The organism is Nonomuraea fuscirosea, assembly GCF_035917475.1.
In the GTDB taxonomy this organism is placed as follows: domain Bacteria; phylum Actinomycetota; class Actinomycetes; order Streptosporangiales; family Streptosporangiaceae; genus Nonomuraea; species Nonomuraea fuscirosea.
The window spans coordinates 10,012,586-10,240,989 of the sequence record NZ_CP109074.1 but is presented as its reverse complement, the minus strand read 5'-3'; the positions used below and the strand labels follow the sequence as shown (position 1 = coordinate 10,240,989).

The following is a 228,404-nucleotide window of genomic DNA, read 5'->3' as shown; positions in this document are numbered from 1 at the left end:
GGCGCGGAGTCGGTGTCACAGGCTCGGCTGGTAGCGGTACATCCAGGCGAGTGACTCCTGGCTCGCGCTCCGCTTGAGGAAGAACGGCATCATCAGGTCGCGGAACACCCGGGCGACCGGGCCCGCGGCCTTGCTGTTGCTGATGGTTCTGGAGTAGGCGACGACCCGCTCCACGCGCGGGCGCCGCTCGGCCTCGAACCGGCGGAACGCCTCCTCGTGCCCGCCGCTGTCGCGCAGGCACCGGGCCAGCACGATCGCGTCCTCGATGGCGAGCGAGGCGCCCTGGCCGGAGCTGGGCGAGGTGGCGTGCGCGGCGTCGCCGGTCAGCAGCACCCGGCCGCGGTGCCAGACCGGCACCGGGGGCAGGTCGTGGACCGGGAGCGCCAGGTCGACGCCGCCGCGGCGGATGAGGTCGGCCGAGAAGTTCGCGTCGTCCTCGAACGCCTCGGCCAGCACCGGCGTCCAGTCGGCCGGTACGTCGCCGAGCCGCCGGGGCAGGTTCGCGAACCACCAGGTCTCGCCCGACTCGGCCACCGTGTAGCCGAAGAACGCGCGCTTGCCGAAGACCATGTTGTACACGCCGGGCTCGCCGGACACTCCGGCGTCCTCGACGATGCCGCCGAAGCTGTACAGGCCGCTGTAGCGCGGCGCAGGGGCCTGCGGGTCGAGCAGCGTACGGGTGCGCGAGTGCACGCCGTCGCAGGCGATGAGCAGGTCGCCGGTGGCTTGGGTGCCGTCCTCGAACGTGACCGTCACCTGCGGCCCCGTGTCCTCGTACGAGATCATGCGCTTGCCGAGGGAGACGCGGATGCCGCGCTGCTCGGCCTCGTCGCGGACGGTCCGGTAGAGGTCGGAGCGCAGGACCGTGTGGCTCACGGTGCCGTCGTCGAGCCGTAGGCCGTTGGCCACCTCGCCGAGGCGTTTGCCCGAGCCGCTCCACATGACCATGCGCGGGGTGGGGATGGCCGTGGCCAGGACCTTGCGGTGGGCGCCGAGCGTGCGCAGTGCGGCCAGGCCGTTGGAGGCGATGTTCAGGAAGGAGCCGACGTCGTCGGCGCCCTGCCCGTACGCCTCGAAGATCTCCGCTTCGATGCCCACTTCGCGGAGCGCCATGGCTGCGACGGGGCCGCCGATGCCGCAGCCTATGATCAGGGCCTTCATGGTGATAACCTTTCGTTCGTCCGAACGAAATATTAGGCAGAGGTGGTGGGCTGTGTCGAGAGATGTTTCGTATCGGCGAAATAAATTGCTCGAGGCTCTCACCGTCGCGGGGCGTGAGCACAGCAACGCCGCCGTGATGTACCACAGCGCCATGGGCGACCGGCTCGGCCTGGGCATGACCGAGGAGAAGACGCTCGACCTGCTGCAACGCCTGGGACCCCTGACAGCGGGGGAGATCGCCCAGCACACGGGCCTGGCGCCGGCCACGGTCAGCGGGCTGATCGACCGGCTGGAGGGCAAGTGGCTGGTGCGACGCGTCCGCGACACCAAGGACCGGCGGCGGGTCATCGTCGAGATCAACTTCGAGCGGCTGGCCGGCTTCTCGGAGCTGTTCGAGCCGTTCGTGGTGGCGCTGTCGCAGCTGTACGAGCGTTACACCGATGACGAGCTGGAGCTGATCCTCGACTGGCTCAACCGGTCTGCGGCCATCCAGCGCGAGGCCACCCAGGGGTTGAACGAGGAGTAGGCGCTCGGCGCGGCGTCTCCTCCTCGTGTCCTGAGTGGCCGTGGCTTCCTGATGAGGCGAGTCTGCGGCTTGTCAGCGGGCCCAGCCCTTAGTGGCGCGTCGTGTCAGCGGGTCGAGTCCTTGATGGCGGAGCCGACCTCGCTCACCCGGTCGGCCAGCAGACCGAGCGCGCCCACCGCCCGCACCATCGGATCGTCCTCCGCCCCGCCCAGCGCCCGCGCCTTGAGGTAGGCGGCCTTGACCTCCGCCCAGCGCTCCGCCTGGGCCGGGGTCAGCCGGCCGCGCAGCTCGGCCAGCTTGAGCAGGTTCGCCTCCGCGTCGCTGGTGAGCGTCTGCGCCTCGCCGAGGTAGTGGTCGTCGATCACCGACTCCAGCTCGGCGTCGTTCATGGCGGGGACGATCCGCTCGGCCAGCTTGTTCATGTTCCGGTACGAGCCCTGCAGCCGGTACGGTGGCTCCGTACGGGCGGCGTCGGACTGGGACGCCGAGGCGATGTAGGCCTGGTTGTTGGCCAGGACCACCTCCTGCACCCGGACCAGCTTGGCCAGCACGCTGAGCATCTGGTCCAGCTCCGGCTTCGTGTACGGGTGCTTCAGCTGGTCGGGCCGGACCGTCGGGTCGTCCTTCGCCAGGCGTACCAGCAGCTCCACGTCCGCCCGGTCGCCCCCGGACAGGGGAGCGAGCACGGGGTTGGAGGTGAGGGCGTTGTCCACGTAGCTCAGCGCGAACAGCTCCTCCTTGCCGGAGAGCACGTCGCCCAGGTTCCACACGTCGGCCCGGTTGGCCAGCATGTCGGGGATGCGGAAGCGCCGGCCCGACTCGGTGTACGGGTTGCCCGCCATGCACACCGCGAACCGCTTGCCGCGCAGGTCGTAGGTCCGGGTGCGGCCGTTCCAGACGCCCTCGATGCGGCGCTGGGCGTCACAGAGGGAGATGAACTTCTGCAGCAGCTCGGGCGAGGTGTGCTGGATGTCGTCGAGGTAGAGCAGGGTGTTGTTGCCCGTCTCCAGCGCAAACGAGATCTTCTCCACCTCCTGCCTGGCCGTCGCGTCGGGCGCGTCCGCCGGGTCCAGCGAGGTCACCTCGTGGCCCAGGGCGGGGCCGTTCACCTTGACGAAGACGAGGCCGAGGCGGCTGGCCACGTACTCCATCAGAGTGGTCTTGCCGTAGCCGGGCGGGGAGATGAGCAGGAGCAGGCCCATCTGGTCGGTGCGCTTGCCGGCGCCGGCCGCGCCGAGCTGTTTGGCCAGGTTGTCGCCGATCAGCGGCAGGTACACCTCGTCGAGGAGGCGGTTGCGGACGAACGCGCTCATGACCTTGGGCCGGTACTCGTCCAGGCGCAGGCGGCGGCGTTCGGACTCGATCAGCTCGCTCCTGCGGCGCTGGTAGGCGCGGTAGGCGGGGACGCGTTCCTGGGCGAACCTGCGCGTCCTGGCCAGGACCTCGTCCAGGCGGAGCTCCAGCTTGCGGTCCTTGATGCGGGGGTGGGCGCCGAGCAGGCCGTCCACCGTCGCCGTGGTCGCGGCGCTGGAGTCATGGCGGGGCAGGTCGCACAGCAGCACGGCGATGGCCTCCGCGACCTCGGGGCCCTGGTGGTAGGCGGTCAGCCAGGCGCGGGCGAGCTGGAGGCGTTCCGGCAGCGGCAGGGCCTTGAGGTCGTCCTCGAACTCGCGCGTCCTGGCCGGGCCGAGGGTCTGCCGGAAGCCGTCGAGCAGGTCGCGGGCCTGCTTGGCGGTGATGAAGCCGGCGGGAGTGGAGCCCAGCTCCTCGACCAGGTACTCACCGGCGACCCGCGCCACCCCCGCGTTCGGCTCCTCGCCGCCACTCTCAGAGAGGCCGCCACTCTCAGAGAGGAAGGCGGCGATCAGGTCGCCGAGCTCGTGGCTCAGGTCGCTCAGCGCCGGCGTGAGCCCGAACACCGTCCGGGCCCGCACCAGCGACAGAGCCCTCGTGGTGAATGTTTTACGTGAAACCTCCGCCACCCCGAACGCCCAGAACAACTGCGCCGCAGCCCGGACCTCGGCCGGGTACCGCAGCAGCCCGGCCCCCTCCCGCAACCGCACCAGCGCGTCCAGCACGGCCGCCGCGTCGTGGTCGTGGACCCCGCGCTCGTATCCCTCGTCGTACCGCGTCTCGGCCGCCCGGCGGACCAGCTCGCCGAGCTCGTCCGCGGTGGTGGCCGAGTCGAGCAGCGAGGCGGCCAGGTACTCGCCCCGGTAGACCTCGGGCGTCTCCGAGACCAGCAGCTGATCCCAGAACGGCCGCGTGTCGGCGAACGAGCCGGGCACGGGCGCGCGGTAGTCGGTGCCGGTGATCGCGAAGTACATGGACCCGTCGTGCGGCACCAGGGTCAGATCGATCGGCTGGGTGTTGACGGCGAAGCGGTGGCGGCCCAGCCGCAGCGTCTCGCCCCCGTCGGAGAACAGGTCGAGGCGGTCCCGCAGCGCGCGTCCGGCCTCCTGCTGGGCCGACTTGACCCGCCCGTCCAGCTCCTCCGCCCGTACGGCGTCCCCGAGCGCGCGCAGTTCCCCGGCCGCCGAGCGGACCTTGGCCACCATCGGGTCGGTCGCGAAGTACGTGTTGACCTCGTCCGGCGACGACAGCGCGGCCAGCCGCCTGGTGATGCTGCCGAGGACGCGCTCGGCGGAGGCGAACAAGCGGTCGGCGCGCCGGGCCAGGTCGTCGAGCTGGGTCTGCTTGCGGGCCGAGAACGCCTCGTAGACGTCCTCCCGCTTGGCGGCCAGCTGCGCCGCGAAGTCCTCGGACTCGCCGAAGCGCGACTCCAGGTTCTCGACCTGGAGCATCAGCCGACCGAGCTGCTCGTCGCACTTGTCCGGCGTGTCCGCCATCGCCAGCGCGCCGGTGATGGCCTGCCCGAGCAGGGCGAACTCGGCGGCGAACGCGGCGCGGCCCTCCGCGCCGAGCAGGTCGCGCCGGCGTCCGTCGAGCAGGGCCCTGGCCCGGTTCACGCCGCTCAGCACCTCGGCGATGCGGCTGAGGATGGACGTGCGCACGGTGGCGTCGGCGATGTCGAGCGACCCGACGACCTCCGTGACCACCTCCAGGCCCTCGCTCTGCTCCTCCAGCCGGTCGGCGACGGGCGCGGCCTCGGCCACCGTGGCGATGGCGGCGGCGTCGGCGGCCAGGGTCTCGACGGCGGCGTGGTAGGCGGTGAAGGCGTCCTGCCCCGACAGGAAGTCCACGGCGCGCCGGCCGGCCGAGTTCAGCTCCTCCGCCACGGAGGCCGACAGCTCGTCCAGGGCGGCCAGGTCGATGTAGCGGACCTCGCGCAGCGTCACCAGCCGGCCCTGGGCGCGGCGCAGCGTGGCCAGCAGGGTGACCCAGGCGTCGGCGGTCGCGGGGGTGTCGGCCCTGGCCCGGCGGACCAGCTGGGTGGTCTCCTCCGTGGCCGCCTCCAGGGTCTGGGCGGCGTGGCGGGTGAGCTGCTCGACGTTCTCGTACTCGTCGAGGACCTGCTCGGCGGTGGCGCGCACGTCGGTGAGCGGCCCGAGCAGGCCGTGCTCGCCGAGCCAGTGGTAGGAGTCGAAGGTACGGGTGCAGGCCGCGATCAGGCCCTCGAACGTGCCGGCCGACGGCGCCATCTCCTCGACCATCCGCGACACGGACAGGCAGTCGGAGATGCCGCGGACGAGCTCCGCGTTGCCGATGCGCTCCAGCGGCCCGGTCCCGGCCGGCTGGGCGGCGGCGTAGGTGTCCGACACGTACGGCGTCTGCCACACCTGCATCGGATGCACCCGGGTGGGCTCCTCGGAGATGGCGCGGAAGACCACCATCGTGCCGTCGTCGAACAGCGAGTACCCGTGACAGACGATGGGGGTGGCCACCTCCTTCCTGATCACGTTGTACGGCAGCAGCAGCGACCGCCCGTCACCCCGCGCGTGGAAGACGTACAGGACGTCCTCGCCGTTGGGCGAGCGCACCACCCGCTCGAACTCCAGGTCGGTGACGTCGGTGTCGAACGTCTTGCTGACCCCCGTGGCCAGGTAGTAGCCGCCGGGGAAGATGAGCCCCTGGTCCTCGGGCAGCCGCTGGCAGGCCTGGCCGATGCCGTCGAGCCGCACCACGGCCTTGGTGCGGACGTTGAAGACCAGGTGCCGCCAGTCCTCCTCCTTGTACGGCTTGATCCGCATGAGGATGAGCGGCCCGACGCGGGCGTACTCGATGTCGGCGTCGGCCAGGCTCTGCAACGGCTCGGCCACCGGCTCGGCGTAGATGCCGGCCCCGGTCTCGGTGTTGTTCTCGACCTTGATGGTCAGGTCGCCGCCGAGGGTCTCGACGAACACCTCGCCCTCGATGGAGACGTGCGGATGGCGGCCGAGCACGTGGTCGTCGCGGGTGGTGACCGTCCACTCGAAGTCGTGGGACGGGGGGAACACGTGATCGCGCTCACCCCGGTTGTCCACATATTTCGGGACCCCGCCGTTGCTGACCGCCCAGCGCAGCACCCGGATGTCGGCCGGACCCGTACGGAAGACGGCCAGCAGCTTGCCATCCACCCGCCGCAACTGCTGCAGCCGGGTCTCCTTGTAGTACCGGTACAGCTCGGCGAAGTCCTTCCTGAACGCCGGGTCGGCCAGCGTCTCCAGCTTGTCCGCGTCGAACCTGAAGGCGTCGCCGTCCCTGGAGAAGCGGTGCACCGCGAACACGTCGGCCACGGTCGTCTCCGGCTTGAGCCCGATGAAGACGTTGTAGCCGAACAGCATCACGTCGCCCAGGGAGACGATGTCCCTGGGGACGCAGTTGTTCTCGGTCCTGATCCGCTCGGTTCCCAGCAGGCGCAGCTCGGTGCCGCCGAAGACGCGCAGCCGCTCCTGGTTGACGCCTTCGGCCGCCGCCGCGAGGGCCTTGGCCTGGGCCTGGAGGCGGTTCCTGAGAACCTCGTACGTCCCCGCCTCCAGCCCCGCTTCGATCGTGCTCACTTGGCCCCGGCCAGCGCCGCGACCGGCGAGTCCGCGACGCCGAGTCTGCGGGCGGTCTCCAGCAGCTCACCGAGGGCCGACGACTGCGGGCCGCCGTCCTGGATGAGCCGTATGAGCAGGGCGGACACGGTCAGGTTCTTGAGGTCCTCGGTGCTCACGCCGCCGACCAGGCCGGCCAGGTCGCCGGCCAGGCTGGCGGTGCCATTGACGTACGGGGCGGCGATGGCGCCCGCGACCTGCGAGTGGCCGACGAAGCCGTCCACCACCTTGCCCGCGGTGATCGAGCCGACCACCTTGTCGAAGAACATCGTGTCGCCGCCGACGATGTCGATGTTGGCCTTGGCCAGCCCGGCGGCCAGCACGCTGGCCTGCGACTCGGCCACCTGGCGGGAGACGTCGATGTGCTTGAGCCGGATCTCCTTGTCGGCCTCCAGGCGCAGGCGGTACTCCTCGTGCGCCCTGCTGGCCTCGTCCAGCGCCGCCATCGCGGCCGCCTTCTCGGTGAGACCCTCGGCCTCGGCCTTCAGCTTCTCGCCCACGGCGGCGGCCCCGGCCAGCGCCATGGCCTGCTCGCCCTCGGCCTGCGCCTTGAGCCGGTCGCCCTCGACCAGCGCCATGGCCCTGGCGCCGTCCGCTTCGGCGGTCAGCTTCTCCTTGAGCGCCACGGCCTCGGCGCGGCCGACCTTCTCGATGGCCTCGGCGTCCCGCTCCCTGACCTGGACCTGCGCCAGCCCGCTGGCGGCCGACTCGGCCTGGATGCCCTCGGCGAGCCGGATCTTGGCCCTGGCGTCCAGGTCGGCGGCCTGCTGCCTGGCCTCGGCCAGCACCAGTTCCTCGCGGGCCTTGAACTTGGACGCGGCCTCCGCGGCCTCGGCCGCCTTGATGTCCTTGACCAGGTTCTCCTGGGCCTCGGCCTCGGCGGCGATGATCACCTGCTGGCGGGTGCGCTCGGCCTCCTCGACCACGCGCAGCCGCTTGATGGACTCCTCCTGCTCGGCCACGGTCTTGTCGACCGCGATGCGCTCGCGGATGACCTCGGCGATCGAGCGCTTCTCGGACTCGACCTCCTTGTCCTTGGCGATGCGCGACAGCTCGGTCTCCCGCTCACGGGAGATGACCTCCAGCAGGCGGTCCTTCTCGATGCGCTCGGACTCGATGGCGATCACGCGCTCGCGGTTCTTCTCGGCGACGGCGATCTCGCGGGCCCGGTTCTCGTTCTGCACGCCGAGCTGCTCGTCGGTCTTCATGTGCGCGGCCTGGGCGCGCAGCCGCTCCTCGGCCTGCACGCGGGCGACCTCGGCCTCCTCGCGGGCCTTGACGGTCTCGATCTCGCGCCGCTGCTTGAGCTCGGCGTCGGCCTGGCGGCGCTCCAGCTCCAGGATCGCCTCGCGGGCGTCCACGTTCTGGCGGGTGATCTCCTTCTCCTCGTTGCGCTGGAACTCGTTCGTCCGTACGTGCTCGATCGCCGTCAGCTCGGTGATCTTGCGGATGCCCTGCGCGTCGAGGATGTTGCTCTTGTCGAGCTGGCTGAGCGAGGTCTGCTCCAGGTAGTCGATGGCGGCGTCCTCAAGGCTGTAGCCGTTGAGGTCGGTGCCGATGATCCGGACGATCTCGTCGCGGAACTCGTCGCGCTTGGTGTAGAGGTCGACGAAGTCGAGGTGCTTGCCCGCGGTCTTGAGCGCCTCGGAGAACTTGGCGTTGAACAGCTCCTGCAGCGTCGTCTCGTCGCTGGCGCGGGCGGTGCCGATGGCCTGGGCGACCTTGATGACGTCCTCGGCGGTCTTGTTCACGCGGACGAAGAACGTGATCTTGATGTCGGCCCTGATGTTGTCCCGGCAGATCAGGCCCTCGCGGCCGGTCCGTTCGATCTCAATGGTCTTGACCGAGATATCCATGATCTCGGCCTTGTGCACCACGGGCAGGACCACGGCGCCGGTGAACGTGACGTCGACCTTGTTGACCTTCGAGACGATCAGCGCCTTGCCCTGTTCGACCTTTCGGAACAACCGGCCGACGACGAGGAGGAGACCGATCACGATGATCAGGATGACGGCGAGGAATACGCCGAAGCCGGTGGAGATGACGTCCATCAATGCTCACTTTCGTACGGCATGACCCAGAAGAATTCGCCGTCTTTGTCGTAGTCGAAGATGAGTGCGTTCTGGCCGCGGGCAAGGCGGTCCTGACCGGTCGTGCGCACCGGCACGACCGCGGACGAGCCGTCGGCGGCGGTGACCTCGGCCTGGCCGAAGTCCGGGGTGGCCGTGCCCGTGCGGATCACGCACATCTGGCCGACGAAGTCGCCGCGCGAGTGCCGGTCCCCTTCGGGAAACAGCCTGCGTAACGGCACCACGAGGCCGCGAACGGCGAACCAGGCGGCGGCCACGGCGGCGAAGGGGACGGCGATCAGCGGGCCACCGCTCACCAGCACGCTGCCGATCAGGCAGAGCAGCCAGGCGAACGCGATGAGCAGCGACAGCGTGATCCCGGCCGGAACTCCCCCGAGTCCCAGCCACGTGGCGTCGTCCTCCAGCTCGAACAGGCCGGTGATGACAACCAGCCAGTAAGCGGCGACGACCACGAGAAGAAAACTGAAAATGACAGTCGGAAAGCTCAGTGCGATGGTGAAGAAGTCGGTCATCCCGCCTCGGTATACCAGATCCCCCTGTGTACGTCCTGTCGGACTATATCTAGATAAAGCGCTACTAAAGAAGAAAGTTCCCAAAACGATAAGGCACTTGACCTCAACCATGGTTGAGCGTGCAGGCTCGCAGGCATGAGCGAACTGATGCGGGCGGCGGCGTTCACCGAGCCGGGCGGCCCCGAGGTGCTGAAGGTGATGGAGCTGCCCGCGCCCCAGGCGGGGCCCGGCCAGGTGCGGGTGCGCGTGCGGGCGGCCGGCGTGCAGCCCTTCGACACGGCCGTACGCCAGGGCTGGCTGCCGCCGTACATCGAGGACCCGGGCTATCCGCGCGTCCCGGGCAACGAGTTCGCCGGGGTGGTGGACCAGGTGGGCGAGGACGTGACCGGGGTGGCGCCGGGCAGTGACGTGCTCGGGTTCACCGCGCTGCACGCCTACGCCGAGTACGTCGTCGTGCCGGCGGCCAACGTGACGCCCAAGCCGCCGGCCGTGCCGTGGGAGGTGGCCGGCGGGCTGACCGCCGGCGTGCAGACGGCCGAGCTGGCCATCGACGGGCTGGGCGTGGCCGAGGGCGAGACGCTGCTCGTGCACGCCGCGGCCGGCGCCGTGGGCACGGCGGCCGTGCAGATCGCGCGCAGGCGCGGGGCCACCGTCATCGGCACCGCGCGCGAGGTCAACCACGACTACCTGCGCGCGCTCGGGGCCGTCCCCGTCGTGTACGGCGAGGGCCTGGCCGACCGGGTGCGCGCCCTCGCGCCGGGCGGGATCGACGCGGTCCTCGACGGGGCCGGCGGGCACGCGCTGGAGGTCTCGCTCGACCTGGTCGCAGACCGCGGGCGCATCGTGACGCTGGTCGAGCACGACAAGGCGGCCGCGCTGGGCGTGGGGCTGGTCAGGGGCGACCGCTCGGCCGAGCGGCTCGGACGTTACGCCCGGCTGTGCGCGGAGGGGGAGTTCACCTTCCCGGTACGGAGGGCGTACCGGCTGGAGGAGGCCGCGGACGCGCACCGGGAGGTCGAGACCGGCCACGGCCAGGGCAAGATCGTCCTCACCATCTAGCCCGCATGGCCATCGCCACCTGCACCTGGACGCCGTTCAGCGCGTGGCCGTCCTCCAGGTACCACAGCAGGTTCTCCAGCACCCTGCCGAGCGTCCACCCGGCGGCCCGGCGCCGGTCGAGGCCGAGCGCGTCCACCATGAAGTCGAAGCGCCGCAGCACCTCCCGTGGCGCGTCGCCGGTGGCCAGCACCTCGTCCCACCGGTTGTGCAGGGCGGGCAGCAGTTCGAACGCCGGGTCGCCGGCCAGGGGCTTGGGATCGATGGCCAGCCACGGCTCCCGCTCGCCGGCCAGCACGTTGTCATAGTGCAGGTCCCAGTGCAGCAGCCGCTCACCCCCCACTGCGGCCGGGCCGGAGACGAGGTCGGCGACCGCCGAGGCGCACACGCCGACCCAGTAGCGCTCCTCGTCCGGAACCGGTTTCCCGGCGATCTGCTCCGCGCGCTCCAGCATCGCCCGCGCGATGTCGTCCAGCCGGCGCACACCCTCGGGCGCGGGATGAGCCACCAACCGGCGCAGCAGCCCGGACAGGACGTCCAGAGCCTCCATGACGTCGGGCACGGCGGCCAGGGAACGGCCGCCGTCGAGCCGTTCGAGCAGCATGGTGCCGGTCGCGGCGTCGGCGTCGAGCAGCCGCACCGAGCCGTCCCCCGCCCACGTGCGCAGGGCCAGGCCCTCGTGCACGGTCTCGGGGGTGACGGGCTGGAGCTTGAGCACGGCCTTCGTGCCGTCGGCGCGTACGACGGGCTGGACGAGCGCCATGATCCCGTGCCGGGGCCCGCCGTCGGGGCGCAGGTCCCACTCGTCGAGATAACGCCCGGCCAGGGCCGGCAGTCCGGCGGTCCACGCCGCGCCGGCCTCGCCGCCGTACTTCAGGTGGGCGGCGGCCAGCGCGCCGGGGATCTCGATGGTCATGAGCGCGGCCCAGGGACTGCCGTCTAGAAGTGCCAGGGGAAGGGCGACCAGTCGGGCTCGCGCTTCTCCAGGAACGAGTCACGGCCCTCGGCCGCCTCGGCCGTCATGTACGCCAGCCGCGTCGCCTCGCCCGCGAACACCTGCTGGCCCACGAGCCCGTCGTCCACGGCGTTGAAGGCGAACTTGAGCATCCGCTGCGCGGTCGGCGACTTGCCGTTGATCTTGCGTGCCCACTCCAGGGCCGTCGTCTCCAGCTCCTCGTGCGGCACCACGGCGTTGACCATGCCCATCCGGTGGGCGTCGGCCGCGCTGTAGGTGTCGCCGAGGAAGAAGATCTCGCGGGCGAACTTCTGCCCCACCTGCCGGGCCAGGTAGGCCGAGCCGAAGCCGCCGTCGAAGCTGGCCACGTCGGCGTCGGTCTGCTTGAAGCGGGCGTGCTCGGCGCTGGCCAGGGTGAGATCGGCCACCACGTGCAGGCTGTGGCCGCCGCCCGCGGCCCAGCCGGGCACCACGCAGATCACGACCTTCGGCATGAAGCGGATCAGGCGCTGCACCTCCAGGATGTGCAGGCGGCCGGTGGACGGGGTGCCGTCGGCGTACTGGTAGCCGTCCTTGCCCCTGATGCGCTGGTCGCCGCCGGAGCAGAAGGCCCACCCGCCGTCCTTGGGCGACGGGCCGTTGCCGGTCAGCAGCACGCAGCCGACGTCGGTGCTCTGCCGGGCATGGTCGAACGCGCGGTAGAGCTCGTCGACCGTCTGCGGCCTGAAGGCGTTGCGGACCTCGGGACGGTCGAAGGCGATGCGCACGGTGCCCTGGTCGACCGCACGGTGGTAGGTGATGTCGGTGAAGTCGAATCCCTCGACCGCCTGCCACGCCTTGGGATCGAACAGTTCGGAGACCATGGCCGGAAGCCTAACGGATCTGGCCTTCGGCCCACTCGGCCCACTGGCGCTGGCTCTCGGCCAGGCCCAGGCCGTATTCGAGGGCGAGGCGGCCGTACACCGACAGGTTGTCGTCGCCGCGCTCGACGAACTCGCGGATGCTCGCGATGTGCTCCAGCTGCTTGGTTGCCAGCTCGGCCTGGCGGCGCAGGTAACTCCTGGCCTGCTCCGGCGAGACCTGGGCCAGGAAGAACACCCGCAGCAGCATGTCGCTGCGGACGACCCGCGTGGGCTCGACGTCGGTGATCCAGTGACGCAGCTCGGCCAGGCCCCGCTCGTTGATCGTGTATTCCTTGCGGCCGCGCGGGCCCTGCGCCGCCGCGTCCACGAGCCCCGCGTCGGCCAGCTTGCCGAGCTCGGTGTAGAGCTGGCTCTGCGTGGCCGGCCACACGTTGGCGAGCGAGACGTCGAACAGCTTCAGCAGGTCGTATCCGCTCGCCGGTCCCTCGGACAGCAGGCCCAGCAAGGCGTGTCGAAGACTCATATTCCTATGTTGACATATCTCTCCAGGAAGTTCTACTTTCGACATGTCTACTTAGGAACGTCGTGAGAAGGAGATGCCCGATGCGCGGCCTGCTCGGTTTCCTGCCCTGGATCGTCTACGGCTTCATCGCGACCAGCGACGAATGGCGCTGGGGAGCGATCGCGGGACTCGTCATCGCCCTGGTGCTCGTGGCCGTGGACCGCAGGTCGGGCAGGTCGTGGGACATGATGGTGATCGAGACCAGCGCGGTGGTGTTCTTCGCCCTGCTCACCGCGCTGTCGCTGCTCGATCCCGACTCACCGCTCACGCCGTACGGGCCCGCGCTCGTCGACGTCTGGCTGGCCGGCACGGCCTGGGGCTCGCTGGCCATCCGCCGGCCGTTCACACTCGGCATCGCCCGCGCCACGACGCCCGAGGAGCTGTGGCGCAACCCGGTCTTCCACCGCGCCAACGTGATCATCAGCGCCGTCTGGGCAGCCGCCTTCACCGTCGCCGCACTCGCTCTGACGCTCGTCCTGTCCGTTTCGCCCCACGCGACCACGCTGGTGATCACCATCAAGGTGCTCTCGTTCGCCGCCCCCGCCGCCTTCACCGCGTGGTACCCCGGGCATGTGAAGCGGCGGGCGCTCGCTAGGTGACCTCGGCGCGCAGCTCCGCGAGCAGCTCCCCCTGGTCGGCCAGCATCTCGGTCAGTATGCGCCGGGCGGCGCCCAGCAGATCGGCCAGCTCGGGCGTGGCCAGGGTGTAGACCACGGTGCTGCCCTCGCGGATCGCGCTGACGATGCCCGCCCGCCGCAGGACGGCGAGCTGCTGGGACAGACTCGAAGCCTCGATGTCGATCTGGGCCAGCAGGTCCCTGACGGGGAGCGGCCCTTCCTGGAGTAGCTCCAACACTCGGATGCGAGCGGGGTGGCCGAGCGTTCGGAAGAAGTCGGCCTTGGCCTGGTAGACCTCCACGTGCATATGGTTAGCGTAATCCAGTTCAGTTGCATAATTCTTCAAGTCGCTATGTTGTCGGATAGCATGACAGCGGGGACTAGGGAGTTGCCATGGGCCGAGGAAGAGCCAAGGCGAAGCAGACGAAGGTCGCTCGCCAGCTGAAGTACACCAACCACAACATCGACTACGACCGGCTCCGCGAGGAGTTGGGCGCGGACACGCGACGCGAGGAGTACTACCCGCCTACGCCGTCCGAGCAGGAGTCCGAGCGCGGGCGGTGACGCGGGTCTGCTTCGCGGGTGCCAGGGTGACGTTCTGCAGCCGCCTGGCCTCCGGCGCCTGATCGGGCGCCGTGAGCTCCAGGCGGTGCAGCACCTCGCGGATGATGACGCGCATCTCCAGGAGCGCCAGTTGCGCTCCTACGCAGAAGCGCCGCCCGCCGCCGAAGGGCATCCAGGCTCTGCTCTGGTGCCCCTCCAGGAACCGCTCAGGACGGAATCGTCCGGGCTCGGAGAAGGCGGCGGGGTCACGGTGCACGAGCGGGATGTACGGTCCGGCGTACCATCCGGCGGGGATCTCGTACCCGCCCAGCCGCAGCGGCGCGTCGAGCAGCCTCGGCGCCTCGTAGACCACCGGCCTGACCCGCAGCACCTCCTTGACCGCCGCGTCGAGGTAGGGCTCGTCGTCCGGCAGCCGCTCCAGCACCTCGGGCATGCGCAGGAACCGTTCGAAGGCCCAGGCCAGGCCGGTCGCGGTGGTCTCGTGGCCGGCGATGAGCATGGTGATCAGCTCGTCGCGGATCTCCTGGTCGTCCAGCTCGGTCTCCAGCAGCCGCCCGAGCACGTCCGTGCCCCCGGGGGCGGCCCGGCGCCGGCGGATCTCGCCGAACAGGATCGCGTCCACCTCGGCGCGCAGCCGCAGGAAGCGCGCGTAAGGCAGGGACGGCACCCGCGCCGCCATCGGGCGCAGCCGTTCCGGCAGCAGCACCACCTGCGTGGAGCCGCCCGTCGCGAGCAGTCCCGGCAGCAACTCCCGTAGCCGGCCGGTGCGCCCGGCGTCCCTGATGCCGAAGATCAGCCGGATGATGATCTCCAGCGTGATCTCCTGCATGCGCTCGCGCAGCGCGAACGGCCGGCCCAGCGGCCACGTCGCGATCCTCTCGGCCGCGATGGCGGCGATGTCGTCGTGGTAGCCGGCGACCTGTTTGGCGCGTAGCGGCGGGTTCAGCGTCTTGCGGTGCCGCCACCACGGGTCGCCGTCCAGCGTGAGCACCGAGTGCGCGCCCACCAGGTGCTCCAGGAAGTCCTTACGGGCCGCGCCGGCCTGCCCGCCGCCCTGGTCGGTCCGGTAGACCACGGCGGCCAGCTCGGCGGTGGTCACGTAGACCTCCGGCGGGAAGCCGGCGTAGCGGACCGTGAAGATCGGCCCGTATCTGCGGTGGTAGCTCTCGAACGTGCGCTCCGCGTCCGCCACGAACCGCGCGGTCTGCACGATCGACGGCATTCTCGGCCCCGGAGGGATCATCGTTGCTCTCCTGTCGTATACGTACGTTTGTCATAGACGTTTGTATATATCTGTAGCATGGATCCCGTGGCGAGCACAGAGGCCGGTGGATACCGCGAACGACTGCTGGCTGGAGCGGTGAGCTGCCTCCAGGACAAGGGCTATGCCCGCACGACCGCACGAGACCTGGTGGCCGCCTCCGGCACCAACCTGGCCTCCATCGGCTACCACTTCGGCGGCAAGGACGCGCTGCTCAACGAGGCCATCGCCGAGTTCTTCGAGCAGTGGACCGAGCGGGTGGAGCGGTCGTTGTTCCGGGCCGAGCCGGGCACGCCGAGAGAGCTGCTCCTGCGCGCGCTGGAGCAGCTGGTGGACGTGTTCGGGGAGATGCGGCCGCAGCTCGTGCTCTGCGTCGAGAGCTTCCCCGCGGCCCTGCGGGAGCCCGTGCTGCGGGTGAAGCTCGCCGAGGCCTACGCCAAGGCCAGGGTCGCCGGGACCGACATGCTGAGCCGGGCCGCCGGGCGGCTGGGGGCGGAGCTGCCGGTCGAGCCCGCGGCGCTGGTGTCGGTCGTGATCGCGATCTCCGACGGCCTGATGTTGCAGTGGCTGCTCGATCCCGAGGCCACGCCGGACGCCCGGCAGGTCGTGGACGTCCTGGCCGCGCTGGGCGCCTTCGTCGCCTGACGCCTGACGCCTGACGCCTGACGCCTGACGCCTGTCGGCCGACGGCCACCGGGTGGCCGCTGCGTCCGAGGGCCGTTGTCTCAGGGCTATCGGGCGGCAAAAGGTGTCGGTTCGGAGGAATGTCATCCGTGGGTATGGGCACACCCACGGAGGACGAGGAGATCGAGACATGCGCGTAGGAATCGTGGGGTCCGGAAGGCTGGGCTCGCGGCTCGGCCGCCTGCTCGCCGCGGCGGGCCACGACGTGTTCTTCAGTGACTCAGACCTCGCTCTCGCCGAAGCCGCCGCCGGTGCCGCGGTCAGGGTGTCCGCCGGGAGCGGGGACGGCCGGGCCAGGAGCGGGCCGCCGGCCGAGGCCGCGGCGTTCGGCGACGTCCTCGTCCTGGCGGTCGGCTGGGAGGCGTTCCCCACGGTGGTGGCGGAGCTCGGCGGCGCGCTCGCGGGCAAGATCGTCATCGATCCGAGCAACCCGATCGGCGAGCGCGACGGCCTGGCCGTGATGGTGGCCGTCCCCTGCGGGCTGACCAGCCCGCAGTACCAGCAGCACGTGCTGGGGGCGGGCGTGCGCGTGGTGCGCACGTTCAACACCAAGTACCCCAACGAGCTGCTGGACCTCGGCATCGCGGGCCAGCGCGGCGGGGCACGGGCCGACATGCCCTACTGGGGGGACGACGACGAGGCCAAGAAGGCCGTGGTGCCGCTCATCGAGGACGCCGGCTTCACCGCCATCGACGCGGGCGGCCTGTCAGAAGCCCGGTGATCAGCGCGTCGCTGATCGGGGTCCGGTGATCAGGGCGTCGCTGATCGGGTCCGGTGATCAGAGCGCCCCGGTGGTCAGGGCGGCCCCGGTGGTCAGGTGGCGCAGGTGTCGTGGGTGGCGTCGAAGCCCTTGATGGCTTCGGTGTCGTCCGTGCGCAGCTGCTTGAGGCCCTTCCAGTCGTCCCCGAGCACCAGGATCAGCCGGCTGGTGGCGGCCCCGGGCACCTGGCGCAGCGCGGCGAGCTGCAGGTCCTTGGTGAGCGTGGGCACGCGGGTCTCGCCGTTGGGGCCGTAGACGATCGTGGTCTTGCGCTGCGGCTTGCGCTGGGTGTCGCCGATCTTGGCGATGTGGTAGCCGCGCTGCTCCAGATAGGCCGCGACCTCGGTGGCCAGGCCGCTGCGCCAGGTGCCGTTGCGCAGCTCGATCTGGATCTTGGAACGGCTCACCTTCGCCTGGCCGCCCTTGACGCCGTCGACGCTCTGGTCCTTCGCCACGATCTGGAACAGCCGGTGGGACTGCTCCCGCTCCCATTCGACCCGGCCCGGCTGGGTGAGCGAGTAGTGCCACGGGGTGGTGATGAAGCGGAGCTTGCTGATGTCGAGGCCCTGGAGGCTGGTCGCGAGGTCCTTCATCACGCCGGTGGTCAGGGCACTGTCGGTGGTGATGGCCTTGGTGCCGGCGTCGAGCAGGGCCAGGAGCTTGGCCGGGTCGGTGAGCGTCTCGCCGCTCATCGCCTTCTTCACCATCGAGGCGATGAACATCTGCTGCCGCTGGATGCGCCCGATGTCGGAGCCGTCGCCCAGGGAGTAACGGGCGCGCACGTAGCCGAGCGCCTGCTCGCCGGTGAGCGTCTGCCGCCCGGCCGGCAGGTGCAGCAGGGCCTTCTTGTCGTTGACCGGCTCGGGCAGGCAGACCTCGACCCCGCCGACCGCGTTCACGATGCCCTTGAAGCCGGTGAAGTCGACCTTCACGAAGTGGTCGATGCGGATGTGGGTGAGCGACTCGATCGTCTTCCAGGTGCAGGCGATGCCGCCGGAGTTGAACGACTCGTTGATCATGCCGACGTGGGCCTGCTGTCCCGGCAGGCCGCGGACGGCGCGGCAGGCGGGCAACTGGACGACCGAGTCGCGCGGGAAGCTGATCACCATCGCGTTGTCGCGCCTGGACGACACGTGCATCAGCATGATCGTGTCGGTGCGCTCGCCCGGGACCCGGCCGTATTTCGCGTTCTTGCCGTCGCGCTGGTCGGAGCCGACGACCAGGATGTTCATCGCCGTGCCGGCCACCTTGGGCGGGCGGGTGGCGCCGAGGTCGTCGGCGGTGACGTCCTGCTGCTTGAGGTTTCCGGTCAGCCGCGCGTAGACGCCCACGGCCGCGCCGGCGACCAGCAGGACGACGGTCACCGTGACCGCGATCACCCAGCGCAGCCACGGCCGGCGACGCCGTGGCGGCGTGCTCGGCCCGGACGGAGGCGCGTCGACAAGCCCGCTGCTCACGTCACTCCCCACAGAGACGGGGCCGAAGGGCCGCCGCCCCTGGCCAAGAGCCACGCCGTACTGATCTCGGCCGTTGAACGTGCCTGAGTGTACTCAGTCGGGCGCGCCTTCGTGGCCTCAGTCGGGCAGGTTGACCCGCAGGGAGACCGTTCCGCGCAGGTCGAGCCAGGCCGCGCCGGGGCCGCGGACCACCCGGAGCACGACCTCCTCGCAGCCCGGGCAGCGGCCCACCAGGCCCGGATCGGGGCCGTAGACGAGCAGCGAGGCGACGGGGCCCGTCAGGCCGCAGTGGGCGCAGCGGCCCGTCGCGGAGGTCACGTCCACGGCGAAGATCTCGCCCAGCGGGCCCGCCAGCGCGTTGCCGTCCAGGTGTTCTGCGGTCATCGTCAGCCTCCGGTGGGACCGAAACGTTCGGTTCTGATGCGTTCGGGTGCGTGCCCGAGCGCCAGCAGCAGGTCGGCCGCCGCCTCCACGAAGCCGGTCGGCCCGCACACGTAGCAGTCGGCCTCGAACGAGGCCGGCCAGCCGCCCTCGGCCAGGTCCTCCAGCATGAGGCGGCGGGCCGGGCGGGACACCCCCTCCGGCGCGGAACGGGTGTAGAGGTAGGTGACGTCGAGCCCCGGGTCGGGGCGGCGCAGCTCCTCGGCGTAGTAGCGGCGGGCGGGGTCGCGCAGCGAGTACAGCAGCCGGAAGGGCACCCGGCCGCCCGCCAGCCGGCGGGCCCTGATCATCGCCATCAGCGGCACGATGCCCGACCCGCCGCCGACCAGCAGCGCCGGCGCCGTGCTCTCCTGCCGCCAGACGAACCAGCCGCCCACCGGGCCGCGGATCTCCAGCCGGTCGCCGGCCTGCATCACCTCGGTCAGGTAGGGGGACACCTCGCCGTCGGGCACGTTCTCCACGGTCAGCTCGACCAGGTCGCCGTCCGTCGGGTTGGCCACAGAGTAACTGCGCTGCGCCGTGTAGCCGTCGTCGGCGGTCAGCCGTACGTCGACGTGCTGGCCCGGCAGGTGTCCCGGCCAGCCGGGCACCCGGAAGCGCAGCGTGCGCGCGCTCTCGGTCTCGGCGACGCAGGAGATCAGCTCGGCCGGCCGCCAGACCAGGCGGCGCACCCTAGTCGCCCTCGTAACGCTGCTCGCGCCACGGGTCGCCGTAGTTGTTGTAGCCGGCCGTCTCCCAGAAGCCCGGATAGTCCTCGTTCAGCAGGCGGATGCCGCGGACCCACTTGGCCGACTTCCAGAAGTACAGGTGCGGCACGATCAGCCGGGCGGGGCCGCCGTGACGGGGCTCCAGCTCCTCGCCGTCGAAGCGGTGCACGATCCACGCCTGGCCGTCGAGCAGGTCCTCCAGCGGCAGGTTCGTGGTGTAGCCGCCGTAGGAGTAGATCAGCGCGTAGTCGGCGGCGGTCTCCACGTCCTCCAGGAGCACGTCCAGGGAGACGCCCTGCCAGGTGGTGTCGAGCTTCGTCCACTTGGTGACGCAGTGGATGTCCACCGTGGGCGTCTCCTGCGGCAGCGCCAGGAACTCCGTCCACGACCACCGGTGAGTCTGGCCCGCCTCGGTGTCGACGGCGAACTCCCACCGGTCGAGCGGCACCCGCGGCGTCGGCCCCGCCGACAGCACGGGGAAGTCGTCCACCAGGTACTGGCCGGGCGGCAGCCGGTCGCCCGCGTCTCTGCGCCTGCCCTGAAAACCGCGCGAAATGATGCCCACGTCGCCTCCTGAGGCCATTCCACCACGAGGCGCGCCAAAGGACTCAGCGACCCGCCCGGGGAACGACCAGTCCCGACTCGTAGGCGAAGACCACGAGCTGGGCCCGGTCACGGGCGTGCAGCTTCGTCATCGCCCTGCTGACGTGGGTCTTGGCGGTGGTCGGGCTGATCACCATGTGCGCCGCGATCTCGTCGTTGGACAGGCCCCGGGCCACCAGGGCGGTCACCTCGCGCTCGCGGTTGGTCAGCACGTCCAGGCCGTGGTGGTCCGGCTCGGGGCGGCGGGCGACGAACTCGCCGATCAGCCGGCGGGTGATCGAGGGCGACAGCAGGGCGTCGCCGCGGGCCGCCACCCTGACGCCCTGCAGCAGGTCCACCGGCTCGGTGTCCTTGACCAGGAAGCCGCCCGCGCCCGCCCTGAGCGCGTCGAAGACGTACTCGTCGAGGCCGTAGTTGGTCAGGATCACCACGTGCACGCCGCTCAGCCGCTCGTCGCCGGCGATCCGGCGGGTGGCCTCGATGCCGTCCAGCACCGGCATCTGCACGTCGACGAGCGCCACGTCGGGGAGGTGGGCGAGGGCGAGCGCGACGGCCTGCTCGCCGTTCGCGGCCTCGGCCACCACCTCGATGTCGTCCTCGGCCTCCAGCAGGGCGCGGAAACCGCCCCGGATGAGCGCCTGGTCGTCCGCGAGGAGCACACGGATCACGACGGGTCCCCCAGCGGAAGCTCCGCCCGTACGGTGAAGCCGCCCTCGGCGCGGGGCTCGGCCCGCAGCCGGCCGCCGAGCGCCGTGACGCGCTCGCGCATGCCGACCAGGCCCACGCCCGGCACGGGCGGCGCCTCCCTCCTGGCCCCGCCGTCGTCCTCCACCTGCACGACCAGCTCCGTCCCTCCGTAGTCGATGCGCACCGAGGCGGCGGCGCCGCCCGCGTGCCTGGAGACGTTGGTGAGCGCCTCCTGGACGATCCGGTACGCGGCCCGGTCCACCTCCGCGGGCAGCCGCCTGCGCTCGCCCGAGACCGTCACCGTCGCCGGCAGGCCGGTCGAACGGGCCCGGTCCACCAGGTCGTCCAGCCGGTCGAGCCCGCTCGGCTCGGCCCTGACCGGCTCCGCGTCCTCATGCCGGTCCGCACGCCCGTCCTCATGCCGGGCCGCGTGCGGATTCTCGCGCGGGCCCCCGTCCTGGCCGTCGTCCGGGCCGCCGGTCGGACTGCCGCCTGGGCCGTCGTCCGGGTCCCGCTCCTGTGCGGCGTCGTCACGCAGCACCTCCAGCGTGGCGCGTAGTTCGCGCATGGCGTCGCCGCTGGCCTCCTGGATGGCGAGCAGCGCCGCGGGCACCTCGTCGCCGCGCTTGCGCGCCAGGTGCACCGCCACCCCGGCCTGCACCTTGATCACGGAGATGCTGTGGGTGAGCGAGTCGTGCAGCTCCCTGGCGATGCGCAGGCGCTCCTCGCCCGCGCGCCGCCGGGCCATCTCCTCGCGGGTCCGCTCGGCCTCGGTGGCGCGCTGCTCGGCCTGCTCCAGGTACGCCTGCCGGTGCCGGGTCACCGTGCCCGCCACCCCGGCGGCCAGGAACCAGCCCAGCAGCAGCACCGTCTGCTGGACGATCGGCTGGGGGTCCTGCCCGGACGGCACGCCGGCCAGGTTCGCCGCCAGGGCCACCCCCAGGAAGAGCGTGCCGGCCAGCGCGGCCGGCACTCGGTGCCCCGCGCGTACCGCGCCGAAGACCGCCACCATCACCGGGAAGGCGGCCTGCGGGCCCGGCTGCGCGTGCGCCGCGTAGACGATCATGCCGAGCGTGCTGACCAGCAGCGGAACCAGCGGCGCCCGCCGCCAGGCGACGAGGGCGGCCGAGGCGACCAGCACGGCGGCGAGGTCGAGGGCGCCCGCGCCCGGGTTGGTCAGCACGGTGGCCGACTGCAGCACGGCCACCACGACGGCCAGCGCGCCGTCCACGGCGACCGGCCGCCACGCGTGCACAGAGCTCATCACTGCAGAGTAGAACGACTTCCTGGCAGGTTCATCGGCGCGGGGAAGTGCTTCGGAGCTACTCCCGGGGAAGTATCCGCGCCGGTTCGCTGCCGCCGGCGGTAGCCGGGGAAGTCTTCCCACGGCCGATGACCGGCGGCGGGTCCGCGCAGGACGATTCGGCCATGGACACGATCCGTCGCGGGAGCCGATGATGGACGGCTCCTTCCGTTACGTCACCCCGGTCCCGGTCAGAGCCGCCACCGGCCGGACCGCACAGGTGTACGCCCAGCTCGCCGAGGACTTCGGCATGGCGCGCATGGCGGTGTTCCTGACCCTGTCGCCCGCCGAGGAGGTGCTGGCCGCGACCTGGGTCACGCTGCGCGAGTCGCTGCTGGCCGGTGCGGCGCCGAGGACCGGCAAGGAGGTCGTGGCGCTGGGCGTCTCGCTGGCCAACCAGTGCACGTTCTGCGTGGCCGCGCACACGACGCTGCTGCACGCCACCGGTGACCACCGGCTCGGCGAGAGCATCGCCCGTGGCGAGGTGCCCGCGGATCCCGGGCACGCCGCGCTGCTGGCCTGGGCCAGGTCGCCCGGGGCGGCGCGGCCGTATCCGGACGCGCTCGCGCCGGAGTACGTCGGGACCGCGCTGGGCTTCCACTTCATCAACAGGATCGCCTCGGCGCTGCTCACCGAGAACCTCATGCCCGCCAATCTGCAGAAGTTCCGCCTGGTCAGGAGTGTGGGCGGGCGGGCGATGGCGGGACCGGTGCGCAGGCAGGCGGCCCCGGGGGCGGGCTTGCCGCTGATCGCCGGACTGCCCGCCGTTGCCGAGCCCGGCTGGGCGGACGGGGCCCCGGCCGGGACCGCGTACGCCACGCTCAAGGCCGTCGCCGAGGCCGGGGGCGACCTGCTCAGCGGCCCCGCGCGGGCGGCCGTGACCCGGGCGGTCGCGGACTGGGACGGCGCGCATCCGCCGATGGGCACCGCCTGGCTGGACGAGCCGCTGGCCGGTCTGCCCGCCGGCGACCGCGCGGGGGCGCGGCTGGTCCTGCTCACCGCGTTCGCGCCGTACCGGGTGACGGACGCCGACGTGGCCGCCTGGCGCGGCTCCGCCCGTACGGACGAGGACCTGGTACGGCTGTGCGCCTTCGGCGCGATTCTGGCCACCGCGCACGTGGAGGCCCGCATCACGGCCGCCGGAGGCGGTGTCGTCCGGACCGGGGCGGGTGCCGTACCGGCTGAGACGACTCAGGGAGAGCGATCATGACCGCGCACCACACCCTCGCCGGCCCGCCCGCCACCGCCCCCTGGCCGATGCAGGCGCTCAAGGCGGTGGCCGTCCTGCACGTCGTCGCGCTGCTGTTCCAGGCGGTGACGGCGGGCATGCTGCTCTCCTCGCCCGGCGGCCGGGCACTGCACCTGAACTCGGGCATCGCCCTGGGCGTCATCGGGCTCGCCCACCTGGTCGCCGCGATCCTGGTCTGGCGGCCCGGCGGCGGCTCCGCCAGGTTCGTCGGGCCGGCCGCGGCGCTGCTGCTGCTCACGGCGGTGGCGGCGGTCCTGGGCCTGGCGCACGTGACGGTGCCGCACGTGCCGCTCGGTGTGGGGATGTTCGGCGGCGGTGTCGTCCAGCTCCTACGGGTGCTGGCGGCGGATGGACGGGGGGACGGTCAGGCGGGCAGGCGATCGGAGCGGGGCCAGACGTAGTCCAGGTCGTCGGGGTCACTGTCGCCGAAGACCGGCCGATAGAAGCCCGGGTCCTTGCGCAGCAGCGCCGAGCGGTGGCTGAGGTGCAGTTTCTCGTCGCCGAGCCAGGGCGGCAGCTCCCCGGCCGCCGCCAGCTCGGCCTGCGCGCGGACGACGGGCGTGCCGCGCAGCCGGGTCACCTCGGTCGTCATGGTGTCCGCGCAGGTGTCGGCGCGGCCGAGCGAGCACCAGTGGCGGCACATCTCCAGGCCGTAGCGGACGAGCGCCTCCTCGTAACCGGCCCACATCTTCACGACGGGGTGGTGCCGCCAGCCGTACCCGGGGACGGTGAGGGCGCGCAGGACCTGCAACGTCTCGACACGCTGCTTGCCCAGCCGCAGCGGGTCGAGCACCGCCGCCGAAGCGGCGAAATCCTGATATGGCAGGAAAGTTTGCATCGTTACCCTCGCTGACGTGCTCTTTTTCGCGGATGGTATAGACCGCCGCCCGGGCAGCGCTCACAATCGGGCCCATGGGGAACGGGTATGTCGGCGCGCGGACGCCACGCAGGGAAGACGCCCGGCTGCTGACGGGAAAGAGCAGATACGTCGCCTCCGTACGCCTGCCGGGCATGGCGTACGCGCACGTGGTCCGCAGCCCCGTCGCGCACGGCCGGCTGCTCGGCTGCGACACCGAGGCGGCGCGGGCCGTCGAGGGCGTACTCGACGTCATCCTCCCCGCTGACGCCGCCGGCCTGCGCCTGCCCTGCGTGAACGTGATGCCGGGCCAGCTGATGACGTCCTACCCGGTGCTGGACGACGCCGTCAGATACGTGGGCCAGCCGCTCGCCGTGGTGGTCGCCGAGACGCCGCAGGCCGCCAGGGACGCCGCCGACCTGCTCGACCTGGACCTCGACGAGCTGCCCGCCGTGGTCGGCGCCGAGCGGGCGCTGTCCGATGACGCGCCGCTGCTCCATCCCGATCTGGGGAGCAACGTGCTCTTCGACTTCGTCATGGGCGACGACGACTGCGCGGCCGCCGTGGAGGGGGCCGAGCACGTCGTCGAGATGACCTTCAGGATGGGCCGGGTCTCGCCGTACCCGCTGGAGCCGCGCGGCGTGGTGGCCTCCTACACCTCCTACGCCGGCGACGAGCTGACCGTGCATCTGTCCTCCCAGGCACCGCACCACGCCCGCGAGCATCTGGCCGAGGCGCTCGGGCTGTCCCACGACCGGGTCCGCGTCGTCAGCCGCGACACCGGCGGCGGGTTCGGCGCCAAGGAGCACCTCTACCCGGACGAGACGCTCGCCTGCCTGGCCGCGATCCGGCTGGGCCGGCCGGTGAGCTGGTCGGAGCCGCCGGGCGACCGGTTGTTCGCCACGCTGCCCGCCCGGCAGGGCGTGCACAGGGGACGGCTCGCGCTCGACGGCGACGGGCGCTTCGTGGCCATGGACGTGGACGTGCTCGGCGACCTCGGCGCCCATCCGTCGAACGTGGGCGGCTCGACGTTCGCGGTCACCGCCACGCTGCTGCCGGGACCGTACCGGTTCGACCGGTTCGCCGTACGGGTGCGCGGCGTCGTCACCACGACCACGCCCACCGGCTCCTACCGCGGCTTCGGTCAGCCGGAAGCGGCCCTGACCAGGGAGCGGCTGATCGACGAGGCGGCCCGCAGGCTCGGCCTGGACCCGGTCGAGCTGCGGCTGCGCAACATGCTGCGGCCGGACGAGCTGCCGTACACGACGCGCGTCTTCCAGACCTACGACTCCGGCGACTACCCGCTCGCCCTGCGCACGCTGCGCGACCTGGTCCGGCCGGTCGAGAAGGACGACGGGCGCAGGCGCGGCGTGGGCTACTCCTGTCACGTGGAGAGCACCGGCATGGGGCCGTCGATGGACATGAAGGCCATCAACGCGGCGGCGGGCGGCTACGAGACGGCGATCCTGCGGATGGAGCAGGACGGGTCCGTGGTGGTGTCGTCCGGGGTGGTCTCGATGGGGCAGGGGATCGAGACGGCGCTGGCCCAGATCGCGGCCGACCGGGTGGGGGTGCCCATCGAGCGGGTGCGGGTGGTGCTGGGGGACACGGCGACGACGCCGTACTCGTCGATCGGGGCGGTCGCCAGCCGCTCGCTGGCGGTCGGCGGCGGCGCGCTCGTGCGGGCCGCCGTCCGGCTGCGGGACCGGCTGCTGGCCCTGGCCGCGCACCGGCTGGAGGCCGACGCCGGCGATCTGGAGATCGCCGACGGGTCCGTACGCGTGCAGGGCGATCCGCGGGCGTCGCTGACGCTGCGCGACCTGGCCACCTCGGCCTGGCGCGGCTGGGACCTGCCCGAGGGGTTCGCGCCCGGCCTTGAGGAACGGGTCAGCTACGACCCGGAGGGCTACACGTTCGCGTACGGAGCCCACGCGGCGGCCGTGGCCGTCGATCCCGAGACCGGGGCGGTCGAGGTGGAGCGTTACTGGGTGGTCAACGACGCCGGCGTGCTGGTCAACCCCACCGTCGTGGAGGGGCAGCTCACGGGCGGCGTGGCCCAGGGCATCGGCCAGGCGCTGACCGAGGAGATCGGCTACACCGACGACGGGCAGCCGATCGCCGAGTACCTGCCGCCGACCACGCGGGAGGTGCCCGGCATCGAGGTCGTGCTGCTGGAGACGCCGTCGCCGCTCACCCCCGGCGGGATGAAGGGCGTCGGCGAGGCCGGCACGATCGGGCCGCCGGCCGCCATCGCGAACGCGGTGGCCGCCGCGCTGCCGGAGATCGCCGCCCAGGTCACCGACGTCCCTCTGACGCCGGCCGTCGTGTGGTCCCTGCTGCGGGCCTGACACCGCCGGAGTGCGGCGCTCCGGCGGCGGGGTTCGTGCTGTGCGGCGCTCCGGCCGCGGTGCATGTGGCCTGCGGCGCTCCGGCCGCGGTGCTCGTGGTGTGCGGTGTCATGCCGGCCCGCTCGGGCCGATGAGATCTTCGATGGCCTTGCCCGACTCGAACAGCGCCTGCTCCAGGGCCTTGCGGCCGGCGGGCACGGGCTCGTCGGGGCGGCGGCGTTCGCGTTTGCCGTCGGTCTTGGGCTTGTACTCGTCAGGACTGCTCATGCGGGAGTCAGTACCCGGCCCGGCGCGGCCGTTTCGAGCGACTGGCAAAACAATGGCGATTTCTCGCCGAAGAATCGACCCGGAACGGCCTTACGTACGTACAGGTTTCGACGGCGATGTACGACAACCCCGGGGCAGGTCCTCTTGTTAAGCGAAACGCGCATCCGTTGCCCATCGGCACAGGAGACAGATGCCATGACCAGGCTGCGACCGACTCGCCGGAGCAGGATGCGGCACGCGTGGCCGCTGCACGACGACGTCAGGACAGTGGGCCGGGCGCGAGCTGTCATTCGCACGGAATTATCACAACTCTCCCTTTCTTCCGAGGTCGTGGACGACGCCGTTCTCATGGTGAGCGAATTGATCACCAATGCCCTCATGTACGGCGCCGAGCCGTACGAACTCGGGCTGCACGTGGACGCCAGAGAGATCATGTGCGTGGTCGTGGACAGCAGCCCGCTGCTGCCCGCCCAGGCGCCCCACGACCTCGCGGCCGAGCACGGACGCGGTCTGCGCATCATCGCCAGGCTTTCCGACGGCTTCTACGGCTGCCACCCCCAGCGCTACGTCACCCAGCCCGACCTCGTCGGCAAGGCCACCTGGTTCGCGCTCCCGCGCCGGGGCGCGGCGGGCAACGTCGTGCCGATCAGAGCCGGGGTCTGAGTTCTGTCGCCGTCTTGCTCTACGCTCCCGAGCAACTGATCAAGCCCGGCATATCTGGAGAAGCGCGGACATGACCTACCTTGAGCTGTCCGAGGACGGCGGCGGATCGCACAAGTTCTACGAGGTGACCGTGGCGGGCACGCAGGTCACGATCACCTACGGACGGATCGGCGAGGCCGGCCAGACCAAGGTCACCGCCTTCCCCACGGTGGCCAAGGCGCAGGCCGCGGCGGCCAGGAAGATCGGCGAGAAGACGCGCAAGGGCTACGCGACGGCCGTGCGCGGGGTGCGCCAGCGCCGGGCCGTCACCCGCAGGACCATCGCCAGCACTCGCTCGACCGCCCAGCAGGCGCCGGTCCTGTGGCGCTTCGACAGCGGCGCCTCGGCGTTCGGCATCTTCGTGGACGAGGAACGCTGCATGGTCGGCAACCAGCGCGGCGACGTCTTCACGGTCAGCCACTCCGGCACCGTGACCGGCCGGATCCGGCTGCCGGACGGCGTGAAGTGCATCGTGGCCGACGACTTCTGGATCTACGCCGGCTGCGACGACGGCCGCGTCTACGACCTGAGCGGCAAGGTCCCGAGGGCCGCGTACGAGATCGCCGCCGACGTGGACATCTACTGGCTCGACATCCACGACGGTGTACTCGGCGTGTCCGACCGGGCCGGCCGGATCACCACGATCGACTACGAGGACGAGTTCCAGTGGGCGCGCCCCGGCATCGGCGATTCCGCCTGGATGGTCCGATGCGACGAGGACTCCGTCTACCACGGACACTCACGCGGAGTGGCCCGCTACAACGCCGCCGACGGCGTTCTGGTGTGGGAGAACAAGCAGGCCGACAGCGTGCTGTTCGGCTGGCAGGAGGAGCACTCCGTCTACGCGGGCACCGGCCGCCGCACCGTGCACCGCCTGGCCAAGGGCGACGGCCGGGTCGAGGCGGTCTACCAGTGCGACGGCGCCGTCTACTCGTGCGCCACCTCCCCCGGCGGCCGCCACGTCTTCGCGGGCGACAACCAGTCCTCCGTCTACTGCTTCGACGCCTCCGGCGAGCTGCTGTGGAAGCTCGGCACCGGCTGCGGGTCGGCGTTCTCCATGCAGTTCTGGGACGACCGGCTCTACATCGTCACCACCGACGGCACCCTGGCCTGCATCGACGCGAGCCCCGCCGCCATCGCCGCGGCCCGCTCGGGCAGCGTGCCGCAGCCGGTGGACGTCAAGGCGGCGGCGACGCTGGAGGTCGTCGAGCCATCGGCGGTGGTGGAGACGGTGCTGGAGACGACGAGCGAGGCGGGCGACGGCGTGGTGGTCGAGTGCGTGCGGGAGGGTGAGCGGCTGCGCGTGCGCGTGGTCAGCCCCGGCTTCGAGTCGTGGAACGTGCAGTTCCCCAAGGAGATCCGCGAGGCGGGGGCGCGTTACCTGGTCGACGGAGTGCGCTCGGCCGGGCGCGGCGGCTTCTACCGCGCCTACGGCGACATCCGCCGCTTGCTCTGACCGCGAACAGGCGGCCGGGTTCAAGCTCGCGACGGTCCCGTTCCGGCCGTCCCGCTCCGGCCGCCGGCCGCTCCGGCCACGGTGACCAGGACCAGCAGGCCCGCCAGGACGCCGGTGGCCGCGCTGACCCGGTAGACGTCTTCGAGCGCCGCGTACGCCGGCCCGCCGCCCTGGTACACGATGCCGAGCACCGCGATGCCGAGCGCGTACCCGAGCTGCCTGACCGTGTTCACCGTGCCGGCCGCCATGCCCGCGCGCATGGCCGGGGCGTGGGCCATGGCGGCGGAGCTGAGCGCGGGGACGGCCAGTCCGACGCCCACGCCCACGACGATCAGGCCCGGCGCCAGCGCCGGCCAGTCCGACTGGGCGTCGAGCAGGCCCTGGAGGAACGAGCCCGCGCCGATCAGCAGCAGCCCGCCGCCGAGCGCGGCGCGCGGCGTCAGCCAGGGCAGCAGCCGGGAGGCGGCCACGGAGGTCACCAGCGAAGTGGCGGCCATCGGCGACAGCGCCAGCCCCGCCATCACGGGGCCGAGCCGCAGGTCCTGCTGCAGCCAGAGCGAGGTGAAGGCCAGGCAGGCGAACGCGGCCGGCATGAGCAGCCCGGCTCCCGCCATGATCCCGCTGAACGACCGGTCGGCGAACAGGCGCAGGTCCAGCATGGGGTTCGTGCCGCGCGTCTCGACGACGAGGAAGACGAAGAAGGCCACCGCCGCCGCGCCGAGCGGCACCAGCGTCCGCGCCGCCGTCCAGCCGTGCTCGCCGGCCTCGATCAGCCCGTACGTGAGCCCGCCGGCCGTCAGCGTGAACGTGGCCATGCCGGCCCAGTCGAGCCTGGCCCCGCCGGGCAGGCGCGACTCCTCCACGCCGCGCACGGTCAGCCAGCCGGCGACCAGCGTGATGGGCAGGTTCACCAGGAAGATGGCCCGCCAGTGCAGGTGCTCGGTGAGCAGGCCGCCGAGCACGGGCGCGACGGCCGCGGCGGCTCCGTTCACGCCGCCCCACACGCCGAACGCGATACCGCGCCGCCTGCCGTGGTAGGTGGCGCTGATGAGGGCGAGGGTGGTGGCCATCATGGCCGCGGCCGCCGCGCCCTGCACCACGCGGGCCGCCAGCAGCACGCCGCCGGAGGGGGCCAGCCCGCAGGCCAGCGAGGCCAGCGCGAACACCGCCAGCGCCGACAGGTACACCTTGCGCCGCCCCGTGTGGTCGGCGAACGACCCGGCGGCCAGCAGCAGGGCGGCCAGGGCCAGCGCGTAACCGTCGAGCAGCCACTGCGTGCCGGTGAAGGACATGCCGAGGTCGGCGGTGATGTCGGGCAGGGCGACCATGACGATGGTGACGTCCACGAGGAGCATGAAGGCGCCCAGGCAGGCGGCCACCAGAGGCGACCACGAGGTGGTCGCGGTCTCGGGGATCCGGGTTTGGGTCATGGCGACCACAGTGGGGCCCGGGTGCGGGTTCCCGCCAGCAATGAGGGCGGTTCTGCAGGTTTTCCGTACGAGCTAGCCTGTGGTGGTGGAAATCCTTGAGCTGGACGACGTCGACCGTGGGCTGATGCACGCGCTCCAGGTGGACGGGCGGGCCTCGTTCAACCGCATCGCGGAGGTGCTCGGGGTGTCCGACCAGCGGGTGGCGCGCCGCTACCGCCGGTTGCGCTCCACCGGCATGTTGCGGGTGGTCGGCGTCGTGGACGGGCGGCGGCTCGGCTACGAGTCGTGGGCGATCAGGCTGCGCTGCACCCCCGACGCGGCGGTGTCGATCGCCGAGGCGCTCGCGCGGCGCTCCGACACGTCCTGGGTGCACCTGCTGTCCGGCGGCACGGAGATCTCCAGCGGCACGCTGCACCGCACCGCCAAGGAACGCGAGTCGCTGCTGCTCGACAAACTGGCGCGGACCAACCGCGTGCTGTCGGTGTCGGCGCACCGCACCCTGCACACGTTCGTGGGCGGCCGGATCGGCTGGTCGGGGCTGGCCGTGCTCGCCCCCGACCAGGTGGCGCACCTGGCGGCGGACCGGATCAACGGGCCGCGCGGCGACGGCGAACGGCTCACGCTCGGTCCCGGCGACCAGGCGATGGTGGACGCGCTGTCCCGCGACGGGCGGGCCGGCTACGCCGACCTGGCGGCGGTGACGGGCTGGTCGGAGTCGACGGTCAAGCGCCGGATGGAACAGCTCTGCGCGGCGGGCGCCCTCTTCTTCGACATGGACGTGCTGCCCACGCTGCTCGGCTACCAGGTGGAGGCCCAGCTGTGGATGTCGGTGCCACCGGCCGAGCTCGACACGACCGGGCGGGCGCTGGCGGAGCATCCCGAGGTGGCGTTCGCGGGCGCCACGACCGGGCCGACCAACCTGACGGTCAGCATCGTCTGCCGCGACGACACCGCGCTCTACCGCTACCTGACCGACAGCGTGGGCGCGCTGCCCGCCATCCGGCACATCGAGACGGGGCCGATCATCAGGACGATGAAGCGGGCGGGGGCGGTCCTGCCGGGGTGAGGGGGTCCTGCCGGTGTGCGGAGGTAGGGCCGGCGCCACCACGAGATGGGCGGAGCGCGGGATGGGGCTCGAACGCCGCGATCCCTAGCGTTTCGTGTCATGAAGACCTCCATGAAGACCCGGCTGCTCGCCCTTGCCTGCGCCGGGCTCGTCCTGGCCACCGCGACCGCCCCGGCCGCACTGGCCGCGACCGGGACGTCCTCCGCCACGCCGTCCGCCCTATCGTCCGGGACGCCGTCCGGGACGGTGATCGCGGACGGCAGGGGCTCGGTCGTCTCCGCCGAGTTGCTGGCGCGCCTGTCGGCCGCCCAGGTCAAGGCCACGCTCACCAAGCGCGGCTACCCCGTGCCGCCCCGGCCGCAGGGCGCCGACCTGTACGCGGTCGTCTACCGCACCGTCGCCGTGGACGGGACGCCCACCACGGCCGGCGGCGTCGTCGCCCTGCCCACCAGGTCCAGGCGAGGGCTGTGGACGGTCAGCTACGAGCACGGCACCCTGGCCACCAAGGCGTACGCCGGCTCGGTGTCCGACGGCGACGGGCGGGCGGTGCCGCTGATGTTCGCCGCCGCCGGATTCGCCGGGATCGCCCCCGACTATCTCGGGCTCGGGACGGGGCCGGGGTTCCACCCGTACATGGACGCGGCCACCGAGGCGTCGGCCTCGGCCGACCTGCTGCGGGCGGCCGGGGAACTGGCTCGGCGGCAGGGGCGCACGCTGAGCGGCGACGTGCTGGTGACCGGGTTCTCGCAGGGCGGGCACGCGGCCATGGCGCTGAGCAAGGCGCTGCGCGAGGATTCCGGGTACCGGCTGCGCGGCGTCGCGCCGATCGCGGGGCCGTACCACGTGCGCAGGGCCGAGATGCCCGCGCTGCTCCAGGGCCGGCTCGACCCCCACGTCGCCACCTACTACCTGGCGTACTGGACCGTCTCGATGAACCGGCTGCACCACCTGTACGACTCTCCGTCGGAGGCGTTCCGCGACCCGGGCGTGGAGCGGCTGTTCGACGGGCAGCACGGCTTCGACGAGATCGTGGCCGGGCTGCCCGCCTCGCACCGCGACCTCCTCACCGACGCCTACCTCAAGCGCGTGGCCCAGCCGTCCGGCTCGCTGCTCAAGGCGATGGTGGACAACGACGCCACCTGCGCCGGCTGGCGGCCCGGCGTGCCCGTCCGCCTCTACGCCGGGCGCGGCGACAGGGAAGTGGTCATCGCCAACTCCCGCCTCTGCCTGAAGGAGCTGAAGGCGAGCGGCGTGAAGGCGACGCTCACCGACGTCGGGAACGTGGACCACATGACCTCGCCGCTCCGCGCCATGCCGCGGATACTCGACTGGTTCACCGGCCTGCGCGGCGCGTGATAATCGAGGCGTGCCGCTGCCATCCAGGCGATCGTTCCTCCGGCTCGGCGGCGTGGGCGCGGCGGGGACGCTGGGGGCGCTGACGCCCGCGCGGGCCGCGCACACGCCGGACGACACCTTCACGCGGCTGCGCCGCCGCTGGCGGGAGGTGGTGACGGGGCCTCCTGGCGATCCGGGTGCGCGGCCGTATCGTGAACTGGCGCGGGCCGCCGCCCGTTACCGCGACACGATGGCGCCCGGGCCTTCCTGGCTCTGGCCGGACGAGCGGTTCCCCTCGTTCGTGGCGACGCCGCGGCGGCTGCGGGTCATGGCGCGGGCGTACGCGCTGGACCCGCGTCCCGAGCTGGCCAGAGCGGTCGCCGAGGGGGTGCGTCACTACGTGCGGCACGTGTACGCGGCCGGCGCCGAGGCCACGGGCAACTGGTGGCACTGGCAGATCGGCGTGCCGAAGGCGCTGCTCGACGCGGCCGTGCTCACCGGGCAGGCGGACGCCGATCTTCTGGACGCGGTCGATCACTTCGTCCCGCTGAGCCGGCTCGCCTCCTACAGCGGCACCAGCACCGGCGCCAACCGGGTGGATCTGTGCCTGGTGACGCTGCTGCGGGCCATGCTCGACGACGACCACGACCGGGCGCGGGCCGCCGTCGCCGCGCTGGCCCCGGTGTTCCCGACGGTCTCCGACGGTGACGGGTTCTACCGCGACGGGTCGTTCGTCCAGCACTCCTCCGTGCCCTACCAGGGCGCTTACGGGGTGACGCTGCTGTCGGGGCTGGCCACGCTGTACGCGGTGCTGCGCGGATCGCCGTGGGAGATCGCCGACACGAGGGTGTTCGACACGGTCGAGCGGTCGTTCGCCCCCTTCGTCCGCGACGGCGCCTGCATGGACCTCGTCCGCGGCCGGTCGGTCGGCAGAAGGGCGTTCGGCGACCACGAGAGCGGGCGGGCCGTCGCGGCCGCGGTGCTGCTGCTGGGGGAGAGCGCGCCGGCCGGCCTGCGGGCGCGCTGGCAGGCGATGGTGAAGGGCTGGGCGGTACGCGGCACGTACCGGCCGATGCTGGAGCATGCCGATCCCGCGCTGCACGCCCGTCTGGCGGCGGTCATGGACGACGACGCCGTGCCCGCGGCGCCCGAGCCGCTCGGGCACCGGCTGCTGCCCATGAGCGCCAGGGCCGTGCACCGGGCGCCGGGCTGGTGCGCCGCGCTCAGCATGGCCTCGCACCGGATCGGCCACTACGAGCACGGCAACGGCGAGAACCTCCGCGGCTGGCACACCGGCTCGGGGATGCTCTACTGGTGGGCCGACGGCTCGGGCGACCAGTACTCCGACGCGTTCTGGCCGACCGTGGACCCCTACCGGCTGCCGGGCACGACCGTCTCCACCCGGCGGCTGCCCGACGGGGCCGGAGCGGCGTGGGGCGACACCCGTACGCCTTGGCGCTGGGTGGGCGGGGCGAGCGACGGCACGTACGCGGCCGTGGGCCAGCACCTGAGCGGCCTGGAGAGCACGATGGAGGCGTTCAAGTCGTGGTTCTTCCTCGACGACGCCGTCGTGTGCCTGGGTGCGGGCATCACGGCCGACGACGGCGTGGCCGTCGAGACGATCGTGGACAACCGCAGGACGGGCGCCGCGCTCACCACGGGGGAGGGATGGGCGCACGTCGAGGGACACGGCGGCTACCTCGTGCCGTCCCCGCAGGTCCTGCACACGCTGCGGGACCGCCGCGCGGGTGGCGGGGTGAGCGGGGACCGTGCGGGCGACGGAGCGGGCACCGACCGTGCGGGTGGCGGCGTGAGCAGGGACTATGTGACGCTCTGGCTGGATCACGGTGTCGATCCGCGCGGGGCCGGTTACGCCTACACGCTCCTGCCGGGTGCGACGAGGGGGGAGACCCGCTTACGCGCCGCCGATCCCGGACGGGTGCGCGTGCTGGCCAACACCGCTCGGGTGCAGGCCGTGCACGTGCCCGCGCTGGGGCTGACGGCGGCCTGCTTCTGGAACGCGGGCACCGCCGGCGGCCTGACCGTCTCGGCGCCGTGCGCGGTGCTGCTGCGCGAGCGGCCGGGCGGGAACGCCACCGTGACCGTCGCCGACCCCCGCCGCGACCTCGGCGAACTGTCCGTCACGCTGCCGCGTTCCGTCACCGGGGTGCTGGAAGGGGCCGCGGTCGCGGCCGGGGGCGGGCTCAGGTTCGGACGGCTGCACGACCGTGAGGGCGCCTCCGTGACGGTCGGCGTGCGGCTCGGATGACGTCCCGTCTCGGCCGGGGCGGGCCCGGCTCGGTGCGCGGGTGTCCGCTGGGCCCGACCCTTCCCGGTCCGGTGCGGGATGGCATCGCGGGTGGGCGGTGTTGCGATGAGCGGGTAATGCCGGATGAGCGGGTACGGGCGGAGGACCGATGAGCGGGATCAAGCGGGCACTGGTGCTGGGCGGCGGAGGAATCGCCGGGATCGCATGGGAGACGGGCGTGCTGGCCGGGCTCGCGGACGGCGGGGCCGACGTCACGGACGCCGACCGGATCGTCGGCACCTCGGCCGGCTCCACGGTGGCCGCCCAGGTCACCAGCGGCCTGACACTGGCTGAGCTGCTCGCCCGCCAGACCGACCCGGCCCTGCAGAACGCCGAGCTCCAGGCCGGCGTGTCGATAGAGGAGCTGGGGGCGGTGCTCCTGCGCATCTCCGAGAGCTCGCTCGACGCCGTCGAGCAGCGGCGTGAGATCGGCGCGCTGGCGCTGGCCGCGGACACGGTCCCCGAGGCCGCGCGGCGCGAGGTGATCGAGGGGCGGCTGCCCGTGCACAAGTGGCCCGACCGGGACGTGGTGATCGTTGCCGTGGACGCCCGCACCGGCGAGCCGCGGCTGTTCGACCCGGGCTCGGGGGTCGAGCTGGTGGACGCGGTGGCGGCCAGTTGCGCCGTTCCCGTGGTGTGGCCGTGCGTCACCATCGACGGGGCCCGGTACATGGACGGCGGCGTACGCACGAGCGCCAACGCCGACCTGGCGGCCGGGTTCGAGCGGGTTGTGGTGCTCGCTCCCATGCCCGAGCTGGGGGAGCCGTCGTGGCTCCGGCTCTCGGGCACGGTCGAGGTGATCGAGTCGGACGAGCCCGCGCGGGCCGTGTTCGGCGCCGATCCGCTGGACCCGTCGTCCCGCACGCCGAGCGCCGAAGCCGGCTACGCCCAGGGCCGCGCCGCCGCGGCCCGCGTCGCGGAGATGTGGCGCTGACGCACCTCACGCCCCCAGGACGAAGAGCGACCAGGTTTCGCCCGGGGCCAGCCCCGCCAGTTCGCGTCCGCACTCGCGCAGCACCTGCGGGCCCGAGGTGATGTGCTGGGTGCCCGCGTGGACGTCCCTGAACAGCCGCTGGATCAGCCCGTCGCGCAGCGCCGAGGTGCCGCCCGAGATGTAGACGAACCCGGCCACCTCGGCCAGCGTCGAGGTCGCGTGGTTGAGCGCGAGCCGTACCATCGTCTCCTGCCGCACGGCGAGCCGCCCGCCCGCGGCCAGCGTGCGCTCGGCGTCGTCCCACGCCTCGTGCACCAGCGCCTTGGCCGCCCGGTAGCGCGCCTCCGCGCGGGCGAAGTCGGTGTGGAAGGCGTCGCTGCCGGCGATCTGCCCCGGCCGGCCCGCACGGGCCCCCACGTGCCTGGCCAGCTCGTCGAGCAGCCGGCGGCCGACGCCGAGCGCCCAGGAGGAGTGGCAGATCAGCGCGTGGTCCACGATCCCCAGCCGGTAGAGCGCGCCGCCACGCAGGGGCTCGTTCGTGTCGAAGACGTGGCTCCGCGACTCCGGTACGAAGACGTCGTCGATGGTGTAGTCGATGCTGCCCGTGGCGCGCAGGCCCAGGACGTCCCAGTTGCCGAGCTGCTTGACGTCGTCCAAGGGGGTGACGAAGATCCGTCCCTCGTCGGTGCCCTCGATGATGCCCAGGCTGTGGGAGTACTGGGCGTGCAGCATGCCGGAGGCGAAGCCCCACTGCCCGCTGAGGCGGAACCCCCCGTCCTCGCGGACGGCGACGCCCGGCCGGGTGCCCTGGCCCGCGATGAGCGGCATCCGCGGGCCCGCGAAGATCCGCTCGACGGCGTCGTCGCCCAGGTACGCACCGCCCGTGCCGTTCGCCAGGGTGGTCGCCATGACCACCCAGCCGGTCGAGGGGTCGGCGTAGGAGAGCTCTTCGAGCACGTCCATCAGCTCCCTGGGCGACAGCTCGGCGCCGCCCAGCGGGGCCGGCACGCAGATGCCGAACAGCCCGGACTCGTGCAGGGCGTCCACGACGGCGTCGGTGAGCCTGCCCTGGGCCTCCGCCTGTGTGGCGTCCCGGTCGATCAGCGCGCGCAGGTCGCGGGCCCGCTCCAGCGGCGCGGTACCGGCGGTGTGCAGTCGCGGCGTGTCGTCCATTTCCGGTACTCCCGTTCGCGATCGTCGGTGCTTTTACTCCCTCCGTCAGATCACGTAAACGCCGGGTTGTCCAGTGCCGGGCGGGGGTTCGATCGCCTCCCAGGGGTGGGTCAGGGACGTTCTCAGGGACCTCCCCGACGTCCGCGCCGCCCGTATGCCGCACAATCGGGCGTCATGAGGATGAAGCGGATGGCCACGATCGCGGGTCTGCTGGGCGTGGCGGTGACGCTGACGGGGTGCGGGATCGGCGGTCCGAACGAGCAGGACACCGTCGCGTACGACGTCGCCGACAAGGTGGCGGCCCTTCAGGTGGAGACCGACTCCGGCTCGATCGAGGTGGTGGAGTCGGAGCGGCAGGGCATCCACGTGACCGAGGTGCTGACCTGGCGCAAGAACAAGCCGGAGACCAGCCACCAGGTGCGGGGCGACACGCTCACCCTGACCTTCAACTGCCCCGCGACGTGGGGGTTCGGGGCCGCGGGCACGTCCTGCGACGTGAGCTACAAGGTCGAGGTGCCCAAGGGGCTGCGGGTCAAGGTCAGCTCCGACTCCGGCGCCCTGACGCTGAGCGGCCTGTCCGGCGAGCTGGACGCCCGGTCCGACTCGGGGGCGATCGCGGCCGACGGGCTGTCCGCGAAGCAGGCCGCCGCCAAGACCGATTCCGGCGAGGTCGGGCTCACCTTCACCGGGGCGCCGGACAAGGTCACGACCGCCACGGACTCGGGCCGGATCTCGGTGCACGTGCCGCAGGGGCCGTACAAGGTGGTCGCCTCGACCGACTCGGGCGGCAAGAACATCAAGGCCGCCGTCGACGACTCGGCCCCCCGCCTGATCGAGCTGACCAGCGACTCGGGTGACCTGGAAGTCGTCTCTCCCTGAACGTCCGGACGAGCGCGGCGGGTGACCTGGGAAGCCGGTACTGACCGGCGCGGCGGGTGCGGGACCGGTTCTCGGTCCCGCACCCGCTTTCGTTCAGCTCTGGAGTGCCGGTTCCGCGGGCGGGCGGTAGCCGAGGCGGCCGCGGGTCGCGACGAGCACCAGGAACGCCGCCGTGGTGCCGGCCAGCAGGGTGACGCGGGACGCCTGCTCGGCGGTGGCGAGCGTCGGGAACACCTCCGAGTAGGCGATCGACATGAAGTTGTTGACGCTGACGTGCAGCAGCATGATCAGCGGCAGGCTCTGGCCGGTCCGGTTGAACACCCAGGTGACGACCACGCTGAAGACGCAGGCGAAGGCGACGAACTCGGCCACCCGCAGCCAGGTGACGTCCGGCCATCCGCCCCACTCGCTCAGGAACAGCGGCAGGTGCCAGATGCCCCACAGCGGGCCGAGGATGACGGTGGCGCCCAGCGGGCCGAACTTGCGCTGCATGCGGGCCAGGGCGAAGTCACGCCAGCCGGGTTCCTCCGCCAGACCCGTGGTGACCATCTGGAGCAGCAGCCCCGGCACGTACGCCACCAGCACGGCGACGGACGGCAGGTGAATGTTCTCGTCGGAGAGCGCGAAACCGGTGCCGATGATGGCGGCGGGGACGCCGAGCGCGGTCACCAGATACCAGACCCAGCTGACCCGCCACTTGGTCATCCGCCCGATCCACCGGCGGACGCCCTCCTTGCCCTCCGTGACCCTGGTCACCAGGTACGCGGAGAGGATGGGGCCGAGGTAGGCGCCGGGCAGGACGCCGAGGAGTTGCGAGGTGCCGAGGAACTCGGGGAAGCCGAAGTTCAGGATGCCGAGGCCGTTCGTGGACAGGACGTACGGCACCCAGGCGACCCAGCTCAGCAGGTTGGCCAGGATGAAGAAGCTGACCAGCGGACGCCGGCGGATGAATCCCCCGAGTCCGGCCTGTCCCGGATGCTGCTCGGCCTCCGGCCGGCTGTCGACTGTCATTTCTCTTTCTCCTTGGGGGGAGCGTTTTGACTGACAGTGATCAGCACATCAGCCGGAGGCCCTTCCGGTCGTTCCCGCGTACAGCCCAATGGAGGTATAGCCAGGGGTACCTTCCGCCGCCGCGAGGACGGCCAGGAATGCCTTCTGGGCAGGTCAACACTCGGAAAGACGGCACCGTTCGTCAGGGTGTGCACGCGGATGTCTCCATAACGTCGATGGCATGAAGATCGACGTGGTGCTGCCCTGCCTCGACGAGGCGGCCGCCCTGCCATGGGTGCTCGGGCGGATGCCGGACGGCTTCCATCCGATCGTCGTGGACAACGGCTCCACCGACGGCTCGGCGGGGATCGCGGCCGCCCTCGGGGCGACGGTGGTGAGCGAGCCCCGTCCGGGGTTCGGCGCGGCCTGCCACGCGGGGCTGGCGGCCGCGGTCTCGGACGTCGTGTGCTTCATGGACGCCGACGCGTCGCTCGATCCCGTTCAACTGCCCCGGGTGAGCGGACCCGTCGTGGCGGGGGAGGCCGATCTGGTGCTGGGCCGCCGGGTTCTGCGGCCGGGGGCGTCGTGGCCGGTGCACGCGCGGCTAGGCAACGCCGTACTGGCCAGGGGGCTGCGCCGCCGTACCGGGGTCCGGCTGCGCGACCTCGGGCCGATGCGGGCCTGCGAGCGTCTGCCGCTGCTCGCGCTCGGGCTGGTCGACCGGCGCTTCGGCTATCCGCTGGAGATGGTGCTGCGGGCGGGGGCGGCGGGCTGGCACATCGCCGAGACCGACGTCGACTACCTGCCCCGCCAGGGCAGATCCAAGGTCACCGGTACGGTACGCGGCACGCTGCGAGCGGTCGGCGACATGCGCCGCGTCCTGATCCGCCAGAACGGAACCGCGTGAACGCGACGCGCGGCCGGTCGAGCGGTGACGGCTCACGCGGCGATGGGCGGTGGAGTGTGAACGCTACTCATGAGGACGGCGCTCCGAGCGGGCAGATTCTGGTGATCGCCAAGGAGCCCGTGCCGGGGAGAGTGAAGACGCGGCTCGTGCCGCCGCTCACCCACGACGAGGCCGCCGGGCTGGCCGGCGCCGCGCTGGAGGACACGCTGCGTAACGTCGCACAGGTGCCGGCCGCCGGCCGGGTGCTCGTCCTCGACGGCGCCCCCGGCCCCTGGCTTCCCTCCGGCTTCACCGTGCTGCCGCAGCGGGGCGGCGGTCTGGACGAACGGCTGGCCGCGGCCTTCGCGGACGCCCACCTGCTGCGGCCGGTCCCCATGGTGCTCATCGGCATGGACACCCCGCAGGTCACCCCGGATCTGCTGACCGCCGCCCTGAGGCTGCTCGCCGGCCACGACGCGGTGTTCGGCCCGGCGACCGACGGCGGCTTCTGGCTGCTCGGGCTCCGTGCCCCCGATCCGGCGCTGCTGCTCGGGGTGCCGATGTCGTCGCCGTCCACCGGCGCGAGCCAGTTCCGCAGACTGAAGGAGGCCGGGATGAGCGTCGCCACGATGCCGTGCCTGACCGACGTGGACACCATGGCGGACGCGATCGAGGTGGCGGCGCTCGTCCCCGGGTCCCGCTACGCCGCCGCGCTGGCCGGCCTGGGGGTGCCGCGATGAGGGTGCTGGTGACCGGGGCGGCCGGGTTCATCGGAAGTCACGTGGTCGAGGCGCTGGAGGCGCGGGGGCACGAGGTGACCGGCTTCGACCTGCGGTGCGGCGACGACGTACGCGACGCCGCCGCGCTCGCCGGGCCGCTGGCGGAGGCCGACGCGGTCGTGCACCAGGCGGCCAAGGTCGGGCTCGGCGTCGACGTGGCGGACCTGCCCGACTACGCCTCGGCCAACGTGTACGGCACGGCGGTGCTGCTGGCCGCGATGGCCCGCCACGGTGTGGGGCGGCTCGTGCTGGCGTCTTCCATGGTGGTCTACGGCGAAGGCGCCTACGACTGCGCCAGGCACGGCCGGGTCCGCCCCGGTCCCCGTACCGCCGAGGACCTGTCCGCAGGCTCCTTCGAGCCGCGCTGTCCCCGCTGCGGCGCGGGCGTGCTCCCGGCCGCCATCGACGAGGACGCGCGGACGGATCCGCGCAACGCGTACGCCACCACCAAGCTGGCGCAGGAGCATCTGGCCGCCAACTGGGCCCGCGAGACCGGCGGCACCGCCGTCGCCCTGCGGTACCACAACGTGTACGGGCCGAGGATGCCGAGGGACACCCCGTACTCGGGCGTCGCGGCGATCTTCCGGTCCGCGCTGGAAGCGGGGCGGGCTCCGCGCGTGTTCGAGGACGGGGGCCAGCGGCGCGACTTCGTCCACGTCCGGGACGTCGCCGACGCGAACGTGGCCGCCCTCGACGGGGGCATGCCGGGAACGGCGGCCGTCTACAACATCGCCAGCGGGCAGCCGCACACCGTGGGAGAACTGGCCGCGGCCCTGTCGGCGCAGCACGGCGGCCCTGAGCCGGTCGTCACCGGGGAGTACCGGCTCGGCGACGTCCGCCACATCACGGCCGCACCGGACCGGGCGGGGGCGGAGCTCGGCTTCCACGCCCGCGTCGGCTTCACCGAGGGCATGAAGGAGTTCGCCACCGCCCCCCTGGCCTGACCCGCCATGCCACGGCTTGGCCACGGCGAATTCGTGTATGACCGTCGCAGCGTTGTGCCCGGCGTCCGCAGTGCCGAGCGATCTTGATGGAGGGGTTCTTACGCGACGCGGCGAGAAGACGACGCTCGACGGCGCGGGCCGTCGCCGGGTCGTCGGCACGGCGGTGCTCCTGCTCGCTCTGGTCGGCGCGCTGGTGCTGACGATGAGCGCCGGACACCCCGCCGAGCGCGCGAGCCTGATCCGCTGGTACGCGCTGTCCTGGGCGCTGTTCGGCGCTGCGGTGTGGACGCTGCGCAAGGTGCCGGCCCGGCAGGCGGTGTTCCTGGTGGTCGCCGGAGCCGTCGCGGTGACCGCCACGGGGCTGCTCGCGCCGCCGACGACCAGCACCGATTCCTACCGGTACGCCTGGGACGGCCGGGTCCAGGCGGCGGGCGTCTCCCCTTACGCCTACGCGCCCGCTGATCCCGCGCTCCTTCCGCTGCGCGACCGCTGGCTCTTTCCCGAGGGCGCGGACTGCGACTTCCCCTACCGCTACGCCGTTCACTCGGGCCCGGCCGCGCGCACGTGCACGCTGATCAACCGGCCTGACGTGCACACGATCTACCCGCCGCTGGCGGAGCTGTACTTCCTGGTCGTGCACCGGCTCGCGCCGGAAGACGGCCGGTACGAGGCGTTCCAGGTCGGTGGCGCGCTGCTGGCGTTCGGCACCTCGCTGGTCCTGCTGGCGACCGTCAGGCGAAGGGCCGCGGACAGGGTCGCTGACAGGGTCGCTGACAGGGTCGTGGACGGGGGCGCGCACCGGGTGGCGTGCTGGGCGTGGTGTCCGGCCGTTCCGCTGGAGGCGGTGAACAACGCTCACGTCGACATCCTCGGCGTCCTGCTCACCGTCGCCGCCATGGCCCTGCTGAGCCGGCACAAGGTCCGGGGCGGTCTGCTGCTCGGAGCGGCGACCGCGGTGAAGTTCCTGCCCGCGCTGGCCCTGCCCGGGGCGCTTTCCGGGTTCCTGGCCACCCGGGGGCCCTCCGTGCGGCGGCGGGCGCTCGGCGCACTGGCCGTCGTCGGGCCCGCCGTCCTCGTCGTGGCGCTCGCCTATCTCCCGTACGTGCTCGCGTCCCGCGCGTCGGTCCTCGGCTACCTCTTCGGCTACCTGAACGAGGAGGGGTACGACGACACCAGCACCGGCGGCGCCCGGTACGCGCTGCTGCGGCTGGTCCTGCCCGGCGCGGCGGCGCTGCCCGCGGCCCTCGTCCTGCTCGCGGTCGCGGCCGTGCTCGTGCTGCGCCGGGGTGACGCCGACCGGCCGTGGCGCGGGGCCCTGGTGGTGACCGGGGTCGCGTTCCTGCTGTTCACACCCGGTTATCCCTGGTACGCCCTGTTGGTCGTCGCGCTCGTCGCCTTCGACGGCCGGTGGGAGTGGCTCGGCATCCCGCCGGCGGGCGCGGCCGCGTACCTGGGCGTCCACGAGCACGTCGGCACGGCCGCCTACGCGGTCGCCGCTCTGGCGGTGGTCGCGGGCTCCGTCGTACGGGCGAGGCGCCCTCTCGCTGCCGGAACGATCATGACGGGGCGGCGAACCACCGCCTGGCCAGGTTCCGGCGGACAACGACGGGGAGGGTCATGACAGGGCCGCGAACCAGCGCCTGGCCGTGTTCCAGCGTTCGGCGGTGGGGAAGCCGCAGCGGGTGGCGAGCGGGCCGATGTCGTCGGCGGAGACGGTCGCCCAGGCGAACCAGCCGCCGGTACGGCCGTCGTGACGCAGCCGTACCCGGTCCACCGTGCTCTTCGAGCCGGGCGGGCGGACTTCGGCGATGACCGTTCCGCCCGGTCTGACCAGTTGCCGCAGGCGTCTGAGCAGCGCCACCGGATCGCCGCCGATGCCGATGTTGCCGTCCGTCAGCAGCGCCTCCGCCCACCGCCCCGTACAGGGAAGAGGGTCGAAGACGCAGCGGAGCAGGGCCGGGCCGCCCGCCCGGCGGGTCAGTTCGACGGCGAGGGGGGTGACGTCGATGCCCAGGGCGGGGACGCCCCTGCGGGTGAGCGCCACGGTCAGCCGGCCGGGGCCCGAGCCGACGTCCAGCGTGGGGCCGCCGCACCGGGCCAGGATGTCCTCGTCGCCCTCGATCGGACGCAACCAGCGCTCGGCGGCCAGCGGGCGGACGCGGCCGTCGGCGTACTCGACCTCCACGTGCCCGCCGCGCAGGCCGTGCTCGTAGACCGCGCTGCAGGACCGCCAGTCCGACAGCGTCACGGGATCGCCGATCGCGCCGCCGCTCACCGACCCGGCCGTCCCGCGGCCCGGCGTCGTACCGCGTAGAGCAAGGCGGAGACGACGAAGAGCGCCACGGTGATCCACAGCCACCGCGCCAGGTAGGGGGACGTGCTCAGCCCGACCGCTCCCACGTAGTTCGGCTCGGCGCCGCGCAGGACGAGTGGGAACCACACCAGCAGCAGCAGGCAGGACAGCGCGACCGGCACCCGCACGTGGTTGACCAGCGGTGGCCGCCCGCCCGGTCGCTCATGAAGCCGGGAAGGGGCGCGGAGCACGGCGTCGGCCGCCGAATACAGCGGCCACAGCACCAGATCGTGGAAGACGGCGGCGCCGACGAACCACACGGCGAACCCCAGCCAGATGCCGGCCTCCACCACCCGGGTGGCGGCGTAACCGGCGACCGCGAAACAGACCACCAGCCCTGCCAGATGCCCCGGTCCGGCCCCGTAGAGCCTCGCCCACCGGCCGGCGTCGCGCTTCACGGGCGCTCCCGGCGGAACTCCAGCTCCCGCACCCACTTGGTGTTGTGCACGCCCGGGGCGTTCGGCACGATGATCCGCGCGGGATACCCGTGGTCGAGCGAGAGATCCGCGCCGTTGACCCGCAGCGCCAGCAGTGAACGAGGGTCGGACACCTGGCCGGCGCTGAGCGAGGCCTGGCCGAAGTAGCCGATGCGCTGCACCGACCTGGCCGTGACCTCCGCCGCGCCGGGCGGGATCCCGGCCAGCCGGGCCAGGTCGGCCAGCCGTACCCCGGTCCAGACCTGTTCGGTAGACCAGCCCTCCACGCAGGCGATCGGCAGTGCGTACGTGTGCAGCGGCAGCGCCAGCAGATCCGCCCGGGTGAGCAGGGCCCGGCCGGCCCCGGCGAGCATCAGCCGCCACGCTTCACCGGTGTCCGCCTCGGTGACGCCCAGACTCGCCGCCGTCTTGTTGATCTGGAAGTCGTTGGGCCCCGGCCCGTACTCGCGCCCGTGCGGCGCCAGCAACGCCGTACGCCGCAGCGGCCCGTCGAACGTCTGCCCGGCCGACAGGCCGAACATCAGCACCGAGCCGCCCCCGACGAACGCCAGCAGGCCGCGCCGCGACATGGTGGGCGGCGCCGGGTCCACCGGCACCAGGCCGTCGGGGTCGGGCGGCTCAGGACGGGTGCCGGCCAGACCCGTACGCAGCTCGCGGCGCAGATCCCTGAACCGCAGCGCGCGGATCGCCATCGGCAGCCGTACCGCCACGTGCACGGCGAGCGCCGCCAGGAAGATCCACGCCCCGTACAGGTGCGCCGGGTAGAAGGAGAAGGGGAAGACGTAGAAGAGCTGGATGTTGAGTATCCCGGTGGCGAACTGGAATCCGGCCCCGCCGACCAGCAGCAGCAGGCTGACGCGCTCGACGGCTTGGGCGAGCGAGCGCGCCGGCGGCCAGTCGAACAGCTTGGGGATCACCGACCACAGCTTGGCCAGCAGCACCGGCACCAGTGTCAGCCCGAGGATGACGTGGGCGCCCTGGGTGACCCGGTACAGCCAGGCGGGGCTCGTCGGCCAGTCGAACAGGTAGAAGCCGAGCAGGCCCTTGCCCGGGGTCGTGTCGTTGCCGGGCAGGCGGGGGTCGTACGCGGCGTACGACAGCAGGCCGGTGAGCGCGACGACGGTCAGCCCGGCGAGCAGGACCAGACCGAGCACGGACGTGAGCCACGGCCCGCGCAGCGGGCTGCGCCAGAAGCCGGGCCGGAACGGACCGGGCGGCCTGCGCCAGAAACCCGGACGGCGTGGTCCGGGCGGCCCGCCCCCCTCCCGGCCTCTCGCGGCGGAGGCCTGCCGGTCATGAGCGCGCCCGGATGGCGTATCCGGCACAGATCCCCCCGAAGCCGTTGTCGAATGCTGGATGTCTTTACCGCAAACGGCGCGATCAAAGTAGGGCGAGGGTAAGCATTCCGCCACGCTCTGGCGTACGCCGCGTGGTCTTTGTCCCCCATGAGAGCTATGGGCGAATGTCCACCGTGCGGGGACGACCCGTGGTGCGCCCGTTCCCTAGCGTTATGGACGTGACGGCAGCGGTTCGGCCCGCTTCCCGCCACCGTCGGCGCGAATCCGCCCCGGCGCCGATGAGCTACCTGGGAGAACGTCATGCTCCGCACGTTCAAGGCATCCGCTGTGGCCGCACTGTGCTGCACCGTCGTCGGCGTGGGGATCGTCGGCGCCCCGGCCGCCTCGGCGGAGGAGTGGGACCCCTTCGCGAAGACCGACGCCGAGAGCTGGGACCCCTTCACCGGGCACAGGGCCGACCCGTTCGTCGGCACCAAGAAGATCAGGGTCAGGGGCAAGAAGGTGAACGTGTCCTGCTCGGGCCGCCAGGGGCGGGGCAAGCCGGTCGTCGTGCTGCTGCACGGCGCCGGTGACGGGGTGGAGAAGCTCGCGGCGCTGCAGAAGACGCTGAGCGGCAGGAACCGGGTCTGCTCCTACGACCGGCTCGGCGCCGGGGCGAGCGACCAGCCCGAGGGCCCGCAGAGCTTCACGAGCACCGGGAAGATCCTGTCCGGGGTGCTCGACCGGATCGCCGGTGACAGCCCCGTCGTGCTGGCGGGTCACTCGCTGGGCGGGCTGATCGCCGCCAGGTACGCCCCCGAGCACCGCGACCGGGTCAAGGGCCTGGTGCTGATGGACGCCACGCCCGCGACGATGACCGCCGACATCAAGAAGGCCATCCCGGCCTCCGCCGAGGGCCCGGCGGCCGAGCTGCGCGCCCAGAACCTGGCCATCTTCGCGGGGCAGAACCCGGAGAAGCTGGTCATCCCCGACGGAAGGGTCCGTTCGGCCGGCCGGATCCCGGTCGAGGTGCTCAAGCACGGCAAGCAGTACCTCGCCGCGATCCCCACGTACGGGCCGAAGCTGGAGCGGGCCTGGTCCGCGGGCCAGCGCGCCTGGCTCAAGCTGTCCACCCGCAGCAGGCTGACCACGGCCACGAAGAGCGAGCACTACATCTACGTCGACCAGCCCGAGGTCGCCGTCAAGGCCATCCAGCGCGTCGCCGCCCAGGCCACCCGCCACAGGTGACGGGGCACGGGCCGCGTCCGGCCGGCCGCCGCCGCACGGGTCACCCCCGGCGGCGGCTTTCGCCGTTCCCGCCTTGCTCATAGGCACTGGTGACGACGTCGGCGATCCGGTACGGCGTCACGCGCCCCCGGAGACCGGCAGGAACAGGTCGGCGAGGTCGTCGAAGGCGATCAGGAGGACGGCGCCGACCAGCCCGGCCGGCACCGCCAGCGCGAGACCGGCCACGGTCACGGGACCACCGGTGAACGCCGCCGCCGCCCCCAGCCCCACGACGAGCAGCAGCAGCCCGTTCCGGACCAGATGCACCGGGCCGAGCGGCGTCACCGACGCGCCGAAGCACCGGCACGGCTCCCGCCGCCCGCCCCGCAGCGAGACGGCGATCCACGTGGAGAACGCGACCAGCAGCACCCCACCGGCGGCCAGCCCCGCCCGGGGCAGCACGACCAGGCCGGCCGCGGCGACGACCTCCACGACCGCCGTCGCCAGCGCGGCGGGGAACCGGATCGTTCCGGGCAGCGACCCCAGCGTGGCGGCGAAGGACCGCAGCGCGGCACGGCTGCGCAGCTTCGAGTACGCGGAGACGACGAAGACCGTGGCGAGCAGGACCTGACACGCCACCAGCACGTGAACCATGACCTCAGATGCTCGCCCGCCCCGTTAGCCCGCCACTGGCGCGCCGGTAGCGCGCCCCGGCACCGCCCCGTTACCGGCCTGGCACCGCCCCGGACGCGCACGCGGGTGCCGCCCACCCCTCGCGCCAGGGGCGGCAACCCCGAGGCCTACGCCCGCAGGGCCCTGGTGAACCAGACGATCTCGTGGCGCATCCGCAAGCGGCCCGAACTGCCGGGAGCCGAGCTGCCCGAGCCGGCCATGCGGCTGGGCGGCTGGCTGAGCGCCACGGAGGTGACCCTGCCGGCCTTCTCCGAGCCCACGAACGTCACCTCGGGCGGTGCCGGGACTGGTGTGGACGCCGGCCGCTCCCCCTGCGGGGTACTGACGGGCCCGCGATCCCCCGCGTGAGCTACCCGGCGAAGCCCGTCACAGGGGGATGGCAGGTCAAAGCCCGATCTCTAGTGTTTTTCTCACCGCGGAAAACGCCGCGGAGACCTGATCGAGAGGAACACGATCGTGGCATCCACGGAGCACCAGCAGACCCTTCCGCAGGCCGGCCCCTCCGCGGCCCGGAGCCGGCTGCGCACCTTCCGCTTCCCCGTCCTGCTGGTCGCGATGTTCGCCGTGATGACGGTGATCGCCGGGATCAACCAGCTCGTCTCGCCCGTGCCGGTGCTGGCCCTGCCGGTGGGCGTCGGCCTGGCGGTCGCGGCGATCGTCGCCTACCGCCGCCTCTCCCGTGCCGTCGAGCTCCGCTCGGACGTGCCCGAGCTGGACAAGGCGGACCGGCGGCCCCGGCTGCGGCGGGGGACGCTGCTCGGGCTCGGCCTGTTCACCGGGCTGATGGCGCTGATCGCGGTGTTCGGCGGCTGGCAGGCCGTGTCCTGGGGCTCCATCGGCGGCGCCCTCGGCGCCGCGGGCATGATGGCGAGCGTCGCCGTGGCCGAGGAACTGCTGTTCCGCGGGGTCCTGTTCCGGATCATGGAGGAGCGCCTCGGCACCGTGATCTCGCTGGTCGTGTCCATGCTGGTGTTCGGCGCGACCCACCTGGTGAACGCCAACGCCACGCTGTGGGGCGTGCTGTCCATCGCCCTGACCGGCGGAGTCATGCTGGCCGCCGCCTATGTCGCCACCCGCTCGCTGTGGCTGCCCATCGGCCTGCACTTCGCCTGGAACTTCACCCACACCGGGATCTTCGGGGTCTCGCTCTCCGGATCGGACTCTCCGGTCGAGGGCCTCCTGAACGTGACGCTGTCCGGCCCCTCCGCGCTGACCGGCGGCGTCTTCGGGCCCGAGGCCAGCCTGCTCGCCCTGGTGGTCTGCCTGGTTCCCACGATCGCCCTGCTCCGGCGGGCCAAGCGCACCGGCCAGATCAAGAGCCGTACCCGCTCTTCGTGAAGCACCGACTGAACGGCCCGCCGGGGACTCCCGGCGGGCCGTTCAGTCGTTCGCGACCGCGCGCAGGACGCACTCCCTGAGCAGCTCGCGGCGCCGCTCGTGCACCTCGGGCGGCTCCTCGCCGGACGCCGCGTAGACGTTGCTGACCGGCGACCAGGCCATGGACATCGCGATGACCAGGGCCATCAGATCGAACGGATCTCCCTGCCGCACCCGCCCCGCCGCCTGCGCCTCGGCGATGGCGCGCAGCTTGTGGTCGTCGAGGCGGTCGTGCTCCGCCACGAGGTGGCCGGTCGGCCGGCGCTCCAGGCGGGCCCAGGTGGCCAGCCGGATGAGATCGGGACGGCGCAGGTATTCGTCGTAGAGGCGCACGGCCCAGTCGGCGAGGTCGGCGGCGTCGATGGGGACGACGTTGACGATCCGTTCCAGCGAAGCGAAGAAGATCGCGTCGAAGAGCCCCTCCTTGTTGCCGAAGTAGGCGTAGAGCTGGGCCTTGTTGGTCCGCGCCGCCGCCACGATCCGCTCGATGCGGGCTCCGGCGATGCCGTATCGGGCGAACTCCTGGGTGGCCACGTCGAGGATGCGCTGGTACGTCGCGGCGCCGCGCGCGGTCAGGGGCTGGTCCGCCATGGTCGTTCACGCTACCAGACAGAACAGTTGGTTTGCTTTGGCCGGCAGGTGTGCCTACGATCAAATAAACCGAACAGTCTGTTTTAAGGAGAGTTGTTGTGCGTACCACGACCGGATGGCAGGCGGACGGCCCGGCGACGCTGCGGCGTACCGAGCTGAAACGGCGCGACCTGCGCCCCGACGACCTCGCGGTCAGGATCGACTACTGCGGCGTCTGCCACAGCGACCTGCACGCCATCCACCACCAGGACAGCGCGGCGGGCGCTCTGGTGCCGGGCCACGAGTTCACCGGCGTGGTCACCGAGACCGGGCCGGCCGTCACCCGCTTCGCCCCCGGCGACCCCGTCGCGGTCGGCAACATCGTCGACTCGTGCGGCGAATGCGGCATGTGCCGGGCGGGCCAGGAGAACTTCTGCCACGCCTTCCCGACCCTCACCTACGGCGGCACCGACCGGCTGGACGGATCGACCACGCTGGGCGGCTTCTCCCGCGAGTACGTCGTCCGCGAGGGCTTCGCCTACCCGCTTCCGTCCGGCCTCGACCCGGCCGCCGCCGCGCCGCTGCTCTGCGCCGGCGTCACCGTCTGGGAGCCCCTGCGCGCCCTGGGCGTGGGCCCGGGCAGCCGGGTCGCCGTGGCGGGGCTGGGCGGCCTCGGGCATCTCGCCGTCAGGATGGCCGTGGCCCTCGGCGCCACGACCTCGGTCGTCAGCCGCTCGTCCGGCAAGGCCGACGACGCCCGCCGGCTCGGCGCCCACGGGTTCGTCGTGTCCACCGACCCGGACCAGGTGGCCGCCGCCCGCGACACGTTCGACGTGGTCATCGACACCATCTCCGCCCCGCACGACCTCGGCCCGTACCTGCGGCTGGTCGCCATGGACGGCACGCTCAGCCACCTCGGTCACCTCGGGCCGGTCACGGTGGACACCATGGACCTGCTCCTCGGGCGCAAGAAGCTCAGCTCCGCCGGCAGCGGCGGCCGTCCCGCGACCGCCGCCATGCTGGAGTTCTGCGCCGAGCACGGCATCACCGCCGAGATCGAGCTGCTGCCTTCCGCGCGGGTGAACGAGGCGCTCGACCGTCTCGGCCGCAACGACGTCCGCTACCGGTTCGTCCTCGACCTGTCCGACCTGAGCTGAACGGGCGCGGATCGCCTGATCCCAGCCGCGGGAACGACCGGGTCACGAGAACGACCGGGTCACGAGGACGGCGCGGTCACGAGGGCGATGCGGCGAGGTCGAGGGCGATGTCGGCGATCAGGTCCTCCTGGCCGCCGACCATGCCGCGCCGCCCCGCCTCGACCAGGATCGAGCGGGTGTCCAGGCCGTAGCGCGCGGCGGCGGCCTCGGCGTGGCGCAGGAAACTCGAATAGACGCCGGCGTAGCCGAGGGTCAGCGTCTCGCGGTCGACCCGCACCTCGCGGTCCTGCAACGGCCGGACGAGGTCGTCGGCGGCGTCCATCAGCGGGAACAGGTCGCAACCGTGATCGAGGCCGAGCAGGTCGGCCACCGCGACGAACGCCTCGATGGGGCAGTTGCCGGCCCCGGCGCCCTGCCCGGCCAGGGACGCGTCCACGCGGGACGCGCCGTTCTCGACCGCGACCACGCTGTTGGCGACGCCCAGGCCCAGGTTGTGGTGGGCGTGGATGCCGAGCTGCGTCTCCGGCCGCAGCACCTCCCGGTACGCGCGGATCCGGTCCCGTACGCCGTCCATGGTGAGACGCCCGCCGGAGTCGGTCACGTAGACGCAGTGCGCGCCGTAGGACTCCATGAGCCTGGCCTGCGCGGCGAGCTCGGCCGGCGCGGCCATGTGGGACATCATCAGGAAACCGGCCACGTCCATGCCCAGCTCACGGGCGGCGGCGATGTGCTGCGCGGAGATGTCGGCCTCGGTGCAGTGCGTGGCGATCCGGACGGAACGGATGCCGAGCCGGTGCGCCTGGCGCAGGTCGTGCAGGGTGCCGATGCCGGGCAGCAGCAGCGTGGTCGGCACGGCCCGCCGGGTGACGTCGCAGACCGCCTCGATCCACTCCCAGTCGGTGTGCGCGCCGACCCCGTAGTTGATGCTCGAACCGGACAATCCGTCGCCGTGCGCGATCTCGATGGCGGCCACGCCGGCCGCGTCCAGCGCGGCGGCGATCGAGCGCGCCTGCTCGACGGTGTAGCGGTGCCGGATGGCGTGCATGCCGTCCCGCAGGGTCACGTCCTGGACGTACAGGCTCGCGATCGATGGGCCGGTCGTCGGCTGGCTCGTCATAGGGTGGTCTCCTGGCGGTGGGCGGCGATCCGTTCGGCGGTCCGCAGGGCCGCCGACGTCATGATGTCGAGGTTGCCCGCGTAGGCGGGCAGGTAGTGCGCGGCGCCCTCGACCTCCAGGAACACCGACACCTTGATCGCGCCGCCGGGCGCGCCGGCCGGGATCAGCCGGTGCAGCGGGTCGTCGGCGGCGACGGTCTCGAACTGCACCTTCTGCTTGAGCCGGTAGCCGGGCACGTACGCCTGCACCCGCCCGACCATCGCCTCGACCGACGCGGTGACGGCTTCGGTGTCGGCGTCGGAGACGAGGCAGTGCACGGTGTCGCGCATGATCAGCGGCGGCTCGGCCGGGTTGAGCACGATGATGGCCTTGCCCCGCGCCGCGCCCCCGACCCGCTCGATCGCCGACGCGGTGGTCTCGGTGAACTCGTCGATGTTGGCCCGCGTGCCTGGCCCCGCGGAACGGGAGGAGATCGACGCGACGATCTCGCCGTAGTGCACCGGGGTGACCGCACCGACCGCCGCCACGATCGGGATGGTGGCCTGCCCGCCGCAGGTGACCATGTTGACGTTCGGGGCGTCGAGGTGTTCGTCCAGGTTGACCGGCGGCACGATGTAGGGCCCGAGCGCCGCCGGCGTGAGGTCGACGACGGTGCGGCCGAGGCGGCGCAGGACCTCGTCGTGGCGGCGGTGCGCGCCGGCGGAGGTCGCGTCGAAGACGTACTCGACCTCGGCGAACTCGTCCAGCCGGACGAGACCGTCGACGCCCTCGTGGGTCGTGGCGACCTTGAGGCGGCGGGCCCTGGCCAGCCCGTCGGACTCGGGGTCGATGCCGGCCATGGCGGCCAGGCTGAGCCGGTCCGACAGCCGCAGCACCTTGATCATCAGGTCGGTGCCGATGTTGCCCGAGCCGATGATCGCCACCTTGGCGATCCCGCTCATGACGCCTCACCCGGCTCGGCGAAGGAGGCGGTGACCTCGGCGAAGGAGGCGGTGACGGAGCCCAGGCCGGAGATCTGCGCGGTGAAGACGTCGCCGGGCGCGGCGGGGACCATCGGGCCGAGCGCTCCGGTCAGGACCACGTCGCCGGCGCGCAGGGGTTCGCCGCGGCGGGCCAGCGTCGAGGCCAGCCAGGCCGCGGCGTTGAGCGGGTCGCCCAGGCAGTCGCGGCCGGTGCCTTCCGAGACCAGCTCGCCGCCCCGGTACATCCGCATCGAGACGTCCGCCGGTTCGACCTCCTCGATGGAGACCTGCTGGTCGCCGAGGACGAACAGCCCCGAGGAGGCGTTGTCGGCCACGGTGTCGACGATCGTGATGTCCCAGCCGGCGATCCTGCTGTCCACGATCTCCAGCGCGGGGCGGACGGCCGCCGTCGCCGCGCGCACGTCGGCCGGGGTGCAGTCGGGACCGGTCAGGTCGGCGCCCAGGATCAGCGCCACCTCCGCCTCGATCCTGGGCTGGAGCAGCCGCCCGGCCGGCACGGAGCCGCCGTCCGCCATCGCCATGGAGGCGAGCAGCGCCCCGAAGTCGGGCTGGTCCACGCCCAGCTGGCGCTGCACGGCCGGCGAAGTGAGGCCGATCTTCCGCCCGGTCAGCCGGTGGCCGGCCGCGAGCAGACGCTCGTTGTTGAGCCGCTGGACCTCATAGGCGGCGTCGACGTCGCCGGCCGCGAACAGGTCGCGGATCGGCGGGCACGGCGTGCCGGTGGCGGTCGCGGTCGCGAGCAGGTCCGCGGCCTTCTGGACGGTGGCGCTCATCGTGGCTCCGAGCGGGTCGAGGGCATCGGCGCACCTCCGAAGGGGTGGCTGTGAACGTCCCCAGGTATAGGCGGGTGAGCCGGGGTGTGCCAAAGTTCGTTCCGTGCACCGGAACACCTCGCCCGTGAACATGCTGGACAAGGCCGTGTCCATCCTGGATGTCTACCGCCCGGACGGCGGCTCGTTCCGCCTGACGGAACTCGCGGCCAGGGCGGGCCTGCCCAAGACCACGGCCTTCCGCCTGATCGGCGACCTCGTCCGGCTCGGCCTGCTGGAGCGCGACGGGGAGCGCTACCGGCTCGGCGGCACCCTGTTCGAGCTGGGCTCGCTCGTCCCCCGCCGGCATGACCTGCGCGAGAGCGCGCTGCCGTTCCTCCAGGACCTGTTCGAGAGCACCCGCCAGACCGTGCACTTCGGCATCCGTGACGATCGTGACGTCGTGTACCTCGAACGCATCCACGGTCACGACGCCGTTCCCCTGCCGTCCAGGATCGGTGGCCGGCTGCCGCTGACCTGCACCGCGATCGGCAAGGCCCTGCTCGCGTTCTCCGGGCCCGAGCTGGCGGACGCGATCCTGGCCGGGCCGCTGCCGCGGCTGACCTCGTACTCGATCGCCGACCCGCTGCGCCTGCGGACGGCGCTCGAACAGACCCAGGTGTCCGGGCTCGCGTACGAGGAGCAGGAGGCGGCGCTCGGGATCAGCTGCATCGCCGCGCCGGTGTTCGCCGGCGCCGGCGAGCCCGTCGCGGCGCTGTCGGTGGCGGTGCCCCGGGAGCACTTCCGGCCCGCCCACCTCGCCCCGGCGGTGCGCACGGCCGCCCTCGGCCTGTCCCGCACGCTGCGCCAGGGCTGAAACGGAGAAGAGAGAACGTTCGGTCTTGACCAAACGGCGGCCGACCGTCATGATGAGTGGAGGGAGAACGTTCGGTCTTCTAGGGAAGGAACCGCGACCATGAGCCAACCCCTTTACACCGGCATCGCCACCTCCACCGGGGACGGCAGGGCGGGAGGCAACGCCAGGACCGACGACGGCCTGCTCGACGTCACCCTGGCCATCCCGAAGGAGATGGGCGGCCCCGGCGGCGCGACCAACCCGGAGCAGCTGTTCGCGGCCGGCTGGGCCTCGTGCTTCCACTCGGCGCTCAAGGCCGTGGCCGCGCAGCGGAAGACGCCCGTCACCGACTCGGCGGTCATCGCCGAGGTGCAGGTGCTCCCCACCCCGGAAGGCGGGTTCACGCTCAGCGCCGCGCTGCATGTCGAGCTGTCGGGCGTGGACCAGGCGACCGCGGACGCGCTCGTTGACGGCGCCCACGCGATGTGCCCCTACTCCAACGCGACGCGCGGCAACATCCCGGTCACCCTGGACGCGACCGTCGCATGAAACCCCGGTGGCCGGGCCGGCGCGGACCCCGTCGGCCCGGCCACCGGCTCCACCCCACACCGGTGATCACCGTTTGGGTGCCGCCGTCCGAGCGGATCTATCATGGCCGCATGGTCAGGGAATCCGGCTCCGCGCCGGCCGCTGCCGGTCTGAGCAGCCGCGAGGTCATCTTGAACGCGGCGCGCACCCTCATCGGCGAAAAAGGGTACGACGGCATGGCCATCTCCGACCTGTGCGCGCAGTCCGGGCTGCCGCCCAGCTCGATCTACTACCACTTCGGCAACAAGCTCGGCGTCCTGGCGGCCCTCCTTGAGCGCACGTTCGACGAGTTGCACGCCCTGTTTCCCAACCCGTCCTCGTTCGACGACCTCGCGCCTTTGGAGCGGCTCGAAGCGTGGTTCTCGGCCGCGTGCCGTTCGCTCGACCGGCGGCCCGACTACCTCCGGCTGCTCGTCGCCATCAGCGTCGGGCCGCAGAAGGACGCCGAGGTGGTGCGCAGGACCGTGCGCCGCATCCGCGACTACGCCCACGCGTCCTGGGTCGACGCGCTCACGCCCATCTTCGCGCCCGAGGGCGGCGAGGCCGGAGAGGCCCTCGTGCAGCGGCTGGCCGTTCTCGGCCGTGCCCTGACCGACGGTCTCTCGGTGACCAACAGCTTCGACGAGATGACCTACAGCTCGCAGGTCACGCCCTTCGTCGCCCTGGTCCGCGGCCTCGCGGAGCACCGCGACGGCGCGCAGCGGCTCTTCGACGACGGCGAGGCCTGACCTCCGGAAATCGGTGGCGAAGTCACTCTTGATAACACCGCCGAAATTTGTATAGTGAACGCTACATACAGGCGGACGGATTGGAGGCGGAGTGACGAGCACATTAGATGTCGGTGACCTGCGCCTGGCCTACACCGAGGCCGGCGCCGGCGCCCCGGTCGTGTGGCTGCACGGCTCGGGACCTGGCGCCACCGGTATGAGCAACTTCGGCGGGAACCTGCCCGCCTTCGCGGACTACCGCAACATCGTGATCGACCTGCCGGGCTGGGGCGACACCCCGCGGCCCGAGCTGGACGAGCCGCTGATCTTCCACGCCGCCGAACGGGTGTGCCGGGCGATGACGGCGCTGGGGATCGAGCGGGCCCACCTGGTCGGCAACTCCTACGGTGGCGCGGTGGCGATGCGGATCGCGATGCGCCATCCGGAGCGCGTGGACCGGCTCGTTCTCATGGCGCCGGGCGGAGTCCTCCCCGCGGACGCGCCGCCCTGGCCGGTCGGCCTGGACCGCCTCTTCGCCTACATGGCCGCGGCCAAGCCGTCGCGCGAGGCGATGGCGGAGTTCGTCCGTCTCATGGTCCACGACGAGAGCCTCGCGACAGAGGAGCTCATCGACGAGCGCTACGAGTCGAGCCTGCGCGCCCACCCCGAGCTGCCGATCCCGCCGAACTTCGGCGACCTGACCCCCGACCTGGGCCTTATCGCCGCCCCCACGCTGCTCGTGTGGGGTAGGGAGGACCAGACCGTCCCGCTGACCTGGGCGTCCAGGATCCTCGACGGGATCCCGGACGCGGAGCTGCGCGTGCTGCCGCGCTGCCGGCACTGGGTCCAGTACGAGCGCGCGCCCGAGTTCAACCACATCGTCCGTGAGTTTCTGCAGGGCGGAGCAGCCGCCGCATCGGAGGAATGACACCCGTGGGTATCAGGAAGCTGGGCTACGTCGGACTCAACGTCACCGACGTCGAGGCGTGGACCGGCCTGCTCGGCCGTACGCTGGGGATCGGCGTCACCCTCGCCAAGTCCGGCACCGACGAGGTCGCCCTGGCCGAGCTCGACGAGTTCAAATACCGCGTGGCCCTCTACCCCTCCACCGAGGACAGCCCGCGCGAGCTGGGCTGGATCGTCGACACCCCGGCCGAGCTCGACCGGCTCACCCGGCGGCTCACGGACGCCGGCTTCACCGTCGCGGAGGGATCCGCGGAGGAGCGGGAGCTGCGCGGCGCCACGTCGCTGCGCTGGTTCACCGACCCGGTCGGCTACCGCGTGGAACTCGCGGTCGGAGAGGCCAAGGTACGCACCGCCGCCGCCCGTCCGCCCGGCGGCCCCGGCACCACCGGCCTGGGACATTTCGTCCTGGCCGGTCCCAGGCTCCAGGAGATGCGCGAGCTGTACGAGTCGGTGCTGGAGTTCAAGCTGACCGACTACCGCGCCCCCGGCCTGTTCTTCTTCCGCTGCAACCGGACCCACCACAGCATCGCCCTGGCCAGCGCCGAGACGGCGTCGATCCACCACCTGGAGTTCGAGCACGGCTCCATCGACGACGTCGGCCGGGCCTACGACCGGGCCAAGGCGAACGACGTGCCGATCTCGATCAGCCTCGGCCGGCACATGAACGACAAGGCGATCTCCTTCTACGTCAAGAACCCCAGCGGCTTCCACCTGGAGATCGGCTGCGCGGGCATCGAGGTGGGCGAGGACTGGGTCCCGCACGACTTCGGCCGCCCGGACGTCTGGGGACACCACCACGCCGACGCCAATCCCTTCGCCGCACCGAAGTCGTGACCCGCACGGCCCCGAGCCGTCCGACATCCTGACCGCGACGCGGCCCGACGCTCATCCCCGCCGGTAGACCCGGACGCCCCTGACGTCCTCGGCAGAGCCGGCGCACCCCCACCGTTGTAGAGCGAACGCTACATACACAGCCTGAGGCGCCCGTACGGGCGCCGGTCCAGGCTTACTCGGGGGCTTTTCGACCATCGCGCAACCAAGCGAGGTTTCCCTTGAACGTTCTCGAGCAGGTCAAGAACTCACCGATGAGTCCCGCCCAGATCAGGGCGGTCGCGCTGTGCCTCGTGATCAACCTGGTGGACGGGTTCGATCTCCTGGTGACCTCCTACGTCGGGCCGACGATCACCCGCGAGTGGGGCCTGTCCTCCTCGGACGTGGGCGTCCTGCTGAGCGGCGGGCTGGCCGGCATGGCCATCGGCGCGCTCTTCCTGGCGCCGCTCGCCGACCGCATCGGCCGCCGCCGGCTCACCCTCGCCTGTCTCGCCCTGGCCTCGGCCGGCATGCTCGCCGCCGCCCTCACCCAGGACTTCGGCCAGCTGCTCGCCACCCGGCTGGTGACGGGCGCGGCGGTCGGCGCGATGGCGGCCAGCCTGCCGGTGCTCACCTCGGAATTCGCGAACAACCGGCGCAGAGGGCTGGTCGTCGCGCTGATCACCACCGGGTACGGCATCGGCTCGGTCATCGCCGGCGTCGCCTCCAGCCTGCTGATCGGCTCGTACGGCTGGCGCTCGGTCTTCGTCTTCGGCAGCGTCGTCACCGCCGTCCTCTTCGCGGTCGGCCTGCGTGCTCTGCCCGAGTCGATGGACTACCTCGTCGCCCGCCGCCCCGGCGACGCGCTGGAGCGGTTCAACCGGATCCTGGTGTCGATGGGACGCGCGCCCGTCGAGACCCTGCCGGAGCCCGCGTCCCCGACGGGGTCGCGCAAGGTGGCGCTCGACTCGTTGTTCCGCGGCCGCAACGCGGTCAGGACGGTGCTGGTCTGGCTGGCCTTCACCGCCGCTCAGCTGATCTTCTACTTCGCCAGTTCGTGGACGCCCGGCCTGCTGCTGGAGGCGGGGATGTCCAACCAGCAGGGGATCAGCGGCGGTGTGCTGTTCAGCCTCGGCGGCGTCACGGGCGCGATCCTGCTGGGGGTGCTGGCCTCCCGGGTCGAGCCGCGCCGGCTGACCGCGGCGTACTTCGTCGCCGGCGCGCTCATGCTCATCCTCTTCTCGGTGTCGCTCGGCACGCTGGCGAGCGCGCTGGTCGTGGCGGTACTGGTCGGGCTGTTCCTCAACGGGACGGTGTCCGGGATCAACGTGATCGTGCCGAGCCTCTACCCGGCCGAGTCCCGCGCGACGGCGCTCGGCCTGGCCGTCGCCGTGAGCAGGCTCGGGGCCGTGCTGGCGCCGCTGATCGCCGGGTTCCTGCTGCAGGCCGGCTGGACGCCCGGGTCGATGTTCCAGGTCTTCGCGATCCCGGCCGTGCTCGGCGCCGCCGCCACGATCCTGCTCACCCGGTTCGAACGTACGACGAGGGACGCCCCGGCCGAGCCCAGGCCCGTCGAGGGTGCGGCGGCCGAAGCATGACGCCGCAGCAGGCAGGCCGGTCCCGCCCGGGTCCCGTCCCCGGCACGATGCCGGAGGAGGGCGCGGGTCCCGTGCTCGTGCTGCTGCACGGCGGCGGGCCGGGTGTGGACGCCGCGAGCAACTGGGCGGCGGTGCGGACCAGGCTCTCGGCCCGGTTCCGCTGCCTGGCCCCCGACCTGCTCGGCTTCGGCACGCAGGTCGGCGGCGACGGCACGGCCGCCCTCCGGGGACCGCGGGCCTGGGCGGCGGCCCGCGCCCGGCAGGTCCTCATGCTGCTCGACCAGCACGGCCTCGACCGCGTGCACGTCGTCGGCAACTCGGCCGCGGGCGGCGCCGCGGCGCTGGCCCTGCTCGCCGCCGCGCCGGACCGGGTCGGGCGCGCGGTGCTCATGGGCGGCGCCGGCACGGGCCCGCTGCCGCGTACCGTCCCCTTCTACGACGAGCCGACGCGGGCGTCCATGCGCGCCACCCTCGGCCGGCTGGTCGCCGACGAGAGCGCGCACCGCGACCTCCTCGACGACCTGGCCGGCGTACGGCTGGCGCGGGCCCTGCGCCCCGGCGCCGAGGAGGCGTTCCGGTCGATGTTCGCCGAGGTCACGGACGGGACGCCGCCCGTCGATCCCGGTACTATCGCCACCCCGGTCCTCGCCCTGCACGGGGAGCGGGACCGGGTCCAACCGGTCGAGGTCTCCGAGCGGCTCGCCGCCGCCCTGCCCCACGGCCGCCTTGAGGTGGTGGCGGGGGCGGGGCACTGGATCCACGTCGACCGGCCGGATGAGTTCTGCACCCTGGTAGGGGAGTTCCTGAGCGCATGACACCGCAACCCACCACCCCCGGCGATCCGGCCGGCGTCCTCGTCGTCGGGGCCGGCCCCACCGGGCTGACCCTCGCCATCGACCTCGCCCAGCGCGGCGTGCCGTGCCACGTCGTGGAGGCTACGGAGGAGCGCGGCGCCAACCCCCGGTGCAACACCACCTCCGCCCGGTCGATGGAGATCTTCCGCCGGCTCGGGCTGGCCGGCGACATCCGCCGGGCCGGCCTGCCCGAGGACTACCCGACCTCGATCCAGTACCGGACCAGCCTGCGCGGCGAGCCGATCTTCCGGATCGACCTGCCGTCGGCCGGCGACGTGCTGGCCGGCGCCGGCCGGGACGGCTGGCCCACGCCGGAGCCGCAGCACCGCGTCTCGCAGCTGTTCCTCGAACCGATCCTGGAGCGGCACGCGAGCCGGCACCCCCTGATCACCCTCGACCGCGGCACCCGGCTGGTCGGGTTGCGGCAGGACGACGAGCACGTGGAAGCGGTCGTGGAGTCCGGCGGAGCGCGCCGCACTCTCCGCTGCGCGTACGTGGTCGGCTGCGACGGGGCACACAGCGCCGTCCGGCGCGCGCTGGACATCCGGTACGAGGGCATCGACGCCATCCAGCGCTTCGTGTCCACCTTCGTCCGCTCACCCGAACTGGGCCGGCTGGCGGCCGAGGACCGGGCCTGGACGTACTGGACCTACGGCCGCCGGCCCGCCGCGCTGATCGCCATCGACGGCGGCGAGCTCTGGCTCAACCACGCCGCCTTCCCGCCCGATCACGACACCGAGGCCGAGGACCCCCTGCGGCTGCTGGAGGAGGCCGTCGGCGGTCCGGTCGAGCACGAGGTGCTCGGCGTCGTGCGCTGGACCGGACGCCGGCTGGTCGCCCAGCGCTACCAGGACGGCCGGGTGTTCTTGGCCGGGGACGCCGCCCACATCTGGATCCCCGTGGGCGGGTTCGGCATGAACGCCGGCATCCAGGACGCGGCCACCCTGGGCTGGATGCTCGCCGCCGTGCACCACGGGTGGGCGCCGCCCGGGCTGCTGACCGTGTACGAGAAGGAGCGCAAGCCGGTAGGGGAGCAGTTCGCCGGCGCGGTGGGGGCGGCGGCGCGCAAGTCGTTCGCGGACGTCTCGCCGGACATCCACCTGCCGGGCCCTGAAGGTGAGCGGGCCCGCGCCGAGCTGGCCGAGCGGCTCGCGATCACGGAGCCGCACCGGTACTCACCCGACGGTTTCAGCTTCGGCTACCACTACGCGGGCTCGCCCCTCGTGGTCGGCGGCGCGGAGCAGGCGGCCATCACCATGGGCGACTACCAGGAACGGGCCAGACCCGGGTTCCGGCTGCCGCACGTCTGGCTGGCCGACGGCCGGTCGGCGCTCGACGCCCTCGGGCCCGGCTTCACCCTGCTGCGCACCGACCCCGCCCTCGACGTCACCCTCTGGACCGAGGCCGCTCACGACCTCAAGATGCCTTTCACCGTGGCCGACCTGCCCGGCGACCACCCCGAGCGCTATCCCACCGCGCTGCTGCTCGTACGCCCTGACCAGCACGTCGCCTGGATGGGCGGCGCGGACGCCCGCCCCCGCGAGCTCCTGCGCACGGTCACCGGGCGCGTCATGGCCCACCAGCGGTAAAGATCACCAGGAGAGAAACGCACATGCCATACGCACTGGGCATCGACGTGGGCGGCACGTTCACCGACGCCGTCGCCTCCGACGGGGCCGGCCGCATCGTGTCGGCCAAGACGCCGACGACCCCGCCGAACCGCGAGGCCGGCGTCATGCGCGCGATCGAGGACCTCGCGGACGAGCTCGGCATCGGCGTCGGCGAGCTGCTGTCGCAGACCGACTACATCGCCCACGGCACCACGGCCTCGATCAACGCCCTCGTGCAGGGGCAGGTGGCCGACGTCGGCCTCATCGCCACCAAGGGGCACCGGGACGCGATCTACATCATGAACGCCGAGGGCCGCACGCTCGGCCGGTCGGCCCACGAGATCCAGGACACGCTGCGGCAGCGCAAGCCCGCACCGCTGATCCCGAAGTACCGGGCGCTCGAAGTGACCGAGCGGATCGACTACGCGGGCACGGTCCTGGTCCCGCTGGACGAGGACGAGGTCCGCCAGGTCACCCGCACCCTGGTGGAGCAGGGGGTCGAGGCCATCGCCGTCTGCCTGCTGTGGTCGTTCAAGAACGGGGCGCACGAGCAGCGCGTCCGCGAGCTGATCCACGAGATCGCCCCCGGCATGTACGTCACGCTCTCCTCGGAGGTCAGCCCGCGCATCCGCGAGTTCGCCAGGACCTCCACGACGATCATGAACGCCCAGGTGGGGCCGCGGCTGCGCACGTACCTGCTGCCGCTGCAGCGACAGCTGGAGGAGCGCGGGCTCAAGGGGCCGCTGCTCGTCATGCAGAGCGAGGGCGGCACCATCACCGCCGACCGGGCTCCCGAGCACGCCATCACCACGGTCGGATCCGTCCTGTCGGGTGGCGTCGTCGGCGGCATGCGCCTGGCCGAGCAGCTCGGGCACCGTAACGTCATCACCACCGACGTCGGCGGCACCACGTTCCTGGCCGGGCTGATCGTGGACGGGGAGCCGGTCATGGCGCCGGGCTCCATCGTCAACCAGTTCCCGATCAACGCGGCGACGATCCGGGTGCACACCATCGGCTCGGGCGGCGGCGCCCTCGCGTCCGTGGACGAGGGCGGCAACCTGCGGCTCGGCCCGCAGAGCGCGGAGGCCGTCCCCGGCCCCGCCTGCTATGGCAACGGCGGCACCCGGCCCACGAACACCGACGCCAACCTGGTGCTCGGCATCCTGAGCGAGCGCGGGCTGCTCGGCGGGCGCAAGCCGCTGCGAATGGAGCTGGCCCGCGAGGCGATCCGCGAGCACGTGGCGGAGCCGCTCGGCCTCACCGTCGAGGAGGCCGCCATCGCCATCCACGAGGTGCAGAACGCGCAGGCCGGAGACCTCCTGCGCCGGGCCGTCGTGCAGGCAGGACACGACCCCCGCGACTTCGTCGTCTACGCCTTCGGCGGAGCGGGACCCGCCCACTGCGCCGGCTACTGCCAGGACCTGGGTGTCAGCGAGGTCGTGGTGCCGCTCGGGCCGGTCGCCTCCGCCTTCTCCGCGTACGGGCTCGCCGCCTCGGACGTCGTGCTGAGCGCCGAGCTGTCGGACCCGTCGTCGTTCCCCGTCCCTCACGCGGTGCTGGAGTCGCACTTCGCCCGGCTGGAGGCCGACCTGCAACGCGGCCTCGACCAGCAGAAGGTGAAATTTCATGACGTGACGCTGCAGCGCGAGGTCGATCTGCGCTACTCGATGCAGGTCACCGAACTCGCCACAGCCGTCCCCGACGCCTTACTCACCGAGCGCACCGGCGAGGAGATCCTGGAACGCTTCGAGACGCAGTACGAGCGCATCAACGGCAGCGGCGCCGGCTATCGCGAGGCCGGCGTGCAGGCGATCACCTACCGCGTCCGGGCCAAGGCCGGCCTCGGCTTCCCCGTCGCGCTGCCGGAGATCCCCGCGGCCGACGGCCCCGACCCCGCCGAAGCGCTCGTCGAGGAACGTTCCGTCTGCCTCGACTCGCGGCTCGGCTTCGTGCCCACCCCCGTCTACGACTACGCCCGGCTGCGCGCCGGCCACGAGCTCGTCGGGCCGGCCGTCGTGGACGTGCCGACCACGGTGGTCGTCGTCCCCGCCGGCGTCACCGGCCGCGTCGACCGCCTCGGCAACCTCGTGCTGAGCTACCAGTGAGGACACGTTCCATGGCATCAAGGATCCCCGGGGCGGACGAGTTCACCAGCAGGCCCCTTCCCCGCGCCGAGCTGCTCCGGCAGATCTCGCCGGCGCTGTCGCTGCACCAGGCGGACGACGATGGGGACGTCGACGCTCTCACCTACGAGGTCGTCCGGCACCGGCTCTGGGCCATCACCCAGGAGATGGGCGAGACCCTGCGGCGGATGTCGGGCTCGCACGTCGTCACCGAGTCCAACGACTTCAACTTCTCCATCTGCGACGAGCTCGGCGAGCAGGTGCAGGTGGGGACGTACAACATCGGGCTGATCGGCTCGATGGACCTGGCCATCGTCTGGACGCTGCGCAACCGTAGCGACAACCCCGGCATCGCCGAGGGCGACATGTTCCTCTGCAACGACCCGTGGATCGGCGGCGGGCTGCACCAGAACGACGCCGCGATCCTGGCGCCGATCTTCCACGAGGGCAAGCTGTTCGGCTGGACGACCGCCATCGCCCACCAGGTGGACCTGGGCGGGCCCAGGCCCGGCTCCTTCAGCCCGTCCGCGCAGGACGTGTTCGGCGAGGCCGTCCCGACACCGCCGCTGAAGGTCGTGCGCGGCGGGGTGCTGCAACGGGACGTCGCCGACGCCTGGGTGCGGCGCTCCCGGCTGCCGCACCTGGTGGGGCTCGACCTCCGGGCCAAGATCGCGGCCAACAAGAACGCGGCCGAGCAGATCCTGCGGCTCATCGCCAAGTACGGCGCCGACACCGTCAAGATCGTCATGCGCCGGATGATGGACGACGCGGAACGCCGCTTGCGGGCCAAGCTGGAGACCCTGCCCGACGGCACCTGGACCGCGGTCGGCTACCAGGAACAGTCGCAGACCGGCGACCGCGGCCTGCACGCGATCAAGGTCGCCATGACCAAGGAGGCCGACCGGCTCGTCTTCGACTTCCGCGGCACAGCCGGGCAGACCGGCATCATCAACTGCCCGTACCCGGGATTACGAGCCGGGATCGTCTTCACCATGCTGCCCCTGCTGGCCGGGGACATCCCGTGGGCGGCCGGCGGGCTGATGCGCTGCTTCGAGATCATCACCGACGAGGACACCATCACCAACGCGTCCTTCCCCGCCGCGGTCGGCAAGGGGCCGTTCGGGCCGGCGTGGGGAGCGGGCAACCTGGTCGCCGAGGTGCTGGCCAGGATGCTGGACGCCGAACCCGGCCATCGCGGCGACGTACAGTCGATCTGCAACGGCACCACGGACCTGTGCGTCGTCTCCGGCGTCGACGAGCGCGGCGGTGGCGCCAGGGGCTTCGTCTCGCCGATCTTCGACGTCATGGCCGGCGGCTACGGCGCCCAGGTGTACCACGACGGCGTCGACACCGGCGGCCGGCTCATCATCCCCTCCGCCCGGGCCCCTGACGTCGAGATGACCGAGTACCTCTACCCCCTCGTCGCCCTGTGGCGCCGCGAGCAGACCGACTCCGGCGGGCCCGGGCGGCAGCGGGGCGGGATGAGCGGCTCGGTCTGCTACGTGCAGCACCCGTCACAGACGGGGACGATGTCGCTGGTCGTCTCCGGCACCGGCAAGGTCGCGAACCAGAACGTCGGCCTGGCTGGCGGCTACCCCGGCAACTCCCAGCTCGACCTGGTCGTACGCGGCATCGACGTGCCCCAGCTCGCCGACACCGCCACCATCCCGGCCGGTCTGGACGAGCTCGGCGGCCGGACCGAGGTGCTGCCCTGCGAAGGCGAGTCGACCCTCGGCCCCGGGGACGCCCTCTACCTGCACTGGCAGGCGGGCGGCGGCTACGGCGACCCCCTGCTGCGGCCGGCCGGGCAGGTCCGCGAGGACGTGCACCAGGCTCGTGTCTCGGCGCGGGCGGCGCGGGAGGTCTACGGCGTCGTGCTCGACGAGGACGGCGACGTGGACCCGGCCGCGACCGACGAGAGCCGAGAGAAGCTGCGGCACCGCCGCGCGTCCGACGCCGGTCTGTCCGGCACCCGGCTCACCCCGATCGGCGCCCCCGACCTGGCCACGGCCCGTCGGCTCGACGACAACCTCGCCGTCGTGGAGTCACCGTCACCGGACGGCGGAACCGTCGTGTGCGTGCACTGCGGCACGTGGATCGGGCCCCTGTCGGGGGGCGCGTTCGTCACGGGCCTGGCCCGCCGCGACTCGGCTCCGGCGGAGGCGGGGCCGCACATCTGGCCCGATCCGGGGGAGTACGTGGACGCGGAGGTCGTCTTCCGGCAACTGTTCTGCCCCGGCTGCCTGACCGCGGTGCACTCCCGAGTCGTCCCCACCGACCATCCCCTGCCCGCCGACGAGTACCGGAGCTGGACGTGAGGTCGCCCGCTCGCGCCCTCGGGGCAGGAGCGGAGACGCCGGCCCGCGACCACTGAACTGGGCGGCCCAGCTGTGCGCGCATCACCATGCCGCGGCTCGGGCCGCTCAGCCCGGTTGCTCACTCCGCCGTCGCAGCCAGACCACCCCTTTTTCTCCTGCCCGGCCGGAGGTGGCGTCAAGTTCGTCCCGCTCGCTTTCCCGTGGCTCCCAATCCACATAGGGAAAGAACACCGCCCGCCAGCACAGCTTGATGAGCAGGATCTCGCCATAGATGGGAATGAGACCCAGCAGCGAATCGCGCAGCCGGTAGGAGGAGAACCGGGACAACAACCCGATCCCCACCACGATGAAGAGCCGCGCCACAGCCAAGCCCGCCGAGTCCGCGATCCAAATGGGCTCTCCCGCGAGCGTCCGCTCGTACAGCGGGTCCACAAATGCGCGTTCGAGTGATCGAGCGAGGGCGTATCCTCCTACGAATATGCCCGCGGCCAGCAGCACCGCTCCAGGCCGGCGCATCGTCTGCCTTCTCCGCACAGCCTGTCCGCCATTCCCCACAACCGTCTCCTCCACTCACGGGCAAAGCCATGGGGCGGGTTGAGCGCATAAGCCCGATGATCGGTGATCATCCCGTACGCGGGCTGTCGCGGTCTAATACGTCAAGGTCTCCCTCCATGGTGACGACCACGAGCCACGATCGGTCCTCGGCGAGAAAATAATGGTGTTCCGGTATTTCGAGCAACGCGGCCACGACCGCGAGGGCATTCACATCGGTGCAGCACACGCCATAAGGCGAGAGCGAGTCACCGACGTGTTCCACCACGGAGCCGGGCCGCAAACGCCGCCGCACCTCTTCCGCTGCCCTCGCGGCCAGCCGCCGGTCATCGGCGATTCTCCAGTGCGCATGCCGGCCCTCCACGCGCTCCCAAGCAATCTTGGACCCATCGGCCGGAAAATGACGGTGCAGCCAATCGAAAGCGGCCGACTGGTCGCGACGCTCAAGCTCACTGAGCGGTGACTCGGCATACACCGATTCCCAGTAGTCAGCATTCATCGCAGTCGCTCAGCGGAATTGCACCGCCACCTCCAGGGGCGAGGTGGGGGACCGGTCATAGACCCAGACCTCCACCGTCCGCCCGGCACTCGCCTTGCTGACGCCCGCGACGCAATAGGAACAACGGTCGGTGGGCGCGTCCAGCACCTCCCACGCGTCCTCGCGAAACGGCTCCAGCAACCGGTACCCCGACACGGCGCGACCCGCTTCGAAGAGAAGGTAGGCGTCGCTGGACCCCGCATCGCACCCGTTGTTCTCGGTCACGGTTCGGGCCACCTCGGGCGGCAGCAATCCGTCCACTGCGCTTCTGAGACCCGCGACTTCCGCCGCTGCCGTATCGGCACACTCAGTCGCTGGAACACGACCCACACCGCATCCGACGGAAGCCATCGCGAGGCCCAGCAGAGCGGCCAGGAGTAATCGCGGTCGAGCCCGCATGAATTCCCTTCCGAAGCGTGACTCCTACTCCGTAGCAGTATCGGGGCCGCGGGTCGTCAGCGTCCACGCCGGAGGGCGCGGCCGGGAAGATTTCCGGTGGGTACGCCGTCCGTGAGCGCCGGCAGTCCGTTGACCACCACGTGCCGGACCCCGGTGGCGTACCGGTGCGGCTCCTCGTACGTCGCGTGGTCGCCCACCGTCTCCGGGTCGAACACCACGATGTCGGCGAACTTGCCCGGCGCGAGCAGGCCGCGATCCCGCAGCCCGAGATTCCCCGCCGGCAGACTGGTCATCCGGCGTACCGCCTCGCCGAGGGTCAGCAGGGACTGCTCGCGCACGTACCTGCCGAGGATGCGGGCGAACGTCCCATAGGCCCGAGGATGCGTGGGCGCGTCGGCGTACGGCGCCTCGGTGGCGAAGGTCGGCGCGTCGGACCCGACGGAGACCCACGGGTTGCGCAGCGCGGTGCGCAGCACCTCCTCGCTCATCATGAAGTACATGGCGTGCAGGGTCGGCTCCCGCTCGACCAGCCGCAGCAGCGTCTCCACCGGCTCGGTCCCGTCCCGGTCGGCCGCCTGCCGCAGGCTGAGGCCGCGATACTCCGCCGCCGGCCCGTTCGGGTCGGGGAGCAGCATGACGCCGTCCGCGCCGCCAGCGGCCAGGAAGAGGTTCTCCCAGCGCTCCGACGGGGTCGTCACCCCTTCGCGGATGCGGGTGCGTTCGCCGGGGTCGGCGAGCCGGGTCGCGAGGGCCTCGTGGCCGCCTTCGTGGAAGTGCGGCGGGATCGAGGCGCCGAGCTGGGTCTGCCCGGCGAGATAGGGGTAGATGTCGGCGGTCACCGGCTGACCCGCCGACCGGGCGGCCTCGACGCGTTCGACGGCCCGCGCCATCTTCGGCCAGTTGTGCCGTCCGGCGGCTTTGAGGTGATAGATCTCCGCGTGCACCCCGGCCCGGCGGCCGATCGTGATCAGCTCGTCGACGGCGTCCAGGAAGTGATCGCCCTCGCTGCGCAGATGTGAGATGTACGAGCCGCCGTACCGGGCGACGACCTCGCAGAGCGCGACCAGCTCGTCCGTGGAGGCGAAGCACCCCGGCGGATAGATGAGCGCCGACCCCACCCCGAGGGCACCGTCGGCCATCTCCTCGTCCAGCACGCCGCGGACGCGCGAGAGCTCGGCCGCGGTCATCGGCCGGTCGTCCGAGCCCGCCCCGATCATGCGCAGATTGTGCGCGCCGACGAAGCTCGCCACGTTCTGCGCCACCCCTTTGCCTTCCAGATGGGCGAGGAACTCCGACAGGCGGTCCCACACCAGCGGCGGATCGTCCGGCCCGTTGCCCGCTTCGAGCTCCGCCCGCACCTCCGGGGTGTGCGGCCCGATCGAGGTGCCCTCGCCGAAGATCTGCGTGGTGACGCCCTGGTAGAGGTCGGACAGGCCGCGGCCGTCCTGCTCCAGGGTGAAGTACGCGTGGCTGAGCACGTTCACGAAGCCGGGCGCGACCACCAGCCCGGTCGCGTCGAGCACGGGCACGTCCGGTCCGACGGCGCCCGCGCCGGGACTCACGGCGGTGATCCGATCACCGTCGACGAGAACGTCGGCCACCCGGCCGGGGCCGCCGCTGCCGTCATGAACCGTGCCACCGCTGATCACCAAGGTTGTCGTCATACCAGCATCCTGCGACGACGACCCGGTCCAGCAGTTCATCGGATCCGATGAACCCGCCCCCGACCTTTGGTGGCCACCGACGAAGCCCGGCCGGCCTGGCACGACCGCCATCTCCGTCGCTGAAAGATATTCATGCGAATTCGGCTGGGCGAAGCCGCCGGATAAGGCCCCGCCGCACCGAATATTCCTTTTACCGGCGGCCGGGGGAGCGGCCATATTGAGAAAGGCCATTTGTGCGGGGCGGGTGGAGGTCAGGCGATGGCTCGGCTCGGTAGGTTTCTGCTGGCAGCTCTGCCGCTCCTGGTGCCGACGGGCTGCACGGGGGAGGGCGACGATCGTCCTGGTCAGCCGGCGGAGTTCGCCTGGCAGTGCGAGGTGAGCAACCGCGTCACCAGCGGTCTGCTCCAGGTCGACGCGGGGATCCTGACGTTCTCCGCCTCGCTGGAAAAGGGTTATGCCGTGCTCAAGGATCCCGAACGGGGGAGGCGTACGCACGCGGCGGCTCTGTCGTACAAGCTGAGTGCGGGCCCGCGTTTCGTTCCCGCGTTCACCCCCTGGCTCGACGGCGGCACCTGGATCGGCAGGATCGGCCCCGGCCTCGAAGGCTCGATCGCGGCGGGCGCGGCGGCGACGTTCGTGTACGAGCGGCCGACCGCGAGCGCGGCCCGCGAGGTCCTGAGCCAGGTCGTGCCGCCGGACGGCTGGAATCGCGCGGCGATCGGCCTGAGTGCCAGGGCGGCCGGGTCGGCGTCCCTGGGCGCGGGGCCGATGGCGGGCGTGGAGGTGGGCGGCGAGGCCGAGACCGCCGCCGAGGTGATCCTCTACCCGGACAAGGGGTTCGCGGTGACGCGGGCCTGGCGGGGCACGGTCGGGGCGGGATCATCGGGAAACGGACCGTCGCTGCTCGGCCTGCGCGCGGGCTGGAGCGGCAGCCTGGCCGTCTCCTACAGTCTCTTCTTCGACCGCGAGTTGCGCGCCCGCCAGCTCACCGTGGTGACCGAGACCGTCACGGGCGACACCATGCAGCGCACCACCCGGCTGCTCGGCCTGGGCCGGCGCGCCCGCGAACTGGTCGAAGGAGCACTGCCCGAGATGCTGGTCAGCCCGCTGCTCGCGGCCTCGCCGCCGTCGGCGGGAACGTTCCTCACGGTGACGGCCGAGCCGTTGCTGGCGCGGATGCGGAGCAACGGCACCACGGTGCGGGCCACGTACTCGGTGGTCGCCGACTCCAGCGAGTACGGACTGGAGTTCGTGGCGTTCGGCGGGTCGCTACAGCGCGGGGTGACCAGGGCGAAGCTGACGAAGATCTCGTTCACGAAGGCCGGCCAGGAGCTCACGCACGGATGTGGCCTGGTCGAGGTCGCCCCGGCCCCGGTCCTGCCCCCGGTCGTCACCCGGCCGACCCTGCCGCCGAAGTGCGTACCCGCACCCACCACACTCCCGCCCACCCCGATCCCGACCACCTTCATCGAGACCCCCACGGACACCGTCACACCCTCCGCCCTGGACGATCCCTGCGCGTCCCCCTCGCCTACGCCGTCCCAGACCCCGACCGACCCGATCCCCACCGACCCGATCCCCACCGACCCGACTCCCACGGAGACACCCACCATCACCCCGACCCCGGCCCCGACCCCGACCCCAACGGAACCACCGCCGACTCCCAGCCCGTCGACCGAGGCCCTGGAGAGCCCGGCCCCCTGAGCAGAGCACCTGCCCGCTGATCAACCCACCTCGTGCGTGGGCCGACCCGCCGGGGGCGCGGGGATGTGCGGCCGCTCGCGGGCGAGGACCGCGCCGAGCACCGCGGCGAGGACGGGAATGCCGGCCACGACGGCGACGACCAGCGTCCAGGGCGTCTCGAACGACACCCGTGCCGGCTCCTCCCATCCGCCACGCACCGTCAGCGGCCACAGCAGCGATATCCCGGCAGCGCATCCGAGGATCGCCCCGAGGACTGTTCCACACAGGGCACTCACACCGGCCCGGAAGGCGCAGAACAACCGGAACGCCGCGTTCGTTCCCTTGCCGATCCGCCTCATGACCCGGGCCTGCCGCGAGTTCGCGACCCTGCCGAAGCCGGCCGCCGGCGCGCACCCGAGCGCGGCGAGGAACGCCATGGTGGCGACGGACCGCCACCAGGTCGAAGCCTCGAAGCCCCGCTCGACGTAGACCCTGGCGACCGCGTCGTCCAACCGGTCGTCGAGGCGCCGCTGCTCCTCGGCCGTGGTCCGATGCAGGGTGGGGTCGACGATCAGATCCATGGGCTGGAGCTGAAAGCCGAGGTCCCGGACGATCTTCGAGGGAACGAACACCCCCTCCATGTGCGGGTCGGAGGTCCTGGCGGCGACCGCCCGGACGGCCTTGCTCACCATGGTTCCGTCCTTATCGTCGCGCTTGTAACTCAGGTTCACCGAGTCGACCCGCACGCCGGCCGACGTGATCACCACGGCGGTGTTCTCGGCGTACGGCGTCGACTGATCGCCCGTGAGGTACCGCAGCACCTTCTCGTCCCCGATCACCTGACGCCAGGAGAACGCCTCCGCCGACATCTCGACGCTCTCCGCATCGGCCCAGAAGGACGATGGATCAGGAACGCTCTCACTCTGGGCGATCGGCACCCCCGGCAACTCCCGTTCCATCGCCGCCCGTACGGCGACCGCGTCCGCCGCCGAGAAGGGCGACCCGAACGTGGAGCGAGGCTGGACCAATAAGCTGCCGAGCCGCCCTGAGGGCTGGTATTCGGCCCTGCTCTGCGCCGTCTGGCCCACCGCGATGATCGTCAGCGCGAGGCCGAAGGCGGTCGTCACCATCACCATCGTGATCGCGACCGCCGCGCGAGCCCGACGCTGTGCGAGGTCACGGACCGCCAGGCGAACGGACGCCGGCCACCGCTCCGCGATCGGCCCGAGGACCTCCAGCAGCCACGAGGGCACCGGACTGAGACCGACCGTCAGCAGCCCCGTGCCGAAGAGTGCCATGCTCGTCATCGCCAGGACCGACAGGGCGCCGTAGCGTGAGTCCCCACGTGCCAGCCAGGCGCCGATCCCCATCAAACAGCCGCCCGCGAACACCGCGACCAGCCCCAGGACGACGACTTTCCGGCTGATGAACTCGTGACGATTGGACGGCGCGGAGAAAGACGCGTAAGGAATGGCACTCGCCATGATCGTCAGGGGAATGGCCACGAGCACGGCGATGCCCAGGATCACGACAGCAGCGGTCACCAGAAGATCGACTGACATGGCGGAATAGTAGTGATCGACCACGGCGCCGTATATGCGCCCTACTTCGAAAAACGCCGTTCCAGGACACGCACTACAGACAACAGCCCGAATACGGCCGGCGGCTCTGATTCACTTCAGAACGCCATGCGTGTCTAGCTCCGAGGATTCCCCGCTACCTTCCGGTCGTCATAAAGCCGCTCGCGCGAGTGCCCAGCGGGCGTAGGGCAGGAGCTCCCCGGTGTCGGCTCCGGCGAGCAGGTGGGCGAGAAGTTCGCGGACGCACTGCAGCCGCTCGTGCTCGGGAAGCCGGGTGAGCCACGGAAGGTCCTTAGCCAGGGCCTCTTCTGCCAGGACTCGATTGGAGCGGGCCGATCAGCCGCGCGCTAGCCGAGATAGGCGGCAGGGATCATGTCGTCGGTGGTGAGGGGTGGGCCGAGGATGGTCTGGCCGTGGTCCTTGGCCGCCGCGGCGAGGTCGGCCGGGGTGATCGACCAGCCGTCCGGCTTGGGGCGGGAGAGGTCCCGGCCGGCGGCGCGGAAGAAGCCCTCCATACCCGCCGGCGTGCTGATGGCCAGCATGTCCACCGTCGGTGAGGTGAGCCGGTACGCGTGCGGGACCCGGCGCGGCAGGTACGCGACGCCGCCTTCGGACAGCTCGTAGCGGTGTTCGCCGGCCCAGAAGACGCCGCTGCCGGACAGGAGCACGATGATCTCGTCCTCGTCGGCGTGGACGTGGACCGGTGAGGCGGAGCCCTCGGTGGCCGCCGTGCGGAACATCGTCAGCTGCCCTCCGGTGTGCCGGGCGTCCAGCAGGATCTGCATGATGCCGCCCCCGAGCCACTCCAACTGCTCGTGGTCAGCGGCCTGGGCCAGGTACGGGATGGTCACAAGGGTCCTTTCGTCATGACGTGCCGCGGGGCACGAACCGCTGCCACGGTAAGGGCGGCGACCGCGGTTCCGGCATCCCAGAATTGTGGGATCTCGGCACCCGGCACGGTCGGTAGGCTGACAGGGAGATGAGGCTTTCTGTCACCCAGCGTGAAGCCATACGCGACATCGTGGCGATCTGTTCGCTCGACCTTGACTCGCGGGCGTTGCGCGCCAGGATCGCCGAACGGTTGCGTCGCGTGATCCCCCAGGACGCGTTCTGCTTCGGCACGATCGATCCGTGGACGCTGCTGGTCACCGACGAGGTCTCCGACGGCATCCCCTCGGCCGCCGCCGCGCCGGCGGCGCGCAACGAATACCTGGTCGAGGACGTCGACAAGTTCGCGGTGCTGGCCCGGTCCAGCCGTACCGTGGCGATCCTCAGCCAGAGCACCGGCGGGGATCCCGAGGCCAGTCACCGGTTCCGGTCGGTGCTGCCCGTCATCGACGCGCGGCACGAGCTGCGGGCCGTCTTCGTGGCCGACGGCAGGTGCTGGGGCGCGGTGGCCCTGTTCCGCAACGGCGGACGGCCCGACTTCACCCAGAGTGACGCCGACCTGGTCCGGGCCGTCGCCGTCCCCGTCGCGGTGGCGCTCCGGCGCGCCGCGTGCCGCCCTGGTGCGGCGGTGGGGGTGAGCACCGATCCGGGCGGTCCTGGAGTTCTGCTCGTGGACCGAGGGGGAGGGGTGCTGGCGGCCAACGAGGCCGGCCGCCGGAGGCTGGACGACCTGTCACCGCACCGGATGGCCGTGCACGAGGTGGCGGCGGCCGCCCGCGCCGGCCACGGCTCCGCCGCGCATGCCCGGGTTCGGTCACATACCGGCCGGTGGTTGTCGTTGTGGGGCTCGCCGTTCGACGGCGGCCACGAAGGGGACGTCTCGGTGGTCATCCAGGCGGCCCCCACCTCGGAGATCTCGCAACTGCTGATGCTGGCCTACGCCCTCAGCCCGCGCGAGCGGGAGGTGCTGCAGCGGGTGATCGCGGGCATACCGTCCGCCGGGATCGCCGCCGACCTGAACATCTCCGCCAGCACCGTGCAGGACCACCTCAAATCTCTCTTCGCCAAGGTCGGCGTACGGAGTCGGGGCCGGCTCGTGTCACACATCCTCGGCGAGCACTACCTGCCCCAGGCCGTCCGCTGACGTGCGTCGGCTCGTCAGCCCCAAAGAGCCCGTCATTCCCGGGGTACGCCGCCCGCGTCCACCACGTCCCGCAGCTGGGCCCGGGTGGTGACGCCCAGCTTGGGGAACACGCGGTAGAGATGCGACCCGACGGTGCGCGGCGACAGGAAGAGCCGCTCCCCGATCTCGCGGTTGGTCAGGCCACGGGCGGCGAGCCGGACGATCTGCCGCTGTTGCGGGGAGAGCTCGGCCAAGCCATGGGGGTCCGGCACGGCGACGTCCGTACCGGCGGCCCGCAGTTCGGCCCGCGCGCGTTCGGCCCACGGGCGCGCGTCCAGCCGGGCGAAGACGTCGTGCGCCGCCGCGAGGTGCGGTCGCGCCTCGGCGATGCGGCGTCGCCGCCGCAGCCATTCGGCGTACTCCAGCCGCGTCTGGGCGTGCTCGAAGGGCCGCTGCTCCAGCGCCGGTTCCGCCAGCGCCGCCAGGAAGGCGCGCTCGGCCCGCTCCGGGGCGGCGAGCAGCGCACGGCTGCGTTCGACGAGGGCGTGCAGGCGGGCGGAGCCGCCCTCGGCCAGGGCCCGGGCCGAGCGTTCGACGATCTCGGCCGCCTCGGCGTGGCGGCCGGTGCGCGCCGCCGCGGCGGCCAGCTCAGGCAGCGCCGGGTACGAGGCGTGGTAGTGAACGGGATCTCCGCCGCGGTCGAAGAGCGTCCTGTACTGCTCGTACGCGCTCTCGTAGTCACCCTCGGCAGCGGCGGCGGCCGCCGTGGCGCGGCGGGCGTGCACGGCGACCGATCGGCTCTCCAGCGGATCGACCAGGCGCAACGCCCGCTCGGCGAGGGCGCGGGCCTCGGCCGTGTCGCCCTGGGCGGCCAGCACTATGGCGTCGGTGGCGAGCACGCACGCCGCCGCGTGGTCGAGCTTCCCGGCGTCCAGCGCGCCGATGTCGGCGCACACCTCCCGCGCCTGCGCCCATCGGCCGTACTCGAAATAGGCGAGCGCCGCCACACCGGCCAGCCCGTCGGGGATCGGCCCCCTGGTCCGCCATGACCGCACCGCCTCGTCGAACGTCCGTACGGCCAGGGCGATCTCGTCCAGGATCCAGGCCGCGACGGCGAGCGCGGTCAGCCGTTCCGGATGGTTCCTGGCCGCGGCGATCAAGCCGGGCAGCCGGGGGACGAGCCCGCGTCCGCCGCCGAACGGGTCCGCCACCATCCGCACCCAGTCACGCATCGGGTCGTCGGGCAGGCGTGGCAGGATCCGGTCGATCTCCTGCCAATGGGACGCGTCGCCGGAGTAGAAGCGCAGCACGGCGGCGGCGGCGAGCGCGTCCAGCGCGGTCGCCGGGTGCGTGGCCGCCGGGTCGCCGGCGATCCCGATCAGCTCGGCGAAGACCGCGTTGTGCCGCCGGGTCAGCGCGGTCAGCCGGCCGACGCGCAGGGTCGCGGCCGCCAGTGCGGTGGGGTCGTCGGTACGGGCGCGTACCCGTTCGGCCAGCTCCTCCACCCAGGCCAGGCGGCCGGTGAGCACGGCCAGGCCCGCCGCGTCGACCAGCAGCCGCGTGCCGTCGCCGGGTACGGGGCTCAGCTCGGCGGCGCGGGCCAGCGCCTGCGCCGCCGCCGCGTAGCCGCCCCTGCGGCGGGCCCGGTCCGCCGTACGCTCCAGGGCGGCCGACACCTCCGCGTCCGGGTACGGCGTGGCGGCCGCGAGATGCCAGGCGCGCCGGTCAGGTTCGTCGCCGAGGACGTCGGCGAGTGCGCGATGGGCCTGCGCGCGGGCGTCGAAGGGCGCGGACTGGTAGACCGCGGAACGGATCAAAGGATGCCGGAACCGCACCTGCCGGCCGGCCCGGCCGACCAGGCCCGCCTGTTCGAGGGTGAGCCACGTTTTGTCGTCGGGGTCGGGCAGCAGCGCGAGGACCGCGTCGGGGGGATCCGCCACGTCGGCGGCCGCGAGCAGCAGCAGCGTGCGGCGGCACACTTCGGGCAGCTCCGCCACCTGGGCGGCGTAGCCGGCCGCCAGCCGCTCACCGACCGGCAACGGGCCGTGGTCGTGGTCTTGGGGGTCGAGGCCGCGAGAATGGGCGGCTTTCGCCAGTTCCAGCAGCGCCAGCGGGTTGCCGGCCGCCTCGGCGAGCACCCGGTCGCGGATCCCGGCCGGCAGTTCCGGCGCGCGCAGGTCGAGCAGTCGCCGGGACGCCGCGTCGTCGAGCGGGGTCAGCGTGATGGCCGGGAACGCGTCGTCGAACCCGGGCAGCGGCTCGCCGTCGCGTACGGCGAGCAGCAGGGCGACCGGGTCGTCGTCCAGCCGCCAGGCCACGAAGGACAGCACGCCGGCGGAGGCGGCGTCGATCCATTGGGCGTCGTCGACCACGAGCACCACGGGCGTCCGTTCGGCCAGCCGGGACAGCAGGGTCAGAACCGCGAGTCCGGCCAGCAGAGGCTCGCCGGAAGCCTCCGCGAAGCCGAACGCCCCCAGGAGAGCCCGGCGCTGCCGTTCGGGCAGCTCGTCCACCTCGTCCAGCACGGGCCGCAGCAGCTGGTGCAGCCCGGCGAAGGCGAGATCGCGCTCCGACTCGCGGCCGGTGGCGCGCAACATGCGGTGACCCGCGTGAGCGGCGCGCCGGGCCGCGTCCTCCAGCAGCGTGCTCTTGCCCACCCCCGGCTCCCCGATGACGAGCAGGACGCCGCCGCCCGCCTCGTCGGCCCCGAGTCGGACGCCGCCGTGTGGCGCGTCGGCTCCGCGCAGGACGTCTCCGCTCGGCACGTCGGCCCCGAGCCAGGTGACCCGGGCGAGCCGTCGGACCTCGGCATCCCGCCCGACGATCGACGGCTCACCTACGGCGGGAAGACCCGCCGCGTGCCCGTACGCACGTCCTCCCGGCATCACGCACCTCCCGCGTCGAGTGCAGTCGTCTGACGGATACCGATGGGCCGCCGTCGCCGCGCACGATGGTCGGGCCGAGGCGTTCTCCGGCATCCCACCCGTCGAGCGGAGGAATCTCCATGGCCAGCGAGCCCGTCGACCAGATCACCCTGGGCGAGGTCACGATCACCCGCGTCCAGGAGTACTACGGACCGGTCGAGATGACGCCCCAGCAGTTCTTCCCGGAGTCCTCGCCGCACGCCTGGGAGCGGAACTCCTCCTGGCTGGCGCCGCACTTCCTCGACCCCGGGACGGGAATCGTCAACAGCGCGATCCAGACCTGGCTCCTGCGCAGCGAAGGCAGGACCATCCTCGTCGACACCGGCGTCGGCAACCACAGATACCGACCCTACGCGCCGGTCTGGAGCTACCTCGACACCGGCTTCCTCGGCAACCTGGCCCGCGCCGGCGTCCGGCCCGAGGACGTCGACCTCGTGATCAACACCCACCTCCACGTCGACCACGTCGGCTGGAACACGTTCCAGGACGGCCGCGCCTGGGTCCCCACCTTCCCGAACGCCACGTACCTGATGCCGAAGCCCGACTTCGACTTCTGGAACCCGGTCAACAACCACACGACGGTGCTCGGGCGGGGCAACCAGAACGTGTTCGAGGACAGCGTCCTTCCGGTCCACGAGGCGGGTCTCACCGAGCTGTGGGACGACTCGTACCAGATCGACGCGAACCTGCGCCTGGACCTCGCGCCCGGGCACACGCCCGGATCCTCCGTGCTCACCCTCCGGTCGGGCGCCGACCGGGCGGTGTTCGTCGGCGACATGATGCACAACCCCGTGCAGTTCGTCGAGCCGGACGTCAACAGCTGCTTCTGCGAGGACCCGGCGGCCGCCCGCGCCGCCCGCGCCGAGGTCTTCGGCTGGGCCGCCGACAACAACGCCCTGGTCATCCCCGCGCACCTGGGCGGGCACGGCGCCGCCGAGCTGATCCGGGAGGGCAGCGGGTTCGCCGTCAAGGGCTGGGCCCCGTTCTCGCCGTACTCCGACCACCACTGAGGACACCTGATGAACCAGCACGTGGACGTCGTCACCGCACAGGGCACCGTGAGGGGACTGCGCGGCGACGACTCCGTCGTCTTCCTGAACATCCCGTACGCCGCGCCCCCGGTGGGCGCCGGCCGCTTCCAGGCGCCGCGCCCGCACGATCCCTGGACGGGCATACGGAACGCCACCGAGCCGGGACCGAACGCGCCGCAGGCCGAACGCAGGCTCGGCCGCATCGATATGTCCCCATATTTCGGACCCGGCTGGATCCCCGGCGACGACTACCTGACCCTCAACGTGTGGACCCCCGAGACCGCCACCGCCGACGCGCGCCTGCCCGTGATGGTCTTCGTGCACGGCGGCGGCTTCGTGGCCGGCTCCACCCGGTCTCAGGTGTACGACGGCGCCGCCTTCGCCCGCGACGGAGTCGTCCTCGTCACCCTCAACTACCGGCTCGGCATCCCGGGCTTCCTCCACCTGCCCGGCGCACCCGACAACCGGGGCCTGCTCGACGTCGTCGCCGCCCTGCGCTGGGTCCGCGAGAACATCGCCGCGTTCGGCGGCGACCCCGGGACCGTCACGCTGTTCGGCCAGTCCGCCGGCGCCACGATCGTGGCCGCGCTGCTGGCCACGCCCGAGGCCGAGGGCCTGTTCCGCCGCGCGATCGTCCAGAGCGGCAGCGGCCTGGGGGCCTTCACCACCGAGCAGGCCACCCGCGTGACCCGCGCCGCGGCCGCCGCGCTGGGCGTCGAACCCCGCGCCGAATCCTTCGCCGACGTCCCCGACCGGCGCCTCGTCGAGGTCATCTCCGAACTGTCGGGCATCGACCTGCGCACCGCCACCCTCCACGACCCGCTCATCGGCCTCAGCCCGTTCAGCGTCGTACTCGACCAGCAGCCCGCCGAGGCCGTCGCCGCCGGCCGCGGGGCCGCCGTGGACCTGCTGACGGGCACCACCACCGAGGAGGGCAACCTCTACTTGGCGCCGTTCGGAACCCTGTCCTCCTCGACCGACGCGGACGTCACGGCCGCCGCGGCCCGCTCCCATCGCGAGCCCGCCCGTCTCGTCGAGACCTACCGCAAGGCACGCCCACTCGCGTCCAGCGGCGAACTCCGCTCAGCGATCATGGGCGACGCCCTGTTCGGCCTGGGCACCCGCCGGCTGGCCGACGCGCACGCCGGCCACCGCTCGTCCGCCACCTACGTCTACAGCTTCGCCTGGCGCTCGACGGCCCTGGGCGGCGAACTCGGCGCGGCCCACACCATGGAACTACCGTTCGTCTTCGACACCACCACCCTGCCCGGCCTGCGCGGCCCGGAGTCCCTGCTAGGCCCGGACGAACCACCCGCAGACCTCGCCACCCGTACGCACACCGCCTGGATCACCTTCGCCAGAACCGGAGACCCCGGCTGGAACCGCTACGACGTGACCCACCGCACCACGAAGATCATCGACGAGAAAGAGACCCTGGCGGACGACCCACGCGGCGCGGAACTGGAGGCGTGGCCGGAATGACCGGAAGGTCGCCACTCGGCACGCGAGGCCGGGTGGCGGGTTTCAGGTCAGCGCTCGCCGAGCACCGCTCGGCCGAGGGGTGGGACGGCGCCGCAGGTGCGGAAGAACCAGCGGGTCATCGCTCGTCGCAGCGGGTTGCGGTCGATCGCGGCGTCGGTGTTGCGGACGACCTCCCGTACGGTGTCGAAGCCGTGGTGCAGCATGTCCGCCTCGTAGTCGTGCAGCGCCCGCGACAACGGCAGCTCGCCACGATCGGCGGCGATGAGCGCGGCGCAGAGACGGTGGGCGTCGCGCAGGGCGGTGTTGCCGCCGAGTCCGCCGACCGGGGGCATCTGGTGGACGGCGTCCCCGAGTCCGGTGACGTTGCTCGTCCGCCACGGCCGCAGTCGTCGCGCGGCTCTGAACTCGGTCTGGTAGAGGGTGTCGGGGGTCGAGTCGGCGAGCAGTCGGCGCAGGTCGGGATGCCATCCGGCGGTCCGCCTGGCCAGCAGCGCCCGCACCGCGGCCGGATCGGACTGCGCCAGCGCCGTGAAGCCCGGCAGCGCGTCGCGGTGCGCGATGAAGGCCCACAGTAGGTAGTCGTCGTCCTGGGAGTCCGCCAGCAGGCGCTCGGGCTCCAGCCCGAGCGCGCGTACGCGGTCGCCGAGCCTGGCGTTGATCGCCGCCAGGTTCTCGCGCCTGCGGAAGACCGCGGTGAACAGGAAGTCCTGGCGGGGCCAGAACGCGTTCATGCCGGTGAGCAGCTCCTCCGGCAGCCAGCGCCGGTTCTCCTCGGTGAGGAAGAGCTTGCCGGCCATGGCCGTCGCCGGCAGTGTGGTGCGGTCGGCCTCGGGGTGGAGCTGTCCCCACACCCGGGAGCCGGCGCCGTCGGCCGCGACGAGCACGTCGGCGGTCGCGGTGGTCCCGTCGGCGAACTGCGCTGTCACCGTCCCGTCGTCCTCCTGGGCGAAGCCGGTGCATTCCTTGCCGAACTGGACGACGTCGTCCAGGCCGGCCAGCAGGAGTCTGCGCAGGGTGACGCGGCTGACGGCATGCCGGCCGGTCGTGGGGTCCAGCGGATCCGGCTTCCGGCCGTTATGGCTTTTCTGCCCGATGCGTACGAGCGGCCGCATCTGCTCGTCGCGGAAGCTGATCCCGGGCCCCGGATCGCCCGCGGTGGCCACCAGCACCTCCCACAGGGCGGGCGGCAGGCAGGCGTGCAGGGCGGTGCTCCCGGTGGGTTCGATGTGCAGCCGGAAGCCCTGGAGCCGCGAATCGGCTGATCGGTCCCGTTCGTACACGGTGACGGCCAGGCCGGCTCGCCGCAGTCCTTGGGCGAGGCAGAGCCCGCCGATCCCGCCGCCGATCACGGCGACGTGCGTAAGTCGAGAGGACATGCATGCTCTCCTTCCGATGGGGGCGCGCCCGGGGAGATGGGGCGCACCCGCGCTGATGGGGGCGCGCCCGGGGTGTCATTCCTCCAGGCGCGCGAGCTCCGCGAGCAAGCGCTCGTGCCAGGCCAGCTCCGTCTCCAGCCGCATCAGCGTGTAGTCGAAGGCGACGGCCTCCAGCCTGGTCAGGTGCGGCTCGGCCTCGACGCGCAGGTTGCGCCAGAAGCCGAGCTGGGTGGCGTAGGAGTCGCGCCGCAGCTGTACGGCCGTACGCAGCTCGTCGGGGCCGATCTCGCCGCTGTGCAGGAGCACCAGCTGGATCGCGTCCGGCCGCAGCCTGGTGTCGGCCAGGACCGTCCTGATCAGCGCGACGAGCTCGGTGCGGCCTTTGGCGGTGATGCCGTACACCGTACGGGCGGGGAGGTTGCCCTCCTGCTCCGTGCGAACCACCTCGAGAACGCCTTCGTCCGCCATCCGGCGCAGCGCCCCGTACAGCGACCCGGGCTTGATGTCCGCCCAAAGCTCGACCCGGTCCATCTGGGCGGCGGCTCGGATCTTGTGCCCGTGCATGGGACCGCCGTCCGCCAGGGCGCCGAGGATGAAGAGACGTGTTGCTCGCATATGACTACTCAAACACGAGTACTCGCACCGCGCAAGGTGGTCGGCTGAATGGATACGTATGGGTGAACGGGAGGCCTGGTCGTCGGTGCCGCGATCAACAGAAAAGAGCCCGCCCCGCGGGGCGAACTCTTATGGAGTGATCCTGTGCCCGAGGCGACAGCCGTCGAAGATCATGGGCCACTTCGAACGCAGAACCTTATCAAGCACTTTCATGTTGTGGGTACTTCGCGGCATAAGTCATCTTAGGATCGGCCATTGTGACGTCCAATGGACTGCATCCCGCTTCCGCACTGGAAACGTCCGACCCCGTGCAGATCGGCCCGTACCGGATTGCCAGCAAGCTGGGGCAGGGTGGCATGGGTACGGTCTACCTCGCCGAGGGGCCGTCGGGGCCGGTCGCGATCAAGGTGATCAACCGCCTGCTCGCCGTCGATCCGGAGTTCCGCGCACGGTTCCGGCGCGAGGTGTCGGCGGCGCGCCGGGTGCGGCGGTTCTGCACCGCGCCGGTGCTCGACGCGCAGTTGGACGTCGAGCCGCTGTGGGTCGTCACCGAGTACGTCGCCGGGCCCGACCTGGGGCGCATGCTGCGCGAGAACGGGCCGCTGGAGGGCTCCAACGTGGAGGCGCTCGCGGTGGGCGTGGCGACCGCGCTCACCGCCATTCACGACGCCGGGCTGGTGCACCGCGACCTCAAGCCCGCGAACGTGCTGCTGTCACCCCTCGGCCCGCGCGTGATCGACTTCGGCATCGCCCGCGCCCTGGACGCCGGCGACCGGCAGACCGCCACCGACCTGGTCTTCGGCACCCCCGACTACATGGCGCCCGAGCAGGTCCAAGGGGAACAGGTGGGCCCGCCGGGGGACATCTTCGCCTGGGGGTGCGTGGTCGTCGCGGCCACCGTGGGCGCCTCGCCGTTCGCCTCCTCGAACCTGCCGCACGCGATGTACCGAGTCGTCCACGACGAACCCGATCTGCGGAGCCTCGATCCCGGTCTGCGCCCGATCGTCGCGGCGGCGCTGAGCAAGGATCCGGCACAGCGTCCCACCGCGCAGGAACTGCTGGCCGCGCTGGTGCAGCGTCCGGACGTCGATTCCGCCCAGGTCGCCGGCAGCGTACGCCTCGACCTGAGCCCGCTCCGCCGGGAGAACCGCGAGAACCGCGAGAGCCGCGAGAGCCGCGAGAGCCGCGAAGGCCGGGAAGCCCGGGAGAGCCGGGGCCAGGCCCGGTCGGCGCGACACCGCTTACCGGAGGGGAGCAGACGGCGCAGGCGGAGGGACGTGCTGACCGGAGCGGCCGCGGCCCTGGCCGTGAGCGCGCTGATCGCCGCGGCCGTGATGGTGTGGATGGTGAACTCGGCGCCGGAGACGCCTCCCCGCGGCGAGATGGTGTACCGCGAGACGTTCGCCGCCGACAATTCGGGCTGGAACAACGAGGGCACCCGGGTGGACACCGGTCAGGGTTACACGGGCGACGGCCGGTACACGATCAGGCTGAAGCGCGGCGCCGGGCACCGGTGGAGCCCGGCGCCGGCGAAGAAGGGACTTCCGGACCACGCGCTGGCGTCGGTGAAGATGAACTTCTCGGACGCCGGCTCCGACACCTGGAACGGGGTCTACTGCGAGTACTCCAAGGACGACCAGGTCGCCAACGACATCGTGTACGTCCTGGAGGTTCGTGGCGACGGGCACGGGAAGATCGCCAAGGTCGTCGGCGGCGTCCCGCGCAACATGACCAGCGACATCCCGCTGCCGGAGGGCGTCGCGAGGGGGAACGCCCTGCTCCGCGCCGAGTGCGTACGCGGTGCCGGCCAGGTCGATCTGGCGTTGTGGGCCGACGACCAGCTCGTCATCCGGCTGGCCGACACCGAGGCGAACAAGGCCGTCGGCCCGCCCCGCTTCGGGCTCTTCGTCGAAAGCGTCTCCGAGACCCGCACCTATTTCGACGACTTCATCGTCGCCCGGCTCCCCTGACGCCGGACATCGCCTCCCGGCGGCGCCTTTTCGAGGAGCTCCACGTGCGGGACGGGCTCCAAGCCCGCGGGACATGGGCCTGCGTGTCTGCGTCGCCGGGAACCAGACGGCCAAGGCCGGCGACCTGCTACGCGGACTAAGGCTTTCCGTTGACGCCATCGCCACCTCGGCGGAATGGGGTGTGGCCAAGCCGGATGCCGCCTTCTTCGATCGCGTCATCAAACTCGCCGGCGCGGCCCCCGGGGGAAACGCTCTACGTCGGCGATCATCCGGTGAACGATGTCATTCCAGCCAAGGCGGCGGGCCTCGTCACCTGCCTCATTCGACGAGGGCCGTGGGGGCTGCTCTGGGGCGACGACCCGACCGTGCCCGCCGACCTGCGAATCAACGGTCTCGCAGACCTGCCAGCTCTCCTGGATACGACCGGACGGAGCACTGATGCCCTCGGCTAGGAGAAGTAGCTCAAGCGCGGGAGAGCGCATCGCGGCGATCCGCAGCGCGCGCCGCATGACCCAGGGCGATCTCGCTACGGGCAGCGAACATCTCGTTCAGCATGATCCGAAAGCTGGAACAGGGAAGCCCGAATCCGGGCGACAATGTTCTCGATGCCATCGCTGCGGCCCTTGGTGTCGATCCCTCCCGGCTTCTGCACAGCACCAGCCGCACTGACAGTCGCGTCCACGGCACGATCCCCCTCCTGCGCCAGGTGATCACGACTTGTGATTTCCCCGACGAGGGTCCAGTGCGTCCCCTGCCTGAGCTGCAAGTGGCCGTACGCGAAGCGGTTCGGTGTCGCTTGGAATCCCAGTACGTCCGGCTCTCTTACGCGGTTCTTGATTTGATCGCGGAACTCATCCGAGGACTTCGGACGGCGTCTGGCCTCGCACCGCTGCTGGTCACCTCGTACCGTGCGGCCGAAGCGGTCGCCTACGAGTACGGCTATCTGGACCTGTCGGCCCGGCTGATCGATCTGATGCGCCGGACCTCTGTGCTCGTAAAGGACGTTCGCCGGGTGGCGGATCATGCGTAGCGACGCCGGGCGGTTGTGGGCGACCCGCGAGCGTCCGTTCCCCAGGGCCGTCGAGGACGCGGGCGCGCATCGTACGGTCGACGCCGACGACCTGGTGGGGTTGTGCCAGGTCATCGCGCAGCAGGAGGGCATCGCCGAGCAGAAGAGCTGGATCGTACGGACAACGCGGTGACCGCGTCCGCCGTCGTTCTCGCTCCGCCTGATGTCCTCACGGACGAGGACTGTCCGGGGACATCCCCGCATCCGGCCGTGCCGCGCCCCGGGTGTACGGCGCTGCGGTGGATCGGGCAGGGCCTCGGGCCTGGCGCCGCTTGCTCGTCGGCCAGGCCCGATGAACCGCCATCCGACCACGTCTTTCGTATACTCACCGTGATGACTCAGTGCCTTTGCGCTACGCCAAGCTGCGAGCGGATATCGATCACAAGCGCCGCCATATCGACCATCGATGCAGCTCATGGGACATCTAGTACTACATGGCAATATGGACATATCTTCGAGCGGCATGGGCATCTGCAGTACCATGAGACACGCATTCGAACATTTGTTTGGAGAGTAGGATGCGGATCACTAAAGAGCAGTCACGACTGCTCGCGATATGCATGGTCAAGGGCGTTAGCTGGTACCTCATCGCGCGAGAGGCTCAACGTCCCAACGGCTTGGCGCGCCTGTGGTCGGGCGACATCATCGAGTCCTCGCCTGAGGCGACCAAAGCCAGAGCCCTCATCGCCAACAGCGCCCAGGAGCTCGATCGCTACCTCGACTCTGCCGCTCAGCAGGCCGAACTCGCGGCCGACAGCGGGGCTCGACTCGTCACTGTCCTGGACGAGGAGTACCCCGCCACCCTCCGGTTGATCTTCAACCTGCCACCGTTCCTTTTCGTCCGGGGCGAACTGCGCGAAGAGGACCTGCGCAGTGTGGCCGTCGTCGGCACCCGCCAGGCGAGCGATGATGGACTACGCCGGGCACGCCGGATGTCCGCCCTGCTCACCGAACGTCAGGTCACCGTAGTGTCCGGCCTTGCCCGAGGCGTTGACACCGCGGCGCATACTGCGGCGCTCGATACCGGCGGCAGGACGATCGCGGTCGTGGGGACAGGCATCCTGCGCTGTTACCCAGCCGAGAACCGCGCCCTGGCCGACCGGATCGCCGAGAACGGGGCTGTGGTCTCCCAGTTCTGGCCGGAAGCCAACGGCGCGACCCATACCTTTCCCCGCCGCAATGTCACCATGTCCGGCATCGCGCAAGGCACGGTGGTGATCGAAGCCGCGAGCACGTCTGGGGCGAAGATGCAGGCGCGGCTGGCGCTGGAGCATGGCAAAAGGGTGTTCCTGCTTCGCAGTCTCACCGAGGCTCAACCGTGGGCACGGGAGTACGTCAAGACGCGCGGGGCGCTCATGGTGGAGGACGTGGACGATGTCGTGAAGAGTCTGTCCAGCCCGGACCGGATCCAAGCGGTCAACGAGTCCCGCGCTCAGCTGACCCTCGACTTCGAAGATCTGAAACTGGATGAGCCGTCGCCCGGGGCGCTGTGGTGATCGAGCTAGGGCGGCTGGCCTACGGCGACGGCCCACCCCCCGCCGGGTTTGGCAGTTGCGGCGAATGTCCCTACTTGCAGGCGGGGCACGTCCGCATCTGCCACGAGTGCGCATCGGAGAGCTTGCAGCCGCCGAACGAACCCAACTGCCGGATCTGCCACCAGGCGTTGCGGAGCGGCGAGCTCACCTGCTCCAACAGGCTCTGCAGCGACCCACAACGTGCCTTTGAGTGGACGGCCGTCGTCGGGGTCAAGGCCGGCACCCTGGAGCAGGGGGTTCTCCGACTGAAGCGCGGAGCATACGGATGGGGGATGATCTTCGCACGGATCATCTTGGGTCACCTCTACACCCACCCCGAACTCGTCGACGAGGCGGACGCCATCATCCCGATGCCCGCCTATCTTGGGCCACACCAGGCACGCAAAGGCAATGATCACACTGGGTACGTCATCGAACGAGCGATCCTCGAAGACGATGAGAATCTCCCATTCGTGCTGGATCCGCCGCTCATCGAGAAGACGCGAGCCACTCCCCGCATGCGAGACACGACCTCGCTCATTGAGCGTCAGATCGCGGCGCATGAGCTGTACGCCGCGTTACATGTGCCGGACCCGGCCCGTGTGCGAGGCCGACGCATCATGGTCTACGACGACGTCTTCACCGCTGGCAGTAGCCTCAACGCGGTGGCCATGCGGCTCAAGGCGAGCGGTGCGGTGAACGTGTACGGGCTCACTCTGGCTCGCGCTCAGTGGCGCTGAACGCCGGCGAAGCGGCGGGGAGAGCGGCCGGTCCCGCCGGCCGGGGGTCGAGCCGGGCCGGCGGGGCCGCGGGCGGCCTGACGTACACCCAGAGGCTCAGGCCGCCCGACCATAAGATCCGCCCGCACACCCCCTTCCGGGCGAGACGACAGGCGATCACATCGGCGAGATTGTCGGCGCCGAAGGATACGGTTGACCGGTGGAACTCTCCCCCCAGCAGGTGCTCGGCCTGCGGATGTCCAGCCTGCTGCTTCGAGCGTCGCCCGGCGATGCCAGGCGGGCGACGAGCGTGGTCGAAGTGGTGACTTGGCTGGGGGCGATGCAAGCGCAGGACCTGGCCAGCGGCCTGTGGTCGTTCGGCGTGCGCCTGCCCGGACTCACCGCCGCCGATGTCACCGACGCGCTGGAGCGGCGTGAGGCGCTGCGCACCTGGCCGATGCGCGGCACCATCCATTTCGTCCCGTCCCGCGACGCCCGCTGGATGGTCGAAATGATGGGCGTCCGGGTGCTGAACGGCGCGGCGAGGCGGCGCGAACAACTCGGCCTCTCGGAGGAGACCACCGTTCAGGCCATGGAGGTGCTGGGCGCGGCTCTGACTGGCGGCGGGCGGCTGACCCGGTCGGAGTGCCTGGCCGTGTTGGCCGACAAGGGCATCGACACCAGCGGCCAGCGCGGCTACCACCTGCTGTGGTACGCCAGCCAGCGCGGCCTGCTGTGCATCGCCCCCAACATCGGCAACGAGCAGAGCTTCGTGCTGCTCGACGAGTGGGTTCCCGACCCGCACCGGCCGGAGCGCGACGAGGCGCTGGGCACCATCGCCCTGCGCTACTTCCGCGGCCGGGGACCGACCACAAGGCAAGACTTCGCGGGCTGGACCGGCCTGACCGCGGCCGACTCCAAACGCGGCATCGCCGTGGCCGGCGACGCGCTGGCCAGGGTTACCGTCCACGGCGTGGAGACCTACCTCGACGCCGCGCTCCTCGACACCACCCCTCCCCCGGCCGGCGACGACGAGCTGCTCGTGCTGCCCGGGTTCGACGAATACCTGCTGGGCTACAAAGACCGCTCACTCATGGTCGCCGACGAGCACAAGGCGGCCATCATCCCCGGCAACAACGGGATCTTCCAGTCCACCGTGGTACGCGCCGGCCGGGTCGTGGCCATCTGGAAACGCACCCTCACGAAAAGCCGGGTACGGATCGCCGTGCAACCACTCGCACCACTCCACGGAAGCGACCGGGCAGAGGTTGAGCGGGCGTTCGAGCGGTACGCGCAGTTCGTGGAACGCACCCCAGAGGTGCGCTGCCCGTGACCCGGCGGCCGAGCTCTGGGGCGTGCGGCTGGGGAAGGGCCGCGACTAATCTGATGGGGAAGGTGAGGAGCAGTGATGACCGAACATCATCGGGACGCCGCGCTCTCCCCCTCCGAGCAGGCGACCATACGCGAACTACTCGACGCCGACCGCCGCAACACCACGGACCGCATCGCCCTGCTGGGCCGCGACCGGGACGAGATCGTCACATCGTCAGCGCTGACGGCCTCCGACGACGAGCATGACCCCGAGGGCACATCCACGGCGTTCGAGCGGGCCCACGTTCAGGCCCTTCTCGATCAGACCCTGGCACACCTCGCCGAACTGGACCTCGCTTCCGAGCGGCTACGCGATGGCACCTACGGGACCTGCGCGAGGTGCGGGCAACGCATCCCCATCGAGCGCCTGCAGATCCTCCCGGCCATCAAGACCTGCGTGAACTGCGCCTCCCGCCGCCGCTCCCGATAAGGCCACGGGTACGACTCCGTACTCGGCAGTGAGTGATCCGGTACGGCTCGGCCCGGTCGTGCCTCCGGCGTAGACGAGGTGCCGCAGAACGCGGACAGGCCAGGGGCGTTGAGGGTAGCGTGGGGCGCATCGAGGGCCTCCGCCGGACGGTGAGCGTGGAAATCCCCGTCCGGTAGGTGCTCGACACACACCCCGTGATCGCCGCTCGCACCCCGACTCCACCCTCAACAGCGAAGAGTCGCTTCATTTCAGGAGTCGGTGATGGATAACGAGATTCAACTGATCAGTGACGGCGATGGCCTGGCGGTCATCGGGCACCCGACCGCTGCCGAACGCTTCCTGGTCTCTGAGGGACTGCCGTCGAAGGACCTCGGACTGCAACGGCTCGGATCTGTTCTCGGTATCGGGGCTGGAGCCCTACAGGCAGGTTCCGAGATCGCCGCCAACTCAGGTCGCTGGGTGCAGCTGACTAAGGAGTCCGCGCAGCTTGTCAAGAAAATCGGGCTGATGGAAAGCAAGACTCCAGGCGTCAGCCACGCAATGGTGGGGCAGCCGGGCTCGATCAAATCATGGCTCCAGATCGCGAAGGGGCCCGGATCGGTTGTGCCCAACCCGGCGCTTCTGGCTACTGCTGCAGCGGTTATGGCGCAGCTTGCGATGCAGCTGGCTATGAACGAAATCACCGACTATCTCGTCACGATCGAAGAGAAGGTCGACGATGTGCTGCGCGGCCAGAAGGACGCCGTGTTGGCCCGCATGATCGGCGTGGGCTTCGTCATCGAGGAGGCCATGACCATCCGAGAGACGAGGGGCCGGGTCGACGAAGTCACGTGGTCGAAGGTGCAGACCGCGCCGGCGACGATCGCAGAGACTCAGGCGTATGCGTTGCGTCAACTCGACGCGCTCGCGGAAAAACTGGGAGGCACAACCAAGTTCGTTGATCTCGCCAAGGCGGCCAAGGAAGCAGAGTCCAAAGGACAGGAGTGGCTCGCTGTGCTGGCTCGCTGCTTCCAACTGCAGGACGCGATCGCCGTGCTTGAACTCGACCGGGTGCTGGACGCGTCTCCGGGGGAGTTGAACGGGCATCGCCTCGGATTGCGGGCCGCCAGGAAGGACCGGCTGGAACTCATCTCACGGAGCACCGACCGTCTGATGGCCCGCATGGATGCGGCTGCTGCCACGGCCAACACCAAGGTGCTGATGTATCCGGCCAAGGCCCCGGCCGTAGTGCAGTCGAGCAATCATGTCTCGCGCGCCATCGTCGACCTCCACGGGCGGCTCGGGATCGGGCGCGTTCGCAAGTCATCACAGGCGAGACGATGGGCGGACGCGGCCAAAGAGGTGAGAGACCAAGCGCTCGAAACAGGAGCAGATGGCGTCGATGCCGCCAGGCGCCTCGGCAACGAGACCCTCGACCTGGCCAGGTCGGTGACGGGCAAGCTCTCCAGCGGCATCGCTGAGCGAGCGCTCCGCCGGCGCGGAGACGACGAGGAAGGCTGAGTGCCGGGCGGTCGTCGCCCACTTTTTGTGCGGCCGCCCCTTATGAGCATGCCATCACAACGGGCTCTTCGTGGAGAGCGTCTCCGAAATCCGAACCTATTTCGACGACTTCGTCGCCCGGCTCCCCTAACACCCACGCAGCCGGCCGGTGAGCCGGGACTGGCGCAGAACGCACGTCATCGCGGGCCGCTCAGCCTGCTGCGCGCGCTCGGCACGACATTTCATCGATCTCTTCCACAGTGGGTTGCGCATCGACGTAATCCGATTTCGAAGGCAGGCGTTCACTGAAGTGATTCCGCCAGTCCTTGCTGCCGACGTATTTCTGCAAGGCGATGCGGAGGCGTTCGCACGTATCGTGGTCGCCCTTGCTGATCGCGAATCCCGTGGATTCGCGTGGGCCGAACCTGATGTCCGCGACGAGTTGAATGTCTTCTCGCTCCGCCAGCTGGATACCGGCGAGCGTCAGCCGGTCTCCGGCGATCGCGTCCACGGCACGCCGACGCAGCCAGGTGAGGCAGTCGGCGAAGCCCTTCTGCAGGTAGATCTGTGCCCCGTTCACGGCCTTCTCCAAGGAGTCGGCTGTCGTCGACCCGGCGATCGTGCATACGCGTCGCCCGGAAAGGTGAGCAGGTTTTTCGATGCCTTTTTCGCCGCGACGAACCAGCACGCCCAGTCGCGAGGACGCGAGCGGACCGACGAAGTCGGCCACTGCTTCTCTGGACGGGATGATGCCCAGCGTGCCGACGATGTGGGCCTCACCTCTCATCAGCGTGCTCATCGCCTGTTCTCGGGGGACCTTGTTGAAGGCGATCTCTTCCTTGAAGCCGGCAAGACGAAGCAGCCCGTTGATCGCGTCTTCGTTGTAGCTCGATCTTGCTCCGTTGCGGCGATTTCCTTCGTCCTGCCAGACTCCCGCCACTATGCGCGGGGCATCGAGGAACGAGCCCGGCTCCTGAGGTACGTAGGTGCTGCCCTGGAGCAAGGCCAGCGGCAACATCGCGAGCAGAGCACGGCCGGTCTTCGCCGCAGCGCTCGGCGGCTTCTTGGGAGAAGTGGCCGGACGGGACTCCTGCCGAGGCCGGATCGGCCCCCGCGTCACGGTGAGATTTCCGGCGCTGCCGACGGAACGGCGTTGCGGACGGGGAAAGCCCCGGCCGATCAGTTCCCGGTCGACGTGGCGGTGGATCTCGTCCAGGGTGAGCGGGCCGGGTTCGCGTAGCGCGTTCAGCAACGCTCCGGTGAAAGCGGTGTTCCGGGCACCGAGTGGAGCGTGAGAGAGGGAATTGGCAGGCGTGGACGTCAGGGTATAAGTGCCCGTCAGATCGAGCTGCCCCAGGGCGAGGCGACGCCGGTCGCTCATGACGGTGACGGCCTGGCCGGAGAAACAGCAGTCCAGGAGGAGCACGCGGGCTTTGGCGCGAGCGCTGCCGACCATGCGTTTGACCAGGTCGACGTGAATGGCGGAGAAGCCGACGTGTTCGGCGTTCGTACCGGTCAGAGCGAAATGCAGGGCTCCGGTGTCGTCGAGGACCCCGTGCCCGCAGTAATAGACCAGCAGCAGATCCTTCGCCTCGCGGACGGCGGCGGTCAGGGCCACGCCGACAGCGGCCTGATCCGCCGGATCGGCCAAAGTCTGACAGTGATCGGCTTCGAAGAGGCCATGAACGGGATGCGTCAGCACCTGCCGCAAATCTTCCAGATTCGTGCGTACGGCCGGGATGTCAGGCAACTCCGGGTCGTGGAAGGTACCCGCCCCGATGAGCACCGCCCGGCTGCCCCCACCCTCCAGGAACGGCTTACGACTCACCATGCCCCTCGACAGCCGGCGGGAACTGTTCCGACACCTCCCGCAGCACCGCGGCCGGGTCCGCGGCTCGACGGACGTCCACCTCGACCCGCCGCCCGTCGGCGGTGGTGACGGTGACCTTGACGTCGGCGCCGCGTGAGGTGAGCCAGGTGCACACCGACTGGATCAGCACCGCCACGGCGCCGCCGGAGCCCACCGCCACCGTCAGCAACTCCACCGCCGAGCCCATCTCTCCCGGCTTCGGTGCCCGCCGCTGAGGCCGCACCCGCCCGCGCAGTTCGTCCTCGGAACCGAGCCAGTTGAACAACCCCACCGCGTGGGTCTCGGCTTCCGCACCCTCGACAACCACCTGCAGGTCCACAGCATCGGACATCTCAAGCACGAGGTAACGTCCTTTGAATTACGGCTTTTGGTATCCATCATGCTAGCGGCCTGGATGCGTTCAGACTTGTCTTGCCGCTGATAAACGGCCCGCAGCCTCACGTGCGGTTGCGCCGAATCAGAGCGGCGCCATAGGCGGCCACCAGAACAATATGACAGTCCTCGCATGTACGCCTTTACGGAACTCCGCGCCCGGCCTCACACCTGCGATCGGCGCGCCGACCTCGTCATGAGGATCCCCATGACGAGCATCCAGATCATCAGCAGACCGCTCGGGCCGACGAATCCGGCGAGGTGCGGGATGGCGTCGATGCCCAGGTAGTACGTGATCCCGGCCGTCGTGACGAACAGCCCCACCAGGAAGGCGGCCCAGCCGAGCCAGCGGGGGAAGGCCCGGCCCACGGCGACGGCCAGGCCCATCAGGGAGAAGGGGACGCCCACCAGCCAGATGATGGAGGCGACGAAGGTGGCCTGGAGCACGCGGTACACCGCTGACGCGATCAGGAATGCCTCCTGCTTTTCGGTGCCGGAGGCGGCGGCCCATGTGTCGGCGGCCACTTTGAGGACGTACCCGTCCAAGGCGGTGTCGATGACGTAGATGACCAGGCCGACGAGAACCGCACCGGTGGCGATCCTGGCGAGGATCGCGCTCCAGCCTTCGGTGAGTACGGCCGTCAGGCCGGCGAAGGCGATCGGCCAGAGGGCCACGGCGAGGATGGCCAGCAGATGGATGGCGTGCCATTCGGGATGCGCGGCGACGTGTGGAACGGCGTTCTCCGCCCCGCTGGGCAGGTCTCTGTGTAACGCGCCGGCGGCCAGGTAGCCGACCGCGCCGAGGACGGCGCACACGCCACCCAGCCTGACAGAAAGCGCACTCATGGCGGCCATGAAATCCATCCTCGTCATTCGGGCAAGTCCTTTTGCTCCCGCCCTCTCAACGAACACTCAACAGCTTCTCGACGCCACCCCGCGCACCATATGGACAGCCAGTCGGCCAACAGAACAAAGGAGGCACCATGCGATTCGCGGCCAAGGCGGTAGGAATGCTGGTCACGACCGGCGCGATCATGGCAGCGACACTCGTGAACGCGCCGGCCGCGTCGGCCGCGTCGGCCGTCCCGCCTCCGTGTTCCGGGTACGCCACCTCCAACCTGGACGGCGGCTACGGCGTGATGAAGGGTTCCTACAACCTCAAGAAGGGGCCCTACGCGGGCCACTGCGCGAACGTGGCCAGGCTCGGCAGCGGCCGGGTCATGTACTTTCACTGCTGGGTGAAGAACCGGCACGGCCACCTCTGGGTCTTCGGCCGGGTGAAGGGGACGAGAACGTACGGCTGGATGTCGATCGACAACTTCCGCACCATCCGTCACACGAACTACGAGACGTGCCGGGCGAACGCCGACCGCGATCACCTGTAGCAGCACTCCTCGCGAGAATCGCACAGCCGGAAGGTCCCCGCCGGTCTCCCGCCCCCGGCGGTCTTCAATCCTGGACAGTTCGTACGAGGGGCGTGTCGACGAGGTGTTCGGCGAGGAACCAGGACTGTAGTTCGCCGGTACGGATGACCTCCGCGTCGTCAGAACCTGCAGCAGCGGCGATGAGCTCCTGTGGCGGGCCGAACCCGACCGCAGCGACGACTGGCGCACCGTCAAGTTCATCTCCTACCTGGTCGGTCTCCCGCTAGCCCGCCAGAGCTCTCGCCGGGTGCTCCACCTGATGCGGGTGGGGCACCCGGCACCGCCACTCTGGTGGTGCAGTTCCCGGGCGCGATCGCGTCAGCGGTGGATTGACAAGGATGCTGTAGCACATACCATCCCCTCCATGGCCGCTCTTCCCCAGCTTCCCGCGCCGGTGACCCTCGGCGACCAGGCGTACGCCGCGATCCGTGAGGCCATCGTCACCGGCTCGCTGAGGCGGGGGGAGAAGGTCACCGAGCGCGGGCTGGCCGAGTCGCTCAACATCAGCGCGACCCCCGTCCGCGAGGCGCTGCGACGGCTGGAGCAGGACCGCCTGGTGGAGCGGACGGGTCTGCGGTCGGTCCGCATCGCCGAGTTCGGCAAGGACGAGCTCCGCGAGTTCACCATGATCGAGGATGTGCTCCGGGCGCTGGCCGCCCGGCTGGCCGCGGAGAAGTCGACGGCGGCCCAGCGGCGCGCGATGGCCGGCTGCCTCGACGAGGCGGACGCGCTGCGTGCCGAGATGCGCCAGCTCGCCCCGGGTAGCGAGCGGGAGCTGGAGCTGGTGGGTGAGATCCAGGAACTCATGCGGCGTTTCCACCTGCTCGTGGACGAGGCCGGCGGCAACGCGACGCTGATCCAGATGCTGCGTACCGTTGACGCCTTCGGTACGGCGGAGCGACGCGACAGCGTGCTGTCCCAGGCGCGCGGTGAGCACCGGGAGCGCCTCGATGAGCGTTACGGGCAGCACCGGGCCATCTTCGCGGCCATCGCCTCCGGTGACGGGGACCGGGCCGAGGAGCTGATGAGGGCCCACAGTCACGACTCGAACGTCTCCCGGATCGCCGGCCGTTTCCTCGACTGACAGTGCCTCCACTCGGGGTGCCTCGGCCGCTGTTTGCTGTAGCACATAGAACGCTACGCTCCAAAGGCGGTCCTGGCAGGGGGCGTTTTCCCCTGCCTTCCACCCGATCCGCGGACCGCACCGAGCGTACGAAGGAGCGACTCCTTGACTACCTCTGACGCGTCCGCACCGACGCATCCCGGGCGCCGCCGCACGGTGATCACGACGGTGACCTTGCTCACCGCCGTGCTCGCCGGCCCGCCGGGAGTCCCGCCCGCCCAGGCCGCCGCGTCCGCCCAAGCCGTCACACCCGCCGCCCAGGCCGCCGCGTCCGCCCAAGCCGTCACACCCGCCGCCCGGGCCGACGCGCCCGCCACGAAACCCAGGCGCGCGGCCTGCCCGTCGGGCCTGGCCGCTAAGGCCACCTGCTACACCGGCCGGGACGCCCACGGCGCGTACTACGCGATGGCCGTCCCGAAGCGCTGGAACGGCTCCCTCGTCGTGCACGCCCACGGCGGCCCCGACGCCTCCTACGACGCCTCCACCCCGACCGAGGACCTCGCGCGCTGGGCGGTGATGGTCGACCAGGGATACGCCTGGGCCGCCTCCTCCTACCGGCGCGGCGGCTACGGGGTCAGGATGGCCGCCGCCGACACCGAGAACGTGCGCCGCCTGTTCGTGGCGCGCTTCGGCCGGCCCTCCCGCACCTACCTCCACGGCCAGTCCTGGGGCGGCAACGTCGCGGCCAAGGTCGCCGAGACCTACGGCACCAAGCGCGGCGCGTACCACGGGATGCTGCTGACCAGCGGCAACCTGAGCGGCGGCTCGCGCGGCTACGACCACCGCGTGGACCTGCGGGTGGTCTACCAGTACTACTGCCGCAACCTTCCCCGCCCGTCGGAGCGGCAGTACCCGCTGTGGCAGGGGCTCCCCGCCGGCTCCCCCCTGACGCCCGCCGCGATCCAGGCCCGCCTGCAGGAATGCACCGGCATCGACTCCGACGAGCGGACCGCGCGGCAGCAGCGCAATCTCGACGACATCCTCGCCGTCACCCGCATCCAGGAAAAGTCCCTGAAAACAGATCTGCTGTACGCGACCTACCTGTTCCAGGACATCGTGTTCAAGCGGCTCGGCGGCCGTAACCCGTTCGGCAACCGGGGCGTGCGCTACACCGGCTCCCACGACGACAAGGCGCTCAACGCGGGCGTGGCCCGATTCTCGCCCGACCCCAGCGCGCGCCGCGACCTGTCCTACGACAGCGACCTCACCGGCCGGGTGAACATCCCGGTCCTGTCCCTGCACGCGATCAACGACCCGCAGGTCGTCGTCGAGCATGAGGCGGCCTACCGCGCCACCCTCAAGGCCGCCGGCCGCGACGGGCGTCTCGTCCAGACGTTCACGACGGAGTCCGAGCACGGCGAGTTGAGCAACTCCGAGTACGCCGCCTCCATCACCGCGCTCGACAAGTGGGCACGCACCGGCCGGAAGCCGGCCCTGGACGCGATCGCCCGCTCCTGTGACTCTTTCGAACGCACGTATGACAGCGGATGCTACTACGACTCGAGCTTCCACCCTGAGGCGTTCGCCACCAAGATCCCGCCCCGGCCCGGCGGCCTGCGCTGGCCCGCGATGACCGCCGCGCAGGAGCGCGTCTGGAGCCGGATCGACGGCGTCGGCATCGCACCCTGACGGGACCCGCTTTCCGCCATCTTCGGGGCATTGGGCCCGCGCTTGTGTCCCATTTTTGCTACAGCATATGGTGTTGGCGTGGCATTCGATCCCTGGGGCGGCGTCTGGGCCACCAGCCTGGCCGACCAGGTGTACGCCTGGCTGCGCGCCGCGGTGCAGGACGGCACGCTGGCGCGCGGGCAGAAGGTCACCGAGCGGGAGCTGGCGGCCCGGCTCGGCGTGAGCCCCACGCCCGTGCGTGAGGCGCTGCGGCAGCTCATCCACGAACGGGTCGTCGTACGCACCGGGCCGCGCTCCCTGCAGATCGCGCGGTACGACCCCGAGACGCTGAACGAATGCGCCGAATCGCTGGCCCGGGTGATGGCGATCCTCGCCCGCTTCCACCAACGGATCGAGAGCGCCGCGGGCAACCCGGTCATGGAGGCCCTGCTCGCGCAGTCGCGGGTGTTCTCACGGGACGGACGGCTGCACCGCACCATCGAGCGGATCGACAGCCGGCCCGAACGCTTCATCCGCCGGTACCGGGAGCACCAGGCGCTCCTCGACGCGATAGCCGAAGGCGACGAGGAACGAGCCGACCACCTGGCCTACACCCACCACGTCACAGCCGCCCGCCGCCGCAGAACACCCCGCCCCTGAACCCCGCCCCTCTATGACGCCTCCTCCGGCCGAAGGAATCTGGCGCCGGCACCGCCTCCGTCTAGGGGCACCGCCGCCATCTTCTCCAGCAGATCCCCGGTGACGCCCGCAAGGCGGCCCAACTGGGCGACCGGTTATCCACAGGTCGCTCGTGAGCGCGGGCATGATCCGGACGTCGCTGGACCGGTGTTCCGGGTCCACTCCATGTGGCCGAGGTGGACGGGCCCTGCGGAGATGGGTGGTCTACTACATCCGTCGAGCAACTCACCGGCTACGACGGCGCACTTGAGGAGATGTTCGCCAAGGCCGGCAGGTGGGTGGTCAGCCACGTGTCGAATGACTGCAGGCTTGGGTTGAGCTCGCGCAGCTGCTCATAGTCGATGAGCTCGGCGATGTCCGGGGCGGCCGCGATCAGGTACTGGAGCATGTTGCCGACCTCGCCCGCGCCCGGGAACCCCGCGGCCCGGATCAGGTCAGGGCTGACCGACTGGTAGGTGACGGGCTCGCCGAGCGCCAGACTCAGGGCTGCGGCGTACTGCTCGCCGGTGAGCAGGGACCCGGCGACGCTCACCCGCCGGCCGGCCAGCCCGAGCCCGTGGCGGAAGATCCCCAGCGCGGTCCTGCCGACGTCCTCCGCGGCGTGTGCGGCCACCCGCGCCTCGCCGAACCCGAGCGGCAGCACCAGGGCGCCCGACTCGTCACGCCGGGGCGCGAACATGTCCAGGAACGCCTCGTAGTAGACGTTCGCCTGCAGGAAGGTGGTGGGCACGCCCGACTCCAGGAAGAACCGGTCGGCCTCGGCCTTGCCGTCGGCGTGCGGCACCTTGTACGAGCCCCCGAAGGTCGGCGTCCCGTCGCCCGGCCGGAAGTAGCCGCGGGTGTCGGGCAGCGTGGACCAGACGAAATGCCGTACGCCGGCCTCCTGCCCCGCCCGCGCCGCGTTGCCGGCCTGCTCCCGTTCCCTGGCGGTCGCGGGCCGTACCCGCTCCTCCTCGGGCGTACGAGGCTCCCAGAAGTTGGTCACCACGAAGGCGCCGTGGGCGCCGTCGAACGCCTTGCGCAGGCTGCCGGCGTCGTCGAGGTCGGCCCCGACGACCTCGGCCCCGAGTGCGGCCAGTTCCGTGGCCCGCGCCGAACCCGGGTCCCGGGTCAGGGCTCGGGCGGCGAACCGCCCGCTGCGGTCGTCGAGGATCGCGCGGACCAGCCCGCCCCCTTGCGCTCCGGTCGCGCCCACTACGGCGATGATCTGCTGCTCGCTCATGGAAACCAACTCCCCACAGGTAGGTTGATGTATCAACCTGACTACCGTACAGCGCCAGGTTGATACGTCAAGCAATGAGTAGGCTGGGCGTCATGGGATGGGAACAGGAACTCGGCGAGGCCGACCGGATGTGGCGCACGTACATCGAAATGGCCAAGCACCTCAACTCGCACCTGCAGCAGCACCTGCAGCGCGAGTGCGACCTGTCCGCGGCCGACTTCGAGGTCCTGGTCCGGCTCACGGAGTCGGAGCGGCGGGAGATGCCTGTCGCGGAGGTGGCCGCCGCGACCCAGTGGGAGAAGAGCCGCCTGTCCCACCAGCTCACCCGGATGGCGCAACGCGGGCTGGTCGAGCGAGTGGACTCCGACGACCGCCGCTACCCCGACGTGCGGCTCACCGACAAGGGTTACGCGGCGATCAGCAAGGCCGTCCCCGAGCACACCGAGATGGTGCACGCCCTGTTCGTCAACGTGCTGGGGCCCGAGCGGCTGGCAGGCTTCGCGCAGGCCTGCGCCGACGTGCTCCGCGCACTCGACCGGCACCGGGAGCGGGACTGCACGTTGTGATCATGCTCCCGCGCCGCCCCCGGTCCCGGCCCGCGGTGCGTCTTCCGCCGCGTTCGGGTGTACGGCCGGTGGCACGTACGGAGTGGCGAAGGTCGCCTATCGGGTCTGGTCGGTCGGGCGGATGAGGATCTCGTTGACGGCGACGTGCTCCGGCTGGGTGACCGCGTACACGACGGCGTTGGCGATGTCCTCGGACCGCAGGGTGCGCATGGAGGCGGCCATCTCCTGCGCGGCGGCCACCATCATGGGGTCCGTGTTGTGGCTGGTCAGCTCGGTGGCGACGAAGCCGGGTTCGACGACCACGACCCGGACGCCCTGGGTGGTGACCTCCTGCCGCAGTGACTCGGAGAAGGCGGCGATGCCGAACTTGGTCGCGGAATAGACACCGGAGTAGGCCGACGCGATCCGGCCCGAGGTGGAGGAGACCTGCACGATCGTGCCCCCGCGTTCCACCAGGTGGGGAAGACTCGCGTGGACCATGTACATCGAGCCGAGCAGGTTGGTCTCGACCATGCGGGTCCACTGCGTGATGTCCGCGCCCAGGATCGGGCCGTTGAGCATCACCCCGGCGTTGTTCACCAGGACGTCCAGGGCGCCGAAGCGCTCGACGGTCGCCGCGACCGCGGCCCGTACCGACTCCTGGTCGGTCACGTCCAGGTCGAGGGCCAGCATCTCATCGGGCGCCTTGCTCGCCAGCGACTCCAACCGGTCGGCGCGCCGGGCCGCGACCGCGACCCGTGCCCCTTCCGCTGAGAGGGCCAGCGCGGTGGCCTCGCCGATGCCCGACGACGCTCCGGTGACGAGGGCGACCAGTCCGTTCAACGTGTTGCTCATGTGCTTCCTTCGCAGAGAATCCCAGATTTCGGTCATGCCGCGACAGCTCGGCTGCGATCAACGAGGGAGCACGGCGTTACTCGCACTGGGCGAGCTGCGCCGTGTCCCCGCACGAGCGTCGGCTTGCCGGGGTCGCCCCCGGCCGCCAGCTAAGACCGGACAGGGGCCGGACTTGTGACAGCTGTCGCGAAAGAGGGGGCGTCGTGGTGAGGCGCGCCCGGTGAGGCGCAAATCGCACCCTTCGTCCTCGAACATGAGGTCGCCTGTCACAACCGAGGGGGCTGCCTTGTCCTGGCTGTCAGCGGGGGCGCACCACAGCGCCCCGAAAGGCAGAAAGGGAACAGCAATGAAGATCGTGGTGATCGGCGGGACCGGGCTCATCGGGTCGAAGCTGGTGAAGAAGCTGGGCGAGCACGGCCACGAGGCCGTGGCCGCGGCGCCGAACACCGGCGTCAACACGCTGACCGGCGAGGGCCTGGCCGAGGTGCTGAAGGGCGCCCAGGTCGTGATCGACGTGTCGAACTCGCCCTCGTTCGAGCGCGAGGCCGTGATGAAGTTCTTCCAGACCTCCACCGGCAACCTGCTGGCGGCCGAGGCGGCGGCGGGCGTTGGCCACCACGTCGCGGTCTCGATCGTGGGGACCGAGCGGATGCCGGAGAACGACTACTTCGCGGCGAAGATCGCCCAGGAGAAGCTGATCGAGAAGTCGGGCATCCCGTTCTCGCTGGTGCACTCCACCCAGTTCTTCGAGTTCGCCCGCGGCATCGCCGACGAGGGCACGGTCGACGGCAAGGTGCACATCGCGCCGGTGCTGTTCCAGCCGATCGCGGGTGACGACGTGGCCAAGGCGGTCGGCAGGACTGCGGTGGGGACGCCGCTGAACGGCCGGATCGAGATCGCCGGGCCGACCACGTACAGGATGGACGAGTTCTTCCGCAAGGCGCTGGCTGCCTGGGGCGACACCCGCGAGGTCGTCACCGATCCGCAGGCGCGCTACTTCGGCAGTGTGCCCGGCGAGCGCTCGCTGGTGCCCGGTGACGGCGCGCAGCTCGGCACCATCACCTACCGCGACTGGCTCGACCAGTCCACCGCGAAGTAGGGCCGGGCCCAGCGCGCCCGTCCTGAACCCCGGCGAAGTACCCGCGGCGACGGGCTGGTGCCGTCCCCGCATGAACCCAGGATCGAACCAGACCGCCGGCCGACCGGCCGGCGGTCCGATCCGCCATGCCGACAACCCGAGGATTGACACGAATGAACGACGCACGACCGGTGCGGATCGACACGCTCGACAGCCTGCGCGAGCACCTGCAATGGGCGATCGAGCTGGAGCACGCGACGCTGCCGCCGTACCTGACCACGCTGTACTCCCTCGACCCTGAGCGCAACCCGGCGGCCGTCGAGCTGGTGAGCGGCGTCTTCGTGGAGGAGATGCTGCACCTGGCGCTGGCCGCGAACCTGCTCAACGCCGTCGGCGGCACGCCGCGCCTGGACATGCCGGAGATGCTGCCACCGCACCCGCGCAAGCTGCCGCACAGCGATCTGGAGCTGTCGCTGGTGGCGTTCGGCCCGGAGGCGCTGGAGATGTTCCTGCGCCTGGAGCAGCCGGCGGCACCCGGCGCGCCGCCGGAGGACGAGGGCTACGAGACGATCGGGCAGTTCTACGCCGCGATCGAGCAGGGGTTGCGCTACCTGTGCGAAACGCTCGGCGAGAAGGAGGTCTTCTGCGGAGACCCGGCTCGGCAGGTGTACGGCGCCCGCTTCCGTCACACCGCCGGAGCGCTGTTCGCCGTCGAGGATCTGGAGTCCGCGCTGGGCGCGCTGAGGGAGATCGTCGAGCAGGGGGAGGGCAACGCCGGCGGCGACGTGTGGGACGGTGACCAGGACGTCCTCCACCCCGAGCGGGAAGAGGTCGCCCACTACTACCGCTTCCAGGAGCTCAAGCTCGGCCGCCGTTACCAGCGGGGCGACACCCCGAAGTCCGGACCGACCGGTGAGCAGGTCGGCGTCGACCCGGACGGTGTGGTCCCGATGACGCCCAACCCGCGGCCCGCCGAGCCGGGCAGTGCCGTACGGGCGGCGCAGGATCTGTTCGACACCAGCTACAGCACGCTGCTGAACCAGCTGGAGCAGGCGTTCAACGGTGACCCGAAGCGGCTCACGGACGCCGTCCGCACCATGTTCACGCTCAGGGCCCAGGCACAGGCCCTGATGGCGCTGCCCGGCGGCGCCGGTCCCACCTTCGCCTACGTGCCGCCCGAAGCACGTGGCTGATCCGCGAAAGAAGACCTGCTCGGAGCCGTGAACGCCGGTGGGAGACATCAGCTGAGCGCGTGAATCCCGGTCGCCGGCCGCTTCTGGCCGGCCGCCCACGACGCCAGCAGGGCCAGACCCTCCGCGGTCGCCGTGCCGGCCGGCGCGGTGTAGACGTTCAGGAGCAGGCCGGGTTCGGCGGGCATCTCCATCGACTCGACGTCCAGGTCGAGCCGGCCCACCACCGGATGGTGCACACGCTTGCGTCCGGACCGGTGGAGCCGAACGTCCTGAGATGCCCACCGCCGCCGGAACACTTCACTGCGTGTCGACAGTTCACCGACCAGGGCGATCAGCTCCTCGTCGTGCGGATTGCGGCCGGCCTCCATGCGTAGCTTCGCGGCCACGTCGAAGGCGATCCGGTCGTAGTCGACGAAGAACGTTCGTGCTGCTTCTGGATCGAGATACACGAACCGCGCGGTGTTCGCCGGTCGCCGCGTGCCGGTCAGCATCGGTGCATACAGGGCGCGGGCAAGGTGATTGGTGGCCAGCACGTCATAACGGCTGTTGCAAATCCACGCCGGCGCATCGGTGATGGCGTCGAGCACCTGCTGAAGCGCCGGACGTACGGTTACGGCGGGTCGCCGGCGGCGTGCACCGCCGGGCGTCCTGGACTGCCGCGCGAGGTGGAAGAGGTGATCGCGCTCGGCCTCGTCGAGCTGCAAGGCAGAGGCCAACGCGTCGAGCACCCCGTCGGAGGCGCCGGTGAGGCTGCCGCGCTCCATGCGTACGTAGTAGTCGACCGACACCCCCGCCAGCAGAGCCACCTCTTCGCGACGCAGACCTTTGACCCGGCGGTTGCCGCCGTAGGCGGGCAGTCCGGCCCGCTCGGGCGCGATCCGCGCGCGCCGCGAGCTCAGGAACTCTTTGATCTCAGTGCGCATATCGATCGTGGCCACCCTTGCACCATAGGGTCCGTCCGCAGGTGGAGGGAGGTACTGCGAGTACCCCCACCCCGGCCTGGAGGTGTGGCACAGCCTCTCAGGTGCCTGATGCGGTCGTGGCGATGCCGCCGTCGACCGGGATGACGGCGCCAGTGAGGTAAGACCCGGCCCGGCTGGCGAGGAACACGGCGATACCCGCCATGTCGTCGTCGCGGCCGAGCCGGCGCAGAGGGGCCTTCGCCGCGATCGCGTCGCCGATGGCATCGAGCGTGGACGCCATCATCTGCGACGGGAACGGCCCTGGGGCTACCGCGTTCACGGTGACGTGCCGCGGGCCCAGCTCTCTGGCGAGCACTCTGGTGAGTTGGTGGAGTCCCGCTTTGCTGCTGGCGTACGAGTAGTTGGGCGAATCGGCGACGTGGATGGCCGCGATGCTGCCGATGTTGATGATCCGTGCGGGATCATCGGCGGTGCCCGCCCTGCTCAGTGCGGGGAGCAGCGCCTGCGCCAGCCAGAACGGCGACTTGAGGTTGAGGTCGATCACCGAGCCCCAGGCCTCGGCCGGGAACGTCTCCAGCGGCTCGCGCCACATCGCTCCCGCGTTGTTGACGAGGATGTCCAGGCGCTCCGCCTTGACGAGATCGGCGAGACGCTGACACTCGTCGTACCTGGACAGGTCGGCGGGGATCGCTTGAACGTCGCCGAATTCGGACAGCAGACGCTGTGCCGCCGCGCACGCGTCCGCCTTGCGTGAGCTGATGATGACGCGGGCGCCCGCCTGGAGAAGGCCGCGCGCTATCATCATCCCGATTCCTCTGGTGCCGCCAGTGACAAGTGCGCATTTCCCACTCAGGTCGAAAAGATCTGCGTGAGCGGTGAACGGGTTGTCCGTCATTGGATTTCGTCCCATCTGTCGTTGCGCGCCTCCCGTGGATCCATTACTTCTCTTCTGTGTGGCTGGGAGCCGACTCACTCAGGCTGACAGGCGTCCTGAACGTCCGGGAGACCCTGGTGAAACAGGTACTGGGAGAGCCCCTCTTGCCTGGTGCGCCGGCTCACGCTGCCACAATTCCCTCCTCATTTTTTGATCGCGCGTGCGGCTGACGGTCAGGTGCAGGTGTAGCCGGACGGCAGGGCGGTGTCGCCGTTGGGCCTGCTCGCTTGGAAGCCGAAGCTGGTGGTGCCGGCTCCCGGCGCGAGCGTGCCGTTGTGGCTGACGCTTCTGACCGTGACGGTCTGGCCGCTGGTGCTGATGGTGGCGTTCCACGAGCCGGTCAGGGTGTGCCCGGCCGGCAGGGTGAAGGTGACGGTCCAGCTGGTCATCGTCGAGGTGCTGGTGTTGGTGATGGTCAGCGGCTGGATCACGTACCCGTTCCCCCACTGGGACTGCACGGTCGGAGTGGCGGAGCAGGCGCCGGTCGTACCTCCCTGCGTGGTGATCTGGACGGTGCCGGAGACCGATGAGACGTTGCCGGCGGCATCGCGCGCCCGGACCTGGTAGCGGTAGGTGGTGTCCGCGGACAGGCCCGTGTCGGTGAACGAGGTCGTGCCCGAGGTGGCGACCTGGGTGAACGTGCCGCCCGTCGCGCCGGGAGCGCGCAGGATCTCGTAGCCGGTCACACCGGTGTCGTCGGTGGAGGCCGTCCAGGTCAGGCTGGTGCCGGTCGCGGTGGTGCCCGAGGCGGTGAGCCCGGCAGGGGCGGTCGGCGGCGTGGTGTCGGTCGGACTGGTGGTCAAACCGAAGAAGTCGATGGCGTAGCGGGCCATACCGCTCTGCGGAAGAGCATGCCCGGCGCCCTGGATGCTGTACGCCTCCACCTGCACGCTGCCGGACGGATTGGCGTACCGGCTGCGGTTCCAGCCTGCCTGCGGGGTGTCGGTGCCGGTCGGGGTCTGGCTCAGCCCGAAGACATTGGTCCACTGCTCGATCGACTCTCGCAGCAGCGAGTAGGGCACGAGGGTGTCGCTGGTGCCGTGCCACAGCTGCATGCGCGGGCGGGGCCCGGAATATCCCGGGTACGCCTGGCGGACCGCGTCGCCCCACTGCTGAGGTGTCCGGTCCATGCTCCCGCCGGTGCACCTGCTGCTTCCTGGCGGGTAGTCGGAGGCGCCGGCGAAGCAGTTGAAGGGCACACCCATGAAGGAGGCCCCTGCCTTGAACACGTCCGGGTGGACGGCGAGCATGTGCTGGGTCATCATGCCGCCGGACGAGCTTCCAGTGGCGTAGACCCGGTTCGGGTCTCCTTGATGGTTCCGCTCGACATAGTCGATCATCGAGATGATCGAGACCGGATCGCTGCCGCCGCCGCGCTGCTTGGCCGCGTCCGACCAGGTGTCGAAGCAGTTGCCGAACCCCGCCGACTGGGTGGCGGTCGGGTAGATGACGATGAAGCCGTATCGATCCGCCAGCGAGGCGAACTCACTGCCCTGGTAGAAGCCGGGACCGGAGCCACCGCAGCCATGCATCGCGACCACGATCGCCGGCGAGGCCGGGCGCGAGTCTGGCACATAGAGGTGCATCCGCATGTTGCCCGGGTTGCTGCCGAAGCTGGTCACCTCCACCAGAGTGGCGGCGAGGGCCGGCGATCCGAGTACAACGGTCATGACGGCAAAGAGCGCTGCGGCGCAGACACCGGCCAGCACCGTGGTCAATCGTCTCATTCGCGCTCCTCCTCTCCATGTCCGCGGCGCGCCGCGGATCGGTCCGCCGCGTATTGACGTCGGTCGCTGGAAAATAAAAGGGCGGCGATCCACCGTCAATGCACGCCTGGTGCGCTCGCCCGCCGGTTCACCTGGCAGTGAGCCGTTTCCCCTGGTTATCAAGTACCTTGCTATCAAGGTCCTTGATAACGGGGTGGGAAACTTACATCGGAGCCCGTGCTTACGGGGCGCGATATCGTCTCCTGGTGACCGATCCGGGTGTCCCCGCCGCCGCCGCGCCGGACGCACCGCCGCCCCGTGTGAGCTACCTGGTGTTCCGGCTGGAACGCCGCATCCGCGCCTGCCTGGATGAAGCGCTCGCCCGGCACGGCATGACGACCACCGGATACATGGCGCTCAGCGAGCTGCGCCTGCGCGACGCCCCATCCTCGGCCGACCTGGCCCGTATCGCCTTCGTCACTCCGCAGGCGATGAACCTGGTCATCCGCGATCTCGAACAACGCGGCCTGATCCGCCGCGACCCGCATCCCCGTGGCGGCCGCGCTCTGCGCACCCGCCTCACCCCGAAGGGTCTGACCACCCTCCGGCGATGCGACCGCTCCCTCGACAGCATCGAAGCCGTCATGCTCGCCGAGATCGACGACCCGGACCGCACGACACTCGCGGAAGCGCTCACGCTGTGCGCCCGAGCCCTCCACCCGGACCCGCGCCCCTGACCCCGGTCCTTCGCTCGCAGCAGCAGAGATGGCTTGTCGATGTTGGCCTATGCCCAGGCGCTGGCCTTGTCCAGCAGGGCGACTTCGTCGGTGGTGAGCCGTAGCGTCAGGAACGGGAGCAGGTCGGCAAGCTGGTCCGGGTTGCGGGCGCCGGCCAGGGGAGTGGCCACGGTGGGCTGGGCGGCCAGCCAGGCGAGCGAGACCGCCGCGATCGAGGTCTGGTGCGCGGCGGCGACCTCGTCCAGGGCCGTCAGCACCGCGGGGCCGTTGCCCTCGAGATGAGCGCGTGCCCGGTCGGCGCGGGGACTGTCCACCTGCGGGCCGCCGGGGCGGTACTTCCCGGTGAGGAACCCGCGTGCCAGCGCGACGTAGGGCAGGCAGGCCAGCCCGGTCCGGGCGATGGTGGGTGCCAGATCTCGTTCGTAGCCCTCGCGCTGCACCAGGTTGTACTCCGTCTGCAGGGCGACGTACGGCGCCAGCCCTTCGCGTGCCGAGATCTCCAAAGCCGCTGACAACCGGTCCGCGGTGATGTTGGACGCCGCGATGTGCCGGACCAGGCCGGCCCTCACCAGCGCGTCGAACGCACCGAGCGTCTCGGCGAGCGGGGTGCTGGGGTCGTCCACGTGCGCGTAGTAGAGGTCGATGTGGTCGATCCCCAGACGTCGCAGCGAATCCTCGGCGCCGCGCCGGATCGTCCGCGCCGCCAGATCGTCCAAGCCCGGAAGGGCTCCGACCTTGGTCGCGATCACCATCTGGTCCCGGTTGCCGCGGGCCTTCATCCAGCGGCCGATGATCCGCTCTGATTCGCCGCCGCTTCCGCCGGGTATCCAGTGGCTGTACATGTCCGCGGTGTCGATGAAGTTGCCGCCCGCCTCGGCGTAGGCGTCCAGCACGGCGAACGAGGTGTCCTCATCGGCCGTCCAGCCGAAGGCGTTGCCCCCCAGGCACAGCGGTGACACCTCCAGGTCACTGTCTCCGATCTTCATGGCGGCAACGTTAGGAGGCCGTGGGGAACCCGCTGGTTCCCCACACAGGTCAGCCGCCGTCGGAGTCTGCGATCTCGTCGGCGTGCTCCTCGGCCCACCGGGCGAGCACCGACACCGGCCCGAGCAGGCTCTGGCCGAGAGGAGTCAGCCGGTACTCCACGCCCGCAGGCGCGGTGGGCAGGGTTCGCCGCTCCACGAGGTTGCCGCGCTCCAGTTTGCGCAGCGTCTGGGTCAGCATCTTGTTGCTGATCCCGCCGATCCGGCCGCGCAGTTCGGTATAGCGCAGCGGACCGCGCCCCAGCCCGAACACGACGACGACGGCCCAGGTATCGGCCACCAGATTCAAGGTGGTACGGGCGGGGCAGTCGGCCAGGAACACGTCGGATCTCATGAGAACGCCCTGCGCGAATCGTGTGTGATCTCGCTGCCGAGCAGCGTCTCCAGTCGCTGCGAACGGAAGGTTGTCATGTCCGGGCACAGTACGCGTCGTGGCTGACAACGTCCCGTCGAAATCGTTCTGAGTGCGGGATCCAGCGGGGTGAGCGGGCGGGGCCGCGGGTCAGGCGTTGTAGCCGCCGTGGGCGTCCAGCACGGCGCCCGTGACGTACGACGCGGCGGGGCCGGCCAGGAAGGCGATCGCCGCCGCGATCTCGTCGGGGTGTCCCAGGCGCTGCAGGGACAGTGAGCTGAGCAGGGCCTTGAGGGTCTCGGGGTTCGGCGTCTCCATGCCGCCCACCATCAGCCCGGCTTCCACCACGTTGGCGGTGATGCCTCGGGAGCCGAGGTCGCGGGCGACGCCCATGGTGTATCGCTCGACCCCCGCCTTGGTCGCCGCGTAGTCGGCCACGCCCGGGACGCCGGCTCGAGTGCCCAACCCGGAACTCACCGTGACGACGCGGCCGCCCTCGCGCAGCACTCGGGAGGCGGCCCGGATGACGGCGATCACCCCGAGGTAGTTGGTGGCGTGCATCCGGTCCAGCGCGGCGGTGTCGGCAGCTGGGTCGTCCACCGTCCCGCTCACCGAGATCGCCGCGTTGTTGACCAGGATGTCCAGGCCACCGAAGTGTGCGATCACGTCGTCGATCAGCGCCGGGGCCTGGCTCACGTCCGCCTGGTCGGACTTGAACGCCACGACCTTCGCGCCCTTGTCGCGTACCTCGTCGACGACGTCCTGCGCCTGCTTGTCGGAGCTGATGTAGGTGAACGCGACGTCGGCGCCCTGCTCGGCAAGCAGCCTTACGGTGGCGGCTCCCAGCCCGCGGGATCCTCCGGTGACCAGGGCGACCTTGCCTGTCAGCGGCTTGTTCATTGTTTCTCACCTCACTGGTTGACCTCTTCCGGCAGTCGAAACATTAACGGTTACGACAGATTGTCGCAACTGTAGTTGTTACGACAGGCGTTGTCGTAACATCAGGAGTTGCGACCGGGAGGAACGAGTTCATGAGCGCCAACAGCAGGTTGACCATCGCCGCCCACGCGCTGGCCTGGATCGGCCTCTACCAGCGCCAGGGCCATGAGGTCGCCACCTCCGAGCAGATCGCGCCCAGCGCGAACACGAATCCCGTGGTGATCCGGCGCCTGCTCGGCGACCTGCGCAGGGCGGGGCTCGTGGAGTCCCGGCGCGGGGTGGGTGCGGGCTGGTCGCTGGCGCGCGACCTGGAGTCGATCACGCTGCTCGACGTGTACGAAGCGGTGGAACCCGGTCCGCTGTTCGCGCTGCACCGCGCGGCCCCGGACCCGGGATGCGTGGTGGGTCACGGCATCCAGCCGGCGATGCAGCGTATCTACGACGGCGTCGAGGAGGCCCTCCGGCGTGAGCTGGCCCGCGTCACGCTGGAGGACGTACTCCAGGATGTCCTCGCGGCACCTCGCTGAACGGTCCTGCCCGTGAGCCCTTCGGGGCCAGTGACTGAGGCAGAGGTCGCCGGCGCGATCGAGGGCTTCCGTCCGGTCAACGCGGATCGCTGCTTGTCATACCCTCGACGTCAGTGACCTGAGCTGAGGAGCAGACCCCTGCCGTTCGATCCCGGAGAGCCACCCATGGACACCGAGCCTGCGCAGGGGCAGCTCCGCAGGCTCAACCTCACCATGTTCCTGCCGTTGCTCGCCGTGGTCGGGGCGATCTCGGTGGCGGACTACGCCCGGTCCTGGTGGGAGGCCGTCGTCCTCGGTGCCGGTGTGGTGGCGACCATGGTCTGCTTCACGCGGTGGGCGGCGGGTGATGTGCTGCGCGTCGCGCTCCCCTGTCTGGTCGTCACCGCGGCCGTGTGGCCCTTCGCGGTGCTGGTGGTCGGCAGCTCGGCGGCGTTCTTCGGCGTCTCCTGTGTGGGCTCCTACGTCATCCCCCAGTTGCCTCGGTACCGGGTGGCGGCGGTCGCGGCGCTCGCCGTCTACGTCGGCGTGGTGGGCGCGACGCGGCTGCTGGTGTCGCATGAGGACGTTCCCGGTGTGCTGTTCCAGTTCGTCCTCGTCCCCGTCGGCGTCACCGTGGTGATGGTCGGGCTGATGTTCCCCAACAAGGGGTTCTACGACGTCGTCGACGAGTTGGAGGAGGCACGCGAACGGGAGGCGGAGTTGGCCGTCATCCGCGAACGCGTCCGGTTCGCCGGTGACCTGCACGACATCCAGGGGCACACGCTGCACGTGGTGAAGTTGAAGACCGCGCTCGCGCAGAAGCTGGTGGACGGCGACACCGACGCCGACACCGAACGAGCCAAGCAGGAACTGCGCGAGATCCACGCCCTCGTCAGCGAAACCATCGCCCAGACCAAGGAACTCGCCTACGCGCGGCGACGGCTCAACCTGTCCGCCGAGTTGGAGAACGCGCGCAGCCTCTTCGAGGCCGCCGGCATCAGGGTGCGCGTCAACCGCGAGGCCGACGTCGACCAGGACGCGAGCGAACTGCTGGGCCAGGTCCTCCGCGAGACGACCACCAACATCCTTCGCCACGCCCAGGCCACGCGCGTGCGGATCACCCTGTCGGCGACGAGCATCACCATCGTCAACGACGGCGCCCAGCGCGCACCACTGCCCGAACTCCGGGGGCTGGCCGCCCTGCGGCAACGCGTCGCCGGCGACGGCGGTGAACTGACGGTCGAGCAGGACGATGGACGGTTCCTGACCGCCGCGACCCTGCCGCACCGACGTTCACAAGCACAGGAGAACCGATGACCACGGTGGTACTCGCCGACGACGAAGCCCTGCTGCGCAAGGCGATGGCCGCGCTGCTGCCGCTCGAGGGCGAGATCACCGTGCTCGCCGAGGCCGCGAGCGGCGAGAGCGCCGTCGACGCCACCTTGCGGCACCAGCCCGACGTGCTCGTCATCGACCTGGAGATGCCCGGCGTGGACGGTCTCGGCGCTGTCGCCGAAATCCGCCGCACCCGGCCGAACCAGGTCATCCTCATGCTCACCCGCCACGCCAAACCCGGAGTGCTCCGCAAGGCACTCAAACTCGGCGTCCAGGGCTTCGTCACCAAGTCGGCCGAACCGGCGCACATCGCCAAGGTCATCGCCACCCTGCACGAAGGAAGGCGCTGGATCGACCCGGACGTCTCCGCACTGGCCCTCGTCGACGACTGCCCGCTCACCGACCGCGAGCTCGACGTGCTGCGCGTGACCCGTGACGGCTACTCGGTCGCCGACATCGCCGCCCAGCTCCACCTCGCGGAAGGCACCGTACGCAACTACCTCTCCAACGCCATGCAGAAAACCCAGACCCGCACCCGGCACGAAGCCGCCCGGTACGCTCGCGAACACGACTGGCTGTAACAGCCGGGACGTCCGGCACCAGTGACGTGGTGTCATGTGTTCACTCGACGGAATGTCATCGCAGATCAGTGACGTGGCCGCACTGCCGTTCTGGGGGCGGTGGCACTGAGATGTCAGGTATGACTTCCACGGCAGTGATCGATGTCGAGCGGTTGGACCTGAAGTACGGCGACTTCCACGCGGTGAAGGATCTGTCCTTCCAGGTGCGGCGGGGTGAGTTCTACGCGTTGCTGGGGACGAACGGTGCGGGTAAGACCTCGACGCTGGAGACGATCGAGGGGCATCGTGTGCCCACGTCGGGGACCGTGCGGGTGCTGGACCAGAGCCCGCTGGATCGGGCGGCGGTGCGGCCGAGGATGGGCATCATGTTGCAGGAGAGCGGCTTCAGCCCGGATCTGACGGTGCGGGAGTCGATCGGGCTGATCGGTGCGCTGACCCGGCGGCAGGACCGGCTGCAGCGAGTGCTGAGCATCGTGGACCTGACGAGCAAGGCGGGCACGAAGGTGTCGCAGCTCTCGGGTGGGGAGAAGCGGCGGCTGGATTTCGCGACGGCGGTGTGGGGGACGCCGGAGCTGGTGTTCCTGGACGAGCCGACGACGGGGTTGGACATCCAGTCGCGGGACGCGCTGTGGGACGCGGTGGACAAGCTGCGTGAGGACGGCTCCACGATTGTGCTCACCACGCACTATCTGGAGGAGGCGCAGCAGCGCGCGGACCGGATCGGGCTGATGCACCGGGGGACCTTTCACCAGGAGGGCACCGTGGCGGAGCTGACGCGGACGTTGCCCGCGGTGATCCAGTTCAGGCTGCCGGGGACGTCGCCCGCGCTGCCGCTGCCCGGCCGCCGCGAGAGTGGTGACACGTTCCTGATCGAGACCCACCAGCTGCAGAAAGACCTGTTCGTCCTGCTGCGATGGGCACAGGACAACGCGATGGAGCTGCGGGAGCTCACAGCCGGGCCGACCCGGCTCGACGATGTCTTCCGCGCGATCAACAACCACTGACGGCTTTCTCGCCGGCCGGCTTTCCCCAGAGAGGCAGCGCCGTAGTCATGCTTTCGATCGCTCGCAGTGAGCTGATCCAGATCTTCCGGAACCGGTCGGTACTGATCACCAGCTTCGTGATCCCGATCGCGGTCTGTGCGTTCTTCCTCTACCAGCACGAGTTGTTCGCACAGGTCGGCTCCCTCGGCTACATCGCGGGGATCGTGATGTTCACCGTGTGCGCGTTCGGCTTGTACTCCACAGTGGTGACCACGCTGGCCTCGCGACGACAGAACCTGTTCCTCAAGCGACTGCGCTCCACCGCCGCCGCCGACGCGCAGATCCTGGTCGGGCTGGTGTTGCCGGTCACCGTGATCGCGCTGATACAGGCTGCGGCGAGCATGACCGTGCTCGGTGTGGTCGCCGGCGGCCCGGAGAATGCCGGGTTGCTGGTGGTGGCCGTGCTGGTCACCGTGGCGATGATGATCGGCCTCGGCCTGGCCACCGCCGGTGTGACCAACTCGCCCGAGCACGCGCAGGTCACCATCCTGCCCGTCACCCTGGGCGTGATCGCGGTGGCAAGCTGGGTCGGCCTCACCGGCACCGAGGACCTCGCCACGCTCAAACGCCTGCTCCCCGGCGGTGCGGCCACCGAACTCGTGATGAACGCCTGGAACGGTGGTGCCGCCCTCAGCGACTCCCTCCTCCTGCTCGCCCCCACCCTCGCCTGGGTCGCCATCGCCGTCACCCTGGCCACCCGCTACTTCCGCTGGGAACCCCGGGTGGCCTCCGACCAGCGCTCGGCCATCGCTCGACGCATGCGGCGATCCGCGCTTCGCGACCGATGAGGAGACCACTCATGCCCAGTGACAGTTCCGCCCACGTGGAGACCGGGCGACCCCGGAGACTCAGGCGGCTGACAGTGAGGATCGCGGCCGCCGGAGCAGTGGCCGCCGCTCTGGTGGCGGGCACGATCGCGTTCCGGAGCGGCGGCAACGGTGAAGAGAGGCAGACACCGGACGTCGCCGCACTCGCCGGCCCGCTGGCGGACCAGGAGCCGGCCTGGGAGGCCTGCGAGTTCAACGATGACGGCCCGCCCCTGCCGGGCGCGGATCTGTCCAACGTGGAGTGCGCCACCATCCAGGTCCCTCGGAACTGGCACGACCCCGATCCCGAGGTGACCTGGGATGTCCGGATCTCTCAGGCGCGCAACATCGATCCCGCGAACCCCGGCTACCGTACGACGATCATCACGCACCCCGGCGGACCTTACGCATCCGGGCTGTCCTACAGCGCCACCGTCCAGGCGTACACACCGGAGCTCCGTCCGACCACGAACTACGTCAGTTTCGACCAGCGCGGTCTCGGTCAGTCGAGCCACGCGGAATGCGAGTACGCGTACGAGTACGTCCCGGACGACGAGCGTTCGGCCGAGGCGCGAGCGATCGGCGAAGCCTGCTCGCAGGACGCCGACGTGGCGACCATGACGACCGAGCAGGCCGCCTACGACATGGACTTCATCCGCCACCTTCTCGGGCTCGAGTCGGTGACCTACATGGGCTACTCCTACGGCACCTGGCTCGGGACCTGGTTCGGCAGCCTCTTCTCCGACAACATCGAGCGGATGGTGCTCGACTCGGCGACGGACTCGACACAGAAGTCGATCCAGACCTTGTACAACGCCGCCCACGAGGGCCGTGATCGCCAGTTCCGCCTGCACATGATGAACTGGATCGCCCGCAACGACGCGACTTTCGGGCTCGGTTCCGACCCGGAAACCATCTGGAAGCGGTACTTCGCGGCCACGAGCACCCCGGAGCGGTCGCTGGCGGCGCGCCACGCCTGGAACTCGGTCAACGGCCCGGTCGCCTTCTCCAACCCCGCCGCGTATCCGGCGGCCGCGAGCCTCGTGTCGAGCATCATCGCCGAGGGCGAGACACCGACGGACCCGGTGATCCCCGTGGAGTCGGCTGCTCGCATCGTCGATCGGACGGACCTGCCCGACAAGCTACGGGCCGCGGCGCACGAACGTCTCGCAGGACTCGCCGACGCCCCTGTCCACGAACCGGGCGAAACAGTCCGCGGCACGCACGGCTACGTGATCGAGTTCACCGCGTGCACGGACGGCCAGTGGACGCAGGGCCTCGACTACTGGGAGGAGTTCAACGAGCGCACGGCAGCGGTCGCGCCGCTGTCAGCGCAGCTGGGGCTGCTGGTCACGCCGACGTGCGCGTTCTGGCCGACGGACTCGAAGATGCCGCCCCTGGACGACAGCTTCCCCGAGACGATCGTCCTGCAGAGCGAGCTCGACTCGATGACGCCGTTCGAGCAGGGCCGGGCGGCCGGCACAGGGCTGCCGAACACGAGCCTGATCGCCGTGGACAACGAGAGCATCCACGGGGTGTTCCCCTACGGCACAGACGAGGTGGACCAACCGGTGATCGACTTCCTCCTCGGCGGCGACCGGCCCGCACGGACGATCGTCGCCGCAGGCAAGCCTCTACCCCTGGAGCGGTCCACGTACGAGTCGTGGACACCGCTCGGCGAGAACGCCGAGCACGCCACCGACGTCCCTCGGTTCACCGACCCGACCATCCCCGCTGAGAGGCAACGATGAACGACGAGAACCAGGTACCGGCCGATCGGGCGGACGATGCGCCGCCCGTGCGCTCGATCGACGAGCCACTGCTCGTCGAGGACGTGCTGCTGCTGCTCTACCAGCCGTCCTCCGGCGCGATCGCGGGCGAGAACTACCTGTACTACGTGCTGGGCGGCGCCGTCGTCGCGGATCTCACCCTCCGCGGCCTCACCGAGGTGCAGGAGGCAGGCCGGCTCGTCCGCCGCGTCGCCGCACGCGGCGATGCCCCGCACGACGACATCCTCCGCCCGGCGTGGGACTACCTCGCCACGAAGCCGCGCGGTGTGCAGACGGTGATCGCGGCGATCGGTCCGGAACTGCGCAGCAAGGTCCTCGGCAAGCTCGTCGACGACGGGCATCTGCGACGCGAGCGCAAGAAGGTGCTCGGCTTCATCCCGTCGGAGTCCTTCGAGCTCGGGAGCACACGGCGTGCGGAGCTGCTCGCCCGCGTGCGCGCGACGCTCGTCGACGGGACCGAGCCCGACGCCAGAACCGCTGCGATCACGGCGCTGCTCTCGGCGAGTGCCAACCTGCACCAGTTCGACCCCGAGATCCCGTGGACTTCGTCGGTCATCCACCGCGCGAAGGAGCTCGAGAACGGCAACTGGGGCGCGGCGGCGGTGGGAGCGGCCGTCACCCGGGCGACGATCGCCGCCATCAGCGGTGCCCTGAGCGCGTCGACCGCCGCGAACGCGGCCGGCAACAGCTAGTGCCCCGTGCCTCGTCCGCCCTATCGAGCTGAGCGCCGTCTCAAGACGCTTGTCCTTGGGGACGTCTCCTGGTTGCCGGTCGTGGAGACGGTGCCGGTGTGGCCGGCGGCGGACAAGTGGGCGCGGGCGGCTTCCTCCGCTGTGGTTTGGCCTCGCGGTACGCCTGGATCACGGCACCGCCGTCCACCATGAGCCCGGCGCACAGCAGCAGCGCGAAGGCGATCACCGCGGTGAACAACAATGTTCTGTCAATGTCCGGCCAGTCTGAGATCGTCGATCTCTGCGTGCTTGCAGCCGCTCGACCTCGCGTATCCGCCGTTCCAGCCTTCAACACGGGCCTTCATCGCGCCGACGTCGTCGCCTTTCGCGGCTTTGCCAGTCGAGTTTCTGCTCCAACAGTGTGCAGATCGTCCGGCGGGGACGTTGAGATAGGCGCTGATGGCCAGCTGGCACGCCTCGTCGAGGGAGTGGCCCTGGGCGAGGCAGATCGCTTCCTCGATGCGGAGCAGGGCAGGGTCGATGCATGGGTCGTCGCCGTAGAGGTCGAGTGCGCGCTGCTGGGCTGCCCGGGCCTTGGCGCGCTGGCCGAGGTGGGTGAAGACACCGCTGCTCGACCCTGCTGGGCGCCGTCTGCCGGGCGGCCGGAGCGGCGGGTTACCGGCGGCTGGTCGTGCGCCTGGGCTCGGACGACGCGGTCGGAGGTCGCCGATGACCGGGCTGCGCGAACCGTACTGGAGCGACGAGCAGGCGGCCATCTACCACGGCGACGCCCGCCAGGTGCTGGCCGAGATGCCCCCGGGGTCGGTGGACTGCATCGTCACCAGCCCGCCGTACTGGGGGCTGCGGCACTACTGCGACGGCCAGTACGGTCAGGAGTCCACGATCTGGGCGTACGTGGACACTCTGCGAGCTACCTTCGCGGAGGCGCGCAGGGTGCTGGCGGACGACGGCACCTGCTGGCTCAACCTGGGTGACGCCTACTCCGCGAACTCCGACGGCTGCGCCCGCGGGGGAGACACAGCCGATACGTACATGCCGTTCAGCGCCTCCACCACGCTTGTTCTCCCTGGTCGGGAGGGCTGAACCGCCATGGAGCCGAATATGGGGGCCGTGCGTCGTATCCGGCGTATGACGATCACAGGGGTTCTCCTTCTCGCGGGTATCGCGGCGGTCGTGTCGTTCCGGACTGATCCCCAGATCCCGCGCCACCTGCGCGACGGGCTTGCCGGTCTCCTTCACGATACGCACCGCGCCCGCCCGGAACTCCGGATCAAAACGACGTCTCGTGACTCCTGCCACGACCAAACCTCTCCCGGTTCGGTCTCCACGCTACGAGGGGGTGCGCCACGAAGTGCTGTTCGACCGAGCGGAGATGAAAGGACTCCGCCATCTGCCTGTCGTAGCAGGTGGGTGAAGCTGGCGGCAGTCTGACCTGGAGGAATGCCAGGAAGGGCGGGAGCAGCCGCGACAAAGTCGGACCGGTCCAGAACTACCGGATGGGCCGGGCCCGGTGAGCGAGGGAGGAAGGTGTACGCGAGGAACCGGTGTTGTTACGCCTCTCGATAGCGTGCCAGCTCCAACCCGGTGGATGTGGGCTGGTCAGCGGTGCGTCACCGATGCTGCGTCGCCATGCCATGGCGGCGGTGGTCTCGGTGAACTTCCAGGCCGGTTTCCCCTGCTGGGTCTGGGAGGCCACGGTGAAGGACTACGGCGTAGTCGTGGCAAGGCCGCAGGGGCATAGCCGGGCGCCTCACCTCTCGATCGGTCGGCAGTGAACGTGGGAACCGTCCGCGCACCGCTCCCGCTCCGGCGGCGCATCCAGCGTCCTGGGGCCGGGATAGGCGCGTTGCCCGCCGAAGGACGCGGACGGGACGGAGCCGCCGTAGTACTCCGCGGCCGGGAGAGCCGGCCACCTGGGGAAGGGCGGCAGCGTGTCAGACAAGGAGCACACTGCAATGGTCGAAGACGCCTCGGTGAACACCGGGGCCGAGACAGCCGGAGCCTCTGGGTGGAGGTCCGGCGTCTCGGTACGAAGGATGCAGGTCAACTTGCACCAGTGGGCGCGGGCCGATCGCTCGCGCCGATTCGATGATCTGTACAACCTGGTCTGTGATCCGGCGTTCCTGTCCGAGGCGTGGCGACGCGTCTCGACGAACACCGGTGCGCGGACGGCCGGGATCGATGGGCTGACCGTGGCCGCGATCGAAGCCCGGCTGGGAGTGCAGCCGTTCCTGATGCAGATCAGGGACGAGTTGAAGGCCCGCACCTACCGTCCGTCGCCGGTGCGGCGGACACAGATCCCCAAGGCCAACGGGAAGCTCCGCGACCTGGGCATCCCGACGGTGAAGGATCGTATCGTGCAGGCCGCGCTCAAGGCGGTGCTGGAGCCCATCTTCGAGGCCGACTTCTTGCCGGTCTCCTACGGGTTCCGGCCCAACCGGCGCGCTCAGGACGCGATTGAGGAGATCGTCTATCTGGCCCGGCGTGGCTACCACGTCGTGCTGGAGGCCGACATCGAGGCGTGTTTCGATCAGATCGATCACGCCGCGCTGCTGGAGCGGATCCGCTCCAGGGTCTTCGACAAGCGCGTGCTGGCGCTGGTGAAGGCGTTCTTAAAGGCCGGGGTGATGCAGCACGGCCTGTTCAAAGATAGCCTCACTGGCGCTCCCCAGGGCGGGATCTTGTCCCCGCTGCTGGCCAACATCGCCCTGACGGCACTGGATGAGCACTTCCACAGCCAGTGGCACATCCTGATGGGCACCGACTACCAGCGCACCAAGCGCAGACGCGCCGGGCAGGGCAACTGGCGGCTGATCCGCTACTGCGACGACTTCGTCGTCATGGTGTCCGGACCAGCCGAGCGGGCTGAGATGCTGCGTGAGCAGATCACGGCGGTCCTGGCCCGGCTCGGCCTGCGCCTATCGGTGGACAAGACCCGTGTGGTCCACATCGACGACGGCTGCGACTTCCTCGGCCAGCACATCCGCCGCCAGCGGAAACGCGGCACGAACAAGCTCGTCGTCTATACCCGCCCGTCCGCGAAAGCCGTCCAGGCGATCAAGGACAGGATCTCGGAACGGACCTACAGACACACCCGCAACCGGAGTCTGGCCGCCCTGCTGAGCGGGTTGAACCGGATGCTGGCCGGGTGGGCGAACTACTTCCGCCATGGCGTGTCCAAGAAGACCTTCGCCGCGATCGACCGCCACGCGTGGCAGCGGATCGCCCGATGGCTCCTTCGCAAACACCGGATACCCCGCAGTCAGCTGCGGAGATTCTGCGACCAGGGCTGGAGATTCGCCGAAGGATCGGTGGCCTTCCGCGGCGCATCCAGCGTTGCGATCGTCCGCTACCGATACCGCGGAGCGACCATCCCCACTCCGTGGACCATCGAACCGGAAGCCACCAGCTGACCATCGGGCAAGACACGTGGAGAGCCCGTTGCGGTGAGAGCCGCACGGCGGGTTCGGGACGGCGGCTCGGAGAAACGGACCGGTGGCAACACCGGCACCGCGCTTCGAGCCGACCGCACAAGGCCAACAATGCTCACCCACGCTGATGACCGAGGCGCATGTGCCACAGCGGTGGTGTCAATGTGCGGACTAAGTGCTGGTGTCAAGGGCCTCGAAGATACCGCCGTGGTCCGGCGAAAGATCTCCCTGCTTGTGCGGAGGTGGGACGAGAAGCGAGTAAGGACGGAACGCACCGCCGCCTGTCGACCCGTGACCACCCCGCCACCGGAGAACGTGTGACCGGCGTACGACGTACGCCGGTCACACGTTCTCAGATCATGGGCATCCTTACGATGGGTACGCCGTTGTAATGCGCTTCCCAGGCCGTGGCGCCGGCCAGCTTGAGTGACTGCACGAGCATGAGGGCGGTGCTGCCGACGGTCCATCTTTCGAACCGTTCGCGCGCGTCCTCCACACTGAGTCGGCCAATGAGGTTGGAGATCACCGTCGTGCCGTCCACCATGGAGGAAGCACACTTGAACGGCATATCACCATCCGAAGCCGCCTTGAGCGCGCTGTTCAACCCGCTGCATATGCCCCTGGCCGCCGCACGCAGGTGCTTGGGGACCTCGGGTTGATTTGGCAGCAGCTCGCGCAGCAGATGCTGCTCCTCGTCGTAGGCGAAGTGGTAGTAGGCGTTCGCTGGGAGGTCGGCCGAGACCGCCGAGGCGATCTCGGCCATCAGCCTCTCGACGTTGGCATCGTCGAAGATCTCTACGTCGATGTTGCCGCCGGTGTCACCCCTCCCCCCGCCGGTCACCTCGCCCTCTTCGTTGAGAACGTCGTCGATGGTGTCCTCGAGGTCGGCTCCGGACACCCGGGCGTCACCGAACCAGTAGATGAACAGTTCCACCTGGCCTACTATAACTGTCCCTTGAACATCTTCTCCAGGAAGAATGCATCTAGTTTCGAGAGTGATTTCTTTCGCCGATCCACCCGCCAGCTGAGAGCCTCGTCCACGTTCCTGAGAGTCGACCCCATCTCTCGGTACGCCTCTATGTAGAATTGCTCGCCGCCGGACATCGCAGATTTGGACTTGTACACATCCACAATCTCCGGATATTTGTCACCCAGATCCGGATGGTAATGGTCGTGGCCATCCTTCTTCTTGGTCAACCTTCCTCTTAGCACCTGTTCGGGGGTTCCGGGGCCGCTGGCCTTGCCCACGTACACCACTTGGTCGTGCTTGTTCTTGATGACGTAGGTGATGTAGCTACGATTTCCAGCGGCGCTCGGCACATCCTTTCTGAACCCCTTTCCGGGGGTTATCTTGAACCTGGCGAACATGCTCGCCTTGCCGCCGACCTTCCCCTTGTCGCTGCCCATGAGCTCATCCATGTCGTGGCGAGCCCACACACCCGCGAAGAAGAACTCGATCGCGTCCGAGCCGCAGGCCCGGAAACCTATCTCCTCACAGATAGACAGGGCGAGGAAGAATTCCTGCTGGGTCCGCAGCCTGTCGTCCTGCAGGGCTTCGGCGTCGAGATGAGTCCTGAGATGCTCGGCCAGCCGAGACCGCCATCGCTCCAGGAACTTGTTACGTACCCCCTCACTCGGCAGGGCGCCGAGAATCGAGTCGATGACGCTCAAGACACGGTTGCTGTCACCGCTGCCGCCACCATGGTCGGGAATGAGACCGTCAGGATCGGACAGGCCGATCGGGTTGTCGGCAGCGTAGCCGTACGGATTCGTCCACTGTGGTGCGTCCGGATCCAGCATGGGATCCGGGCTGGCGAACTTGGCCGTCGTCGGATCGTAATAGCGGGCGGAAAGGTAGACCAGTTCTGTGGAGCCGTCCTCCGTCTTGCCCAGGAAGCCCCGATCGGTGAAGGGCAGGTCGTCCTCGCCGCGGCGCTGCCCATAGGGCAGATACCGTTCGCGAGCGACCGCGCCCGTCGCGTCGTCGATGGCCAATTGCGTCGATCCGTGCAGTCCGGAGGCCGTCCATCTAAACCCGTCCGTGGTCCGGATGCCCACTAGGGCGCCGTCCGGAGAGTTGTAGTAGCGCGTCGCCTTGACGGTTCCACCGGACGATCGCACCTCCATATCCCCGAGATATAGGGTCGTTCCGCCCGGATCGCGACGGATTATTCGTTCGCCGTTGGCGTCGTAGACCATGGACGTCTCCGCGCCACCGACAACGGCCTTCTCCATCTGGCCCAACTGGTTCCAGGTGAAGGTGGACTGCTCGCCGTCGACCGTGCGGCTGGTGAGCTGGCCCGCGTTGTCGTACGCGTACGTGTCCGTCCGTGACGGTTGGGTGATCGAGGTGACCGCATTGGGCCGGACAGCCGACGCCCCCGGCGCCGGGTAGCCGTATGTCGCGGTTACGCCGCCGTCCTGCAGCGACTTGATGTTGCCCACCGCGTCATACGTGTACAGCTGGCTGTAAGGGTCGGTGCCCTGCCCATCGGCTCCGGCCGTGCAGTCGCCCTGCGTCGTCGTGAACGCGTGGATGAGACGGTTCATGTCGTCGTAGCCGAAGCATTCTCTCTGCCCCAGGCTCGTGCCTGCCGTCGCCGTCGCGTCGAGGACCTGGGTGATGACACCAGCCGCGTTGTACCGGAACTGGTCGTCCTGGACCATGGCGGGGCTTGACGTGTCAGCCTTGGCCGTGGTGGTCAGCCTGTTCAGCCAGCCCGTCTTGTCGTCCCAGGTGAAGGACCGCTTGACTTGTCCGTTTCCGCCGTAGGTCCGCTCGGCGATACGTGCGGTCGCCGTGTAGGAGGTGTCCTTCACGTAGACCGTGTTGCCGCCGAGGCTCGAGGTCAGGCTCTTCGGGAGAGCCAGGTCGGAGTAGCCGAGGGTCAGCGTCTCCGCTGGCAGGCCGCCGCTGGCGGGGAAGGTGCGCGTCAGGGGGTTGCCGGCCCTGTCATAGGTGACGGCGGAGACGTATTCACCCGCGAGAGCCCCCTCGCTCGCAGGCACGGTGACCTTCGAGCCCAGCGGCCGGTAAGCGCCGTCGTATCCGGTTACGGTCTGAACGTACGCCTGGCTCCCGGCGTACCGGGTGCTCGAGGTCGGTTGGCCCTTGGCCAGGGTGTCGTACACCCATTCGGCCAGCTTGGTCCCCGTGCCCACCTCTCCGGCCCATTGGCTCGTCTTACGGCCGAGGTCGTCGTAGACGAAGGACGTCTTCGTGCTGTTCCCGTCGACATTCCACGTGATCCGGCCGGCGGCGTCATAGCCCGTGCTCACCGAACCGCTGTCTGGAGCCTTCGTGGCGGTGCGCCGATCAAGCCAGTCGTAGGAGAAGGTGCGGACGTTGCCGTTGGCGTCCGTCAGTGAGGTTAGTTTGCCGGCGAGGTTGTAGGCGTACGTGGTGTCATAGTGCGTGCTGGAACCTGACCACTGCTCCTTCTTGATGGTCCGGCCAGCCACGTCCACGACGGTCGCTACCTTGCCGCCCACCGGAGGCGACACCTCCACCCGGTCCATCCCCGGGTAAGCGGTCGTGGTGCGGCGGAACTCCGAGGCGAGGTTGTAGTCGATCGCGGCAGTCGGACGCCGCAGCGCGTCGTAAGTCGTCTTCGTCCATTGCGGCAGCGATTCGAAAGCTGGGTTGAGCAGCCCGCTGCCCGGAGCCTCGGTGTTGTGCACCGCCAGAGCGTTGACCACTGTCAGGCCTCGTGGATCGTACGCGGTGACCGCGACCACGCGGCCCCCTTGGGGAGAGGCCGCCTGTACCTCACGGAGCCGTCCGAAGCCGTCCTCGTAGGAGGACGAGGTGGTGTATTTGGCCGTCGAGCCCGTTCCTGATAGCAGCTTCCGCATAACGGTCTTGGCCGGTTCGTCCGGCTGGCCCAGAGTTCCTTCCGCCGACAGCTCGTACTCCACCGTGGCAGTGGGAGTCGAGCCGCTGCGCGGCTCCCCGGTTCCCCACAGGACCGCGGAGCGGCCGAGGGCGTCGTAGTCGACCTCCATCAGCTTCTGGTTGGCGTCAAGCAGGGACGTCGTCTGTCCGTGGAGATGCGACGACTTCGTCGTGACCTTGTGGCCGAGTGGGTTGGTCGTCGTGACACCGTTGTACGGCCATCCGACCGCGGGGGCGTACTGCGTGGTGGTTGTCTTGCCGAGCGCGTCGGTGGTCGAGAGCGCGCGCCCGTAGTTGTCGAAAGTCGCCTTGGCGACGGAGGCCGTCGTCTCGTTCGAGTACGACCGGGTCTCGGTCACATTCCCATCGCTCGGCGCGTTGGTCGCTGGATCAGATCCTCCGTCATAGAGGATGACCGATCTGCTGTACAGGTTGCCGACTGCGCAGTCGTCACCGGCTCTGCGCTCGATCACTGATGGCAGTGCGGTGTAGTTGTTCCCGGCACTGACGTTGCGCGCATAGCGCATTGTCGTACAAAAATTGTCAGAGGAGACGCCGTCCTGCCCCAGATCGTTGATCGTGGCGGGCAAACCGTCGCTGTTGTGGACCGTCGTCTTGTTGGTGTATCGCCAGCCGCCGGCCGCGATCTGCTCGCGTGCGCGTTCTCGCGTACGCAGCACGAAGGCCGGGTCGAGCGTCCCTGGCCAGTCACCCGTGTTTGTGATCTTGTATTCGTATCGGGTGGACTGCAACTCGGTGTACGCCCGAGGACTGAGGGAGGTCATCCGCCACGCTTGTTCCTGCAGCACCTGCCCTTGCAGGAGCGCGGCGTCAGTGACGGAGTTTCCCTCGAAGTCGGTGACCTGTAGTCCGCTGCCACGCAGAAATGTTCGCGTAGTCACGCTGTACGCCGACGGGTCGGTGCCTGATCCCTGAACCGTGCGCACCTGGCCATAGCCCCGCCAGTCCGAGCCGGCAGGAGCGAGGTCCGGTTCGGCGTACTGGACGGGATTGGCCCAGCGCGGCGCACCCAGGAATTCGTAGCTGTATACATTGTCCGGCGAGCCGGCGACCATGTCGCGTTCGACCACCTTGGTGGCCAGTTGTTTGTAGTAGCGGGTCCATGCTTCGTAGCCCTGCTCGGGGTCGCTGCCCATATCGACCTGGTAGCAGTCGCCGACCTTGTCGCTCATGTAGTTGGAGCCGTCGCGGCCCTTGGCCCCGCCGCACGGGTCGGCCTGGCCGTAGGTAACCTCGATCCGGCCGCCCATGCCGTTGCTGATGGCCGCCATGCGCGGCACCATCCGCCACGAAAGCTGGTCCTGCCAGTCGGAGTTGCTGACGTAGTCCATCCGGCCGGCCAGCATCACCGCGTCGAAGTTCAGCGGCGGCAGGGTTATCTCCGGCTCAGCCGCTTGCCCGGTCTGCTGCACTGTGTCGAGCCACATCGCCGCGTCCCACGGCAACCCCTGGTCGGTGCGCTGATAGACCCAGGTGTGGGTGAAGTCCAGCCGGCCCGCCGGACCCCACACGCCTGAGGCGGGGTCACGGGATTCCGTTTGGATCGTTGTCAGCCTGCGGGTCGAGTAGAACGCGATCGCGTCGTTGAGGCAACCCGCCGCTTGCGCACAATGGAGGTCGGTGGGAACGTCATCACCGCCGCGGGTCGCGGTGGCGAACGTCATGCGCGCGGTCGGCGTGGAGCCGCTCACCTGCGTGTTGTGCCCCCAGGAAGCCGATGCCAGGAAGCCGCCCCGGTCGTAGGGCAGCACCTCGTAGACTTCGTGGGCGCAGGAGGGCAGGCAGAAGTAGTTGGTCTCGCGAGTGTGGGAGTAGTCGATGACGTTCTCGTTGCGGTCGATCTCCTGGTCCATGTTCCACCGCCACACACCCGTGCAGGTGGGCGGGATGAAGTTGTTCCAGTACCGGTCAAAGCACGGCTCACCGGACTCGTCCCCGACGTACGGGACCTGCCACTGCGCGTCCTTGGTGTAGCCGAACCGCCAGACCTGCCCCTCCCGATCGGTGACCCTCCAGTACGCGTTGCCGTCCGCACCGCCCGCCACCTGCTCGATCTTCCAGCCGAAGTCCGGGACCGTCCTCCACGCCCCCGCTGTGGTCTTGACGATCTGCGCCGACCGGCCGCCCGCACTCAGCACCAACTCCGACTGCGTCCGGTCCGCGCCAGTCGCATTCTCGTTCGGCGACTCCCAGCAGTACGCTCGGCCCACCTTGCTCTCGTCGGCTATCCACACCAGTTCGGCCGTGTTGTCGTCGTAGTACGTCCACACGTCGCAGCGGCGGAAGCGGCGCTCAATGTATCCCCTGCTCAAGTCCCAGCCGACTCCAGCGACGCCTGACTGGTTGTTGGTCCACGCCCCCTGACCGTCTACCGACGAAGCGCTGTACTGCAGCGACAGGTCCGGCCCGAATCCCCCTGGCGAAGCCGGTATCGGAAGCGGCAGGTCATAGTCGAAGTCGCCACCCGAGGTGCCCGCCTGCCACGTCCCTGAAGGCTTGAGATCCGTGGCTCCCCAATTTCCGTCCGGTCCGGTCAGGTCTCCCGCGAGCAGATAGACCGCGCCCGCCGCCAATTGCGCCGCGAGCGCCGCGTCAGAAGCCTTGATCGCGTCCGCCTTGCGGTTCCTGCCCAACGTTGGCGCCTGAGTCTTGGCCGGCGCAGCGCCCATCGGCGCCACTTCCACCTCGGCGGTTAACGTGCCCGCCTGCACATCGTTGACCGACGGCACCACCGTCGGCCTTGCCACGCAGGATCGCGGACGTGGCTCTTCCAGTACACACGCGGGTAGCCGCAACAATTGAAGCCGAGAAACGAACTGACCGCCGAAGGCGTCGCGGAAGTCGGCGTAGGAGAAAACCGCCCGAGCCTTACCCGGCGCTGTCCCGCCATCGGCCCGTATCAGACGAGCGGCCACACCTGCCCCGCCCAGTTCCTGAACCGATGCCGGCGGCAGCGTCTCCACCTTGACCTTGTCCAGCCGGCTTCCCGGGACCGGTCCGAGCTTCACCGGCAGTTTCCTGGGCTGAGCCACCTCACCAGGCTCCGGAATGGTGACTTCGGCCTGGCCCGCCTCGGGCCAGACGGGCTTCCTCGGTGCGGTCTTGGGCGCGGTCTCCTCCGCGCCGAGGACCGCCTTCTTGGCCGGCACCGGACGAGCGTCCACCGAAGGTTCGGGCTCTGGCCCGCGGTTGGCTGCCGCAGCCGTCTGGATCAGACGATCAGGGACCCCGACGCTGGAAATCAGAACCAGCGTCGCGAGGCTGATCAGGAAGGTGGATAAGCGGATCGATAAACGACGATCGCGCACACTGCACTCCTTTTAGCGCACGCTGACGCAGACCCCGGCGAAAGGGCCTGCGAGCGCATAAGAAGCAAATAAAACGATCACTCGAAATGTGATCTAGCTACCAAGATCGGTCAACATCCGGAACGTTGCTTTCCCGACGCTGAGAGTCAGTTATGTGTCAAGCGATGCCACATTTCCACTGGTCAAGCTGTCCGTCAAAGACCTCGCCCACTGGGCCCTCATATCGATGTGATGTGCATCACACTGACTGGCCCGCGGGTTCGGGAGGCTGATACCGCTGAGTCATCGACCGTGACCACTCCCCAGAAAGTGCTCAAGAGCCCATTGACTCTGACGCGGAAGGGGCCACCGCCAGAGCGAGAAGAATCGGAATTCCTGCTCGCTCTGTTCCAGAGGATTGACACAGCCACGATCCCGGCATCATCGACAAGCACTCCAAGTTCGACCCATCGGAGGTGGCGTCATGGTCGCCGCCACCGCCGGCCACGTCCGAGCCTTCGCCACCATGCTCACCGAACGCACCGGCCGCCAGCACCTGGACGACTGGCTCACCGCCGTCCGCGCCGACCCGCTCCCCGCCCTCCATTCCCTGGCCAACGGCATCGAACGCGACCACCCCGCCGTCCTGGCCGGCCTCACCCTCCCCTATTCATCAGGCGCTGTCGAGGGCACCATATGCAAGATCAAATTCTGGAAACGGCTCATGTTCGGCCGAGCCAACCTCGACCTACTCCGAAAGATGGCACTCCACAACTGAGCAGTTCGGGACTGCGGCCCAGGATCTTGGCGAGGTGTTCGGCCTCGGTGTCCTTCAGATGGTCGGGATGAGTCATGATCCAGCGGACGACCCGGCGGGGCTTGGGCGGCGCGGCGGTAGTGGGGCCTGTCTGGGCCGCTGCTGGCCGTCGGTGGGGTCGGGCCGGTATTGCCGCAGGTGGGCGCGAACGGCTTCGGCGCTGCCCTTCCAGCCCCGGCTCTTGATCTCGGCATGGAGGGCGGCGGCGTTAGTGACTCCTTGGTTCCATCGCTGGTTGAGGTAGGGCTTGAAGTCGTCCAGAATGCCGGCGCGGTGAGTGGCCTTGAACAGCACCTGCTCCAGACTCTCAGCGCGGGCGAACCGGGCCACGGTCTGCCGGTTCAACCCCAGCTCACGGCCGATCGCCGAGAGCGACAGCCCCTTGGCCAGCAGGGCTTGGATCGCGTCGTACCGCTCCGTGTGCCGGGCGACCAGCCGCCGCGGCTGACCTGCACCGTCACGGTATCCGTCCGGATCGGCGGGCGGTGGCGCGAGGTCTGCACCAGGCTCAGTGGGGTGTGGCGCCGCCGTCGGCCCGGGCTTCTCGTGCTCCGGGCCGGGATCGGGGTCGTGCAGGGCGGCATGGTGGGCGATGACGGTCTTCTCCACCGCCTTGCCCAGGTCCTGGAGCAGATGAAACCGGTCAGCCACCTGCTGAGCATCGGGTGCGCCCTGCCGGGCTCCCAGCGCATAGGAACCTCCCCTGTCCCTGCAGATCACCTCGATGCCCGGATGCGCGCGCAGCCAGTCGGCGAAGGTGTCTGCCTCCCGGCCATCAAGCACGTCGATGATCTGGTGGGTGTCCATGTCCAGCAGGACGGTCGCGTAGGAGGCTCCCTTGCGCTTGGCGAAATCGTCAACTCCGAGGACGGTGACCTGCCCGACCTCAGGATCCGGCAGCGCCCGGATCATCCGGATCAGCGTGAAGCGCGAGACGACCTGGCCCATCACGCGCGCCAGACGGGAGCCCGCGCTGCCGGCCAGCGCGAGCGCGACCCGCTCCAGCAGGCCCCGAAGCCCCACCGTGCGGCGCTGGTGCTTGGCGGTCAGCCCGTCGACCTGTTCGGCGAACGTCGCGACCGGGCAGGAACCGCTGCCGCAGACGAACCGGCGGACCTCTAACGCGACCTGGATCGGCCGCCCGCCGCATGACACATCCTGCAGACGGCGCTGGTACCGGTCATGCACCCGAGTAGTCGGTGTGGCGCATCGCGGGCAGATGGCCAGCTCGGTTCCGGTACATGCCGTGATCCGCACGCTGCCGTTCGCATCCTCGATCCGCTCGAACTCCAACCCGTCCAGGTGCGGGAACAACAAGCGCAGCAGACGAGCCTGGTCGCTGGTGACCGGATGCAGCACGATGACTCCCCGCGGCCGTTCTTGATGATCTTGGTGATCCAGATCGTCACAGAACGGCCGTCGCTATACGCGACGAGTTGCCAAATCTCCACCCATCCGGGCTTATCTCAGATCTTCGGCTGCCCTCGACGCCACTCCAGGTAACCGCTCCCCAGGAAGTGCTCAAGAGCCCATTTTCTCTGACACACCTCGGAGCCGCCCGTGCTGCTGGTCGCTGCGTAGCCCGGACTCCAGCCGGGCCAGCTGCTTGCGTAGTCGATCCGCGGCCACGAGGGACGGGATCGGGTCCACGTGGAGTGACACGTCCAGGCGGCCGGGATAAGTGAGCAGCGGCTCCAGCCACCCGGGGGTGACCTCTCTCGGATACCCGCTGATGGCCAGCGTCGTACACAGTCCATCACCGACTCGAAGATGAGAGGGCCGGACCAGGACCGCGTCCGGCCCGAGTCCACCGCGCGCCGGCTTCGCGCGCCGGAGTTTCATCGATGCTCTCCCCTCGTGATGACTTCGCCGGGCTCGGCGAGCTGATCGGCGGGCAGGGGTGGCGCGGCCGGGTCGAAGCTGGACATCAGCACGGCGCTGACGGCCTCGGCGTTCAGAAGCCGGACCGTGACCCCGCATGCCGGAAGCAGCCGCGTGGCCTCCTCCACCCGCCGTAGCGCTCGCGCCGTGGCCGTGTCCTGTCCGCCCGCGGCGGGTTCGCGGACGATCAGCAGGACCTGGCGGCTCAGGAGGTCGTGCCGGGCGGACAGATCGGCGAGGAACGCGGCATGCTCCTGCGCGGCGGCGGTCAACGCTGGATGGGCAAGAGCACGCGCTGCCTCCAGCAGCTGGTTGATCGTCGGAGCGAGATCCACCCGCTGGGCACGTACCAGGATCTGCGCCGGTCCTGACAGCGAGTTGAGCCAGCGTCCGAACGTGGCTACGAGCGCGTCCTGCTCCACGGGTGTCCGCAGCGCGAAACTGACCGTGGAAACCTCCGCCACCGCGGCGACGCCATCCGGGCCGAGATCGATCAGTCCGTCACCGATCACTCCGCGAGCGGGCAGCCGCAGCGGAGCAGGCCGGGCGTCGGATCGAGCGGCCACCCACGACGGAGTCGCAGGCGCTTGCTCCGGTGAGTGGGCCGTGGCCTTCGGCGAGATCAGGTGACGCAGGGCGGCGAGCAGGTACTGATCCAGCGGGACGCCGTCACGCCGCCCGATTGCCAGCAAGCCGGACTTTCCGCCTTCTCGCGCCCGACTTCTGAGCGGCTTCTGATCATGCTGCTTGCCTGGTCACGCATCCGGAACGTGTCCCGACAACCACGATGGAGAACCGCCATGAGATTCATGAGAATGACCGCCCGGGCATTCCAGTTCGCCCGCACGGCCGACGTCTGACGACTTCCCTGCTGGCGGTTCAGACCGCGCGGGCATTCGCCGCCTGGACACACGACCGCCCCAATCCTCCGACCTATGCCGAGATCGTTCTCGGCGCCCATACAGAGGACGGAACGCTCGTGGGCGTCGTGTTCGCCGGCAGCCGGGAGCACGAAGAGGCGGACACGGTGGAGATCGCCTGCCTGTCCACCGACGGCACTCCCGACGCCTGCTCGACCCTGCTGGGCGCCGTCTGCCAGGCGGCCGGAGCGGCGGGTTACCGGCGGCTGGTCGTGCGCCTGGGCTCGGACGACGCGGTCGGAGGTCGCCGATGACCGGGCTGCGCGAACCGTACTGGAGCGACGAGCAGGCGGCCATCTACCACGGCGACGCCCGCCAGGTGCTGGCCGAGATGCCCCCGGGGTCGGTGGACTGCATCGTCACCAGCCCGCCGTACTGGGGGCTGCGGCACTACTGCGACGGCCAGTACGGCCAGGAGTCCACGATCTGGGCGTACGTGGACACCCTGCGCGCCACCTTCGCGGAGGCACGCAGGGCGCTGGCGGACGACGGCACCTGCTGGCTCAACCTGGGCGACGTCTACGCCGCGAACTCCGACGGCTGCGCCCGCGGAACCGACTTCAACCCGCGTCAGCCCTCCGTACGCCCCAAGGCCCGACAGTCGGTGCCACCGAAGAACCTGCTCGGCATGCCCTGGCGGGTCGCCTTCGCTCTGCAGGACGACGGCTGGATCCTGCGCAACGCCATCGTCTGGCACAAGCCCAACGCGATGCCGCAGTCCATCCGGGACCGCCTCTCCAACCGCTACGAGCTGATCTTCCTGCTGGTCAAACAGCGGCACTATCGGTTCGACCTCGACCCGATCCGCGAGCCGTACACCGGAGACCGCCCGATCACCAGAAGGGCCCGCTCCGGCGGCAACAAGCCGAACAGCATCTCCACCGCGTGGCCACCGTCCGGCAAGTACGGCCACGGCGCGGCAGGCCCTCGGCACGGCGCGGCAATGTGTCCAACGGGCAGCCGGCATGCCGCCGCCCACCCGAGCGGCAGGAACCCTGGGGATGTCTGGTCGATCTCCACCCGCCCGTTGCGGGCGGCACATTTCGCGGCCTTCCCCATCGACATCCCGCTCAAGGCCATCGCCGCCGGCTGCCGCCCCGGCGGCAAGGTTCTGGACCCGTTCATGGGCAGCGGCACCACCGGCATCGCCGCCCAGCGACTCGGCCGCACCTTCGCCGGCATAGAACTCAACGCCGACTACTGCGACCTGGCCCGCACCCGCATCACCGAGGCAGGTGGTCAGGGTGGCTGAACAGCTACAAAGGGCCTGCTCAGGGCCTCCGGAAACGGGTCCGCAGGCGTACCCTGCAGGGCCCGGATCGAAGGGGTGCCTTCGCGAGCATCGAGAGCTGCGCGTGGAGATCCCCGAGACGTGTCCGGCACTGACCGCTGGAGCAGCTCGTGCACTCCTGCGGATTCTCCAGAAGTCCAACGCCGCGCTGGCGGAGCGTCAGCCGGAAGAAAGGAAGCCTGAATGATCCCATTCGCCTTCTGGGGCCGGGTGTCCACGGAGGACAACCAGGACCCCACCTCGTCGAGGAACTGGCAGCTGTCCCGGTCCCGGACCTTGATCGAGCCTCACGGGGGTGTGATCGTCGCGGAGTTCTTCGACATCGACAAGTCCCGATCGATCCCGCCGCAGCGCAGGCCGCGTGCTGGAACCCTGCTGGACGAGTTGAGCAACCCCACTCGGGGGTTCGACGCCGTCGTGGTCGGCGAACCGCAGCGGGCCTTCTACGGCAACCAGTTCGGGCTGACCTTCCCGCTGTTCGAACACTTCGACGTCCCGCTGTGGGTGCCCGAGATCGGAGGCCCCATCGATCCGGCCAACGAGGCGCATGAACTGATCATGTCGATGTTCGGCGGCATCAGTAAGGGCGAGCGGAACCGCATCAAGCTGCGGGTCCGCACCTCGATGGCCGCACTCGCCCAGATGGAGGGCCGTTATCTCGGAGGGCGCCCGCCATACGGGTATCGCCTGGTCGATGCCGGTCCGCATCCCAACCCGGCCAAGGCCGCGGACGGCAAGCGCCTGCGCCGCCTGGAGCCGGACCCGCTCACCGGCCCCGTCGTGCAACGCATCTTCGCCGAGTTTCTCGGAGGCAGGGGGCTGCTCGCCATCGCGGAGAGGCTCACCCGCGACGGCATCCTGTGTCCCTCGGCCTATGACAGGGCCAGAAACCGCCATCGCAGCGGGATCGCCTGGTCGAAGGCGGCGGTCCGAGCGATCCTGCTCAACCCTCGCTACACCGGCCGCCAGGTCTGGAACCGGCAGCGGAAGGACGAGGTGCTCATCGACGTCAATGACGTCGCCCTCGGGCACATGACCAAGCTCCGCTGGAACGACTCGGACAACTGGATCTGGTCCCAGCAGGCCGCCCATGAGGCGCTGGTCGAAGAGGAGACCTTCGCTCAGGTGCAGGCGCTGCTGTCGGCCCCTGGAAGCGCCAAAGAGGGACGCAAGCCGCGCCGGACTCCCCGCCCGTACATCTTCCGCGGACTGCTGTTCTGCGGCATCTGCGAACGGCGCATGCAAGGGAGTTGGAACAACGACAAGCCGCACTACCGCTGCATCTTCCCACGCGAGTACGCGCAGGTCAACCACCTCGATATCCACGCTCGGTCTACGTCAGAGAGGAACTCATCGTCGAGCCCCTGGACACGTGGCTGGCCACGACCTTCGATCCCGAGCACCTTCCGGACACCATCCGGGCGATGGCCGACGCCCAGCTCGCCGACGACCACCGCCTGGCCGAAGCCGAATCCGTCCGTCAGGTCGTGGCCGAGTGTGAGCGCAAGCTGACCTCCTACCGCGCCCTCGTCGACGCGGGGAGTGACCCTGCTGTCGTCGCCGGATGGATCGCCGAGACGGAGGCGAGACGGAAGGTCGAGCAGATGCGCCTCGACCGGGTGATGAGCAAGATCCCGAAACGACTCACAGAAGAGGAGATAGCCGAGATGGTGGCCACGATCGGAGACCTGCGCAGGGCACTCCGTAACGCGGATCCTAAGGACAGGGCCGAGGTGTACGGAGAGCTCGGACTGCGTCTGATCTATGAACCGGCCAGAAACGCAGTGATCGCCCAAGCTCAGCTTGGACGATCATGTACGAAAATGTGTCCGAGGGGGGACTTGAACCCCCATGCCCATCACTGGGCACTAGCACCTCAAGCTAGCGCGTCTGCCTATTCCGCCACCCGGACTTGGTGCCTGCACGCGGGACCGTCATCTCGCGTCGGCTCCGTAAGGTTAGCAAACTCTGAGCAGTGCGTCATACCAAGTATCGCGACCTTGCCGGAGGCGTGCCGTAAGCCCTCGTGCAAAGGCGCGATGGGGGGTGGGGATGGGGGCGGCATGGGGGTGGGCGGAGGTTCGTGGGGTGGTTGGGGAGGGTTCGTGGGGAGGGGGGTTGGCCAAATTCTGGGTCTCGGGTGAAAAGCTCTTGCGGCAACCATGGGTGCTGCTACGGTTACGGAACGTTGAGGGGTGAGTCCACGGACCGGCCTCACAGTGTGAGGTCGGTTCTGGATACTCGGGAGGAATTGTGGCGCGTGAGGCGGTGTGGCGGCAGAGGGCTCAGGCCCGGGCTGTCCGCCGCCCTCGTGTGTTCACCCCGGCGCAGGACGTGACCACCGATCGGGCTGACCGGATGGCGCGGTTCGCGGCCGGCGCCCGTCGGGTCGTCGTGCGGGCAGCCGCTTTTGGCGCCCTGGTGGCCACCGGCTGGCTGCTCGCTGTCCTGTTCAGCACGTTCACCGCCGCCCCGGCGGCCGCGGATTCCACCGCGGCGACAGGGAGGGCGACGGACGCGAGTGCGGAGACGGGAGCGGCAGCGGCCACCACAGCGGCGGCGAGAGCGGCTCTGTCCGGGGTCGCGCAGCAATCCCTCCTCGACCCGGACCACGCCTCGGCTTCGGACAACGCCGAAGCCATGGCAGGACGTACGGTCGACGGCCTCAACAGCCAGCAGGATCCTGGCCTGCCTGTACCTTCTTCCGCCGGAGAGATCCTGGACACCAATGGTTTGGTGCCCACCGGCGGTAACAGCGGTCCCTTCGGGGCCGCGACCGGGGATGTCGCGAGGTCCGGGTTCGACCCGCGGCTCCAGGCTGGGCGCGCCCCCCTGGCGCGCCTGCTTCCCCCCGTCGTCCGCACAGCGGCGGACGACCCTTCTTTCTCACCTGACTGAGTGAATTCCCGGCTGGTCCCCGGTCTTACTCCCCCGGCTAGGTCCTCACAGGTCCGCGTCTGATTCGTCTGGTCCCGTCATGGGTCGCGATCGGGCTGACCGGATCGAGGTCCCTGAGGTCGGGACGGAGCAGACCCTAGCGGGGCCAGAGCCGACCGTGATCGAGGCCGGTCCCTGATCGCCGATCGAAGCGACGGGGACGAGGCCGGCCGACAGGCCGAAATGACGGCGGAGCGTGGCACGAATCCCTCCGCCCGCAGGTGAAAGACATCCGTTCGACTGGTTCGTGAATCCGAGGTCTCCGCTGTGCGCGAAACCTCGCACGACTTCGGGCTGCCCGCGAACCGTTCAGGTATCCCCCCAAACCACTAGGAGCATCCATCATGCGTACGTGGGCGAAGGCAACGAGCCCTGCGGCTCTCCTGGCCATGGCCGTCATGTCGTTCGGCGGCGGCACCGCGCTGGCCGACACCTCCGGCGACGGGTCCGTCGCGGGCGGCAACCAGGTCGACCTGCCGGTCTCCATCCCGATCGACATCAGCGGCAACGCCATCGCCGCAGTCGGCAAGTCGGAGGCCACCTCCCAGGGCGGCGCCGAGGTCGTCAACTCGGGCCGGCCCGGCATCCCCAACGAGACGTCCGGCAACGGGTCCGTCGGAGGCGGTAACCAGGTCAACGCGCCGATCAGCGTCCCGATCAACGCCTGCGGCAACGCGGTCTCGCTGATCGGCAAGTCCGACGCGGGCTGCAAGGGCGGGGCCACCGTTCGTAACCAGGGCAAGGGCGGGGCCGGCGGCAACCGTACCTCCGGCGACGGCAGCGTGCTCGGCGGCAACCAGATCACCGCGCCGATCAGCGCGCCGATCAACGCCTGCGGCAACGCGGTGGCGATCTTCGGCGACGCGACGGCGGGCTGCAAGGGCGGATCGGCCGTGCACAACACCGGCGTGGGGGCGGGCGGCAACCGTACCTCAGGCAACGGATCCGTGCTGGGCGGCAACCAGGTCATCGCGCCGATCAGCGCGCCGATCAACATCTGCGGCAACTCGGTCGCGGCGGTCGGCCGGGCGTTCTCCGGCTGCGCGGGCGGCTCGACCGTCACCAACAACGGCGGCCCCGGCAACCGCTACCACGCCCACCACCAGGCCGCCGGCTCCACCGGCAACGACACCGACGGGCGGTTCGGGGTCGGCAGCGGCAACCAGGTCATCGCCCCGATCAGCCTGCCGATCGACGCCTGCGGCAACGCCGTGGGCAACGCGGTCGCCGGGTGCAAGGGCGGCGCCGAGGTGCACAACACCCGCCGCGGCTCCGGCGCCGGCGGCAACCGTACCTCGGGAACCGGGGGTGTGCTGAGCGGCAACCAGGCGGTCGCGCCGATCAGCGCGCCGATCGACGTCTGCGGCAACGCGGTGGCCGTGCTCGGCCATGCGTTCGCCGGCTGCAAGGGCGGCGCCGTGGTGAAGAACGGCGGCAAGGGCGCCGGCGGCAACCGTACGTCCGGCGCGGGCGGCGTGCTGTCGGGCAACCAGGTCATCGCGCCGATCACCGCGCCGATCAACGTCTGCGGCAACGCGGCCGCCGTGCTCGGCGCGTCGCGGGCCCACTGCAAGGGCGGCGCGGGCGTCTGGCCGCAGCACGGGGTCGGGGGCGGCGGCAACCGTACGTCCGGCGCCGGCGGGGTGCTGTCGGGCAACCAGGTCGTGGCGCCGATCAGCGCGCCGATCAACGTCTGCGGCAATGCCGCGGCCGTCCTGGGCGACGCTGCCGCCGGATGCCTCGGCGGGTCGAACGTCGGCCGGCCCGGCTTCCAGCGTCCCGACGGGTTCGAGCGTTTCGCCCGGTTCAACAGCAAGGTGTCGGGCGCCAAGGGCGGCACGCTGCCCATCACGCCGTCCCTGCCGGTCCTCGGCGGGGTGCAGGAGGCCGGCGGCAAGGTCGGCGGCCTCACCCAGGGGCTCGGCGGCGCGAACGACCTGACCAAGCAGCTCCCCGACGTGACCAAGCAGCTGGAGAGCGTCGGCGGCGTCACCCACCAGCTCCCCGTCGTCGACGACGCGGCCAAGACGTTCGGCCTGCCCCAGCTCCCCGAGCTGCCCGGCATGCCCGCCGCTCCGGCCCAGCCGAAGCGCACCGCGGTCTCCGCGCCGGTCGACGGCAAGGGCCGCTCGGTAGCGCCCCGTTCGAGCTCCCCGCTCGCCCCGGCCACCGACCTGGTCTCCTCCACCCCGCTCGGCGGGGCCGTCAACTCCACCACCCGCGCCCTGCCGGTGCCCCAGCTCGGCCTGATGAGCGCCGAGCAGCCCGCGGGCGTGACCGGGATGAACTCGGGCTCCCTGCTCGCGCTGCTGGCCGGCGCCATGCTCGCCGCCTCGGCGACGCTGTTCGGCGCCACCCGCCGGTTCCGGATCGGCCGTAAGTAAGGGATCAGGCAGTACGTAACACAGGACGGCTTCCGCTCACAGCCTGTGAGTAGGCGGCGATAGACGCTTTGCCCGTTCCGGGGGCGCGGCCCGGGACGGGCAAAGCCATGTTCGCGTTCAAAGCGTGCTACGCACCTTCATGATCTTGCGCCGCAGGCGGACCCGGCGGCTGCCGTCGGGGTACACCCGGACGCGCGAGAGCTCCCACTGACCGTACTCTGCGTGTTCGGTCAGCAGTTGACGTGCTGCTTCGCGAGTGAGATCGCGTGGAATGAAGATATCCATGTAGGAGTAGTCGAGCACAACGATTAGTCTCCAGGGTGAGTCAGGGCGTCAGGCCGCTCGATGGGCCTTATTCTGCGTGCTTGCGGGTGGACCCGGAAGCTAGTGGGTAGCCCGGGGGAAGGAAATTTCCGCGAGTCGGGTTACCTTTCAGATCTGTGCCGACTCCCGGCAGGGGGATTTGCAAGCGAACAGCGAGGTAGGAAGCAGCGTGCCAGCCAAGAACGGCAGCGCCGGCGGAACACGCCTGGTGATCGTCGAGTCGCCCGCCAAGGCGAAGACGATCGCGGGGTACCTCGGGCGCGGCTACATCGTCGAATCGAGCATCGGTCACATCCGCGACCTGCCGGAGAAGGCCGACGACATCCCCGAGAAGTTCAAGGGGGCGCCGTGGGCGCGTCTCGGAGTGAACGTCGAGCACGAGTTCGAACCGCTGTACGTCGTCAACCCCGACAAGCGGTCGCAGGTCAACAAGCTGCGGCAGCTGCTCAAGGACGCCGACGAGCTCTATCTGGCCACTGACGAGGACCGCGAGGGCGAGGCCATCGCCTGGCACCTGCGCGAGGTGCTCAAGCCCAAGGTGCCCGTGCACCGCATGGTGTTCCACGAGATCACCCCGCAGGCGATCCGCGACGCCGTGGCCAACCCGCGCGACCTCAACCTCCGCCTGGTGGACGCCCAGGAGACCCGGCGCATCCTCGACCGCCTCTACGGCTACGAGGTCAGCCCGGTCCTGTGGAAGAAGGTCAAGCCCAGGCTGTCCGCCGGCCGGGTGCAGTCGGTGGCGACGCGGCTGGTCGTGGAGCGCGAACGGGAGCGCATGGCGTTCACGGTCGCCCACTACTGGGACCTGCAGGCGCTGTTCGACACGGGCAAGGCCGACGAGCGGCCGCGCGACTTCACCGGCACGCTGACCGGGGTCGACGGCAAGCGGGTGGCGCAGGGCCGCGACTTCGCCAGTACCGGCCAGCTCAAGGGCAACGCCAATGTGCTGCACCTGTCGGAGGCCGCCGCGGGCGAGCTGGCCGGTCGGCTGCAGGGGGCGTCGTTCGCGGTCAAATCCGTCGAGCGCAAGCCGTACACGCGCAAGCCTTACGCGCCGTTCAGGACGACCACGCTGCAGCAGGAGGCCAGCAGGAAGCTGGGGTTCTCCGCGAAGTACACGATGCAGGTCGCGCAGCGGCTCTACGAGAACGGCTTCATCACCTACATGCGTACCGACAGCATCACGCTGTCGGAGACGGCGGTCGCGGCGGCGCGGTCGCAGGCCGTCAAGCTGTACGGCGCCGCGTACGTTCCAGACAAGCCGCGCGTCTACTCCAGCAAGGTGAAGAGCGCGCAGGAGGCGCACGAGGCGATCCGGCCGTCGGGCGAGGAGTTCCGCACGCCGGGCGAGACCGGGCTTTCCGGCGACATGTTCCGCCTGTACGAGCTGATCTGGCAGCGTACGGTCTCCTCCCAGATGAAGGACGCGGTCGGCGAGTCGATCACCGTGAAGGTGGGCGGCAGGTCGACGGCCGGCGAGGACGTCGAGTTCAGCGCGTCCGGGCGGACGATCACCTTCTACGGCTTCCTGAAGGCGTACGTCGAAGGGGCCGACGACCCCGCGACCGACCGTGACGACTCGGAGAAGCGGCTGCCGAACCTGGTGGAGGGCGACGCGCTCAGCGTGACGCGCCTCGACGTGGCCGGCCACTCGACCAAGCCGCCGGCGCGCTACACCGAGGCCTCGCTGGTCAAGGAGCTGGAGGATCGGGAGATCGGGCGGCCGTCGACGTACGCCTCGATCATCGGCACCATCCTCGACCGCGGTTACGTGTTCAAGAAGGGCACGGCGCTGGTGCCGTCGTTTCTGGCGTTCGCCGTGGTCAACCTGCTGGAGCAGCATTTCGGCAACCTGGTCGACTACGACTTCACCGCCGACATGGAGAAGGTGCTCGACGACATCGCCAACGACCGGGCGGAGCGCGTTCCCGAGCTGCAGCGCTTCTACTACGGCGGCGGCGACGACGGCGACGAGGGCCTGAAGGAGATGGTCACCGACCTGGGTGACATCGACGCCAAGGAGATCAGCTCGTTCCCGGTCAGGGGCAGCGACATCGTGCTGCGGGTCGGGCGCTACGGGCCCTACCTCGACCGCGACGGCGCGCGGGTCAACGTGCCCGAGGACATGACGCCCGACGAGCTGACGGCGGACAAGGCCGAAGAGCTGTTCTCGCGGCCGACGGGTGACCGGCAGCTGGGGCCCGACCCGGTGACGGGTCACATGATCGTGGCCAAGGACGGGCGTTACGGGCCTTATGTGACGGAGGTCCTGCCCGAGCCGGCCGCCGACGAAGAGGCTCCCAAGCGGCGGACGAAAAAGGCGGACGCGGTCAAGCCCCGTACGAGCTCGCTGTTCAAGACGATGTCGCTCGACACCATCACGCTGGACGACGCGCTCAAGCTGCTGACGATCCCGAGGGTCGTGGGCGAGCTGGAGGGCGAGGAGGTCGTGGCGCACAACGGGAAGTTCGGCCCTTACCTGAAGAAGGGCACCGACTCGCGTTCGCTGGGCTCCGAGGACGACCTGCTGACGGTCACCATCGACCAGGCGAAGGAGCTGTTCGCGCAGCCCAAGCAGCGGGGCAGGGGCCGGGCGGCGGCCGCCGCGCCGCTGCGGGAGCTGGGCGACGACCCCAACTCGAAGAAGCCGGTCGTGGTCAAGGAGGGGCGTTTCGGCCCGTACGTGACCGACGGCGAGACCAACGCGTCGCTGCGCAAGGGTGACACGGTCGAGGACATCACGATCGAACGGGCGGCCGAGCTGCTGGCCGAACGGCGTGAGCGGGCGCCCGCGCCCAAGAAGACGACCACGCGCAAGGCGCCGGCGAAGAAGGCTCCGGCCAAGAAGCCCGCGGCCAAGTCGTAGATCATCACATTCCGGCGGCCGCCGTGATCGGGGCCGCCGGAAGTGAGTCGCCGCAAGTAGCATCGTTCATGTGTTCGTCCTGTTCTTCGTGGTCGTGGTGCTGCTCGCGCACGCGTACCTGTGGTTTCGGCTGGTGCGCCGCACGACGGGGCCTGGGAGGCTGCGTAAGGCGCTGACCTGGAGTGTCGTCGCGCTGTTCGCGGTCCTCGTGGCGACGCTGGTGGGTAGCAGGATGGGGCTTGAGGGGTGGGCGGTCTGGCCTGGGTTCGTCTGGCTGGCGGTGATGTTCTACCTGGTCGTGATCCTCGTGGTGCTGGAGGTGCCGCGGGGGGTGGCGGCGGCCGTTCTGCGGCGGCGGTCGGAGAGCGTTCCCGCGTCGGCCGTCGCGGTGCCGTCTGTCGTGGTGCCGGCCGGGATCGGTGCGGCTGTCGAGGACGAGGTCGGGCCGGCTGACGTCGTCGTTTCCGCTCCTGGGGACGTTCCCGCTTCTGGGGACAGCTCTGCGGCGCCTGCCATGAGCAGGCGGCTCTTCCTCGACCGGACCACCGCCGCGATCGCCGGGGTGGGCGCGCTGGGCACGGTCGGGTACGGGATGGCCAGCGCGCTGGGCGATCCCGTGATCGAGCCGGTCAAGGTCACGCTGCCGAAGCTGGATCAGCGGCTCGCCGGCCTGCGCTTCGCCGTGGTGAGCGACATCCACCTCGGGCCGCTCACGGGCATCGGGCACACCGAGCGGATCGTACGGATGATCAACGGGCTCGAGGCCGACGTGGTCGCGATCGTGGGTGACCTCGTGGACGGCTCGGTGGCGCAGCTCGGGGCGCTGGCCCGGCCGTTGCAGCACCTCGAATCCCGATATGGCGCCTATTTCGTGACCGGTAACCACGAGTACTTCACGGCCGAGGGGCCGGGGGAGTGGATCGAGGAGCTGGCCGAGCTCGGCGTACGCTCCTTGCGAAACGAGCGGGTGGAGATCAGGCACCAGGGCGCCGTGCTCGACCTGGCCGGCGTGAACGACGTCGGGGGCGTCGCGGCCGGCGAGTCGCCCGACTTCGCCAAGGCGCTCGGCGGGCGCGATCAGGGCCGCTCCACGGTGCTGCTGGCGCACCAGCCGATCCAGGTGAAGGAGGCCGCGCGGCACGGCGTCGACCTGCAGCTCTCCGGTCATACGCACGGCGGGCAGATCGCGCCGTTCAACCTGGTGGTGGGGTTGCAGCAGCCGGTCGTGTCGGGGCTGGCGACCGTGGACGGCGTGCAGGTGTACGTCACCAGGGGCGCGGGGTTCTGGGGCCCTCCCGTGCGCGTCGGGGCGCCGCCCGAGATCACGATTCTCGAACTGCGCGGCTGACCTTTCGTAATCCGGTGGTCACGCCATGCCATGATGGCGTACAGTATCCGAGCGGATACTTTTCGGAGGTGCGGGCATGGTCTCCTCGCCGTTGGAGCGAGCGCTGCGGCAGGACGTGGCCCTCTGGGCCAGACGTGGCGGGCTGCTGTTCAAGCAGGCCAGGCATGCCGCCAGCCTCAACCAGAAGGCGCTGGCCAGCGTGAGCGGCACCTCGCGCACGACGCTTTCGGCGTACGAGCACGGCAGGAAGTCGCCGACGCTGGAGACCGCGGGGCGCATCCTCGACGCCGCCGGGTTCCGGCTGGTGCTGGAGGCCAAGGTCGAGTGCGTGACGCGGGTGACCGGCGAGGGGCGGACGGTCCACGTGCCCAGCCGGCTCAGCCGCCTGCCGGTGGCCGCGGCGCTGGGGTCCGTGCAGGTCGGCGGGCGCGACTACGATCTGTCCGACCGGGGCGAGCGCCGGGCGGCCTACACGGCGTTGCTGTGCGCGGGCGAGCCCGGAGAGCTGCTCGCTCACGTCGACGGCGTGCTGCTGATCGACCTGTGGGACGAGCTCGTTCTCCCCGACGACGTACGGGCCGAGTGGCGGCCATTGGTGGAAGAGGCGCGACATGAGGCCGGAGTTGTGAATTGATGAGGTTTTCGGGGGCCTATTCGAGCGGCGAAACCTGCGCCCGAGCCCGATCACGTAATACTCTCAGCCACGAGCGGCCGGGAATATCCGGCTCGTCTTGTCCCCTCCCTTCCGGTCAACACCTGGATACGCTGAAATCATGACTGCCCTTGGCCGTAGCCGCTCGACCCATGTGCTGGCCAATGCGCCGTTTCGACGGCTGTGGACGGCCATGTCGGTGTGCAGTCTGGGCGACTGGCTCAACCTGCTGGCGCTGACGGCCCTCGCGGCCAACCTCACCCAGGGCGACTACCGGGTGCAGTCGCTCGCCGTGGGCGGCGTGTTCGTCGCCAAGATGCTGCCCGCGGTGCTGCTCGGGCCACTGGCCGGCGTCTTCGCCGACCGGTTCGACCGGCGGCTGACGATGTTCTCGGCCGACCTGGCCCGGTTCGCGATCGTGCTGTCGATCCCGTTCGTGGGCAGCTACCAGTGGGTCATCGTCGCGACGATCCTGGTCGAGTGCGTCAACCTGTTCTGGGTCCCGGCCAAGGACGCGACGGTGCCCAACCTGGTGCCGAAGGCGCAGCTCGAGTCGGCCAACCAGCTCAACCTGCTGGTCACGTACGGCACCGCGCCGGTCGCGGCGATGTTGTTCGCCGCGCTGTCGGTGGCGGGCGACCTGATCGGCGGGGTGGTGCCGTTCGTGGAGGGGCGCGACGCCACGGGGCTCGCGCTGATCGTCAACGCGTGCGCCTACCTCGTGTCGGCCTTCCTCATCTTCACCCTGCGCGACATCCCCAAGCGTGACGGCGCGATCTCCACGCCCTCCGTGCTCAAGCAGGTCGTCGAGGGCTGGCGCTTCGTCGGCGGCAACCGGCTGGTGCGCGGCCTGATCATCGGCATGCTGGGCGCGTTCGCCGCGGGCGGGGCGGTCGTCGGCGTGGCCAAGGTCTACGTGGCGGCCCTCGGCGGCGGCGACGCGGCCTACGGCGTGGTGTTCGGCGCGGTCTTCGTCGGCATGGCGCTGGGCATGTTCTTCGGGCTGCGGCTGCTGCGCGAGCTGTCCAGGCGGCGGCTGTTCGGGCTGTCCATCACCGTCGCCGGGCAGGTGCTGATCGCCATCGCGCTGGTGCACAACCTGGTGATCGTGGTCATGCTGACCGTGGTGCTGGGGGCGTGCGCGGGCATCGCCTGGATCATCGGCTACACGCTGATCGGGCTGGAGGTCGAAGACGGGCTGCGCGGCCGTACGTTCTCGTTCCTGCAGTCCACGGCGCGGGTGACGCTGCTGCTGGTGGTGGCCCTGGCCAACCCGCTGGCCGCGCTCTTCGGCCTGCACGTGCTGGAGTTCGGCACGCTCAGCTACCGCTTCGACGGCACCAACCTGGTGCTGGTGATCGGCGGGGCGCTCGCGACGGGCGTCGGCATCCTGGCGCTGCGGCACATGGACGACAGGAGAGGCGTCTCCCTGGCGGGCGACCTCATCGCGGCGGTGCGCGGCGAGCGCTTCCCCGCCGAGTCGGCCGAGCACGTGCCCGGGCTGTTCGTGGCGTTCGAGGGCGGCGAGGGCTCAGGCAAGACCACGCAGTCGCGGCTGGTCGCGATCTGGCTGCGCGACCAGGGCTACGACGTCGTGCAGACGCGCGAGCCCGGCTCGACCAAGGTCGGCATGCGGCTGCGCGCCATCCTGCTCGACGCGGCCGAGCGCGGGCTGTCCGCGCGGGCCGAGGCGCTGCTGTACGCCGCCGACCGGGCCGAGCACGTGGAGAAGGTGATCAGGCCGGCCCTCTACCGGGGCTCGCTGGTGGTCACCGACCGCTACGTGGACTCCTCGCTGGCCTACCAGGGCGCGGGGCGCTCGCTCGACCCGGCCGACGTGTCCAAGATCAACGCCTGGGCGACCGGCGGGCTGGTGCCGCACCTGACCGTGCTCATCGACACGCCGCCCGAGATCGGGCTGACCCGGCTGGGCGGGGCGGCCGACCGGATCGAGTCCGAGCCGCTGGAGTTCCACGAGCGGGTGCGCAAGGAGTTCAGGGCGCTCGCGGCGGCGGCGCCCGAGCGCTACCTCGTGGTCGACGGCACGATGCCGCAGGAGGCGATCACCCGCCGGGTCCAGGACCGGATCAGGGAGATCCTGCCCGACCCGGTGCCGAGGGAGACCGAGGACATCACGGGGACGATGCCCGCCATCCGCGACTAGCCTTACCTCGTGACCGTTTTCGATGACCTCGTAGGGCAGGAGCAGGCGGCGGCCGTGCTGTCGCGTGCCGCGGCGGCGGCCGGCGAGGTCGTCGCGGGCGGGCGGGGCGCCGGCATGACGCACGCCTGGCTGTTCACCGGCCCGCCGGGCTCAGGCCGGGAAGAGGCCGCGCGCGCCTTCGCCGCGTCCCTGATGTGCCCGCAGGGCGGCTGTGGCCACTGTGACCAGTGCCACCAGGTGCTCATCGGCTCGCATCCCGACCTGGAGTCCGTACGCCCGCAGGGGCTGTCCTACAGCGTCAAGCAGACCAGGGAGCTGATCCTGCGCGCGGCCGGGGCGCCGACGCAGGGGCGGTGGCGGGTCATCCTGTTCGAGGACGCCGACCGGGCCACCGAGTCCGCCGCTAACGCCCTGCTCAAGGCCGTGGAGGAGCCGCCGCCCCGTACGGTATGGCTGCTGTGCGCGCCCGCGCCCGACGACCTGATGATCACCATCAGGTCCCGGTGCCGCGTCGTCAACCTCACCACGCCCGCGACGGAGGCCGTCGCGCACGTGCTGGCCACCCGCGACAGCGTGCCCTGGGAGACCGCCAGGTTCGCCGCCAGGGCCGCCCAGGGACACATCGCCAGAGCCCGCTCCCTCGCGCTCGACGAGGGCGTCAGGAGCCGCAGGGAGGCGGTGCTGAGCATCCCGCGCACGCTGACCGGGGTCGGCGAATGCGTCTCCGCCGCCGAACGGCTGGTGAAGACGGCCGAGGAGGAGGCCGCCGCCGCCACGGCCGCGCTCAACGAGAACGAGACGGCGGAGCTGCGCAAGCTGTACGGGGAGGGGTCCACCGGCAAGGGGCTCAACCGGGGGCTGGTGCGCGGCGGCGCAGGCGCGCTCAAGGAACTGGAGGACCGACAGAAGTCCCGGGCCACCCGGATCAAACGCGACTCGCTCGACTCGGCGCTGCTGGAGCTCGTGGCGTTCTATCGGGACGTGCTGACGCTGCAGTTCGGGGCGGCCGGGGTCGAGCTGGCCAACGACGACATCCGGTTCGACCTCGACCAGCTCGCGCGGTCCTCCACGCCCGAGGAGACGCTGCGGCGGATCGACGCGATCATGCAATGCAGGGAAAGGCTGGCGGCGAACGTCAACCCGCAGATGGCCGTCGAGGCGATGATGCTGGCGCTGCGCTGAGGTTTTCCACAGGCCTGCCTGCCGGCGGCTGACGGCTGCTTCGGGGACCGCAAGATATTCCGGTGACCCAAGCAGCAGACGAGGCCCTGAAGCGTCTCTGTTACGTGGAAGCCGAACTACTCATCCAGCAGGATGCCCTGGCGCCGGGGCAGGTCGACGTCGCGTCGATCTTCGCCGAGCACCACGTCGGTCTGGTGCGGCTGGCGCTCATCATGGTCGGCGATCAGGCCACCGCCGAGGACGTCGTGCAGGAGGCGTTCGCGCGCACTCACGCCGGCCGGGCCCGGCTGCGTGACGCCGACCGGGCGCTCGCCTACGTGCGCTCCGCGGTGCTCAACGGCTGCCGGTCGGTGCTGCGTCGGCGGGCGACGGTGTTCAGACGGGCGGTGCCGTACGAGCCGCCCGTCTGGTCGGCGGAGAGCGCCGCGATGCTGGGCGAGGAGCGGCGTGAGGTGCTGCTCGCGCTGCACGGGCTGCCGCGCAGGCAGCGGGAGGCGTTGACGCTGCGCTACTACTTCGACCTCACCGACCAGGAGATCGCCGAGACGATGCGGGTCAGCGCGAGCACGGTGAGGTCCACGATCACGCGAGGGCTGGCCGCCCTCGGGCGGGTGCTTGGGGAGGAATCATGAACAGCCCTGTGGAAGACCGGCTGCGGGAGGCCCTCACCGACGCGGGGGCGACGATCGACACCAGCACGCTGCGGCCGCTGCGGTCGCCGGAGCGGCGGCGGTTCCGGATGGATCTGCGGATGGTGAGCGTGGCGACGGCGGTGGTGCTCGCGGGCACGGCGGCTTTCGCGGCGTTCGGCCCCGGCGGCGGCGACCAGGACAGCGCGGTGACGATGAACCCTCCGGCTGCCCAGAGCAAGCAGCCCGAGCTGGTCGCCTTCCTCTGCACGGCGTCGTCGAAGCAGGAGCGGTGCGGAGTGGGCGACGTCCCCGCGGACCGGATCCAGCAGATCGAAACCACGCTCAAAGAGCTTCCCCAAGTGGAGAGTGTGCGCTACACGAGCAGGGCGTCGGCCTACGAGAGCCTCAGCAGAGACTTCGCGCAGAACCAAGCCCTGCTGAAGGCGGTGAAGATCACCGATGTCCCCGCCTCGTTCACCATGACCCTGAGCCAGGGCGCCGACGTCAGCGAGACGCTGGGCAGGCTCAAATCGGTGACCGACATAGACCAGGTCGTCAATCCCACCGACGTGCCGCCCTGGGAGCAGACCGCGGAACAACGCGAGTGGCCGCTCAAAGTCTTCCTGTGCAAGAAGGACACGATGATGCCCGCGTGCGGTGCGAAGCGCAGCAAGAACCAGGTCGTGAAGGAGGGCAAGGGCGCGACTCCCGCAGAAAAGAAGGCGCTCGAAGAGCTGATGGGGAAGATGCCGGAGGTCACGGAATTTGAGTACATAGACCAGCAGGCGGAGTACGAGGACTTCCGGAAGGCGTTCGAGACCAACCAGGCCCTGCTCGACGCGACCAGACCGGAAGACTTGCCGGCGTCCTTCCGGCTCAAGCTGAAGCCCGGCTTCTCTGCTCAATCCGTGTTCTTCAAGCTGCGCGGGCAGCCGGGGGTCGCTCAGATTTCTGACAGGCGGTGCTTGACCGACAGCGCGGCCCTCTCCTTCACATACGGAATCGAGCTGCCGGAAAGCGAGGTGTGCCTGGCGAACGGCTGACCGGCCACCCGGGCCTGCCGACCCGGCCAAGATCCGCACCACCACCCCTGACCACTGACGCATGGACCCACGTAATGTGGCAACGAAGGCCGTAAGCAATCCCCCAGGCCGTCAGGAGGCGAGCTCGAGCCCATGGGCATGATGATGGCTGTGAGCTTCACCCGTTACGGGAGGCTCTACTACCTCGATCCCGGCGAGCACAGCCCGAAGGTGGGCGACAAGGTGCTCGTGCCGACGGACTCGGGCCCGGAGGTGGCGGAGTGCGTCTGGGCGCCCCAATACACCAGCGAAGACGTCGAGGGCCTCCCGCTGTGCGCGGGGCCGGCCGGGGAGGAGCACCTGGCCCGCGACGAATCCAACAAACGCCGCCGTGCCGAGGCCCGCAGCGTCTCCAAACGCCTGATCAAACGGCACGCGCTGCCGATGAAGGTCGTCGGCGTCGACTACCTCGACGCGGACAACGTCTACACGGTCTACTTCTCGGCCCCCCACCGGGTCGACTTCCGCGCCCTCGTCCGCGACCTGGCCCGCAACCTGCGCGCCAGAGTCGAGCTCCGCCAGATCGGGCCGCGGGATGAGGCACGCCTCCAGGGCGGCATCGGCCCCTGCGGCCGCGACCTGTGCTGCGCCACGTTCCTCAAGGACTTCGAACCTGTCTCCGTCCGCATGGCCAAAGACCAGGACCTCCCGGTCAACCCGCTGCGGATCGCGGGGGCGTGCGGGCGACTCATGTGCTGCCTCAAGTACGAGCACCCGCTCTACCAGGAGTTCCGCGCCTCAGCTCCCAGGGTGGGGGCAAGCGTGGAGACCCCGGAGGGGGCGGGGACCGTGGTGGGCCACAACGTGCCGTCCGACTCGGTGGTGGTGCGGCTGAACGACGGGGGGCGCCGGTGCGCCTGCTCGAAGGCCAGCGTCTGCGCGCCGCGGAAGGCTTATGACTCGACGTACGGGGACGGGGAACCGGTCTGACGGGCGGGTCTCGCCTCGCCCGTAGGTCGGTGATGCCCGGCACGGCGGGGATGTTTGGCGGCGGAGAAGCCCTGATGCCGGGCCCCTGATGACGCTCCCCGTTGGGATCGTGTTTCGGGAGAGCCCGTGCTGGCGGGCCGTCGGGGTGCTGGGCGGAGGAGGAGCTCTGACAGCGCTTCTCTGGTGGGGCCCGCTCCTCGGGTTCGCGTTCCCGAAGGGCGGGACGTGCAGGGGGTTGTGCGGGGGCGCGGAGAGGGGCGTGGCGGTCCGTGGTCAACACCAGAGGACGGGGATCGCGTTCCCGGAGGATGAGGCGGACGGGTGGCCGTTGCGGGGCGCTGATGACGCGGAGAGGCCGGGGCGGTTCCGTCCCGGCATCGGATGATCGGTGGGAGCGAGAACCCCTCCGGCTCCTGTAGACTCTTTCAAGCTGCACGGCAGATGCCGCCTTAGCTCAGTCGGCCAGAGCACTTCACTCGTAATGAAGGGGTCTGGGGTTCGAATCCCCAAGGCGGCTCCAGTTCCGAAGCCCCGTGAGATCATTCACGGGGCTTCTGCGTGTCTGAAGTGCGTGATCGCGGTCCCATTCGGGGCCAGAAACCCTTGGTCTCACCTTGTGGGGTACCACGCAGTCGGCGTTCCTCGTTCAGGAGACGTGCAACGTTACTGAACGAGTGCTCCCGAGACGTCGAGCTTGGCACGACGAGCGATCACCGTGACTGTCCCTGCGGATAGGGATCGCAGCACCTCGGGTAGCGAGCGAAGCCGACGCTGTATCACCCATGGCTGCCTGACACCTCCGGGCCCACCGCCACTCGCGAGGTTCGGTGCCACGATGGAGAAGGTGGCCCTCTTCGCCCGGATGCCGACCCGCGGCGTGTGTGTTGGTACGTCTTCGATCAGCGGTCGATGGCGGCCATGTTGTCCGCGTCGTAGCGATCGCCGGAGGCCGGGGGCAGGTCGTTCAGGCGGGCGACGTGGCCGGCAGTGAGCTTGATGTGGTCGGCGGCGGCGTTCTCCTCCAGTCGGGCGACTCGCTTGGTGCCAGGGATGGGCGCGATGTCGTCGCCTTGGGCGAGCAGCCAGGCCAGGGCGACCTGCGCGGGCGTGGTGTCGATCTCGGCGGCTACGGCCCGGACCTCGTCGACGATGCGCAGGTTGCGTTCCAGGTTGCCGTCGGTGAAGCGGTGGTTGGTGCGGCGCCAGTCGTCGGTGTCGAGATCGTTCAGGGAGCGGATGCTGCCGGTCAGGAAGCCCCGGCCAAGCGGGGAGTACGGTACGAAGCCGATGCCCAGTTCGCGCAGGACGGGCAGGATCTCGGCCTCCGGGTCGCGGGTCCACAGGGAGTATTCGGATTGGACCGCGGTGACCGGATGCACGGCGTGAGCGCGGCGGATCGTGGCGGGGCCGACCTCCGACAGGCCGATGTGGCGGATCTTGCCTTCGGCCACCAGTTCAGCCAGCGCGCCAACGGTCTCTTCGACGGGCGTGCCGGGGTCCAACCGGTGCTGGTAGTAGAGGTCGATGTAGTCGGTACCCAGGCGCTTCAGTGATCCCTCCACGGCCAGGCGGATGTTGGCCGGCGTGCTGTCCGGAGCCGTGCCACCGATGTGGGAGATCAGTCCGAACTTGGTCGCCAGCACGACCTCGTCTCGGCGCCCCTGCACGGCCCGGCCGACCAGCCCCTCGTTGATGAAGGGGCCGTACCCCTCAGCGGTGTCGATATGGGTGACCCCGAGGGCCAGAGCGCGGTGGATCGTGCGGATCGACTCGTCGTCGAACTGGCCGGCGCCGGTGTAGAACGCCGACATTCCCATGGCTCCGAGACCGATGCGCGAGACCTTGAGGCTGCCGAGCGAAACGGTTTTCATGGCGCGGACTTCCCTTCCCATCAATTAAGTACCGGTTGGTGCAGAACGCTAGCACATCAAGACCGAACGGTACTTAACTGTGCTCGCCGCCCGGGTGAAATGAAATTGCTGGTCAGCGCATATCTGTACCGACGGGTACGCTTGTGGCATGGGTAGCTCCCGTAGGGCCGTCATGGGTCGGCCTCGAGAATTCGACATCGACCAGGCGCTGGAACGCGCGATGCGGGTGTTCTGGGCCCGAGGGTACGAAGGTGCGAGCCTCGCTGAACTGACCGGCGCCATGGGAATCACCAAGACGAGCATGTACGCGGCCTTCGGCAACAAGGAGCAGTTGTTCCGCAAGGCCCTCCAGCGCTACGGCGCAGGGCCGGCCGCCTATGCCGCGCGCGCCCTGGAGGAGCCCACCGCACGGGCTGTGGCCTTGGCGTTCCTCCGCGGAGCGGTCTGCACCACGACCCCTCCCGACGGCCCCTCCGGATGCCTGACCGTGCAGGGCGCGCTGGCGTCGAGCGACGAGAGCCGGGCCGTCCACGACCTGCTCGTCGACTGGCGCAACGACGCGGGGGCCCGCCTTGAGGAGCGCTTCCGGCGTGCCGTCAACGAGGGTGATCTTCCGCGCGACGCCGACCCGCGGCGTCTGGCCCGGTTCATCATGACGATGGGCTTCGGCATCGCCGTGCAGGCCGCCAACGGCCTCGGTCCTGCTGAGCTCGATGAGATCGTGGACGCGGCGTTGCTCGGCTGGCCCGCATAGCGGCTGCAACCCTGCGCTCGCGCCGGTGAGACATTCTCCGCGCATGAGGGCCGTGACGGTGTGGCAAACTTCGGTACCGTTTGGAACAGAAGTTCTCGAGCAGTGGTTCCTTCCCTTGCCGACGTACTGCGACGAAACCGTCAAGAGCCGTCGCGAAAACACTGAGCCCGACCCCCGCTCCGGGGGTTGAAAGAGGAGAACATGTCCCACACCGACCTGCGCTGCATCGGGGTGCTCAACGCACACGAGATCAGCAACGACGAGACCGCCCTGAACGGCGAGCCAGGCGCTCGGGACCAGGGCATCGCTGTGCTGAACGGCGACATCGACGCGGTCCCGGACTTTCACGGGGAGCCCCAGGAGATCGCGGTAGGTGGTGATCGCCTGGTCGCCCGTCTGACCAACCCGGGCACGCCTGCCAGGGAGTGGCTCGGCGTGGCTCCCACCGCCGCCTCGTTCGAGATCGTCGAGTACGCCTACCAGGTGCGTAACGGGCGGTTCGTGCACATGACGGCCCCGCACGACGCCGAGACCCTGAGGCGGCAACTCGGTGCCTGACCTCCGTAAGCCGATCGGCGTCGGCATCGTCGGCCTGAGCGCCACGGGAGGCTGGGCGGCCGGGGCTCACCTGCCCGCGCTGAGAGCCGTCGACGGGATCGAGCTTCGCGCGCTGGCGGCGAGCTCCGAAGCCTCGGCCCAGGCGGCGGGAGCGGCGTATGGCGTACCCGCGTACACGTCGGTCGAGCAGCTTGCCGGCGACGAGAACGTCGACCTCGTTGTTGTCGCCGTCAAAGTGCCCCGGCATCGCGAACTCGTGTTGCCCGTGCTGAAGGCGGGAGTGCCGGTGCTCTCCGAGTGGCCGCTCGCCGTCGATCCGCACGAGGCCGAGGAGATGCGGCGTGCCGCCGGGGCGACGCGCACCTTCGTCGGTCTTCAGGGACGCTCCTCACCTGCCTTCCGCTGGCTGGCCGACCTCGTGTACGAAGGATTCGTGGGGGAAACGCTCTCCGCCACCGTCGTGGCTTCCTCGACCGAATGGGGCACTCCGGTGTCTCAGAACATGGTCTACACGCTCGACCGCAAGCTCGGGGCCACGATGCTGACCATCGCGTTCGGACACGCGATCGACCTGGTGTCGATGGTCGTCGGCGAGCTTCAGGACGTGGTCGCTACAACCGCGACCCGGCGCCGCCAGGTTCCCCTGGGGCGCACCGGGCAGGTCGTTCCGATGACCGCCGAGGACCAGATCGCGATCTCGGGCACCGTGGCGGGCGGGGCGATCCTGTCCGTCCACCACCGTGGAGGCGCGGCATCAGGTGCAGGGTTCTCTCTGATCATCGACGGCACGGAGGGGAGACTCGAGGTTACCGCCGCCGAATTCCCGCACATCGGTCCGGTCACGGTGCGTGGCACACGCGGCAGCGGTCGGCCTACGAAGCTCACGCTGCCCAGCGGCTACGACGACTACCCCGCCCTGGCCGGGACAGTGATCCACACGCTGGTGCACGCCTACGCCGCGATTCGGGACGACCTCGTCCACGGAACGGCTGTCGCCCCAGACTTCACCCACGCCGTCAAGCGCCACCGGCTTCTTGACGCGATCGTACGGTCCGCCGCCACAGGCCAACGAGTGGCTCTCCACCCCCACGACCGTGTGCGCAGTAGTTGATGGTGCGTGACCTGGGGTTACCGAGTGAATCCGACGGACTTGTCGGAGGCCAGGCCGGCGATGGCGTATTGGGGAACCCCCTTCTGAAGTGGGGAGCGCCGACGCCATACGGGACATCCCTGGACGGCGTTGTCGAGGCTGTCTCAGGTGCGGTTGAACGGCGTTCCCGGGCCCCTGGTGTTTGAACACCGATACCGACTCGGGCGGCGTGCTCTGGATCCTGCTAGCCGCAGTGATCGTCATCGGACTGGTGTCCGGCGGCGTGGCAACAATGGGAAACGCCCCGCCGGTTTCCTCCGAGACACGTAGGACGTCGCGGTCGGCGACGGCTACGCCAGTCAAGCCCTCGGAGGGCCCTGAGGGAAGGCTGGTCCTTCAGCTTCGCGATGCACGGGAAAGATCGGCTTGTCCCAAACGGAGGTAACTGAACGGACTGGTATCGCGCAGTTGACGATCAATGATTTCGAGGGCGCGCGGGCCGTTCCAAGTGCCGAAACCTTGAAGGCGCAGTCTGACGTCTATCAGCTTTCGCTCGATGAATGGTCTCTCCTTGAGGTTGCTCGCGCCGAGATCCGTTGAGCGGACGGCCGGACGGTGAACGATGCTGGTGAGTTGCGAGGTTGGCAGGCGACAGCGAGGTGGCTCAGTATTCGAGGACGCCGTGGGCGGCCACTGCGGCGCTTGAGGCGTTTGGCCGGACCTGCGTGATGCGTTCGGCGAGCAGGAGTGCGGCGGGGAGGCCGCCGTCTGTCTTGTCGCCGGTCAGGCCGAGTTCGATCCGGTCGGCCAGGTAGTCCTCTGGAAGGCCGTCTTCATTGCCGCCGTACAGTGGGTCGAAGGACAAGACTTTGTGACCGTCGGCGTAATGGTCGAAGGATGCGACCAAGTTCACGTTGACGAAGACACTGGCCGTGACCGTCCCCGCGGATAAGGAGCGCAGCACCTCGGGTAGCGTGCCGGCGAAGCCGTTCCACTCGCTCAGAATGGTCCCGCCCTCGGCCGGGCGGGCGCAGATGAGGCCTTCCTCGAAATCGCCTTCCTCGTCATCTCCGTCGAAGACCTCAATGCCGAGGCGGGCCAGCGCCTCGTGCGGGGCGAGTCCGCGGACGAAGGTCGCGCAGAATGCTTCGTCATCGAGCCAGTCGTAGCCGCTCATGGGTGGGGTCCTGTTCTGTCGGGACTGATCATGGAGATGATGGCAGGCGGGTCCGACGAAAGTTGGCATGATGACCTTGAGAGGCGGGACTGGGGTTTCTGCGCGGTGAGATGCGGGTTCGTGAAGTGCAGAACGTGCGGGACGTGTCCTGGGAATCCTGCGTCGGCGGATGGCCGTATGGAGGGTCAGGCGGGTTCGAGGTGGTCGGCGAGGCGGCGGAGGGTGAGCGCGAAACGGCCGCGGAGGTGTAGCAGAACTGGTCGGCATGAGTGCGGCGGGATCATGCGTAAGCGTGCGGCTTCGGCTCGTTGCTCAGTGAGGTGGGCGCGGGCCAACTCCTCATGCATGGCGTACATGGGAAGGTCCTCAGGGTTCTTCGGGGAAGGCGTGGTAGAAGGTGAAGATCGGGCGAGTGTCCGGTGGCGCTTCGCCGGATTCGACGCGCGATCTGGTCAGCTCTCGCCATGGCTGCAACACGGCACAGAGCTGGTCGGCGAGTTGCGCGAGTTCATCGTTGGTGAGCCTCAGGTGGTGGCTGCCTCCGAAGGCCGTGTTGCGCCACTCCTCGGGAAGCTTCATGTGCGTGCGTTCGAAGTCGCGTAGCCGTTCGAACTGGTCGATCACCCATTGTGAAGTCCACGCCTGCAATGCGGCTTCGGCTTCTGGGTCTTCGAAGTCTCTGGTCAATATCCACCCGACCATGGCTGCCCGCACCCAGCGTTCCCGGCTGTCTCGGGCGAGCTCCGGTACGTCTTCGATGAAGCCGTGTTTCTGCATCTGCCGCAGGTGATAACTGACCTGGCCGGGGTCGGCGTCCATGCGTCTGGCGAGCTCGCTCACCGTGACCGGGCCGATGCGGAAAAGAAGACTGAAGAGTTTCATCCGAAACCCGTTGGCCAAGACCTTGAGCATGTCCGGGTCATCGATTTGTCGCATGACGACGACGGTAGGACCCGCAGGTGAAGATGCTCAAGGGGTCTACTGGATCTTGGAAACGCGTGGTGAGGTGGCATCGCGGTTGAGACTGAGCAAGTTCGAGGGCTGAAGGTCCGCTTTCGCTCTCGGAGGTGCCGACAACAGCCTTGGACGATCGTGGACGTTGGTGGGCAGCGCCCCAATCATGAGGTTGCCCGGCGGGGGATTGTTGCCCCGACTTGGATGGCCTGGGCGATCGTGTTCTCGCTCGTTGTGCGATCCCGGATGTCGGCTTCCAGGTCAGAAGCCGTTGCTCTCTGACAGGGAGAGGCAGGCCGGAAAGGTTTCGGGAGGGTCAACGCTTCGGTGGCTGGCGGCGTCAGCGGTCAGAGAGCGTCGGGAACGATGCTGTGCATGTCGTTGGTGAGGGAGGGCCCGGCGCTCATGGCCGTGCCATGCGCCATTGAAGGACAGGAGGTTGCGATGGCGCCGGTGTCGAGCAGGCAGTCAGTGAGGATCGCTCCAGAACGTGTACCACGGACCCCACAGGGGCAATGTGTCGCCCGGCCTCCTGTCAGGGCTCCATATGTATGCGCGGTAACTGTTGCTGAGGGCGAAGACCACCGTGTCGCCGTCCCAGTAGACCGTGTCGAACGTGAGGGCGCCGATTGTCTGGCGCCCGAGCACCTCGTCTTTTCTCAGCGTGCGGGCGACGGCTTCCATCTGGGAGGCCGAGTCGGCGAATCGACCGTCTCTGCCGGGCAAGAGCCAGACGAGCCCCAGGAGGAGGAGTGCACCGGCCAGGAGCACCGCTACCCAGCGTAAGACCGGGCCTTCGGTGGTGATTCGTCTCATGCGAGCATCTTCACATGCTTCCGTGCAGCAGCCTGTTTGTCTTCCCGCCCGAATGAGGCCCGGGGCGGGAGTCGGGTTAGAAGTCGTAGTGGTGGTAGCGGGCGGCCTTGGCCTCCTCTTCCTGGCAGAAGAAGGTGTCGTGGAACGGGGTCACCGCGTAGTCGTCGTCTCCGGGGGTGTTGTAGCTCATGGCGGCCGCGAAGTTGGTGGCGACGATGGGCAGGCCGCCGCACCTGATCACGTGGTACGGGTAAGTGGTCAGCGAGCTGGCCAGTGGTGTGATCGAGGCGATGGCGTACACGGCGATGCCTGCTACGAGGGCGCGTAGCCAGTCCGGGCGGAAGCGTAGTACGGCGAGGAGGAGCAGGCCGGTCAGGTAGGCCAGGGTGAACAGGAGCAGGTACGTTCCCGCGAGCAGTGTCCATGACCGGCCACGTAGCGCGATGAGCAACGCGACCAAGCCGAGTGCGGGTAGGCCGATGACGAACGCGGCCAGCCATGTGCTCGCTCGGCGAAATGACCTCATGGTCAGTGTGATGAATGGGTCTCGGGGCTGGTTCCCGGAACGGGTCGGCAGGGTGAGGGCGGGCGTCTGTCCAGGGATGGGTTGGTCGCTCTTGGAAGACGCCCAGAGGTGATCACCTGCTGTTATGCGGAGCGCCTGCGGTGAATCCTTCTGTGTCTGCCTTTGTTGTTACACCTTTTCGTGGGTCCAGCCCGCGCGCCAGGCGCCGTAGGTGGTTTTGTAGGCGGTGGCGCACGTGCCGCTGCTGCAGCGGTGGTAGCCGATCTTGAGTCGGCTTACCTTTCCGCTCGCTACGCCGTAGTAGTGCGAATACCACTTGTAGACGCCGGGGCCCTGCCCTCGTACGCAGCTCGGTTCGACGCGGGCGCGGTTGTAGGCTCGCTGACGTGCGATGCTTTTGCCCTCGGGGTATCCGTAGTTCATGCGGATGTGCCGCTCGTCGTACAGGTGGCGGGTGATGGAAGTTTCGTACGCCTTTTTCTTGTCGCCCTGTTTGCAGTTCGCGCCCCACTTGGAATAGAGGAAACCGGGGGATGCCGATGCCGTCTGTGGGGCGATCGTTGTTGCTCCGAAGGCGATGATGGACAGGGCGAGTCCTGTGGCGAATCGCTGAGCTAGTGACGTGATGGTGATCCGCATGAGCCTGCCTTTTGCTCTCGTCGGTTATTGGGCGCGTTCATGCGAAGTTCAGCACGGTGGGGTATGCCGTGGGTATGTCGTAGGTGCGCAGGCAGGTATTGCGGTGGGTTGCAGGGTGCGTGTTCTCTACGCGTTGTGCCGATCCGTGTGGCTGTCGGTCAGTTGGTCGGCGGCGCCGGTGAACTCGGCGATGGCAGCGGGGTGGCCGTCGAGGGCGGCGCGGCGGAACCACCCGGCCGCCACCCAGGGCTCGCCTCTGCTGCGATGGGCACAGCCGAGTTGGTACGCGGCCTCCGTATGGCCGCTGTCACCCGCCAGGCGGTAGAAGAACATCGCCATGCTCAGATGGCCGGGGCGCTGCTGTTGGAAGTCCTGGCCGTACTGATAGGCGAGGTGGGCGGCCAGTTCCCGGTGCTTGGGGCGGTTGAGCAGTTCGGTGGCCTGTGGGTGGCCGGCTTCTTCGGCGCGGCGCAGCCATGGGCGGGCGTCTTCCGGCCAGTCGCGGAGCAGGGCGATGACGGCCAGGCGCATGCAGTCCTGGGCGTTGCGGGCGTCGCTGGCGAACAGGACGCGGATGCCGCTCCGGCCGAAGACCCGGAGGAGGTACTCCCTTGAGGGGACGGGCGAGGGGGAGGGCGAAGACGAGGGTGGCGTCTCCTTCTGCTCCTGCTCGTCGTTGGCTGGAGGAGCAGGGCGGGCGGGGGTGGGGTGGTTGTCGCGGGCCGCGCGCCACAGGTCGTGCCAGGCCTTCACGTCGCTCAGAGGCTGGATGTCCAAGCCGGTCTGCTCGGCGGCGGTTCGGCAGGCGGTGATGAAAGAGAACACCCAGGGCCATTCCGGTGCTCGCTTGCGTTTACCGGCCAAAATGTCGTGCGTGGTGCTTTCCGCCAGCTCCCTGCTGCTGTTTCGCGAAAACTTTCGCAGGTCGGACAGGGAGGGGGACCCCGCCAGTGTGACCAGCTCATTCAACTGGTCGACCAGCGTGCACAGTGCCGCGTCGCGAGGTTGTTCAGCCATCGCCCCAAGCCGGAAATGAGTGATCTTCGAGTTTTGTGTGTGACGGTGGTCATATTGGCATCATTCGGCGGTCAATCTGACGCAGATCGCATATTCAGCCTCATTTCAGATCGGTGACGACTGAGTCGCCACTCAGGATCGGGGCTCAGGCGTTGGGGGTTGGGGTCGGGGGTCAGGCGTTGGGGTCGGGGTTGAGGGCTCAGGGGTTGAAGGTCAGAGGGTTGAGGGCTGAGTCAGGAGACTGGGTGCTGGCCGGGCGGATCTCGTTGCGGCTCGCCGAGGCGTCGGGTTAGGCGCGCCTGATCGGTTGAACGGGGTCGGGGTCGGAGTCGGGTCTGTGCCGGTCGGGGTGGGGTCGATGGTGAGTGTGTGGTGGTCGGGTGGGGGCGGAGTTGGTTGGTCATGGGTGTGGTGGTTGGCGGGGACAGGGGCGGTCTTGGATGCGTGGTGGTCGGGGCCGGTGGGCGGGGTGGCAGGGGTGATGGGGAGGGGCTGGCGGAGAAGGCCGGATGAGGTCGGACGGGACCGGACGAGGAAGGTCGCGACAGGGTCGGACGGGGACGGACGAGGACGCCGGGGGACGAGACCGGATGAGGAGGTCGGGGCGGGGCTGGGCTAGGGAGGTCGGGACAGGGTCGGACGGGCTCGGACCAGGAGGTCGGGATGAGGCCGGATGAGGAGGTCGGGTGGGGTCGGACGAGGGAGGTCGCGACTGAGGTCGGACGGGGGTGGACCAGGTGGTCGGGACGGGGTCGGGGTAGGGAGATCGCGGTGGGGCGGGTGAAGGTGGGTGGGAGTGTTGGGGCATTCGGTCCGGGATCGTCCGGAGTTGCGAGGAGTGGTGGACGGGTGACTCGCCGCTGCCGCAGGATCGGTGACCGCAGCCCTCTCCGCAGTTCTCACCAGCCACGTGAGTCAGGCGGACGGAAGCGGATCAGAACGGTTCGTGGGCGGCCGTAAGTCAGTAGGCGGTGTTCGCGGTGCGGGTGCCGGCTGCTGGAGATCAGGTGTTCTGGCGGTGGGCGACCGGAGTTCACGGTGTTGTTGCGGTCCATGACCACAGTCCACGGTGTTGCGGCGGTTGGTGGTCGGTGCTCGGGATGGTGTGGCGTCGGTGATCGGTGCTCGCGGTGCCGGGGGTGGCCGATGGCTTGCGCTGGCGGTGCCGGGGTGGCCGGTGGCTCGCGTGGGCGGACTGAAGTGGGCGGTGGCTTCTGCTGGCGACTTCGCCGACGACTTGATGTTCGCCGGCGGTTTGATGCCGGTGGCTGGTGCGCGGTTCGGCTGCTTGTCGCAGCCGGCGTTGCTCAAGGAACGCAGGTCGGGTGACGGTGGCGCGGATCGTGGCCGGCTCGCCTTGTGGCCCAGGGTGGCGTCGGTGGCGGCAGGAGCTGTGGGGGTGGCGGTGGGCGGGGCCTGGAGGGTGGGGAAGGGTTCAGGAAGGAGAGTGGATGAATCGTACAGAATCAGTATAAGTCGGCGTTCGAGAGGTGTAGGCGGATGAACTGGGAGTATGGGGATTGGATCCATGCCGAACCATTATGGCGACTTGAAGAGCGATGACGAGCCATGCTTCAGTGCCTACACTTCGCATCAAAACAGTTCAAACTGACTCGGCGGTTGACCGGGTCGACAGGATCGGGGACAGATGGAAGACCTCGCAGGTGAGGGAGGGAGGGGTCGGAGCAAGCGACAGCGGTTGGCGGGGGAGCTGCGGCGGTTGCGTGACCTCGCCGGCATCTCCGGGCGGGATCTCGCTCACCGCATCGGCATCAGTCAGTCCAAGGTCTCGCGGATCGAGTCCGGCAGCGTGGTCCCCTCGTTGCCGGAGGTGACGGCGTGGAGTGAGGCGGTGGAGGCGCCGACCCCCACGCGGGAGTTCCTCGCCGACCTGACCCAGGCGGCCTTCACCGAGATGCACACCTGGCGGGCGGCCCTGCAGCGGCAGACGCATCTGCAGGACGAGATCCGCGAGCAGGAGGACCAGGCGCACGTGGTGCGGGTGTATCAGCCGACGATCGTGCCCGGGTTGTTGCAGACCGCGGAGTACGCACGCCGCGTCTTCTCGCTCTTCGACCCGCCCTACTCCGAGGGCGACCTGCCCATGGTGGTCGCGGCGCGGCTGCAACGCCAGCTCGCGCTGTACGACGAGAGCCGCACCTTCGAGTTCCTGATCACGGAGGCGGCGCTGCGGCTGCGGCCGGGTGCGCCCCGTCTCCTGCTGGCCCAACTGGACCGGGTCGCATCGCTGAGCACGCTGGAGAACGTCCGCATCGGGCTGATCCCGCAGGACGGCGAGGCACTGGTCTGTCCTTCGCACGGATTCACGCTCTACGAAAGTGACGGCAGCGCGGGTGACAGTTTCGTGGAAGTTGAGGTTACGCACATGAGGTTGACCGTTCGCGACGCCGATGACATCGCGACGTACCATCGGCAATGGTCCGTGCTGACCGGGATGGCGATTTACGACGACGCGGCGCGGCAATTTCTCGCGAAACTGAGCGCCGATGTTCGTGCCATGGCCCGATGACCCGCCATGCGCGCCCGTCCGGCCCCGGGGCCCGGCACTCCTGCGCCGGCTCCGGGGTCGGGGGAGGCGCCGCGGTCCGCGTGCCGCGGCGTCTCCCCTGGGAGCGGCCGTACGTTACGTCAGGTCGAACTCTCCGGCGTAGACCCCGGAGAGGAACGCGTCCCACTCCGAGTTGCTGAAGTTGAGCGTCGGCCCGGTCGGATTCTTCGAGTCGCGGAGTCCGACCCAGTTATCGCCGAAGGCGACCTCGACGCAGCCGCCGCCCCCGTCGCTGAAGGTGGCCTTGCGCCACGCGGCGCCCGTCGACTCATTCCGCTTGGCCTCGTTCATTTCGTTCTCCTTTTTCTTGGGGATGCCTTGTGCGTCCCTCTGGAATTAAGGATCGAATAGCGAGTCAGAGACCGGATAAGCGGGCTGATGCAAGGTCCGTCATAGGTCCTTCATAACAATTCCCGAGTGGAGGAAGTGGCCGTGAGATATCAACTGCTCAATGGGATGCAGGCATTCCGGGACGACCGGCCGGTTCACCTCGGGGAGCGGCAGCAGCGGCTGCTGCTGGCTCTGCTGCTGCTCGCCGAGGGCAAGCCGGTCACCATTGAGCAGGCCATCGACAAGATCTGGGGCGAGAAGCCGATCAGCAGCGCTCGTCACGTGCTGTCGCAGTACGCCAGCGACCTGCGTAGCCGGCTCGGCCGCACGCCCAAGGGAAAGCTCGTCCTGCCCACCCACACGACCGGCTACCTGGTGCTGGCCGAGCGGGACCAGGTCGACGCGCATCGCTTCCACGACCTCGTCGGCGAGGCGCGGGCACTGCTGCGCCAGGACGACGCGCGGGCCGTGGAGCTGCTGCGGGACGGCCTGAGGCAGTGGGGCGGTGACGGGCTGCGACCCGGTGAGCCGCTCAGCGGGCTGCCGGGCCCGGGCGCGGCCAACGCGCGGACCAGGCTGCTGGAGGAGCACCGCGCCGCGGTCGTCGAGTGCATGAAGGCCGAGCTGCGGCTCGGCCGCCACATCCAGGTGGTGCCCGAGATCCAGGACCTCGTCGAGACCTGGCCGCTGGACGAGGAGGCGACCTGGCTGCTGATGCTGGCGCTGCATCGCGTCGGCCGGTCGTCGGACGCCCTGGCCGCCTGCGACGAGCTGCGGCGCAGGCTGCGGGACGAGCTGGGGAGCGACCCCGGCGTCCGGATCAGGGACCTGCGGCAGCGGATCCTCCAGCAGGATCCCGGGCTCGAACCACCAGCCGATTCCACCGTCATCGATTCCTCAGGAGCGAACATGAGATCAGCCGCGGAGATCGGGAAGGACGCCGCCCGCCTCGTCGCCGAAGCCGTGACAGGCGGTGGGACCGCGCACCCCGAAGAGCAGGACGGGGTGTCCTGGGCCGAGGCTTCCTGGGGACGGCATTCCGTCCGGCTCGTGGAGATGGTGCGCGTACGGTTCGCCGGGGACACGGCAGCGACGAGCGCGCTCACCCAGGTCGAGGCCGATCCCGTCGACTCGGCGGCGCTCGCGACCCTGGAACGGGTGCTCGTCGCACACCTCGGCCGCGACCGTGCCTTCCTGGAAGGCGTCGAGCGCCTGGTCCGGCGGCTGTCCCGGGCGAAGGACGGCTCACCGTCGATCGTCGCCGACACGATCAAGAACGCCAGCGTCTACCACGCGCCCGTGCACTTCTCGGGCGACTTCACCATCTCCTGAACACGGCGGAGGCCGGAGCATGAGCCAGTCAGTCGATGATCCTCCGATCGAGGAGGCGGGCGACAAAGCGGCGGCGGGAAGCGCGGAAGCGGAGCAGCCGCCCCAGCCCCGCCAGGACAAGGAAGACAAACCGCTGAGCGAGGAGGACGCCCTGCGGGCGCTCCACCGCAAGGGCGAGAGCGAGGACGAGGCCGAACGCGCGGAGGCGGCGAGGGCCGCCGCGATCGCGGCCAGTGTGATGGAACGGCTGAACGCCGACCCGTTCGGCATGCGGATCGGCACGGTGGCGCTGTTCAACGACGCGGTCAGCTTCGGCGGCGGGATGAACTTCGGCGACGGCGCACGCCGCACCGGACAGCCGACGGCGCGGATCAGCGAGCGGCGGATCGCCCGCTGGACCGTGGGTCATCTTCCGCTGCCCCGCTTCGACGAGGCCCTGCGGATCCTGGTCGAACGCCGCCTGCTGATCCTGGCCCTCCCGCCCGGCGGGCGAAAGGCCACCGGGGTGAACCTGCTGGTCAAGGCGGTAAGAGGCCAGGGGGTTGCCGGCCAGATGGATGGGGAGCAGGTGGCCGGCGGGCAGGAGGCGGGCGGTGGTTGTCATGAGGTGCTGGACGCGTCCGTGCTGCGGGACGGGCAGTGGCGGCCGCCCGAGCGGGACAGCGGCTACCTTCTCGTCCTCGACGACACCACCCCCGGCCTCACCCCGCACCTGATCGACGAGCAGTGGATCGACGACCTGACGGCCTGCCTGAACGAGCACGGCAGCTACCTGGTCGTGCTGACAGGACCGCCGCGCGGGGCGCTGATGGAGGCCGAGCGTTCCGGGCAGGTGCTGACCACGCTGGGCGGGCTCGATCTGGTACGTCTCATCGAACGGCGCGTCCACGACCGCGAGCCGACGCCAGAGGAGTCGGCCGACCTGCGGCTGCGGCTCATCGAGGCGGGCGCCCTTGAGCTCCTGCGCGAGGACACCCGCCCCCGCACCGCGCTGCACCTGGCCACCGTGATCCGCGAGCGGGCGGATCTGGCGGCCAGGGTGAAGGAGCTGCGCGATCCGACGGGCCGGGTCCATGACTGGTTCAGCCGTCATCGCACGCCCGAGGCCATGTGTTTCGCGCTGGCCGCCGCGGCGCTGGAGGACGCCACGTACCTGACGGTCTCGGACGCAGCCGCGCAGCTCTACGAGCTGCTCACGCCGGCCGCGGAGGCGCCGCCCGACCTGCGCTTCCGGGAGCGGATCGGCTCCGACCACCCGTGGATCGACGTCTCGGTGGAGCCGGGCGGGACGCCCGGCGACGTGGCGCCGCGGGTCCGCTATCTCAATCCGCTCGTCCGGCAGGCGGTGCTCGGTTACGCCTGGACGTATCTGGACGGTCAGCGCTCGGCGTTCCTCGACTGGATCCGCCTGCTGGTCGCTCATCCGGACACCGGGGTACGGGCGCGGGCGTCGGTGGCCGCGGGCGTGATCGCCTGGAGCGACTACGACCATGCGCTGCACCGGTTCCTGCGGCCGTGGGCCAGGCACGGCTCCGTCGTGGTGCGCCAGAGCGCGGCGACGGCGCTCGACGTCGTGGGCGGTCACCCCGACCTGGCCGAGGCCGTGTGGCTGCTGCTCGAAGCCTGGGTGGCGGAGCAGGACACGGCCGCGCAGCGCAGGCAGGGGCTGACCGCCGCCGCGGTGCTCGGCGGCGGGCTGGGAGCGGCCCAGCCGCGCCGTGCGGTCAAGGCGCTGCACGTGCTGCTGGACGGCGACGACTGGGGCACGCTGCTGCCGGCCGGGCTCGCGTTGTTCCGCCTGATGGAGCGCGGGAGGGTGGCCGAGGTGCTGGCGGCGCTGGTCGAGTGGTCGGCGCCCCGCGACGGGTCGCCGATGGTGACGAAGGCGCTGGCGGCCTTCGTCTACCTGGCCGCCCAACCGGCCATCCAGCCGTCCGTCCGAACGTCCGCCCAGACGGCCACGCAGCCGTCCGCCCAACGAGCGGGCGAGGCGGATGGCCGGAGCCGGTTCTCGTCGATGCCGCTGCTGCTGGCCGGCGCGGAGGAGCACCGGTCGCAGCTGATCGAGCTGTGGGCCCGCGCCCTGGACCGCAGGCCGGCGCAGCAGCCGGCGCTGGAGACGCTGCGCGCATACCTGGACGTGCACGCGGAGCGCGACGGGACCGCCTACCGCAACGTCCGCGACATCGTGCTCGCCGTGGCCGCCCGGTCGGGCCGGCACCGGGAGCGGCTGCAGTACCACCTCGGCGACTGGGCCAGGGCCGCCGGGCGTCGTGGTCATCCGGCCGCCCGGCTGCTCGCCGAGCTCGGCCGTTCCTCGTACGCGAACGGAAGGACCTGACATGGAGCTGTACACCTACAACCCGATCACGAAGAGCACCAACCTGTCCCTCCTGCTGCCCCGCATGCCCCTGCGCCCGCCCGCGCCGGGGACGGCGCTGGTCCTGGCCCCGCGCAAGGGCGACCTGGTGACGATCCGGCACGGCGAGTCCGTCCCCGACGCCTGGTACGGCACCTACCGGCAGGTCTACGCGGTGGACGTGACCGAGCACCGGCTGGTGCTGAGCATGCCGCTGCTCAGCCGGAATCCCGCCTTCGGCTTCCCGAGCCTGGTGCGGCTGAACTGCCGGGTCGCGGATCCGGCGGAGATCGTGCTGCGCGGCATCATGGACGTCAGCGGCGCCCTGTACCTGCCCGTCCAGCGGATGCTCCGCCGGGTCTCGCGGGACTTCGACATCGGCGAGCTGCACCAGGCCGAGGACGCGCTCACCGAGTCGATGCGCACCTTCAGCGGCGACGCCGCGCTGCGGCTCCGCAACGTCACCGTCGAGGTGGTGGTCGACGGCAACGAGATCGTGGCGAGCGGGCGGGCGTACCGCGACATCGAGCGTGACACCCGGCTCATGGAGATGCGCAGGGAGCGGCATCTGCGCATGTTGCGCAAGGACGGCGCGGAAGGGCTGATCGCCGAGATCATGGAGCGCGAGGGCCCGCGGGCGGCGTACGACATGATCGCGAACGCGGAACGTGAGGAGCGGCAGGAGCTGCTGGTCGCCTGGCAGGCGGTGCTCAAGAACTCGGAGGCGGACCGGGAGCCGTGGGAGTCGCTGCAGGCCGAGCGCGCTCTGCGCGACCGGATGAACGGGGGCTCCTCGTCGCCGTTCGGCGGGATCCGCTCGACCCGGCTGCGCGGCACGCTCGCGCCGGCGCCGTCCCTGGAGGAGGAGTCCCGCGACGGCGGCGACGGCCGGCGGGCCAGCCGGGTCCGCGGCCTGCGGCCGACGAAGATCGAGGACCCGGACAGGTGACGGAGGTCAGGGTCAGGGGCGACGCCGTGGGTGCCCCGGGCGCGGGGACGATCTGGCACTACCGCGACGAAGGGGTCATGGCCGTAGGGGTGTGGACGGAACGGCTCGACGGGCGGGGCGAGGACGCCGAGCCGCTCTTCGCCCACCGCGTTCCCGCGGCTGAGGGGATCGTGGGCGTCTTCGACGGGCTGGGCGGGTCGGGCGCGGGCGCGGCCTGCGAACTGCGCGACGGTACGCGGCGCAGCGGGGCCTGGGTGGGGGCGCGGCTGGTCAGGTCCGGCGTGCTGTCCTGGTTCCTGGACGCGGCGGCGCGAACGACCTCCACGGACGCGGCGGCGCGAGCGACCTCCACGGACGGGACGGCGCTCGCGGACGGGGAGGCGCGGGAGGCGGCCGCAGCAGGAGCGAAGCCGACGGAGGCTCTGCGGACACGGCTGGTGGAGGTGCTGGCGGATGTGCCGGCGCCGCCGCGCAGCAAGATCGTGAGCCGGATGCGCCGGTGGCTGCCCACGACCATGGCCGCCGCACACTACCGGCTCGGCGGGGAGCAGGCCGAGTGCCGGGTCCTCTGGGCGGGCGACTCGCGGGCGTACGCGCTGAGCCGCGGCGGCGGGCTGCAGGCGCTGACGAGGGATCACACGGACGAAACCGACAGCCTTCAACAACTGGTGCAGGACCCGCCGATGACGAACGTGATCTGCGCCGACCAGGAGTTCACGATCGCGGAGCACGTGCTGCTGCTGCCGCTGCCGTGCGTCCTGGTCTGCGCGACCGACGGCTTCTTCGGCTACGTCGAGACCCCGGCCCATTTCGAGTGTCACCTGCTCAGCACGTTGCGGGCGGCGGCGGACGAGCGGGAGTGGGCGGAGCGGCTGGCCCGGCAGGTGTCGGGGTACACGGGCGACGACGCCTCGCTGAGCCTCGCGGCCCTGGGTTACGCGGGGTTCGCGGAGCTCAGGGAGAGCTTCGCCGCGCGCTCGCAGGAGATGGAGGCGCGCTATCCGCTGGTCCGCGCGGCCGAGGACGGCGCGGACCGGGAGTGGCGGGCGCGGACCTGGGAGGACTACCGGCCGGACTACGAGCGGCTCATGCCCGCGACCGCGGAGCCGGGATGAGGGCGGGCGACGTCATCAGGGGGTACCGCATCGTCAGCGAGCCGACGAACAGCGGCGGCGGGCGATGCGTGTGGGCCTTCGCCGAACGTGACGGGTGGCCGTACTTCATGAAGCGGTTCCTCGACCCGAAACGGCCCAAGAGCGGGTCCGCGGCGAGTGTGCGGGCGCGGCTGCGGGCGTGCGAGGAGTTCGAACGGCGGCACCGGGCGATCATGAGCCGGCTGCGGCACGACGCGGTCGGCGCCGGCAACCTGGTCCTGGCCTGCGACTTCTTCCACCACGGCGCCTCCTACTACAAGGTGACCGAGCGGATCGACGCGGTCGGCACGCCGCGGCCCGGCTCGCTCACGGCGGTGGAGAAGGCGGTGCTGCTGCGCACCCTGGCGCTCAGCCTGGGGCTGCTGCACGCCATCGGCCTGGTGCACGGCGACCTCAAGCCCGGCAACGTGCTGATCGTCAAGCGCGGGAAGGGCGCCTTCCACACGGCCAAGCTCATCGACTTCGACGACGCCTACGTGTCCGGCCGTCCCCCGGACCGCGAGGACATCGCCGGGGACCTGGTCTACGGGGCTCCCGAATGGCGCCGCTACGTGCGGGGGGACGAGGACGTGCGGCCGGAGTGGCTGACGACCGGGGCCGACGTCTTCGCCCTCGGCCTGCTCGCCCATCACTACCTGACCGGCGCGCTGCCGGGGTTCGGCGACCGGTTCGGGTCACCGGCCGACGCGGTGAACGCCGGGACGGCGCTGCGCCTCGACGACCGGCTGTGCGCGCCCATGAGAGACCTCCTGGGCGCGATGACGGCCAGGTCGCCCGGCGCCCGGCCGGGCACGGCGGCGTTCCTGGAGACGCTCAGGAACCCGGCGGTCTGCGAACTGCGCTCCCGGTACGTCACGTCACCGGGCTCACGAGTGCGAATCAGCATGCGAACAGAGGAGAACCAGCCATGACCTCCGGCGGCGAGTACCAGGGGAACCTGCGGTACGCGGTGGACATCGTGCTCTGCGTCGACGTGACCGAGAGCATGGCTCCGGTCCTCGACACGGTGAAGAAGAGCGCCCTGACTTTCCACGAGCGGTTGAGCCAGGTGATGGGCGGCAAGGGCAAGGAGATCAGCCGGCTCCGGCTCAAGGTCATCGCGTTCCGCGACTTCGGCGACTTCGCCGAGGACGCCATCGAGGAGACCGGCTTTCTGGTCTTCCCCGAGCAGGCGGACGAGTTCGACGGGTTCGTCCGGCGGTTGCGCGCGACCGGCGGCGGCGACGAGCCGGAGTCGGGCCTGGAGGCGCTGGCCCTGGCCATCGACTCGCCCTGGGAACGGGGGCTGGACCGGCGCCGGCACGTCATCGTGATGTTCACCGACGCGTCGGCGCATCCCCTGCGCACCCCGCAGGCCGTCTCCGCGCACACCTATCCCCAGCATCTCCCCCAGGACATGGACGGCCTGTTCGAGCAGTGGGGTTACGCCGGGAGCAGGACGGCCGTGATGGAGAACTCGGCCAAGCGCCTGGTGATCTTCGCGCCCGACGTCTATCCGTGGCGCGACATCACCGAGGAGTGGAACATGACGCTGCACTTCCCCTCCACCGCTGGGCAGGGGCTGGAGGAGCTGGAGCTGGACGAGATCATCGACACGATCGCGAACAGCCTGTGACCGTTCCCGGGCCGAACTGGCGGTGTGCGCTGTGCGACGTGTGGAACGCCTGTGCCGACGCCGCCTGCCAGGGCTGCGACACCCGCCGCGGCCCGGTCGTGACTTCCCAGCCCGACCTCTTCTTCGCCCCGCCGCCACGGGGGCCGGGACCTGGATTGAGGCCGGGATGGGGAGCAGGAGGGCCCGCGCCTCCGCCTGGGCCGTGGCCCGCTCCGCCACCACCGCGGCCCGCGCCTCCGCCGCCGGCCGCGTGGCCGGCCGGGTCGGCGCAGTCCGCCGGCACGGGCTGCTTTCTGACGCTCGTGGGCGTGGGGGTGCTCCTGCTGCTGCTGTACGTCATGGCGGTCCTCGTCAAGGCCGTGTCGATCAGCGGCACGACGTCGTACGACGGTCAGCGGGCGTCGAGCGTGCCGTGCGCCTCGATCGACAGGTCCTGCCAGTCGGACCAGGTCTTGAGCCGGGCCGCGTACGCCTGCTCGATCAGCGGCTGGAAGCCCTTGCCGAACAGCACCCGCACCGGCGGGTTGGCGGAGTCGACCAGCTTCAGCAGCGCCTGCGCCGCGGCGGCCGGGTCTCCCGCGGGCATCTTGCCCGCTATCGCGCCCAGCCGCTGACGGAGAGCGTCGTAGGCCGGGTCGGTGGTGGCCATGTGACCGTTCGCGAGGGGGTCGGGGTTGTTGCCGTCGCGGGTGGCGAAGCCGGCCGGTTCGATGATGGTCAGCTTGACGCCGAACTCGGCCACCTCGCCGGCGAGCGCCTCGTTCAGCCCCTCCAGGGCCCACTTGGAGGCGTGGTAGGCGCCGCCGAGCGGCATCGCGATGATCCCGGCCGCCGAGGACAACTGGACGATGTGCCCCGAGCGCTGCTCGCGCAGGTACGGCAGCGCGGCCTGAACCACCCACACCGCGCCGAACAGGTTGGTCTCGAGCTGGTCGCGCAGCTCCTGCTCGGTCAGCTCCTCGACCGCGCCGACCTGGGCGTAGCCGGCGTTGTTCACGATGACGTCGAGCCGGCCGAAGTGCTCCTTGGCCTGCTTCACGGTCTCGAAGACGGCGGCCCTGTCGGTCACGTCCAGTTCCAGGGGGAGGATCGCGTCGCCGTAGGTGTCGGTCAGCTCCTTGAGGGCGGCGCTGCTCCTGGCGGTGGCGGCGACCTTGTCACCGCGCGCCAGGGCCGCCTGGACGAAGTTGCGGCCCAGGCCGCGGGACGAGCCGGTGACGAACCAGACCTTCTGCATGATGTGCTCCTCTTTGCCGGTTGCTTCAACCCCCTGGACGAGACAGCCCCGCATGGATGTGAGCCGGCCTCGGTGTGACCTGCGACACCATGCCGCTCCTGTCCGGGAGGATGATGTAACAGTGGATGGCGTGACCCGTACGGAGGAGTTCCAAGAGCTGAGGCCGCTGCTGTTCGCGATCGCGTACCGGATCCTGGGCAGCGTGAGCGAGGCCGAGGACGCCGTACAGGAGGCGTGGCTGCGCTACGACGGCTCCGCGACCAGGGCCGAGTCGCCCAAGGCGTTCCTGTCGGCCACGGTGACCCGGATCTCGATCGACGTGCTGCGCTCGGCCCGCGTCCGGCGTGAGGCGTACGTCGGGCCGTGGTTCCCCGAGCCGCTGCTGACCGACCCGTACCAGGATCCGGAGCGGTCGGCGGAGCTGGCCGACTCGGTGTCGATGGCGGCGCTGATCCTGCTGGAGCGGCTCAGCCCGCTCGAACGGGCGGTCTTCGTGCTGCGCGAGGTGTTCGCGTTCAGCTACCGGGAGATCGCCGCCGCTGTGGAACGGTCGGAGGCCGCCTGCCGTCAGCTCGCGGTGAAAGCGCGCCGCCACATGGACGCGGGCCTGCCCCGCTTCGAGGCCGATCGCCGCTCGCGCGACCTGCTCGCCGCCCGGTTCTTCGGCGCGCTCAAGGAAGGGGACGTGGACGGGCTGCGGGAGTTGCTGGCCGCCGAGGTGCAGCTGGTCAACGACGGCGGCGGCAAGATCGGCAGCACGGTTCCGCTCTTCGGCGCGGACAAGGTCGCCCGGGTGCTGGCCGTCACCATCCCGCCGTTCGCGTGGATCGGCGCGGTGCTGGAGGCGCACGAGGTGAACGGCCAGCCGGGCGCGATCATCCGCGACCGCGACGGGCTGATCGTCATCGCCTGGGCGATCGACATCGTGGACGGACGCGTCCAGACCATCCGCTCGATCGTCAACCCCGACAAGCTCGGGCATCTCGGCCCGGTCGGCGACGCCGTCGCGGTCATCAACGAGAAGAAGCAGCTCCGCCGCGACCGGCAGACGCCGTGACCCCGGTGTCGAGGTCGGCGTAGGAGGTCGTGCGGCCCGGCGCTGATGCCCGCGTGGGTGCCGGGTGACCTGGTGGGGACGTCAGTGCAGGAGGGCGCGGGTCTGGGCGAGGGCGTCGACCTGGGTGCGCCAGTCGCCGGCCGCGATGCCGATGACGGCGTGACTGGCCCCGGCCTCCCGGTACGCGGCCAGCCGCTCGGCCGCCTGCTCGGGCGAGCCGGTGAGGGGGATGTCGAGCACCTCGTCCAGTGGGCGGCCGTAGGCGCCGCTGATGCCGGTGGCGATCTCCTCCCGGGTGGGCAGGCCGTCGCCGGTGCCCAGGGCCGACGTGCCGCCGATCGCGATGAGCGGGGTACGGCGGCCGTACCCGGATGCCAGCTCGGCCAGTCTGGCCCGGCCGGTGGCGACCTCTTCGGGGGAGATCAGGGACGGGAACCAGCCGTCGCCCAGGCGGGCCGCTCGCCGGATCGCCACCGACGACGCGTTCCCGACCCACACGGGCGGCGGCTCGACGGCCGGGGCCAGCTCGACCACCGGTCCGTGCTCAGGCGTGAGGTGGGTGGGCTTGCCTGTCAGGAGGTCGGGCAGGAGCTCCAGCGCGGCGTCCGTGCGGGGGCCGCGTTCTCCGTACGGGACGCCGGCCGCGGCCCACTGCTCAGGGCCGCCTCCCGAGCCGACACCGAGGACGAGGCGGCCGGCGGAGACGTACTGGAGGGAGGCGATCTGCTTGGCGGCCCAGGCGAGCGGGCGGATGGCGGGGACGAACACGCTGGTGCCGATCGTGATCCGGGTGGTGGCCGCGGCGGCGGTGGCCAGGGCGACGGGCGCGTCCAGGGTCGGGCCGCCGATGGCGAGGTGGTCGCCGTGCCAGGCTCCGTCGAGTCCTGCCTGCTCCAGGTGCCTGGCGGCCTCCCACAGCGTGAGGCCGTCCCTGCGCTGCACGCCGACTCCGGGCAGGATGACGCCGATCGCGAAATGTTGCATGGGATCAACGATGCAACCTCAAGCGAGGTCGAGGTCAACGGCGAAATCTGGTGGCGATCGGGACGGCCGGAAGCCACGATCGTCCCTATGCCGAAACCCATGACACGTGAGCGGCCCGCCGTGCCGCAGGAACCGGGGATCCCGGTCCGGCCTCATCGATCCAGCTCCGATCCGCGTGATCGCGCGCCGATACGGCGTGTTCTGGGGCAAGGGCAGTGAGCGGGTTCGCGGCTCGGCGGTTCGTCGGGGCCGATGACGTGGCACCGCTGGCGCGGGAGGTCCTCGGTCCGAGCCGGAGGCCGGTGACGGTCGAACGGGTGCGGGGCGGCACCAGCAAGGGCGTCTACCGGCTGTCGGCGGACGATGGGCGCAGCGCGATCCTCTACGTGTGGAGCCAGGACGAGGATTTCTGGCGAGCCCCGAGCGCCCCGAGCGCCCCGAGCGTCGTCGGCGGTCAGGGCGGTCAGGGCGGTCAGGGCGGTCAGGGCGGGACGGTGGGTGAGCCGTCCGGGCTGGAGTTGTTCGAGGCGAGCCGGGCGCGGTTCGAAGGGCTCGGGGTGCGGGTGCCGCGCCTGCTCCTCGCCTCCCGCGCCGGCGAGTGGCTGCCCGCGGACGCCGCCGTCGTCGAGGACCTGCGCGGCGGCACCCTGGAGGCGCGGCTGCTGGCGGATCCCGAGGGTGCCGCGCCCCTGATGGATCGCCTGGCGGAGTCGCTGCGGCTGATGAGCGAGTGCCGGGCGCCCCGCCCTGGCCGGGTCGCCGACATCGATCACGGCCAGGCGGGAGAGGGCGACGGCGATGCCGCCATCGGCCGCGGAGGTGACGCCGAGGAGGTGCGTGACGGCGGCCCCGGCGGTGGGTCGTGTCCTGGGATCGTGTTGCGGTGGGCGTTGAAGGATCTGGGGGAGGCCGCCGGGCGGGTCGGGCGGATCGCGGCTGAGCGGGGCGCGTTCGAGGACCTTCTGCGTGGCCTGCACGCCGCCGTGCGCCCGCGAACCGATCACGGGCTTATTCACGGTGAGCTCGGCCCGGATCACGTCCTCATCGACGATCGGGACGAGCCGATGCTCATCGACATCGAGGGGGCGTCGTACTTCGACGTCGAGTGGGAGCACGTCTTCCTGAAGATCCGTTTCCACGATCACTACGAGCGGCTGCGGGTGGACGGGCTGGACGAGCGGCGGCTGCGCTTCTACCGGCTGGCGCACCACCTGTCGCTGGTGGCGGGGCCGTTGCGGCTGCTGGACGGTGACTTTCCCGACCGCGACTTCATGACGGGGATCGCGACACAGCACACCGAGGCCGCGCTGAGCTTCCTGAACACTCTCAAGTAGGTCGAGAGCGGTCCCGTGTCCGGATGTGGACAGGGGCGGGCGGCACGTATCCACAGGGCCGCCGCGGCCTCTGAGCCGGGAGGACCAAACGCCGGCGGCGCGCCGGTGACGCTGTCGGAGGACGGGACGAAGCTGGTACGGGGGAGCGAGTTCGTCCAGGGCGAGGGCGATTGGCTGACGCTGCCGATCGAGCCGGAGCTGCTCCCCGGCATCAGCGGCCGTCAGATCACCGGCTTGTTCCCCCGCTACGACGTCACCGGGGAGGCGTGGTCCTGACCTACAAGGCCCGCGGCCGGTGAGGAGGTAGTGCTCTTGCGCCCCCGTGTCACATCATTTAGGAACGTTTCCTAAAAGGAGCTGATGCGGGTGCGCGCACTCTTAGCCGTCCTGGTGCTCCTGCTGGCCGCCGCGTGCGGGCAGCAGGAGCCGGAGGCACCGGTGAACGCCGAGGACGTGATGTTCGTGCAGATGATGGTCAAGCACCATCGGCAGGGCATCGAGATAGCCAAGGCCGGCACGTCGCGCGCGACCACCTCCGAGCTGAAGACGCTGACCGCGGCGATCGAGAGCACCCAGCAGGACGAGGTCGAGATGATGCTGCGCTGGCTGCACTCCTGGCAGCAGCCGCTCACCCCGGCCACGGAGGCGCACGACCACCACGGCGGGCAGCCGGAGACCGACGTCAAGCAGATCCAGGCGCTGAAGGCGTCGAAGAATTTCGAGTACGACCTGTGCAACCTGCTGATCGCGCACCAGGACGACGCCGTGCAGATGGCCGCCGGCGAGGTGGCGGACGGGGCGAACCCGGAGGTGCAGCGGTGGGCGGCCCAGGTGCAGGCGTCCCGCCGGGGGCAGATCGACCTGCTGATGGACCTGATCAAGAAGTGACCACATGGGCTGATCCGCCCACATAGCCACAAACCTCAAGAAAACTCCGCTCTTCATAGACGCCAGCGCCGAGAAGTGATTAGATCACTTGATATGTCCGAGGTAGCGCGGCCTACGCTTTCCGACGCTCTCACCGAGCGCATGCTGGAGCTCATCCGTACAGGAGGGCACCGGCCCGGCGACAGGCTGCCTTCGACCAGGGAACTCTCCCAGCGCTTCGCCGTCACCACTCCTACCCTGCGCGAGGCGCTGCGCCGTCTTGAGGCCACCGGGGCCATCGAGATGCGGCACGGCTCCGGCATCTACGTCGGGGCCGCCATAGAACGGCTGGTTCTGCCCAACCCCAACATGCGCGAGATCCACGCGGTTCAGCTCCTTGAGCTGCTCGACGCGCGGATCGTGATCGAGCCCCCGCTGGCCGCCATGGCCGCCGAGCGCGCCGGCCAGGAGGAGCTGGCGCCGCTCAAGCAGGTGCTCGACGGGGCGGGCAGGCATCTGCGTGGCGAGGACGCCGAGTTGCACGACGCGAACATGACCTTCCACCGGGCCACGGCGCGGCTGGCGGGCAACAGCGTCCTGCACGAGGTCGTCGACTCGCTGCTCACCGTGCACGGCCCGGAGCAGCGCGAGATCCTGCAGATCTTCGACGACCGGCGCCGCGACTACGAGGAGCACGTGGCGATCCTCGCGGCCATCGAGGCGCGCGACGCCGCGCGGGCCGAAGAGCTCATGCGCAGCCACCTGGCGGACGTGAAGACGGTTGTAGAGCGCAGGATGCGACCCCCGATGAAAGCCCCCCGATGAGAACCAAGGAGGCCGGCCCATGTTCCGGTCACGTATGGCCACGCTCGGCGTGGCGGCGCTCGTCCTGACCGCGTGCGGTGGCAACGGCGCCGAGGCGCCGCAGAAGAAGACCGAGCTGACGCTGTACAACGACAAGGGCGCGTGGACCAAGTACTTCGACGAGATGGGCGCGCTGTCCAAGCAGCGGATCGGCCTCGGCATGAAGCCCACGGGCTACACCGACTCGGCCCAGTACCAGGCCTTCATCAAGGCGTCGTTCCGGACGAAGGTCAAGCCTGATCTGTTCACCTGGCAGACCGGGGGGATGCTGGCGGAGGTCGTCAAGCAGAAGCAGGTGGCCGACACCACCGCCATCTGGCAGGAGGCCATCAAGGCCGGCGACCTGTCGCAGGACCTCCTGCCCTACTACACGGTCGGCGGCAAGCAGTACTGCGTGCCGATGAACGTCGCCTACTGGGGGATGTTCTACAACAAGAAGATCTTCGACAAGTACGGGCTCAAGCCGCCGCAGACCTGGGACGACCTGGTCGCCACCGCCGAGACGCTGAAGAAGAACGGCGTCAAGGCCTTCTACCACACCAGCGTGCTGTTCTCCTTCGTCTGGTTCGAGCAGCTCATGGCGGGCACCGACCCCGACCTGTACGACCGCCTGGCCACCGGCAAGGCCAAGTACACCGACCCGGGTGTGGTCCAGGTGATGGAGCGGTGGAAGCAGCTCATCGACGCCGGCTACTTCATCAACCCGGGCGACAAGACCGACCCCGGCGACGTGCTGAAGAACGGCAAGGCCGCGATGGTCTCGTTCGGCTCCTGGTTCAACACCAGCATGACCACGCGGGACATGAAGGCGGGCACCGACTACGACTTCTTCGTCATCCCGAACGTGAACCCCGCGCTGCCCAAGACCTCGATGATCTTCGAGAGCGGCCCGCTGTGCTCGCTGACCAAGGCGGACGACCCCGACGCCAGCCAGAAGTACCTGAAGTGGTGGACGAGCGCGGAGGCCCAGGAGAAGTGGGCGACCAGCCGCGGCGACGTGAGCGCCAACCCGAAGGTGACGATCGGCGACAAGGCGCTCGGCACGGTCACCAAGGACGCGGGCGGCGGCAAGTACCGCCTGGTCAACCGCTACTTCGAAGCCACGCCGCCGCCCGTGCTGACCGCCGCGCTGGACGGTTTCAGCAAGTTCGTCACCGAGCCGGACAGCTACAAGGAGGTCCTGGAGACGATCCAGAAGGCCGCCGACGAGTACTGGAGCACCCACCAGTGAGCGGGGGAACGCCTCACGGGATGAGGCCATGAGAAACGCCGCTCCCATGTTCGGCCGGTTCAGGTACGGATACGTCGCGCCCGCGGTCCTGCTGGTCGCCGGGCTGCTCTACGCGCCGTTCGTGTGGACGGCCTACCTGAGCCTGACCCGCTACGACGGCCTCGAACCGCCGGCGTTCGTCGGGCCGGCCAACTTCGCCAAGCTGTTCCAGGACGAGGCGCTGCTCACCTCCACCCGCAACACGCTCATCTGGGTGATCGGCACCATGGTGCTGCCGGTCGGGCTCGGGCTGCTGGTCGCGGTGCTGTCGTACGACATCAAGGGCGGCGCGTGGTACCGGGTGCCGTTCATGCTGCCGTACGCGCTGAGCGGCGCCGGCCTCGCCATGGTGTGGAGCCCGATCCTGTCCCACGACGGCATCGCCAACCTGCTGCTCGGCGTGGACACCGCCTTCCTCCAGGACGCGCCCGCGAACACGTTCGCCATGCTCGCGGTCTGGACCTGGCAGCAACTCGGGGTGAACACCCTGCTGTTCGTCGTCGGGCTGCAGTCCATCCCCAAGGAGCCGATCGAGGCCGCGCGCCTCGACGGGGCCGCGGGGTGGCGGCTGTTCCGGCACGTGATCTGGCCGCTCATGCGGCCGCTGACGGCGGTCGTGGTCGGGCTCGCGCTGGTGGCCGGGCTGAAGACGTTCGACATCGTGTGGGTGCTGACGCAGGGCGGTCCAGGACGCAACTCCGAGACGCTCGCGGTGACCATGTACAAGGAGACGTTCGTGGCCAGCGACTACGGCTACGGCTCGGCGGTGGCCGTGATGCTGACCGTCGTCACCGGGCTGGCGTCCTACCTCTACCTCAAGAGGCAGGTGACGGCCACATGATCAGGCGTGCCGTGCTCGTCGTGCTCGGGCTGGTCTGGCTCGGGCCGACGTACCTGCTGCTCGTCAACGCCTCCCGGCCGGCGAGCTCGTACGATCCCGGCAGCGCCTGGATCCCCTCCGGCGACTTCGCCCTGTTCGACAACTTCGCGCAGGCGCTGGAGGGGGCCAACCTGTCGCAGAGCCTGGCCAGCACCGCGCTCTACAGCGTCGTGTCGCCGCTGCTCGGCGTGGTCATCGGGGCGCTGGCCGGTTACGTGATCGTGGTGCTGCGGCTGCGCGGCGGGTTCTGGTGGTTCCTGCTGATCTTCGGCGGCACCGTGTTCCCCTCGCAGATGCTGCTCGTGCCGCTGTTCGTCGGCTACAGCGACGCCGGCCTGTACGACAGCCGCCTCGGCCTGATCCTCGTCTACACGGCGATCAACGTGCCGCTGGCCGCGTTCGTGCTGCGCAACTTCTACTCCGGCGTCGCCTTCTCGATCTTCGAGGCGGCGCGGATGGACGGCGCCTCCACGTGGCGCATCTTCTGGCGCATCTACCTGCCGATCTCGTTCACGGCGCTGACGGCCGTGTTCATCCTGGAGTTCACCTTCATCTGGAACGACCTCATCTTCGGCCTGACCCTCAGCCAGACCGAGGAGGTGCGGCCGGTGATGACCGCCATCGCGGGCCTGATGACCGACGTGTACGCGGGCACCCCGGTCCCCGTCGGCCTGGCCGCCGGGCTGGTGGTCTCGCTGCCGACCGTCGTGCTGTTCCTCGCCACCCAGCGCCTCTTCGCCAGGGGCCTGTCACTAGGGAGTGTTCAATGACCAGCCGGTTGCTGCAGCGCAGCCTGGGAAGCCCCGACTACGACGGGATCAGGCAGGCGCTGCGCGACGACACCTCCACGCCCGTCATCAGCGTGCGCGGCCTGGAGGTGCGGGTCGCGGTGCTGCCGCTGTTCACCCACGACGGCCGCCAGGCCGTGCGCGTCTCCAGCACCGAGCCGCTGACGCACGTGCTCGTGGGCGTGGACAGCGGCTCGGGCAAGGACGTCACGCTGCTGGTGCCCGAGGTCGACGCGCCGCGCGAGCTGACCCTGGAGTGCCGCGACGACGCCGGTGTCGTCGGCACCGCGCGGATCACGGTGACGCCGCAGCGCAAGTGGAGCGTGTTCGTGGTGCACCACTCGCACCTGGACATCGGCTACACCGACCCGCAGGGCACGGTGCTGCGCCACCACCTCGACTACCTCGACTCGGCGCTGCGGCTGGCCGAGGAGACCGCGTCCTGGCCGGACGACGCCAAGTTCCGGTGGACGGTCGAGTCGTCGATGCCGGCGCTGAAGTGGCTCGACGCCCGGCCCAAGGAGATGGTCGACTCCTTCGCCGAGCTGGCCAGGGCGGGCCTGATCGAGGTGACCGCGCTGCCGTTCCAGCTGCACACCGAGGCCTGCTCGACCGAGGAGCTGCACCGCCAGCTGCGCTTCATCGCCCAGCTGGAGCAGCGGCACGGCTTCACCACCAAGTCGGCCATGCACACCGACGTGCCGGGGGCGGTCGTCGGCCTGGTGGACGCGCTCAGCCAGGCGGGTGTGCGCTACCTGGCCGCCGCGCACAACTGGGCCGGGCGCTCGGTGCCCTACCTGCACGGCGGCGACAAGCTCACCCGGCCGTTCCGGTGGCGGGCGCCGAGCGGCAACGAGATCATCGTGTGGTTCACCGACACGCCGCACGGGATGGCGTACATGGAGGGCAACACGGTCGGGCTGACCGACTCCTACGAGCTGGCCGACGACCTGCTGCCGCGTTACCTGTCCGCCCTGTCCACGCGGGGCTACCCGTACGGGCCCGGGACGTTCGGCTGGCAGGGGCCCGACGCGCCGAAGGAGCCGTACGAGCTGGACGTGCTGCACCTGCGGGTGCAGGGCGCGCACGCCGACAACGCGGGCCCGTCGATCGTGCCCGCCTCGATCGCGCGCCGGTGGAACGAGCAGTGGGCCTTCCCGCGCCTGCGCTCGGCGGTGAACAGCGACTTCTTCGAGCACGTCGAGGAGCACTACCACGACCGGCTCTCCGTGCACGAGGGCGACTGGACCGACTGGTGGGCCGACGGGCTCGGCTCGGGGGCGCGCCCGCTCGGGTACGTCCGCCGCGCCCAGTCGGCCCTGCGCGTGGCCGAGACGCTGCACACGCTGGCCGGCGTGGACGCGACCGAGCAGATCGACGCCGCCTACGACAAGGTCGCCCTGTTCAACGAGCACACCTGGGGCGCGGCCAACCCGTGGGAGGACGCCGAGGAGGGCGGCGACTCAGGCGGCCTGCAGTGGACGCGCAAGTCCTCCGGCGCCTACTCCGCCCAGGACGACGCGAGCGACCTGCTGCACGCCGCGACCCGCAGGTTCGCCGCGGCGCTGTCGGAGCGCGGCACCGAGGGCGGCGCGCTGGCCTCCTTCGCCGTCTTCAACCCGGCCACCTGGGCCCGCACCGACGTCGTGCGCGCGTTCCTGCCGCGCGACGTGGTGGGCGCGGACGTGCCGATCGCGCTGGTCGACTCGCGGACCGGTCAGACGCTGCCGCACCACGAGGAGCTGGTGGACCCGGCGGACTGGCCGACCAGGCCGATCGGCCGGCACGTGCACGCGGTCGTGCCGGACATCCCCGGCTACGGCTACGCCCGCATCGACGTCGTCCCCGGTCGGGCGCAGGCGCCCGAGCCGGTCGAGCTCGACCTGGACGGCGTCATCGAGAACGAGTTCTACCGCGTCGCGTACGACGTGCGCGAGGGCTACCTCAGCTCGATCTTCGACAAGCGCGCGGGCCGGGAGCTGATCAACGGCGAGGCCGCGGCCGGCTTCGGCCAGTACGTCTACGACCAGTACGCCACCGCCCCGCACTTCAACCACCTGTCCGGACACGTCGGCGCGCACGACCGCACCCTGCTCGGCGACCGCGCCATCGGCAGGAACGCCACCGTCAAGGAGGTCAGGCGCACGGCCGTGGGTGAGAGGCTGGTCGTGGAGCTGCAGGGCAAGGGCGTCGACTGGATCCGCACCACGATCGAGCTGCACAACGGCGTGCCCAGGCTCGACCTGACCTACCAGCTCGCCAAGCAGGGCACCCCGGCCAAGGAGGCGGTCTTCCTGGCCTTCCCGTTCGCCGCGGGCAGGGCCACCGCCTGGGAGCTGACCGGCGGCGTCGGCGGCCCCGACGTGGCCCGGGTGCCCGGCTCGGCCGAGTACATGCTGCCGATCAGGCACTGGATCGCCTTCGAGGACCCCGGGCTGAGCATCGCCTGGGCCACGCTGGAGGCGCCGCTGGTGCAGCTCGGCACCATCCACATGCCGTACGCGCCGTTCCCGCCGACCCTCGACGAGGAGGACGGCACGGTCTACTCGTGGGCGCTGAACAACATCTGGGACACCAACTTCCCGACGCAGCAGCAGGGCGAGACCACCTTCCGCTACGCGGTGACCTCCGGCACCGAGGCGACCGGCGTCCGGCTCGGCGCCGCGGCCGCGGCCGGGCTGTGCGAGCCGTTCGTCGGCGTGCTGGTCACCGACAGCCCGGACGTCTCGGAGACGTACGCGTCGGTCGACCATCCCGACGTGCTGATCACCTCGCTCGGCCATGACGGCGTCGTCCGGCTGCAGTCGCTGGCCGCCGAGCCGGTGCGGGCGACGGTGACGATGCCGGGATTCGAGCAGGCCGAGGCGAGCCTGCCCGCCTACGGGGTGGCCGTGGTCAGGGGGACGCGTCAGTGAAGATCGTCGACATCAGGGCCACGACGGTCGCGGTCCCGCTGGAGGCGCCGCTGCGGCACAGCAACGGCGCCCACTGGGGCCGGTTCGTCCGCACGATCGTCGAGGTCGAGGCCGACAACGGGCTGATCGGGCTGGGGGAGATGGGCGGCGGCGGCGAGAGCGCCGAGGCGGCGTTCAGCGCGCTGCTGCCGTACCTGAAGGACCACGACCCGTTCCAGCTCGAAGCGCTGCGCTTCAAGATCGCCAACCCGACGGCCTCGCTCTACAACAACCGCACGCAGCTGCTGGCCGCGATCGAGTTCGCCTGCCTGGACCTGATCGGCCAGCACCTCGGGGTGCCGGTGCACGACCTGCTCGGCGGGCGCGTGCGCGACCGGGTGCCGTTCGCCTCCTACCTGTTCTTCCGGTACGCCGCCGAAGGGCATCCCGAGATCCGCACCCCCGACCAGCTCGTCGCGCAAACGGCGGCACTCAAGGCGGCCCACGGGTTCACCGTGCACAAGCTGAAGGGCGGCGTGTTCCCGCCGGACTACGAGCTGGAGTGCTACCGCGCCCTGGCCGAGGCGTTCCCGGGGGACCGGCTCAGGTACGACCCCAACGCCGTGCTGTCGGTGGCCGAGGGCCTGCGCTTCGGCAAGGCCATCGAGCACCTCGACAACGACTACCTGGAGGACCCCGTCTGGGGGCTCGAAGGGCTGCGGATCGTGCGCGAGCAGGTCAAGGTGCCGCTGGCGACCAACACGGTGGTGGTCAACTTCGAGCAGCTGGCCTCCAACGTGCTGCGCAGGGGCGCCGACGTGGTGCTGCTGGACACCACGTTCTGGGGCGGCATCAGGCCGTGCGTGAAGGCGGCCGGGGTGTGCGAGACGTTCCAGCTCGGGGTGGCCGTGCACTCGTCGGGCGAGCTGGGCATCCAGCTCGCGACCATGCTGCACCTGGGCGCGGTGCTGCCCAACCTCACCTACTCGGCCGACGCGCACTACCACCAGCTCAGGGACGACGTGATCGAGGGAGGGAAGATGGCGTACTCGGAGGGCGCCATCTCCGTCCCCTCGGGTCCCGGGCTGGGCGTGCGGCTGGACAAGGAGCGGGTGGCGCGGTACGCGGAGCTCTACCGGGAGCAGGGCGGTTATCCGTACGACCGCGATCCGGGGCGTCCCGGCTGGTACGCCACGGTGCCCAACGAGCGCTTCGCGGACCCGACGCGCGATATCGCACCATAATGTGTTGAATGTCTGAAGATTCGAAGCAGGCCCTGGCCGACAACCTCGTCACCACCAGCCACACGCTGCCCTCCGGCCAGTCGTACACCGCGACGACCGGGACCATGGTGCTGCGCGAAGAGGTGGTCGCCGACGGCAAGTTCGAGGGGCTGCGGCCCAAGGCGGAGGTGTTCGTCACCGCGTACACGCTGGACGGGGCCGAGCCGCTGAGCCGGCCGGTCACGTTCGCGTTCAACGGCGGGCCCGGCTCGTCCAGCGTGTGGCTGCACCTGGGCGTGCTCGGGCCCCGCCGGGTCGTCATGGGGGACGCGGGGGCGCTCCTGCCGCCCCCGTACGGGCTGGTGGACAACGAGGAGAGCCTGCTCCAGGTGAGCGACCTCGTCTTCATCGACCCCGTCTCCACCGGCTACTCGCGGGTGGCCGAAGGGGAGAAGACCGAGCCCTACCACGGGTTCGCCGGCGACCTGGAGTCCGTCGGCGAGGTGATCAGGCTGTGGACGACCAGGAACGGGCGGTGGATGTCGCCGAAGTTCCTGGCCGGCGAGTCGTACGGGACCGTGCGGGCCGCCGGCCTGGCCGACCACCTGCAGTCGCGCTACGGCATGTACTCCAACGGCGTCATCCTCATCTCGTCCGTGCTCGACTACATCACGGGCGAGTTCAACGACGGCAACGACCTGGCCTACGCCCTCTACCTGCCGACGTACGCGGCCATCGCGCACCACCACGGCCTGCACGGCGACCGGCCGCTGGCCGAGGTGCTGCGCGAGGCCGAGGAGTACGCCTCGGGCGACTACCTGTGGGCGCTCACCCGGGGCAACCGGCTCAGCGCCGAGGAACGTGCCGCGGCGGTCACCAGGGTCGCCTCGCTGGCCGGGCTCAGCGAGGACTACGTCGACCGGGTCAACCTGCGCATCGAGCACATCAGGTATTTCACCGAGGTGCTGCGCCCGCGCCGCCAGGTCGTCGGCCGGCTCGACGGCCGCTTCACCGGGTGGGACCCCGACTCCGGCCGCGAGCACTTCACCGCCGACCCCAGCATGGACGCCATCATGGGGCCCTACAGCGCCGCGCTCAACCACTACCTGCGCACGGAGCTGGGCTACGCCAACGACCTGCCGTACGAGATCCTCACCTCGCGCGTGCAGCCGTGGTCGTACAAGGAGTTCGAGAACGCGCACGTGCAGGTCGCCTCCAACCTCGGAGCCGCGATGCGGGCCAACCCGCACCTGCGGGTGCACGTGGCCTGCGGCTACCACGACGGCGCGACGCCGTACTTCGCCGCCGAGCACACCTTCGCCCACCTGCCCGTGCCCGCCGAGCTGGCCGCCCGGATCGAGTTCAGGTACTACGAGGCCGGCCACATGATGTACGTCCACGAGCCCAGCAGGCTCGCCCAGTCAGCGCACCTGGCGGCCTTCGTGCTCGGCGAGCAGGCGTGAGGCCCGGCCCAGCCGCTGCTTGAGGTTGGCGCGCAGGGCGGCGAAGCGGTCGGCGTTGTCACGGATGACGGCGCGCTGCAACTCGGCGTCGGCCGCGTACCAGGCGGCGACCAGGCCCGCGGACCACTTGCAGGTCGTGTCCGCGGTCGCGACCAGCTTCTCGTCCTCGGTCACGGCCGGCTTGTCGAGGTCCCAGCGGCCGTCGGCGATGGCCGCCTCCGGAGCCGGGTAGGTGTGCCCGGCCTGGCTCATGCAGGACTGCCAGCGCCGGACCGCCGCCGTCACCGACGGGTGCTTGGCGGCCTGCTCCAGCGTGAGCGAGTCCTGCAGCGCCAGCCACGGCCAGTCCGCCTTGCGCGCGCCCTTGTCCAGGGTGAGCGTGGCGCGGTCCAGGCAGCCGCGGTTCGCGGCGGTGCCGTACAGGCGGTGGCGGGTCCGCTTGGGCAGCTTGCCGGCCCAGGCGGCGGTGGTGTCGGGGGAGGGCGGCCTGGCCAGGTGGTAGCCGTGGCTCCTGGCGGCCGCGATGTCGGTGACGCCGTAACGGCGTGAGTTGCCGGGATCGATCGCCGCGATGGCGGCCGGGTCCTCGGCGGGCGGCGCGACGGTGACGCCCTGCTTGCGCATGCATCGCGCGACGAGTGCGTTGTGGGCGTTGCCCAGGACGGCCCGCTGCTCGGGAGTGGTCTTGTAGGCGTCGAACGGCAGCACCAGCTGCGACACCGAGGTGACGCCCCGCGCGGGCGCCGGTGCGGCGGGCTCGTCGGCGCGGCAGGCCGCGGTGGCCGTCACGAGCAGCAGGGCGCTCGCGATCAGCCCGCGGCAGCCGGTTTCCGGCGGCCAAGCCCGGAAACCGGCACTCCCTGTATTACTCAGTGGCACCAGATGTCGATCGCGCTGGTGCGGTTGTTGCCGATGGCGTTGTTCGCCAGGAACCCGTCGTTGGAGTTGTGCGTGAACGTGCTGTGGGCGCCGGTGTACCCCGGGTGCTGCCAGAGGGTGGCGCTGCAGCCGACCCGGTTCCTGACCGAGCTGGTCTCGTTGTCCATGCTGTGCCAGGAATTGCTGAAGTCCCAGTTCAGCCAGTTGTTGTCGGCGAAGTTGGAGTCGTCCTGGGTGAAGTCCCGCCAGTGGTCGACCTGGCCGCGGTTGTAGTCGAAGCCGGCATACAGGCAGACACGACCGCCGTAGCAGGTCGAGCGGGGGCTGGCCACCGCGGCGGCTGTGGGGGCGAGCGCGGTGAACAGGGCGGCCGCGGCGACGAAGCCGGCGGCCTTCTTGGATAGCCTCACAGGTCTCTCCTCGATCAGTGAGTCGTTTCGACCTCGTAACTTAGCGTGCTGAATCGAATGCGAGTTGTACTGACTCGCCGATTCCAAAAGGGCTCCACGCCCGGGAAAGGGTCGCGTGCCCCGGCCCGCCGACTCACTCGTATCAGGCTGGTGAACTGCGCCTTCACCGCATTGGCCGAAGCCTTGGCGGTGAAGGAGAAACCCGTGGCCTGCGCACTACCTATTCGGGAAGCGCCGCCGGATTCTGCGCCAGCAGACCGCCGTCCACCCGATGCTCGGCCCCCGTGATGAAAGACGACCGCGGTCCGGCCAGAAATGCCACCAATTCCGCCACCTCCTCGGGCCGGCCCACGCGGCCCAGCGGATGGGAGCGGCCCCACTGCGCGATCTGCTCCTCCTGCGACAGCTCGCCGCGCCACAGGTCCGCCGCCCAGCGCAGCATGGGGGTGTCGACCGAGCCCGGGCAGACCACGTTCACCCGGATGCCGTCGGCCGCGTGGTCGAGCGCCATCGACCTGGTCAGGCCGTTGAGCGCGGCCTTGCTCGACGAGTACGCCGCCACCTGCGCCTGCGAGGAGAACGCCTGCACCGACGACATGACCACGATCGAGCCGCCGCCGCGGGCGCGCAGCTCGGGCACGGCGGCCTTGCAGGTGAGGTAGACGCCCTTGAGGTTGATGTCGAACACCTCGTCCCAGACCTCTTCCGGGGTGTCCTCGACGGTGCCGTAACGTTGCACCCCGGCGCAGGTCGCCACGATGTCCAGCCCGCCGAACCTGCTCACCGCCAGGTTCACCAGATCGCGCATGTCACCGGCTCTGCGCACGTCGGCGATCCGGCCGACGATCCGCCTGTCCTGCCCGGTGTCTTGCTCGGCGCCCTTGTCGACGCCGCAGAACACCACGGACGCCCCGCCGTCGGCCAGCCGGTCGACCACGGCCCGTCCGATCCCCGTCGAACCGCCCGTGACCAGCGCGACCTTGCCGGCGAACTCGCTCATACCCTTACCTCCGCGCGCAAACTCAACACCTTCGTCTCGTGGGGCTCCAACGTCAGGGCCGTGCCGTTGGCCACGGCCGCGGCCAGGCCGTCGGTCGGCATGCCGGCGAACGGCTCCAGCCCCACCGTGTACGCCCGCCCCCACCACGGGTAGCCGGTGGACGCGCCGACCTCCTGCCACATCCACAGATACGGCAGCACCGACGCGTCCCACTCAACACGCATAGCGATATCCCCCGATATTTCGTACCAACCCTCGTCGAAGCCGGTCAGATAGACGATGTCGCTCGGCGCGCCCGGCTCCGGCACCACGCTCAGATCCGTCGTGCCGCCGCCGTCGGCCGGCACGAGCGGCCACTCCCACGGCCCGCCCGCCCTGACCCGGCGGGCCGGCGGGGTGATCGCGCTCTCGTGCGGGATCACCCGGACGCCCTCGGGCAGCCGGATCCTGGCCCCCGGGCGCAGGAACGGCCGGCCGAACACGATGTGCTGGCCCCACATGGCGTGCAGCGGCAGGCCCGACTCGTTCGTGGCCCGCCCCTCGATCTCCAGCGCGGTCGTGCCGGAGCGCAGCCGCAGGACCTTCTCCATCCGGTACGGCAGCCGCCGCGTGCGCACGCTCAGCCGCACCGCGACCTCCTCGGGGGAGTCGGCCACGACCTCGCACTCCCACGGCAGCCCGGACACCTCGCCGTGCTGCGCCAGCCGCGCCCCCCGGTACTCGCTGGGCGCGCCCCCGTTGGGGAAGACCTCCTGCCAGCCGCCCTCGTAGTGGTCGACGAACTGGGCGACCCCGTCGGCCGCGCCCTGGAGATGCTCGCGCGGGTCGCGCAGCCCCTGCGGCGAGAGCCAGACGAAGTCCGTGTCCGTCGGCTTGTGCAGGAACTCGACCACGTCGCCGCCCTTGCCGGGCAGGACGCTCACGCGCAGCCGTTCGTTCTCCAGCGTGACCGCCCGCAGCCCGTCGATCGTGCCGTGCCGCAGCCGGGCCGCCCAGTTACGCCTCATCCGAACGTCACGTCCAGAAATCGGGGGCGGTAGATGGAGACGTCGCGGTAGTGGTCGGTGTTGACGAAGCTGTTCACGTTGTACGACACCACGAGCCCGTCGCCGGCCACGTCGGGATGGGCGTGGGCGTTGTAGGTGAAGATGTTCCCGCTGGTCTCGGGGGTCGTGTAGACGTGCTGCTTGCCGGTGAAGGGGCCGGAGGGCGAGCACGAGGAGTAGGCCACGATGTTCGCGCTCAGCGCCTCGGTCGTGTCATGCGTGATCAGGACATATCCGGATCCAACCCGGCTCACGCTGTACTCGTTCGCCACGCCGTCCATCACCCGCGCCGAGTCGGCCTCGTTCGCCGACCAGGTGCCGTCGGCCCTGAGGTACTCCCAGCGGCCGAGCAGGCTCTGCCCCTTGACCCGGGCGACGTGCATGTACTTGGGCGAGCCGAGGTCCTCGACCCCGTACACGTAGGTGTGGCCGCCGTCCCTGAGCACGCCGGAGGCCCAGGCGACGCCCTGGCCCGAGGGCAGGTCGTGCACGCTGATCGGCCGGTCGAGCCGCCCGGGCGCGAACCTGGCCACCACGTTCCGGTGCCAGCGCCAGTCCCATGCTCCGGGGCCGAAGCGCTCGTACTCCTGGTAGGTCACCTCCACGATGCCGCCCGCCAGCGTCGCGTCACCGGCCCAGTACCAGTGGTCCTCGTCGCGCGGCGGCATCACGGCCGTCGGCTTCGCGGCGGTGCCGGCGTGGATGGTGGACAGCCTCCCGTCGCGTTCGACGGCGAAGGAGTTGTTCAGGAAGACCGTGCTCCCGCCCTCCTCGACCACGGGCGGGCGGGTCCCGTCGGGGTTGACCCGGCCGAGGAAGGTGTCGGAGAACACCCAGAGCTCCTGCCCGCTGGGCAGCTTGAGCGAGTAGGTGCCGTCGGCGCCCGTCCAGTCGTCCAGGCGACTGTTGTCGTTGCCGTAGTTGGTGAACAGGGCGGTCAGCCGGGCGTCGGTGCTGGCGCCCGTGACCGTGGGGGCGCAGTCGGAGGCCGCCGCCGGCGCGGCTCGCTGCTCCTGGACGACGGGCACGGGTCTGGGCGGCGCGGCGAGGGCCTGGTGCGGGGCTGCCGTGAGCCCCAGCAACGCGATGGCCAGGGGTGCGAGGGCGGAGCGGAATCGCGTCATCACGTGTCCTAGGGGGAGGGGTTCCCTACAGTTCTAGTCATTAGATCACTTACTGTCTAGGGGTCGAGTGAGCGCGCCGGTGTCCAGGGTGGCGTGCCGAAATCCATGTGACCAGGGCGCGGGCGGGCGGCTACCCTGCCGGGATGGGACACGTGGAAGTCGGACATTTGACGTACGTGCTGCCCGATGGGCGGCCGCTGCTCGACGACGTGTCCTTCCGGATCGGCGAAGGCGTCAAGGCCGCGCTCGTCGGGCCCAACGGCGCGGGCAAGACCACGCTCATGCGCCTGATCGCGGGCGACCTCCAGCCGGTCGAGGGCAGCGTGGCCGGCTCCGGCGGCCTGGGCGTGATGCGGCAGTTCATCGGCAGCGTGCGCGACGGCAGCAACGTGCGTGACCTGCTCCTGGGCGTCGCGCCGCCCGCGGTGCGGCAGGCCGCCGAGCGGCTCGACCGGGCCGAGCTGGCCATGATGGAGCGCGACGACGAGAAGACGCAGATGCGTTACGCGCAGGCCATCAGCGACTACACCGACGCGGGCGGCTACGAGATCGAGGTGCTCTGGGACACCTGTACGGTGGCCGCGCTCGGTGCCCCGTTCGAAAGACTGAAATATCGGGACGTGGCGACGCTGTCGGGTGGCGAGCAGAAGCGCCTGGTCCTGGAGGCGCTGCTGCGCGGCCCCGACCAGACCCTGCTGCTGGACGAGCCCGACAACTACCTCGACGTCCCCGGCAAGGAATGGCTGGAGCAGCAGCTCAGGGAGACGCCCAAGACCGTGCTGCTGGTCAGCCACGACCGCCAGCTACTGGCGAACGCGGCCGACCGCATCATCACCGTCGAGTCCGGAAATGTCTGGATTCATGGGGGCGGCTTCCGTACGTACGCCGAAGCCCGCAGAGCCCGCAACGAGCGCCTCGACGAGCTGCGCCGGCGCTGGGACGAAGAGCACGCCAAGCTCAAGACCCTGGTCAACATGCTGAAGAACAAGGCCAGGTACAACGACGGCATGGCCGCCGCCTACCACGCCGCCCAGACGCGGCTGCGCAAGTTCGAGGAGGCCGGGCCGCCCGAGGTGGCGCCGGCCGAGCAGAACATCAAGATGCGCCTGCGCGGCGGGCGCACCGGCAAGCGCGCGGTCATCTGCGAGGAGCTGGAGCTCAAGGGCCTGATGCGCCCGTTCGACCTGGAGGTCTGGTACGGCGAGCGGGTCGCCGTGCTCGGCTCCAACGGCTCCGGCAAGTCCCACTTCCTGCGCCTGCTGGCGGGCGAGCAGGTCGCCTGCGAGGGCGTGGCCAGGCTGGGCGCCCGCGTGGTGCCCGGCCACTTCGCCCAGACCCACGCCCGGCCCGACCTGCTCGGCCGCACCCCGGTCGAGATCGTCATGACCGAGCACGCCAGGCTCAAGAACGAGGCGATGAAGATCCTGGCCCGCTACGAGCTGGCGGGGCTGATCGCCGAACAGCGCTTCGACACCCTGTCGGGCGGCCAGCAGGCGCGGCTGCAGATCCTGCTGCTGGAGCTGTCGGGGGCCACGCTGCTGCTGCTCGACGAGCCGACCGACAACCTCGACCTGGCCAGCGCCGAGGCGCTGCAGGCCGGCCTGGAGGCGTTCGAGGGAACGGTGCTGGCGGTCACCCATGACCGCTGGTTCGCCGCCGATTTCGACCGTTATCTGGTCTTCGGCTCCGACGGCACGGTCTACGAGTCGGCCGAGCCGGTATGGGACGAGACCAGGGTGGTCCGTCCGCGTTGACAAAGAATTGGTAGGGCTGGCGCGTGTCCCCCGCCAGCCGTGCCCATGCTCGGGTTATCACGGCAAAGTGATCCCGCGTAGCCGAACCGCCAGCCTCCTCGCACTCGGGGCGATCTGCCTCACCGGGTGCGCGAGCGAGGAACAGCCGGTCCAGAAGCTCAAGCCGCTCGCTCTCAAGGAGCAGGTCTCCCACATCGTCAAATCCGCCGACGGATATGCCGTCACCTGGGCGGGCGTGCTCAGCAACGCCAACCCGTGGCACTTCGGCGAGCACGTGGTGGCCACGATCGTCGGGCACGACGCCAAGGGGAGCGAGGTGCTCAAACTGGACCAGCCGCTCGACGCGGTGCCGCCGGGCGGCACGCTGCCCTTCACCGGCCAGGCCGTGGCCACCCAGAAGCCGGCCAAGGTGACGATCCAGTACCGTCCCGCGCGGTGGCGGCCGGCGGCGCGCATTCCTTCGGCGTTCCAGCGGTTCCCGATTTCGCGGGTCCAGACCATGCGCCAGAAAGATGGCACGTACCTTATTACTGGATATGTCGGCAACCCTTATCAAATATCGGCGAGCAGTCTGGTCGTGAACGCGATGCTGCGCGACAAGGCGGGAAAGCTCGTCGGCGGCGGCAGCACCTATGTGGACGACGTGAAGGCCGGCAGCCCGCCGCGGTTCATCCTCACGGTGGGCGGCCTGCCCAGGGGCTCGCAAGTGGCCAGGACCGAGATCGCGGCCAGGACCTGGGGCTCCACCGGCCGCCCCTACGAGGACCTGGCCCTGTCGGGAGCCGTTCCCGTGCACACGGTCAAGCCCACGAGTGAGCCGTTCGCGGTGGACCGGAACACGCAGGTGGCGTCCGAGCACAAGCAATAAATAAGCCGCGCCTATCCGGAATGTCGGGACAATTTTCCGGTTCTTCGGCTGACAAGTGATGCCTTCGGCGTGGAATCGGTAGAACTGCTAGTTACCGATCCATTACCTTCGGTCACATGACTGACCGCGTTCTGGTCGAAGCACTCCGCGCCCGTGATCCCGGAGCGCTCAGCGCGCTCTACGACGCGTACGCGGAGAGCGTCTACCGCTATTGCTGGTCCCTCCTCCTCCGCGCCGACAGCGCGCAGGTGGCGCTCCGCGACACGCTGATCGCCGCCGAGGCGCACGCCGGCGCGCTGGCCGCGCCCGACCGGCTGCGCGCCTGGCTGTTCGCGCTGGCGCGCGCCGAATGCCTGCGGCGCAGAGCCGCCGCGCCACCGGGCGCCGCCGAGGCGCTGGCCGAGGCGCCCGCCCCCGACGACCCCGCCGACGCCGACCTGCGCGTCATGGCCTGGAACGCGGTGCACGGCCTGCCCGTGGCCGACCGGGAGCTCCTGGAGCTCGTCCACGGGCACGAGCTGCCCGCGGACGAGCTGGCGCAGGTGCTCGCCACACCGCCGCGCCAGGTGGAGCTGCTCCTCGAAGCGGCCCGCGAACGCCTGGGCGACGCGATCACGGCCGAGGTCCTGGCCAGGAAGGGCCCGTACGACTGCCCGCGGCGCGCCCGCATCCTGGCCGGGTTCGGCGGCGAGCTGACCAGGGAGATGCGCGAGCACCTGGTCAGGCACCTGGCGCGGTGCGAGACCTGCGCGCCGCATCGCGCGCGCGAGGTGTCCCCGGCCAAGGTGTACGCGCTGCTGCCCGCGCCCGCGCTGCCCGACACCCTGCGGGTCAGGGTGATGAGCTGCTTCGCCGACCCCGAGCTCCTGCCCTACCGCCGCTACGTCGCCCGGCGGACCGCCGCGCTTGGCGCCGCCGGGTTTCCCGTTCCCCCGCGGCGGCAGGGCCGGCGCTGGCCTCAGGCGGTGGCGGGCGCGCTGGCGGCGATCGCGACCGTGGTGGCGATAGCGGTGATCTTCGATCGGATCGGAAGGGAGAACGGCGGGGTGACAGGCGTCGCGACGGCCGCGTTCCCGGCGACGGGTGAGCCTCCGGGCATCCGGCTGCCCTGGCAGGGCGATCCCCACGATGTGCCGCTGACCGTGGAGCCGATCCTCGACAACACCACCACGCAGCCCCTGGGCGTGACCGGCACGCCGACCGGGGCGCCGGCTCCGGCCGTGCCGTCCCAGGGCCGCTCCTCGCCCACCGGCGCACCGGCCACGTCGTCGTCCCCGCCCGGCAGGTCCCCCAGCGGCGACGACGCCGCGCCGGACCCGGATCCCGTGCCGGACGGGCTGCCGGCCGAGCCGCCCGGGCACGATCAGCAGACCGGCCGGCCGACGACCGGCACCCCGCCCGGCGGGCCGCCCGACGACGCGCCCGGCGGGCCACGCCCGACCAGACCCGGCACCCGTACCCCGACCCCGACACCCACCCCCACGCCGACACCGACCCAGACCCCCACCCCGACCGCCACACCGACGGAGACGGCCACCCCTACCCCTACGGAGGAGCCCTCGGCGACCCCGTCGGAAACGGGAACCTGACCTCCCGCGCCCGGCGCCACGACCGCGGCCCGCGCGCGTCCGGCCCTGTCTCTGACGCGCGCCCGTGAATAGGGAGCCTGTTCACTTTCACGTGACGTTATGTGAGTGAAGTCCCGGGAACTGTGTGCACAGAGTAACCATCTGTGTCCAGGGGGACCTATGCGCGCATTCCGGGCCGGGCTCCTAGCGGGCTGCCTGCTCGTGGCCGCCTGCCCGCCGGTCGAGGCCGAGCCGGGGCCCTCGTCGCACGACGTCAAGCAGGCCCGCCAGACTGCGCGCGACAGGTCGAAGCGGCTCAGCAGGACGACCGCCAAGCTGGCCACCGCGCACTCGCGGCTGGAACGGCTGGCGGCCGAGGTCGAGCGGCTGGTGGAGGCGTACAACGGGGAGATGGTCCGGCTGCGGCAGGCCGAGCAGAACCACCAGCAGGCCAGAGCCAGGCTGGCCGCGGCCGCCGCCGAGGTCGAGCGGGCCAGGCAGGCCGTGACGCTGCTGGCCACCGAGAGCAACGGCGGGCTGGGTTCGCTCGGGCCGGTCGTCGGCATGCTGCTCGACCAGGGCGGCACAGACGGGTTCCTGCACCGCGCCAGCGTGCTCGGGCACCTGAGCGGCGAGCGGGCCGCGGTCCTCGGCCGGATGCGCGACGCCCAGGAGGTGGCCGCGATCCTGCGCATCCACGCCGACAGCGCGTACGCGGCCCAGCAGGCCGCCTCGGAACGCGCCCGGCTGGCCAGGATCGCCGCCGAGCGGGCGGTGGCCGGGCAGCGGCGCGCGACCAGGGAACTCACGGCGCGCAAGAGGACCCTGCAACGCAGGGTCGACGCCGCCCGCACCCGCGCCGACCTGCTGGCCAGGCGGCGGGAGGCGGCGCTGGCCGGGCTCGTCACCGGCGGCTCGGCCATGGGCGACGTGGCCGCGAACTGGGCGCTCACCCAGCTCGGCAAGTCCTACGTGTGGGCGGCCGCCGGCCCGGAGACCTACGACTGCTCAGGGCTGACGATGCGGGCGTGGGAGAAGGTCGGCGTACGGCTCGACCACTGGACCGGCACGCAGTGGACCTCGGGCCCCCACGTGCCGCTCGACCAGTTGCGCCGCGGCGACCTGCTCTTCTTCGCCCACGTCACCGGCGACCCCGCGACCATCCACCACGTCGGCATCTACGTCGGACGTGGCCAGATGGTGCACGCGCCGCAGACGGGCGACGTGGTGCGGGTCGCCTCGATCTGGCGCGGAGACCTGGTGGGCGCCACCAGGCCCGCCCCATGAGCCGCCGGCGGTGGCCCCAGTGGCAGCCTCAGCAGTGGCCTCAGCAGGGGACCTAGTGGTGGCCTTCTTCCTTCGCTCGCCGGAACGAGCGCTCGATCTCGGCCTCGGCCTCGATGCGGCCGACCCAGTTGGCGCCCTCGACCGACTTGCCGGGCTCCAGGTCCTTGTAGACCTCGAAGAAGTGCTGGATCTCCAGCCGGTCGAACTCCGACACGTGATGGATGTCCTGGATGTGATGCATGCGGGGGTCGGTGGACGGCACGCAGAGCACCTTGTCGTCACCGCCCTTCTCGTCGGTCATCCGGAACATCCCCACCGCGCGGCACGTGATGTAGCACCCGGGGAACGTCGGCTCCTGCAGCAGCACCAGCGCGTCCAGCGGGTCGCCGTCCTCACCGAGGGTGTGCTCGATGAAGCCGTAGTCGGCGGGGTACTGCGTGGAGGTGAACAGGAGCCGGTCAAGCCTGATCTTCCCGGTCTCGTGGTCCACTTCGTACTTGTTCCGTTGCCCCTTGGGAATCTCAACGACAACGTCGAACTCCACCGCGGTTCCTCCGCTCAGGCCCCCGGGAACCCCCGGATGGGCGTTAATGTCTCGTAGGCGAACACAGGAGAGAGGGCAGGCGACGTGGCGCGGCGCGACCAGTGGGTGATGCTGACCACCCTCGCCGTGCTCCAAACCCTGACGATCGTCACCGGCGTCTACGCGATGACCACCGACTTCAGCCTGAGCGCGCTGACGAACGGATCGACACCCACCGGGCCGACGGCGTCGTCACCGGCGGAAGGCTCTTCCCCCGTCCCCGTGGTCACCTCCGGGCCGGTGCTGGCCCGGCTGCCGGTGAAGCCCGGAGACGGACCTCTCCCGACTAAGGGTACTTTGACGCGCCAGCTCACCGGCGCCCTGGGTGACAAAGCACTCGGCGGCCGGGTGGGCGCGGTCGTGATCGACACGGTCACCGGAGAGCAGATCTTCGCCTCCAACGCCGACCTGGCCATCACCCCCGCCTCGACCACGAAGATCGTCACCTGCGCCGCGGCGCTGGCCGCGCTCGGCCCCGACACCCGCCTGTCCACCCGCGTCGTCCAGGGCCTCAAGCCCGGCACCGCGATCCTCGTCGGCGGCGGCGACCCTCTCCTCGCCGGCCCCTCCGCCAAGGACGACGGCTATCCGAAGCAGGCCCGGCTGAGCACTCTCGCCGCCCGCACGGCCGCCACGCTCAAGGCGCAGAACGTACGCAAGATCACCCTTTATTACGACGCCTCTCTCTTCACCGGCACCCCCAAGGCGCCCGGCTGGAAGACCAACTACATCCCCGACGGCGAGGTGGCCCCGGTCCACGCCCTCACCATGGACGAGGGGAGGCAGGACCCCCGCTTCCGCAGCCCCCGCGTCGCCGACCCGCCCCGCTACGCCGCCGCCGCCTTCGCCCGGCTGCTCGCCAAGCAGGGCATCACCGTCGCCAAGTCCGTACGCCAGGCCAAGGCCCAGCCCGGCGCGGCCGAGCTCGGCAAGGTCGACTCCGCCCCCCTGTACGCCCTCGTCGAGCACACGCTCACCCGCAGCGACAACGACCTCGCCGAGGCCCTGCTGCGCCACGTCGCCGTCAAGCAGGGCCGGCCCGCGACCTTCGACGGTGGCGCCGCCGCCGTGATCGCCGTCCTGCAGCGACTCGGAGCCGGCCAGAACGTGGCGCTGTCCGACGGCAGCGGCCTGTCCATCCGCAACCGCATCAGCCCCAACGCCCTGGCCAAGGTCCTCGCCCTGTCCGGTTCGGCCGCCCACCCCGAACTGCGCGCCGTCGCCTCCGGCATGCCGATCGCCGGCTTCTCCGGCACCCTCGGCAACGGCCGCCGCTTCACCAGGAGCGACAGCAAGGGCCAGGTCGGTCTCGTCCGCGCCAAGACCGGCACCCTCAACAACATCAACACGCTGGCCGGGATGGCCACGACTAAGGACGGGCGGCTGGTCACGTTCGCCTTCATGGCCGACCGCGTACCCCTCAACGCCGAGCCCGTCCTCGACCGGCTCGCCGCCACCGTGGCACGTTCCTGACGCGCTCCTTCGCAGCCGTGGGGAGAACCACGTACGGTGGACGGTATGCAGGTGATCGACTGGGATCTGGCCGTCACGACCGGTACGCGCCTGGTGCGCCCCGGTCCTCAGGTGAGCCGGGAGGAGGCCAGGCAGGCCGTCACCGAGCTCCGCACCCTGTCGCGCGAGGCCGAGGGCCACGTGCGCGAGTTCACGAAGATTCACACCGAGACCGCGCCGCAGCCGGCCACCATCGTGGACCGGCCCGGCTGGATCAAGGCCAACGTCGAGGGCTTCCGCGTGGTGCTGGAGCCGCTGACCCAGCGCATGGCCGGCGGCGACAACCAGCCGCCCGCCATCGTCACGGCCGTGGGGTCCCGCATCACGGGCGTCGAGGTGGGCGCCGTCCTGGCCTTCCTCGCCTCGCGCGTACTCGGCCAGTACGAGCTGTTCCTCCCACCCGACCCCACGGGCAAGGAGGCCGCCGGCCGCCTGACGCTCGTGGCCCCCAACATCGTCCACGCCGAACGCGAGATGGGCGTCAACCCGCACGACTTCCGCCTCTGGGTCTGCCTGCACGAGGAGACCCACCGGGTGCAGTTCACCGGGGTCAAGTGGCTGCGCGAATACGTGCGCGGGCAGATGACCGAGTTCCTGCTCGCCTCCGACCTCGACCTGCCCACCCTGCTCGAACGGCTCCGCAACGCCGCCGACACGGTGGCCGACGTGGTGCGCGGCGGCGAGGGCAACCTCATCGACGCCATCCAGTCGCCCGGCCAGAAGGAGATCCTCGACCGCCTGACCGCCGTGATGACCCTCGTCGAAGGCCACGGAGACTACGTCATGGACGCGGTCGGCCCGTCGGTGGTCCCCTCGGTGGCCGACATCCGCGCCAAGTTCGCCCAGCGCCGCGAGGGCGGCTCCCGCCTGGACCGCACGGTACGGCGGTTGCTGGGGATCGAGGTCAAGATGAAGCAGTACGCGGAGGGCTCCGCCTTCGTCCGCACGGTGGTGGACCGGGTGGGCATGGACGGCTTCAACAAGATCTGGACCTCCCCGGAGACCCTGCCGACCACCCCGGAAATCGCCGATCCCACCCTCTGGATCACCCGAGTAATCGGCACCCCGGCCCTCCCCGCCTGACGCCCCGCCAAGAACCGGCACGGCGACATCGAGGTCCCCCGGCGCCACCGGAGACCGACACCCCAACTCCCACCCCACCCGACCACCCGAGCTCTTACACCTCTCACCGCCTCTTCCCGCGCCACGTCAACGGGAGGCGGTGCGATGGTGCCTGGCGCTCGTGCGCGGTGCTCGGCCCGGGGGTGGCGTGGTGGTTCCGGCGTCCCCCAGCAGGATCGGCGGGTTAGCGCGGGCGCCTCGCTTTCCTGGCTCTCGTCTCGCCCGATCACCCACACGCCTGCGACACCGCCCACCGTCTCTCCCTGCGCCTTCTCCCTGCGCCGCGTCGGCGGGCGGTGGTGCGGTGGTGTCCGGCGCTTGTGGGCGGTGCTCGGCTGGGCGTGCGTGCCTCGTTGGGTGAGGGGCGGGAGAATGGGGGCGTGGGTCCGCAACCGGCTGTAGCCGACGTTCGTAGAGCAGTGCGTGAGGCTCTGGTTGACGTGCCGGAAGGTGCGCTGGTGCTGGTGGCGTGTAGTGGTGGGGCCGATTCGTTGGCGTTGGCGGCGGCATTGGCCTTTGTCGCTTCCCGTGCGCGGCTGCGGGCGGGGCTCGTCACTGTGGATCATCAACTGCAGGAGGGGTCGGCGCAGCGGGCGGAAGCGGTGGTGAAAGTGGCTCGGGACATGGGGCTGGAGCCGGCCGAAGTGCTCACCGTCACCGTGGGCGCCCAAGGAGGGCCCGAGGCGGCGGCGCGGGAGGCCAGGTATGCGGCGCTGGCCGAAGCGGCCGAACGGCTGAAGGCGGAGACGGTGCTGCTGGGGCACACCAGGGACGATCAGGCCGAGACCGTGCTGCTGGGGCTGGCCAGGGGGAGCGGGCTCCGTTCGTTGTCGGGCATGGCCGCCAGGTCGAGGCGCTATCGGCGGCCCTTGCTCGACCTGCCCAGAGCCACCACCGTGGCGGCCTGCCGGGCGATGGGCCTCACCCCCTGGGACGATCCGCACAACGAGGACCCCCGCTACACCCGCGTCCGCGTCCGCCGTACGGTGCTGCCGGTGCTGGAGGCGGAGCTGGGGCCGGGGGTGGCCGAGGCGCTCGCGAGGACGGCGGGGCTGGCGCGGCAGGACGCGGACGCGCTCGATGAATGGGCCGATACGGCGTACCAGAATTGCGCTCTAAGCGATATCGGCGGGTCGATAAAGGTGACCGTGGCCGAGCTGGAAAAGCTGCCCGACGCCGTCAGGCGGAGGGTGCTGAGGCGGGCCGCGCTCGCCGCCGGAGCCCCGTCCGGAGCCCTGTCGGCCACCCACGTCCTGGCCGTGGACCGGCTGGTCACGAACTGGCGCGGGCAGAAAGCCGTGGACCTGCCCGGGGGTCTGTCCGCCGTCCGGCGATATGGCACCCTGATATTCGCCATCAGTCCCATCGCGTAAGGAACCACACGTGGACGCAGCCGACATGGGCAATGACCTGGAAAAGGTCCTCATTCCCGAGGACGAGCTCCAGGCCAAGATCAAAGAGCTCGCCGGCCGGATCGACGAGGACTACGCGGGCCAGGACGTCCTGCTCGTGGGCGTGTTGAAGGGCGCGGTCATGGTGATGGCCGACCTGGCCAGAGCGTTGCACGTGCCGGTGCAGATGGACTGGATGGCGGTGTCCTCGTACGGCGCGGGCACCAGGTCGTCCGGCGTCGTCCGCGTGCTGAAGGACCTCGACACCGACATCCTGAACCGCCATGTGCTGATCGTCGAGGACATCATCGACTCCGGCCTGACCTTGCACTGGCTGCTGGAAAACCTCAAGTCGCGTAATCCGGCCTCGCTGGAGATCTGCACCGCGCTGCGGAAACCCGACGCGGTGAAGGTGCCCATCGAGGTGAAATACGTCGGCTTCGACATTCCCAACGAGTTCGTGATCGGTTATGGGCTCGACTACGCGGAGCGATACCGGAATCTGCCGTTCATCGGCACTCTGGCGCCCCACGTATATAAGTAGGACTCTCCGCGATGGCCGGGAACATCGCGGAACGTGACGTACGTTGATAGGGCAAGACCGGTGTAGCGGGCGGGTCCCTCCGTGCGCTGTGCCGGTGTACCTTCAGACTCCGGGAGGGTGACCTCGCGTCCCCTTCGGGTAGTCAGAAGTCGCGGTGTCGGATGCCGCGGCCCCGGGCCAGCCCGGGGTTCCAGGCCATGGTCAGGAAGGGACGGGCCCGCAAGGGGTTCCGCATCGGATGGATCTCAAGCGATTTACACGTGGGCCACTGCTGTGGATCCTGGGCATCGTCGTGCTGCTCCTGCTCGTCACCCAGCTCTGGAGTGGCGGCGGAAATTACAAGACGGCCGACACGTCCTTGGTCCTTCAGCAGATTCGCGCCGGAAACGTCAGCAACGCCAAGATCGTTGACAAGGACAACCGGATCGAGGTGACGCTGACCAACCCTGTCGCGGTCAAACAGGGTGACGCCCCGACGAAGCTGATCCAGTCCGACTGGGTCACCGGTTACGGCGCCAAGCTGACCGACGAGCTGCAGGCTCAGGTCGTCGCGGGCAAGACGAAGAGCTTCACGACCGAGGTGCCGCAGGAGAACATCCTGCTCAGCCTGCTGGTGAGCTTCCTGCCGATCGTCATCATCGTGCTGATCTTCCTGTTCATCATGAACCAGATGCAGGGCGGCGGCTCGCGGGTGATGAACTTCGGCAAGTCGAAGGCCAAGCTCATCACGAAGGACACCCCCAAGACCACCTTCGCCGACGTCGCCGGCGCGGACGAGGCCATCGAGGAGCTCCAGGAGATCAAGGAGTTCCTGCAGGCCCCGGCCAAGTTCCAGGCGATCGGCGCCAAGATCCCCAAGGGCGTGCTGCTGTACGGCCCGCCCGGCACCGGCAAGACGCTGCTGGCGCGCGCCGTCGCCGGCGAGGCCGGGGTGCCGTTCTACTCGATCTCCGGTTCCGACTTCGTCGAGATGTTCGTCGGCGTCGGCGCCTCGCGTGTGCGCGACCTGTTCGAGCAGGCCAAGGCCAACGCCCCGGCGATCATCTTCATCGACGAGATCGACGCCGTCGGCCGCCACCGCGGCGCCGGCCTGGGCGGCGGTCACGACGAGCGCGAGCAGACGCTCAACCAGCTCCTCGTCGAGATGGACGGCTTCGACGTCAAGGGCGGCGTGATCCTCATCGCCGCGACCAACCGGCCCGACATCCTCGACCCGGCGCTGCTGCGTCCCGGCCGCTTCGACCGGCAGGTCACCGTCGACCGGCCCGACCTGGAGGGCCGCAAGGGCGTCCTGCGGGTGCACGGCCGCGGCAAGCCGTTCGCCCCCGACGTCGACCTCGACGTCATCGCGCGCCGCACCCCCGGGTTCACCGGCGCCGACCTGGCCAATGTGATCAACGAGGCCGCCCTGCTGACCGCGCGGGCCGACCAGAAGCTGATCACGATGGACACCCTCGAGGAGTCGATCGACCGTGTCATGGCAGGGCCCGAGCGCAAGACGCGGGTCATGTCCGACAAGGAGAAGAAGATGATCGCCTATCACGAGGGCGGTCACGCACTGGTGGCGCACGCGCTGCCCAACTCCGACCCGGTCCACAAGATCACGATCCTGTCCCGCGGCCGCGCCCTCGGTTACACGATGACGCTGCCGATGGAGGACAAGTTCCTGGCCACCAGGTCCGAGATGATGGACCAGCTCGCGATGCTGCTGGGCGGCCGCGCGGCGGAGGAGCTCGTCTTCCACGAGCCCACCACCGGCGCCTCCAACGACATCGAGAAGGCCACGGCCGTCGCCCGGCGCATGGTGACCGAATACGGCATGAGCGAGCAGCTCGGTGCCCGTAAGTTCGGCAGCGGCCAGGCGGAGGTCTTCCTGGGCCGCGAGATGGGCCACGAGCGCGACTACTCCGAGAAGATCGCCTCCACGATCGACGAGGAGGTCCGCCGGATGATCGAGACGGCGCACGACCAGGCCTGGGACATCCTGGTCCAATACCGCGACGTGCTGGACAACCTGGTGCTGGAGCTCATGGAGAAGGAGACCCTCTCCCGCGACATGGTGCTGCAGATCTTCGCGCCGGTGGTCGTCAAGGAGCACCGCCCGTCCTACGCGGGCTACGGCAAGCGGCTCCCCTCCGACCGTCCGCCGATCCTGACGCCGAAGGAGCAGTCGGCCAACGGCTCGCTCACCACGGGGCATCAGGGCGCACTGCCGTCAGGGGACAGTGCGTGACTCAGCACGACGTCGACCTGGGGCGGATCGAGAAGGCCGTTCGCGAGATCCTCTACGCCATCGGCGAGGATCCCGATCGTGACGGCCTGATCGAGACGCCCGCCCGGGTCGCCCGCGCGATGGCCGAGCAGTACTCCGGGCTCGGCCAGACGCCGGAGGAGGTGCTCACCAAGGTCTTCGACGTCGATCACGACGAGATGGTGCTCGTGCGCGACATCGAGGTCTACTCGACCTGTGAGCACCACCTGGTCCCGTTCCACGGCCTGGCCCACGTCGGCTACATCCCCAACACGAAGGGCCAGGTCACGGGCCTGTCGAAGCTGGCCCGCCTGGTCGACGTCTACGCCCGCCGCCCCCAGGTGCAGGAGCGCATGACGTCCCAGATCGCCGACGCTCTGATGCGCGTGCTGGAGCCGCGCGGAGTCATCGTGGTGGTGGAGGCCGAGCACCTGTGCATGACGATGCGCGGCGTACGCAAGCCGGGCGCCAAGACCGTCACCTCCGCCGTCCGCGGCAGTTTCCGCAGCAGCGACAGCACCCGATCCGAGGCGATGGCGCTCATCCTGGGCCGCTGAGGACGAACGGGGTACCCACGATGTCAGCAAGTGTGGGGAAGCGCCTAGGCTTGGCCCATGACTAGCGTGCCCATCAGCGTGCCGGGAGGTGCGGAGCGGTGCCTCGTCATGGGCGTGGTCAATGTGACGCCTGATTCGTTCTCCGACGGCGGCCAGTGGTTCGACGAGGCGGCCGCCATCCAGCACGGCCTCGATCTGGTACGCGAGGGCGCCGACATCGTCGACGTGGGCGGCGAGTCCACCCGTCCCGGCGCGGCCAGGGTCGCCCTCGAAGAGGAGCTGGCCAGGGTCGTCCCCGTGATCAGGGCGCTGCGCTCGGAGGGCGTGGCGGTCAGCGTCGACACGATGCGCGCCGAGGTGGCCAAGGCCGCGGTGGAGGCGGGCGCCCAGCTCGTCAACGACGTGAGCGGCGGCCTGGCCGATCCCGAGATGCCGCGCGTGGTGGCCGCGACCGGGGTCGCCTACGTGGTGATGCACTGGCGCGGCCACAGCCATGACATGGACACCCGCGCCGTCTACGCCGACGTGGTCACGGAGGTGCGCGAGGAGCTGAGCAAGCGAGTCGACCTGGTGCTGGCGGAGGGGGTCACGGAGGAGCAGATCGTGCTCGACCCTGGCCTCGGCTTCGCCAAGAACGCCGAGCACAACTGGGCGTTGCTCGCGGGCATCCCGGAGCTGACGGAGCTGGGCTATCCGTTGCTCGTCGGGGCGTCACGCAAGCGTTTCCTGGGGCGGCTGCTGGCCGACGCCGACGGCACGCCCCGGCCGTTCAGCCGCAGCGACGACGCCACGCTGGCCGTGACCGCGCTGGCCGCGCAGGCCGGCGCGTGGTGCGTACGCGTGCACGAAGTAGGTCCCAATGCCGATGCCGTGCGCGTGGCAGCCGCATGGAAGAGAGCCGGAGCCAACACATGAGCGTCGACACCGCCGCCATCGAGACGGTCAACCAGGAGTTCTACACCGCGATCGAGAGCGCGGACCTGGACAAGATGACGGAGATCTGGGCCGAGGACACCACCGACGACCAGGTGAGCTGCGTCCATCCGGGGTGGACCCTGCTGACGGGCCGCTCGGAGGTGCTGCGGTCGTGGGCCCTGATCATGGCCAACACGACCTACATCCAGTTCGTGCTGACCGACGTGAGCACGACCGTGCTGGGTGACGTGGCCGTCCTGACCTGTGTGGAGAACATCCTGACCGCGGGCGAGGAGGGTGAGGCCAGTTTCGCCGCGGGCAAGGTGGTGGCGAGCAACGTCTACCTCCGCACCTCGCAGGGCTGGCGGCTGTGGATGCACCACGGCTCGCCGGTGCTGCAGGGGGATGACGACGAGGAGGAGGAAGGCGAGCTTGAGCCCTGATCGCATCACTCTCAAGGGCCTGCGGGCCAGGGGGAGACACGGCGTGCTCGCTGCCGAGCGGGAGCTCGGGCAGGAGTTCGTGGTGGACGCGACGCTGTTCCTCGACACCGCGCCGGCGGCGGCCGGCGACGACCTGACCAAGACCGTCCACTACGGGGAGCTGGCGCAGGCCCTGGTCGAGGTGGTCGAGGGCGAGCCGGTCGAGCTGATCGAGACGCTCGCGCAGCGCCTGGCGGACGTGTGTCTGGCGGGCGAGCCGGTACGCAAGGTCGAGGTGAGCGTGCACAAGCCGGCGGCGCCGATCCCGCTGCCGTTCGACGACGTGATCGTGACGATTGAGCGGAGCCGCGGATGAAGGTCGTGCTCTCTCTCGGCAGCAACCTGGGGCACCGGTTCCAGACGTTGCAGGGTGCCGTGGACACGCTGTTCGACGCTCCAGGGCTGGAGTTCGTCAAGGCGTCCCCCGTCTACGAGACCGATCCCGTAGGAGGGCCGGAGGGGCAGCGGCCCTTCCTCAACGCGATCGTGGTGGCCGAGACGACGCTGGCGCCGCGCACCCTGCTGGAGCGGGCCCAGGGCGTGGAGAACGCCTTCGGCCGCGTCCGCGAGGAGCGCTGGGGCCCCCGTACCCTCGACATCGACCTGATCGTGGTCGGCGAGCAGGTCAGCGACGACCCCGACCTGACGCTGCCGCATCCACGGGCGCACGAGCGCGCGTTCGTGCTCGTGCCCTGGTCGAAGGCCGACCCTGAGGGCGTGGTGCCCGGGCACGGGCGGGTGGCGGAGCTGCTGGAGGCGGTCGAGGAGCAGGGTGTACGCCTGCGCGACGACCTCAAGCTGCAGAGGCCCGATTGAAGCCGACCCATCCCGGCGTCCTGGCCGGCATCTTCGCTGTCCTCGCCCTGCTGACCTGGGCGGTGATCCGGCAGGTCTACTCCGAGCTGCCCCTCATGCCTTGGACCGCGATCCCCACGGTCCTGCTGCTGGCCATCGGCGAGGGTTACAGCGCCTGGGTGACCAAGGCCAGGATCGCCAGGAAGCCCGGCACCAAGCCGGTCGAACCGCTCGCCGTGGCCCGGCTGGCGGCGCTCGCGAAGGCGTCGGCGTACGCGGGAGCGGCCTTCGGCGGGATCTTCGCCGGGTTCGCCCTGCACACCGTGCAGCTGCTCGACCGGGAGACGCCGCGCGGCGAGTTCTTCGTCTCGGCCGGGTCGCTGGTGTCGTGCGTCGTGCTGGTCTGCGCCGCGCTCTACCTGGAGCACGCCTGCCGCATCCCCAAGGACCCGGAGGAACAGGGCCAGTACCGGCAGAACGGACGAGACTAGGCTCCGGGCTAGTTGTGCTCGCCGAGGCCCTCCACGGTCCTGCGGGCCGCCGCGGCCAGGCGGTCGTGCCACATTTCGCGCTGGAGCAGGCGCAGCGCGCGGCGCAGCACGTCACTCGGCCGCTCGTCTTCGCGAAGGGCGGTGCGGATGATCCGCTCGTCTTCGGCGTTGGCCCGGAAGGCGATCTCAGCCATGTCCCGAGCTTATGGACCCGCCGACGCCCTTGTCCTGCGTTTGCCCGACGGGGGCCCGCCTGCGGCCGAAGAGGTAGATGACCGGAGCCGTGCAGATGAGCGGCCCGATGACGGCGATCGGGCGTTCCAGCCACCACACCGTGTCGGGCGGGATCCGGTCGCCCAGTGAGCCGAACAGCCACCACGACAGGCCCAGCGAGATGGCCATCCCGGTGGTGTGGAAGAGGAACAGCGGCAGCGCGTACCGGTTGATGAAGTCGTTGAGCCGCCGCCAGCCTGGCCGTTCCAGCACCCGTTCCATGGCCGGCCGCAGCACCTCGACCAGCCCGATCTGGAAGAGCAGCAGCGCCACGATGACGAACGTGGGCGGCGCCATGTTGGACCACTTGTCGCCGGGGACCCCGACCATCGAGCCCGGGTAGATGCCGGAGTAGACCAGCCCGAACAGGGCGAACAGCCCCGTCCACAGCAGCGCCACGTCGTAGCGTCTGGGCAGGTCGACGACGCGGTCGTAGAAGAACCCGGCCTGGTGGGCCAGCCCCCAGATGATGATCATATTGAGCCAGGCGACGCCCTCGACCTCGTACCGGAAGCGCAGCACGTCCACCACCAGCGCCGCGCCGGCGAGCCAGATGAGGGTGAGCACGTCGTAGTGCTTGTGCAGCCAGAGCGCGAGCGGCAGCAGCGCGATCAGCACGAGGTAGACGCCGAGGAACCAGAGCGGGCTGAGCACGAGCAGCACGACCCGCCACATCCAGTCCACCTGGAACGTGTACGTCACCACCGCTCCGATGGCGATCCACACCCCGGACAGGACCAGCGCCGGTAAGGCCAGCGCCTTGATCCGCCGCGCCACGAACGAGCCGATGCCGACGCCGCGCGCCCTGGCCCGCCGCCAGGACAGCAGGTGCACGTGGCCGCCGACGTAGAAGAACAGCGGCAGCACCTGCAGCAGCCAGGTGAGGATCCACAGGCCGGAGGTGAAGCCCAGCGGGCTGGTGGGCTCGGGGCCCTGCGGCTTCCACTCCAGGATGGTGAAGGCCCAGTGCCACACGACCACGACGATCAGGCTCAGCGCGCGCAGCCAGTCGACGTACTTGTCGCGCTCGGGGGAGGGGGCCGGAGGGGTGGTCACTTGTCGATGTCACCTACCACGAAGAACATGGAGCCGAGGATGGCCACCATGTCGGCCACCAGATGCCCCGGCAGCATCTCGCGCAGCACCTGGATGTTGCTGTAGGAGGCCGAGCGCAGCTTGAGCCGCCACGGCGTCTTGTCGCCCTTCGACACCAGGTAGTAGCCGTTGATCCCGAGCGGGTTCTCCGTCCACGCGTACGTGTGGCCCTCCGGCACCTTGAGCACCTTGGGCAGCCGCTGGTTGACCGGGCCGGGCGGCAGCGAGCGCAGCCGTTCGACGCAGGCGTCCGCCAGGTCCAGCGAGACCTTGAGCTGCTCGAACAGCACCTCGAAGCGGTCGTGGCAGTCGCCCGCGCTCCGCGTGACGACCTTCACCGGCAGCTCGGGATAGGCCAGGTACGGCTCGTCGCGGCGCAGGTCGAAGTCGACGCCCGAGGCGCGGGCGATGGGGCCGCTGACGCCGTACTGCATGATCTGCTCGCGGGTGAGCACGCCCACGCCCCTGGTGCGCGCGATGAAGATCTCGTTGTGCAGGATGAGGTTCTCGATGTCGGGCACGCGGCGGCGGGTCCCGGCGACGGCCTCGCGCACCCGGTCGAGCCAGCCGAGCGGCAGGTCCTCCTTGAGCCCGCCGACCCGGTTGAACATGTAGTGCATGCGCCCGCCGGAGATCTCCTCCATGACGGCCTGGATGCGTTCGCGCTCGTCGAAGGAGTAGAACAGCGGCGTCATCGCGCCCAGCTCCAGGGGATAGGAGCCGAGGAACATCAGGTGGTTGAGCACCCGGTTGAGCTCGGCCAGCAGCGTGCGTGCCCACACGGCCCTGACCGGCGGCTCCATGCCCAGCAGGCGTTCGGCGGCGAGCACCACGCCGAGCTCGTTCGCGAAGCCGGACAGCCAGTCGTGCCGGTTGGCCAGCATGATGATCTGACGGTAGTCACGGACCTCGAACAGCTTCTCCGCGCCCCGGTGCATGTAGCCGATGATCGGCTCGGCGGTGGCGATGCGCTCGCCGTCGAGGGTCAGCCGGAGCCTGAGCACCCCGTGGGTGGACGGGTGCTGCGGGCCGATGTTGAGGATCATGTCCTCGGTGGCCAGCTCTTTCGCGCCCGCGCCGATTCCGACCACTCGTTCCGTCATACGGCAATGCTGCCACCGTCCTCGTACGTGATCCAGCGCGGGGGACGGTCAAGAGATGGTACGGAAACGCATCCCGAAGACGGACATGGGGAGGAATACCGGTAACGGGGGGAGAAAACACCATGAAGAGAGTTCTTTTTGATATCGCAGCCCTGATCGCACGCATCGCCACCGGCGTGATCTTCCTGGCACACGGCTGGCAGAAGTGGCAGGGCGGGCTCGGCGCGACCACTCAAGGGTTCCGTGAGATGGGGATCCCGATGCCGGAGATGGCCGCCGGGTTCTCGACCGTCATCGAGACCGTCGGAGGCGTCTTCCTGATCCTCGGCCTGCTGGTGCGCCCGGTGGCGTTGCTGCTGCTGATCGACATGATCGGCGCGATCGCGTTCGTGCACGGGAGCCACGGCGTGCTGTCGGCGAACAACGGCTGGGAGCTGCCGGGGGCGCTCGGCGCGCTGAGCCTGCTGTTCCTCGCGCTGGGCGGCGGGCGTATCGGGCTGGACGCCATCTTCACCTCGGTCTTCCGCAGGCGCGGGGAGCGGCGGGCGGCCGAGGAGGAACTGGCCGCGCACGCCCCGAGCAGGGGCAGTGCGGCGGGTACCACCGCCGAGGGCACGGCGCCGGCCGGTCGCGCCGGCGGGCCCATGACACCCGCTGAGCGGGACATGTCGGGCGACCGTCCTGAGGTGCCCAGGCAGCCGGCCGCGCCCGACACGACCCGCTCGACCGGCTCCACCGGCTCCACCGGCTCGGGAAGGCTCAACGACGACGACATGAGGGAGATCGACGCGCTCGTCTCCGACGAGCCGCCGCAGCACCACAAGCCGCCGAACCGCTGACCTCCCGGGCGCGCGACCTGAGCCTTCGGGTGTGTGACCCGAGCCTTCGGGTGTGTGACCCGAGCCTTCGGTCACGTGCTCGGAGGACGGCAACGGCGGGTGCGGCCCGTGGCGGGCTCAGCAGCGGGAGACGAGGTCCCGCACGGCCTCGATCAGCCGGTCCACGTGCTCCTGCGTGCTCCCGATGCCGATCGAGGCCCGCACCGCCGAGCCGGTGTCGTCCGCGCAGTCCCCATCGGAGGCGCCGCCGGAGGTGCCCAGCAGGTGCCGGACGAACGGGTGCGCGCAGAACTTCCCGTCACGCACCCCGATGCCGTACTCGCCGGACAGCGCCTCGGCCACCTCCCGCGCCGAGTATCCGGCCACGGTGAACGACACGATGCCGACGCGCGGGTGGTCGTCCCCCCACAGGGACAGCTCCCGTACGCCGTCGATCGAGGCGAGCCCCGAGCGCAGCCGCGCGATCAGCCGCTCCTCCTCGCGCACCAGCGCGGTCCAGCCGGTCGCGGTCAGCGCGTCGCAGGCGGCGGCCAGGGCGATGGCGCCGAGCACGTTCGGGGTGCCGGCCTCGTGCCTGGGCTCGGGGTCGTCGTGCCACTCCACGCTCTCCCCGACCGAGCGCACCGCGCCCCCGCCCTTGAGGTACGGCTCGCCCTCGGCCAGCCAGTCCCTCCGCCCGACGAGCGCGCCGGCCCCGAAGGGCGCGTACAGCTTGTGCCCGGAGAAGGCCACGTAGTCCAGGTCGAGCGCGGTCAGGTTGAGCCGCCGATGCGGTACGAGCTGCGCCGCGTCCACCAGGATCCTGGCCCCGTGCCGATGCGCGATGTGCGCCAGCGCGGCGATCGGCCACAGCTCGCCGGTGACGTTCGAGGCGGCGGTGACGACCAGCAGCTTGGGCCCCTCGATCGCGGCCAGCGCCTCGTCGGCGGCGCGTACGGCCTCGCCCGGGAAGGCGGGCGGCGCCAGCCGCACGGCGTGCCGCCAGGGCAGCAGGGAGGCGTGGTGCTCGGTGTCGAAGACCACCGTGGTGGTGCCCTCGGGCAGGCAGCCGGCCAGCAGGTTCGTGGCGTCGGTGGTGTTGCGGGTGAAGATCACGGAGTCGTCAGGGCGGGCGCCGACGAAGGCCCTGACCGTGTGCCGGGCCTGCTCGTACCGGGCGGTGGTGAGCTGCGAGGCGTAGCCGGCGCCGCGGTGGACGCTGGAGTAGGCCGGGAGCGCGGCGGTGACGGCGGCGCTGACCGGCTCGAGACAGGGGGCGCTGGCCGCGTAGTCCAGGTTGGCGTACCCCACCAGCCTGCCGCCCTTGACCGGCACCTCCAGGTCGGCGCCCAGCACGGCGGGGATGGGCCGGCTCGTTGCGGACGGCGCGGCGGCCTCGGGCGTACGGGTGGAGCTGAAGATCGTCAGAGTGGACACAGGGGTACCTCCTGAAGGGCCATCGGACCCCTGGAAGCAGCCACGGAGCCCGCGCTTGCCCGCCACACCTCGTGACGGACCAGGTCTTCACCCGGGGCACCCCGCCGCGGACGCGAGGGTTGCCGGCCAGCTAGCCGGGGCTTGTCGCTGGCACTCATGACCTACGAGGGGAACTATAACCGACACCCGGGCATGAATCGCAACCCCGCGAACTAATCCGCGGCCCGGCTCGTTGCTACCGGAAACCCCTATCCGCCCCCCGAGTCATGGAGGTATCCGATGCTGGACTGGGTGGCCGATCCGAACATCTGGATCGGCTTCTTCACCCTGGTCGCCCTGGAGATCGTCCTAGGGATCGACAACATCATTTTCATCTCCATCCTCGCCGGGAAGCTGCCCCCTGAGCAGCGCGACAGGGCCCGCGTGCTCGGTCTGGCGGCGGCGCTGGTCAGCCGCCTGCTGCTGCTGTTCGGCCTGTCCTGGGTGGTGCAACTCACCCAGCCGCTGTTCACGGTGCTGGGTCAGGAAATTTCGGGACGTGACCTGATCCTGCTGCTCGGCGGGCTGTTCCTGCTGGGCAAGAGCGTCACCGAGATCCACCACAGCATGGAGAGCCCGGCCGGCAAGGACGGCAAGCAGGCCGCCGCCATCTCCTTCACGTCGGTGATCGTGCAGATCATGGTGCTGGACGTGGTGTTCTCGCTGGACTCCGTGATCACCGCCGTCGGCATGGTGGACGAGCTGGGCGTCATGATCGCGGCGGTCGTGGTGGCCGTGGTGGTGATGCTGTTCGCCTCCGGGCCGATCAGCCGGTTCGTGGACGCGCATCCGACCATCAAGATGCTGGCGCTGTCGTTCCTGGTGCTGATCGGGGTGGTGCTCGTCGCGGAGGGGCTCGACCAGCACATCCCGAAGGGCTACATCTACTTCGCGATGGCGTTCTCGGTCATCGTGGAGCTGCTCAACATCCGGGTCCGCAGCCGGCACGCCAAGAAGCAGCAGGCACACCAAGAAGGGGGAACCCCCTCCTAAGATGAAATAGTGGGCTTTGATCCTTGGAATCCGGATTTCGTGGCGTACCCGTACAACGTGTACGACCAGTTGAGGCGCGAGGCGCCCGTCAGCTACTACGAGCCGACGGGCCAGTGGCTCGTCGCGCGGCACGCCGACGTCAACGCGCTGCTCAGAGACCGCCGGCTGGGCCGCTCCTACCTGCACGTGGCCACCCACGAGGAGTTCGGCAGGCCGGCGGAGCCGGAGTTCCAGGAGCCGTTCTGGCGCGTGATCAGAGCGGGCATGCTCGACGTGGAGCCGCCGGTGCACACCAGGCTGCGCCGGCTGGTCTCCAGGGCGTTCACGCCGCGCATGGTCGAGTCGCTGCGCCCCCGCGTCCGCGCCATCGCGGGGGAGCTGGTCGCGGCGTACGTGGACAAGGGCGGCGGTGATTTGATCGCCGAGGTGGCCGAGCCGCTCCCGGTGACCGTCATCGCGGAGATGCTCGGCATTCCCGGCCAGGACCGCCACCTGCTGCGCCCCTGGTCGGCCGACATCTGCGGCATGTACGAGCTCAACCCCGCCGCCGAGGCCCAGCACACCGCGGTGCGCGCGGCCGAGGAGTTCGCCGGCTACCTCAAGTCCCTGGCCGCCGAACGTCGCCGCGCCCCGGGCGAGGACCTGATCTCGGCGCTCACCCAGATCGACGAGCTGACCGAGGACGAGCTGGTCGGCACCTGCGTGCTGCTGCTCAACGCCGGCCACGAGGCCACCGTGAACGTGACGGGCAACGGCTGGTGGTCGCTGTTCAGGAACCCGGGCGAGCTGGCCAGGCTGCGTGCCGACCGGTCCCTGCTGCCCACCGCCGTCGAGGAGCTGATGCGCTGGGACACGCCGTTGCAGATGTTCGAGCGCTGGGTGCTGGAGGACATCGAGGTGCACGGCGTACGGATCCCGCGCGGCTCGGAGGTGGCGCTGCTGTTCGGCTCGGCGAACCGGGATTCCGCCGTGTTCGAGGACCCGGACCGGCTCGACGTGGGCCGCGCCGACAATCCGCACATCTCGTTCGGCGCGGGCATCCACTTCTGCCTGGGCGCGCCGCTGGCCCGGATCGAGCTGGCGGAGTCGTTCGGCGCGCTGCTGGACCGCGCGGGCACGCTGGAGCTGCGCCAGGAGCCGTCCTGGAAGCCCGGTTACGTCATCCGCGGCCTCCAGAGCCTCGACCTGACCGCCACCGCCTGAGCCGCCACCGCCACCGCCTCAGCCCACCGCCCAGGGCCCGGCGCTTTCGTTCAGCGCTTCTGGCTGAGCCAGCCGAAGCCGCCGAGCCCCGACGGATCGATCAGCTCGCCCTCCTCCGAGGCCCGCGCCAGCGCCCTGAGATAGCCGCGCGGATCGGCCCTGGCCAGGTCGAGCGGCGGACGCGCGCCGGTGATCCCCAGCTCGCGCAGCGCCTCGCGTTGTGTGGACAAGGTTGTGGATATCGCACCGGCCGAGATCCCGGCCGCCGCGCACGCGTCGAGTGCGACATGTGCGGTGATGTCGCAGGTCCCGTCGGGTACGGGAGTGACGACCGCGCCGTCGCGGTAACCGGTCAGCGTGCCGCACAACGGCCGGTTGTCCACAGGGTGTGCATAATCGATGGCGACCGCCCGGCCCCTGCTGAGACGTACCAGGACCGAGGCCCAGGCCTCGTCGCGGGGGCGGCCGATCTCGGCCCGCGAGCCCACGCGGGTCAGCGGCCACCATCGCTCCAGCCAGGCCCGGTCGGCCGGCCGCAGCGGCCCGCCGAGCCGCTCCTCGCCCGTGCGCACGTCGACCAGGATGAGGCGCGGCCCGTCGGCGGTCTGCTCGGCCACGTCGAGCGGCACGTTGTCCAGCCACTCGTTGGCGATGACCAGCCCGGCGATGCCGGCGGGCACCGCGCCGGACCAGCGCACGCGCTCGGGCAGCCCCGGCGGCCTGGGGGACAGGTCGACGGCGGTGACCCGCAGCCGATCGCGCAACTTCGGCTGCGCCGACTCCAGCACCTGGGTGACCAGCACGCCCTCGCCCGCGCCGATGTCGACCAGGTCGAGCACGTCGGGCTCGCCCAGTTCGGCGTCCACTTCCGCCAGCAGCGCCAGCACGGCATCGGCGAAGGCGGCCGAGGCGCTGACCGAGGTGCGGAAGTGGCCTGACGGGCGTTCGCGCAGGTAGAAGCCCTCCTCGCCGTACAGCGCGCGCTCGGTGGCGGCGCGCCAGGTGAGCCACATGTTCTGGACTATCTCATGACTCGCGATGGGTACGCACTGTCATCAACTGACTACTCAATGTCTCCGACTTGCGGTAGCGTTTACCCATTGTCATCGAGTGATCGCGTTGCGCCACCCCCAAGGGCGCAGCGGATCTCTTCCCGAGCACTCGCGGCCCGGAGCCGCGAAACTGAGAGGAGCCCTCATGCTGAAGAAGGTCCTGGTCGTCGCCGGTGCCGCCGCCATGCTGTCGATGGCCGCCCCGGCGCACGCCGACATCACCAACGGCGCCGGCGGCGTGCTCTCCGGCAACCAGCTGCACCTGCCGATCACCGCCCCGATCAACATCTGCGGCAACGCCGTGGCGGTCATCGGCCTCGCGGTGGCGGGTTGCAAGGGCGGGGCGAGCGCGTACGCGCCGAGCCACCACTGACGACGTGAGAACCCGGGCCGGCGCAGGCCGGCCCGGGTCCGTGTCCCCAACTGGTCAGTCGGCGGATGACCAGCCGGCGCACCTCCAAAGGGGTCGCGATGTACGGGCGTCAGGTTCCGGCAAGGGACATGGCGCCCGTTTTCATGCGGTGACCCCTCTCCTCATCTCTTCCGACAGGGGGTGCGTTCTTTGTATTCCCTTGTCGCTTTTGTCGTTAACTCAACGCGCGGCAAAGCACTCGTCACGCTGGCAGTCTCACGAGGCCGTTACGCTGGTCGGCGGTGCCATTACGACAGGGGTGAGACGTCATGGACGCAGGGGATCGCCCGGCCCGGCTGACTGTCGGCGTACTGGGGGCGGGCAAGGTCGGCTCGGCCCTCGGCGCCGCGCTGGCGCAGGCGGGGCACCGGGTGGTGGCCGCCAGCGGCGTGTCCGACAACTCCCAGCGGTGGGCGGCCGAGCGGCTCGGCCTCAAGCCGTCCAGGCCCGACGAGGTGGTGGCCGCGGCCCAGCTCATCCTGCTCACCGTGCCGGACGACCCGCTGCCCGGCCTGGTCAGCGGGCTGGCCAGCACGGGAGCCGACCTCCAGGGCAAGATGCTGGTGCACACCAGCGGGGCGTACGGGCTGTCGGTGCTCGACCCCGCGGCCGAGGCGGGCGCGCTGCCGCTCGCGCTGCACCCGGTGATGACCTTCACCGGAAGGGACGACGACCTCAACAAGCTCACCGGCATCTCGTACGGCGTCACCGCGCCCGACGTGCTGCGGCCGGTGGCCGAGGCCCTGGTGATCGAGATGGGCGGCGAGCCGGTGTGGATCGCCGACGCCGACCGCCCGCTCTACCACGCGGCCCTGGCCGGAGCCGCCAACCACATGGTCACGCTCATCGCGGAGTCCTCCGACCTGCTGCGCGGCATCGGCGTCGAGCATCCGGGCCGGATGCTGGGCCCGCTGCTCGGCGCGGCGCTCGACAACGTGCTGCGGCTGGGCATCGCCGGCCTGACCGGCCCCGTCGTGCGGGGTGACGCCGGTACGGTACGCAAGCACGTCGACGCGCTCATCCTGGCCGCCCCCGAGGCGGCCGACGCCTACATCGCGCTGGCCCGCCTCACGGCGGACCGGGCGCTGGCCGCGGGGTTGCTCAAACCCGAGGAGGCGGAGCGGCTGCTCGACGCGCTGGGGGGCAATATATGGACCTGACCGTCGCGCTTGGAGGGCACTTATGGAGCTGATCGTCGCCGGCAACCGGGAAGACCTGGTCAAGGCGCGCCGGGCCGGTACGGTGGCGCTGGTGCCGACCATGGGGGCGCTGCACGAGGGCCACCGGTCGCTGATCAGGCAGGCCCGGGTGCGCGCCGATCAGGTCGTGGTCAGCATCTTCGTCAATCCTCTGCAATTTTCTCCAAACGAGGATTTTTCGCGCTATCCCCGTACATTCGACTCCGATCTTGACGCGTGCCGCGCCGAAGGCGTGGACGTCGTGTTCCATCCGGCCGTCGAGGACATGTACGCGCCCGACCGCCAGATCTCCGTCTCCTCCGGCGAGATGGGCCGCATCGTCGAGGGCGCCGCGCGGCCCGGCCACTTCGACGGCATGCTCACGGTGGTGCTCAAGCTGTTCAACCTGGTCCAGCCCGACCTGGCCGTCTTCGGGCAGAAGGACGCCCAGCAACTCGCCCTCATCCGGCGCATGGTCGCCGACTTCGACCTGCCGATCGAGATCCTGGGGTCGCCGACCGTACGCGAGCCCGACGGCCTGGCCCTGTCCAGCCGTAACCGCTTCCTGTCGGAGGACGACCGGCGGCTGGCCCTGGCGCTCTCGCGGGCGCTGCGCGCGGGGGCGGCCCGGCTCGCCCCGTCCGAGATCAGGCGGACGGCCATGGCCGTGCTCGACGAGGCGGGCCCCGGGCTGGAGGTCGACTATCTGGCCCTGGTGGATCCGGCCACGTTCGCCGAAGTGAGCGAGTCGTACGAAGGGCTGGCCGTGCTCGCGGTGGCGGCCAGGGTCGGGTCCACGCGGCTGATCGACAACGTCACGCTCACCCTCAACCCCGTCTGAGGGCCCCCGGGGAAGGGGCACGCTGCGCCTGGCGTTATCGTCATAGTGACGAAATCGCCCTCAGTGAGGAGACCCCCGATGAGTGCACCGGCGATTCCCCTGCGTCTGACCGCCCCCGAGCCCGGCTGGATCGCCGAGGCCGACCTGGTCGTGGTGGGCTCCGGCATCGCCGGCCTGACCGTGGCCCTGCGCTACGCCGAGCTGGAGCCGGCCGCCAAGGTCCTGGTCGTCACCAAGGACGTGCTGTCGTCGGGCTCGACCCGCTGGGCCCAGGGCGGCATCGCGGCCGTGCTCGACCCGGAGGACACCCCCGACGAGCACCTGAGTGACACGCTGCTCGCGGGAGTCGGGCTGTGCGACGTACGCGCGGTGCGCACGCTGGTGACCGAGGGCCCGGGCGCGCTGCGCCGGCTCATGGCGCGCGGCGCCCGCTTCGACCGGACCGCGGGCGGGGAGCTCCAGCTCACCAGGGAAGGCGGGCACCGGCGCCGCCGGATCGTGCACGCGGGCGGCGACGCCACCGGCGCCGAGGTCCAGCGGGCGCTGGTCGAGGCGGTGCGGGCCGGCTCGATCGAGGTGATCGAGCACGCGCTGGTGCTCGACCTGCTCAAGGACGCGAAGGGCCGGGCCAGAGGTGTGACGCTGCACGTCATGGGCGAGGGCGCGCGCGACGGCGTGGGCGCGGTGCACGCCAGGGCGGTGGTGCTGGCGACCGGCGGCATGGGCCAGGTCTACGCCGCCACCACCAACCCGGTCGTCTCCACCGGCGACGGCGTGGCCCTCGCGCTGCGCGCCGGGGCGGTGGTGCGCGACCTGGAGTTCGTCCAGTTCCACCCGACCGTGCTGTGGCTCGGCGAGGGCTCGACCGGGCAGCAGCCGCTGATCTCGGAGGCCGTCAGGGGCGAGGGCGCCTTCCTGATCGACCACGAAGGCCGCCGGTTCATGATCGGCACGCACGAGCTGGGCGACCTCGCGCCGCGCGACGTGGTGGCCAAGGCCATCATGCGCACGATGCGGGCGTCCGGCCGCGACCACGTCTTTCTCGACGGCCGTCACTTCGGCAGGGAGAAGTGGGAGTCGCGCTTCCCCACGATCTACGCCGTCTGCCGCGAGCACGGCATCGACCCGGTCACGGAGCCGATCCCGGTCTCGCCGGCCGCCCACTACGCCAGCGGCGGCGTACGGACGGATCTGCACGGCCGTACCTCCATCGAGGGCCTCTACGCCTGTGGAGAGGTCGCCTGCACCGGCGTGCACGGCGCCAACCGGCTGGCCTCCAACTCCCTGCTCGAAGGGCTCGTCTTCGCCGAGCGCATCGCCGCCGACGTGCACGAGCGGCGGCCCGCGCCGGGGGAGCCGGTCCCCGGCGTGGCCGCGGAAGGGCTGATCGACCCGCGGGTCAGGGCCAGGATCCAGGCCCACATGAGCACCGGCGCGAGCGTGCTGCGCAGCCGCGAGTCGCTGGTCGCCACCGCCGGGGCGCTGCGCGACGCCCGCTGGACCCCGGTCGCGGTGCCCGCCTGCACCGAGGCGTGGGAGGCCACGAACCTGCTCACCGTCGCCACCGTCCTCACGGGCGCGGCGGCCGCCAGGCTGGAGACGCGCGGCTCGCACTGGCGCGAGGACCATGACACCCGCGACGACGACGAATGGCTGGGCCACCTCGACGTGACCCTGACGAAGGAGGGCCTCCGCATGACGTACACGCCGCACGGGGACGCGATGACGCCGCGCCTGGCGCAGGAGCTCACGGCGGCCGGGCTGGACCCGGCCGAGGTGGACGCGCTCATCGACCGCGCGCTGGCCGAGGACCTGCAGGAGGCCGGCGACGTGACCAGCCTGGCCACGATCCCCGAGGGACAGCGCGCGGTGGCCGACGTGGTGGCCCGCAGGGACGGCGTCGTGGCCGGGCTCGCGGTGGCCGAGGCGGTGTTCGTCCGGCTCGGCGCCGCGCGCGCCGAGCGCGGGGCCAAGGACGGCGAGCGGGTGCGGGCCGGCGACGTGCTGATGACCGTCGAGGGCCCGGTACGCGCCCTGCTGACGGCCGAGCGCACCGCGCTCAACCTGCTCACCCACCTGTCGGGAGTGGCCACGCTGACCGCGCGCTGGGCCGAGGCCGTCGGCGGCACGGAAGCGCGGGTGCGCGACAGCCGCAAGACCCTGCCGGGCCTGCGGGCGCTGGAGAAGTACGCGGTACGCAGCGGCGGCGGCGTGAACCACCGGATGTCACTGTCGGACGCGGCCCTGATCAAGGACAACCACGTCGTGGCCGCTGGGGGCGTGGCCGAGGCGTTCAGGGCGGTCAGGGAGCGCTACCCCGACCTGCCGATCGAGGTGGAGATCGACCGGCTCGACCAGTTGGGCCCCGTGCTCGACGAAGGAGCCGAGCTGATCCTGCTGGACAACTTCACGGTCGAGGACACCGCCCGTGCCGTACATATCGTGAAAAATCGGGCGAAAAACAGGGTTGCTCTTGAGGCGAGCGGGGGATTGACCTTGGAATCGGCCCGTGATGTGGCGGAAACTGGCGTTGACTACCTTGCGGTGGGAGCACTGACGCACTCAGCGCCGGCCCTTGACATCGCACTGGATCTGCGGGGGTAATGAATGCTGCTCACGATCGACGTCGGCAACACGCACACGGTGCTGGGGTTGTTCGAGGGCGAGGACGTCATCGAGCACTGGAGGCTGGCCACCGACGCCCGCCGTACCGCCGACGAGATCGCCGTCGTCCTCCAAGGGCTGCTGACCCAGTCGCCGCTGCTCAAGGGGACCGACATCGACGGCATCGCCATCTGCTCGACGGTGCCGAGCGTGCTCAACGAGATGCGTGAGATGTGCCGCCGTTACTACGGCGACGTGACCGCCGTGATCGTGGAGCCGGGCATCCGCACCGGGGTGCCCGTACGCATGGACAACCCCAAAGAGGTCGGCAGCGACCGCATCGTGAACGCGCTGGCCGCCATCGACCAGTACGGCGGCCCCTGTGTGATCGTCGACTTCGGCACCGCGACCTCGTTCGACGCCGTCTCCGCCAAGGGCGAGTACGTCGGCGCGGTCACCGCCCCCGGCATCGAGATCTCGGTGGACGCCCTGGCCGCCGCCGGAGCCCAGTTGCACAAGGTGGAGCTGGTCAGGCCGCGTTCGGTGATCGCCAAGAACACGGTCGAGGCGCTGCAGGCCGGCATCATCTACGGCTTCGCCGGCCAGGTGGACGGCATCGTCGAGCGCATGACGGCCGAACTGGCCGACGACCCCGACGAGGTGACGGTCGTCGCCACCGGCGGGCACGCGGCGCTGGTCGTGGGCGAGTCACGTTCGATCGACGTGCACGAGCCCTGGCTGACCCTCATCGGGCTGCGGCTCATCTACCACCGCAACACCGCCTGAACTCCAGCAACACGACGAGCGGCCCCCGCTCGGGAAGGGGGCCGCTCGCGTTGTGACCCGTCACTCGCTCTCGGCGGTGTAGATGTACTGCCAGTGGCCGCACTTGACGGGGAAGTTGCTGTTGGGGCCGATCTGGCAGACCTTGGTCCGCAGGCTGAGGACGTCGTGCTCCTCGAACTGGAACCACTTCGAGCCCGGGTAGCCGCAGTACTTCTTGTAGTAGACCGGCGACCAGTCGTGGTCGAAGTCACTGGCCTGGAACGCCACGAACGCGCACTTGCCGCCGGCCCGGTAGGTGCGGTTGTCCAGGTCCCACAGCCGGCCTCTGACCGTGACCTCGTTGGACCTGCCGCGGCGGTCCCAGTCGACGCCCACCCAGCCCTGCGCCTTGGCCTGGTGGTGCTGGGCGTAGACGGGGCCCCAGTACTCGGATTGGTCGTCGGGCGTGCTCGCGTAGGCGGCGGCGGGAAGCGCCAGGGCCAGAGCGCTGGTCGCGGCGACGGCGGCGAGTCCGGTCGCGATCTTCTTCAACATCTCGTCTCCTTGAGCTCCCCTCGGGCCGGCTCCCTGCCGGCTCCCCCTTCGAGCTCGTGAGACATTGATAGGCGCGGTGCCTTGCAAAGGATCTACAGCAGGCCGACGAGCCCTTGCAGTTCGCCATATCCCCTACCCTTTGATGTTGTGAGCGACGAACTTCCCGAGCAGATGCGCATCCGGAGGGAGAAGCTCGACCGCCTTCGCAGCGAGGGCGTCGACCCTTACCCGGTGAACTTCCCACGTACGGCGACCAACGCCGAGGTCAGGGAGAAATACGAGGGCCTCGATCCCGACACCGCCACCGGCGACCGGGTCTCCGTCGCCGGGCGCGTCATGCTCAACCGCGTGGGCGGCAAGCTCTGCTTCGCCACCCTCCGCGACGGCAGTGCCGACCTCCAGGTGATGATCTCGCTCGACAAGGTCGGCGAGGAGTCCCTGGCCGCCTGGAAGCGTGACGTCGACCTGGGCGACCACGTCGGGGTCAGCGGCGAGGTCATCACCTCGCGCAGGGGCGAGCTGTCGATCCTGGCCGAGAGCTGGCAGATCACCGCCAAGTGCCTGCGCCCGCTGCCGGAGAAGCACGTCGGCCTCACCGACCCCGAGGCGCGGGTGCGTCAGCGCTACGTCGACCTCATCGTCAACGACGAGGCCAGGTCGATGGCGCGAGTACGCAGCGCCACGGTGCGCGCGGTGCGCGACTTCTGGCACGAAGAGGGCTACCTAGAGGTCGAGACGCCGATGTTGCAGCCGATCCACGGCGGCGCGACGGCCCGGCCGTTCAAGACCCACATCAACGCCTACGACATGGAGCTCTACCTTCGCATCGCGATCGAGCTCTACCTCAAGCGGCTCGTGGTGGGCGGCATCGAGAAGGTCTTCGAGATCAACCGCAACTTCCGCAACGAGGGCGCGGACTCCACGCACAACCCCGAGTTCACCATGATCGAGGCGTACGGCACCTACCTCGACTACAACGACATGGCCGACCTCACCCAGCGGATGTACCAGAAGGCCGTGGTGGCCGCCCTCGACACCACGGTGGTCGTCCACGACGGGCAGGAGATCGAGCTCGGTATGCCCGAGTGGCCGCGCATCACCCTCTACGGCGCGGTGTCGCAGGCCGTGGGCGAGGAGATCACCACCTCCACCACCCTGGAGGAGCTGCGCAAGCTGGCCGACCGGCGCGAGATCCACTGGGACCCGAAGTGGGGCTCGGGCAAGATCGTGCAGGAGCTCTTCGAGGAGCTGGTCGAGCACACGCTGATCCAGCCCACGTTCGTCATGGACTACCCGCTGGAGACCTCCCCGCTGGCCCGCAACCACCGCGACGACCCGTTGCTGACGGAGAAGTGGGACCTGATCGGCTTCGGCACCGAGCTGGGCACCGCCTACTCCGAGCTCAACGACCCGATCGAGCAGCGCCGCCGGCTGGTGGAGCAGTCACTGCTGGCGGCCGGGGGCGACCCCGAGGCCATGCAGGTCGACGAGGACTTCCTGCAGGCGCTCGAATACGCGATGCCGCCCACGGGTGGCATGGGCGCCGGCATCGACCGGATGATCATGGCGTTCACCGGCAGGAACATCCGGGAGACCATCCTGTTCCCGCTGGTCAAGCCCACGCACTGAGGCGTTGTCACCCGGTGCGGCCCTCGGCGGGGCCGCACCGGCGGCGCGGCACCCACGTGGAAGCGGTCGCGATCGGCCGGGCCTATCACCGCCGGCACCGACGCGCCCTGTGTCCCTCCAGGGCCGGTGGCCGGCGACTCGCGCCCGCTCAGCTCCTGTATCCGCGTCTGCGCGCTCGGGGGCTCGTCTCCCGGGCGCTCGCGGCGGAGTGCGGCGAGCTCGCGGAAGTGGTCGCGAAACTCCCTTTGGGCCTGCCCGGTTTCCGATCCGAGCTCCGCTGTAAGCATCGGGTCAAGGCTGCGCGCCAGGATCTCACTCCAGCCGCGGCAGCGTCCGTGGTCCTCCTGGGGCGCCTCGGGCCCCTCGCTGATCACCATGACCGGAAGTGGCCGGGCCGGAGCGGACATGAGGCCGCTCCCGCCGGGCGGCGCGACGATCGGGCCGGCGGTGGCGGTCTCGACGCGCGGGCGCGGGCGCTGGAACATGCGGGGAGTGAACGCCCTGCTCGCCGGGGCGGGCAGCCCGGTGTGGTCGGACGGGTCCGTCCACAGGACGGACACGGCCTGCTGACCTGCGGCTGCGTTCTCCACGGGCGCGGCGCCGCGGCCGGAGCCGGGATCGCGGACCAGGGTCGCGCGTGGTGGCTGCGAGTGATCCCGCCACGCGTGCGGAACGACGTGGCCCGCGCGCGCGTCTCGTGGAGACGGGGATAAGGATCACGCAGAAATTCGCGGTCGAATGGAGCAAAACCCAGCGCGTCCGCCGCGTTCGTCATTGCCGGATCCCGGCCTGCCGGAAGGCTCGATGACGTCGTTCATCGTACGACGATCATTGGCGACATATCGCGAGTGCGTCATATATATCGGATCATGTCAATAGCGCTCGTCAAGAGCGCGGATTGTCATGCTTGACGACCTTTCCAGGATGCGTTTACCGTCTGCGAGGAGCGACTTCGGCCCGCTTGAGAGGCCCAAGTTCAGCTGTTGGGGGGGAGGGCTCCCGATGGATTTGCTCACGGAAGGCGTTGAGTTGAGCCATGCCGACCTTGCGTTGCTGGCGGAGCTGGCCAAGGGAGTCACGGTCGACCGGGTGGGCAGACGTCTTGACATCAGTGGCCGTACGGTACGCCGAAGATTACGGGGTATCTGCGACCGCATCGGCGTGGCCACGGCGATCGAGGCGGTCGCCTGGGCGGCCCGCCGCCAGTTGATCTAGCGACGGGCGAGGGGCGCCCGCGGCGGCGGGTACGGGCGTGGGTACGGGCTCAGTCGGCGATGCGTACGGCGCCGGCGAACGGCCGGTTGGCGAGCGAGGCGATGCGCACCACGTCGCCGGTCCGCGGCGCGTGCACCATCATGCCGCCGCCCAGGTAGATGCCGACGTGGTGCAGGTCGCCGTAGAAGAAGACCAGGTCGCCGACGCGCATCTCCGAACGGGTGACGTGCCGGCCCGCCGTCCACTGGCTGCCGGTGTAGTGCGGCAGTGAGATGCCCACCTTCTGGTAGGCGGCCATGACGAGGCCGGAGCAGTCGTAGGAGCTCGGCCCCTCGGCGCCCCAGACGTACGGCTTGAGCTGCTGCGTGAGCGCCCAGCGGGCGGCCTGGGCCGCCTTGCCGGCGCCGACGATCGGCAGGTCCACGCGCGTGGCGCGGGTGCCGGGCCGTCCGGCCTCGCCCAGCGCCCGGCTGAACAGGTTGCTCTCGACCTTGGTGACCAGCTTGGTGATCTTGTCGCGCTTGCCGCCCAGCTCGTCGACGAGCTGCTCGACCTCGTCGATGCGGGACTTGGCGCCGGCCCTGGCCCGCTCGGCGGCCGCCCTGGCCTTGGTGACGGCGTTGACCGCCTCGCCCTGCTGCTGCTCCAGCACGTACGTGGTGGCGGCGCGGTCGAGGAAGGTGTCGGGGTCCTTGGAGGTGGTGAAGGCCAGCACCCGGCCCAGGCCGCCCGTGATGTAGGCGTTCTCGGCGAGCATGGCGGCCTTGGCCCGCTTGGCGGCGAGATCGGCCTCACTGGTGGCCAGGGTCTTCTTCGCGGCCTCAGCGGCCTTCTTGGCGGTCTTGAGCTTCTCCCGCTGGCCGTTGTACTGCTCGCTCAGCGTCTCGATCTCGGTGTGCATCTTCTCGACCCGCTTGGCCAGCTCCTTGAGCGAGGGTTTGGGATCGGCGGACGCGGAACCGACGGGGATCGCGATGAGGAACGCGGCGATCGTGACACTCACCACACCGAAGCGGTGCGGCCGCCGAGACCGTTCCGGAGGGCGGGCGTGCTTGCCCGCCGTCTTCCCCCCACCGTGGTGCGTGCGCTTCACCAACCAGCTCCTCTCATGGACGCCTACCGGGTTAGCTGACGGGTTCGGGCCGGAGCAGCCCTACCGAACGATTCGGATTCACCCCAGTGGTGACGATGGGGGTCGTCACCGGCGGGTCCCCGGCTTCCCTCGCGGGAATTGGGCGTGTCTCTCACGTTGCGACACGTGGGGGACATCGTCGCAGGACACTAATGCACTCCGGGTTCGTGCTCAACCAGAACTGCCGAGTCTGTAGAGGTTTCACAACCGAAGGGTCACAAGGTGATCTCGTGCCCCCTCGTACAGAAGCGACTTTATGTCCCCTTTGCCCTTGCTTCCGCCGCGCCCGCGGGGCCGGCGCCAGGGGCGCGCCCATATGACCGGCCCATGTAACAGGATGGGCCGGGACATGGCAGTTAGGGCCGAGCCGTAATGACATCTGTACTCTGGAGAGCCATGGAGCAGGTGGCCGAACTGACGATGCCCGAGACCGCGGTGGTGGTCCGGCGTGCCCGCACGCCGGACGTGCGCGCGGTCAGGAGGCTGGTGGACACCTACGCGGGCGCGGGCTCGCGGCTCCTGGAGAAGGCCACGGTGACCCTGTACGAAGACGTGCAGGAGTTCTGGGTCGCCGAGCGGGGCGGGCAGGTGGTCGGCTGTGGCGCGCTCCACGTGCTGTGGGAGGACCTCGCCGAGGTCCGCACCGTGGCCGTGGATCCCGAGTGCCGGGGCATGGGCGTCGGCCACCGGATCGTCTCGGCGCTGATACAGCAGGCGACGGATCTGGGTCTGCGGCGTGTATTCTGTCTAACTTTTGAGGTCGATTTCTTCGCGAGACTCGGGTTTCGCCCGATTCAGGGCACCCCCGTCTCACCCGAGGTGTACGCCGAACTTCTCGCCTCCTACGACGAGGGCGTGGCGGAGTTCCTCGACCTGGAACACGTCAAACCGAACACCCTGGGCAACACCCGCATGCTGCTCCATCTGACATCGGGTGACGCGGACCTTGACCAGATGGAAAGGTGATTGTTGATACCTATGTCGATACGTTGGGCAGCACAGGCATGTGTCCTGACACGTGCCACATGCGCACTCGAAGCGAGGTGACACGGTGAGCACCGGACAGCCGCCGTATCCACAGGACGACTCCGGAGAAAACTCTGCCCCCGGCACCCCTTACGGGCAGCAGAACTCGGGCCGCCATCCCGGCGAGCCCGATCCCGACGTCACTGTGGTCGGCTACCGGGCGGACGACGCCTACGGGCAGCAGCCCCAGTACGGTCAGCAGCAGGGCTACGGACAGCAGCAGCAGTCCCAGCCCGGCTACGGCCAGCAGGGCTACGGCCAGCAACAGCAATACGGCCAGCAGCAGCCCCAGCACGGTCAGCAGCAGGGTTATGGACAGCAGCAGCAGTCGCAGCCCGGCTACGGCCAGCAGGACCAGTACGGTCAGCAGCAGGGCTACGGGCAGCAGCAGGGCTATGGACAGCAGCAGCAGTCCCAGCCCGACTACGGCCAGCAGGCGCAGTACGGGCAGCAGGGCTACGGCCAGCAGCCCCAGTCGGGTCAGCAGCCGCAGTACGGTCAGCAGCAGCAGTCGCAGCCCGGCTACGGCCAGCAGGACCAGTACGGTCAGCAGCAGGGCTATGGACAGCAGCAGCAGTCCCAGCCCGACTACGGCCAGCAGGCGCAGTACGGGCAGCAGGGCTACGGCCAGCAGCCCCAGTCGGGTCAGCAGCCGCAGTACGGCCAGCAGCCCCAGTCCGGCCAGGACCAGTACGGCCAGCAGCAGGGCTACGGCCAGCAGCAGGGTTACGGGCAGCAGCAGCAGTCCCAGCCCGACTACGGCCAGCAGGCCCAGTACGGGCAGCAGGGTTACGACCAGCAGCAGGCTTACGGTCAGCAGGGCTACGGTCAGCAGCAGCAGTCGCAGCCCGGCTACGGCCAGGGCTACGACCAGCAGCAGGCCTACGGCCAGCAGGGCTACGGTCAGCCGCAGCAGTACGGGCAGCCCGGCTACGGGCAGCCCTACGGCCAGCCGGTCGGCGTCCAGCCGCCCGGCGCTCCGGCTCCGCTGGCGGAGTGGTGGCAGCGGTTGGTGGCGAGGATCATCGACATCGTCATCCTCTACATCATCAACATCGTCATCGGGATCGTCTTCGGTCTCTTCATCGTCGCCAGCTACTCCTCGAGCACCGGCGCGAGCAGCGGTTTCCTCACCTCCACGGTGGTGGGGATCCTGACGAGCGTGATCGTGACGGCGCTGTGGGTGGTCTACGACTTCTTCCTGATGAAGTCGAAGGGCCAGACCGTCGGCAAGATGGTCATGGGCATCAAGGTCGTTCCCGTCGGGCAGATGATGCCGCCGGGCGGCCTGCCCACCGACATGGCGCTCAAGCGCGCCGGCGTGACGTGGGGCGGTTGGATCCTCAACGTGGTCCCGTTCGTCGGGTGGCTGATCGGCTGGGCCGTGGTGGCGCTCAACGGCGCCTCGCAGCTGTGGGACAAGCCGTTGCAGCAGACCTTCGCGGACAAGTTCGCGAAGACCGTGGTGGTGAAGATCAAGTAGTCTTCCCTCCGCGAAACCAGGGGCCGGCCTCGCGCCGGCCCCTATGTTTTGTGCGTGGGCCCGTACACAATGAGAGGCCCCTACGCCGGGACGCGAGGTGGACGTTATGGCCGGGACCGCGCCGCGCCCGGACGCGGCACCCGCTGAATGGTGGGAACGGCTCGGCGCCCGGCTGATTGAAGCACTCGTCTTCGGGGTCTTCTATTACATTCTGTTCATCGGGCTATGGGGGTTCTTCCGAACTGTCGGGATGGCCGAGGTGTTCGGCGGCAGACTGGCCGGCGTGTTGGCGTGGGCGGTGGCCGGGCTCGCATATGCGGGCTATGACTGGCAGGCTCATTCCCGGTACGGCAGGACGTTCGGTAAGGCGATCATGCGGATTCGCCTGGCGCCGCAGGGTCTTCCGGCCGGTGCACTGCTCAAACGAGCACTGATCTATCCCGCGCCCCTCATGCTGATGGGCATTCCGGTGGTCAATCTCCTGGGCGGAATGTTGCTGTTCGGCGTCGGGTTGCTCATCCTGATCGACAAGCCGCTGGAGCGGGGTCCGCACGACAGGGCGGCGGGAACGCGCGTGGTAAAAGATCTTCGCTGAGCCGGGCGTACCTGGGCCGATGTCTTTTCGCAAAATTTTCGCTTGATCCGGTAAGGAGCCTGGAGAGACTGGCATTAAGCTATGGGGCGTCTGGGTTGCCGGGTGTCGGCGCCCCTGTGACACGCAGGGCAGCTGTGTGCCGCTATGGTCGGATGCAGGTGGTTGTCGCCTGCGTGTCTTGAGGGAGCGGGGCTCTCTGCGGTCACGCTCCCAGCGCTTTTTGCGCCCCCGAAACCCCGCTGGCCGTGGAGGCGAGGACGAATGGAAGCCCTAACAGACGTATTGTCAGCGCTCATCCCCCCGGTGGTGGTGGGCGGAGCCTTCATCTTTGGCGTAGTGAAGTTGGTCCGGTCCGAGGCCGTCCAGGGCCGTCGAAACCGCGAGGATCAGCCCGAGAGCCAGAACTGATCGGCTAGTCAGCCGAATCCCCGTAGCGCTGAATTGTCTCCACGCCTTTCCGGGTATATGTTTGGGCAGGCGAATGAAACAATGCTCCGCGAAAGGATTGCGTACATGGCCAAGCAGATCCAGGAGATTCTCATCGATGACCTCGATGGGGGCGAGGCCAATGAGACGGTCAGCTTCGCTATTGACGGCTCCACCTATGAGATTGACCTCAGCGACCTTAACGCGAAGAAGCTGCGGGACGCTCTCACGCCTTTCGTGCAGCATGCGCGCAGGGCGGGCGCCGTCTCCACCCGTCGCCGTGGCCGCGGCGGCAACCGGGCGATGAGCCGCGAGAAGAGCTCGGAGATCCGGCAGTGGGCCAAGGCCCACGGCCTGCCGGTCAGCGAGCGCGGCCGTATCGCCTCCACGGTCGTGGAGAAGTACGAAGCTGCTCACTAAGGGGCCGGCTCTCGACCATGCGCTTATGATGTTCGCCTTGGACCCCGGCGGCCGCCATAAGCGCATGATCGTTTCCTTGGCGTTCCGGAAACCGGAGCGTCTCGGACGATGATCTTCTGAGCGCCCAAATGTGGGCGATTAGGGCGCACGCGTTGCCGGCTCCGCCCTGACGCCGTTTCACTGGGCGAGACGCTGTAATGCGACGGCCCCGCGCGCAAAGCCGTGCGGGGCCGTCGTCATGCCACATTCGGCAGGGCGGATGGGCGAGTCGAGAGGCCGGCCGTCGCGGCCCGCCGTGGCCGCGCAAAGCCGGCGCCTCACGCCAATGCGCCGATGGAACGGGCCATCGGGAAAACATGGCGGCGGTTAAGCGGCGCCGATCTTCACGCGCTGTAACACGAAAGCATGATCCCGCCCGCCGCCGTACGGCGGAAACCGGCCGTGCCGTGATCGGATCCGGTACGGATTACCTCGCTCCAACGGATGCGCGCGGCCCCGGATTACCCGGCGCGTACGGATGTGCGGGCTCCGCAAAACCCGGCCCGCGCCGATGTGCGGGCTTCCGGAAATCTCCTCCGCCCGCGATGTGGAGGCGGGGGTGAAAACCCGGCCGGTCCGCGATGCGCACGCAGGTGCAAAACCGTGGCTCGCGCGGGATGCGCGCGAACGGTGGAAAACCCGGCGCCGCAAGGGACGGGCGGGTGATGCGAAACCCGGCCCCGCTACGGACCGGACCGCCGCGCAAAACCGACGGGTATGCCGGGCGAAACCTGGTCCCGCTAAGGACGGGTGGGCGATGCGAAACACCGGCCCGCCGTGGACGGGTGGGGTGCGCAAAACCCGGTCCCGAGCGATGTGCCGGAGCGAGCATAACCCACAAGCATGAGCATGCCTCACAGAATGCTGCTTCCCGGGGCAAGCACTCACAAACTCGTCACTCTGTGAGTGCGTGAGATTGCGTTTGCCGTACCTCCGCTGAGTGCGCCGAGTGACGGCGAATGCCGAGGGCGCCGGGGGTGCCGTCTCAAGATGCGGGATGCGTTCCGGTAACCCGGCTGACCGGATGACGGAAATCCGATTACCGTGAGTACGGTCGGCACCGCCCGGCGTGCGTCAGTACGGCGTGAGGGTCGTACGGCAGTACGGCATCAGCGGCATGTGTCGGTACGGCCTTAGTGGCATGTGTCAGTAGGGCGTCAGTACCCTGTCGTCAGGGCGTGCGTTCCTTGCCGTGGATACGGTGTGCGTTCCGTGTCCCGTTGTGCTCAGGGCGTAGCGCGCACGTTTGGCCAAGCTTGGGCCGCGACATAGGATGATTGCGTAACAGATACGGACGCGGCATCTGAGATGCAGGGGTGAAGGGCGTCCCCGTGCCGGCCTTCGCACCGAGCGTCCGATGGCCGATCCGTGTGGGTCCGCGTACGTCGTGTGCGGCGATATGGAGCCGCTTCCGCCAAGGGTCCTAAACATCGTTCGCTTGCGGCGTATCGGGAACACGTCACCCCCGAACAGTAGTTGGATGGAGGGTGAACGCCCTGCTCTCGGGGAACGTGTCTGTTATAGAGCGTGTCAGCGGCAGTGGGCACGGTTCGCCGAGCCAGGGCTAGCATGCGGGAGGACGGGACCGGATTTACCGGCCTGACTGACCGCTCTGTGAGGAGCGACGAGATGTTCGAGAGGTTCACCGACCGAGCGAGGCGTGTTGTCGTCTTGGCCCAAGAAGAGGCCAGGATGCTCAACCACAACTACATCGGCACTGAGCACATTCTTCTTGGTTTGATCCACGAAGGTGAGGGCGTAGCCGCCAAGGCTCTGGAGAGCCTCGGCATCAGCCTTGAGGGTGTGCGCCAGCAGGTCGAGGAGATCATCGGCCAGGGCCAGTCGGCTCCGTCGGGGCACATTCCGTTCACCCCGCGGGCCAAGAAGGTCCTCGAGCTGTCGCTCCGTGAGGCTTTGCAGCTGGGTCACAACTACATCGGCACCGAGCACATCCTGCTCGGGCTCATCCGTGAGGGTGAGGGTGTGGCGGCTCAGGTGCTGGTCAAGCTTGGAGCTGATCTCAACCGTGTCAGGCAGCAGGTCATCCAGTTGCTCCACGGTTACCAGGGCAAGGAGCCGGCCGCGGCCGGCGGTCCGCAGGAGTCCGCTCCGTCGACCTCCCTGGTGCTCGACCAGTTCGGCCGCAATCTGACCCAGGCCGCCCGCGAGGGCAAGCTGGATCCGGTCATCGGCCGGGAGAAGGAGATCGAGCGGGTCATGCAGGTCCTCTCCAGGAGGACCAAGAACAACCCCGTTCTCATCGGCGAGCCCGGCGTCGGCAAGACCGCCGTCGTCGAAGGCCTGTCGCAGAAGATCGTCAGGGGCGAGGTGCCCGAGACGCTGAAGGACAAGCAGCTCTACACGCTTGACCTCGGTGCTCTGGTGGCCGGCTCGCGCTACCGCGGTGACTTCGAAGAGCGCCTGAAGAAGGTGCTCAAGGAGATCCGCACGCGCGGCGACATCATCCTGTTCATCGACGAGCTGCACACGCTCGTGGGTGCGGGCGCCGCCGAGGGCGCGATCGACGCCGCCAGCATCCTCAAGCCGATGCTGGCCCGCGGCGAGCTGCAGACGATCGGCGCGACCACGCTCGACGAATACCGCAAGTACCTCGAGAAGGACGCGGCGCTCGAGCGCCGGTTCCAGCCGATCCAGGTGGCCGAGCCTTCGCTCAGCCACACGATCGAGATCCTCAAGGGTCTGCGCGACCGCTACGAGGCGCACCACCGCGTGTCCATCACCGACGACGCGCTGGTCGCCGCCGCGCAGCTGGCCGACCGCTACATCAGCGACCGCTACCTTCCCGACAAGGCGATCGACCTCATCGACGAGGCCGGCTCCCGGATGCGCATCCGCCGGATGACCGCTCCGCCGGACCTGCGCGAATACGACGAGAAGATCGCCAACGTCCGTCGCGACAAGGAGTCCGCGATCGACGCGCAGGACTTCGAGAAGGCCGCTGCCCTCCGCGACCAGGAGAAGCAGCTCCAGCTCAAGCGCGAGCGGCGGGAGAAGGAGTGGAAGGCCGGCGACATGGACGTCGTCGCCGAGGTCACCCAGGAGCTCATCGCCGAGGTCCTGGCGACCGCCACCGGCATCCCGGTCTTCAAGCTGACCGAGGAGGAGTCGCAGCGCCTGCTCCGCATGGAGGACGAGCTGCACAAGCGGATCATCGGCCAGGACGACGCCATCAAGGGCCTGTCGCGCTCCATCCGGCGCACCCGCGCCGGGCTGAAGGACCCGCGGCGTCCCGGTGGTTCGTTCATCTTCGCCGGTCCGTCCGGTGTCGGTAAGACCGAGCTGTCCAAGGCGCTGGCGGAGTTCCTCTTCG

The 228,404-nt window shown here is 70.1% G+C and carries 208 protein-coding genes, 2 tRNA genes, 1 pseudogene and 2 riboswitches (2 of these 213 running past the window's edge); of the genes and pseudogenes, 133 read left to right on the top strand and 78 right to left on the bottom strand.

Translation table 11 applies throughout. The features are described from left to right. Positions 1-54: the final stretch of a 4-hydroxy-tetrahydrodipicolinate synthase gene (gene dapA, locus OIE67_RS47010; protein ID WP_326632827.1), read on the top strand. It extends 825 nt beyond the left edge of the window; the window shows 54 of its 879 coding nt (coding positions 826-879); its start codon lies beyond the left edge, outside the window; its stop codon occupies positions 52-54. Here dapA and OIE67_RS47005 read toward each other — a convergent pair. Continuing rightward, positions 16-1,161: an FAD-dependent oxidoreductase gene (locus tag OIE67_RS47005; protein ID WP_326632825.1), complete on the bottom strand. Its 1,146-nt coding sequence runs from the start codon at positions 1,159-1,161 to the stop codon at positions 16-18. The genes dapA and OIE67_RS47005 overlap by 39 nt on opposite strands. 85 nt (positions 1,162-1,246) lie before the next feature. On the opposite strand from OIE67_RS47005, the gene OIE67_RS47000 reads away from it, so the two are divergent. Continuing rightward, on the top strand, positions 1,247-1,687 hold the full coding sequence (locus OIE67_RS47000; protein WP_245955986.1) for a MarR family winged helix-turn-helix transcriptional regulator: 441 nt from the start codon (positions 1,247-1,249) through the stop codon (positions 1,685-1,687). Between the two features lie 104 nt (positions 1,688-1,791). Here OIE67_RS47000 and OIE67_RS46995 read toward each other — a convergent pair whose 3' ends face one another. From OIE67_RS46995 to OIE67_RS46985, 3 genes are read right to left on the bottom strand one after another with little or no spacing between them, the layout of a single operon-like run. Beyond that, positions 1,792-6,627, bottom strand: a complete 4,836-nt coding sequence (locus tag OIE67_RS46995) for a DNA repair ATPase (protein ID WP_326632822.1) — start codon at positions 6,625-6,627, stop codon at positions 1,792-1,794. Beyond that, positions 6,624-8,717 (bottom strand): flotillin family protein, encoded by a 2,094-nt coding sequence (locus OIE67_RS46990; protein WP_326632820.1) that lies wholly within the window; start codon positions 8,715-8,717, stop codon positions 6,624-6,626. Before OIE67_RS46990 ends, OIE67_RS46995 begins: the two co-directional genes overlap by 4 nt. Continuing rightward, positions 8,717-9,268 (bottom strand): hypothetical protein, encoded by a 552-nt coding sequence (locus OIE67_RS46985; protein ID WP_326632819.1) that lies wholly within the window; start codon positions 9,266-9,268, stop codon positions 8,717-8,719. The genes OIE67_RS46990 and OIE67_RS46985 overlap by 1 nt, the downstream gene beginning before the upstream one ends. A gap of 135 nt (positions 9,269-9,403) precedes the next feature. On the opposite strand from OIE67_RS46985, the gene OIE67_RS46980 reads away from it, so the two are divergent. Beyond that, positions 9,404-10,327 (top strand): NADP-dependent oxidoreductase, encoded by a 924-nt coding sequence (locus tag OIE67_RS46980; protein ID WP_407674785.1) that lies wholly within the window; start codon positions 9,404-9,406, stop codon positions 10,325-10,327. On the opposite strand, the gene OIE67_RS46975 is transcribed toward OIE67_RS46980, so the two are convergent. The 3 genes from OIE67_RS46975 to OIE67_RS46965 are packed head-to-tail and all read right to left on the bottom strand — an operon-like array spanning position 10,317 to position 12,665. After that, entirely contained in the window at positions 10,317-11,240 is a 924-nt protein-coding gene (locus tag OIE67_RS46975) for an aminoglycoside phosphotransferase family protein (RefSeq protein ID WP_326632817.1), read from the bottom strand. The two genes, OIE67_RS46980 and OIE67_RS46975, sit on opposite strands and share 11 nt — an antisense overlap. 23 nt (positions 11,241-11,263) lie before the next feature. Continuing rightward, positions 11,264-12,142: a 1,4-dihydroxy-2-naphthoyl-CoA synthase gene (locus OIE67_RS46970; protein WP_106243050.1), complete on the bottom strand. Its 879-nt coding sequence runs from the start codon at positions 12,140-12,142 to the stop codon at positions 11,264-11,266. A 10-nt stretch (positions 12,143-12,152) separates the two neighbouring features. Continuing rightward, entirely contained in the window at positions 12,153-12,665 is a 513-nt protein-coding gene (locus OIE67_RS46965; RefSeq protein WP_326632814.1) for a PadR family transcriptional regulator, read from the bottom strand. 80 nt (positions 12,666-12,745) lie between these two features. Here OIE67_RS46965 and OIE67_RS46960 point away from each other — a divergent pair, with 80 nt between their 5' ends. Continuing rightward, a complete protein-coding gene (locus OIE67_RS46960) occupies positions 12,746-13,303 on the top strand; it encodes a hypothetical protein (RefSeq protein ID WP_326632813.1) in 558 nt (185 codons plus the stop codon). Here OIE67_RS46960 and OIE67_RS46955 read toward each other — a convergent pair. Next, positions 13,296-13,628 (bottom strand): ArsR/SmtB family transcription factor, encoded by a 333-nt coding sequence (locus tag OIE67_RS46955; RefSeq protein WP_106243058.1) that lies wholly within the window; start codon positions 13,626-13,628, stop codon positions 13,296-13,298. The two genes, OIE67_RS46960 and OIE67_RS46955, sit on opposite strands and share 8 nt — an antisense overlap. Before the next feature lie 86 nt (positions 13,629-13,714). Between OIE67_RS46955 and OIE67_RS46950 the strand changes: the two genes are divergently transcribed. Then, a complete protein-coding gene (locus tag OIE67_RS46950) occupies positions 13,715-13,885 on the top strand; it encodes a DUF3073 domain-containing protein (protein WP_106243061.1) in 171 nt (56 codons plus the stop codon). Here OIE67_RS46950 and OIE67_RS46945 read toward each other — a convergent pair. Next, positions 13,848-15,128 carry a cytochrome P450 gene (locus OIE67_RS46945; RefSeq protein ID WP_326632810.1) on the bottom strand — a complete coding sequence of 427 codons (1,281 nt, stop codon included), beginning with the start codon at positions 15,126-15,128 and terminating at the stop codon, positions 13,848-13,850. The genes OIE67_RS46950 and OIE67_RS46945 overlap by 38 nt on opposite strands. 66 nt (positions 15,129-15,194) lie before the next feature. Here OIE67_RS46945 and OIE67_RS46940 point away from each other — a divergent pair, with 66 nt between their 5' ends. Together OIE67_RS46940 and OIE67_RS46935 are read left to right on the top strand one after the other, a co-directional pair. Next, the gene (locus tag OIE67_RS46940) at positions 15,195-15,791 is read left to right on the top strand and encodes a TetR/AcrR family transcriptional regulator (protein WP_326632809.1); all 597 of its coding nucleotides are present in this window, start codon (positions 15,195-15,197) and stop codon (positions 15,789-15,791) included. A gap of 169 nt (positions 15,792-15,960) precedes the next feature. After that, positions 15,961-16,551 (top strand): NADPH-dependent F420 reductase, encoded by a 591-nt coding sequence (locus tag OIE67_RS46935; RefSeq protein ID WP_106243068.1) that lies wholly within the window; start codon positions 15,961-15,963, stop codon positions 16,549-16,551. 92 nt (positions 16,552-16,643) lie between these two features. Here OIE67_RS46935 and OIE67_RS46930 read toward each other — a convergent pair whose 3' ends face one another. The 6 genes from OIE67_RS46930 to OIE67_RS46905 all read right to left on the bottom strand — a co-directional run bounded on the left by OIE67_RS46930 (position 16,644) and on the right by OIE67_RS46905 (position 21,749). Then, the gene (locus OIE67_RS46930; protein ID WP_326632806.1) at positions 16,644-18,047 is read right to left on the bottom strand and encodes an LCP family protein; all 1,404 of its coding nucleotides are present in this window, start codon (positions 18,045-18,047) and stop codon (positions 16,644-16,646) included. Positions 18,048-18,164: 117 nt separating this feature from the next. Continuing rightward, positions 18,165-18,431 (bottom strand): DUF6510 family protein, encoded by a 267-nt coding sequence (locus OIE67_RS46925; protein ID WP_106243073.1) that lies wholly within the window; start codon positions 18,429-18,431, stop codon positions 18,165-18,167. A 2-nt stretch (positions 18,432-18,433) separates the two neighbouring features. Next, positions 18,434-19,159: a ferredoxin reductase gene (locus OIE67_RS46920; RefSeq protein ID WP_326632803.1), complete on the bottom strand. Its 726-nt coding sequence runs from the start codon at positions 19,157-19,159 to the stop codon at positions 18,434-18,436. A gap of 1 nt (position 19,160) precedes the next feature. Beyond that, on the bottom strand, positions 19,161-19,760 hold the full coding sequence (locus OIE67_RS46915; protein ID WP_326632801.1) for a sulfite oxidase-like oxidoreductase: 600 nt from the start codon (positions 19,758-19,760) through the stop codon (positions 19,161-19,163). A 43-nt stretch (positions 19,761-19,803) separates the two neighbouring features. Then, positions 19,804-20,466, bottom strand: coding sequence for a response regulator (locus OIE67_RS46910; RefSeq protein WP_106243081.1), 663 nt, complete (start codon positions 20,464-20,466; stop codon positions 19,804-19,806). After that, positions 20,463-21,749: a sensor histidine kinase gene (locus OIE67_RS46905; RefSeq protein ID WP_326632798.1), complete on the bottom strand. Its 1,287-nt coding sequence runs from the start codon at positions 21,747-21,749 to the stop codon at positions 20,463-20,465. The genes OIE67_RS46910 and OIE67_RS46905 overlap by 4 nt, the downstream gene beginning before the upstream one ends. A gap of 190 nt (positions 21,750-21,939) precedes the next feature. Between OIE67_RS46905 and OIE67_RS46900 the strand changes: the two genes are divergently transcribed. Both OIE67_RS46900 and OIE67_RS46895 read left to right on the top strand, forming a co-directional pair. Further along, positions 21,940-22,998: a carboxymuconolactone decarboxylase family protein gene (locus tag OIE67_RS46900; RefSeq protein ID WP_326632797.1), complete on the top strand. Its 1,059-nt coding sequence runs from the start codon at positions 21,940-21,942 to the stop codon at positions 22,996-22,998. Next, complete coding sequence (locus OIE67_RS46895; RefSeq protein ID WP_326632796.1) at positions 22,995-23,438, top strand: hypothetical protein; 444 nt, start codon at positions 22,995-22,997, stop codon at positions 23,436-23,438. Before OIE67_RS46900 ends, OIE67_RS46895 begins: the two co-directional genes overlap by 4 nt. Here OIE67_RS46895 and OIE67_RS46890 read toward each other — a convergent pair. Continuing rightward, a complete protein-coding gene (locus OIE67_RS46890) occupies positions 23,402-23,875 on the bottom strand; it encodes an MSMEG_6728 family protein (RefSeq protein ID WP_326632794.1) in 474 nt (157 codons plus the stop codon). The genes OIE67_RS46895 and OIE67_RS46890 overlap by 37 nt on opposite strands. Before the next feature lie 74 nt (positions 23,876-23,949). On the opposite strand from OIE67_RS46890, the gene OIE67_RS46885 reads away from it, so the two are divergent. Continuing rightward, complete coding sequence (locus tag OIE67_RS46885; RefSeq protein WP_326632792.1) at positions 23,950-26,241, top strand: xanthine dehydrogenase family protein molybdopterin-binding subunit; 2,292 nt, start codon at positions 23,950-23,952, stop codon at positions 26,239-26,241. Positions 26,242-26,349: 108 nt separating this feature from the next. Here OIE67_RS46885 and OIE67_RS46880 read toward each other — a convergent pair whose 3' ends face one another. Beyond that, positions 26,350-26,508 carry a hypothetical protein gene (locus OIE67_RS46880; protein WP_326632790.1) on the bottom strand — a complete coding sequence of 53 codons (159 nt, stop codon included), beginning with the start codon at positions 26,506-26,508 and terminating at the stop codon, positions 26,350-26,352. A gap of 195 nt (positions 26,509-26,703) precedes the next feature. On the opposite strand from OIE67_RS46880, the gene OIE67_RS46875 reads away from it, so the two are divergent. Both OIE67_RS46875 and OIE67_RS46870 read left to right on the top strand, forming a co-directional pair. After that, complete coding sequence (locus OIE67_RS46875; RefSeq protein WP_326632788.1) at positions 26,704-27,171, top strand: ATP-binding protein; 468 nt, start codon at positions 26,704-26,706, stop codon at positions 27,169-27,171. Positions 27,172-27,241: 70 nt separating this feature from the next. Next, on the top strand, positions 27,242-28,666 hold the full coding sequence (locus OIE67_RS46870) for a WGR domain-containing protein (protein WP_326632786.1): 1,425 nt from the start codon (positions 27,242-27,244) through the stop codon (positions 28,664-28,666). Between the two features lie 20 nt (positions 28,667-28,686). On the opposite strand, the gene OIE67_RS46865 is transcribed toward OIE67_RS46870, so the two are convergent. After that, on the bottom strand, positions 28,687-30,096 hold the full coding sequence (locus OIE67_RS46865; RefSeq protein WP_326632784.1) for an MFS transporter: 1,410 nt from the start codon (positions 30,094-30,096) through the stop codon (positions 28,687-28,689). Between the two features lie 85 nt (positions 30,097-30,181). On the opposite strand from OIE67_RS46865, the gene OIE67_RS46860 reads away from it, so the two are divergent. The 4 genes from OIE67_RS46860 to OIE67_RS46845 all read left to right on the top strand — a co-directional run bounded on the left by OIE67_RS46860 (position 30,182) and on the right by OIE67_RS46845 (position 35,739). Further along, positions 30,182-31,162, top strand: a complete 981-nt coding sequence (locus tag OIE67_RS46860; RefSeq protein WP_326632782.1) for an Lrp/AsnC family transcriptional regulator — start codon at positions 30,182-30,184, stop codon at positions 31,160-31,162. A gap of 99 nt (positions 31,163-31,261) precedes the next feature. Next, the gene (locus OIE67_RS46855; RefSeq protein ID WP_326632780.1) at positions 31,262-32,518 is read left to right on the top strand and encodes a hypothetical protein; all 1,257 of its coding nucleotides are present in this window, start codon (positions 31,262-31,264) and stop codon (positions 32,516-32,518) included. 10 nt (positions 32,519-32,528) lie between these two features. Beyond that, positions 32,529-34,766: a polysaccharide lyase 8 family protein gene (locus OIE67_RS46850; RefSeq protein WP_326632778.1), complete on the top strand. Its 2,238-nt coding sequence runs from the start codon at positions 32,529-32,531 to the stop codon at positions 34,764-34,766. A 148-nt stretch (positions 34,767-34,914) separates the two neighbouring features. After that, positions 34,915-35,739 (top strand): patatin-like phospholipase family protein, encoded by an 825-nt coding sequence (locus tag OIE67_RS46845; RefSeq protein WP_326632776.1) that lies wholly within the window; start codon positions 34,915-34,917, stop codon positions 35,737-35,739. A gap of 6 nt (positions 35,740-35,745) precedes the next feature. On the opposite strand, the gene OIE67_RS46840 is transcribed toward OIE67_RS46845, so the two are convergent. Continuing rightward, a complete protein-coding gene (locus OIE67_RS46840) occupies positions 35,746-36,912 on the bottom strand; it encodes an acyl-CoA dehydrogenase family protein (RefSeq protein WP_326632774.1) in 1,167 nt (388 codons plus the stop codon). A 174-nt stretch (positions 36,913-37,086) separates the two neighbouring features. Here OIE67_RS46840 and OIE67_RS46835 point away from each other — a divergent pair, with 174 nt between their 5' ends. Continuing rightward, a complete protein-coding gene (locus OIE67_RS46835) occupies positions 37,087-37,791 on the top strand; it encodes a DUF4097 family beta strand repeat-containing protein (protein ID WP_326632772.1) in 705 nt (234 codons plus the stop codon). Positions 37,792-37,884: 93 nt separating this feature from the next. Here OIE67_RS46835 and OIE67_RS46830 read toward each other — a convergent pair whose 3' ends face one another. Continuing rightward, positions 37,885-38,802, bottom strand: a complete 918-nt coding sequence (locus OIE67_RS46830; RefSeq protein WP_326632770.1) for a CPBP family intramembrane glutamic endopeptidase — start codon at positions 38,800-38,802, stop codon at positions 37,885-37,887. Between the two features lie 220 nt (positions 38,803-39,022). On the opposite strand from OIE67_RS46830, the gene OIE67_RS46825 reads away from it, so the two are divergent. The 4 genes from OIE67_RS46825 to OIE67_RS46810 are packed head-to-tail and all read left to right on the top strand — an operon-like array spanning position 39,023 to position 43,011. Beyond that, positions 39,023-39,688, top strand: a complete 666-nt coding sequence (locus tag OIE67_RS46825; RefSeq protein WP_326632768.1) for a glycosyltransferase family 2 protein — start codon at positions 39,023-39,025, stop codon at positions 39,686-39,688. A gap of 56 nt (positions 39,689-39,744) precedes the next feature. Further along, on the top strand, positions 39,745-40,407 hold the full coding sequence (locus OIE67_RS46820; protein WP_326632766.1) for a TIGR04282 family arsenosugar biosynthesis glycosyltransferase: 663 nt from the start codon (positions 39,745-39,747) through the stop codon (positions 40,405-40,407). Continuing rightward, positions 40,404-41,390 carry an NAD-dependent epimerase/dehydratase family protein gene (locus tag OIE67_RS46815; RefSeq protein ID WP_326632764.1) on the top strand — a complete coding sequence of 329 codons (987 nt, stop codon included), beginning with the start codon at positions 40,404-40,406 and terminating at the stop codon, positions 41,388-41,390. Before OIE67_RS46820 ends, OIE67_RS46815 begins: the two co-directional genes overlap by 4 nt. A gap of 37 nt (positions 41,391-41,427) precedes the next feature. Beyond that, positions 41,428-43,011, top strand: coding sequence for a glycosyltransferase family 87 protein (locus OIE67_RS46810; protein WP_326632762.1), 1,584 nt, complete (start codon positions 41,428-41,430; stop codon positions 43,009-43,011). Here the strand turns inward: OIE67_RS46810 and OIE67_RS46805 are convergent. The 3 genes from OIE67_RS46805 to OIE67_RS46795 are packed head-to-tail and all read right to left on the bottom strand — an operon-like array spanning position 43,006 to position 45,334. Further along, a complete protein-coding gene (locus OIE67_RS46805) occupies positions 43,006-43,665 on the bottom strand; it encodes a class I SAM-dependent methyltransferase (RefSeq protein WP_326632761.1) in 660 nt (219 codons plus the stop codon). The genes OIE67_RS46810 and OIE67_RS46805 overlap by 6 nt on opposite strands. Continuing rightward, positions 43,662-44,141 carry a hypothetical protein gene (locus OIE67_RS46800; RefSeq protein WP_326632759.1) on the bottom strand — a complete coding sequence of 160 codons (480 nt, stop codon included), beginning with the start codon at positions 44,139-44,141 and terminating at the stop codon, positions 43,662-43,664. Before OIE67_RS46800 ends, OIE67_RS46805 begins: the two co-directional genes overlap by 4 nt. Further along, positions 44,138-45,334 carry a molybdopterin-dependent oxidoreductase gene (locus OIE67_RS46795; protein WP_326632757.1) on the bottom strand — a complete coding sequence of 399 codons (1,197 nt, stop codon included), beginning with the start codon at positions 45,332-45,334 and terminating at the stop codon, positions 44,138-44,140. Before OIE67_RS46795 ends, OIE67_RS46800 begins: the two co-directional genes overlap by 4 nt. Positions 45,335-45,778: 444 nt before the next feature. Between OIE67_RS46795 and OIE67_RS46790 the strand changes: the two genes are divergently transcribed. Further along, the gene (locus OIE67_RS46790) at positions 45,779-46,705 is read left to right on the top strand and encodes an alpha/beta fold hydrolase (protein ID WP_326632755.1); all 927 of its coding nucleotides are present in this window, start codon (positions 45,779-45,781) and stop codon (positions 46,703-46,705) included. Positions 46,706-46,822: 117 nt separating this feature from the next. Here the strand turns inward: OIE67_RS46790 and OIE67_RS46785 are convergent, their stop codons facing one another. After that, positions 46,823-47,338 carry a MauE/DoxX family redox-associated membrane protein gene (locus OIE67_RS46785; RefSeq protein ID WP_326632754.1) on the bottom strand — a complete coding sequence of 172 codons (516 nt, stop codon included), beginning with the start codon at positions 47,336-47,338 and terminating at the stop codon, positions 46,823-46,825. Between the two features lie 105 nt (positions 47,339-47,443). On the opposite strand from OIE67_RS46785, the gene OIE67_RS46780 reads away from it, so the two are divergent. Both OIE67_RS46780 and OIE67_RS46775 read left to right on the top strand, forming a co-directional pair. After that, entirely contained in the window at positions 47,444-47,725 is a 282-nt protein-coding gene (locus OIE67_RS46780; RefSeq protein WP_326632752.1) for a hypothetical protein, read from the top strand. A gap of 108 nt (positions 47,726-47,833) precedes the next feature. Continuing rightward, positions 47,834-48,715 carry a CPBP family intramembrane glutamic endopeptidase gene (locus OIE67_RS46775; RefSeq protein WP_326632750.1) on the top strand — a complete coding sequence of 294 codons (882 nt, stop codon included), beginning with the start codon at positions 47,834-47,836 and terminating at the stop codon, positions 48,713-48,715. A gap of 42 nt (positions 48,716-48,757) precedes the next feature. Here the strand turns inward: OIE67_RS46775 and OIE67_RS46770 are convergent, their stop codons facing one another. Next, positions 48,758-49,345, bottom strand: coding sequence for a TetR family transcriptional regulator (locus tag OIE67_RS46770; RefSeq protein WP_326632748.1), 588 nt, complete (start codon positions 49,343-49,345; stop codon positions 48,758-48,760). Between the two features lie 98 nt (positions 49,346-49,443). On the opposite strand from OIE67_RS46770, the gene OIE67_RS46765 reads away from it, so the two are divergent. After that, positions 49,444-50,481, top strand: coding sequence for an NAD(P)-dependent alcohol dehydrogenase (locus OIE67_RS46765; RefSeq protein WP_326632745.1), 1,038 nt, complete (start codon positions 49,444-49,446; stop codon positions 50,479-50,481). Positions 50,482-50,557: 76 nt separating this feature from the next. On the opposite strand, the gene dmpG is transcribed toward OIE67_RS46765, so the two are convergent. The 3 genes from dmpG to OIE67_RS46750 are packed head-to-tail and all read right to left on the bottom strand — an operon-like array spanning position 50,558 to position 53,354. Further along, positions 50,558-51,598, bottom strand: a complete 1,041-nt coding sequence (gene dmpG / locus OIE67_RS46760; RefSeq protein ID WP_326632743.1) for a 4-hydroxy-2-oxovalerate aldolase — start codon at positions 51,596-51,598, stop codon at positions 50,558-50,560. Further along, positions 51,595-52,539: an acetaldehyde dehydrogenase (acetylating) gene (locus tag OIE67_RS46755; RefSeq protein WP_326632741.1), complete on the bottom strand. Its 945-nt coding sequence runs from the start codon at positions 52,537-52,539 to the stop codon at positions 51,595-51,597. The genes dmpG and OIE67_RS46755 overlap by 4 nt, the downstream gene beginning before the upstream one ends. Further along, positions 52,536-53,354 (bottom strand): 2-keto-4-pentenoate hydratase, encoded by an 819-nt coding sequence (locus OIE67_RS46750; RefSeq protein WP_326632739.1) that lies wholly within the window; start codon positions 53,352-53,354, stop codon positions 52,536-52,538. The genes OIE67_RS46755 and OIE67_RS46750 overlap by 4 nt, the downstream gene beginning before the upstream one ends. Before the next feature lie 103 nt (positions 53,355-53,457). Between OIE67_RS46750 and OIE67_RS46745 the strand changes: the two genes are divergently transcribed. From OIE67_RS46745 to OIE67_RS46700, 10 genes are all read left to right on the top strand, one after another. Continuing rightward, the gene (locus tag OIE67_RS46745; RefSeq protein WP_326632737.1) at positions 53,458-54,207 is read left to right on the top strand and encodes an IclR family transcriptional regulator; all 750 of its coding nucleotides are present in this window, start codon (positions 53,458-53,460) and stop codon (positions 54,205-54,207) included. A gap of 99 nt (positions 54,208-54,306) precedes the next feature. Beyond that, complete coding sequence (locus OIE67_RS46740; protein WP_326632736.1) at positions 54,307-54,735, top strand: organic hydroperoxide resistance protein; 429 nt, start codon at positions 54,307-54,309, stop codon at positions 54,733-54,735. Positions 54,736-54,845: 110 nt separating this feature from the next. After that, positions 54,846-55,502 (top strand): TetR/AcrR family transcriptional regulator, encoded by a 657-nt coding sequence (locus tag OIE67_RS46735; protein WP_326632734.1) that lies wholly within the window; start codon positions 54,846-54,848, stop codon positions 55,500-55,502. A 91-nt stretch (positions 55,503-55,593) separates the two neighbouring features. Beyond that, positions 55,594-56,409, top strand: coding sequence for an alpha/beta fold hydrolase (locus OIE67_RS46730; RefSeq protein WP_326632732.1), 816 nt, complete (start codon positions 55,594-55,596; stop codon positions 56,407-56,409). 5 nt (positions 56,410-56,414) lie between these two features. Continuing rightward, entirely contained in the window at positions 56,415-57,281 is an 867-nt protein-coding gene (locus OIE67_RS46725) for a VOC family protein (RefSeq protein ID WP_326632730.1), read from the top strand. A 218-nt stretch (positions 57,282-57,499) separates the two neighbouring features. Beyond that, complete coding sequence (locus OIE67_RS46720) at positions 57,500-58,855, top strand: MFS transporter (protein ID WP_326632728.1); 1,356 nt, start codon at positions 57,500-57,502, stop codon at positions 58,853-58,855. 71 nt (positions 58,856-58,926) lie between these two features. Then, positions 58,927-59,670 carry an alpha/beta fold hydrolase gene (locus tag OIE67_RS46715; protein WP_326632726.1) on the top strand — a complete coding sequence of 248 codons (744 nt, stop codon included), beginning with the start codon at positions 58,927-58,929 and terminating at the stop codon, positions 59,668-59,670. Continuing rightward, positions 59,667-61,298: an FAD-dependent monooxygenase gene (locus tag OIE67_RS46710; RefSeq protein WP_326632724.1), complete on the top strand. Its 1,632-nt coding sequence runs from the start codon at positions 59,667-59,669 to the stop codon at positions 61,296-61,298. Before OIE67_RS46715 ends, OIE67_RS46710 begins: the two co-directional genes overlap by 4 nt. 23 nt (positions 61,299-61,321) lie before the next feature. Next, complete coding sequence (locus OIE67_RS46705; RefSeq protein WP_326632722.1) at positions 61,322-63,424, top strand: hydantoinase/oxoprolinase family protein; 2,103 nt, start codon at positions 61,322-61,324, stop codon at positions 63,422-63,424. Between the two features lie 11 nt (positions 63,425-63,435). Next, positions 63,436-65,760 carry a hydantoinase B/oxoprolinase family protein gene (locus OIE67_RS46700; protein WP_326632720.1) on the top strand — a complete coding sequence of 775 codons (2,325 nt, stop codon included), beginning with the start codon at positions 63,436-63,438 and terminating at the stop codon, positions 65,758-65,760. A 105-nt stretch (positions 65,761-65,865) separates the two neighbouring features. Here the strand turns inward: OIE67_RS46700 and OIE67_RS46695 are convergent, their stop codons facing one another. The 4 genes from OIE67_RS46695 to OIE67_RS46680 form a co-directional block, all read right to left on the bottom strand. Beyond that, positions 65,866-66,258, bottom strand: a complete 393-nt coding sequence (locus OIE67_RS46695) for a hypothetical protein (RefSeq protein WP_326632718.1) — start codon at positions 66,256-66,258, stop codon at positions 65,866-65,868. Between the two features lie 124 nt (positions 66,259-66,382). Beyond that, positions 66,383-66,811, bottom strand: coding sequence for a hypothetical protein (locus tag OIE67_RS46690; RefSeq protein WP_326632717.1), 429 nt, complete (start codon positions 66,809-66,811; stop codon positions 66,383-66,385). 9 nt (positions 66,812-66,820) lie between these two features. After that, positions 66,821-67,111 (bottom strand): hypothetical protein, encoded by a 291-nt coding sequence (locus OIE67_RS46685; RefSeq protein ID WP_326632715.1) that lies wholly within the window; start codon positions 67,109-67,111, stop codon positions 66,821-66,823. A 194-nt stretch (positions 67,112-67,305) separates the two neighbouring features. Then, the gene (locus OIE67_RS46680; RefSeq protein WP_326632713.1) at positions 67,306-68,913 is read right to left on the bottom strand and encodes an N-acyl-D-amino-acid deacylase family protein; all 1,608 of its coding nucleotides are present in this window, start codon (positions 68,911-68,913) and stop codon (positions 67,306-67,308) included. A 258-nt stretch (positions 68,914-69,171) separates the two neighbouring features. Between OIE67_RS46680 and OIE67_RS46675 the strand changes: the two genes are divergently transcribed. Then, positions 69,172-70,617, top strand: coding sequence for a hypothetical protein (locus OIE67_RS46675; RefSeq protein WP_326632710.1), 1,446 nt, complete (start codon positions 69,172-69,174; stop codon positions 70,615-70,617). Positions 70,618-70,637: 20 nt separating this feature from the next. Here OIE67_RS46675 and OIE67_RS46670 read toward each other — a convergent pair whose 3' ends face one another. Continuing rightward, positions 70,638-72,158, bottom strand: coding sequence for a hypothetical protein (locus OIE67_RS46670; RefSeq protein WP_326632708.1), 1,521 nt, complete (start codon positions 72,156-72,158; stop codon positions 70,638-70,640). A gap of 365 nt (positions 72,159-72,523) precedes the next feature. Continuing rightward, entirely contained in the window at positions 72,524-73,027 is a 504-nt protein-coding gene (locus OIE67_RS46665) for a cupin domain-containing protein (protein ID WP_326632706.1), read from the bottom strand. Positions 73,028-73,155: 128 nt separating this feature from the next. Between OIE67_RS46665 and OIE67_RS46660 the strand changes: the two genes are divergently transcribed. Continuing rightward, positions 73,156-74,208 (top strand): helix-turn-helix transcriptional regulator, encoded by a 1,053-nt coding sequence (locus tag OIE67_RS46660; protein WP_326632704.1) that lies wholly within the window; start codon positions 73,156-73,158, stop codon positions 74,206-74,208. A gap of 32 nt (positions 74,209-74,240) precedes the next feature. Here OIE67_RS46660 and OIE67_RS46655 read toward each other — a convergent pair whose 3' ends face one another. Next, on the bottom strand, positions 74,241-77,072 hold the full coding sequence (locus OIE67_RS46655; protein ID WP_326632702.1) for an ATP-binding protein: 2,832 nt from the start codon (positions 77,070-77,072) through the stop codon (positions 74,241-74,243). 119 nt (positions 77,073-77,191) lie between these two features. Between OIE67_RS46655 and OIE67_RS46650 the strand changes: the two genes are divergently transcribed. Beyond that, entirely contained in the window at positions 77,192-78,121 is a 930-nt protein-coding gene (locus tag OIE67_RS46650; RefSeq protein WP_326632700.1) for an MBL fold metallo-hydrolase, read from the top strand. A gap of 9 nt (positions 78,122-78,130) precedes the next feature. After that, positions 78,131-79,624 (top strand): carboxylesterase/lipase family protein, encoded by a 1,494-nt coding sequence (locus OIE67_RS46645; protein ID WP_326632698.1) that lies wholly within the window; start codon positions 78,131-78,133, stop codon positions 79,622-79,624. A gap of 47 nt (positions 79,625-79,671) precedes the next feature. Here OIE67_RS46645 and OIE67_RS46640 read toward each other — a convergent pair whose 3' ends face one another. Both OIE67_RS46640 and OIE67_RS46635 read right to left on the bottom strand, forming a co-directional pair. Continuing rightward, positions 79,672-81,000, bottom strand: a complete 1,329-nt coding sequence (locus tag OIE67_RS46640; protein ID WP_326632696.1) for an FAD-dependent oxidoreductase — start codon at positions 80,998-81,000, stop codon at positions 79,672-79,674. A gap of 75 nt (positions 81,001-81,075) precedes the next feature. Further along, entirely contained in the window at positions 81,076-81,615 is a 540-nt protein-coding gene (locus tag OIE67_RS46635; RefSeq protein WP_326632695.1) for a PadR family transcriptional regulator, read from the bottom strand. A 257-nt stretch (positions 81,616-81,872) separates the two neighbouring features. On the opposite strand from OIE67_RS46635, the gene OIE67_RS46630 reads away from it, so the two are divergent. The 9 genes from OIE67_RS46630 to OIE67_RS46590 all read left to right on the top strand — a co-directional run bounded on the left by OIE67_RS46630 (position 81,873) and on the right by OIE67_RS46590 (position 90,188). Next, a complete protein-coding gene (locus OIE67_RS46630) occupies positions 81,873-83,585 on the top strand; it encodes a serine/threonine-protein kinase (RefSeq protein WP_326632693.1) in 1,713 nt (570 codons plus the stop codon). 194 nt (positions 83,586-83,779) lie between these two features. Next, complete coding sequence (locus OIE67_RS46625; RefSeq protein ID WP_326632691.1) at positions 83,780-84,037, top strand: HAD family hydrolase; 258 nt, start codon at positions 83,780-83,782, stop codon at positions 84,035-84,037. 101 nt (positions 84,038-84,138) lie between these two features. Then, positions 84,139-84,615: a hypothetical protein gene (locus tag OIE67_RS46620; RefSeq protein ID WP_326632689.1), complete on the top strand. Its 477-nt coding sequence runs from the start codon at positions 84,139-84,141 to the stop codon at positions 84,613-84,615. Further along, positions 84,608-84,787 (top strand): hypothetical protein, encoded by a 180-nt coding sequence (locus OIE67_RS46615; protein ID WP_326632687.1) that lies wholly within the window; start codon positions 84,608-84,610, stop codon positions 84,785-84,787. The genes OIE67_RS46620 and OIE67_RS46615 overlap by 8 nt, the downstream gene beginning before the upstream one ends. A gap of 385 nt (positions 84,788-85,172) precedes the next feature. Continuing rightward, on the top strand, positions 85,173-86,150 hold the full coding sequence (dprA, locus tag OIE67_RS46610) for a DNA-processing protein DprA (protein WP_326632685.1): 978 nt from the start codon (positions 85,173-85,175) through the stop codon (positions 86,148-86,150). After that, a complete protein-coding gene (locus OIE67_RS46605; protein ID WP_326632683.1) occupies positions 86,147-86,908 on the top strand; it encodes a hypothetical protein in 762 nt (253 codons plus the stop codon). The genes dprA and OIE67_RS46605 overlap by 4 nt, the downstream gene beginning before the upstream one ends. Positions 86,909-87,107: 199 nt before the next feature. After that, positions 87,108-88,220 carry a winged helix DNA-binding domain-containing protein gene (locus OIE67_RS46600; RefSeq protein WP_326632681.1) on the top strand — a complete coding sequence of 371 codons (1,113 nt, stop codon included), beginning with the start codon at positions 87,108-87,110 and terminating at the stop codon, positions 88,218-88,220. 75 nt (positions 88,221-88,295) lie between these two features. Next, positions 88,296-88,688: a TraR/DksA family transcriptional regulator gene (locus OIE67_RS46595; RefSeq protein WP_326632679.1), complete on the top strand. Its 393-nt coding sequence runs from the start codon at positions 88,296-88,298 to the stop codon at positions 88,686-88,688. Between the two features lie 261 nt (positions 88,689-88,949). Beyond that, positions 88,950-90,188 (top strand): hypothetical protein, encoded by a 1,239-nt coding sequence (locus OIE67_RS46590; protein WP_326632677.1) that lies wholly within the window; start codon positions 88,950-88,952, stop codon positions 90,186-90,188. 190 nt (positions 90,189-90,378) lie between these two features. Here the strand turns inward: OIE67_RS46590 and OIE67_RS46585 are convergent, their stop codons facing one another. The 3 genes from OIE67_RS46585 to OIE67_RS46575 form a co-directional block, all read right to left on the bottom strand. Continuing rightward, the gene (locus tag OIE67_RS46585; protein WP_326632675.1) at positions 90,379-91,953 is read right to left on the bottom strand and encodes a caspase, EACC1-associated type; all 1,575 of its coding nucleotides are present in this window, start codon (positions 91,951-91,953) and stop codon (positions 90,379-90,381) included. Positions 91,954-91,984: 31 nt separating this feature from the next. Further along, positions 91,985-92,368 (bottom strand): effector-associated constant component EACC1, encoded by a 384-nt coding sequence (locus tag OIE67_RS46580; RefSeq protein ID WP_326632674.1) that lies wholly within the window; start codon positions 92,366-92,368, stop codon positions 91,985-91,987. Between the two features lie 206 nt (positions 92,369-92,574). Next, entirely contained in the window at positions 92,575-93,255 is a 681-nt protein-coding gene (locus OIE67_RS46575) for a DUF4386 family protein (protein ID WP_326632672.1), read from the bottom strand. A gap of 137 nt (positions 93,256-93,392) precedes the next feature. Here OIE67_RS46575 and OIE67_RS46570 point away from each other — a divergent pair, with 137 nt between their 5' ends. The 4 genes from OIE67_RS46570 to OIE67_RS46555 all read left to right on the top strand — a co-directional run bounded on the left by OIE67_RS46570 (position 93,393) and on the right by OIE67_RS46555 (position 97,224). After that, entirely contained in the window at positions 93,393-93,794 is a 402-nt protein-coding gene (locus tag OIE67_RS46570; protein ID WP_326632670.1) for a hypothetical protein, read from the top strand. A gap of 403 nt (positions 93,795-94,197) precedes the next feature. Beyond that, positions 94,198-94,917: a GntR family transcriptional regulator gene (locus OIE67_RS46565; RefSeq protein WP_326632668.1), complete on the top strand. Its 720-nt coding sequence runs from the start codon at positions 94,198-94,200 to the stop codon at positions 94,915-94,917. A 144-nt stretch (positions 94,918-95,061) separates the two neighbouring features. After that, positions 95,062-96,585, top strand: a complete 1,524-nt coding sequence (locus OIE67_RS46560; RefSeq protein ID WP_326632667.1) for an alpha/beta hydrolase family protein — start codon at positions 95,062-95,064, stop codon at positions 96,583-96,585. Positions 96,586-96,663: 78 nt separating this feature from the next. Then, positions 96,664-97,224, top strand: coding sequence for a GntR family transcriptional regulator (locus OIE67_RS46555; RefSeq protein ID WP_326632665.1), 561 nt, complete (start codon positions 96,664-96,666; stop codon positions 97,222-97,224). A 271-nt stretch (positions 97,225-97,495) separates the two neighbouring features. On the opposite strand, the gene OIE67_RS46550 is transcribed toward OIE67_RS46555, so the two are convergent. Then, positions 97,496-98,485, bottom strand: a complete 990-nt coding sequence (locus OIE67_RS46550; RefSeq protein WP_326632663.1) for an NmrA/HSCARG family protein — start codon at positions 98,483-98,485, stop codon at positions 97,496-97,498. Between the two features lie 92 nt (positions 98,486-98,577). On the opposite strand from OIE67_RS46550, the gene OIE67_RS46545 reads away from it, so the two are divergent. Continuing rightward, positions 98,578-99,051 carry a MarR family winged helix-turn-helix transcriptional regulator gene (locus OIE67_RS46545; protein ID WP_326632661.1) on the top strand — a complete coding sequence of 158 codons (474 nt, stop codon included), beginning with the start codon at positions 98,578-98,580 and terminating at the stop codon, positions 99,049-99,051. 96 nt (positions 99,052-99,147) lie between these two features. Here OIE67_RS46545 and OIE67_RS46540 read toward each other — a convergent pair whose 3' ends face one another. Further along, positions 99,148-99,885, bottom strand: a complete 738-nt coding sequence (locus OIE67_RS46540; RefSeq protein ID WP_326632659.1) for an SDR family NAD(P)-dependent oxidoreductase — start codon at positions 99,883-99,885, stop codon at positions 99,148-99,150. A gap of 346 nt (positions 99,886-100,231) precedes the next feature. Between OIE67_RS46540 and OIE67_RS46535 the strand changes: the two genes are divergently transcribed. After that, positions 100,232-100,984, top strand: a complete 753-nt coding sequence (locus OIE67_RS46535) for an SDR family oxidoreductase (protein WP_326632657.1) — start codon at positions 100,232-100,234, stop codon at positions 100,982-100,984. A 152-nt stretch (positions 100,985-101,136) separates the two neighbouring features. Further along, the gene (locus OIE67_RS46530; protein WP_326632655.1) at positions 101,137-102,156 is read left to right on the top strand and encodes a ferritin-like domain-containing protein; all 1,020 of its coding nucleotides are present in this window, start codon (positions 101,137-101,139) and stop codon (positions 102,154-102,156) included. Positions 102,157-102,203: 47 nt separating this feature from the next. Here the strand turns inward: OIE67_RS46530 and OIE67_RS46525 are convergent, their stop codons facing one another. The 3 genes from OIE67_RS46525 to OIE67_RS46515 form a co-directional block, all read right to left on the bottom strand. Beyond that, complete coding sequence (locus tag OIE67_RS46525) at positions 102,204-103,094, bottom strand: helix-turn-helix transcriptional regulator (protein ID WP_407674783.1); 891 nt, start codon at positions 103,092-103,094, stop codon at positions 102,204-102,206. An 82-nt stretch (positions 103,095-103,176) separates the two neighbouring features. Beyond that, positions 103,177-103,974 (bottom strand): SDR family oxidoreductase, encoded by a 798-nt coding sequence (locus OIE67_RS46520; protein WP_326632653.1) that lies wholly within the window; start codon positions 103,972-103,974, stop codon positions 103,177-103,179. Positions 103,975-104,186: 212 nt separating this feature from the next. After that, the gene (locus tag OIE67_RS46515; protein WP_326632651.1) at positions 104,187-105,740 is read right to left on the bottom strand and encodes an extracellular catalytic domain type 1 short-chain-length polyhydroxyalkanoate depolymerase; all 1,554 of its coding nucleotides are present in this window, start codon (positions 105,738-105,740) and stop codon (positions 104,187-104,189) included. A gap of 245 nt (positions 105,741-105,985) precedes the next feature. On the opposite strand from OIE67_RS46515, the gene OIE67_RS46510 reads away from it, so the two are divergent. Continuing rightward, complete coding sequence (locus tag OIE67_RS46510) at positions 105,986-106,456, top strand: MarR family winged helix-turn-helix transcriptional regulator (RefSeq protein WP_326632649.1); 471 nt, start codon at positions 105,986-105,988, stop codon at positions 106,454-106,456. Between the two features lie 47 nt (positions 106,457-106,503). On the opposite strand, the gene OIE67_RS46505 is transcribed toward OIE67_RS46510, so the two are convergent. The 3 genes from OIE67_RS46505 to OIE67_RS46495 form a co-directional block, all read right to left on the bottom strand. Then, positions 106,504-107,442 (bottom strand): aldo/keto reductase, encoded by a 939-nt coding sequence (locus OIE67_RS46505; RefSeq protein ID WP_326632647.1) that lies wholly within the window; start codon positions 107,440-107,442, stop codon positions 106,504-106,506. Between the two features lie 49 nt (positions 107,443-107,491). Further along, a complete protein-coding gene (locus OIE67_RS46500) occupies positions 107,492-107,833 on the bottom strand; it encodes a winged helix-turn-helix transcriptional regulator (protein WP_326632645.1) in 342 nt (113 codons plus the stop codon). A 168-nt stretch (positions 107,834-108,001) separates the two neighbouring features. Further along, entirely contained in the window at positions 108,002-108,751 is a 750-nt protein-coding gene (locus OIE67_RS46495; RefSeq protein ID WP_326632643.1) for an SDR family NAD(P)-dependent oxidoreductase, read from the bottom strand. 131 nt (positions 108,752-108,882) lie between these two features. Between OIE67_RS46495 and OIE67_RS46490 the strand changes: the two genes are divergently transcribed. From OIE67_RS46490 to OIE67_RS46455, 8 genes are all read left to right on the top strand, one after another. Continuing rightward, entirely contained in the window at positions 108,883-109,317 is a 435-nt protein-coding gene (locus OIE67_RS46490) for an Rrf2 family transcriptional regulator (protein ID WP_326632641.1), read from the top strand. A gap of 165 nt (positions 109,318-109,482) precedes the next feature. Next, positions 109,483-110,613, top strand: a complete 1,131-nt coding sequence (locus OIE67_RS46485) for a sensor histidine kinase (protein WP_326632639.1) — start codon at positions 109,483-109,485, stop codon at positions 110,611-110,613. Further along, a complete protein-coding gene (locus OIE67_RS46480) occupies positions 110,610-111,212 on the top strand; it encodes a response regulator transcription factor (protein ID WP_326632637.1) in 603 nt (200 codons plus the stop codon). The genes OIE67_RS46485 and OIE67_RS46480 overlap by 4 nt, the downstream gene beginning before the upstream one ends. 119 nt (positions 111,213-111,331) lie before the next feature. Further along, positions 111,332-112,216, top strand: a complete 885-nt coding sequence (locus OIE67_RS46475) for an ABC transporter ATP-binding protein (protein ID WP_326632635.1) — start codon at positions 111,332-111,334, stop codon at positions 112,214-112,216. 47 nt (positions 112,217-112,263) lie between these two features. Continuing rightward, positions 112,264-113,043 carry an ABC transporter permease gene (locus tag OIE67_RS46470; protein WP_326632633.1) on the top strand — a complete coding sequence of 260 codons (780 nt, stop codon included), beginning with the start codon at positions 112,264-112,266 and terminating at the stop codon, positions 113,041-113,043. A gap of 74 nt (positions 113,044-113,117) precedes the next feature. Then, positions 113,118-114,812: an alpha/beta fold hydrolase gene (locus OIE67_RS46465; RefSeq protein WP_326632632.1), complete on the top strand. Its 1,695-nt coding sequence runs from the start codon at positions 113,118-113,120 to the stop codon at positions 114,810-114,812. After that, positions 114,809-115,543 carry a GOLPH3/VPS74 family protein gene (locus OIE67_RS46460; RefSeq protein WP_326632630.1) on the top strand — a complete coding sequence of 245 codons (735 nt, stop codon included), beginning with the start codon at positions 114,809-114,811 and terminating at the stop codon, positions 115,541-115,543. The genes OIE67_RS46465 and OIE67_RS46460 overlap by 4 nt, the downstream gene beginning before the upstream one ends. A gap of 708 nt (positions 115,544-116,251) precedes the next feature. Beyond that, complete coding sequence (locus OIE67_RS46455) at positions 116,252-116,626, top strand: DNA methyltransferase (RefSeq protein WP_326632628.1); 375 nt, start codon at positions 116,252-116,254, stop codon at positions 116,624-116,626. Positions 116,627-116,734: 108 nt separating this feature from the next. On the opposite strand, the pseudogene OIE67_RS55680 reads toward OIE67_RS46455, so the two are convergent. Continuing rightward, positions 116,735-116,842 (bottom strand): annotated as a pseudogene (locus OIE67_RS55680) (transposase); the annotation flags it as partial. A 656-nt stretch (positions 116,843-117,498) separates the two neighbouring features. Here OIE67_RS55680 and ltrA point away from each other — a divergent pair. Then, complete coding sequence (gene ltrA / locus OIE67_RS46450) at positions 117,499-118,956, top strand: group II intron reverse transcriptase/maturase (RefSeq protein ID WP_326632626.1); 1,458 nt, start codon at positions 117,499-117,501, stop codon at positions 118,954-118,956. Positions 118,957-119,326: 370 nt separating this feature from the next. Here the strand turns inward: ltrA and OIE67_RS46445 are convergent, their stop codons facing one another. Together OIE67_RS46445 and OIE67_RS46440 are read right to left on the bottom strand one after the other, a co-directional pair. Further along, the gene (locus OIE67_RS46445) at positions 119,327-119,908 is read right to left on the bottom strand and encodes a hypothetical protein (protein ID WP_326632624.1); all 582 of its coding nucleotides are present in this window, start codon (positions 119,906-119,908) and stop codon (positions 119,327-119,329) included. Between the two features lie 8 nt (positions 119,909-119,916). Beyond that, a complete protein-coding gene (locus OIE67_RS46440; protein WP_326632622.1) occupies positions 119,917-126,198 on the bottom strand; it encodes an RHS repeat-associated core domain-containing protein in 6,282 nt (2,093 codons plus the stop codon). Between the two features lie 463 nt (positions 126,199-126,661). Between OIE67_RS46440 and OIE67_RS46435 the strand changes: the two genes are divergently transcribed. Then, on the top strand, positions 126,662-126,955 hold the full coding sequence (locus tag OIE67_RS46435; RefSeq protein ID WP_326632620.1) for a transposase: 294 nt from the start codon (positions 126,662-126,664) through the stop codon (positions 126,953-126,955). A gap of 72 nt (positions 126,956-127,027) precedes the next feature. Here OIE67_RS46435 and OIE67_RS46430 read toward each other — a convergent pair whose 3' ends face one another. Together OIE67_RS46430 and OIE67_RS46425 are read right to left on the bottom strand one after the other, a co-directional pair. Then, positions 127,028-128,353 carry an ISL3 family transposase gene (locus OIE67_RS46430; RefSeq protein ID WP_326632618.1) on the bottom strand — a complete coding sequence of 442 codons (1,326 nt, stop codon included), beginning with the start codon at positions 128,351-128,353 and terminating at the stop codon, positions 127,028-127,030. 479 nt (positions 128,354-128,832) lie between these two features. After that, the gene (locus OIE67_RS46425; RefSeq protein WP_326632616.1) at positions 128,833-129,387 is read right to left on the bottom strand and encodes a hypothetical protein; all 555 of its coding nucleotides are present in this window, start codon (positions 129,385-129,387) and stop codon (positions 128,833-128,835) included. 467 nt (positions 129,388-129,854) lie between these two features. Here OIE67_RS46425 and OIE67_RS46420 point away from each other — a divergent pair, with 467 nt between their 5' ends. The 3 genes from OIE67_RS46420 (at position 129,855) to OIE67_RS46410 (ending at position 132,598) form a co-directional block, all read left to right on the top strand. Continuing rightward, positions 129,855-130,049 (top strand): hypothetical protein, encoded by a 195-nt coding sequence (locus OIE67_RS46420; RefSeq protein ID WP_326632613.1) that lies wholly within the window; start codon positions 129,855-129,857, stop codon positions 130,047-130,049. Continuing rightward, positions 130,046-131,047, top strand: a complete 1,002-nt coding sequence (locus OIE67_RS46415) for a DNA-methyltransferase (protein WP_326632612.1) — start codon at positions 130,046-130,048, stop codon at positions 131,045-131,047. The genes OIE67_RS46420 and OIE67_RS46415 overlap by 4 nt, the downstream gene beginning before the upstream one ends. A 222-nt stretch (positions 131,048-131,269) precedes the next feature. Continuing rightward, entirely contained in the window at positions 131,270-132,598 is a 1,329-nt protein-coding gene (locus OIE67_RS46410) for a recombinase family protein (protein WP_326632609.1), read from the top strand. A gap of 314 nt (positions 132,599-132,912) precedes the next feature. Here OIE67_RS46410 and OIE67_RS46405 read toward each other — a convergent pair. After that, positions 132,913-132,998 (bottom strand) — tRNA-Leu (locus tag OIE67_RS46405). 422 nt (positions 132,999-133,420) lie between these two features. Here OIE67_RS46405 and OIE67_RS46400 point away from each other — a divergent pair. Beyond that, complete coding sequence (locus tag OIE67_RS46400; RefSeq protein WP_245955996.1) at positions 133,421-133,984, top strand: hypothetical protein; 564 nt, start codon at positions 133,421-133,423, stop codon at positions 133,982-133,984. A gap of 383 nt (positions 133,985-134,367) precedes the next feature. Continuing rightward, a complete protein-coding gene (locus OIE67_RS46395; protein ID WP_326632606.1) occupies positions 134,368-136,407 on the top strand; it encodes a chaplin family protein in 2,040 nt (679 codons plus the stop codon). A gap of 117 nt (positions 136,408-136,524) precedes the next feature. On the opposite strand, the gene OIE67_RS46390 is transcribed toward OIE67_RS46395, so the two are convergent. Further along, positions 136,525-136,710, bottom strand: a complete 186-nt coding sequence (locus OIE67_RS46390; RefSeq protein ID WP_326632604.1) for a DUF5703 family protein — start codon at positions 136,708-136,710, stop codon at positions 136,525-136,527. A 190-nt stretch (positions 136,711-136,900) separates the two neighbouring features. On the opposite strand from OIE67_RS46390, the gene topA reads away from it, so the two are divergent. The 9 genes from topA to OIE67_RS46345 all read left to right on the top strand — a co-directional run bounded on the left by topA (position 136,901) and on the right by OIE67_RS46345 (position 148,110). Beyond that, on the top strand, positions 136,901-139,600 hold the full coding sequence (topA, locus tag OIE67_RS46385; RefSeq protein WP_326632602.1) for a type I DNA topoisomerase: 2,700 nt from the start codon (positions 136,901-136,903) through the stop codon (positions 139,598-139,600). Between the two features lie 70 nt (positions 139,601-139,670). Continuing rightward, positions 139,671-140,948, top strand: coding sequence for a metallophosphoesterase (locus OIE67_RS46380; protein WP_326632600.1), 1,278 nt, complete (start codon positions 139,671-139,673; stop codon positions 140,946-140,948). A 76-nt stretch (positions 140,949-141,024) separates the two neighbouring features. Beyond that, entirely contained in the window at positions 141,025-141,582 is a 558-nt protein-coding gene (locus OIE67_RS46375) for a helix-turn-helix transcriptional regulator (protein WP_326632598.1), read from the top strand. Positions 141,583-141,721: 139 nt separating this feature from the next. Further along, positions 141,722-143,764, top strand: coding sequence for a dTMP kinase (tmk, locus tag OIE67_RS46370; RefSeq protein ID WP_326632596.1), 2,043 nt, complete (start codon positions 141,722-141,724; stop codon positions 143,762-143,764). Between the two features lie 9 nt (positions 143,765-143,773). After that, a complete protein-coding gene (locus tag OIE67_RS46365) occupies positions 143,774-144,946 on the top strand; it encodes a DNA polymerase III subunit delta' (protein ID WP_326632594.1) in 1,173 nt (390 codons plus the stop codon). 62 nt (positions 144,947-145,008) lie between these two features. Then, on the top strand, positions 145,009-145,578 hold the full coding sequence (locus tag OIE67_RS46360; protein ID WP_245955997.1) for a SigE family RNA polymerase sigma factor: 570 nt from the start codon (positions 145,009-145,011) through the stop codon (positions 145,576-145,578). Beyond that, on the top strand, positions 145,575-146,621 hold the full coding sequence (locus OIE67_RS46355; protein ID WP_326632590.1) for a permease-like cell division protein FtsX: 1,047 nt from the start codon (positions 145,575-145,577) through the stop codon (positions 146,619-146,621). The genes OIE67_RS46360 and OIE67_RS46355 overlap by 4 nt, the downstream gene beginning before the upstream one ends. A gap of 144 nt (positions 146,622-146,765) precedes the next feature. Then, positions 146,766-147,590 carry a PSP1 domain-containing protein gene (locus OIE67_RS46350; RefSeq protein WP_245956008.1) on the top strand — a complete coding sequence of 275 codons (825 nt, stop codon included), beginning with the start codon at positions 146,766-146,768 and terminating at the stop codon, positions 147,588-147,590. A 443-nt stretch (positions 147,591-148,033) separates the two neighbouring features. Further along, positions 148,034-148,110, top strand: a tRNA-Thr gene (locus OIE67_RS46345). Between the two features lie 379 nt (positions 148,111-148,489). Here the strand turns inward: OIE67_RS46345 and OIE67_RS46340 are convergent. Next, the gene (locus OIE67_RS46340; RefSeq protein WP_326632588.1) at positions 148,490-149,461 is read right to left on the bottom strand and encodes an aldo/keto reductase; all 972 of its coding nucleotides are present in this window, start codon (positions 149,459-149,461) and stop codon (positions 148,490-148,492) included. Between the two features lie 148 nt (positions 149,462-149,609). Between OIE67_RS46340 and OIE67_RS46335 the strand changes: the two genes are divergently transcribed. From OIE67_RS46335 to OIE67_RS46320, 4 genes are all read left to right on the top strand, one after another. Further along, entirely contained in the window at positions 149,610-150,215 is a 606-nt protein-coding gene (locus tag OIE67_RS46335; protein ID WP_326632586.1) for a TetR/AcrR family transcriptional regulator, read from the top strand. Positions 150,216-150,416: 201 nt separating this feature from the next. Further along, a complete protein-coding gene (locus OIE67_RS46330; RefSeq protein WP_326632584.1) occupies positions 150,417-150,773 on the top strand; it encodes an ester cyclase in 357 nt (118 codons plus the stop codon). After that, complete coding sequence (locus OIE67_RS46325; RefSeq protein ID WP_326632582.1) at positions 150,766-151,884, top strand: Gfo/Idh/MocA family protein; 1,119 nt, start codon at positions 150,766-150,768, stop codon at positions 151,882-151,884. The genes OIE67_RS46330 and OIE67_RS46325 overlap by 8 nt, the downstream gene beginning before the upstream one ends. Positions 151,885-152,289: 405 nt before the next feature. Further along, entirely contained in the window at positions 152,290-152,463 is a 174-nt protein-coding gene (locus OIE67_RS46320) for a helix-turn-helix domain-containing protein (protein ID WP_326632580.1), read from the top strand. Positions 152,464-152,527: 64 nt separating this feature from the next. Here OIE67_RS46320 and OIE67_RS46315 read toward each other — a convergent pair whose 3' ends face one another. The 6 genes from OIE67_RS46315 to OIE67_RS46290 all read right to left on the bottom strand — a co-directional run bounded on the left by OIE67_RS46315 (position 152,528) and on the right by OIE67_RS46290 (position 156,992). Next, complete coding sequence (locus OIE67_RS46315) at positions 152,528-153,040, bottom strand: DUF6461 domain-containing protein (RefSeq protein ID WP_326632578.1); 513 nt, start codon at positions 153,038-153,040, stop codon at positions 152,528-152,530. A gap of 366 nt (positions 153,041-153,406) precedes the next feature. Beyond that, on the bottom strand, positions 153,407-153,976 hold the full coding sequence (locus tag OIE67_RS46310; RefSeq protein WP_326632576.1) for a helix-turn-helix domain-containing protein: 570 nt from the start codon (positions 153,974-153,976) through the stop codon (positions 153,407-153,409). A 486-nt stretch (positions 153,977-154,462) separates the two neighbouring features. Next, a complete protein-coding gene (locus tag OIE67_RS46305; RefSeq protein ID WP_326632574.1) occupies positions 154,463-154,810 on the bottom strand; it encodes a hypothetical protein in 348 nt (115 codons plus the stop codon). A gap of 76 nt (positions 154,811-154,886) precedes the next feature. Continuing rightward, positions 154,887-155,336: a hypothetical protein gene (locus OIE67_RS46300; protein WP_326632572.1), complete on the bottom strand. Its 450-nt coding sequence runs from the start codon at positions 155,334-155,336 to the stop codon at positions 154,887-154,889. A 168-nt stretch (positions 155,337-155,504) separates the two neighbouring features. Continuing rightward, positions 155,505-155,975, bottom strand: a complete 471-nt coding sequence (locus OIE67_RS46295) for a hypothetical protein (RefSeq protein WP_326632570.1) — start codon at positions 155,973-155,975, stop codon at positions 155,505-155,507. Between the two features lie 126 nt (positions 155,976-156,101). Further along, positions 156,102-156,992, bottom strand: a complete 891-nt coding sequence (locus tag OIE67_RS46290; RefSeq protein ID WP_326632568.1) for an SEL1-like repeat protein — start codon at positions 156,990-156,992, stop codon at positions 156,102-156,104. Positions 156,993-158,640: 1,648 nt separating this feature from the next. Between OIE67_RS46290 and OIE67_RS46285 the strand changes: the two genes are divergently transcribed. Next, the gene (locus OIE67_RS46285) at positions 158,641-159,522 is read left to right on the top strand and encodes a helix-turn-helix domain-containing protein (protein WP_326632566.1); all 882 of its coding nucleotides are present in this window, start codon (positions 158,641-158,643) and stop codon (positions 159,520-159,522) included. 114 nt (positions 159,523-159,636) lie between these two features. On the opposite strand, the gene OIE67_RS46280 is transcribed toward OIE67_RS46285, so the two are convergent. After that, positions 159,637-159,852 (bottom strand): DUF397 domain-containing protein, encoded by a 216-nt coding sequence (locus tag OIE67_RS46280; protein WP_326632564.1) that lies wholly within the window; start codon positions 159,850-159,852, stop codon positions 159,637-159,639. 141 nt (positions 159,853-159,993) lie between these two features. Between OIE67_RS46280 and OIE67_RS46275 the strand changes: the two genes are divergently transcribed. The 6 genes from OIE67_RS46275 to OIE67_RS46250 are packed head-to-tail and all read left to right on the top strand — an operon-like array spanning position 159,994 to position 167,300. Further along, positions 159,994-161,223: an AfsR/SARP family transcriptional regulator gene (locus OIE67_RS46275; RefSeq protein ID WP_326632562.1), complete on the top strand. Its 1,230-nt coding sequence runs from the start codon at positions 159,994-159,996 to the stop codon at positions 161,221-161,223. A 19-nt stretch (positions 161,224-161,242) separates the two neighbouring features. Next, positions 161,243-163,564, top strand: a complete 2,322-nt coding sequence (locus OIE67_RS46270) for a hypothetical protein (protein WP_326632560.1) — start codon at positions 161,243-161,245, stop codon at positions 163,562-163,564. A gap of 1 nt (position 163,565) precedes the next feature. After that, positions 163,566-164,531: a hypothetical protein gene (locus OIE67_RS46265; RefSeq protein WP_326632559.1), complete on the top strand. Its 966-nt coding sequence runs from the start codon at positions 163,566-163,568 to the stop codon at positions 164,529-164,531. Further along, complete coding sequence (locus OIE67_RS46260) at positions 164,528-165,646, top strand: hypothetical protein (RefSeq protein ID WP_326632557.1); 1,119 nt, start codon at positions 164,528-164,530, stop codon at positions 165,644-165,646. Before OIE67_RS46265 ends, OIE67_RS46260 begins: the two co-directional genes overlap by 4 nt. Beyond that, positions 165,643-166,596, top strand: coding sequence for a protein kinase domain-containing protein (locus OIE67_RS46255; RefSeq protein ID WP_326632555.1), 954 nt, complete (start codon positions 165,643-165,645; stop codon positions 166,594-166,596). The genes OIE67_RS46260 and OIE67_RS46255 overlap by 4 nt, the downstream gene beginning before the upstream one ends. Beyond that, on the top strand, positions 166,593-167,300 hold the full coding sequence (locus OIE67_RS46250; RefSeq protein ID WP_106243406.1) for a vWA domain-containing protein: 708 nt from the start codon (positions 166,593-166,595) through the stop codon (positions 167,298-167,300). The genes OIE67_RS46255 and OIE67_RS46250 overlap by 4 nt, the downstream gene beginning before the upstream one ends. Before the next feature lie 391 nt (positions 167,301-167,691). Here the strand turns inward: OIE67_RS46250 and OIE67_RS46245 are convergent, their stop codons facing one another. Then, the gene (locus OIE67_RS46245; protein ID WP_326632552.1) at positions 167,692-168,537 is read right to left on the bottom strand and encodes an SDR family NAD(P)-dependent oxidoreductase; all 846 of its coding nucleotides are present in this window, start codon (positions 168,535-168,537) and stop codon (positions 167,692-167,694) included. 130 nt (positions 168,538-168,667) lie between these two features. Here OIE67_RS46245 and OIE67_RS46240 point away from each other — a divergent pair, with 130 nt between their 5' ends. Further along, the gene (locus tag OIE67_RS46240) at positions 168,668-169,594 is read left to right on the top strand and encodes an RNA polymerase sigma-70 factor (protein WP_326632550.1); all 927 of its coding nucleotides are present in this window, start codon (positions 168,668-168,670) and stop codon (positions 169,592-169,594) included. An 81-nt stretch (positions 169,595-169,675) separates the two neighbouring features. Here the strand turns inward: OIE67_RS46240 and OIE67_RS46235 are convergent, their stop codons facing one another. Then, a complete protein-coding gene (locus OIE67_RS46235; protein ID WP_326632548.1) occupies positions 169,676-170,578 on the bottom strand; it encodes an LLM class flavin-dependent oxidoreductase in 903 nt (300 codons plus the stop codon). A 302-nt stretch (positions 170,579-170,880) separates the two neighbouring features. Between OIE67_RS46235 and OIE67_RS46230 the strand changes: the two genes are divergently transcribed. The 10 genes from OIE67_RS46230 (at position 170,881) to OIE67_RS46185 (ending at position 182,161) form a co-directional block, all read left to right on the top strand. Then, complete coding sequence (locus OIE67_RS46230; RefSeq protein WP_326632546.1) at positions 170,881-171,912, top strand: phosphotransferase; 1,032 nt, start codon at positions 170,881-170,883, stop codon at positions 171,910-171,912. A 105-nt stretch (positions 171,913-172,017) separates the two neighbouring features. Then, a complete protein-coding gene (locus OIE67_RS46225) occupies positions 172,018-172,188 on the top strand; it encodes a hypothetical protein (RefSeq protein WP_326632544.1) in 171 nt (56 codons plus the stop codon). Positions 172,189-172,278: 90 nt separating this feature from the next. Beyond that, entirely contained in the window at positions 172,279-172,800 is a 522-nt protein-coding gene (locus tag OIE67_RS46220) for a DUF305 domain-containing protein (RefSeq protein ID WP_326632542.1), read from the top strand. A 93-nt stretch (positions 172,801-172,893) separates the two neighbouring features. Then, positions 172,894-173,604 carry a FadR/GntR family transcriptional regulator gene (locus OIE67_RS46215; protein WP_326632541.1) on the top strand — a complete coding sequence of 237 codons (711 nt, stop codon included), beginning with the start codon at positions 172,894-172,896 and terminating at the stop codon, positions 173,602-173,604. A 19-nt stretch (positions 173,605-173,623) separates the two neighbouring features. Next, positions 173,624-174,874, top strand: a complete 1,251-nt coding sequence (locus OIE67_RS46210) for an ABC transporter substrate-binding protein (RefSeq protein ID WP_326632539.1) — start codon at positions 173,624-173,626, stop codon at positions 174,872-174,874. Between the two features lie 28 nt (positions 174,875-174,902). Further along, on the top strand, positions 174,903-175,754 hold the full coding sequence (locus OIE67_RS46205) for a carbohydrate ABC transporter permease (RefSeq protein ID WP_326632537.1): 852 nt from the start codon (positions 174,903-174,905) through the stop codon (positions 175,752-175,754). After that, positions 175,751-176,563 carry a carbohydrate ABC transporter permease gene (locus OIE67_RS46200; RefSeq protein ID WP_326632535.1) on the top strand — a complete coding sequence of 271 codons (813 nt, stop codon included), beginning with the start codon at positions 175,751-175,753 and terminating at the stop codon, positions 176,561-176,563. The genes OIE67_RS46205 and OIE67_RS46200 overlap by 4 nt, the downstream gene beginning before the upstream one ends. After that, positions 176,560-179,496 carry a glycoside hydrolase family 38 N-terminal domain-containing protein gene (locus tag OIE67_RS46195; RefSeq protein WP_326632533.1) on the top strand — a complete coding sequence of 979 codons (2,937 nt, stop codon included), beginning with the start codon at positions 176,560-176,562 and terminating at the stop codon, positions 179,494-179,496. Before OIE67_RS46200 ends, OIE67_RS46195 begins: the two co-directional genes overlap by 4 nt. After that, complete coding sequence (locus tag OIE67_RS46190) at positions 179,493-180,719, top strand: enolase C-terminal domain-like protein (RefSeq protein ID WP_326632531.1); 1,227 nt, start codon at positions 179,493-179,495, stop codon at positions 180,717-180,719. The genes OIE67_RS46195 and OIE67_RS46190 overlap by 4 nt, the downstream gene beginning before the upstream one ends. An 8-nt stretch (positions 180,720-180,727) precedes the next feature. Continuing rightward, on the top strand, positions 180,728-182,161 hold the full coding sequence (locus tag OIE67_RS46185) for a S10 family peptidase (protein ID WP_326632529.1): 1,434 nt from the start codon (positions 180,728-180,730) through the stop codon (positions 182,159-182,161). On the opposite strand, the gene OIE67_RS46180 is transcribed toward OIE67_RS46185, so the two are convergent. The 5 genes from OIE67_RS46180 to OIE67_RS46160 all read right to left on the bottom strand — a co-directional run bounded on the left by OIE67_RS46180 (position 182,120) and on the right by OIE67_RS46160 (position 186,620). Continuing rightward, positions 182,120-182,950, bottom strand: a complete 831-nt coding sequence (locus OIE67_RS46180) for a hypothetical protein (RefSeq protein ID WP_106243438.1) — start codon at positions 182,948-182,950, stop codon at positions 182,120-182,122. The two genes, OIE67_RS46185 and OIE67_RS46180, sit on opposite strands and share 42 nt — an antisense overlap. A gap of 80 nt (positions 182,951-183,030) precedes the next feature. Continuing rightward, positions 183,031-183,450 (bottom strand): peptidase inhibitor family I36 protein, encoded by a 420-nt coding sequence (locus tag OIE67_RS46175; protein WP_181307717.1) that lies wholly within the window; start codon positions 183,448-183,450, stop codon positions 183,031-183,033. A gap of 220 nt (positions 183,451-183,670) precedes the next feature. Beyond that, a complete protein-coding gene (locus tag OIE67_RS46170; protein WP_326632525.1) occupies positions 183,671-184,450 on the bottom strand; it encodes an SDR family NAD(P)-dependent oxidoreductase in 780 nt (259 codons plus the stop codon). After that, on the bottom strand, positions 184,447-185,457 hold the full coding sequence (locus OIE67_RS46165; protein ID WP_326632523.1) for a DUF4432 family protein: 1,011 nt from the start codon (positions 185,455-185,457) through the stop codon (positions 184,447-184,449). The genes OIE67_RS46170 and OIE67_RS46165 overlap by 4 nt, the downstream gene beginning before the upstream one ends. Continuing rightward, entirely contained in the window at positions 185,454-186,620 is a 1,167-nt protein-coding gene (locus OIE67_RS46160) for a DUF4185 domain-containing protein (protein WP_326632521.1), read from the bottom strand. Before OIE67_RS46160 ends, OIE67_RS46165 begins: the two co-directional genes overlap by 4 nt. Before the next feature lie 143 nt (positions 186,621-186,763). Between OIE67_RS46160 and OIE67_RS46155 the strand changes: the two genes are divergently transcribed. From OIE67_RS46155 to OIE67_RS46140, 4 genes are all read left to right on the top strand, one after another. Beyond that, on the top strand, positions 186,764-188,374 hold the full coding sequence (locus OIE67_RS46155; RefSeq protein WP_326632519.1) for an ABC-F family ATP-binding cassette domain-containing protein: 1,611 nt from the start codon (positions 186,764-186,766) through the stop codon (positions 188,372-188,374). Between the two features lie 67 nt (positions 188,375-188,441). Beyond that, positions 188,442-189,242, top strand: coding sequence for a hypothetical protein (locus OIE67_RS46150; protein WP_106243450.1), 801 nt, complete (start codon positions 188,442-188,444; stop codon positions 189,240-189,242). 116 nt (positions 189,243-189,358) lie between these two features. Then, the gene (locus OIE67_RS46145) at positions 189,359-190,831 is read left to right on the top strand and encodes a sigma-70 family RNA polymerase sigma factor (RefSeq protein WP_326632516.1); all 1,473 of its coding nucleotides are present in this window, start codon (positions 189,359-189,361) and stop codon (positions 190,829-190,831) included. A 159-nt stretch (positions 190,832-190,990) separates the two neighbouring features. Further along, positions 190,991-192,097, top strand: coding sequence for a C40 family peptidase (locus tag OIE67_RS46140; protein ID WP_326632514.1), 1,107 nt, complete (start codon positions 190,991-190,993; stop codon positions 192,095-192,097). Between the two features lie 52 nt (positions 192,098-192,149). Here the strand turns inward: OIE67_RS46140 and OIE67_RS46135 are convergent, their stop codons facing one another. Next, on the bottom strand, positions 192,150-192,641 hold the full coding sequence (locus OIE67_RS46135) for an inorganic diphosphatase (RefSeq protein WP_106243463.1): 492 nt from the start codon (positions 192,639-192,641) through the stop codon (positions 192,150-192,152). Positions 192,642-192,725: 84 nt separating this feature from the next. Between OIE67_RS46135 and dacB the strand changes: the two genes are divergently transcribed. The 11 genes from dacB to OIE67_RS46080 all read left to right on the top strand — a co-directional run bounded on the left by dacB (position 192,726) and on the right by OIE67_RS46080 (position 202,740). Then, positions 192,726-194,153, top strand: coding sequence for a D-alanyl-D-alanine carboxypeptidase/D-alanyl-D-alanine endopeptidase (gene dacB / locus OIE67_RS46130; protein ID WP_326632511.1), 1,428 nt, complete (start codon positions 192,726-192,728; stop codon positions 194,151-194,153). A gap of 45 nt (positions 194,154-194,198) precedes the next feature. After that, on the top strand, positions 194,199-195,275 hold the full coding sequence (locus OIE67_RS46125; protein ID WP_326632510.1) for a zinc-dependent metalloprotease: 1,077 nt from the start codon (positions 194,199-194,201) through the stop codon (positions 195,273-195,275). 419 nt (positions 195,276-195,694) lie between these two features. Beyond that, a complete protein-coding gene (tilS, locus tag OIE67_RS46120) occupies positions 195,695-196,687 on the top strand; it encodes a tRNA lysidine(34) synthetase TilS (RefSeq protein ID WP_326632509.1) in 993 nt (330 codons plus the stop codon). A 10-nt stretch (positions 196,688-196,697) separates the two neighbouring features. Beyond that, a complete protein-coding gene (gene hpt / locus OIE67_RS46115) occupies positions 196,698-197,249 on the top strand; it encodes a hypoxanthine phosphoribosyltransferase (RefSeq protein WP_326632507.1) in 552 nt (183 codons plus the stop codon). Positions 197,250-197,487: 238 nt separating this feature from the next. After that, positions 197,488-199,482, top strand: a complete 1,995-nt coding sequence (ftsH, locus tag OIE67_RS46110) for an ATP-dependent zinc metalloprotease FtsH (protein WP_326632506.1) — start codon at positions 197,488-197,490, stop codon at positions 199,480-199,482. Further along, positions 199,479-200,057 (top strand): GTP cyclohydrolase I FolE, encoded by a 579-nt coding sequence (gene folE / locus OIE67_RS46105; RefSeq protein WP_106243473.1) that lies wholly within the window; start codon positions 199,479-199,481, stop codon positions 200,055-200,057. The genes ftsH and folE overlap by 4 nt, the downstream gene beginning before the upstream one ends. Before the next feature lie 57 nt (positions 200,058-200,114). Next, the gene (folP, locus tag OIE67_RS46100) at positions 200,115-200,972 is read left to right on the top strand and encodes a dihydropteroate synthase (RefSeq protein WP_456094152.1); all 858 of its coding nucleotides are present in this window, start codon (positions 200,115-200,117) and stop codon (positions 200,970-200,972) included. Continuing rightward, entirely contained in the window at positions 200,969-201,415 is a 447-nt protein-coding gene (locus tag OIE67_RS46095; protein ID WP_326632503.1) for a nuclear transport factor 2 family protein, read from the top strand. Before folP ends, OIE67_RS46095 begins: the two co-directional genes overlap by 4 nt. After that, positions 201,405-201,770, top strand: coding sequence for a dihydroneopterin aldolase (gene folB / locus OIE67_RS46090; RefSeq protein WP_407674781.1), 366 nt, complete (start codon positions 201,405-201,407; stop codon positions 201,768-201,770). Before OIE67_RS46095 ends, folB begins: the two co-directional genes overlap by 11 nt. Continuing rightward, a complete protein-coding gene (gene folK, locus OIE67_RS46085) occupies positions 201,767-202,270 on the top strand; it encodes a 2-amino-4-hydroxy-6-hydroxymethyldihydropteridine diphosphokinase (RefSeq protein ID WP_106243481.1) in 504 nt (167 codons plus the stop codon). Before folB ends, folK begins: the two co-directional genes overlap by 4 nt. Beyond that, entirely contained in the window at positions 202,267-202,740 is a 474-nt protein-coding gene (locus OIE67_RS46080) for a DUF3180 domain-containing protein (RefSeq protein ID WP_326632499.1), read from the top strand. The genes folK and OIE67_RS46080 overlap by 4 nt, the downstream gene beginning before the upstream one ends. Positions 202,741-202,748: 8 nt before the next feature. On the opposite strand, the gene OIE67_RS46075 is transcribed toward OIE67_RS46080, so the two are convergent. From OIE67_RS46075 to OIE67_RS46065, 3 genes are read right to left on the bottom strand one after another with little or no spacing between them, the layout of a single operon-like run. Further along, positions 202,749-202,934, bottom strand: a complete 186-nt coding sequence (locus OIE67_RS46075; RefSeq protein ID WP_326632498.1) for a hypothetical protein — start codon at positions 202,932-202,934, stop codon at positions 202,749-202,751. After that, complete coding sequence (locus OIE67_RS46070; RefSeq protein ID WP_326632496.1) at positions 202,927-204,069, bottom strand: acyltransferase family protein; 1,143 nt, start codon at positions 204,067-204,069, stop codon at positions 202,927-202,929. The genes OIE67_RS46075 and OIE67_RS46070 overlap by 8 nt, the downstream gene beginning before the upstream one ends. Beyond that, positions 204,066-205,211: an NADH-quinone oxidoreductase subunit D gene (locus tag OIE67_RS46065; protein ID WP_326632494.1), complete on the bottom strand. Its 1,146-nt coding sequence runs from the start codon at positions 205,209-205,211 to the stop codon at positions 204,066-204,068. The genes OIE67_RS46070 and OIE67_RS46065 overlap by 4 nt, the downstream gene beginning before the upstream one ends. A gap of 122 nt (positions 205,212-205,333) precedes the next feature. On the opposite strand from OIE67_RS46065, the gene OIE67_RS46060 reads away from it, so the two are divergent. Further along, positions 205,334-206,050 carry a DoxX family protein gene (locus OIE67_RS46060; protein WP_326632492.1) on the top strand — a complete coding sequence of 239 codons (717 nt, stop codon included), beginning with the start codon at positions 205,334-205,336 and terminating at the stop codon, positions 206,048-206,050. Between the two features lie 117 nt (positions 206,051-206,167). Here the strand turns inward: OIE67_RS46060 and OIE67_RS46055 are convergent, their stop codons facing one another. Next, a complete protein-coding gene (locus OIE67_RS46055) occupies positions 206,168-207,466 on the bottom strand; it encodes an aminotransferase class V-fold PLP-dependent enzyme (RefSeq protein WP_326632489.1) in 1,299 nt (432 codons plus the stop codon). Between the two features lie 46 nt (positions 207,467-207,512). Beyond that, positions 207,513-207,628: riboswitch (SAM riboswitch) on the bottom strand. 117 nt (positions 207,629-207,745) lie between these two features. On the opposite strand from OIE67_RS46055, the gene OIE67_RS46050 reads away from it, so the two are divergent. Together OIE67_RS46050 and OIE67_RS46045 are read left to right on the top strand one after the other, a co-directional pair. After that, the gene (locus OIE67_RS46050; protein WP_326632487.1) at positions 207,746-208,498 is read left to right on the top strand and encodes a TerC family protein; all 753 of its coding nucleotides are present in this window, start codon (positions 207,746-207,748) and stop codon (positions 208,496-208,498) included. A gap of 9 nt (positions 208,499-208,507) precedes the next feature. Beyond that, entirely contained in the window at positions 208,508-209,701 is a 1,194-nt protein-coding gene (locus tag OIE67_RS46045; RefSeq protein ID WP_326632485.1) for a cytochrome P450, read from the top strand. A 50-nt stretch (positions 209,702-209,751) separates the two neighbouring features. Here OIE67_RS46045 and OIE67_RS46040 read toward each other — a convergent pair whose 3' ends face one another. Next, positions 209,752-210,714: an SAM-dependent methyltransferase gene (locus OIE67_RS46040; protein ID WP_326632483.1), complete on the bottom strand. Its 963-nt coding sequence runs from the start codon at positions 210,712-210,714 to the stop codon at positions 209,752-209,754. Positions 210,715-210,898: 184 nt separating this feature from the next. Here OIE67_RS46040 and OIE67_RS46035 point away from each other — a divergent pair, with 184 nt between their 5' ends. The 5 genes from OIE67_RS46035 (at position 210,899) to OIE67_RS46015 (ending at position 216,574) form a co-directional block, all read left to right on the top strand. Next, positions 210,899-211,126 carry a chaplin family protein gene (locus OIE67_RS46035; RefSeq protein WP_326632481.1) on the top strand — a complete coding sequence of 76 codons (228 nt, stop codon included), beginning with the start codon at positions 210,899-210,901 and terminating at the stop codon, positions 211,124-211,126. A gap of 308 nt (positions 211,127-211,434) precedes the next feature. Continuing rightward, positions 211,435-212,325, top strand: a complete 891-nt coding sequence (locus OIE67_RS46030; protein ID WP_326632479.1) for a Rossmann-like and DUF2520 domain-containing protein — start codon at positions 211,435-211,437, stop codon at positions 212,323-212,325. Between the two features lie 22 nt (positions 212,326-212,347). After that, positions 212,348-213,184, top strand: a complete 837-nt coding sequence (gene panC, locus OIE67_RS46025; protein WP_326632476.1) for a pantoate--beta-alanine ligase — start codon at positions 212,348-212,350, stop codon at positions 213,182-213,184. Positions 213,185-213,262: 78 nt separating this feature from the next. Further along, positions 213,263-215,788 (top strand): L-aspartate oxidase, encoded by a 2,526-nt coding sequence (locus tag OIE67_RS46020; protein WP_326632475.1) that lies wholly within the window; start codon positions 213,263-213,265, stop codon positions 215,786-215,788. 3 nt (positions 215,789-215,791) lie between these two features. Further along, positions 215,792-216,574 (top strand): type III pantothenate kinase, encoded by a 783-nt coding sequence (locus OIE67_RS46015; protein ID WP_326632473.1) that lies wholly within the window; start codon positions 215,792-215,794, stop codon positions 216,572-216,574. Positions 216,575-216,634: 60 nt separating this feature from the next. Here OIE67_RS46015 and OIE67_RS46010 read toward each other — a convergent pair whose 3' ends face one another. Next, positions 216,635-217,108 carry a hypothetical protein gene (locus OIE67_RS46010; protein ID WP_326632471.1) on the bottom strand — a complete coding sequence of 158 codons (474 nt, stop codon included), beginning with the start codon at positions 217,106-217,108 and terminating at the stop codon, positions 216,635-216,637. 147 nt (positions 217,109-217,255) lie between these two features. Between OIE67_RS46010 and lysX the strand changes: the two genes are divergently transcribed. The 3 genes from lysX (at position 217,256) to OIE67_RS45995 (ending at position 219,952) form a co-directional block, all read left to right on the top strand. Beyond that, on the top strand, positions 217,256-218,737 hold the full coding sequence (gene lysX / locus OIE67_RS46005) for a bifunctional lysylphosphatidylglycerol synthetase/lysine--tRNA ligase LysX (RefSeq protein ID WP_106243514.1): 1,482 nt from the start codon (positions 217,256-217,258) through the stop codon (positions 218,735-218,737). A 405-nt stretch (positions 218,738-219,142) separates the two neighbouring features. Further along, the gene (locus OIE67_RS46000) at positions 219,143-219,307 is read left to right on the top strand and encodes a hypothetical protein (RefSeq protein ID WP_326632468.1); all 165 of its coding nucleotides are present in this window, start codon (positions 219,143-219,145) and stop codon (positions 219,305-219,307) included. A 432-nt stretch (positions 219,308-219,739) separates the two neighbouring features. Then, entirely contained in the window at positions 219,740-219,952 is a 213-nt protein-coding gene (locus OIE67_RS45995; RefSeq protein WP_326632466.1) for a LuxR C-terminal-related transcriptional regulator, read from the top strand. A gap of 49 nt (positions 219,953-220,001) precedes the next feature. Here OIE67_RS45995 and OIE67_RS45990 read toward each other — a convergent pair whose 3' ends face one another. Further along, positions 220,002-221,045, bottom strand: coding sequence for a C40 family peptidase (locus tag OIE67_RS45990; protein WP_106243515.1), 1,044 nt, complete (start codon positions 221,043-221,045; stop codon positions 220,002-220,004). A gap of 5 nt (positions 221,046-221,050) precedes the next feature. Further along, positions 221,051-221,200: riboswitch (cyclic di-AMP (ydaO/yuaA leader) on the bottom strand. Between the two features lie 280 nt (positions 221,201-221,480). Between OIE67_RS45990 and OIE67_RS45985 the strand changes: the two genes are divergently transcribed. From OIE67_RS45985 to OIE67_RS45965, 5 genes are all read left to right on the top strand, one after another. Further along, a complete protein-coding gene (locus OIE67_RS45985) occupies positions 221,481-222,050 on the top strand; it encodes an amino-acid N-acetyltransferase (protein ID WP_245956002.1) in 570 nt (189 codons plus the stop codon). A gap of 85 nt (positions 222,051-222,135) precedes the next feature. Then, positions 222,136-223,593, top strand: a complete 1,458-nt coding sequence (locus OIE67_RS45980) for an RDD family protein (protein ID WP_326632462.1) — start codon at positions 222,136-222,138, stop codon at positions 223,591-223,593. 106 nt (positions 223,594-223,699) lie between these two features. Continuing rightward, positions 223,700-224,188 carry an RDD family protein gene (locus tag OIE67_RS45975; protein ID WP_326632460.1) on the top strand — a complete coding sequence of 163 codons (489 nt, stop codon included), beginning with the start codon at positions 223,700-223,702 and terminating at the stop codon, positions 224,186-224,188. Positions 224,189-224,701: 513 nt separating this feature from the next. Further along, a complete protein-coding gene (locus OIE67_RS45970) occupies positions 224,702-225,034 on the top strand; it encodes a histone-like nucleoid-structuring protein Lsr2 (RefSeq protein ID WP_106243615.1) in 333 nt (110 codons plus the stop codon). Positions 225,035-226,702: 1,668 nt separating this feature from the next. After that, positions 226,703-228,404 carry the 5' portion of an ATP-dependent Clp protease ATP-binding subunit gene (locus OIE67_RS45965; protein WP_326632455.1) on the top strand. Its footprint extends 800 nt past the window's final position, so only the first 1,702 of its 2,502 coding nucleotides appear in the window; its start codon is at positions 226,703-226,705; its stop codon lies off the right edge, out of view.

Bases quoted from the DNA above. Each gene is read 5' to 3' on its own strand.
- OIE67_RS46245 (WP_326632552.1), bottom strand. From the start codon at position 168,537: ATGCAGAAGGTCTGGTTCGTCACCGGCTCGTCCCGCGGCCTGGGCCGC.
- OIE67_RS46010 (WP_326632471.1), bottom strand. From the start codon at position 217,108: ATGTTGAAGAAGATCGCGACCGGACTCGCCGCCGTCGCCGCGACCAGC.
- OIE67_RS46690 (WP_326632717.1), bottom strand. From the start codon at position 66,811: ATGAATGCTGACTACTGGGAATCGGTGTATGCCGAGTCACCGCTCAGT.
- OIE67_RS46540 (WP_326632659.1), bottom strand. From the start codon at position 99,885: ATGAGCAACACGTTGAACGGACTGGTCGCCCTCGTCACCGGAGCGTCG.
- OIE67_RS46830 (WP_326632770.1), bottom strand. From the start codon at position 38,802: ATGACAGTCGACAGCCGGCCGGAGGCCGAGCAGCATCCGGGACAGGCC.
- OIE67_RS46255 (WP_326632555.1), top strand. From the start codon at position 165,643: ATGAGGGCGGGCGACGTCATCAGGGGGTACCGCATCGTCAGCGAGCCG.
- OIE67_RS46740 (WP_326632736.1), top strand. From the start codon at position 54,307: ATGAGCCAACCCCTTTACACCGGCATCGCCACCTCCACCGGGGACGGC.
- OIE67_RS46975 (WP_326632817.1), bottom strand. From the start codon at position 11,240: ATGACCATCGAGATCCCCGGCGCGCTGGCCGCCGCCCACCTGAAGTAC.
- OIE67_RS46470 (WP_326632633.1), top strand. From the start codon at position 112,264: ATGCTTTCGATCGCTCGCAGTGAGCTGATCCAGATCTTCCGGAACCGG.
- OIE67_RS46280 (WP_326632564.1), bottom strand. From the start codon at position 159,852: ATGAACGAGGCCAAGCGGAATGAGTCGACGGGCGCCGCGTGGCGCAAG.
- OIE67_RS46505 (WP_326632647.1), bottom strand. From the start codon at position 107,442: ATGAAGATCGGAGACAGTGACCTGGAGGTGTCACCGCTGTGCCTGGGG.
- OIE67_RS46140 (WP_326632514.1), top strand. From the start codon at position 190,991: ATGCGCGCATTCCGGGCCGGGCTCCTAGCGGGCTGCCTGCTCGTGGCC.
- OIE67_RS46625 (WP_326632691.1), top strand. From the start codon at position 83,780: ATGCCGCCTTCTTCGATCGCGTCATCAAACTCGCCGGCGCGGCCCCCG.
- OIE67_RS46210 (WP_326632539.1), top strand. From the start codon at position 173,624: ATGTTCCGGTCACGTATGGCCACGCTCGGCGTGGCGGCGCTCGTCCTG.
- OIE67_RS46825 (WP_326632768.1), top strand. From the start codon at position 39,023: ATGAAGATCGACGTGGTGCTGCCCTGCCTCGACGAGGCGGCCGCCCTG.
- OIE67_RS46705 (WP_326632722.1), top strand. From the start codon at position 61,322: ATGCCATACGCACTGGGCATCGACGTGGGCGGCACGTTCACCGACGCC.
- OIE67_RS46865 (WP_326632784.1), bottom strand. From the start codon at position 30,096: ATGACCCAAACCCGGATCCCCGAGACCGCGACCACCTCGTGGTCGCCT.
- OIE67_RS46960 (WP_326632813.1), top strand. From the start codon at position 12,746: ATGCGCGGCCTGCTCGGTTTCCTGCCCTGGATCGTCTACGGCTTCATC.
- OIE67_RS46455 (WP_326632628.1), top strand. From the start codon at position 116,252: ATGACCGGGCTGCGCGAACCGTACTGGAGCGACGAGCAGGCGGCCATC.
- OIE67_RS46435 (WP_326632620.1), top strand. From the start codon at position 126,662: ATGGTCGCCGCCACCGCCGGCCACGTCCGAGCCTTCGCCACCATGCTC.
- OIE67_RS46000 (WP_326632468.1), top strand. From the start codon at position 219,143: ATGAGGCCGCTCCCGCCGGGCGGCGCGACGATCGGGCCGGCGGTGGCG.
- OIE67_RS46870 (WP_326632786.1), top strand. From the start codon at position 27,242: ATGACCTACCTTGAGCTGTCCGAGGACGGCGGCGGATCGCACAAGTTC.
- OIE67_RS46900 (WP_326632797.1), top strand. From the start codon at position 21,940: ATGATGGACGGCTCCTTCCGTTACGTCACCCCGGTCCCGGTCAGAGCC.
- OIE67_RS46305 (WP_326632574.1), bottom strand. From the start codon at position 154,810: ATGAGACGAATCACCACCGAAGGCCCGGTCTTACGCTGGGTAGCGGTG.
- OIE67_RS46635 (WP_326632695.1), bottom strand. From the start codon at position 81,615: ATGCGAGCAACACGTCTCTTCATCCTCGGCGCCCTGGCGGACGGCGGT.
- OIE67_RS46040 (WP_326632483.1), bottom strand. From the start codon at position 210,714: ATGTGGCTCACCTGGCGCGCCGCCACCGAGCGCGCGCTGTACGGCGAG.
- OIE67_RS46640 (WP_326632696.1), bottom strand. From the start codon at position 81,000: ATGTCCTCTCGACTTACGCACGTCGCCGTGATCGGCGGCGGGATCGGC.
- OIE67_RS46185 (WP_326632529.1), top strand. From the start codon at position 180,728: ATGTCTGAAGATTCGAAGCAGGCCCTGGCCGACAACCTCGTCACCACC.
- OIE67_RS46165 (WP_326632523.1), bottom strand. From the start codon at position 185,457: ATGAGGCGTAACTGGGCGGCCCGGCTGCGGCACGGCACGATCGACGGG.
- OIE67_RS46570 (WP_326632670.1), top strand. From the start codon at position 93,393: ATGCGATTCGCGGCCAAGGCGGTAGGAATGCTGGTCACGACCGGCGCG.
- OIE67_RS46595 (WP_326632679.1), top strand. From the start codon at position 88,296: ATGACCGAACATCATCGGGACGCCGCGCTCTCCCCCTCCGAGCAGGCG.
- OIE67_RS46075 (WP_326632498.1), bottom strand. From the start codon at position 202,934: ATGGCTGAGATCGCCTTCCGGGCCAACGCCGAAGACGAGCGGATCATC.
- OIE67_RS46215 (WP_326632541.1), top strand. From the start codon at position 172,894: ATGTCCGAGGTAGCGCGGCCTACGCTTTCCGACGCTCTCACCGAGCGC.
- OIE67_RS46155 (WP_326632519.1), top strand. From the start codon at position 186,764: ATGGGACACGTGGAAGTCGGACATTTGACGTACGTGCTGCCCGATGGG.
- OIE67_RS45985 (WP_245956002.1), top strand. From the start codon at position 221,481: ATGGAGCAGGTGGCCGAACTGACGATGCCCGAGACCGCGGTGGTGGTC.
- OIE67_RS46845 (WP_326632776.1), top strand. From the start codon at position 34,915: ATGAGCGGGATCAAGCGGGCACTGGTGCTGGGCGGCGGAGGAATCGCC.
- OIE67_RS46590 (WP_326632677.1), top strand. From the start codon at position 88,950: ATGGATAACGAGATTCAACTGATCAGTGACGGCGATGGCCTGGCGGTC.
- OIE67_RS46770 (WP_326632748.1), bottom strand. From the start codon at position 49,345: ATGGCGGACCAGCCCCTGACCGCGCGCGGCGCCGCGACGTACCAGCGC.
- tmk (WP_326632596.1), top strand. From the start codon at position 141,722: ATGACTGCCCTTGGCCGTAGCCGCTCGACCCATGTGCTGGCCAATGCG.
- OIE67_RS46340 (WP_326632588.1), bottom strand. From the start codon at position 149,461: ATGAAAACCGTTTCGCTCGGCAGCCTCAAGGTCTCGCGCATCGGTCTC.
- OIE67_RS46810 (WP_326632762.1), top strand. From the start codon at position 41,428: ATGACCGTCGCAGCGTTGTGCCCGGCGTCCGCAGTGCCGAGCGATCTT.
- OIE67_RS46680 (WP_326632713.1), bottom strand. From the start codon at position 68,913: ATGACGACAACCTTGGTGATCAGCGGTGGCACGGTTCATGACGGCAGC.
- OIE67_RS46270 (WP_326632560.1), top strand. From the start codon at position 161,243: ATGAGCCAGTCAGTCGATGATCCTCCGATCGAGGAGGCGGGCGACAAA.
- OIE67_RS46935 (WP_106243068.1), top strand. From the start codon at position 15,961: ATGCGCGTAGGAATCGTGGGGTCCGGAAGGCTGGGCTCGCGGCTCGGC.
- OIE67_RS46855 (WP_326632780.1), top strand. From the start codon at position 31,262: ATGAAGACCTCCATGAAGACCCGGCTGCTCGCCCTTGCCTGCGCCGGG.
- OIE67_RS46615 (WP_326632687.1), top strand. From the start codon at position 84,608: ATGCGTAGCGACGCCGGGCGGTTGTGGGCGACCCGCGAGCGTCCGTTC.
- OIE67_RS46970 (WP_106243050.1), bottom strand. From the start codon at position 12,142: ATGGTCTCCGAACTGTTCGATCCCAAGGCGTGGCAGGCGGTCGAGGGA.
- OIE67_RS46895 (WP_326632796.1), top strand. From the start codon at position 22,995: ATGACCGCGCACCACACCCTCGCCGGCCCGCCCGCCACCGCCCCCTGG.
- OIE67_RS46735 (WP_326632734.1), top strand. From the start codon at position 54,846: ATGGTCAGGGAATCCGGCTCCGCGCCGGCCGCTGCCGGTCTGAGCAGC.
- OIE67_RS46170 (WP_326632525.1), bottom strand. From the start codon at position 184,450: ATGAGCGAGTTCGCCGGCAAGGTCGCGCTGGTCACGGGCGGTTCGACG.
- OIE67_RS46195 (WP_326632533.1), top strand. From the start codon at position 176,560: ATGACCAGCCGGTTGCTGCAGCGCAGCCTGGGAAGCCCCGACTACGAC.
- OIE67_RS46530 (WP_326632655.1), top strand. From the start codon at position 101,137: ATGAACGACGCACGACCGGTGCGGATCGACACGCTCGACAGCCTGCGC.
- OIE67_RS46265 (WP_326632559.1), top strand. From the start codon at position 163,566: ATGGAGCTGTACACCTACAACCCGATCACGAAGAGCACCAACCTGTCC.
- OIE67_RS46700 (WP_326632720.1), top strand. From the start codon at position 63,436: ATGGCATCAAGGATCCCCGGGGCGGACGAGTTCACCAGCAGGCCCCTT.
- folP (WP_456094152.1), top strand. From the start codon at position 200,115: ATGACTAGCGTGCCCATCAGCGTGCCGGGAGGTGCGGAGCGGTGCCTC.
- OIE67_RS47005 (WP_326632825.1), bottom strand. From the start codon at position 1,161: ATGAAGGCCCTGATCATAGGCTGCGGCATCGGCGGCCCCGTCGCAGCC.
- OIE67_RS46550 (WP_326632663.1), bottom strand. From the start codon at position 98,485: ATGAGCGAGCAGCAGATCATCGCCGTAGTGGGCGCGACCGGAGCGCAA.
- OIE67_RS46235 (WP_326632548.1), bottom strand. From the start codon at position 170,578: ATGCAACATTTCGCGATCGGCGTCATCCTGCCCGGAGTCGGCGTGCAG.
- OIE67_RS46065 (WP_326632494.1), bottom strand. From the start codon at position 205,211: ATGACGGAACGAGTGGTCGGAATCGGCGCGGGCGCGAAAGAGCTGGCC.
- OIE67_RS46485 (WP_326632639.1), top strand. From the start codon at position 109,483: ATGGACACCGAGCCTGCGCAGGGGCAGCTCCGCAGGCTCAACCTCACC.
- OIE67_RS46415 (WP_326632612.1), top strand. From the start codon at position 130,046: ATGACCGGGCTGCGCGAACCGTACTGGAGCGACGAGCAGGCGGCCATC.
- OIE67_RS46020 (WP_326632475.1), top strand. From the start codon at position 213,263: ATGAGTGCACCGGCGATTCCCCTGCGTCTGACCGCCCCCGAGCCCGGC.
- OIE67_RS46315 (WP_326632578.1), bottom strand. From the start codon at position 153,040: ATGAGCGGCTACGACTGGCTCGATGACGAAGCATTCTGCGCGACCTTC.
- OIE67_RS46300 (WP_326632572.1), bottom strand. From the start codon at position 155,336: ATGAGGTCATTTCGCCGAGCGAGCACATGGCTGGCCGCGTTCGTCATC.
- OIE67_RS46985 (WP_326632819.1), bottom strand. From the start codon at position 9,268: ATGACCGACTTCTTCACCATCGCACTGAGCTTTCCGACTGTCATTTTC.
- OIE67_RS46815 (WP_326632764.1), top strand. From the start codon at position 40,404: ATGAGGGTGCTGGTGACCGGGGCGGCCGGGTTCATCGGAAGTCACGTG.
- OIE67_RS46965 (WP_326632814.1), bottom strand. From the start codon at position 12,665: ATGAGTCTTCGACACGCCTTGCTGGGCCTGCTGTCCGAGGGACCGGCG.
- OIE67_RS46375 (WP_326632598.1), top strand. From the start codon at position 141,025: ATGGTCTCCTCGCCGTTGGAGCGAGCGCTGCGGCAGGACGTGGCCCTC.
- OIE67_RS46750 (WP_326632739.1), bottom strand. From the start codon at position 53,354: ATGAGCGCCACCGTCCAGAAGGCCGCGGACCTGCTCGCGACCGCGACC.
- OIE67_RS46980 (WP_407674785.1), top strand. From the start codon at position 9,404: ATGAGCGAACTGATGCGGGCGGCGGCGTTCACCGAGCCGGGCGGCCCC.
- panC (WP_326632476.1), top strand. From the start codon at position 212,348: ATGGAGCTGATCGTCGCCGGCAACCGGGAAGACCTGGTCAAGGCGCGC.
- OIE67_RS45995 (WP_326632466.1), top strand. From the start codon at position 219,740: ATGGATTTGCTCACGGAAGGCGTTGAGTTGAGCCATGCCGACCTTGCG.
- OIE67_RS46755 (WP_326632741.1), bottom strand. From the start codon at position 52,539: ATGAGCGGGATCGCCAAGGTGGCGATCATCGGCTCGGGCAACATCGGC.
- OIE67_RS46885 (WP_326632792.1), top strand. From the start codon at position 23,950: ATGGGGAACGGGTATGTCGGCGCGCGGACGCCACGCAGGGAAGACGCC.
- OIE67_RS46990 (WP_326632820.1), bottom strand. From the start codon at position 8,717: ATGGACGTCATCTCCACCGGCTTCGGCGTATTCCTCGCCGTCATCCTG.
- OIE67_RS46620 (WP_326632689.1), top strand. From the start codon at position 84,139: ATGATCCGAAAGCTGGAACAGGGAAGCCCGAATCCGGGCGACAATGTT.
- OIE67_RS46030 (WP_326632479.1), top strand. From the start codon at position 211,435: ATGGACGCAGGGGATCGCCCGGCCCGGCTGACTGTCGGCGTACTGGGG.
- OIE67_RS46515 (WP_326632651.1), bottom strand. From the start codon at position 105,740: ATGAGACGATTGACCACGGTGCTGGCCGGTGTCTGCGCCGCAGCGCTC.
- OIE67_RS46060 (WP_326632492.1), top strand. From the start codon at position 205,334: ATGAAGAGAGTTCTTTTTGATATCGCAGCCCTGATCGCACGCATCGCC.
- OIE67_RS46395 (WP_326632606.1), top strand. From the start codon at position 134,368: ATGCGTACGTGGGCGAAGGCAACGAGCCCTGCGGCTCTCCTGGCCATG.
- OIE67_RS46310 (WP_326632576.1), bottom strand. From the start codon at position 153,976: ATGCGACAAATCGATGACCCGGACATGCTCAAGGTCTTGGCCAACGGG.
- OIE67_RS46330 (WP_326632584.1), top strand. From the start codon at position 150,417: ATGTCCCACACCGACCTGCGCTGCATCGGGGTGCTCAACGCACACGAG.
- OIE67_RS46480 (WP_326632637.1), top strand. From the start codon at position 110,610: ATGACCACGGTGGTACTCGCCGACGACGAAGCCCTGCTGCGCAAGGCG.
- OIE67_RS46675 (WP_326632710.1), top strand. From the start codon at position 69,172: ATGGCTCGGCTCGGTAGGTTTCTGCTGGCAGCTCTGCCGCTCCTGGTG.
- OIE67_RS46160 (WP_326632521.1), bottom strand. From the start codon at position 186,620: ATGACGCGATTCCGCTCCGCCCTCGCACCCCTGGCCATCGCGTTGCTG.
- OIE67_RS46580 (WP_326632674.1), bottom strand. From the start codon at position 92,368: ATGTCCGATGCTGTGGACCTGCAGGTGGTTGTCGAGGGTGCGGAAGCC.
- OIE67_RS45970 (WP_106243615.1), top strand. From the start codon at position 224,702: ATGGCCAAGCAGATCCAGGAGATTCTCATCGATGACCTCGATGGGGGC.
- folK (WP_106243481.1), top strand. From the start codon at position 201,767: ATGAAGGTCGTGCTCTCTCTCGGCAGCAACCTGGGGCACCGGTTCCAG.
- OIE67_RS46840 (WP_326632774.1), bottom strand. From the start codon at position 36,912: ATGGACGACACGCCGCGACTGCACACCGCCGGTACCGCGCCGCTGGAG.
- OIE67_RS46565 (WP_326632668.1), top strand. From the start codon at position 94,198: ATGGCCGCTCTTCCCCAGCTTCCCGCGCCGGTGACCCTCGGCGACCAG.
- ltrA (WP_326632626.1), top strand. From the start codon at position 117,499: ATGGTCGAAGACGCCTCGGTGAACACCGGGGCCGAGACAGCCGGAGCC.
- ftsH (WP_326632506.1), top strand. From the start codon at position 197,488: ATGGATCTCAAGCGATTTACACGTGGGCCACTGCTGTGGATCCTGGGC.
- OIE67_RS46050 (WP_326632487.1), top strand. From the start codon at position 207,746: ATGCTGGACTGGGTGGCCGATCCGAACATCTGGATCGGCTTCTTCACC.
- OIE67_RS46650 (WP_326632700.1), top strand. From the start codon at position 77,192: ATGGCCAGCGAGCCCGTCGACCAGATCACCCTGGGCGAGGTCACGATC.
- OIE67_RS46460 (WP_326632630.1), top strand. From the start codon at position 114,809: ATGAACGACGAGAACCAGGTACCGGCCGATCGGGCGGACGATGCGCCG.
- OIE67_RS46495 (WP_326632643.1), bottom strand. From the start codon at position 108,751: ATGAACAAGCCGCTGACAGGCAAGGTCGCCCTGGTCACCGGAGGATCC.
- OIE67_RS46645 (WP_326632698.1), top strand. From the start codon at position 78,131: ATGAACCAGCACGTGGACGTCGTCACCGCACAGGGCACCGTGAGGGGA.
- OIE67_RS46670 (WP_326632708.1), bottom strand. From the start codon at position 72,158: ATGTCAGTCGATCTTCTGGTGACCGCTGCTGTCGTGATCCTGGGCATC.
- OIE67_RS46200 (WP_326632535.1), top strand. From the start codon at position 175,751: ATGATCAGGCGTGCCGTGCTCGTCGTGCTCGGGCTGGTCTGGCTCGGG.
- OIE67_RS45975 (WP_326632460.1), top strand. From the start codon at position 223,700: ATGGCCGGGACCGCGCCGCGCCCGGACGCGGCACCCGCTGAATGGTGG.
- OIE67_RS46205 (WP_326632537.1), top strand. From the start codon at position 174,903: ATGAGAAACGCCGCTCCCATGTTCGGCCGGTTCAGGTACGGATACGTC.
- OIE67_RS46250 (WP_106243406.1), top strand. From the start codon at position 166,593: ATGACCTCCGGCGGCGAGTACCAGGGGAACCTGCGGTACGCGGTGGAC.
- OIE67_RS46355 (WP_326632590.1), top strand. From the start codon at position 145,575: ATGAACAGCCCTGTGGAAGACCGGCTGCGGGAGGCCCTCACCGACGCG.
- dmpG (WP_326632743.1), bottom strand. From the start codon at position 51,598: ATGACGAGCCAGCCGACGACCGGCCCATCGATCGCGAGCCTGTACGTC.
- OIE67_RS46290 (WP_326632568.1), bottom strand. From the start codon at position 156,992: ATGGCTGAACAACCTCGCGACGCGGCACTGTGCACGCTGGTCGACCAG.
- OIE67_RS46545 (WP_326632661.1), top strand. From the start codon at position 98,578: ATGGGATGGGAACAGGAACTCGGCGAGGCCGACCGGATGTGGCGCACG.
- OIE67_RS46785 (WP_326632754.1), bottom strand. From the start codon at position 47,338: ATGGTTCACGTGCTGGTGGCGTGTCAGGTCCTGCTCGCCACGGTCTTC.
- OIE67_RS46410 (WP_326632609.1), top strand. From the start codon at position 131,270: ATGATCCCATTCGCCTTCTGGGGCCGGGTGTCCACGGAGGACAACCAG.
- OIE67_RS46335 (WP_326632586.1), top strand. From the start codon at position 149,610: ATGGGTAGCTCCCGTAGGGCCGTCATGGGTCGGCCTCGAGAATTCGAC.
- OIE67_RS46575 (WP_326632672.1), bottom strand. From the start codon at position 93,255: ATGAGTGCGCTTTCTGTCAGGCTGGGTGGCGTGTGCGCCGTCCTCGGC.
- OIE67_RS46095 (WP_326632503.1), top strand. From the start codon at position 200,969: ATGAGCGTCGACACCGCCGCCATCGAGACGGTCAACCAGGAGTTCTAC.
- OIE67_RS46285 (WP_326632566.1), top strand. From the start codon at position 158,641: ATGGAAGACCTCGCAGGTGAGGGAGGGAGGGGTCGGAGCAAGCGACAG.
- OIE67_RS46950 (WP_106243061.1), top strand. From the start codon at position 13,715: ATGGGCCGAGGAAGAGCCAAGGCGAAGCAGACGAAGGTCGCTCGCCAG.
- OIE67_RS46035 (WP_326632481.1), top strand. From the start codon at position 210,899: ATGCTGAAGAAGGTCCTGGTCGTCGCCGGTGCCGCCGCCATGCTGTCG.
- OIE67_RS46295 (WP_326632570.1), bottom strand. From the start codon at position 155,975: ATGCGGATCACCATCACGTCACTAGCTCAGCGATTCGCCACAGGACTC.
- OIE67_RS46880 (WP_326632790.1), bottom strand. From the start codon at position 26,508: ATGAGCAGTCCTGACGAGTACAAGCCCAAGACCGACGGCAAACGCGAA.
- OIE67_RS46125 (WP_326632510.1), top strand. From the start codon at position 194,199: ATGCAGGTGATCGACTGGGATCTGGCCGTCACGACCGGTACGCGCCTG.
- OIE67_RS46535 (WP_326632657.1), top strand. From the start codon at position 100,232: ATGAAGATCGTGGTGATCGGCGGGACCGGGCTCATCGGGTCGAAGCTG.
- OIE67_RS46955 (WP_106243058.1), bottom strand. From the start codon at position 13,628: ATGCACGTGGAGGTCTACCAGGCCAAGGCCGACTTCTTCCGAACGCTC.
- OIE67_RS46145 (WP_326632516.1), top strand. From the start codon at position 189,359: ATGACTGACCGCGTTCTGGTCGAAGCACTCCGCGCCCGTGATCCCGGA.
- OIE67_RS46490 (WP_326632641.1), top strand. From the start codon at position 108,883: ATGAGCGCCAACAGCAGGTTGACCATCGCCGCCCACGCGCTGGCCTGG.
- OIE67_RS46520 (WP_326632653.1), bottom strand. From the start codon at position 103,974: ATGACGGACAACCCGTTCACCGCTCACGCAGATCTTTTCGACCTGAGT.
- OIE67_RS46945 (WP_326632810.1), bottom strand. From the start codon at position 15,128: ATGATCCCTCCGGGGCCGAGAATGCCGTCGATCGTGCAGACCGCGCGG.
- OIE67_RS46660 (WP_326632704.1), top strand. From the start codon at position 73,156: ATGAGGCTTTCTGTCACCCAGCGTGAAGCCATACGCGACATCGTGGCG.
- OIE67_RS46015 (WP_326632473.1), top strand. From the start codon at position 215,792: ATGCTGCTCACGATCGACGTCGGCAACACGCACACGGTGCTGGGGTTG.
- OIE67_RS46500 (WP_326632645.1), bottom strand. From the start codon at position 107,833: ATGAGATCCGACGTGTTCCTGGCCGACTGCCCCGCCCGTACCACCTTG.
- OIE67_RS46925 (WP_106243073.1), bottom strand. From the start codon at position 18,431: ATGACCGCAGAACACCTGGACGGCAACGCGCTGGCGGGCCCGCTGGGC.
- dprA (WP_326632685.1), top strand. From the start codon at position 85,173: ATGCGGATCACTAAAGAGCAGTCACGACTGCTCGCGATATGCATGGTC.
- OIE67_RS46835 (WP_326632772.1), top strand. From the start codon at position 37,087: ATGAGGATGAAGCGGATGGCCACGATCGCGGGTCTGCTGGGCGTGGCG.
- OIE67_RS46350 (WP_245956008.1), top strand. From the start codon at position 146,766: ATGGCTGTGAGCTTCACCCGTTACGGGAGGCTCTACTACCTCGATCCC.
- OIE67_RS46890 (WP_326632794.1), bottom strand. From the start codon at position 23,875: ATGCAAACTTTCCTGCCATATCAGGATTTCGCCGCTTCGGCGGCGGTG.
- OIE67_RS46655 (WP_326632702.1), bottom strand. From the start codon at position 77,072: ATGCCGGGAGGACGTGCGTACGGGCACGCGGCGGGTCTTCCCGCCGTA.
- OIE67_RS46710 (WP_326632724.1), top strand. From the start codon at position 59,667: ATGACACCGCAACCCACCACCCCCGGCGATCCGGCCGGCGTCCTCGTC.
- OIE67_RS46875 (WP_326632788.1), top strand. From the start codon at position 26,704: ATGACCAGGCTGCGACCGACTCGCCGGAGCAGGATGCGGCACGCGTGG.
- OIE67_RS46905 (WP_326632798.1), bottom strand. From the start codon at position 21,749: ATGAGCTCTGTGCACGCGTGGCGGCCGGTCGCCGTGGACGGCGCGCTG.
- OIE67_RS46475 (WP_326632635.1), top strand. From the start codon at position 111,332: ATGACTTCCACGGCAGTGATCGATGTCGAGCGGTTGGACCTGAAGTAC.
- OIE67_RS46790 (WP_326632755.1), top strand. From the start codon at position 45,779: ATGCTCCGCACGTTCAAGGCATCCGCTGTGGCCGCACTGTGCTGCACC.